208 protein-coding genes, 1 tRNA gene and 2 pseudogenes (1 of these 211 only partly in view) are annotated in these 230,686 nt (G+C 70.3%); 90 read left to right on the top strand and 121 right to left on the bottom strand.

Annotation, left to right across the window (positions count from 1 at the left end; genetic code table 11):
* Window positions 1-248: the 5' portion of an NAD-dependent DNA ligase LigA gene (ligA, locus tag H976_RS0122120; protein ID WP_081683112.1), read on the bottom strand. It extends 1,903 nt beyond the left edge of the window; the window shows 248 of its 2,151 coding nt (coding positions 1-248); it begins with the start codon at window positions 246-248; its stop codon lies beyond the left edge, outside the window.
* Window positions 249-358: 110 nt separating this feature from the next.
* On the opposite strand from ligA, the gene H976_RS28065 reads away from it, so the two are divergent.
* From H976_RS28065 to H976_RS0122095, 5 genes are all read left to right on the top strand, one after another.
* Window positions 359-1,036: an alpha/beta hydrolase gene (locus H976_RS28065; RefSeq protein WP_051277339.1), complete on the top strand. Its 678-nt coding sequence runs from the start codon at window positions 359-361 to the stop codon at window positions 1,034-1,036.
* A gap of 8 nt (window positions 1,037-1,044) precedes the next feature.
* Complete coding sequence (locus H976_RS28060) at window positions 1,045-2,403, top strand: MFS transporter (RefSeq protein ID WP_051277337.1); 1,359 nt, start codon at window positions 1,045-1,047, stop codon at window positions 2,401-2,403.
* 62 nt (window positions 2,404-2,465) lie between these two features.
* The gene (locus H976_RS31040; protein ID WP_027863290.1) at window positions 2,466-3,125 is read left to right on the top strand and encodes a hypothetical protein; all 660 of its coding nucleotides are present in this window, start codon (window positions 2,466-2,468) and stop codon (window positions 3,123-3,125) included.
* A 141-nt stretch (window positions 3,126-3,266) separates the two neighbouring features.
* Window positions 3,267-3,944: a TetR/AcrR family transcriptional regulator gene (locus H976_RS28055; protein ID WP_081683110.1), complete on the top strand. Its 678-nt coding sequence runs from the start codon at window positions 3,267-3,269 to the stop codon at window positions 3,942-3,944.
* Entirely contained in the window at window positions 3,941-5,539 is a 1,599-nt protein-coding gene (locus tag H976_RS0122095; RefSeq protein ID WP_027863289.1) for an MFS transporter, read from the top strand. Before H976_RS28055 ends, H976_RS0122095 begins: the two co-directional genes overlap by 4 nt.
* Before the next feature lie 8 nt (window positions 5,540-5,547).
* Here H976_RS0122095 and H976_RS0122090 read toward each other — a convergent pair whose 3' ends face one another.
* Genes H976_RS0122090 through H976_RS0122075 form a run of 4 tightly spaced genes read right to left on the bottom strand, consistent with a single transcriptional unit; the run spans window position 5,548 to window position 9,394 of the window.
* A complete protein-coding gene (locus H976_RS0122090) occupies window positions 5,548-6,087 on the bottom strand; it encodes a type 1 glutamine amidotransferase domain-containing protein (RefSeq protein WP_027863288.1) in 540 nt (179 codons plus the stop codon).
* Window positions 6,088-6,132: 45 nt separating this feature from the next.
* On the bottom strand, window positions 6,133-7,104 hold the full coding sequence (locus tag H976_RS0122085) for a methionine synthase (protein ID WP_027863287.1): 972 nt from the start codon (window positions 7,102-7,104) through the stop codon (window positions 6,133-6,135).
* Window positions 7,101-8,198 (bottom strand): tRNA 2-thiouridine(34) synthase MnmA, encoded by a 1,098-nt coding sequence (gene mnmA / locus H976_RS0122080; protein ID WP_027863286.1) that lies wholly within the window; start codon window positions 8,196-8,198, stop codon window positions 7,101-7,103. Before mnmA ends, H976_RS0122085 begins: the two co-directional genes overlap by 4 nt.
* Window positions 8,198-9,394 carry a cysteine desulfurase family protein gene (locus tag H976_RS0122075; protein ID WP_027863285.1) on the bottom strand — a complete coding sequence of 399 codons (1,197 nt, stop codon included), beginning with the start codon at window positions 9,392-9,394 and terminating at the stop codon, window positions 8,198-8,200. The genes mnmA and H976_RS0122075 overlap by 1 nt, the downstream gene beginning before the upstream one ends.
* Window positions 9,395-9,449: 55 nt before the next feature.
* Between H976_RS0122075 and H976_RS0122070 the strand changes: the two genes are divergently transcribed.
* The 4 genes from H976_RS0122070 to H976_RS0122055 all read left to right on the top strand — a co-directional run bounded on the left by H976_RS0122070 (window position 9,450) and on the right by H976_RS0122055 (window position 13,311).
* Entirely contained in the window at window positions 9,450-9,794 is a 345-nt protein-coding gene (locus tag H976_RS0122070; protein WP_027863284.1) for a GntR family transcriptional regulator, read from the top strand.
* Window positions 9,795-10,038: 244 nt separating this feature from the next.
* A complete protein-coding gene (locus tag H976_RS0122065) occupies window positions 10,039-11,598 on the top strand; it encodes a HAMP domain-containing sensor histidine kinase (RefSeq protein WP_231389038.1) in 1,560 nt (519 codons plus the stop codon).
* Window positions 11,595-12,296, top strand: a complete 702-nt coding sequence (locus tag H976_RS0122060) for a response regulator transcription factor (RefSeq protein WP_051277335.1) — start codon at window positions 11,595-11,597, stop codon at window positions 12,294-12,296. Before H976_RS0122065 ends, H976_RS0122060 begins: the two co-directional genes overlap by 4 nt.
* A gap of 49 nt (window positions 12,297-12,345) precedes the next feature.
* Window positions 12,346-13,311, top strand: a complete 966-nt coding sequence (locus tag H976_RS0122055) for a hypothetical protein (RefSeq protein WP_027863281.1) — start codon at window positions 12,346-12,348, stop codon at window positions 13,309-13,311.
* A 70-nt stretch (window positions 13,312-13,381) separates the two neighbouring features.
* Here H976_RS0122055 and H976_RS0122050 read toward each other — a convergent pair whose 3' ends face one another.
* The 4 genes from H976_RS0122050 to H976_RS0122035 form a co-directional block, all read right to left on the bottom strand.
* Window positions 13,382-14,359 carry an electron transfer flavoprotein subunit alpha/FixB family protein gene (locus H976_RS0122050; protein ID WP_027863280.1) on the bottom strand — a complete coding sequence of 326 codons (978 nt, stop codon included), beginning with the start codon at window positions 14,357-14,359 and terminating at the stop codon, window positions 13,382-13,384.
* A 32-nt stretch (window positions 14,360-14,391) separates the two neighbouring features.
* Window positions 14,392-15,207 carry an electron transfer flavoprotein subunit beta/FixA family protein gene (locus H976_RS0122045; protein ID WP_027863279.1) on the bottom strand — a complete coding sequence of 272 codons (816 nt, stop codon included), beginning with the start codon at window positions 15,205-15,207 and terminating at the stop codon, window positions 14,392-14,394.
* A 135-nt stretch (window positions 15,208-15,342) separates the two neighbouring features.
* Window positions 15,343-15,720 carry a hypothetical protein gene (locus H976_RS28050; protein ID WP_051277333.1) on the bottom strand — a complete coding sequence of 126 codons (378 nt, stop codon included), beginning with the start codon at window positions 15,718-15,720 and terminating at the stop codon, window positions 15,343-15,345.
* Between the two features lie 45 nt (window positions 15,721-15,765).
* Complete coding sequence (locus H976_RS0122035; RefSeq protein ID WP_027863278.1) at window positions 15,766-16,545, bottom strand: enoyl-CoA hydratase/isomerase family protein; 780 nt, start codon at window positions 16,543-16,545, stop codon at window positions 15,766-15,768.
* Between the two features lie 87 nt (window positions 16,546-16,632).
* Between H976_RS0122035 and glgX the strand changes: the two genes are divergently transcribed.
* Window positions 16,633-18,810 (top strand): glycogen debranching protein GlgX, encoded by a 2,178-nt coding sequence (glgX, locus tag H976_RS0122030; protein WP_027863277.1) that lies wholly within the window; start codon window positions 16,633-16,635, stop codon window positions 18,808-18,810.
* Between the two features lie 6 nt (window positions 18,811-18,816).
* On the opposite strand, the gene map is transcribed toward glgX, so the two are convergent.
* The gene (gene map / locus H976_RS0122025; RefSeq protein WP_027863276.1) at window positions 18,817-19,584 is read right to left on the bottom strand and encodes a type I methionyl aminopeptidase; all 768 of its coding nucleotides are present in this window, start codon (window positions 19,582-19,584) and stop codon (window positions 18,817-18,819) included.
* Window positions 19,585-19,671: 87 nt separating this feature from the next.
* Between map and H976_RS0122020 the strand changes: the two genes are divergently transcribed.
* A complete protein-coding gene (locus tag H976_RS0122020) occupies window positions 19,672-20,337 on the top strand; it encodes a DUF2306 domain-containing protein (RefSeq protein WP_051277331.1) in 666 nt (221 codons plus the stop codon).
* Window position 20,338: 1 nt separating this feature from the next.
* Here H976_RS0122020 and glgP read toward each other — a convergent pair whose 3' ends face one another.
* A complete protein-coding gene (gene glgP / locus H976_RS0122015; RefSeq protein WP_027863274.1) occupies window positions 20,339-22,930 on the bottom strand; it encodes an alpha-glucan family phosphorylase in 2,592 nt (863 codons plus the stop codon).
* 138 nt (window positions 22,931-23,068) lie between these two features.
* Between glgP and H976_RS29285 the strand changes: the two genes are divergently transcribed.
* From H976_RS29285 to H976_RS28025, 7 genes are all read left to right on the top strand, one after another.
* On the top strand, window positions 23,069-26,494 hold the full coding sequence (locus H976_RS29285) for a M36 family metallopeptidase (protein ID WP_051277329.1): 3,426 nt from the start codon (window positions 23,069-23,071) through the stop codon (window positions 26,492-26,494).
* A 79-nt stretch (window positions 26,495-26,573) separates the two neighbouring features.
* The gene (locus tag H976_RS0122005; RefSeq protein ID WP_231389020.1) at window positions 26,574-28,547 is read left to right on the top strand and encodes an alpha-1,4-glucan--maltose-1-phosphate maltosyltransferase; all 1,974 of its coding nucleotides are present in this window, start codon (window positions 26,574-26,576) and stop codon (window positions 28,545-28,547) included.
* A gap of 32 nt (window positions 28,548-28,579) precedes the next feature.
* A complete protein-coding gene (gene treS, locus H976_RS28040; protein WP_051277431.1) occupies window positions 28,580-30,325 on the top strand; it encodes a maltose alpha-D-glucosyltransferase in 1,746 nt (581 codons plus the stop codon).
* Window positions 30,325-31,719, top strand: coding sequence for a hypothetical protein (locus tag H976_RS0121995; protein WP_027863272.1), 1,395 nt, complete (start codon window positions 30,325-30,327; stop codon window positions 31,717-31,719). Before treS ends, H976_RS0121995 begins: the two co-directional genes overlap by 1 nt.
* Complete coding sequence (gene glgB, locus H976_RS28035) at window positions 31,716-33,596, top strand: 1,4-alpha-glucan branching protein GlgB (RefSeq protein WP_051277327.1); 1,881 nt, start codon at window positions 31,716-31,718, stop codon at window positions 33,594-33,596. Before H976_RS0121995 ends, glgB begins: the two co-directional genes overlap by 4 nt.
* A gap of 25 nt (window positions 33,597-33,621) precedes the next feature.
* Window positions 33,622-34,707, top strand: coding sequence for an SLC13 family permease (locus tag H976_RS28030; RefSeq protein ID WP_036227659.1), 1,086 nt, complete (start codon window positions 33,622-33,624; stop codon window positions 34,705-34,707).
* Between the two features lie 4 nt (window positions 34,708-34,711).
* Window positions 34,712-35,491: an NUDIX hydrolase gene (locus tag H976_RS28025; RefSeq protein ID WP_036227658.1), complete on the top strand. Its 780-nt coding sequence runs from the start codon at window positions 34,712-34,714 to the stop codon at window positions 35,489-35,491.
* Here H976_RS28025 and H976_RS0121975 read toward each other — a convergent pair.
* Window positions 35,488-35,856, bottom strand: coding sequence for a hypothetical protein (locus H976_RS0121975; RefSeq protein ID WP_155918643.1), 369 nt, complete (start codon window positions 35,854-35,856; stop codon window positions 35,488-35,490). The genes H976_RS28025 and H976_RS0121975 overlap by 4 nt on opposite strands.
* Window positions 35,857-35,900: 44 nt before the next feature.
* On the opposite strand from H976_RS0121975, the gene H976_RS0121970 reads away from it, so the two are divergent.
* Both H976_RS0121970 and H976_RS0121965 read left to right on the top strand, forming a co-directional pair.
* A complete protein-coding gene (locus tag H976_RS0121970; RefSeq protein WP_027863270.1) occupies window positions 35,901-36,302 on the top strand; it encodes a cupin domain-containing protein in 402 nt (133 codons plus the stop codon).
* Window positions 36,303-36,857: 555 nt separating this feature from the next.
* Window positions 36,858-38,150, top strand: a complete 1,293-nt coding sequence (locus H976_RS0121965; RefSeq protein WP_027863269.1) for an HNH endonuclease signature motif containing protein — start codon at window positions 36,858-36,860, stop codon at window positions 38,148-38,150.
* A 285-nt stretch (window positions 38,151-38,435) separates the two neighbouring features.
* On the opposite strand, the gene H976_RS29280 is transcribed toward H976_RS0121965, so the two are convergent.
* The 9 genes from H976_RS29280 to H976_RS0121920 form a co-directional block, all read right to left on the bottom strand.
* Window positions 38,436-40,817, bottom strand: a complete 2,382-nt coding sequence (locus H976_RS29280) for a PKD domain-containing protein (RefSeq protein WP_051277325.1) — start codon at window positions 40,815-40,817, stop codon at window positions 38,436-38,438.
* A gap of 84 nt (window positions 40,818-40,901) precedes the next feature.
* Window positions 40,902-41,591: a sirohydrochlorin chelatase gene (locus H976_RS28015; RefSeq protein WP_036227657.1), complete on the bottom strand. Its 690-nt coding sequence runs from the start codon at window positions 41,589-41,591 to the stop codon at window positions 40,902-40,904.
* Window positions 41,588-42,700: a uroporphyrinogen-III synthase gene (locus tag H976_RS28010; protein ID WP_036227655.1), complete on the bottom strand. Its 1,113-nt coding sequence runs from the start codon at window positions 42,698-42,700 to the stop codon at window positions 41,588-41,590. Before H976_RS28010 ends, H976_RS28015 begins: the two co-directional genes overlap by 4 nt.
* Window positions 42,697-43,089 (bottom strand): nitrite reductase small subunit NirD, encoded by a 393-nt coding sequence (nirD, locus tag H976_RS0121945; protein WP_027863268.1) that lies wholly within the window; start codon window positions 43,087-43,089, stop codon window positions 42,697-42,699. The genes H976_RS28010 and nirD overlap by 4 nt, the downstream gene beginning before the upstream one ends.
* Entirely contained in the window at window positions 43,086-45,623 is a 2,538-nt protein-coding gene (gene nirB, locus H976_RS28005; protein WP_036227654.1) for a nitrite reductase large subunit NirB, read from the bottom strand. The genes nirD and nirB overlap by 4 nt, the downstream gene beginning before the upstream one ends.
* 10 nt (window positions 45,624-45,633) lie before the next feature.
* Complete coding sequence (locus tag H976_RS28000) at window positions 45,634-47,172, bottom strand: FAD-dependent oxidoreductase (protein WP_051277323.1); 1,539 nt, start codon at window positions 47,170-47,172, stop codon at window positions 45,634-45,636.
* Entirely contained in the window at window positions 47,169-49,268 is a 2,100-nt protein-coding gene (locus tag H976_RS27995) for a molybdopterin oxidoreductase family protein (RefSeq protein WP_036227653.1), read from the bottom strand. The genes H976_RS28000 and H976_RS27995 overlap by 4 nt, the downstream gene beginning before the upstream one ends.
* Window positions 49,265-50,839, bottom strand: coding sequence for an MFS transporter (locus H976_RS0121925; protein WP_027863267.1), 1,575 nt, complete (start codon window positions 50,837-50,839; stop codon window positions 49,265-49,267). Before H976_RS0121925 ends, H976_RS27995 begins: the two co-directional genes overlap by 4 nt.
* 136 nt (window positions 50,840-50,975) lie before the next feature.
* Window positions 50,976-51,908 carry a tetratricopeptide repeat protein gene (locus H976_RS0121920; RefSeq protein WP_027863266.1) on the bottom strand — a complete coding sequence of 311 codons (933 nt, stop codon included), beginning with the start codon at window positions 51,906-51,908 and terminating at the stop codon, window positions 50,976-50,978.
* Between the two features lie 66 nt (window positions 51,909-51,974).
* On the opposite strand from H976_RS0121920, the gene H976_RS29275 reads away from it, so the two are divergent.
* Both H976_RS29275 and H976_RS0121910 read left to right on the top strand, forming a co-directional pair.
* On the top strand, window positions 51,975-54,035 hold the full coding sequence (locus tag H976_RS29275; protein WP_027863265.1) for an ATP-binding protein: 2,061 nt from the start codon (window positions 51,975-51,977) through the stop codon (window positions 54,033-54,035).
* A gap of 187 nt (window positions 54,036-54,222) precedes the next feature.
* A complete protein-coding gene (locus H976_RS0121910; protein WP_196804183.1) occupies window positions 54,223-55,269 on the top strand; it encodes an acyltransferase in 1,047 nt (348 codons plus the stop codon).
* Window positions 55,270-55,275: 6 nt separating this feature from the next.
* On the opposite strand, the gene H976_RS27985 is transcribed toward H976_RS0121910, so the two are convergent.
* From H976_RS27985 to H976_RS0121890, 4 genes are read right to left on the bottom strand one after another with little or no spacing between them, the layout of a single operon-like run.
* On the bottom strand, window positions 55,276-56,364 hold the full coding sequence (locus H976_RS27985) for a glutamate--cysteine ligase (protein WP_036227651.1): 1,089 nt from the start codon (window positions 56,362-56,364) through the stop codon (window positions 55,276-55,278).
* A gap of 7 nt (window positions 56,365-56,371) precedes the next feature.
* Window positions 56,372-58,054: a methylmalonyl-CoA mutase gene (locus H976_RS0121900; protein WP_027863263.1), complete on the bottom strand. Its 1,683-nt coding sequence runs from the start codon at window positions 58,052-58,054 to the stop codon at window positions 56,372-56,374.
* A gap of 51 nt (window positions 58,055-58,105) precedes the next feature.
* Window positions 58,106-58,588 carry a MarR family winged helix-turn-helix transcriptional regulator gene (locus H976_RS0121895; protein WP_027863262.1) on the bottom strand — a complete coding sequence of 161 codons (483 nt, stop codon included), beginning with the start codon at window positions 58,586-58,588 and terminating at the stop codon, window positions 58,106-58,108.
* A 5-nt stretch (window positions 58,589-58,593) separates the two neighbouring features.
* Complete coding sequence (locus tag H976_RS0121890; protein ID WP_027863261.1) at window positions 58,594-58,974, bottom strand: extradiol dioxygenase; 381 nt, start codon at window positions 58,972-58,974, stop codon at window positions 58,594-58,596.
* Window positions 58,975-59,082: 108 nt separating this feature from the next.
* On the opposite strand from H976_RS0121890, the gene H976_RS0121885 reads away from it, so the two are divergent.
* Window positions 59,083-60,879: a biotin carboxylase N-terminal domain-containing protein gene (locus H976_RS0121885; RefSeq protein ID WP_231389019.1), complete on the top strand. Its 1,797-nt coding sequence runs from the start codon at window positions 59,083-59,085 to the stop codon at window positions 60,877-60,879.
* Here the strand turns inward: H976_RS0121885 and H976_RS0121880 are convergent.
* Window positions 60,863-61,438, bottom strand: a complete 576-nt coding sequence (locus H976_RS0121880; protein ID WP_196804182.1) for a DinB family protein — start codon at window positions 61,436-61,438, stop codon at window positions 60,863-60,865. The two genes, H976_RS0121885 and H976_RS0121880, sit on opposite strands and share 17 nt — an antisense overlap.
* A gap of 42 nt (window positions 61,439-61,480) precedes the next feature.
* On the opposite strand from H976_RS0121880, the pseudogene H976_RS30810 reads away from it, so the two are divergent.
* Window positions 61,481-62,188 (top strand): annotated as a pseudogene (locus tag H976_RS30810) (FAD/NAD(P)-binding protein); the annotation flags it as partial.
* 2,028 nt (window positions 62,189-64,216) lie between these two features.
* Here H976_RS30810 and H976_RS30805 read toward each other — a convergent pair.
* Window positions 64,217-65,017: an SDR family oxidoreductase gene (locus H976_RS30805; RefSeq protein WP_027863258.1), complete on the bottom strand. Its 801-nt coding sequence runs from the start codon at window positions 65,015-65,017 to the stop codon at window positions 64,217-64,219.
* A 125-nt stretch (window positions 65,018-65,142) separates the two neighbouring features.
* On the opposite strand from H976_RS30805, the gene H976_RS27975 reads away from it, so the two are divergent.
* From H976_RS27975 to H976_RS0121850, 4 genes are all read left to right on the top strand, one after another.
* On the top strand, window positions 65,143-74,265 hold the full coding sequence (locus tag H976_RS27975) for a type I polyketide synthase (protein WP_051277317.1): 9,123 nt from the start codon (window positions 65,143-65,145) through the stop codon (window positions 74,263-74,265).
* Window positions 74,262-74,726, top strand: coding sequence for a holo-ACP synthase (locus H976_RS0121860; RefSeq protein ID WP_231389018.1), 465 nt, complete (start codon window positions 74,262-74,264; stop codon window positions 74,724-74,726). Before H976_RS27975 ends, H976_RS0121860 begins: the two co-directional genes overlap by 4 nt.
* 57 nt (window positions 74,727-74,783) lie before the next feature.
* Complete coding sequence (locus H976_RS27970; RefSeq protein ID WP_155918641.1) at window positions 74,784-76,037, top strand: DUF222 domain-containing protein; 1,254 nt, start codon at window positions 74,784-74,786, stop codon at window positions 76,035-76,037.
* A 299-nt stretch (window positions 76,038-76,336) separates the two neighbouring features.
* Window positions 76,337-77,218 (top strand): hypothetical protein, encoded by an 882-nt coding sequence (locus H976_RS0121850; RefSeq protein WP_155918639.1) that lies wholly within the window; start codon window positions 76,337-76,339, stop codon window positions 77,216-77,218.
* 59 nt (window positions 77,219-77,277) lie between these two features.
* Here the strand turns inward: H976_RS0121850 and H976_RS30500 are convergent.
* Window positions 77,278-77,760, bottom strand: a pseudogene (locus tag H976_RS30500) (nuclease-related domain-containing protein); the annotation flags it as partial.
* 827 nt (window positions 77,761-78,587) lie between these two features.
* On the opposite strand from H976_RS30500, the gene H976_RS29270 reads away from it, so the two are divergent.
* Complete coding sequence (locus H976_RS29270) at window positions 78,588-79,928, top strand: YncE family protein (RefSeq protein ID WP_027863255.1); 1,341 nt, start codon at window positions 78,588-78,590, stop codon at window positions 79,926-79,928.
* Between the two features lie 28 nt (window positions 79,929-79,956).
* On the opposite strand, the gene H976_RS0121835 is transcribed toward H976_RS29270, so the two are convergent.
* Complete coding sequence (locus H976_RS0121835; protein ID WP_231389016.1) at window positions 79,957-81,249, bottom strand: Tim44-like domain-containing protein; 1,293 nt, start codon at window positions 81,247-81,249, stop codon at window positions 79,957-79,959.
* A gap of 191 nt (window positions 81,250-81,440) precedes the next feature.
* On the bottom strand, window positions 81,441-82,121 hold the full coding sequence (locus H976_RS0121830) for a response regulator transcription factor (RefSeq protein WP_027863253.1): 681 nt from the start codon (window positions 82,119-82,121) through the stop codon (window positions 81,441-81,443).
* 94 nt (window positions 82,122-82,215) lie between these two features.
* Between H976_RS0121830 and H976_RS0121825 the strand changes: the two genes are divergently transcribed.
* Window positions 82,216-82,506 carry a GlsB/YeaQ/YmgE family stress response membrane protein gene (locus tag H976_RS0121825; protein ID WP_027863252.1) on the top strand — a complete coding sequence of 97 codons (291 nt, stop codon included), beginning with the start codon at window positions 82,216-82,218 and terminating at the stop codon, window positions 82,504-82,506.
* 177 nt (window positions 82,507-82,683) lie between these two features.
* Here H976_RS0121825 and H976_RS27955 read toward each other — a convergent pair whose 3' ends face one another.
* The 7 genes from H976_RS27955 to H976_RS0121790 form a co-directional block, all read right to left on the bottom strand.
* On the bottom strand, window positions 82,684-83,640 hold the full coding sequence (locus H976_RS27955) for an RNA polymerase subunit sigma-70 (RefSeq protein ID WP_036227649.1): 957 nt from the start codon (window positions 83,638-83,640) through the stop codon (window positions 82,684-82,686).
* Complete coding sequence (locus H976_RS27950; protein WP_051277313.1) at window positions 83,637-83,933, bottom strand: hypothetical protein; 297 nt, start codon at window positions 83,931-83,933, stop codon at window positions 83,637-83,639. The genes H976_RS27955 and H976_RS27950 overlap by 4 nt, the downstream gene beginning before the upstream one ends.
* On the bottom strand, window positions 83,930-85,366 hold the full coding sequence (locus H976_RS27945; RefSeq protein WP_051277311.1) for an MFS transporter: 1,437 nt from the start codon (window positions 85,364-85,366) through the stop codon (window positions 83,930-83,932). Before H976_RS27945 ends, H976_RS27950 begins: the two co-directional genes overlap by 4 nt.
* Before the next feature lie 107 nt (window positions 85,367-85,473).
* The gene (locus H976_RS0121805; RefSeq protein ID WP_231389015.1) at window positions 85,474-86,460 is read right to left on the bottom strand and encodes an alcohol dehydrogenase catalytic domain-containing protein; all 987 of its coding nucleotides are present in this window, start codon (window positions 86,458-86,460) and stop codon (window positions 85,474-85,476) included.
* 77 nt (window positions 86,461-86,537) lie between these two features.
* Window positions 86,538-87,455, bottom strand: a complete 918-nt coding sequence (locus H976_RS0121800; protein WP_027863250.1) for an NAD(P)-dependent oxidoreductase — start codon at window positions 87,453-87,455, stop codon at window positions 86,538-86,540.
* A 28-nt stretch (window positions 87,456-87,483) separates the two neighbouring features.
* Complete coding sequence (locus tag H976_RS0121795) at window positions 87,484-92,976, bottom strand: carboxyl transferase domain-containing protein (RefSeq protein ID WP_027863249.1); 5,493 nt, start codon at window positions 92,974-92,976, stop codon at window positions 87,484-87,486.
* Between the two features lie 129 nt (window positions 92,977-93,105).
* Window positions 93,106-93,762: a TetR/AcrR family transcriptional regulator gene (locus H976_RS0121790; protein WP_027863248.1), complete on the bottom strand. Its 657-nt coding sequence runs from the start codon at window positions 93,760-93,762 to the stop codon at window positions 93,106-93,108.
* 74 nt (window positions 93,763-93,836) lie between these two features.
* Between H976_RS0121790 and H976_RS0121785 the strand changes: the two genes are divergently transcribed.
* Window positions 93,837-97,217, top strand: coding sequence for a pyruvate carboxylase (locus H976_RS0121785; protein WP_027863247.1), 3,381 nt, complete (start codon window positions 93,837-93,839; stop codon window positions 97,215-97,217).
* Window positions 97,218-97,229: 12 nt separating this feature from the next.
* Here the strand turns inward: H976_RS0121785 and H976_RS0121780 are convergent, their stop codons facing one another.
* Window positions 97,230-97,604, bottom strand: coding sequence for a VOC family protein (locus H976_RS0121780; RefSeq protein ID WP_027863246.1), 375 nt, complete (start codon window positions 97,602-97,604; stop codon window positions 97,230-97,232).
* A 106-nt stretch (window positions 97,605-97,710) separates the two neighbouring features.
* Between H976_RS0121780 and H976_RS0121775 the strand changes: the two genes are divergently transcribed.
* The 3 genes from H976_RS0121775 (at window position 97,711) to H976_RS30220 (ending at window position 99,173) form a co-directional block, all read left to right on the top strand.
* Window positions 97,711-98,124: a phage tail sheath family protein gene (locus tag H976_RS0121775; protein WP_196804179.1), complete on the top strand. Its 414-nt coding sequence runs from the start codon at window positions 97,711-97,713 to the stop codon at window positions 98,122-98,124.
* 73 nt (window positions 98,125-98,197) lie between these two features.
* Window positions 98,198-98,968, top strand: a complete 771-nt coding sequence (locus H976_RS0121770; RefSeq protein ID WP_369759047.1) for a DUF6597 domain-containing transcriptional factor — start codon at window positions 98,198-98,200, stop codon at window positions 98,966-98,968.
* Between the two features lie 61 nt (window positions 98,969-99,029).
* Complete coding sequence (locus H976_RS30220; protein WP_155918637.1) at window positions 99,030-99,173, top strand: hypothetical protein; 144 nt, start codon at window positions 99,030-99,032, stop codon at window positions 99,171-99,173.
* Here H976_RS30220 and H976_RS30495 read toward each other — a convergent pair.
* The 3 genes from H976_RS30495 to H976_RS0121750 form a co-directional block, all read right to left on the bottom strand.
* Window positions 99,155-99,703 (bottom strand): MmcQ/YjbR family DNA-binding protein, encoded by a 549-nt coding sequence (locus H976_RS30495; RefSeq protein ID WP_196804177.1) that lies wholly within the window; start codon window positions 99,701-99,703, stop codon window positions 99,155-99,157. The two genes, H976_RS30220 and H976_RS30495, sit on opposite strands and share 19 nt — an antisense overlap.
* 35 nt (window positions 99,704-99,738) lie before the next feature.
* The gene (locus H976_RS27935; protein ID WP_051277307.1) at window positions 99,739-101,289 is read right to left on the bottom strand and encodes a SpoIID/LytB domain-containing protein; all 1,551 of its coding nucleotides are present in this window, start codon (window positions 101,287-101,289) and stop codon (window positions 99,739-99,741) included.
* 122 nt (window positions 101,290-101,411) lie between these two features.
* Entirely contained in the window at window positions 101,412-102,833 is a 1,422-nt protein-coding gene (locus H976_RS0121750; RefSeq protein ID WP_231389014.1) for an NAD(P)H-quinone dehydrogenase, read from the bottom strand.
* 54 nt (window positions 102,834-102,887) lie between these two features.
* Here H976_RS0121750 and H976_RS0121745 point away from each other — a divergent pair, with 54 nt between their 5' ends.
* The 10 genes from H976_RS0121745 (at window position 102,888) to tpx (ending at window position 110,183) form a co-directional block, all read left to right on the top strand.
* On the top strand, window positions 102,888-103,343 hold the full coding sequence (locus H976_RS0121745) for a gamma-glutamylcyclotransferase family protein (RefSeq protein WP_027863242.1): 456 nt from the start codon (window positions 102,888-102,890) through the stop codon (window positions 103,341-103,343).
* A gap of 23 nt (window positions 103,344-103,366) precedes the next feature.
* Entirely contained in the window at window positions 103,367-104,164 is a 798-nt protein-coding gene (locus H976_RS0121740; RefSeq protein ID WP_027863241.1) for a purine-nucleoside phosphorylase, read from the top strand.
* Between the two features lie 87 nt (window positions 104,165-104,251).
* Window positions 104,252-104,626, top strand: coding sequence for a hypothetical protein (locus H976_RS0121735; protein WP_027863240.1), 375 nt, complete (start codon window positions 104,252-104,254; stop codon window positions 104,624-104,626).
* The gene (locus H976_RS0121730; RefSeq protein WP_027863239.1) at window positions 104,627-105,415 is read left to right on the top strand and encodes an NAD(P)-dependent oxidoreductase; all 789 of its coding nucleotides are present in this window, start codon (window positions 104,627-104,629) and stop codon (window positions 105,413-105,415) included.
* Between the two features lie 32 nt (window positions 105,416-105,447).
* Window positions 105,448-105,822: a MerR family transcriptional regulator gene (locus H976_RS0121725; RefSeq protein WP_027863238.1), complete on the top strand. Its 375-nt coding sequence runs from the start codon at window positions 105,448-105,450 to the stop codon at window positions 105,820-105,822.
* Window positions 105,823-105,865: 43 nt separating this feature from the next.
* The gene (locus H976_RS0121720) at window positions 105,866-106,867 is read left to right on the top strand and encodes an aldo/keto reductase (protein WP_027863237.1); all 1,002 of its coding nucleotides are present in this window, start codon (window positions 105,866-105,868) and stop codon (window positions 106,865-106,867) included.
* 38 nt (window positions 106,868-106,905) lie between these two features.
* A complete protein-coding gene (locus H976_RS0121715; RefSeq protein WP_036227646.1) occupies window positions 106,906-107,712 on the top strand; it encodes a crotonase/enoyl-CoA hydratase family protein in 807 nt (268 codons plus the stop codon).
* 46 nt (window positions 107,713-107,758) lie between these two features.
* Window positions 107,759-109,039: an MFS transporter gene (locus H976_RS27930; RefSeq protein WP_304412366.1), complete on the top strand. Its 1,281-nt coding sequence runs from the start codon at window positions 107,759-107,761 to the stop codon at window positions 109,037-109,039.
* Between the two features lie 32 nt (window positions 109,040-109,071).
* On the top strand, window positions 109,072-109,653 hold the full coding sequence (locus H976_RS0121705) for a TetR/AcrR family transcriptional regulator (protein WP_027863235.1): 582 nt from the start codon (window positions 109,072-109,074) through the stop codon (window positions 109,651-109,653).
* A 35-nt stretch (window positions 109,654-109,688) separates the two neighbouring features.
* Complete coding sequence (gene tpx, locus H976_RS0121700) at window positions 109,689-110,183, top strand: thiol peroxidase (protein ID WP_027863234.1); 495 nt, start codon at window positions 109,689-109,691, stop codon at window positions 110,181-110,183.
* Here the strand turns inward: tpx and H976_RS0121695 are convergent.
* A complete protein-coding gene (locus H976_RS0121695) occupies window positions 110,153-110,554 on the bottom strand; it encodes a hypothetical protein (RefSeq protein ID WP_051277297.1) in 402 nt (133 codons plus the stop codon). The genes tpx and H976_RS0121695 overlap by 31 nt on opposite strands.
* A 92-nt stretch (window positions 110,555-110,646) precedes the next feature.
* Here H976_RS0121695 and H976_RS0121690 point away from each other — a divergent pair, with 92 nt between their 5' ends.
* Together H976_RS0121690 and H976_RS0121685 are read left to right on the top strand one after the other, a co-directional pair.
* The gene (locus H976_RS0121690) at window positions 110,647-111,519 is read left to right on the top strand and encodes an LLM class F420-dependent oxidoreductase (protein WP_027863232.1); all 873 of its coding nucleotides are present in this window, start codon (window positions 110,647-110,649) and stop codon (window positions 111,517-111,519) included.
* A 20-nt stretch (window positions 111,520-111,539) separates the two neighbouring features.
* A complete protein-coding gene (locus H976_RS0121685; protein ID WP_027863231.1) occupies window positions 111,540-113,177 on the top strand; it encodes a phospho-sugar mutase in 1,638 nt (545 codons plus the stop codon).
* On the opposite strand, the gene H976_RS0121680 is transcribed toward H976_RS0121685, so the two are convergent.
* From H976_RS0121680 to H976_RS0121665, 4 genes are all read right to left on the bottom strand, one after another.
* Window positions 113,174-113,713, bottom strand: a complete 540-nt coding sequence (locus tag H976_RS0121680) for a PH domain-containing protein (protein WP_027863230.1) — start codon at window positions 113,711-113,713, stop codon at window positions 113,174-113,176. The two genes, H976_RS0121685 and H976_RS0121680, sit on opposite strands and share 4 nt — an antisense overlap.
* Before the next feature lie 9 nt (window positions 113,714-113,722).
* Window positions 113,723-113,902 carry a hypothetical protein gene (locus tag H976_RS0121675; RefSeq protein WP_027863229.1) on the bottom strand — a complete coding sequence of 60 codons (180 nt, stop codon included), beginning with the start codon at window positions 113,900-113,902 and terminating at the stop codon, window positions 113,723-113,725.
* A gap of 88 nt (window positions 113,903-113,990) precedes the next feature.
* The gene (meaB, locus tag H976_RS0121670; protein WP_036227645.1) at window positions 113,991-114,962 is read right to left on the bottom strand and encodes a methylmalonyl Co-A mutase-associated GTPase MeaB; all 972 of its coding nucleotides are present in this window, start codon (window positions 114,960-114,962) and stop codon (window positions 113,991-113,993) included.
* Window positions 114,963-114,964: 2 nt separating this feature from the next.
* Window positions 114,965-116,155, bottom strand: a complete 1,191-nt coding sequence (locus H976_RS0121665; RefSeq protein WP_027863227.1) for an acetyl-CoA C-acetyltransferase — start codon at window positions 116,153-116,155, stop codon at window positions 114,965-114,967.
* 110 nt (window positions 116,156-116,265) lie between these two features.
* Between H976_RS0121665 and H976_RS27925 the strand changes: the two genes are divergently transcribed.
* Window positions 116,266-117,174, top strand: a complete 909-nt coding sequence (locus H976_RS27925; RefSeq protein WP_051277294.1) for a bifunctional 2-polyprenyl-6-hydroxyphenol methylase/3-demethylubiquinol 3-O-methyltransferase UbiG — start codon at window positions 116,266-116,268, stop codon at window positions 117,172-117,174.
* Between the two features lie 25 nt (window positions 117,175-117,199).
* Here the strand turns inward: H976_RS27925 and H976_RS27920 are convergent, their stop codons facing one another.
* From H976_RS27920 to H976_RS27905, 6 genes are read right to left on the bottom strand one after another with little or no spacing between them, the layout of a single operon-like run.
* A complete protein-coding gene (locus tag H976_RS27920; RefSeq protein WP_051277292.1) occupies window positions 117,200-117,625 on the bottom strand; it encodes a VOC family protein in 426 nt (141 codons plus the stop codon).
* A gap of 1 nt (window position 117,626) precedes the next feature.
* Window positions 117,627-117,788, bottom strand: a complete 162-nt coding sequence (locus H976_RS30215; protein ID WP_155918635.1) for a hypothetical protein — start codon at window positions 117,786-117,788, stop codon at window positions 117,627-117,629.
* Window positions 117,785-118,981: a hypothetical protein gene (locus H976_RS0121645; RefSeq protein ID WP_027863226.1), complete on the bottom strand. Its 1,197-nt coding sequence runs from the start codon at window positions 118,979-118,981 to the stop codon at window positions 117,785-117,787. Before H976_RS0121645 ends, H976_RS30215 begins: the two co-directional genes overlap by 4 nt.
* Window positions 118,978-120,195: an MBOAT family O-acyltransferase gene (locus tag H976_RS29265; protein WP_027863225.1), complete on the bottom strand. Its 1,218-nt coding sequence runs from the start codon at window positions 120,193-120,195 to the stop codon at window positions 118,978-118,980. Before H976_RS29265 ends, H976_RS0121645 begins: the two co-directional genes overlap by 4 nt.
* The gene (locus H976_RS27910; protein ID WP_051277290.1) at window positions 120,188-121,870 is read right to left on the bottom strand and encodes an HAD family hydrolase; all 1,683 of its coding nucleotides are present in this window, start codon (window positions 121,868-121,870) and stop codon (window positions 120,188-120,190) included. The genes H976_RS29265 and H976_RS27910 overlap by 8 nt, the downstream gene beginning before the upstream one ends.
* Window positions 121,871-121,877: 7 nt before the next feature.
* On the bottom strand, window positions 121,878-122,114 hold the full coding sequence (locus tag H976_RS27905; protein WP_036227644.1) for an acyl carrier protein: 237 nt from the start codon (window positions 122,112-122,114) through the stop codon (window positions 121,878-121,880).
* 170 nt (window positions 122,115-122,284) lie between these two features.
* Between H976_RS27905 and mce the strand changes: the two genes are divergently transcribed.
* The 4 genes from mce to H976_RS27895 all read left to right on the top strand — a co-directional run bounded on the left by mce (window position 122,285) and on the right by H976_RS27895 (window position 126,739).
* Window positions 122,285-122,737 carry a methylmalonyl-CoA epimerase gene (mce, locus tag H976_RS0121625; RefSeq protein WP_027863224.1) on the top strand — a complete coding sequence of 151 codons (453 nt, stop codon included), beginning with the start codon at window positions 122,285-122,287 and terminating at the stop codon, window positions 122,735-122,737.
* Window positions 122,738-122,817: 80 nt separating this feature from the next.
* Window positions 122,818-124,155: a crotonyl-CoA carboxylase/reductase gene (ccrA, locus tag H976_RS0121620; RefSeq protein WP_027863223.1), complete on the top strand. Its 1,338-nt coding sequence runs from the start codon at window positions 122,818-122,820 to the stop codon at window positions 124,153-124,155.
* Between the two features lie 142 nt (window positions 124,156-124,297).
* Window positions 124,298-125,578 (top strand): hypothetical protein, encoded by a 1,281-nt coding sequence (locus tag H976_RS27900; RefSeq protein WP_155918633.1) that lies wholly within the window; start codon window positions 124,298-124,300, stop codon window positions 125,576-125,578.
* 3 nt (window positions 125,579-125,581) lie between these two features.
* On the top strand, window positions 125,582-126,739 hold the full coding sequence (locus tag H976_RS27895) for an AI-2E family transporter (RefSeq protein ID WP_051277288.1): 1,158 nt from the start codon (window positions 125,582-125,584) through the stop codon (window positions 126,737-126,739).
* A gap of 9 nt (window positions 126,740-126,748) precedes the next feature.
* Here the strand turns inward: H976_RS27895 and H976_RS0121605 are convergent, their stop codons facing one another.
* The 4 genes from H976_RS0121605 to H976_RS0121590 all read right to left on the bottom strand — a co-directional run bounded on the left by H976_RS0121605 (window position 126,749) and on the right by H976_RS0121590 (window position 129,287).
* On the bottom strand, window positions 126,749-127,534 hold the full coding sequence (locus H976_RS0121605; RefSeq protein ID WP_027863222.1) for an alpha/beta fold hydrolase: 786 nt from the start codon (window positions 127,532-127,534) through the stop codon (window positions 126,749-126,751).
* A 71-nt stretch (window positions 127,535-127,605) separates the two neighbouring features.
* Window positions 127,606-127,779, bottom strand: coding sequence for a hypothetical protein (locus tag H976_RS30210; protein WP_155918631.1), 174 nt, complete (start codon window positions 127,777-127,779; stop codon window positions 127,606-127,608).
* A gap of 108 nt (window positions 127,780-127,887) precedes the next feature.
* On the bottom strand, window positions 127,888-128,670 hold the full coding sequence (locus tag H976_RS0121595) for a hypothetical protein (protein ID WP_027863221.1): 783 nt from the start codon (window positions 128,668-128,670) through the stop codon (window positions 127,888-127,890).
* Window positions 128,671-128,714: 44 nt separating this feature from the next.
* Window positions 128,715-129,287, bottom strand: coding sequence for a peptidoglycan-binding protein (locus tag H976_RS0121590; RefSeq protein WP_027863220.1), 573 nt, complete (start codon window positions 129,285-129,287; stop codon window positions 128,715-128,717).
* 246 nt (window positions 129,288-129,533) lie between these two features.
* Here H976_RS0121590 and H976_RS0121580 point away from each other — a divergent pair, with 246 nt between their 5' ends.
* Window positions 129,534-130,157 (top strand): DedA family protein, encoded by a 624-nt coding sequence (locus H976_RS0121580; RefSeq protein WP_196804176.1) that lies wholly within the window; start codon window positions 129,534-129,536, stop codon window positions 130,155-130,157.
* On the opposite strand, the gene H976_RS0121575 is transcribed toward H976_RS0121580, so the two are convergent.
* A complete protein-coding gene (locus H976_RS0121575) occupies window positions 130,142-131,923 on the bottom strand; it encodes a 3-hydroxyacyl-CoA dehydrogenase family protein (RefSeq protein WP_027863218.1) in 1,782 nt (593 codons plus the stop codon). The genes H976_RS0121580 and H976_RS0121575 overlap by 16 nt on opposite strands.
* Before the next feature lie 146 nt (window positions 131,924-132,069).
* On the opposite strand from H976_RS0121575, the gene H976_RS0121570 reads away from it, so the two are divergent.
* Window positions 132,070-132,633 (top strand): dihydrofolate reductase family protein, encoded by a 564-nt coding sequence (locus H976_RS0121570; RefSeq protein WP_027863217.1) that lies wholly within the window; start codon window positions 132,070-132,072, stop codon window positions 132,631-132,633.
* Here H976_RS0121570 and H976_RS0121565 read toward each other — a convergent pair.
* On the bottom strand, window positions 132,630-133,547 hold the full coding sequence (locus H976_RS0121565; protein WP_027863216.1) for an FAD-dependent oxidoreductase: 918 nt from the start codon (window positions 133,545-133,547) through the stop codon (window positions 132,630-132,632). The genes H976_RS0121570 and H976_RS0121565 overlap by 4 nt on opposite strands.
* 43 nt (window positions 133,548-133,590) lie before the next feature.
* On the opposite strand from H976_RS0121565, the gene nucS reads away from it, so the two are divergent.
* A complete protein-coding gene (nucS, locus tag H976_RS0121560) occupies window positions 133,591-134,265 on the top strand; it encodes an endonuclease NucS (RefSeq protein ID WP_027863215.1) in 675 nt (224 codons plus the stop codon).
* On the opposite strand, the gene H976_RS29260 is transcribed toward nucS, so the two are convergent.
* From H976_RS29260 to murA, 6 genes are all read right to left on the bottom strand, one after another.
* Window positions 134,262-136,988, bottom strand: coding sequence for an Ig-like domain-containing protein (locus H976_RS29260; protein ID WP_155918629.1), 2,727 nt, complete (start codon window positions 136,986-136,988; stop codon window positions 134,262-134,264). The genes nucS and H976_RS29260 overlap by 4 nt on opposite strands.
* Before the next feature lie 3 nt (window positions 136,989-136,991).
* On the bottom strand, window positions 136,992-139,676 hold the full coding sequence (locus tag H976_RS31035) for an Ig-like domain-containing protein (protein ID WP_051277284.1): 2,685 nt from the start codon (window positions 139,674-139,676) through the stop codon (window positions 136,992-136,994).
* 209 nt (window positions 139,677-139,885) lie between these two features.
* Window positions 139,886-141,349, bottom strand: coding sequence for a PAS domain S-box protein (locus H976_RS27870; RefSeq protein ID WP_051277283.1), 1,464 nt, complete (start codon window positions 141,347-141,349; stop codon window positions 139,886-139,888).
* Window positions 141,350-141,484: 135 nt separating this feature from the next.
* A complete protein-coding gene (locus H976_RS0121530; RefSeq protein ID WP_027863214.1) occupies window positions 141,485-143,503 on the bottom strand; it encodes a protein meaA in 2,019 nt (672 codons plus the stop codon).
* Between the two features lie 69 nt (window positions 143,504-143,572).
* Window positions 143,573-143,932: an STAS domain-containing protein gene (locus tag H976_RS27865; RefSeq protein WP_051277281.1), complete on the bottom strand. Its 360-nt coding sequence runs from the start codon at window positions 143,930-143,932 to the stop codon at window positions 143,573-143,575.
* Between the two features lie 114 nt (window positions 143,933-144,046).
* Window positions 144,047-145,351 (bottom strand): UDP-N-acetylglucosamine 1-carboxyvinyltransferase, encoded by a 1,305-nt coding sequence (gene murA / locus H976_RS0121520; protein ID WP_231389013.1) that lies wholly within the window; start codon window positions 145,349-145,351, stop codon window positions 144,047-144,049.
* A 38-nt stretch (window positions 145,352-145,389) separates the two neighbouring features.
* Here murA and H976_RS0121515 point away from each other — a divergent pair, with 38 nt between their 5' ends.
* On the top strand, window positions 145,390-145,989 hold the full coding sequence (locus H976_RS0121515) for a cob(I)yrinic acid a,c-diamide adenosyltransferase (protein ID WP_027863212.1): 600 nt from the start codon (window positions 145,390-145,392) through the stop codon (window positions 145,987-145,989).
* A 43-nt stretch (window positions 145,990-146,032) separates the two neighbouring features.
* Here the strand turns inward: H976_RS0121515 and H976_RS0121510 are convergent, their stop codons facing one another.
* From H976_RS0121510 to argS, 23 genes are all read right to left on the bottom strand, one after another.
* Window positions 146,033-146,473 (bottom strand): DUF2550 domain-containing protein, encoded by a 441-nt coding sequence (locus tag H976_RS0121510; RefSeq protein WP_027863211.1) that lies wholly within the window; start codon window positions 146,471-146,473, stop codon window positions 146,033-146,035.
* Window positions 146,474-146,595: 122 nt separating this feature from the next.
* On the bottom strand, window positions 146,596-146,988 hold the full coding sequence (locus H976_RS0121505; protein ID WP_027863210.1) for a F0F1 ATP synthase subunit epsilon: 393 nt from the start codon (window positions 146,986-146,988) through the stop codon (window positions 146,596-146,598).
* Window positions 146,985-148,457, bottom strand: coding sequence for a F0F1 ATP synthase subunit beta (gene atpD, locus H976_RS0121500; RefSeq protein ID WP_027863209.1), 1,473 nt, complete (start codon window positions 148,455-148,457; stop codon window positions 146,985-146,987). The genes H976_RS0121505 and atpD overlap by 4 nt, the downstream gene beginning before the upstream one ends.
* A 6-nt stretch (window positions 148,458-148,463) precedes the next feature.
* Complete coding sequence (locus tag H976_RS0121495; protein WP_027863208.1) at window positions 148,464-149,417, bottom strand: F0F1 ATP synthase subunit gamma; 954 nt, start codon at window positions 149,415-149,417, stop codon at window positions 148,464-148,466.
* A 3-nt stretch (window positions 149,418-149,420) separates the two neighbouring features.
* Complete coding sequence (gene atpA / locus H976_RS0121490) at window positions 149,421-151,064, bottom strand: F0F1 ATP synthase subunit alpha (protein ID WP_027863207.1); 1,644 nt, start codon at window positions 151,062-151,064, stop codon at window positions 149,421-149,423.
* 55 nt (window positions 151,065-151,119) lie between these two features.
* Window positions 151,120-151,917, bottom strand: a complete 798-nt coding sequence (locus tag H976_RS0121485) for a F0F1 ATP synthase subunit delta (protein WP_051277279.1) — start codon at window positions 151,915-151,917, stop codon at window positions 151,120-151,122.
* The gene (locus H976_RS0121480) at window positions 151,917-152,480 is read right to left on the bottom strand and encodes a F0F1 ATP synthase subunit B (protein ID WP_027863205.1); all 564 of its coding nucleotides are present in this window, start codon (window positions 152,478-152,480) and stop codon (window positions 151,917-151,919) included. The genes H976_RS0121485 and H976_RS0121480 overlap by 1 nt, the downstream gene beginning before the upstream one ends.
* A 47-nt stretch (window positions 152,481-152,527) precedes the next feature.
* On the bottom strand, window positions 152,528-152,779 hold the full coding sequence (locus H976_RS0121475; protein ID WP_027863204.1) for a F0F1 ATP synthase subunit C: 252 nt from the start codon (window positions 152,777-152,779) through the stop codon (window positions 152,528-152,530).
* A 74-nt stretch (window positions 152,780-152,853) separates the two neighbouring features.
* Complete coding sequence (gene atpB / locus H976_RS27860; RefSeq protein ID WP_051277276.1) at window positions 152,854-153,705, bottom strand: F0F1 ATP synthase subunit A; 852 nt, start codon at window positions 153,703-153,705, stop codon at window positions 152,854-152,856.
* Entirely contained in the window at window positions 153,702-154,178 is a 477-nt protein-coding gene (locus tag H976_RS0121465) for a hypothetical protein (protein ID WP_027863203.1), read from the bottom strand. The genes atpB and H976_RS0121465 overlap by 4 nt, the downstream gene beginning before the upstream one ends.
* A gap of 9 nt (window positions 154,179-154,187) precedes the next feature.
* A complete protein-coding gene (locus H976_RS27855; protein ID WP_036227642.1) occupies window positions 154,188-154,406 on the bottom strand; it encodes an AtpZ/AtpI family protein in 219 nt (72 codons plus the stop codon).
* A gap of 280 nt (window positions 154,407-154,686) precedes the next feature.
* Window positions 154,687-155,817 (bottom strand): MraY family glycosyltransferase, encoded by a 1,131-nt coding sequence (locus H976_RS27850; RefSeq protein ID WP_036227641.1) that lies wholly within the window; start codon window positions 155,815-155,817, stop codon window positions 154,687-154,689.
* On the bottom strand, window positions 155,810-156,490 hold the full coding sequence (locus H976_RS0121450) for an L-threonylcarbamoyladenylate synthase (protein WP_027863202.1): 681 nt from the start codon (window positions 156,488-156,490) through the stop codon (window positions 155,810-155,812). The genes H976_RS27850 and H976_RS0121450 overlap by 8 nt, the downstream gene beginning before the upstream one ends.
* An 18-nt stretch (window positions 156,491-156,508) precedes the next feature.
* Window positions 156,509-157,351 (bottom strand): peptide chain release factor N(5)-glutamine methyltransferase, encoded by an 843-nt coding sequence (gene prmC, locus H976_RS0121445; RefSeq protein ID WP_027863201.1) that lies wholly within the window; start codon window positions 157,349-157,351, stop codon window positions 156,509-156,511.
* Entirely contained in the window at window positions 157,348-158,421 is a 1,074-nt protein-coding gene (gene prfA / locus H976_RS0121440) for a peptide chain release factor 1 (protein ID WP_027863200.1), read from the bottom strand. Before prfA ends, prmC begins: the two co-directional genes overlap by 4 nt.
* A 126-nt stretch (window positions 158,422-158,547) precedes the next feature.
* On the bottom strand, window positions 158,548-158,766 hold the full coding sequence (rpmE, locus tag H976_RS0121435; RefSeq protein ID WP_027863199.1) for a 50S ribosomal protein L31: 219 nt from the start codon (window positions 158,764-158,766) through the stop codon (window positions 158,548-158,550).
* 204 nt (window positions 158,767-158,970) lie between these two features.
* Entirely contained in the window at window positions 158,971-159,342 is a 372-nt protein-coding gene (locus H976_RS0121430) for a response regulator transcription factor (protein ID WP_027863198.1), read from the bottom strand.
* Between the two features lie 99 nt (window positions 159,343-159,441).
* Window positions 159,442-161,292 carry a transcription termination factor Rho gene (rho, locus tag H976_RS0121425; protein WP_027863197.1) on the bottom strand — a complete coding sequence of 617 codons (1,851 nt, stop codon included), beginning with the start codon at window positions 161,290-161,292 and terminating at the stop codon, window positions 159,442-159,444.
* Window positions 161,293-161,479: 187 nt separating this feature from the next.
* Window positions 161,480-162,385 carry a homoserine kinase gene (gene thrB / locus H976_RS0121420; protein ID WP_027863196.1) on the bottom strand — a complete coding sequence of 302 codons (906 nt, stop codon included), beginning with the start codon at window positions 162,383-162,385 and terminating at the stop codon, window positions 161,480-161,482.
* 1 nt (window position 162,386) lies between these two features.
* Complete coding sequence (gene thrC / locus H976_RS0121415) at window positions 162,387-163,451, bottom strand: threonine synthase (protein ID WP_027863195.1); 1,065 nt, start codon at window positions 163,449-163,451, stop codon at window positions 162,387-162,389.
* On the bottom strand, window positions 163,448-164,755 hold the full coding sequence (locus H976_RS0121410; protein WP_027863194.1) for a homoserine dehydrogenase: 1,308 nt from the start codon (window positions 164,753-164,755) through the stop codon (window positions 163,448-163,450). The genes thrC and H976_RS0121410 overlap by 4 nt, the downstream gene beginning before the upstream one ends.
* A gap of 17 nt (window positions 164,756-164,772) precedes the next feature.
* Window positions 164,773-166,176 (bottom strand): diaminopimelate decarboxylase, encoded by a 1,404-nt coding sequence (gene lysA, locus H976_RS0121405; protein WP_027863193.1) that lies wholly within the window; start codon window positions 166,174-166,176, stop codon window positions 164,773-164,775.
* A 4-nt stretch (window positions 166,177-166,180) separates the two neighbouring features.
* A complete protein-coding gene (gene argS / locus H976_RS0121400; RefSeq protein ID WP_027863192.1) occupies window positions 166,181-167,872 on the bottom strand; it encodes an arginine--tRNA ligase in 1,692 nt (563 codons plus the stop codon).
* A 74-nt stretch (window positions 167,873-167,946) separates the two neighbouring features.
* On the opposite strand from argS, the gene H976_RS0121395 reads away from it, so the two are divergent.
* The 3 genes from H976_RS0121395 (at window position 167,947) to H976_RS0121385 (ending at window position 172,564) form a co-directional block, all read left to right on the top strand.
* Window positions 167,947-168,019, top strand: a tRNA-Arg gene (locus tag H976_RS0121395).
* Between the two features lie 407 nt (window positions 168,020-168,426).
* Window positions 168,427-172,380 (top strand): multifunctional oxoglutarate decarboxylase/oxoglutarate dehydrogenase thiamine pyrophosphate-binding subunit/dihydrolipoyllysine-residue succinyltransferase subunit, encoded by a 3,954-nt coding sequence (locus H976_RS27845; protein ID WP_051277426.1) that lies wholly within the window; start codon window positions 168,427-168,429, stop codon window positions 172,378-172,380.
* A gap of 4 nt (window positions 172,381-172,384) precedes the next feature.
* Entirely contained in the window at window positions 172,385-172,564 is a 180-nt protein-coding gene (locus H976_RS0121385) for a DUF6104 family protein (RefSeq protein ID WP_027863191.1), read from the top strand.
* A 63-nt stretch (window positions 172,565-172,627) separates the two neighbouring features.
* Here the strand turns inward: H976_RS0121385 and H976_RS0121380 are convergent, their stop codons facing one another.
* The gene (locus H976_RS0121380; RefSeq protein ID WP_027863190.1) at window positions 172,628-172,807 is read right to left on the bottom strand and encodes a hypothetical protein; all 180 of its coding nucleotides are present in this window, start codon (window positions 172,805-172,807) and stop codon (window positions 172,628-172,630) included.
* A gap of 83 nt (window positions 172,808-172,890) precedes the next feature.
* Here H976_RS0121380 and H976_RS0121375 point away from each other — a divergent pair, with 83 nt between their 5' ends.
* Window positions 172,891-173,859, top strand: coding sequence for a helix-turn-helix domain-containing protein (locus H976_RS0121375; RefSeq protein WP_036227639.1), 969 nt, complete (start codon window positions 172,891-172,893; stop codon window positions 173,857-173,859).
* A 24-nt stretch (window positions 173,860-173,883) separates the two neighbouring features.
* Complete coding sequence (locus H976_RS30490) at window positions 173,884-174,462, top strand: acetoacetate decarboxylase family protein (protein WP_196804175.1); 579 nt, start codon at window positions 173,884-173,886, stop codon at window positions 174,460-174,462.
* Here the strand turns inward: H976_RS30490 and H976_RS27840 are convergent.
* Genes H976_RS27840 through H976_RS0121355 form a run of 3 tightly spaced genes read right to left on the bottom strand, consistent with a single transcriptional unit; the run spans window position 174,444 to window position 177,008 of the window.
* Window positions 174,444-174,716: a hypothetical protein gene (locus tag H976_RS27840; RefSeq protein ID WP_051277274.1), complete on the bottom strand. Its 273-nt coding sequence runs from the start codon at window positions 174,714-174,716 to the stop codon at window positions 174,444-174,446. The genes H976_RS30490 and H976_RS27840 overlap by 19 nt on opposite strands.
* 28 nt (window positions 174,717-174,744) lie before the next feature.
* Window positions 174,745-175,872 carry an acyl-CoA desaturase gene (locus tag H976_RS0121360; RefSeq protein ID WP_027863187.1) on the bottom strand — a complete coding sequence of 376 codons (1,128 nt, stop codon included), beginning with the start codon at window positions 175,870-175,872 and terminating at the stop codon, window positions 174,745-174,747.
* Between the two features lie 26 nt (window positions 175,873-175,898).
* Window positions 175,899-177,008, bottom strand: coding sequence for a ferredoxin reductase (locus tag H976_RS0121355; RefSeq protein WP_027863186.1), 1,110 nt, complete (start codon window positions 177,006-177,008; stop codon window positions 175,899-175,901).
* Between the two features lie 132 nt (window positions 177,009-177,140).
* On the opposite strand from H976_RS0121355, the gene H976_RS0121350 reads away from it, so the two are divergent.
* Window positions 177,141-178,349, top strand: coding sequence for an amidohydrolase family protein (locus H976_RS0121350; protein ID WP_027863185.1), 1,209 nt, complete (start codon window positions 177,141-177,143; stop codon window positions 178,347-178,349).
* A gap of 55 nt (window positions 178,350-178,404) precedes the next feature.
* Window positions 178,405-179,073 (top strand): TetR family transcriptional regulator, encoded by a 669-nt coding sequence (locus tag H976_RS27835; RefSeq protein WP_036227637.1) that lies wholly within the window; start codon window positions 178,405-178,407, stop codon window positions 179,071-179,073.
* On the opposite strand, the gene H976_RS27830 is transcribed toward H976_RS27835, so the two are convergent.
* The 5 genes from H976_RS27830 to H976_RS27825 form a co-directional block, all read right to left on the bottom strand.
* On the bottom strand, window positions 179,070-180,557 hold the full coding sequence (locus H976_RS27830) for an MDR family MFS transporter (RefSeq protein ID WP_051277272.1): 1,488 nt from the start codon (window positions 180,555-180,557) through the stop codon (window positions 179,070-179,072). The genes H976_RS27835 and H976_RS27830 overlap by 4 nt on opposite strands.
* A gap of 123 nt (window positions 180,558-180,680) precedes the next feature.
* The gene (locus H976_RS0121335) at window positions 180,681-181,358 is read right to left on the bottom strand and encodes an SDR family oxidoreductase (RefSeq protein ID WP_027863184.1); all 678 of its coding nucleotides are present in this window, start codon (window positions 181,356-181,358) and stop codon (window positions 180,681-180,683) included.
* The gene (locus H976_RS0121330) at window positions 181,358-182,326 is read right to left on the bottom strand and encodes a quinone oxidoreductase (protein ID WP_027863183.1); all 969 of its coding nucleotides are present in this window, start codon (window positions 182,324-182,326) and stop codon (window positions 181,358-181,360) included. Before H976_RS0121330 ends, H976_RS0121335 begins: the two co-directional genes overlap by 1 nt.
* Window positions 182,327-182,357: 31 nt before the next feature.
* Window positions 182,358-183,536 (bottom strand): NADP-dependent malic enzyme, encoded by a 1,179-nt coding sequence (locus H976_RS0121325; RefSeq protein ID WP_027863182.1) that lies wholly within the window; start codon window positions 183,534-183,536, stop codon window positions 182,358-182,360.
* 182 nt (window positions 183,537-183,718) lie between these two features.
* Window positions 183,719-184,075, bottom strand: coding sequence for a S24 family peptidase (locus H976_RS27825; protein WP_051277268.1), 357 nt, complete (start codon window positions 184,073-184,075; stop codon window positions 183,719-183,721).
* A 115-nt stretch (window positions 184,076-184,190) separates the two neighbouring features.
* Between H976_RS27825 and sodN the strand changes: the two genes are divergently transcribed.
* The 4 genes from sodN (at window position 184,191) to H976_RS0121300 (ending at window position 186,850) form a co-directional block, all read left to right on the top strand.
* Complete coding sequence (sodN, locus tag H976_RS0121315; protein WP_027863181.1) at window positions 184,191-184,592, top strand: superoxide dismutase, Ni; 402 nt, start codon at window positions 184,191-184,193, stop codon at window positions 184,590-184,592.
* A 206-nt stretch (window positions 184,593-184,798) separates the two neighbouring features.
* Window positions 184,799-185,485 (top strand): hypothetical protein, encoded by a 687-nt coding sequence (locus tag H976_RS0121310; protein ID WP_036227635.1) that lies wholly within the window; start codon window positions 184,799-184,801, stop codon window positions 185,483-185,485.
* 170 nt (window positions 185,486-185,655) lie between these two features.
* Window positions 185,656-186,036: an ATP-binding protein gene (locus tag H976_RS0121305; RefSeq protein WP_027863179.1), complete on the top strand. Its 381-nt coding sequence runs from the start codon at window positions 185,656-185,658 to the stop codon at window positions 186,034-186,036.
* A gap of 4 nt (window positions 186,037-186,040) precedes the next feature.
* Window positions 186,041-186,850 (top strand): RNA polymerase sigma factor SigF, encoded by an 810-nt coding sequence (locus tag H976_RS0121300; RefSeq protein ID WP_036227633.1) that lies wholly within the window; start codon window positions 186,041-186,043, stop codon window positions 186,848-186,850.
* An 18-nt stretch (window positions 186,851-186,868) separates the two neighbouring features.
* Here H976_RS0121300 and H976_RS29250 read toward each other — a convergent pair whose 3' ends face one another.
* Complete coding sequence (locus H976_RS29250) at window positions 186,869-187,312, bottom strand: hypothetical protein (RefSeq protein ID WP_155918625.1); 444 nt, start codon at window positions 187,310-187,312, stop codon at window positions 186,869-186,871.
* A gap of 208 nt (window positions 187,313-187,520) precedes the next feature.
* On the opposite strand from H976_RS29250, the gene H976_RS0121285 reads away from it, so the two are divergent.
* Window positions 187,521-187,772: a WhiB family transcriptional regulator gene (locus H976_RS0121285; RefSeq protein WP_027863177.1), complete on the top strand. Its 252-nt coding sequence runs from the start codon at window positions 187,521-187,523 to the stop codon at window positions 187,770-187,772.
* 18 nt (window positions 187,773-187,790) lie between these two features.
* Here H976_RS0121285 and H976_RS0121280 read toward each other — a convergent pair whose 3' ends face one another.
* Complete coding sequence (locus H976_RS0121280; protein ID WP_027863176.1) at window positions 187,791-189,269, bottom strand: sensor histidine kinase; 1,479 nt, start codon at window positions 189,267-189,269, stop codon at window positions 187,791-187,793.
* Window positions 189,270-189,327: 58 nt separating this feature from the next.
* On the opposite strand from H976_RS0121280, the gene H976_RS0121275 reads away from it, so the two are divergent.
* Window positions 189,328-191,037, top strand: a complete 1,710-nt coding sequence (locus H976_RS0121275) for an acetolactate synthase (RefSeq protein ID WP_051277264.1) — start codon at window positions 189,328-189,330, stop codon at window positions 191,035-191,037.
* A gap of 4 nt (window positions 191,038-191,041) precedes the next feature.
* Window positions 191,042-191,530 carry a GNAT family N-acetyltransferase gene (locus H976_RS0121270; protein ID WP_027863174.1) on the top strand — a complete coding sequence of 163 codons (489 nt, stop codon included), beginning with the start codon at window positions 191,042-191,044 and terminating at the stop codon, window positions 191,528-191,530.
* Here the strand turns inward: H976_RS0121270 and H976_RS29245 are convergent.
* The 9 genes from H976_RS29245 to H976_RS0121230 all read right to left on the bottom strand — a co-directional run bounded on the left by H976_RS29245 (window position 191,527) and on the right by H976_RS0121230 (window position 198,746).
* Window positions 191,527-194,169 carry a hypothetical protein gene (locus H976_RS29245; protein WP_155918623.1) on the bottom strand — a complete coding sequence of 881 codons (2,643 nt, stop codon included), beginning with the start codon at window positions 194,167-194,169 and terminating at the stop codon, window positions 191,527-191,529. The two genes, H976_RS0121270 and H976_RS29245, sit on opposite strands and share 4 nt — an antisense overlap.
* Before the next feature lie 116 nt (window positions 194,170-194,285).
* Window positions 194,286-194,690 carry a thioesterase family protein gene (locus tag H976_RS0121260; RefSeq protein WP_036227631.1) on the bottom strand — a complete coding sequence of 135 codons (405 nt, stop codon included), beginning with the start codon at window positions 194,688-194,690 and terminating at the stop codon, window positions 194,286-194,288.
* Window positions 194,687-195,172 (bottom strand): DUF6882 domain-containing protein, encoded by a 486-nt coding sequence (locus tag H976_RS27810; protein ID WP_051277258.1) that lies wholly within the window; start codon window positions 195,170-195,172, stop codon window positions 194,687-194,689. The genes H976_RS0121260 and H976_RS27810 overlap by 4 nt, the downstream gene beginning before the upstream one ends.
* Before the next feature lie 78 nt (window positions 195,173-195,250).
* Window positions 195,251-195,325 (bottom strand): 50S ribosomal protein bL37, encoded by a 75-nt coding sequence (locus tag H976_RS31195; protein ID WP_369759046.1) that lies wholly within the window; start codon window positions 195,323-195,325, stop codon window positions 195,251-195,253.
* A gap of 99 nt (window positions 195,326-195,424) precedes the next feature.
* Window positions 195,425-195,727 carry a mycothiol system anti-sigma-R factor gene (rsrA, locus tag H976_RS0121250; RefSeq protein WP_231389012.1) on the bottom strand — a complete coding sequence of 101 codons (303 nt, stop codon included), beginning with the start codon at window positions 195,725-195,727 and terminating at the stop codon, window positions 195,425-195,427.
* Window positions 195,727-196,392, bottom strand: a complete 666-nt coding sequence (locus H976_RS0121245; protein WP_081683151.1) for a sigma-70 family RNA polymerase sigma factor — start codon at window positions 196,390-196,392, stop codon at window positions 195,727-195,729. Before H976_RS0121245 ends, rsrA begins: the two co-directional genes overlap by 1 nt.
* 130 nt (window positions 196,393-196,522) lie before the next feature.
* Window positions 196,523-197,167, bottom strand: a complete 645-nt coding sequence (locus tag H976_RS0121240; protein WP_027863170.1) for an alpha/beta family hydrolase — start codon at window positions 197,165-197,167, stop codon at window positions 196,523-196,525.
* Entirely contained in the window at window positions 197,167-197,913 is a 747-nt protein-coding gene (locus H976_RS0121235; RefSeq protein ID WP_027863169.1) for an SOS response-associated peptidase, read from the bottom strand. Before H976_RS0121235 ends, H976_RS0121240 begins: the two co-directional genes overlap by 1 nt.
* A 50-nt stretch (window positions 197,914-197,963) precedes the next feature.
* The gene (locus tag H976_RS0121230) at window positions 197,964-198,746 is read right to left on the bottom strand and encodes a hypothetical protein (protein WP_027863168.1); all 783 of its coding nucleotides are present in this window, start codon (window positions 198,744-198,746) and stop codon (window positions 197,964-197,966) included.
* Between the two features lie 145 nt (window positions 198,747-198,891).
* Here H976_RS0121230 and H976_RS27805 point away from each other — a divergent pair, with 145 nt between their 5' ends.
* From H976_RS27805 to rsgA, 4 genes are read left to right on the top strand one after another with little or no spacing between them, the layout of a single operon-like run.
* Complete coding sequence (locus tag H976_RS27805; protein ID WP_051277256.1) at window positions 198,892-200,631, top strand: sigma-70 family RNA polymerase sigma factor; 1,740 nt, start codon at window positions 198,892-198,894, stop codon at window positions 200,629-200,631.
* 29 nt (window positions 200,632-200,660) lie between these two features.
* Complete coding sequence (locus tag H976_RS0121215) at window positions 200,661-201,191, top strand: DoxX family membrane protein (RefSeq protein ID WP_027863166.1); 531 nt, start codon at window positions 200,661-200,663, stop codon at window positions 201,189-201,191.
* Between the two features lie 9 nt (window positions 201,192-201,200).
* Window positions 201,201-202,481, top strand: coding sequence for a 3-phosphoshikimate 1-carboxyvinyltransferase (gene aroA / locus H976_RS0121210; protein WP_027863165.1), 1,281 nt, complete (start codon window positions 201,201-201,203; stop codon window positions 202,479-202,481).
* Entirely contained in the window at window positions 202,478-203,467 is a 990-nt protein-coding gene (gene rsgA / locus H976_RS0121205; protein ID WP_027863164.1) for a ribosome small subunit-dependent GTPase A, read from the top strand. The genes aroA and rsgA overlap by 4 nt, the downstream gene beginning before the upstream one ends.
* Window positions 203,468-203,471: 4 nt before the next feature.
* Here rsgA and H976_RS0121200 read toward each other — a convergent pair whose 3' ends face one another.
* The gene (locus tag H976_RS0121200) at window positions 203,472-203,939 is read right to left on the bottom strand and encodes a DUF2231 domain-containing protein (RefSeq protein ID WP_036227630.1); all 468 of its coding nucleotides are present in this window, start codon (window positions 203,937-203,939) and stop codon (window positions 203,472-203,474) included.
* A 119-nt stretch (window positions 203,940-204,058) separates the two neighbouring features.
* Here H976_RS0121200 and hisN point away from each other — a divergent pair, with 119 nt between their 5' ends.
* Window positions 204,059-204,928: a histidinol-phosphatase gene (gene hisN / locus H976_RS0121195; RefSeq protein WP_027863162.1), complete on the top strand. Its 870-nt coding sequence runs from the start codon at window positions 204,059-204,061 to the stop codon at window positions 204,926-204,928.
* 94 nt (window positions 204,929-205,022) lie between these two features.
* Entirely contained in the window at window positions 205,023-205,454 is a 432-nt protein-coding gene (locus tag H976_RS0121190) for a CBS domain-containing protein (protein ID WP_027863161.1), read from the top strand.
* A gap of 3 nt (window positions 205,455-205,457) precedes the next feature.
* Here H976_RS0121190 and H976_RS0121185 read toward each other — a convergent pair whose 3' ends face one another.
* Window positions 205,458-205,877 (bottom strand): hypothetical protein, encoded by a 420-nt coding sequence (locus tag H976_RS0121185; protein WP_369759044.1) that lies wholly within the window; start codon window positions 205,875-205,877, stop codon window positions 205,458-205,460.
* Between the two features lie 4 nt (window positions 205,878-205,881).
* Window positions 205,882-206,265, bottom strand: coding sequence for a VOC family protein (locus H976_RS0121180; RefSeq protein ID WP_027863159.1), 384 nt, complete (start codon window positions 206,263-206,265; stop codon window positions 205,882-205,884).
* A 57-nt stretch (window positions 206,266-206,322) separates the two neighbouring features.
* Between H976_RS0121180 and H976_RS0121175 the strand changes: the two genes are divergently transcribed.
* Window positions 206,323-206,697, top strand: a complete 375-nt coding sequence (locus H976_RS0121175; RefSeq protein WP_027863158.1) for an FKBP-type peptidyl-prolyl cis-trans isomerase — start codon at window positions 206,323-206,325, stop codon at window positions 206,695-206,697.
* A 152-nt stretch (window positions 206,698-206,849) separates the two neighbouring features.
* Window positions 206,850-207,569, top strand: a complete 720-nt coding sequence (locus H976_RS0121170; RefSeq protein WP_027863157.1) for a class I SAM-dependent methyltransferase — start codon at window positions 206,850-206,852, stop codon at window positions 207,567-207,569.
* Here H976_RS0121170 and H976_RS0121165 read toward each other — a convergent pair.
* Together H976_RS0121165 and H976_RS0121160 are read right to left on the bottom strand one after the other, a co-directional pair.
* Window positions 207,566-207,778, bottom strand: a complete 213-nt coding sequence (locus H976_RS0121165) for an RNA-binding S4 domain-containing protein (RefSeq protein ID WP_027863156.1) — start codon at window positions 207,776-207,778, stop codon at window positions 207,566-207,568. The genes H976_RS0121170 and H976_RS0121165 overlap by 4 nt on opposite strands.
* A 9-nt stretch (window positions 207,779-207,787) precedes the next feature.
* Window positions 207,788-209,044, bottom strand: a complete 1,257-nt coding sequence (locus tag H976_RS0121160) for a DUF445 domain-containing protein (protein ID WP_027863155.1) — start codon at window positions 209,042-209,044, stop codon at window positions 207,788-207,790.
* Between the two features lie 60 nt (window positions 209,045-209,104).
* Here H976_RS0121160 and H976_RS0121155 point away from each other — a divergent pair, with 60 nt between their 5' ends.
* From H976_RS0121155 to H976_RS0121140, 4 genes are all read left to right on the top strand, one after another.
* Complete coding sequence (locus H976_RS0121155; RefSeq protein WP_027863154.1) at window positions 209,105-210,559, top strand: MXAN_6640 family putative metalloprotease; 1,455 nt, start codon at window positions 209,105-209,107, stop codon at window positions 210,557-210,559.
* Between the two features lie 71 nt (window positions 210,560-210,630).
* A complete protein-coding gene (locus tag H976_RS0121150) occupies window positions 210,631-211,113 on the top strand; it encodes a glutathione peroxidase (RefSeq protein WP_027863153.1) in 483 nt (160 codons plus the stop codon).
* 84 nt (window positions 211,114-211,197) lie between these two features.
* Window positions 211,198-212,358: an acyl-CoA dehydrogenase family protein gene (locus H976_RS0121145; RefSeq protein ID WP_027863152.1), complete on the top strand. Its 1,161-nt coding sequence runs from the start codon at window positions 211,198-211,200 to the stop codon at window positions 212,356-212,358.
* Between the two features lie 14 nt (window positions 212,359-212,372).
* Window positions 212,373-213,470: an acyl-CoA dehydrogenase family protein gene (locus tag H976_RS0121140; protein ID WP_027863151.1), complete on the top strand. Its 1,098-nt coding sequence runs from the start codon at window positions 212,373-212,375 to the stop codon at window positions 213,468-213,470.
* On the opposite strand, the gene H976_RS27800 is transcribed toward H976_RS0121140, so the two are convergent.
* A complete protein-coding gene (locus H976_RS27800; protein WP_051277254.1) occupies window positions 213,415-214,332 on the bottom strand; it encodes a LysR family transcriptional regulator in 918 nt (305 codons plus the stop codon). The genes H976_RS0121140 and H976_RS27800 overlap by 56 nt on opposite strands.
* A 74-nt stretch (window positions 214,333-214,406) precedes the next feature.
* Here H976_RS27800 and H976_RS27795 point away from each other — a divergent pair, with 74 nt between their 5' ends.
* The 3 genes from H976_RS27795 to H976_RS0121120 all read left to right on the top strand — a co-directional run bounded on the left by H976_RS27795 (window position 214,407) and on the right by H976_RS0121120 (window position 216,735).
* The gene (locus H976_RS27795; protein WP_051277253.1) at window positions 214,407-215,684 is read left to right on the top strand and encodes an MFS transporter; all 1,278 of its coding nucleotides are present in this window, start codon (window positions 214,407-214,409) and stop codon (window positions 215,682-215,684) included.
* A gap of 47 nt (window positions 215,685-215,731) precedes the next feature.
* The gene (locus tag H976_RS0121125; protein ID WP_027863150.1) at window positions 215,732-216,232 is read left to right on the top strand and encodes a pyridoxamine 5'-phosphate oxidase family protein; all 501 of its coding nucleotides are present in this window, start codon (window positions 215,732-215,734) and stop codon (window positions 216,230-216,232) included.
* Between the two features lie 62 nt (window positions 216,233-216,294).
* Window positions 216,295-216,735: a VOC family protein gene (locus tag H976_RS0121120; RefSeq protein ID WP_027863149.1), complete on the top strand. Its 441-nt coding sequence runs from the start codon at window positions 216,295-216,297 to the stop codon at window positions 216,733-216,735.
* Between the two features lie 28 nt (window positions 216,736-216,763).
* Here the strand turns inward: H976_RS0121120 and H976_RS0121115 are convergent, their stop codons facing one another.
* Window positions 216,764-217,357, bottom strand: coding sequence for a hypothetical protein (locus H976_RS0121115; RefSeq protein ID WP_027863148.1), 594 nt, complete (start codon window positions 217,355-217,357; stop codon window positions 216,764-216,766).
* 110 nt (window positions 217,358-217,467) lie between these two features.
* On the opposite strand from H976_RS0121115, the gene H976_RS0121110 reads away from it, so the two are divergent.
* The gene (locus H976_RS0121110) at window positions 217,468-218,487 is read left to right on the top strand and encodes a hypothetical protein (RefSeq protein ID WP_155918619.1); all 1,020 of its coding nucleotides are present in this window, start codon (window positions 217,468-217,470) and stop codon (window positions 218,485-218,487) included.
* Here H976_RS0121110 and H976_RS0121105 read toward each other — a convergent pair.
* Window positions 218,451-219,107, bottom strand: a complete 657-nt coding sequence (locus H976_RS0121105; protein ID WP_027863146.1) for a response regulator transcription factor — start codon at window positions 219,105-219,107, stop codon at window positions 218,451-218,453. The two genes, H976_RS0121110 and H976_RS0121105, sit on opposite strands and share 37 nt — an antisense overlap.
* Before the next feature lie 155 nt (window positions 219,108-219,262).
* On the opposite strand from H976_RS0121105, the gene H976_RS0121100 reads away from it, so the two are divergent.
* From H976_RS0121100 to H976_RS29240, 3 genes are read left to right on the top strand one after another with little or no spacing between them, the layout of a single operon-like run.
* Window positions 219,263-219,802, top strand: a complete 540-nt coding sequence (locus H976_RS0121100; protein ID WP_027863145.1) for a hypothetical protein — start codon at window positions 219,263-219,265, stop codon at window positions 219,800-219,802.
* 12 nt (window positions 219,803-219,814) lie between these two features.
* On the top strand, window positions 219,815-220,984 hold the full coding sequence (locus tag H976_RS0121095; protein ID WP_027863144.1) for a sensor histidine kinase: 1,170 nt from the start codon (window positions 219,815-219,817) through the stop codon (window positions 220,982-220,984).
* A gap of 10 nt (window positions 220,985-220,994) precedes the next feature.
* Window positions 220,995-222,116, top strand: a complete 1,122-nt coding sequence (locus H976_RS29240) for a sensor histidine kinase (RefSeq protein WP_051277249.1) — start codon at window positions 220,995-220,997, stop codon at window positions 222,114-222,116.
* Here H976_RS29240 and H976_RS0121085 read toward each other — a convergent pair.
* The gene (locus tag H976_RS0121085; RefSeq protein WP_231389011.1) at window positions 222,113-222,415 is read right to left on the bottom strand and encodes a DUF1905 domain-containing protein; all 303 of its coding nucleotides are present in this window, start codon (window positions 222,413-222,415) and stop codon (window positions 222,113-222,115) included. The two genes, H976_RS29240 and H976_RS0121085, sit on opposite strands and share 4 nt — an antisense overlap.
* Window positions 222,416-222,464: 49 nt before the next feature.
* Between H976_RS0121085 and H976_RS0121080 the strand changes: the two genes are divergently transcribed.
* The gene (locus tag H976_RS0121080) at window positions 222,465-223,445 is read left to right on the top strand and encodes a YihY/virulence factor BrkB family protein (RefSeq protein ID WP_231389010.1); all 981 of its coding nucleotides are present in this window, start codon (window positions 222,465-222,467) and stop codon (window positions 223,443-223,445) included.
* On the opposite strand, the gene H976_RS0121075 is transcribed toward H976_RS0121080, so the two are convergent.
* The 3 genes from H976_RS0121075 to H976_RS0121065 form a co-directional block, all read right to left on the bottom strand.
* Window positions 223,433-224,020 (bottom strand): hypothetical protein, encoded by a 588-nt coding sequence (locus tag H976_RS0121075; RefSeq protein ID WP_027863141.1) that lies wholly within the window; start codon window positions 224,018-224,020, stop codon window positions 223,433-223,435. The two genes, H976_RS0121080 and H976_RS0121075, sit on opposite strands and share 13 nt — an antisense overlap.
* 79 nt (window positions 224,021-224,099) lie before the next feature.
* Window positions 224,100-226,130 carry a VWA domain-containing protein gene (locus H976_RS0121070; protein ID WP_027863140.1) on the bottom strand — a complete coding sequence of 677 codons (2,031 nt, stop codon included), beginning with the start codon at window positions 226,128-226,130 and terminating at the stop codon, window positions 224,100-224,102.
* On the bottom strand, window positions 226,123-227,514 hold the full coding sequence (locus H976_RS0121065) for a magnesium chelatase (protein ID WP_036227742.1): 1,392 nt from the start codon (window positions 227,512-227,514) through the stop codon (window positions 226,123-226,125). The genes H976_RS0121070 and H976_RS0121065 overlap by 8 nt, the downstream gene beginning before the upstream one ends.
* A gap of 86 nt (window positions 227,515-227,600) precedes the next feature.
* Here H976_RS0121065 and H976_RS0121060 point away from each other — a divergent pair, with 86 nt between their 5' ends.
* A complete protein-coding gene (locus H976_RS0121060) occupies window positions 227,601-228,344 on the top strand; it encodes a hypothetical protein (protein ID WP_027863138.1) in 744 nt (247 codons plus the stop codon).
* 6 nt (window positions 228,345-228,350) lie between these two features.
* On the opposite strand, the gene H976_RS27785 is transcribed toward H976_RS0121060, so the two are convergent.
* Window positions 228,351-229,181, bottom strand: coding sequence for a ParB N-terminal domain-containing protein (locus H976_RS27785; RefSeq protein WP_051277247.1), 831 nt, complete (start codon window positions 229,179-229,181; stop codon window positions 228,351-228,353).
* 50 nt (window positions 229,182-229,231) lie between these two features.
* A complete protein-coding gene (locus H976_RS0121050; RefSeq protein WP_081683098.1) occupies window positions 229,232-230,590 on the bottom strand; it encodes an MFS transporter in 1,359 nt (452 codons plus the stop codon).
* Window positions 230,591-230,686: the final 96 nt, after the last annotated feature.

Genomic DNA, 230,686 nt, shown 5'->3' with positions numbered 1-230,686 from the left:
GGCGTGCGGAGGTCGGGCACCTCCTCCTCGAGCGCCTCGAGCCGCCGCATCTTCGCGTCGAAGTCGGCGTCGTCGATGGTCGGGTCGTCGAGCACGTAGTAGCGCCAACGCGCCTCCTCGACCTCCTCCGCCAGCACGCGGTGCTCCTGGCGCAGCTCGGCCTGCGGGTCGGTGTCGGGGGTGGCGTCGCCGGGCTCCGGGCGCGCGATGCCTGTGTCGTTGTCGGGCTCGGTCTCCGTCTCGCTCACGGGCCCATCTTGCCGTGCGGCGCCGACAGCCGGCACGAGGTGCGTCCGGCCCCACCCATCCGGAGCTTGGCCGGCTCCGAAACACTGGTCCCACACGATTGGAGTGACGCATGCCCTCTCCCGGACTCGACCGCAGGGAGCCCACCGGCGACCCGCGCGGGCTCGTGCTGATGCTGCACGGCGGCGCGAAGTCCGGCCTCAACGAAGTAGGAGCCAGGAGCGCGTCGTTCCGGCGTACGTCGGCCATGCGCAACGCGATCAGCCGACGGATCCTCGGGGCCGACCTCTCGCTGTGGCTGCTGCGCTTCGGCGTCCGTGGCTGGAACTACGGCTCGGGGCCTGAGCCGTCCCCCGTCCCCGACGCTCGTTGGGCCCTCGACCAGGCCGCGGCCGCCCACCCCGGCGTACCCGTCGTGCTGCTCGGTCACTCGATGGGCGCCCGCACCGCGGTGTACGTCGCCGACCACCCCGCTGTCGTCGGCGTGGTCGCGATGGCGCCGTGGCTGGAGCCGCAGGACCCGGTCGACACCCTCGACGGCCGACATCTGATCGCGGGTCACGGAAGCCGGGACAAGATCACCTCGGCCCGGATGACGCGCGCCTACGTCGACCGGGCCAGCCGGACTGCCGCCTCCGCGGAGTTCGTCGACATGGGCCGACTCGGGCACTACATGCTGCACAAGCCTCGGGAGTGGAACCGGTTCGCCGTGCGCAGCGCGCTCGAGGTCCTCGACCTCGCGGTGCCCACCCAGGCCCACGAGGAATGCCTGGACCGTCACGACAGTTGACGCAGGCAATGACCTCCGTCGCTGCCTCGCACGCGCCCGCCCCCACGGCGGGCGCTCGTGTTCCCGTCCTCGTCGGCCTGTTGTTCGGCCTCACCGGCCTCGGCAGCTCCTCGGCGGCCATCGTGCTTCCGGTGCTCGGTTCCGACCTCGACGTGAGCATCGGCATCGGGGCCTGGGCGATCAGCCTCTACGCCCTGATGCTCGCGGTCGCGACCGCCGTCTACGGCCGGGTCTCCGACCTCGTGGGGCTCCGCCTGCCGCTGCTCGTCGGGGTCAGCCTGATGACCATCGGCGCACTCGCTGGTGCCCTGGCCCCCGACTTCGGTTTCCTGCTCGGCGCCCGCATCGTCCAGGGCGCCGGTGCGGCCGCCGTACCCACCATCGGCGTGGCCATCGTCAGCGCCCGCTTCTCCGGTCCCGCCAAGGCCGTGGCCCTGGGCCAGGTCGCCGGCACCGCCGCCGCCGTCTCCTGCCTCGGCCCGCTGGCGGGTGGGACCATCGAGGGCCTCCTCGGCTGGCGCACGGTGATCGCCCTGCCCATGCTCGGCGCGCTGATGCTGCCGCTGCTGTGGCGCTGGGTGCCCACGACCGGGAGCCGCGCCCGCCTCGACCTCTTCGGCGCCCTGCTCGTCGCCGCCACGGCGGCCGGGGTGGTGCTGCTCGTGCAGTCACCGTCGACCGGCCCGGCGGTGGCGATCGCAGGAGCTGTGCTCGCGGTCCTCGGCGTGCCGGCGGTGGCGGCGTGGGTACGTCGCCGGCCGAACGGCTTCCTGCCCGTCGACGTCATCCGCAACCCGGTCGTCGTCCGCGGCGCCCTGGCCGCAGCGGCCGTCCCAGCGGCGTGGTTCGCGCTCCTGATCGCTGTGCCCGCCGTCCTGGTCGGCAGCGGCTGGGAACCCTGGCAGGTGGGGGTGGCACTGATCCCGAGCGCCGTCACCGGGCTGCTCGCACCGCGCCTCGCCAGCCCGCTGCTCAACCGGATCGGGCCGCCGCGTTCACTCGCGCTGGCGGCCGTGGTGGCCGCGGTCGCGCTGGCCGTCTCGGCGCTCGGGGCCTCGGCGGGGTCGGCCGTGCTGCTCGTGGTCGCCGTCGTGGGCGTGACGTTCTCCTTCGGGCTCGGCCAGCCCGCCCTGATGGAGGCCGTGGGCGACGCGGTGAACGACGACGTGCGCGGGGTGGCCCTCGGCATCGCGACCCTGTTCTTCCTCGTCGGCGGTGGAGTCGGCTCCGCCGTGGTCGGCGGCCTCGGCGACGTGCTCGGGATGGCGCCGGCGCTGCTGCTGCTCGCAGCCCTCCCGCTCATCGGCCTCGTCGCGCTGGTGCCGCAGCTGGCAGGCAGGGTGTCCGAGGTCACCCTGCCGGACTGAAACCAGCCGAGCCTCCGGCTCGTCGTACTGGTGGACCTGTTTTCAACCCCGTTCTGAGGATCATGACCCAGCAAGACCCCGAGCGCAGGCTCGAGCTCTCCCCCGCCCAGGTCGCCGGCAGCGCGCTGGCCGCGATGTCGGGTGCGGTGTTCATCTCGTGGGCCGGTACGGCGGGCACCCTGATCGGGGCGGCCGCCGGAAGCGTCATCGCCACGGTCGGTTCAGCGACGTACACCTGGTCGCTCCGGCGCAGCCGGGACGCCGCCCGTCGCACCGCCGAGCGCGTCCGCCAGACCGCCCTCGTGGGAAGCGCCCGACCTCGACCGGTGACGGTCGAGGAAGAGCCTGCGCCGCGCCGGTGGGACCTGCCGTGGGGCAAGGTCGCGCTGGCCAGCCTCGCGGTGATGGTCGCCGGCATGGCCGGCATCACCGCCGTCGAGGCGGTCACGGGCCGGGCGGTCTCGTCATACACCGGGGGCGGGGACGACCACAGCACCACGCTGGGCAGCGTCGTCGGCGCCGGGAAGCACACCACCCGGGAGCACGACACCAAGCCCACCCAGGTGACTCCGTCCGAGACGCCCACGCCGGCGCCCGACAGCGGGACCGCCCCGGACCCGACGCCCGCTGACCCGGAGCCCTCCATCCCGGCCACCCCGGCGCCGACGCCCGAGCCGACGCCGACTCCCACGGTGCCGCCGGAGGCGAACCTCCAGCCGTAGCAGGCGCCTGCGCACCCACTGGGCCAAGAATTACTGGACCAGCGGGAATGGATTTCCGTCGGCCCGGGTTCGGTTCCTATGCTCGATGAAACGAAACGGTTTCGTTTCATCCCCTAGTTCCGCCCACCACGGGAGTCCCACGTGCTCAAGCCGACCATCGCCGGGTCGCGGCCTCGCGTCGAGGGTGACCGCGAGGACGAGATCCTCGAGGCCACGCTCGAGCTGCTGCTCGACGTCGGCTACGACCGGCTCACCCTGGACGCCGTCGCCCGGCGCGCCCGGGCCAGCAAGGCGACGCTCTACCGCCGGTGGGAGGACAAGGCCAGCCTGGTCGTGGACGCGATGGTGCGCGCCAAGCACGCCCCGCACGTCGAGAGCCACGACACCGGCTCGCTGCGCGGCGACCTGGTGACCACCTTCTGCGGCGCCCACGGCATGGGCCGCAACGAGGCGACCGGGATGCTCGGCTCGGTGATCACGGCGCTCTCCAGCGACCCGGAGTTCGCACGCCGGTTCCGCGAGGCGTTCATCGCTCCGAAGGTCAAGATCTCGCGCGACATCTACCAGCGGGCGATCGACCGGGGCGAGATCCCGGCCGACGTCGACATCGAGATCATCGCCCCCGCCCTCGCCGGCATCCTGCTCCACCGCTCGTTCGTGATGGGCGTCGTGCCCGACGACGAGACGGTCGAGCGCGTCATCGACCACGTCATCCTCCCGGCCGTGTCACATTCCGCGGCCGCCACAGGTCTCACCAGGAAGGCCGGCGATCCCGGTCGTTCCTCCAGCTCGGACGAGAAGAAAGCCAGGAACTCATGAGTGACGTCACCACGGCCACTGACGCCCCCACCGGGGCTCCCAAGGGCCACTCCCGCCTCGGATGGGCCCTCGTGCTCATCTCCGTGGCGCAGCTGATGGTGGTGCTGGACGGCACCATCGTCAACATCGCACTTCCCTTCATCCAGAAGGACCTCGACATCGCCAGCGCCAACCTGCGCTGGGTCGTCACCGGCTACGCCCTCGCCTTCGGCAGCCTGCTGCTGCTGGGTGGACGCCTCGGTGACCTGTTCGGACGCCGCAAGGTGTTCATGACCGGCCTGATCATCTTCGGCATCGCGTCGCTGCTCGGTGGCCTCGCCACCAGCGAGGGCACCCTGCTCGCCGCCCGTGCCCTGCAGGGCCTCGGTGCCGCACTGGCCTCGCCGGCCGCGCTCGCGCTGATCACGACGACCTTCCCGGCCGGACCGCTGCGCAACCGCGCCTTCGCCGTGTACGCCGCCATGTCCGGTGTCGGCGCGGCCGTGGGCCTGCTCCTCGGTGGCTGGCTGACCGGGCTGGACAGCGTGTTCGGCCTCAGCGTCGAGGGCTGGCGGCTGACCCTGCTGATCAACATGCCGATCGGCATCGTCACCGCGCTGCTGGCACCGCGTTTCCTGGCCGAGTCGGAGTCGCACCCCGGTGAGCTCGACCTGCCGGGCGCCTTCACCGGCACCCTGGGCCTGCTGGGGCTGGTCTACGGCCTGAGCCGTGCCGGCACCGACGGCTGGACCGACACCTGGACGATCGCCAGCCTGGTCGCAGGCATCGCGCTGCTCGTGCTGTTCCTCGTGACCGAGCGTCGGATGGAGCACCCGCTGCTGCCTGTGCGCGTCTTCATGAACCGCACCCGGGCCGCGAGCTTCGTGGCGATGTTCTTCGCCCCGGCTGCCATGTTCGCGATGTTCTTCTACCTCAGCCAGTACATCCAGACCGTGATGGGCTTCAGCCCGATCAAGGCCGGCGTCGCGTTCCTGCCCTTCTGCTTCGGCCTGGTGGCTGCGGCCGGCATCTCCTCCAACCTGGTGAACCGGATCGACCCGCGCTACCTCGCGGGTGCCGGCACCCTGATGGCGGCCGGTGCGCTCTTCGGCTTCTCGCGACTGCCCTTCGACACGTCGTTCCCGGTGAGCAACGTGCAGGGCAGCTACCTGACCGACCTGCTGCCCTACATCCTGCTGATGTCCTTCGGCATGGGGTTGACGTTCGTGCCACTCACCCTGACGGCCGTCCACCACCTGCGCAACGAGGACACCGGCATCGGGTCCGGCGTACTGAACACGATGCAGCAGGTGGGTGGCGCCCTCGGGCTCTCGCTGCTCGGGACCGTCGCGACCCAGACGATCAACAGCCGGGTCGACGTGCTCCAGTCGTCGGCCGAGAAGGCCGCCGCCGCCGGCGGACCGGCCCTGTCCCAGGCGCAGCAGCAGGCGGCCCAGGTCGTGGCCAGCCACCAGGTGTTCACCGAGGGTGCGACCGCGGCGTTCCTGCTCGCGGCCGGCCTGATGGTCATCGCCTCGCTCGTGACGTGGATCTTCCTCAACGTCCGGCACAAGGAGCTGGCCACCGACGGCCCGGAGGCCGTGGTCGCGGTCTGAGCCTCACATCAGCGAGTCAGTGCCTCGCTGATCGCATCGACGAAGGCCGGGAGGTCGTCGGGGTTGCGGCTGGTGATCAACCGGCCGTCCACGACGACCTCCTCGTCCTTCCAGGTCGCGCCGGCGTTCTCCAGGTCGACCGACAGGCTCGAGTAGCTGGTCAGGGTGCGGCCCTCGGCCACGCCGGCGTTGATCAGCAGCCAGGGACCGTGGCAGATCACGGCCACCACCTTGTCGGTGTCGAGCGCCTCGCGGACGATGTCCTGGGCGTCCTCGTCGACGCGGATGTGGTCGGCGTTCACGGTGCCGCCCGGCACGACCACGGCGTCCACCGACGAGACGTCGAGGTCGCCGAAGGTTCCGTCCACGTCGACCTTCTGGGTGGGCGTGGTGTCGCCCTCGACGGCCTGGATCGGGTCGGTGTCGACGGAGTAGATCTTCACCTCCGCGCCGGCCTTGGCGAGCTCGTCGCGCGGGGTGAGCAGCTCGGCCTCCTCGAAGTGGTCGGTGGCGATGATGGCGATCTTCTTGCCGTTCAGGTCAGTCATGGGACTCCTCTCGTCGTCCCTGGCCGGTACCCGATCGCGCCCGAGTCACCCCAGCTCGGTCGCAGCCTCCTGCACCGCACGCAGCGCCACCCGGGCGTACGACGGATCGGCTCCGGCCAGACCGCACGCCGGTGTGAGCACCAGCTGGTCGGCGACCTCCTCCGGGTCGAAGCCGAGCATGTCGAGCAGTCGGAGCACCCGCTCGACGACGGACCTGGTCGCCGGAGCCGCCTGCCCGGTCGACGGCACCACCCCGAGCAGCACCCGGGCTCCCTCGTCGAACGCGGTCGCCAGCTCGTCGTAGGCGCCGGCCGCGAGGACCCCGAGGTCGACCGAGACTCCCCCGGCGCCGGCACCCCGCAGCAACCCGATCGGCGGCTCGGCCGCGCAGCAGTGCGCGACGGTGGCCGACTGCCCGGCCGCGGCGAACACCCACTCGAGTGCCTCGGAGGCCAGCGGTGGCGTCACCGACCGGTGCCGGCTGAACCCCGACGCCGTCGGCACCTGACCGGCGAGCACGGCCGGCAGCGACGGCTCGTCCACCTGGAGGAGCAGCTGCGCCCCGGGCACGCGGCGCTGCACGTCAGCCAGGTGCTCGCGGACTCCCTCGGCCAGGGCCTGCGCCAGCTCGCGGCGGGCGCCGTGGTCGGAGAGCACCCGGTCGCCGCGCGGCTTCTCCACCGTGCCGGCCAGCGTCCACGGTCCAGCGACCTGGACCTTCAGCAGGCCTTCGTAGCCCTGGGTCAGCTCCTCGAAGGTGTCGAGGTCCTGCGCGAGCAGCGAGCGCGCCCGGCGGTGGTCGACCCCGGGTGCGTCGGTGAGCCGCCAGCCAGCGGGCTGGAGGTCGAAACCGAGCTCACCCACGAGACCGAGCGTGCGACCCGTCATACCGGCGATCGCCCCTCGGGCCGGGACCTCGGGCAGGTGCGGCAGACCGGGCAGCTCCCCGAGCACCAGCCGCGCGGCCTCGCCGAAGTCCTCACCGGGCATCGACCCGACGCCGGTGGCACCGCTCATGCGGTGCGCTCCATGCGACGGGTGGCGGAGATGGTCGCGGAGCCGACGACCCGCGAGCCGTCGTAGACCACGACGGCCTGGCCGGGGGCGATCCCCTCGGCCGGGTCGACGAGGTCCACGGTCACGGCCGCGCCGTCGACGCGGACCACGGCCCGGTGCTCGTCACCGTGCGCACGCAGCTGGACGGTGCACTCGAGATCGGCAGCCGGCGCCGCTCCGCACCAGCGCGGCCTGATCGCGCTGAGCCCGTCGACCGCGAGCTGGTCGCGCGGGCCGACGGTGACGGTGCCCGAGACCGGCTCGATGTCGAGCACGTAGCGCGGCTTGCCGTCGGCCGCCGGCGTCCCGATGCGCAACCCGCGACGCTGACCGATCGTGTAGCGCCACGACCCCTCGTGGGAGCCGAGCACCTCGCCGTCGGAGGAGACGATCTGTCCGTCGCGGTTCACTTCTGAGAGCTTCTCGGAGAGCCAGCCGCCGGTGTCGCCGTCGCTGATGAAGCAGATGTCGTGGCTGTCGGGCTTGTCGGCGACGGCGAGGCCGCGCCGCGCCGCCTCCTCGCGTACGACGGACTTCGGGCTGTCGCCGAGCGGGAACATCGAGTGGGTGAGCTGCTCCTGGGTCAGTACGCCGAGCACGTAGCTCTGGTCCTTGCCCATGTCCTCGGCCCGATGCATCTCGATGAGCCCGTCGTCGTCGCGACGCAGCTGGGCGTAGTGGCCGGTCACGACCGCGTCGAAGCCGAGTGCGATCGCCCGGTCGAGCACGGCCGCGAACTTGATCTTCTCGTTGCAGCGCAGGCACGGGTTCGGCGTACGACCCTCGGCGTACTCGCTGAGGAAGTCCTCGACCACGTCCTCGTGGAAGCGCTCGCTGAGGTCCCACACGTAGAACGGGATGCCGATGACGTCGGCCGCCCGCCGGGCGTCGTTGGCGTCCTCGATGGTGCAGCAGCCGCGCGCGCCGGTGCGGTAGGACTTCGGGTTGCGCGACAGCGCCAGGTGGATGCCGGTGACGTCGTGACCCTGCTCGGCGGCTCGAGCCGCTGCCACCGCCGAGTCCACGCCGCCCGACATCGCTGCCAGGACTCTCATCAGCGGGCTCCGTGTGCCTTGCTGGACAAGGCCGCGTTGCGGGCCCGTTCGACCACCGGCCCGATCGCCTCGATCAGCGCGTCGACATCGGCCTCGGTCGAGGTGTGGCCCAGCGAGAAGCGCAGCGAAGACCGGGCGAACTCCTCCGAGGAACCCATCGCGAGCAGCACGTGCGAGGCCTGCGGGATGCCCGCGTCGCATGCCGACCCCGTGGAGCACTCGATCCCGCGCGCGTCGAGCAGCATCAGCAGCGAGTCGCCCTCGCAGCCTGGGAACTCCAGGTGTGCGTTGCCGGGCAGCCGGTGCTCGGGGCCGTCCTCGGCGTCGCCGTTGTAGATGGCGTCGGGCACCTCGCGGCGTACCCCCTCCACCAGTCGGTCGCGCAGGGTGACCAGCCGCGCGGCCAGCTCGCGCTGTCGCTCGACGGAGAGCTCGCACGCCACGGCGAACCCGGCGATCGCGGGCGGGTCGATCGTGCCCGAGCGGATGTCGCGCTCCTGCCCGCCTCCGTGGAGCAGCGCGGTGGGCTGGAGCTCACGGCGTACGACGAGGGCACCCACGCCGTAGGGACCACCGATCTTGTGACCGGTGACCGTCATCGCGTCGACACCGGACCCGGCGAATTCGAGCGGCAGCTGGCCGAGGGCCTGGACCGCATCGGTGTGCACGGGGATGCCGTGGGCGTGGGCGATCTCGACCACCTCGGCCAGGGGCTGCACGGTGCCCACCTCGTTGTTGGCCCACATCACGGTGACCAGGGCGACGCTGTCGGGGTCGGCGTCGACGGCGGCGCGGAACGCGTCGAGGTCGAGACGGCCCGCGCGGTCGACCTCGACCAGCTCGACCTTGGCGCCCTCGGTGCCCAGCCACTCGAGGGGGTCGAGCACGGCGTGGTGCTCGATGGGCGTGCTCAGGATCCGCACCCGGCGGGGGTCTTCGGAGCGGCGCGCCCAGTACAGGCCCTTGATGGCGAGGTTGTCGGACTCGGTGCCGCCGGAGGTGAACACCACCTCGCCTGGACGGCAGTGCAGTGCCTTCGCGATCCGCTCGCGCGACTCCTCCACCACCCGGCGCGCCTCGCGTCCGGAGGCGTGCAGCGACGACGCGTTGCCCACCCGGCCGAGCAGGGCGGTCATGGCCGCGGCTGCTTCCGGGAGGATCGGCGTGGTCGCCGCGTGGTCGAGATAGACGCTCATCGAAGGTCAAGCGTACGGCGTGCTCCCGAGCGCCCACGATGAGAGGGTCGGAGGCGTGATCACCGTCGACCACGACTCTTCGGTCCCGCCTTACGAACAGGTGCGCGAGCAGGTCCGCGCCCAGGTCGAGGCGGGCGAGCTGCGGCCCGGGACCAAGCTGCCGACCGTACGCCGCCTGGCCACCGATCTCGGGCTCGCCGCCAACACCGTCGCTCGGGCCTACCGCGAGCTGGAGCGTCTGGGCGTCATCGAGACCCGGGGGCGAGCCGGCAGCGTCGTCAGCGGTGACGACGTCGGCCGGGCCGCGCGACAGGCGGCCCATGCGTACGTCGAGCAGCAACGTGCGCTCGGCATCGGCCCCGACGAGGCGCTCGACCTGGTACGCCGCGCGCTCGGCTGAGCCCGCCAGACCACGGCCTCCCCGCGACAAATACGGACATACTCGGGTCTAGACCGCCTAGAGGCGAATGTGGGCGAATAATGTCCAATCCCTGAAACCGAGCGTTCCGAAAACCCCCAACATTGCCCCTATTTTTATGGAGGAATCGGACAAATTCGCCGGCGGCTAGTCATTTCTGACCATGCCCAGCTCGACGTTCGGCCATTCGACAGCCTGCGTTGCGCCACGCAACCTTCTCTCCGTGATGGGGGAACACAACGAATCTCGGGGGCCGCTGGGTCTCGTTCTCGGCGCAGCCCTGTTCGTGGGGCTCCTGGGCGCGGGGGCGACGGCACTGAGCCAGGCCGCAGCGCACGGCGCCGGCGTGCTCGGGACGATGAGCCTGGCCCGGCCGACCGTCGTCGTGCTGGCCATGGCCAGTGCCTTCTTCCTGGCCGCCGGCGTGTTGCGGCTGGCGCGCTGGCGCATCGCGGGTGAGCCGCACAGTGCCTTCGCCGGGGCCGCCCTGCTCGTGATGGGAGGCCTGTGCCTGCCACTCGGCGGACTCGCACTCCTCTTCCCCTCCACCGATGACCTGTCGCTGGTCGGGCCGGCGACCCGGACCATCGCCGAGCTGGTGGCCGTGGCCCTCCTCGTGCGCGCGCTCACGGTGGTCGACATGTCGCGCGCCGAGCTCCCGAGCCGGTTGCTGCCCCGACTCTTCCTCGGTCTGACCCTGGTCTTCCTGGTGCTGCTCGCCGCCCAGCAGGTCGCCCCGCACACGATGACCGGCCAGGCCCTGCCTGGCATGGTGCTGGCGACGGTGCGCGCCCTGGCCTGGTTCGGGGTCGCGCTGTACGCCGCCACCCGCGCACCAGAGCTCGCCTGGGCCGGCCGCGTCGCGCCCCTCCTGATGGGCATGGGCTTCGCCGAGGCGCTGCGCGGCCTCGACCTCGCCCGTCCGGGCGCCTGGACGTTCGCCGCCCTGCTGGTTTGCGTGTCGATGGCAGCGCTGTCCACCCGCGCCGCCCTGCTCGACCTCGACGACGCCGTGAGCGCCGACGAGCGGGGCCGTACAGATCTCTCGCAGGCACTCACCCTCGTCAGCCAGGAGGCGGTGGGGCTCTCCGAGTGGCGCGAGCAGCTCACCCACGACGCCCGCAACGCGTGCGCCGGACTGCGAGCGGCCCTGAGCATCCTCGAACGCCAGGACGGCCGCATCGACCCCGCCACGCGGGAGCGGCTGCGACTGGCCGCCGCACAGGAGCTCGGACACATCGAGCACCTGATCAACCGCTCGGCCGACGAGCCCTGCGCGCCGTTCGAGGTCAGCGAGGTCGTACGCCGCGTCGCCGAGGCGGCTTGGGCCGTGGGTGCACGCGTCTCCGTGCAGGGGCTCCCTGTCCACGCCCTCGGGCGTCCGGGCGACCTCGCCGCGGTGCTGAAGAACCTGCTCGTCAACGCCCAGACCCACGCTCCGGGCAGCCAGGTCCGCTTCGCGGTCACCTCCGACGAGGGCATAGTGACGATCACCTGCGCCGACGACGGCCCCGGGCTCTCGCCCGAGGAAGCGTGCCGCGCGTTCGACCGCGGCTTCCGGGGACGTGCGAGCAACGGCTCCGGCCTCGGACTGCACGGCGCCCGTGAACTGATGCTCGAGCAGGGTGGCGACCTCGTCCTCGACCCCACCGGCACGGGTGCGACCTTCGTGACGACCCTCCCGCACGTCGCGGTGTCGACCCGGCCGCGGCAGGCCGTGCGGGTCCCGACCCAGCGGGTCCATGCCGCTGGGCCGCGCATCGCCCGCGAGGTGCCCGTCGCATGACCGCGAGCATCCTGACGGCACCGGACCGGGCCGACCACGTGCTGACCCGTGCCGTCCTCGTCGACGACCACCAGCTGCTCGCCCAGAGCCTGGCGCTGGCGCTCGGGTTCGAGGGCATCGAGTGCACGGTGGCCGACCTCAGCGATCGCGCGGCTCTCGTCCGCGAGGTCGTCGACGGACCACCTGCCGTGGTGCTGCTGGACCTCGACCTCGGTGACCCCGTCGGCGACGGCGGCGAGCTGGTCGCCCCCTTCGTCACCGCGGGCTGCCGGGTCCTCGTCGTGTCCGGGTCGACCGACGTCGAGCAGGTGTGCCGAGCGCTGGAGGCCGGCGCCGTCGGCGTCATCGGCAAGGACTCGCCCTTCGACCGGCTGCTCGAGGCAGCCCTCGCAGTCGCGCGCGGTGAGCAGGTGCTGACCGGCGACGAGCGACAGGCCCTGCTCGACCAGGCGCGCCGACTGCGCAGCGCGCGGGAACAGGCCCTGGCACCGTTCGAGCGGCTCTCCGCCCGTGAGGGCGAGGTGCTCCGCGCGCTCGCGGGCGGCAAGTCGGTCGGCCACATCGCCATGACCTCGTTCGTCTCCGAGGCGACCGTGCGCAGCCAGGTGCGCGCGATCCTCACCAAGCTCGGAGTCTCCTCCCAGCTCGAGGCCGTCGCCGCCGCCCACCGTCACCAGTGGCTGCGGTCATCCAGGTGACCCACGAATTCTTCTCCACCGCTCACCACCCACCGAAAGAGGAATCACGATGAGAATCCGCAACCACAAGCGGGCGGCAGCCGCTGTCCTGACGGCCGCCCTGGTTGTCAGCGCGGGCTTCGCCGCCGCCGCGCAGGGCGCCACCACCGACCACGACGTACGCCAGTCGGACTTCATCGCGGGTCTCAGCGACACCCGGTCGGCCGGCCACTTCGACTTCCTCAAGGAGGGACTGCACGTCCAGACCACCGACGCCACCGGCAACGCCAAGGTGGCCGAGTACTACGCCCCTGTCACCTCTGCCGGCCTCCCGGCGTCTGCCTCGCAGGTCTGGTACGGCACGCCCGGTCTCCCGGAGAGCCCGCTGGGCCAGCCCGGTGCGCAGATCGTCTTCGACCCCGACGGCATCGCCAACTCCAACGACTACAACGTCCTCGTGGGTGAGCAGGTCTACTCGACCAACGCCCCGGGCCAGGACCTGACCGACTGGTGGCTCACCGGCCCCGGTGGTGACGGCCAGGCTCGCGCCGCGGCCAACGGCTACACCTGCCCCCAGGTCACGGGTGGCTCCGGCTCGAACTGCCACGGCACTCTCGCCGAGTGGAAGGCCGCTGTGCCCAACGCCAAGGTGACCGCCTACGGCTTCAGCCTCGGCTCCGGCGTCAAGGGTGACGGCGTGCTGCGCTCGCAGACCTTCGGCGACGACCGGTTCGTCTTCACCGACGAGGACGCTCCCGTTTCCCCGCCCACCGTCAACCCGGCCGGCTACGTGTTCAAGAGCACCAGCGGACGCACCGTGCTCTTCCAGATGAAGACGGCCTCGATCCCGGACGGCTCGCAGGCGGGCAACCTGCCCACCTTCCGCGTCACCTCGAGCGACTCCACCACGACGCTCCAGACGCCGGCACCGGGCACCTCGTCGTACTACGCGAACACCTGCCCGAAGAAGACCACCTGCACCTACAAGGCCTACAAGAACAACTCGTTGGTCTACACGGTCACGATCAAGAAGTAGCCCCCCGGCTGCTCAACAGATGAGGCCCCGGGCGGTGGGTACACCGCCCGGGGCCTCACTGCTGTGTCGCTCAGCCCTTGCGCTTGTTGATCTCCTCGGTGGCGGCCGGGAGCACGGTGTGCAGGTCGCCGACGACGCCGAAGTCGACGAGCTCGAAGATCGGCGCCTCCTCGTCCTTGTTGACCGCGACGATCGTCTTGGAGGTCTGCATGCCGGCGCGGTGCTGGATCGCACCGGAGATGCCGTTGGCGACGTAGAGCTGTGGCGAGACGACCTTGCCGGTCTGTCCGATCTGGAAGGCGTGGGGGATCCAGCCGGAGTCGACCGCGGCGCGTGAGGCACCCACGGCGGCGCCGAGCGAGTCGGCCAGGCCCTCGACCTCGGAGAAGTCGCCGCCGGTGCCACGCCCGCCGGAGACCACGATCGCGGCCTCGTTGAGCTCGGGACGGCCGGAGGCCTTGCGTGGCTGGGAGGCCACGATCTTGGCCTTCTTCGCGGAGTCGGAGATCGTCGCCTTGAACTCCTCCTGCTCGGCCTTGCCCTCGGACTCCTCGGGAGCCGCGGAGTTGGGCTTCACGGTGATGATCGGAGTGCCCTTGGTGACCTTGGCCTGCACGGTGTAGCTGCCGGCGAACACCGACTGCGTGGTCACCGGACCTTCCCCACCCTCAGAAGCAGAGACGTCGACCGCGTCGGTGATCAGGCCCGACTCGAGCTTGATGGCCAGGCGACCGGCGATCTCCTTGCCCTCGGCGTTGGAGGGGATCAGGATCGCGGCCGGGCCAGAATCGCCCAGCTTCTCCGCGATCTGCTGGAGCACCTCGGCCTTGGGTGCGACGAGGTAGCCCTTGATCTCGGCGTCGTCGACGACGTAGACCTTCTCGGCGCCGTACTTCTTCACGGCCGCGACCGCGTCGTCGACCTTGTCGGCCCCGCCGATGAAGACCGCAGAGGGCTCACCGAGGCGCTTGGCGATGGTGAGCAGCTCGTAGGTGGGCTTGCGGACCTTGCCGTCGAGGTGGTCGACGAGTACCAGAACTTCAGACATGGCTTTCGAATCCTCCAGGGATCAGATCAGGCTCAGATGAACTTCTTGGACGCGAGGAACTCGACCAGCGCAGTGGCGCCCGAGCCGTCCTCGTCGGTGACGATCTCGCCCTGGCTGCGGGGCGGACGCTCCTCGGTGCCCTCCACCGCGGACCAGGCCGCGTCGAGGCCGACCTTGTCGGCGTCCACGCCGATGTCGGAGAGCGACCAGGTGTCCAGCGGCTTCTTCTTCGCCGCCATGATCCCCTTGAACGAGGGGTAGCGGGCCTCGCCGGACTGGTCGGTCACCGAGAGCACCAGCGGTGCGGTCGCACCGATGACCTCGGTCGCGGTGTCGCCGTCACGCTTGATCCGGAACTCCCACGAGTCCCCCGAGCCCTGCGACTCGATCACCGAGCCGAGGGTGACCTGCGGCAGGTCGAGACGCTCGGCCAGCATCGCGGGGACGACGCTGCCGGTGGCGTCGGTCGACGCCATCCCGCACATCACCACGTCGACGTCACCGATCTTCTCGATCGCGGCGGCGAGGACCTGCGAGGTGGCGAGGTAGTCCGACCCCGCGATCGCGTCGTCGACGACATGGATGCCCTTGTCGGCACCCATCTGCAGCGCCTTCTTGATGGCCTCGGCGGCGTCCTCGGGACCGACCGTCAGGGCGGTCACCTCGACGTCGTCGCCCCCATCACCCGAGGCAGCCTTCTCCTTGAGCTGGAGGGCCTGCTCGACGGCGTACTCGTCGAGCTCGGAGAGGAGGCCGGGGACACCCTTGCGGTCCACGGTGTTGTCCGACTCGAAGTGCCGGTCGGCGGTGGCATCGGGCACGTACTTCACACAGACGACAATGTTCATGAATTCGATAACGGCCCTGGGCGGGCCCCTCCTGAACTAGAGACGGTTGGGGTTGACCCCGAGGTGAGGCTACCGCCGAGTCACCTGCTCAGAAACAGCAGCGGTGGGTGTGGTCAGTCACAGCAGGCCCGTCGGTCAGCGGGTGCTCTTGGGGGCGATCACGTTCGCGCCGACACGGCCGATCACCAGGTAGACGATGGCCGCGATACCCCAGTTGAGCAGGGCGTTCTTGGACTCGGCGTTCTTGCCGGTGAAGTCGAAGACGCCGTCGTCGCGGCTGAACGGCCCCGAGATCGCGTCGGCCACGTCGGTGATCAGCTTCACCACCGAGTTGCTCTCGTTGACGTTGTCGCGGAGCACCACCAGCAGGGCACCGAGCGCCAGGATCGCTGCGAGCACACCGAAGACGATGCTCCAGACGCGCGCCAGCTTGGTGCGGATGGCGAACTGCGTCGCGTCCTGCTGACGCTTGCGGTCGTCGGGGGAATCGTCGGTCCGGACTTTGGGCGACACGGGGGGCTCCTCGGGGGTACGGCGTGGTGCTGGGTGGCGCTGGGGTCAGCGGCCCTCGAACTCGGCCTTGCCGGGACCATTCTGGACGAAGGAGTCCATCCCCGTGCTGCGATCCCGCGTGGCGAACAGACCGGCGAACTGCTGGCGCTCCATCTCCAGGCCGGTGTCGAGGTCGACCTCGAGGCCACGGTCGATGACCTCCTTGGCAGCGCGGAGGGCGTACGACGCCCCACGGGTGAACTGGGAGGCCCACGTCACCGCCTCGTCGTAGACCTGGTCGGCCGGCACGACCTTGTCGACCAGGCCGATGCTCAGTGCCTCGTCGGCCTTGACGAAGCGGCCGGTGAAGATCAGGTCCTTGGCGCGGCTCGGACCGACCAGCCGGGCGAGGCGCTGGGTGCCGCCGAGGCCGGGGATGATGCCGAGCAGGATCTCGGGCTGGCCGAACGTGGCGTCCTCGGCCGCGATCCGGATGTCGGCGCACAGCGCGAGCTCGCAGCCGCCGCCGAGCGCGTAGCCGTTGACCGCCGCGACGACGGGCTTGGGGATGCGCGCGAGGGCGACGTAGCCGGCCTGCATCCGACCCGACATGTCGATCATGTCGGTGTGCGACATCTCGGCCATCTCCTTGACGTCGGCCCCGGCGGCGAAGACCTTCTCGCCGCCCCAGATCACCACCGCCCGGACGTCGTCGCGCTCGGTCGCCTCCTCCGCGGCAGCGCGGATCTCCTGCTGCACCTGCAGGCTCAGGGCGTTCATCTTGGGCCGGTCGACGCGGATCGTGCCGACACCGTCGGCGACCTCGAGTCGGACGAACTCCGGCATGCTCACTCCTCGATGTTGGGGCGGGGCTGACTGGGTCCGGTCAACCTACCGCTGCGTCTGCGGAGGTGCGGGTGACATCATCTCCGGGTGACTCCGGGTGAGTGGTCGGCTGCCGACGAGCGCGTCGATGTCTGGCCCGGTCGCAACTGGCCGCTCGGCGCCACGTGGAGCGAGGAGTCGACCAACTTCGCCGTGCACGCTCCCGACGCGACCGCCCTGTGGGTGTGCCTGTTCGACGACGAGGACGGCACCGAGACCCGGCACGCGTTGACCGAGCGCAGCCTCGGCATCTGGCACGGCGCCCTGCCCGGCGTACCCCGGGGACAGCAGTACGGCTTGCGGGCCGACGGCCCGTGGGACCCGGCGCGCGGCATGCGCTTCAACCCGGACAAGCTGCTGCTCGACCCCTACGCGCGCGCCGTGAGCGGCTCGTTCAGCACCCACCCGGCGATCTTCGGGTTCGAGGCCGGCGACGACCTGGCCCCGACCAGCGACCCGCACGTCCGCGACGAGCGCGACTCGGCGCCGTACGTCGGACGCAGCGTGGTCGTGGACGACGACTTCGACTGGGCCGGTGACCACAAGATCGGTGCGCGGTGGCGGGACACGGCCATCTACGAGCTGCACGTGAAGGGCTTCACCGCACTGCACGACCGGATCCCCGAGGAGCTGCGCGGCACCTACGCCGGACTCGGCCACCCGGTGGTCACCGACTACCTGCGCGACCTCGGCGTGACGGCGGTAGAGCTGCTCCCGACCCAGCAGCTCGCCTCCGAGCCGGCGCTGTCGAAGAACGGCCTGTGCAACTACTGGGGCTACAACACCATCGGCTTCTTCGCCCCGCACGCGGCGTACTCCTTCTCGGGCGATCGCGGCGGGCAGGTCCGCGAGTTCAAGCAGATGGTGAAGAACTTCCACGCTGCCGGGATCGAGGTCTACCTCGACGTGGTCTACAACCACACCGCAGAGGCGGGGGTGGACGGGCCGACGCTCAGCTTCCGCGGTCTCGACGACCTCGGCTTCTACAAGCGACAGGCGAAGAGGCCCCAGGACGCGCGCGATCCCGACACCTACTGGGACGTCACCGGCTGCGGCAACACCGTCAACGCCGAGAACCCGATGGTGCTGCGGCTGATCATGGACTCGCTGCGCTACTGGGTCACCGAGATGCACGTGGACGGCTTCCGGTTCGACCTGATGTCGGCGCTGACCCGGACCGGTCACTCCGTCGACATGGCCGGACCCCTGCTGACCACGATCGGGCAGGACCCGGTGCTGCGGCACGTGAAGCTGATCGCGGAGCCGTGGGACATCTCGATGGACGGCTACCGGGTGGGCGAGTTCCCGCCCCCGTGGGTGGAGTGGAACGACCAGTACCGCGACACCATGCGCGACTTCTGGCGCTCGCAGTCCGACGGCGTGCGCAACGTCGCGACCCGGTTGGCGGGTTCCTCCGACCTCTACCTCGACGACGGGCGCTCGCCGTACGCCTCGATCAACTTCATCACCGCGCACGACGGCTTCACGCTGCGCGACCTGGTCTCCTACGACGAGAAGCACAACGAGGCCAACGGCGAGGGCAACCGGGACGGCACCGACAACAACCGCTCGTGGAACTGCGGTGTCGAGGGTGCGACCGACGACGAGGTGGTGCTGGCGCTGCGCCACCGTCAGGCCGCCAACCTGATCGTCACGCTGTGCCTCTCCGCCGGCGTACCGATGATCACGGCCGGCGACGAGCGCGGCCGCACCCAGGGCGGCAACAACAACCCCTACTCGCAGGACAACGAGGTCTCCTGGGTCGACTGGTCGGCCGACGACGCGTGGCTCGACGTCTTCGAGATCACCCGCACCGCGCTGCAGATCCGTCGCGACCACCCGGCGCTGAGGCAGCGACACTGGTTCGAGGGCCGCCCGGCGATCGTGGGCGGCCCGAAGGACCTCGCCTGGGTGCATCCCGGGGGCCGGGAGATGACCGGCGACGACTGGCAGGACCAGGGCCTGCGCGTGATCGGGATGTTCGTCTCCGGCGACCCGATCCGCTCCCCCGGCCCGCACGGCGAGCAGGTGCGCGACAGCAGCTTCATGCTCTGGCTGAACGCCTCCGACCAGAACTGCGAGGTCACGCTGCCGCTCAACGACTGGGTGCAGCAGGGCGTCGTGGTCCTGTCGACCGATCCCGAGAACCCGGTCGGCCAGCCCGCCAAGGCCGGCCAGACGATCACGGTGTCGGCCCGGTCGCTGGTGCTGCTCCAGGAGGACTGAGGCCGCTCAGTCCCGGGCGGTGAGCACGATCGGGGCGTCCTCGGTGACGGCGATGGTGTGCTCGGAGTGGGCGCCGCGCGACCCGTCGGCACTGCGGATGGTCCACCCGTCCCGGTCGGTGTAGATCTGGTCGGTCGAGTGCAGGAACCACGGCTCGATCGCGATGACGAGCCCGGGTTGGAGCCGGAACCCGCGACCCGGTCGGCCGTCGTTGGAGATGTGCGGATCGCCGTGCATCGTCCGCCCGACGCCGTGCCCGCCGAACTGGGTGTTGACCTTGAGCCGCCTGGAGCGGGCGACGTCACCGATGGCCGCCGAGATGTCGCCGAGCCGGTTGCCGGACCGGGCGGCAGCGATGCCGGCGTCCAGCGCCTGACGGGTGGCCTCGATCAGGTCGAGGTCGCGCTGGTCCGGCGTACCCACGACCAGGCTGAGGGCCGAGTCGGAGACCCAACCGTTCAGCTCGGCGGCGAAGTCGAGGCTGACCAGGTCCCCGTCGCGCAGCGTGTAGTCGTGGGGCAGGCCGTGCAGGACGGCGTCGTTGACCGAGGTGCAGAGGACCTTGCCGAACGGCATCGCGCCGAACGACGGGTGGTAGTCGATGTAGCAGGACGTCGCGCCCGCCTCGCGGATCAGGTCGTGGGCGAGGGCGTCGAGCTCGAGCAGGTTCACTCCGACGTCGGCGGCCTCCTCGAGCCGGCAGAGCACGTCGGCGACGAAGAGCCCGGCGGGCCTCATCTGCTCGATCTCGGTCGGGTTGCGCAGCTCGATCACGCCGCGAGCCTATTGACCCGTGCCCCGGGGTCAGGCTCGGGGTGATCCCCGATGCGACTCGGAAGTAAACGGAGGCATGATCTCCACATGAGCACCGACCTCGGGACCACTCCCACGACCCGCACGCCCCGCCTGGTCCTCGCGATCCTGGTCGTCGCGCTCGTCGCCACCCCGGTGCTGGCGTTCCCGTACGTCATGCTCGACCGGTCGGCCAGCCGGATCGACGTGCAGACCGACCTCGCCTGGATCCTGCTGGTCATCCACGTGCCGTCGGCCGCCACCGCGATGATCCTGGGTGCGCTGCAGTTCGTGCCTCGGATCCGGGCGCGCCGTCCGGTGCACCGCGCGATCGGCCGGACCTTCCTCGGCATCGGCACGCTGGCGTTCATGGTGACCGGGATCCCGCTCGCCCTGTCCACCCCGGACGGCAACATCACCCGGTTCGGCGTACTCGTGCCGGCGACGTTGTGGCCGGTGGTCGCACTGATCGCCTGGCGCGCGATCCGCCGAGGCGACGTCGTACGGCACCGCGAGTGGATGATCCGCCTCTACGCGATCACCTTCTTCGCGATCACCACCCGGATGCTGGTGCCGCTGATGCTGCTCGCGCAGGTGCCGGTGATGTCGAGCTGGTACGACGGCGACCCGCAGGCCGCGGTCAGCGCGAGCATCCCCTACGGCCAGTGGCTCGGCTGGATCGTGAACCTGGCCCTCGCGGAGTGGATCATCCGTCGTACGAGGAAGACCAGCTGAGCTACGCGAACGCCACCAGCCCCAGCTCGGCCGGCGAGGCGAGGTGGGGATTCCTGGGCAGGATCCGCACGGTGTAGCCGAAGGAACCGGCGCGCGAGAGCTGGATGTGGCCGTCGAAGCGGTGCCGGCCGCCCTCGTAGGTCTCGGCCAGGGCCAGCGAGGTGGCTGTGGTGTCGACGAGCTCGTCCTCGCCCTTGACCCGGCCGTGCACCACCTGCACGTCGACGTCCTCGGGCGACAGCGAACCGAGCGAGGCGAACACGTGCAGGTCCATGCCGCCGCCGAGCTCGGGAGCGTCGGAGAGCCCCTCGGTCTCGACGTGGTCGATGTGCACCGAAGACCAGTTCTCCACGACGCGGCTCTTCCAGGCCGCCAGCTCGGCGGCACCCTCGTAGGAGTCGTTCATCGCGCGGGAGGCGACGGCCGCCGGTGCGTACAGGCGGTCGACGTACTCGCGCACCATCCGCGTCGAGAGCACCTTGGGGCCGAGCGACTTCAGGGTGTGGCGAACCATCTCGATCCACCGGGTCGGCAGGCCCTCGCCGTCGAGGTCGTAGAACCGCGGCGCGACCTCCTTCTCGATCAGGTCGTAGAGGGCGTGGGCCTCGATGTCGTCACGCTTGTCGGGATCCTCGACACCGTCGGCCGAGGGGATGGCCCAGCCGTTGCTGCCGTCGTACCACTCGTCCCACCAGCCGTCGAGGATGGACAGGTTGAGCCCGCCGTTGAGGGCGGCCTTCATGCCCGACGTGCCGCACGCCTCGTAGGGACGCAGCGGGTTGTTCAGCCAGACGTCGCAGCCCGGGTAGAGCGGCTGCGCCATGGCGATGTCGTAGTTGGGCAGGTAGGCGACGCGGTGACGGACTTCCGGGTCGTCGGCCAGCTGCACGATGGCCTGGATCAGCTTCTTGCCGCCGTCGTCGGCCGGGTGGGCCTTGCCGGCCATCACCAGCTGGATGGGGCGCTCGGGGTGCAGCAGCAGCTTCTTGAGGCGCTCGGGGTCGCTGAGCATCAACGTCAGCCGCTTGTACGACGCAGCGCGACGCGCGAACCCGATCGTCAGCACGTCGGGGTCGAGCGCGGTGTCGATCCAGCCGAGCTCGGCCGGGGCGGCCCCGCGGTTGAGGCAGGACTTGCGCAGACGACCGCGCGCGTCCTGGACGAGCCGCGCGCGCAGGTCGCGCTTGGTCGACCACAAGTCGGCCGACGGGATGCGGTCGACCACGTTCCACACGTCGGCGGCGTCGGAGTCCGCCCCGAAGTCAGACACAGTGGCGCCGGCCTTGCTGGCCAGCTCGAAGACCTCGCGAGCGACCCAGGTGGGGGCGTGCACGCCGTTGGTGATCGAGGTGATCGGCACCTCGGCCTCGTCGAACGCCGGCCACAGCCCGTTGAACATCCCCCGGCTGACGTGACCGTGCAGCAGCGAGACACCGTTGGCGCGCTGCGAGAGCCGGAAGCCCATCACCGCCATGTTGAACACGCCGCTGTCGCCGCCGGAGTAGTCCTCGGCACCGAGCCGCAGGATGCGCTCGGTGGGTACGCCGGGCACCGAGCTGCGCGAGCCGAAGTACTGCTCGACCAGCTCCCGAGGGAACCGGTCGATGCCCGCCGGCACCGGGGTGTGCGTGGTGAACACCGTGCCCGCCCGGGTGACCTCGAGGGCGGTGTCGAAGTCGAGCGCCGGGCCGCCCTCGGCCACCGTCAGCTCGCGGATCCGCTCGAGGCCGAGGAAGCCGGCGTGCCCCTCGTTGGTGTGGAACACCTCCGGCTCGGGGTGGCCGGTCAGGCGGGTGAACGCCCGCACCGCACGGACCCCACCGACACCGAGGAGGAGCTCCTGGAGCAGTCGGTGCTCGGTGGTGCCGCCGTACAGCCGGTCGGTCACCTCGCGCAGGTGCTGCGGGTTGTCCTCGATGTCGGTGTCGAGCAGGAGCAGGGGGACCCGGCCCACCTGGGCCACGAACACCCGCGCGACCAGGTCGGCCTCGTCGGGCACCGACAACCGCACCTGCGTGGGAGTTCCGTCTCCCTCACGAAGGAGCGTGATCGGCAACCCGTCGGGGTCGAGCACCGGATAGGTCTCCTCCTGCCAGCCCTCACGCGAGAACTGCTGGCGGAAGTAGCCGTGCTGGTAGAGCAGCCCCACGCCGATCAGCGGGACGCCGAGGTCGCTCGCGGTCTTGAGGTGGTCGCCGGCCAGGATGCCGAGGCCGCCGGAGTACTGCGGCAGGACCGAGGTGATGCCGTACTCGGGCGAGAAGTAGGCGATGGCCTGGGGTGCGCCCTCGCCCGCCTTCTTCTGGAACCAGCGGTCGCCGGTGAGGTACTGCTCGAGGTCGGCGTGCGCAAGGTCGAGGCGGCGCAGGAAACGCTTGTCGGCCGCCAGCTCCTCGAGCCGGGCGGTCGAGACGGCGCCGAGGGTCTTCACCGGGTCCCTGCTGCTGGCGGTCCACAGCTCGTCGTCGATGGCCGCGAAGACGTCCTGGGTCTCGGGGTGCCAGGACCAGCGCAGGTTGGTCGCGAGGTCGCCGAGCAGGCGCAGGGGCTCGGGCAGGACGGGACGGACGGTGAATCTCCGGATGGCTCGCACGGGAGAACGCTAACGCAGACGCTTGGAACGATCCAAGGAACCTCGAAATGACTCGTCAGTAACCCCGACGCGTGTCCCGGCGTTAGTGCTGCAACACCGCTCCTCGACCCACCGGTCGACGTCAGCCCTGGAGGCACCATGCCCCGCACGTCCCTTCGGCTCCTCGGCGTCGCCACCGCGACCGTCCTGGTGGCCGGGTTCAGCCAGCTTCCCGGGTCGGCGACCGTGGCCCCCTCCCGACTGGCCCCGAAGTCCTTCGAGCAGGTCACCGCCGGGCTCGGGGACCTCGACGCACGCGGCGTGGCCGCGCCCACCGCGGCCCAGAAGGCCGCCGCCACCGGCCTCTCCGCCGCAGTGCGCTGGAACGCCTTCGGCACCCCGGCCTCCATCTCCCCGGCCGCCGGGACCCTCGGGGCCGCGACCTCGGGCGACGCGGCCACCGCCGCGAGGTCCTGGCTCGTCTCGCATGCCTCGGTGTTCGGGCTCTCGGCCGGCCAGATGAAGGGCCTGACCCTGGTCAACGACCAGAAGCTGGCCGGCAGCCCGGCCCGAGCGGTGCTCTTCCGACAGGACTTCGGTGGACCGGCGCCCGCAATGGACAGCATGGTCACGGTCGGCGTCAGCAACGGCGCCATCCAGTACGTCTCCTCCTCGCTGGTCCGCACCACGGCCTCCTCGGTGCCCGCAGCGACCCTCTCCCCCACCGCTGCGTGGGTGAAGGCGGCGGCCAGCATCGGCCGCGACGTCTCGCTCGCCTCGCTCTCCCAGGTCACCGACAAGCTCGGCTGGAGCCGCTTCACGGTCCCCGGCTTCGCCCAGGAGCAGCAGGTCCGCCTGCGCTCCCTGGCGTACGCCGACGGCACCGTCCGCCCGGTCTTCGAGGCCAATGTCGTCGACGTGAAGGGCGGCGCGGCCACGGCGTACACCGTCCTGGTCGACGCGGTCAGCGGGAAGATCCTGGTCCGCCAGAACAAGGTCGACGAGAGCAGCAACGCCTATCAGTTCCAGGGCGCAGTCACCGCGACCCAGTGCGGTCCCAGGCACCAGTTCGAGCTGACCGACGACAACACCAAGCAGATCGTGGCGACGGCGGCCGAGGCGGTCACCACCAACGACATCACGGTCAAGATCTACAGTCCCTCCGGCGCCCTGCTCACCACCGGCGACACGGCCACCAGCCCGGAGGTGGCGACGTACACCGCCGAGTCGATCCCGAAGGGCGTCTACTCGATGCAGGTCTGCCCGTTCGAGGACCCGACCGTCCCGTTCGTCGGCGCTGGTGACTACGCCGCCGGCGTCACCACCAGCGACAGCGCCGGCCCGTCCGGCACTTCGCTGGGCCAGCCGAAGTGGCGCTACTTCACCGCCAACCCGACGCTCGACTGGTCGCCGGCCACCACGCCGAAGAACTCGGTGATCGGCTGCTGGACCGCTGCCGCCGGCTGCACGTCGCCGACCGGCCCGTTCCGCAACGTCGCGGCCGCCGGCCCGTGGGACTACCTCGTGAAGACCGGTACACCGAGCTTCACCACCGTCGGCAACAACGCCAACACCCACGAGGCGTGGGTCAGCCCCGACTCCCCCGGCGGCCTGTTCCAGGCACCGGTGTCGCCGACGCGTGAGTACACCACCGACTTCACCGACGCCTGGAACAACTCCAAGTGCGACCCGACACAGCTGCACCCGACCGGCAACGACATCGACGCCTCGGTGACCAACCTGCACGTCGCGCACAACCGGATGCACGACTTCTCCTACTACCTGGGCTTCACCGAGGAGAACTACAACCTGCAGGTCGACAACCTCGGCCGCAACGACGACCCGACGCGTGCCAACGACCCCGAGATCGGCAACGCCCAGGCCGGTGCCCTGACCGGCGGGCAGCCGTCGTTCCTCGGACGCGACAACGCCAACCAGATCGCCCTGCAGGACGGCGTGCCCGGCATCACCAACCAGTACCTCTTCCAGCCCCTGGCCGGCGGGTTCTACTCCCCCTGCGCCGACGGCAGCCTCGACATGAGCATCGTCGGCCACGAGTACACCCACGCGATCAGCAACCGGATGATCGGCGGTCCCGACGAGGGCATCACCTCCGAGCAGGGCGGCGCCATGGGCGAGTCCTGGGGTGACCTGACGGCCGGCGAGTACCTCTACGAGCACGGCTACTCCAACGGGGCCAACCCGTGGGCAGTCGGGCCGTACGCCACCGGCAACAAGACCGTCGGCATCCGCGACTACGCCATCAACGGCAACCCGCTGAACTACAGCGACTACGGCTACGACTCCACCGGTCCCGAGGTCCACGCCGACGGCGAGATCTGGAACGGCACGATGTGGGAGGTCCGCCAGGCGCTGGTCTCGAAGTACAACGGGACCTACCCCACGACCGACAAGGCGCTCAACCTGCGCTGCGCCCAGGCGACCGCGACCAGCACGCCGACGCCGGCCACCCAGTGCCCGGGCAACCGTCGCTGGCTGCAGCTGGTCTTCGACGGGTTCCTGCTCCAGCAGGGCGCGACCAGCATGCTCGACGCCCGCGACTCGATGCTGGCCGCGGACCGGATGCGCTTCGGCGGGGCCAACCAGGCCGCGCTCTGGGACGCCTTCGCCCGCCGCGGCATGGGCAGCAACGCCTCGACTCCCGACGCCGACTCCGACGAGCCGACGCCCGGGTTCGTCTCGCCGCGGTCGACGCCGGCCACGGTGAAGTTCGCCGCGACCGTGCCGTCCGGCTCACCGGCTCCGGCCGGCAAGGTCTACATCGGTGACTACGAGGCCCGGGTGTCCCCCGTGGCCGACACGATCAGCAGCACGGCGCTGTCCAACAGCGCCAAGCTGACGGCCGGCACCTACGACGTCATGATCGTCGCTCCTGGTTACGGCATCACCAGGTCGACCGTGACGGTCAAGGCCGGCCAGGCGGTCACCAAGTCGTTCGCCCTGAAGCCCAACCTGGCCTCGGCCAGGAACGGCGCCACGGTGCTCGGCTCGAGCGCTGGCAGCCTGAACGCCGGGTCGCTGATCGACGACACCGAGAACACCAACTGGGCCGGCGTGAACGCCAGTGACTCGGTGGACACGACCAGCCCGTGGGTGGCCGTGGACCTCGCGGGCACGACCCCGCGCACGATCAGCTCGGTGCGGGTCTCCGCGATGCTGCACCCGGCGCCCCCCGGCCCGACCGACGACCTGCCGCTGCTGGTCGGCTCCGACGACGACCCCGACTCGGGTGCCCGGTTCACCGCCCTGCGCCGCTTCGCGGTGGAGGTGTGTACGACGGGCTGCTCGGCCGCCAACGCGACCTGGAAGCGGATCTACACCAGCCCGGCCGACGCCTTCCCGGCAGTCGCGCCTCGCCCGGTGGCTCCGAACCTGACGCTGCGGACGTTCGACGTCCCGGACACCACCGCCTCGGCCGTCCGGCTGGTGGCGCTGGAGAACCAGTGCACCGGCACCCCCGCGTACGCCGGCGAGCAGGACAACGACCCGGTCAACGACACCGACTGCAAGGCCGGCTCCGACGCCGACCTGTCGGTCCGCGCCGCCGACCTGGAGGTGTTCTGACCGGGTCCGGTGGTCGCTCCGTTTGCGTCATCCGGTCTGATTCGCAAGTCTGGGGAGCATGGTCGGACGCATACCCGTCATGGACGTCGCCCCCCTCGTCAACCGCGGACAGAACCCTGCGAAGGCCTCGGTGGGCGAGCCGTTCGACGTGTCCGCACTCGTCTTCCGGGAGGGGCACGACCAGCTCGGGGCGGAGGTCGTGCTCACCGACCCCGACGGCGTACGACGCCCGCCGGTGCGGATGGGCGACGTCCCCGACCAGCTGCTCCGCCTGAGCGCGAGCGTCCTGGCGGACGCCGAGGGCGCCTGGACCTACGAGATCCAGTCCTGGAGCGACGTGATCGGCACCTGGCTGCACGACGCCGGCATCAAGATCCGCGCCGGGGTCGACGTCGAGCTGATGTTCGCCGAAGGTGTGCTGCTGCTCGAGCGCGTGGCCAGCGAGGGTGACCTCGACCGCGGTCAGAGGGCGATCGTCAAGGACGCCATCAAGGCCGTCAAGGACACCGACCGACCGGTCGGGGCACGTCTCGCGGCGGCCGAGTCCGACGCCCTGACCCAGGTGTTCGCCGAGCACCCGCTCCGCGACCTGCTCACCGTCGAGGGCCCGTTCCCGTTCTTCGTCGACCGCCAGCGGGCGCTGTTCTCGAGCTGGTATGAGTTCTTCCCCCGCTCCGAGGGCGCCCACGTCGACGAGACGACCGGCAAGGTCGTCAGTGGCACGCTGCGCACCGCCGCCGAGCGGTTGCCGGCCGTGGCCGCGATGGGCTTCGACGTGATCTACCTGCCGCCGATCCACCCGATCGGCGAGATCAACCGCAAGGGCGCCAACAACACGCTCACCCCGACGCCCGACGACGTCGGCTCTCCGTGGGCCATCGGCAGCAGGTACGGCGGGCACGACACCGTCCACCCCGACCTCGGCACCATCGAGGACTTCGACTTCTTCGTCGCCGAGGCCCGGCGGCTCGGCCTCGAGGTGGCGCTCGACTTCGCCCTGCAGGCGGCGCCGGACCACCCCTGGGCCACCGAGCACCCCGAGTGGTTCACGACGCGGGCCGACGGCACCATCGCCTACGCCGAGAACCCGCCGAAGAAGTACCAGGACATCTACCCGATCAACTTCGACAACGACCCCGAGGGGATCTACGCCGAGAGCGAGCGACTGGTCCGCCACTGGATGTCCCACGGCGTCCGCATCTTCCGGGTCGACAACCCGCACACCAAGCCGCTCGAGTTCTGGGAGTGGCTGCTCGGCCGGATCCGGGCCACCGATCCCGACGTGCTCTTCCTGGCCGAGGCGTTCACGCTGCCCCCGCGGATGCGCGCCCACGGGGCGATCGGCTTCCACCAGTCCTACACGCACTTCACGTGGCGCACCGGACGCTGGGAGCTCGAGCAGTACCTCGAGGAGATGTCCCACGAGACCGCGCACCTGATGCGTCCGAACTTCTTCGTGAACACCCCCGACATCCTGCACGCGTTCCTGCAGCACGGCGGTCCCCCGGCCTTCAAGATCCGGGCCGTCCTCGCGGCCACCGGCTCCCCGAGCTGGGGGGTGTACGCCGGCTACGAGCTCTACGAGCACCTCGCGGTCAAGCCGGGCAGCGAGGAGTACCTCGACTCCGAGAAGTACCAGATCCGCATCCGCGACTGGGAGAAGGCCGACGCGACAGGCGAGACGCTGGCGCCGTACCTCCGCCGCCTCAACGAGGCCCGCCGCGACCACCCGGCGCTCCAGCTGCTGCGCAACGTCACCATCCACTCCAGCGACGACGACGCCGTACTCGTCTTCAGCAAGCACGTCGATGCAGCGCACTCACCCGACGGCAAGGACGACCTCGTGATCGTGGTGGTCAACCTCGACCCGTTCGCTCCGCGGACCACGACCGTGCACCTGAACATGCCCGCCATCGGCCTCGACTGGGAGGACAGCTACACCGTGCACGACGAGATCACCGGCCAGGACTGGCAGTGGGGGGCGCACAACTACGTGCACCTCGACCCCCACCACGAGCCCGCCCACGTCCTGACGGTCAGGAGAAACGCGTGACCCAGGACGAGCACAACTACGGCGAGAGCGGGGTGCTGCCGAGCACCACCGACGAGCCGACCGCTGCCCACTTCGACCAGCCCGACTGGTTCAAGACGGCCGTGTTCTACGAGGTCCTCGTCCGGTCGTTCAAGGACTCCAACGGCGACGGCGTCGGCGACTTCCGCGGCCTGGCCGAGAAGCTCGACTACCTGCACTGGCTGGGCGTCGACTGCCTGTGGGTGCCGCCGTTCTTCTCCTCGCCGCTGCGCGACGGCGGCTACGACATCTCCGACTACACCAACATCCTCCCCGAGGCCGGGACGGTCGAGGACTTCCACCACTTCCTCGACGAGGCCCACAAGCGCGACATCCGCGTGATCATCGACTTCGTCATGAACCACACCAGCGACCAGCACCCGTGGTTCCAGGCCAGCCGCGAGGACCCCGACGGCCCGTACGGCGACTTCTACGTCTGGTCCGACACCGACGAGCTCTACGAGGACGCCCGCGTCATCTTCGTGGACACCGAGCCGTCGAACTGGACCTGGGACCCGGTGCGCCAGCAGTACTACTGGCACCGGTTCTTCTCCCACCAGCCCGACCTGAACTTCGACAACCCGAAGGTCATGGAGGCGATGCTCGAGGCGATGACCTTCTGGCTCGACATGGGCCTCGACGGCTTCCGTCTCGACGCCGTGCCCTACCTCTACGAGCGTCCCGGTACCAACGGCGAGAACCTCCCCGAGACCCACGAGGCACTGCGGCAGGTGCGCAGCTTCGTCGACGAGCACTACCCCGGTCGGGTGCTGCTCGCCGAGGCCAACCAGTGGCCCTCCGACGTCGTCGACTACTTCGGTGGCAAGCGCGACCCCGACACCGGTGAGTACCTCTCGGCCGGCGACGAGTGCCACATGTGCTTCCACTTCCCGGTGATGCCGCGCATCTTCATGGCCGTACGACGGGAGAACCGCTTCCCGATCTCGGAGATCCTCGAGCAGACCCCGGCCATCCCCGACGGATGCCAGTGGGGCATCTTCCTGCGCAACCACGACGAGCTGACCCTCGAGATGGTCAACGACGAGGAACGCGACTACATGTGGGACGAGTACGCCAAGGACCCCCGCATGAAGGCCAACATCGGCATCCGCCGCCGGCTGGCCCCCCTCCTGGACAACGACACCAACCGGATGGAGCTGTTCACGGCGCTGCTGCTCTCGCTCCCCGGGTCGCCGGTCCTCTACTACGGCGACGAGATCGGGATGGGCGACAACATCTGGCTCGGTGACCGTGACGGCGTACGCACCCCGATGCAGTGGACCCCCGACCGCAATGCCGGGTTCTCCATCGCCACCCCGGGCAAGCTGCACCTGCCGCCGATCCAGGACCCGGTTTTCGGGTACCAGAGGGTCAATGTCGAGACCGAGCTGGACAACTCCTCATCGTTGCTGCACTGGACCCGCCGGATGATCCAGGCGCGCAAGCAACACCCCTGCTTCGGCCTCGGTGAGTTCACCGACCTCGGCGGCTCCAACCCGTCGGTCCTCTCCTACGTGCGCGAGCACGTCGACGACGACGGAAGCACCGACACCGTGCTGTGCGTGAACAACCTGAGCCGGTTCCCGCAGCCGGTCGAGCTCGACCTGCGCCGGTGGGAGGGTGTGCGACCCGTCGAGCTGCTGGGCGGCGTGCGCTTCCCGCAGATCGGCGAGCTGCCCTACCTGCTCACCCTCGGGGGCTACGGGTTCTACTGGATCCGGCTGCCCGCCCCGCCGACCGACGAGCTGGAGTCCCTCTGATGAGCCAGCATCCGCAGATGACGGCGTACCTCGCCGAGGCCCGCTGGTTCGCGGGCAAGGGCCGGGAGTACGACGTCGTCGACGTCCTACGGGTCGGCATGCTGCCGGGTCCGCCTCCGGTCACCATCGACATCATCACCGTGGAGTACGCCGCCGAGGCGGGTGGCGAGCCGACGACCGAGCGCTACCAGATGCCCCTCTCCCACTACCCCGAGGAGCAGGGCCGCATCCACCACGCCTACCTCGGCCCGCAGAACGACGAGACGCTCGGCCCCGTGCACACCTACGACGCCGTGCACGACCGCGAGGCGATGGCCGTCTACCTCGACGCGTTCAGCCGCACCTCGGCCGACCAGCCCGAGTCCTACGGCGGCGTGACCTTCCACCGGGTCGGTGACTACGCCCTCGACACCGGCGCCCACTCCACGCTCTTCAGCGGCGAGCAGAGCAACTCCTCGGTCGCCTTCGGCGAGGACAGCCTGATGAAGGTGTTCCGCAAGGTGACGCCCGGCCGCAACCCCGACATCGAGATCCACCGGGCACTGACCGAGGCCGACAACCCCAACATCGCGCACCTCTACGGCTGGATCGAGGCCGACCAGGACGACCTGGCGATGCTCCAGCAGTTCCTGCGCACCGCCAGCGACGGGTGGGAGCTGGCCCTGGCCAGCGCACGCAACCTGTTCGCCGAGGCCGACCTGCACGCCGACGAGGTGGGCGGCGACTTCGCGGGCGAGGCACACCGTCTCGGTGTCGCCGTCAGCGAGGTCCACCAGGTGCTCCGCGAGCACTTCGACATCGAGACCTACGACGGCGCAGCCACGGCGGAGGCGATGCGCCGGCGCCTCGAGGCAGCAGCCGCATCGGTGCCGGGCCTGGCCACCCACGCCGGTGCGCTGGAGCAGGTGTTCGGCCGCATCGCCGACGCCAAGGGCGAGGCCCAGCGGGTGCACGGTGACCTCCACCTCGGCCAGACGCTGCGCACCTCCAAGGGCTGGAAGCTGGTCGACTTCGAGGGCGAGCCCGCCAAGCCACTGGCCGAGCGTCAGCTCGCCGACTCCCCCTGGCGCGACGTCGCCGGCATGCTCCGCTCCTTCGACTACGCCGCCCAGTCGGTGGTCAAGGACCTGCACGCCACCGACGAGCCCGGATCGCAGATCACCTACCGGGCCACCGAGTGGGTCGAGCGCAACCGCGAGGCGTTCCTCGAGGGATACGTCGAGGGTCGCGTCGAGGCCGGCGGCGGGCCGCTGAGCGCCGACGAGCAGGCCCTGATCGACGCCTACGAGGCCGACAAGGCCGTCTACGAGGTCCTCTACGAGGCCCGCAACCGCCCCTCCTGGCTGGACATCCCGCTGGGTGCCATCGAACGGATCGGAGCAACCCGACCATGACCGAGCCGACGATCGGCGAGATCGACCTCCACCTGATCAACGAGGGCCGTCACGAGCAGCTGTGGCAGGCGCTGGGAGCGCACGCCGACGACGACGGCACCAGCTTCCGCGTCTGGGCGCCCGACGCCCTCGAGGTCCAGGTCCGCGGCGACTTCAACAGCTGGGACGGCAGCCGCAGCCCGCTGGCCGTCGTCGGCACCTCCGGCGTCTGGCAGACCAACGTGTCGGGCGCCAAGGCCGGTGACAGCTACAAGTTCCACATCCGCGGCGCCGACGGGGTCTGGCGCGACAAGGCCGACCCGATGGCCACCTTCACCGAGGTCCCGCCCTCGACTGCGTCCCGCATCTTCCGCAGCACGCACCAATGGACCGACGACGAGTGGATGGCCGAGCGGGCCCAGGTCACCCGACCCGACCAGCAGCCGATGTCGGTCTACGAGGTGCACCTCGGCTCGTGGAAGCGACACCCGGGTGCTGGGCCCTACAGCTACGACGACCTGGTCGAGCACCTCGTGCCGTACGTCGCCGAGATGGGCTTCACCCACGTCGAGCTCCTGCCGGTGATGGAGCACCCGTTCGGTGGGTCGTGGGGCTACCAGGTCACGTCGTACTACGCCCCGACCTCGCGCTTCGGCGACCCGGACGGCTTCCGCCGCCTGGTGGAGGCCCTGCACAACGCCGGCATCGGCGTGATCGTCGACTGGGTGCCGGCCCACTTCCCCAAGGACGACTTCGCGCTCGCCCGGTTCGACGGGACGGCGCTCTACGAAGACCCCAACCCGACGCGCGGCGAGCACCCCGACTGGGGCACCTACGTCTTCAACTTCGGGCGCAAGGAGGTGCGCAACTTCCTGGTCGCCAACGCGCTGTACTGGCTCGAGGAGTTCCACATCGACGGCATCCGCGTCGACGCGGTGGCCTCGATGATCTACCTCGACTACTCGCGCGAACCCGGTCAGTGGCAGCCCAACGTGCACGGTGGCCGCGAGAACCTCGAGGCCGTCGCGTTCCTGCAGGAGCTCAACGGCACCGTCTACAAGCGGGTGCCCGGAGCGGTCACCATCGCCGAGGAGTCGACCTCGTGGCCGGGCGTTACCCGGTCGACCGAGGCCGACGGTCTGGGCTTCGGCTTCAAGTGGAACATGGGCTGGATGCACGACTCGCTGGAGTACGTCGCCAAGGACCCGATCCACCGCAGCTACCACCATCACCAGCTGACCTTCGCGATGGTCTACGCCTACTCCGAGAACTACGTGCTGCCGATCAGCCACGACGAGGTCGTCCACGGCAAGGGCTCGCTGCTGCGCAAGATGCCGGGCGACCGCTGGCAGCAGCTCGCCAACGTGCGCGCCTTCCTGTCCTGGCAGTGGGCCCACCCGGGCAAGCAGCTGCTGTTCATGGGCCAGGAGTTCGCCCAGGACAACGAGTGGGCCGAGCAGCGCGAGCTCGACTGGGGTCTGCTGTCCACCCCCGGCCACGCCGGCGTCAGCCGCCTGGTCGCCGACCTCAACGCGGCCTACGTCGAGTCACCGGCCCTCTGGTCGCAGGACACCAGCCCCGACGGCTTCCAGTGGCTGGTCGCCGACGACGCTGCCAACAACACGGTCGCCTTCCTGCGCTGGGGCTCCGACGGGAGCGCGCTGGCGTGCATCAGCAACTTCGCGGGTGGACCGCACGAGGGCTACCGCATCGGGCTGCCGTTCGCCGGTGAGTGGACCGAGGTGATCAACACCGACGCCGAGGTCTACGGCGGTTCGGGCGTCGGCAACCTCGGCACCGTCACCGCGCACCCCACCCCGCACCACGGCCAGCCCGCCTCGGCCTCGGTGCGCGTGCCGCCGCTCGGGACGCTGTGGCTGGCCGGCACGAAGCGGTGACCGGGCTCCTCGCTAGTCTGCGTGGGTGACCGGCCTCCTCGACGTCGCCGAGCGCGTCTGGCCGGTCCTCCTCTTCCTCGCCCTGATCCAGGTCGTCGCCGACCTGTGCGACGACGCGGGCCTCTTCGACGTCAGTGCCCACGTCGCGGCCCGGGTCGCGGGCGGCAACCGGCTGCGGCTGTTCCTGCTGTTCACGCTGCTGGCGACGGTCTGCACGTGGGTGCTCAGCATCGACACCACGGCCGTGCTGCTCGCGCCGATCGGGCTGGCCCTCGCCGCCGAGCTCGGGCTGGCCGTGCTGCCGTTCGCCTTCGCCGCGGTCTGGTTGGCCAACAGCGCCAGCCTGCTGCTCCCGGTCTCGAACCTGACCAACCTGCTCGCCCAGTCTCACCTCGGCACGGGCGGGGCCGAGTTCGTGCGGTCGACCTGGCTGCCCCAGCTGGCGGTGCTGGTGGTCGTGCTGGTCGTGCTGCTGGTCCGGCACCGGGTCGCGCTGCGTGGCTCCTACGACGTGCCGCGCATGCTGCCGTCGTACGACCCGGTGCTGCTGTGGACGGCGGCCGCCGTCGTCGTGGGCATCGGGCCGGCGATCGTCAGCGGCATCGCGGCCTGGGTGGTGGCACTCGCCGGATCGGTGGTGCTGGTCATCGCCTTCGTCGTACGTCAACGCGAGTCGGTCCGTCCTGGACGGCTGGTCCGACTGGTCCCGTGGTCGGTGATCGCCTTCGCCGTAGCCCTGTTCGCGGTCGTCGAGGTGGTCGTCGAGGAGGGGTCGTCGTTGCTGGAGTCGGTCTTCGGCACCGGCGACTCGCTCGGTTCGCTGTTCCAGCTGGCCGGCACGACGGGGGTGCTGGCCAACGTGATCAACAACCTGCCGGCGTACCTCGTCGTGGAGCCGTTCACGCACACCAGCGACCGTCTGGTGACCGCCCTGGTGGCGGTCAACGTGGCGCCGATGCTGCTCGCCTGGGGCTCGCTGGCCAACCTGCTCTGGCTGCGCGCCTGCCGGGCCAGGGGGCTGGAGATCTCGATGGTCCGGTTCGGCCTGGAGGGGTTGCTCGTCGTACCCCTGGCCGTCGCCGCGGGCGTGCTCGCGGTGTCGTTAGGGTGAACGGGTGCCTGCCGAGCTGACTCCCGTCTCCCCCGGGGTCGTGCGCGTCTCGTGGACCGCCGACCTGCAGGAGCAGGGCCTGCGGGCCTCCGCCGACGAGGTGCGCGGGCTGGTCGAGTCGGCCTTCAAGGGGGGCTCGACCCGGGTCGAGGCACACGTCGACCCCGACGACGAGACCGCCCAGCGGGTGGCCACCTTCGCCGGGCTGATGCGCGAGGGCGTGGCCCGGGGCGTCGCCGAGGAGTCCGACCGGATCGTCTACGCCCGGCTGGTCGACGACACCCCGCTGGAGGACCCGAAGGGGTTCCGGTCGCTGCTGAACTCCTTCCTGCCGCGCAAGCGGGCCATCAGCCAGATGCTGATCCGCTCGACCGACGACCGGGTGCTGCTGTGCCAGCTGACCTACAAGCGCGACTTCGATCTGCCCGGCGGAGTGGTCGAGGTCAGCGAGTCGCCACAGCTCGCGGTTGCCCGTGAGGTCGAGGAGGAGCTCGGCCTGAAGGTCGAGGCCGGGCGGCTGCTGCTCACCGACTGGCTGCCCCCGTGGGGCGGCTGGGACGACGCGGTGTGCCTGGTCTTCGACGGCGGCGTGCACGACCCGTCGGTGGTGGACACCATCGTGCGGCAGGAGCGCGAGATCAAGTCGGTGGCGTTCTGCACGATCGCCGAGATCCGCGAGAAGTGCGCCGACTTCACCGCTCGGCGGATCGAGTCGGCGCTGCGGAACCTCGGCGACAGCCCCGGACCGTCGTACACGGAGAGCGGGCGGGGTCTTCCGACCTAGTCGTCGAGGTCGACGTCCTCGAACTTCCGCGCCGGCACCGCGCGCCAGCCGACCCGCAGCACCTTCTGGGCGACCTGCGCGTTCAGCCAGGCGGTCATCGTCCAGACCGCCACCCACACCGCCACCACCGGCCAGGACAGCTCGTTGGCCTCTGCACCGGTGACGAAGCCGACCGCGAGGCCGCTGTAGTAGCCGACCCACAGCGCGAGCAGGCTCAGCGGCAGGGTGAGTACGACGAGGGCGACGTGCCACGCCGCGGAGTCCGCGACCAGCGAGAGCAGGGCGAGCGCACCGACCGTGGTCACGTAGAGCTGCCCCACCGCGGACAGCCGACTGACCGGCGGTGTCACCGAAGGACTGCTCATGCCACCCATCGTCCCACCCCTTCGCCGTGAAGCAGACTGTCGCCGTGCGCCCACCTCTCGCCGAACGACTCGACCTCCAGCCCCACCCCGAGGGCGGCTGGTTCCGCCAGACCTGGGCCTCACCGGTCGCGGTGACCCTCCCCGACGGCCGCGTCCGTGCGACGGCCACGCTCATCTACTTCCTGCTCCCTGCCGGCGAGTCCTCGGTCTGGCACCGCGTGACCTCCGACGAGCTCTGGCTGGCCCACACCGGCACCGTCACGCTCGAGCTCGGCCGCGACGGGCCGACTCCCAGCACCTCGGACACCCAGACCGTCTCCCCCGACCACCCCCAGGTACTCGTCCCCGCCAACACCTGGCAACGCACCCTGCCCACCCACGCCGACGCCCTCGTCAGCTGCCTGGTCTCCCCCGGCTTCGACTTCGCCGACTTCGAGCTGGCTTGACTGGGGCTGGTCGATGACCGGCGGTGCTTGATGAGCGAGCGCCAGCGAGCGTTTCGAAGCCACCCGCCCCCGTGTCGGCCGCAACGGACAAGGTGGTCGAGCAGCGAGCGCCAGCGAGCGTTTCGAAGCCACCCGCTCCCGTGTCGGCCGCAACGGACAAGGTGGTCGAGCAGCGAGCGCCAGCGAGCGTTTCGAAGCCACCCGCTCCCGTGACGGCCGCAACGGACAAGGTGGTCGAGCAGCGAGCGCCAGCGAGCGGATAGTCGAGACCACTCGGGGCTGGTCGGCTGGTCTGAGTCAACGAGAGTCGTGGTTCCCGTAGGCGCCGGTTGCGGTGGCGTCCCGGCGCCCTTGTGCGGCTTTCGGCCGCGGGGGTTCAGATCCTGTGGTTGCGGTGGCCGAGTTGTGGTTCGCGGGTCCCGTCGCTGTTGTTCGGTGGTTGAGGAGCGAGCGCCAGCGAGCGTCTCGAAACCACCCCGATCGAGGTCCCAGAGAGTTCTCCACATCTTCGAATCTGTTATCGAAAGTGTCGGTGCCGACGTCTAGAGTTTCTTCATGGACACCACCACCCTCACCGCCACTGAGGTGATCGACGGTGTCCGAGCCGCCCAGCGCAAAGAGCATGAGGGTGCAGTCGAGCAGCTCCAGTTCGCGGTCCGGTGGGCGCTGATCCACCCCTGTCGTGATGAGTACCCGGCCGGCTGGGAGGACGACCACGGCATCTTCGCCACAACGCCGACCGCGCCGTTGGCTGGTGCCGGTGCTCCGCTGGTCGATGAGTTCGCGCCGGCCTCGTTCGCGGCCGCCCTCGGCATCTCGCTGGAGGCGGCCAAGCAGCGCATCGCAGATGCCCTCGAGCTCGTCTACCGGCTCCCTCGGCTCTGGGAGTTGGTCGAGGCCGGAGTGGTCCCGGTGTGGCGAGCCCGGTTGATCTCTCGGGAGACCCACGACCTCTCACCAGAAGCGGTCGCGTTCGCAGACCGGCTCATCTCCGCCACCCCCTCGAAGATCGGGCTGGTCGACGCCGCCCGGCTCGTCCAGGAAGCACGGCTCTACTTCGACCCCGACCGGGCCGTGGCGGACGAGGAAGAAGAGCTCGCCCGACGCGGAGTGTGGATCCGCCACCGCGGCAACCCGGCCACCACCGACGTGGTGATGACCCTGGACACCCCCGACGCGTTGTTGTTCGACCAGACCGTCGGCCGGATCGCCGGCGAACTCAGGAGCCTCGGCGACAGCGACCAACTAGATGTGAGGCGGGCTCGGGCCGTCGGGATCCTGGCCGACCCCCAGTACGCCCTGGACCTCATGTCCGGCCGCGAAGGCGCCGCACCAGGCCCGGGCAGCGTTCTCGGCGCGGTGAACCTGTTCGTCCACCTCGACCCCGACCAACCAGGCGCGGTCTCGATCGAGAAGCTCGGGGCCGCCACCGACCAGCTCCTCACCGACTGGCTCCGCGGTCATGCCGCAGCCGGCGGCAAGGTCATCGTCCGACCCGTCCTCGACCTGAGCTCGACCCAGGCGGTCGACCAGCACGACCCACCATCAGCGATGCGAGAGCTCTGCACCCTGCGTGACGCCTACTGCGTCTTCCCCGGCTGCCTCCGCGACTCCAGGTCCTGCGACCTCGACCACATCACCGCCTACACCCCCATCGCCGACGGCGGCCCACCCGGTCAAACCAGCCCGCTCAATTTCGCGCCTCTCTGCCGGACGCATCACCGGATGAAGACCTTCACCGCCTGGGACTACAAACGCCGAGACGACGGCACCTACATCTGGACCAGCCCCACCGGACACCAGTACGAAGTCCCACCCAACAGCCGCCGCCCACCCCGAAGAGCCTGAAGCCCCCGACACCCCGGCCCACCCAGCCGGGGGCCACAGCCATGCCCTGAGACGAAAACCCACCTCAACCGGCGACCCCAGCCACAGGATCTCGAGCCAAGCGACCGCACGCCGACCGAGCGCGCCGGGACGCCACCGCAACCCCAGCGGACGCCGACCACGTACCCCGTCAACCCGGAGCCCCGACCAGCCCCGACCAGCCCCGAGCGGGTCAGGAAGCCACACCAACGAAACCTGCGCCCGGGTGACCGCCAACCTCCGCAACCGCGCGGACACCGACCAGGGTCAGCTGTGCGGGACCACGATCGACCAGGTGATCGCCTTGGCGGAGGCGAGCGAGGCGGTGGCGTTCAGGGCGGGGGCGGTGCCGGCGGGTTCGCCGGTCGTGTCGCCGGTGATCGCCGAGAGGCTGCCGCCGCCGGTGCCGTTGGTCAGAGTTCGGTTGGTCACCCCGGACGTGGTCCAGATGCGGTCCGAGCTGGACTTGTCGGACCAGTACCGCAGCACCGCCGAGCCGGCGGTCGCGACGTTGACCGCGGGGGCCGGGTGGACGGTGACGCTGGCCGTGCCCTGGACGGCGTTGGCGAGCACGGTGACGGGGGCGGCGTCGGCGTAGGCCAGCAACGACAGGCTGGTCTTCGAGAGCGCGCTGAGGGCGACGCGCACGGTCGTACCGGCGAGACCGGCGGCTGCGGTGCGGGTGTAGACCGAGGAACGCATCTCGGTGCCGTCGGTGGTGGTGCCGATCAGGGTCCAGCCGGCGGGGGTGGTCTGGGTGGCGGTGCCCGCGTTGGTCGCCACCAGGACGAGCTGGTCACCGGCGGCGACCGTGGCGGGGACGACCACCGAGGCCGAGCTCGTGTTGGCGTCGGTCGCGGCGGAGGCGCGGAAGGAGGGCGCCGGCGACTGGGTGTCGGTCGTGGTCACCTGGGCGGTGTCGGTGTCGGTCGCGCCGTTGGCGTCGGTCACCGTCAGCGTCACGGTGAAGGTGTCGGCCGTGGCGTAGGTGTGTCCGGGGCTGACGCCGGTGCCGGTGGTGGTGTCGCCGAAGTCCCACGCATAGCTGGTGATCCCGTGGTCGTCGGTCGAGGTGGACCCGCTCAGCGGGCAGACGTGGCCGCTGCAGGTGGTGCCGGTGATGTGCGCGACCGGGTCCTGGTTGGGCGGCGGGTCCACCGGATCTGTGGAGTGCACCGTGACCGTGTCGGTGTCGGTCGCGCCGTTGCCGTCGGTGACGGTCAAGGTGACGGTGTACGTCCCGCCCGCGGCGTAGGTGTGCCCCGGGCTGACGCCGGTGCCGGTGGTGGTGTCGCCGAAGGTCCAGGCGTAGCTGCTGATCCCCTGGTCGTCGGTCGAGGTGGACCCGCTGAGCGGGCAGGAGAGATCTGTGCAGGTCGTGCCGGTGATGTGCGCGACCGGGTCCTGGTTGGGCGGCGGGGTGGTCGAGTCGCCGACCAGGATCACGCCGTACGCCGAACCACCGCCGGAGGCCTTCACGGCGTTGCTGATCCCGGGTACGACGATCGCCCGGGTGCGGTTGGTGGTGGTGCCGTCGCCGAGCTGGCCGTAGAGGTTGTGGCCCCACGCCATCACCCGCCCGTCGGCCAGGGTGACGTTGCCCATGTCGCGGCCGGACCCGATGCTGACCGCCCCCGTGAGCGGCGTGCTGCCGGTCGTGCCCATGAGCACGTTGACCGGACGGGTGCGGTTGGTCGAGGTGCCGTCACCGAGCTCGGTGCGGTAGTTGCGGCCCCACGAGGCAACGGTGCCGTCGGTGCGCAGCGCGAAGGAGTGGTGTGCTCCCGCAGCAGCATCGGAGGCGGTGCCCATGCCGGCGGTGGCGCCGTTGACGTCGATGGCGACCGGAGTGAGGCGGTCGGTCGTGGACCCGTCACCGACCTGGCCGTAGTCGTTCTCGCCCCAGGACCAGACCGAGCCGTCGGTCTTCACGGCCACGGCGTGGTCGCGGCCACCGGTGATCGCCTTGACGCCGGTGAAGTTGATCGAGGTGCCGACGCGGACCGGGGCGAGCCGCCGGGTCGTCGTACCGTCACCGAGCTGGCCCTCGTCGTTGCGGCCCCAGCCCCACAGCTGGCCGTTGGCACGGATCGCGTAGGACATGTCGCGGCCGGCGGCGATGGCGACCGCGTCGGTGATACCGGCGACCTGCACCGGCGAGCGACGCAGCGTGGTGGTGCCGTCGCCGAGCTGCCCGTCGGTGTTGAGACCGAACTCCCAGACAGTGCCGTTGCTCTTCAGCACCATGGTGTGGTTGTGCCCGGTCTCGACGGCCACGTTGTCGGTGCCCAGGGAGGTCACCTGGGTCGGCGCCAGCGTGTTGGCGGTCGTGCCGCGCCCCTGCTGGCCCTCGACGTTGCTGCCCCACGTCCACACGGTGCCGTTGGACTTGAGGGCGACGACGTGCTCGCGCCCGCCGTGCAGGTCGATGACGCCGTTCAGGCCCGTGACCGGCCCGGGGGTACGCCGGGTGGTGGTGGTGCCGTTGCCGAGCTGGCCGAAGCTGTTCTCGCCGAAGGTCCAGGGCGTCCCGGGAGGTGCGGCCGCGTCGGCCGAGGGGGCGGTGGCCACCCCGAGGACGACGAGCGGTGCGACAGCCAGGACCGAGGCACACAGGCCCGTGAATGCGCGCGTGGCCCGATGTGTCATGACGAATCCCCCCTCGGCCGCAAATCGGCTGAGGTGAACGTATGTCGTGAAACGGGACGAGGTGAACAGCCGACCGGCAGCGCACTAGACCGCGGCGGCCAGCCACCCGTCGAGGTAGCGGCGTACGACGAGCTCGACCAGCCGACGATCGGGCCGGCCCTCCACGAGCAACGGCTCGGTGGCGGCGTCGACACCACTGGCCAGGACGCGATCGTGGAAGTGCCCCGGAGCGAGCAGGTACGACGCCGCCACGATCCGGCGACCGGGGTGCTCGTGCCGCAACCTCGTCACCAGGTCGTCGAGCAAGGGCGCGCTGGCGGCGCCGTACCCGACCGGCACGAGGCGGCCCAGACGCTGCGACAGCTGGTGCGCCACCTCGCTGGTGGCCCGGGCAGAGCCGGCGACCGACGAGCCGGCGGCCGCCAGCACCACCACGTCGTCGTCCTCCACCGGGGAGGCCAAGGCGTCCAGCCGGGAGAGGAGCAAGGAGGTGAGCAACCGGTCGGGACCCAGGGCCGGGGTGACGGTCGCCAGCACGGGATCGGCCGCGGCGTGGATGTCGTGCTCGACGTGGAACCCGGGCGCCAGGAGCAGAGGTACGACGACCGAGCCGGGCGTCACGACATCGGCGACGAAGGGCGGGTGTACGTCGACATGGGCCTCGCGCACGTCGACCGACGGCAGCGCCCCAGCGACCGCCTCGACGAGCGTGCTGACGCGGGCGGCGCCCAGCTCGGACCGGGTGCCGTGCGCGCAGAGCACGAGCCGGTTCATCGGGCGACCGGGTTCAGGGCGTAGCCGCGTTTCACCACGGTCCGGATCACCCCGGACGCCCCGAGGGCGTCGCGCAGGCGGCCGACCGCGACCTCGGCGGCGTGCGGGTCGCACGAGTCGCCGGGCAGCTCGCGGAGCAGGTCCTCGCGTGAGACGACCTCACCAGGCGCGCGGGCGAGTCGGTGCAGCACCGCCAGCCCCGAGGGCGAGAGCGCCAGCTCACGGTGGTCGAGAGTGGCGGCGACGGCCCTGACGTGCAGGGTGCCTCCGGGCGTCTCGATGCCGGCGCGGCCGCCGAGGTCCATGATCACCTGGCGCACCAGTGCCCCCATCCGCCAGCGCTCGGGCACCACCACGTCGAACCCGGCCACCTGGAGGGGCTCCGCGGTCACCGGACCGACGGTCGCGACCAGCAGGTGTCCGGTCGCGGCGAGCTCGCGGGCGTCGTCGATCCGATCGAGGCGACGCAGCTCGGTGAGCCAGGCCGCCGCCCCGGGGGCGGAGGTGAACAGGACCGCGTCGAAGCCGCCGTCGGCGAGCTCCCGGGTGGTGGTCGACAGCAGCTCCGGGTCGGGTGGGGGTCCCCAGCGATAGACCTCGAGCTCGAGGACGCTGGCGCCGCCGCCGGTCAGTCGGTCGTGCAGCCCGTCGTCACCCGCACCGTGTCGTTGTACGGCGATCCGCTGGTGGGCCACCCCCTCGGCCAGCAGGAAGTCGGCGATCTCGGCCGACGTCTCGGACTCGGCCACCCAGTCGGCACGCAGCCCCGCTGCCTGCAGGGCACCCCTGGCCTTGGGGCCCCGAGCCACCAGCCGGATGTCGTCCAGGGCAGAGACCAGCTCGTCGGCGAGGCCGGCGGCCTCGGCGGTGTCGAGCCAGCCCCGGAAGCCGATGCCGGTGGTCACCACCACCACGTCGACAGGGTCGGCGATGATCTTGCGGGTCGCCTCCAGCAGGGCCGCCTCGTCGACGTGCGGCACCACGCCGAGGGCGGGCGCGACGACGACACTCGCACCCCTGCGGGTGAGCGCGCTGCCCAGCTCGTCGGCACGTCGCTGGGCGGTGACCAGGATCCGGCAGCCCGCGAGGACGGGCCCGAGCTCGCTCACGGCCCGCTCGGGGGTGCGCCGTGCCCGATCTCCACGTGCCCGTCGACGAGCCGCACCGGGTAGACGGACAGGCAGACACCGGGCTCGGTCAGGCACTGGCCGGTGGCGAGGTCGAAGACCTGCTTGTACATCGGCGACGCGACGGTGTCGCGGTAGTCCTCCCCCGTGCCCACGCTGCCGATGATGCCTCGGGCCATCACGTTGGCGTTGCTGAACGGGTCGTGGTGGGCGACGGCGTGCACACGCACCTCCCCTGACCCGTCGTCGTCGAGCAGGAACACGGCCACCGGCTCAGAGTCGACGAGGGCCGCGACGCCGCGTTCGGGGATCAGCCGGTCGACCGGGCAGATGCGCGTCCACGTGGTGACCCGGTCTGGCGTGAGCGTCACCGTCGTACCTCCAGGGTCGGCCCGGCGATGACCGTGCCCCGGTTGTCGATGGCACCGCCCACACCGTCGTCCTGCGTGTCCGGTGCGTTCACGAACGACACGAACTGGGCCCGCTTCTCCGGATCGGCCAGTGTGGCGGCCCATTCGTCGACGTAGCCGTCGACATGGCAGGCCATCGCAGCGTCGAGGTCAGCGCCGATGCCGAGGCTGTCGTCGATGACGACGTCGGCGATGGCCTCGAGCCCCCCCTCGTGCTCCTCGACCCAGGCCGCGGTGCGCTGGAGCCGGTCGGCGGTGCGCACGTAGTACATGAGGAAGCGGTCGATCGTCCGGACCAGGTCGTCGGTGCTGAGGTCCTCGGCGAACAGCTGTGCGTGGCGAGGGGTGAACCCGCCGTTGCCGCCGACGTACACGTTCCAGCCGTGCTCGGTGGCGATCACGCCGACGTCCTTGCTGCGGGCCTCGGCACACTCGCGGGCGCAGCCCGAGACGCCGAGCTTGATCTTGTGCGGCGAGCGGAGGCCGCGGTAGCGCAGCTCGAGGGCGATGGCCAGTGCCACCGAGTCCTGCACGCCGTAGCGGCACCACTGCGAGCCGACGCACGACTTCACGGTGCGCAACGCCTTGCCGTAGGCGTGTCCCGACTCGAAGCCGGCGTCGACCAGCCGCTGCCAGATCGACGGCAGCTGCTCGATGCGGGCGCCGAACAGGTCGATGCGCTGGCCGCCGGTGATCTTGGTGTAGAGCCCGAAGTCGGAGGCCACCTGCCCGATGTCGATCAGGCCCTGCGGGGTGATCTCGCCGCCGGGCACCCGTGGCACCACCGAGTAGGTGCCGTCCTTCTGCAGGTTCGCCATCACGTGGTCGTTGGTGTCCTGGAGCCGGGCGGTGTCGCGGTCGAGCACGTGACCGGTGCCGAGGCTGGCCAGGATCGAGGCGACCACCGGGCGGCAGATGTCGCAGCCGCGACCGGTGCCGTGCCGCTCGAGGATCTCCGAGAAGGTACCCAGATCCTGCACGCGTACGACGTCGAACAGCTGCGCCCGGGAGAGCTCGAAGTGCTCGCACAACGCGTTGCTGACGGCCACACCGGACTTCTCCAGCTCGGAGCCGACCAGCTTCTTCACGAGCGGGAGGCACGAGCCGCACGAGGTGCCGGCCTTGGTGCAGGCCTTCACCCCGGCCAGGTCCGTGCATCCCTCCTCGCTGACCGCGCACCGGATGGCGCCGGCACTGACGTTGTTGCAGGAGCAGACATTGGCTGCGTCGGGCAGGTCGGCGGCCGGCGCAGCACTCGCCCCTTCCGGCAGCAACCAGGCAGTCGGGTCGGCACCGAGCTTCTGCCCGACCATCGGCCGCAGCGAGGCGTAGGCGCTGGCGTCGCCGACGAGTACCCCGCCGAGGAGGGTCTGCGCGTCGTCGGAGAGCACCAGCTTCTTGTAGGCGCCGGCCACCGGGTCGGCGTACACCACCTCGAGGGCGCCGGGCGACTCAGCGAACGCGTCGCCGAAGCTGGCGACGTCGACGCCGAGCAGCTTGAGCTTGGTCGAGGTGTCGGCGCCGGGGAAGGTCGCCGAGCCACCCAGCAGTCGATCGGCGACGATCTCGGCCATCGTGTAGCCGGGCGCCACCAGGCCCCAGGTGCGGCCCTCGATGCAGGCGACCTCACCGATCGCGTAGACGTCGGGCGTCCCGGTGGCACAGGTCTCGTCGACCACCACGCCGCCACGATCGCCGACCGGCAGCCCGGCCTCTCTCGCCAGCTCGTCGCGCGGTCGTACGCCGGTGGCGAACACGACCAGGTCGACCGGCAGCTTCGAGCCGTCGGCGAAGTCCATCCGGTTCACCCGACCGTTGGAACCGGCACGCACCTTCGAGGTCGCCGTGGCGGTGCGGACGTTGACGCCGAGCTTCTCGATGAGACGACGCAGTCCCTCGCCACCGCCCTCGTCGACCTGGATCGGCATCAGCCGCGGCGCGAACTCGACCACGGTGGTCTCGACGCCCATCGCGGTCAGCGCACCCGCGGCCTCGAGGCCCAGCAGGCCGCCGCCGACGACCGCCCCGCGCACGGGGCGCTTCAGGTGGCGAGTAGTGGCCCACGCGCGCAGCTCGGTGACGTCGTCGACCGTGCGGTAGACGAACGCGCCGGGGAGGTCACTGCCCGGGACGGGCGGGACAGCCGGGTAGGAGCCGGTGGCGATCACCAGTGCGTCGTACGGGAACCTCCGGCCGCGGGCGTGCACCTCGCGCCGCTCGGTGTCGATGCGCTGGACGGCGGCGTTGGTGTGCAGCCGGACGCCGTCGCGGTGCCACAGCTCGGGCTCGCCGAGCAGGAGGTCGTCGGGGTCGCGTCCCGAGAAGAAGGAGGTCAGCGCCACCCGGTCGTACGGCGGCCGCGACTCCTCGGCGAACACGTCGACCTGCCAGGCACCGTCGAGGTCGCGGTCGGTGAGGGCCTCCACCAACCGGTGGGCGACCATCCCGCCGCCGACGACGACGAGCCGACGCCGGACTGTGTGCTGTTCGTCCATGTCCGGAAACCTAGGAGGGCAGCATTTCGTCCGATCGGGCCTGGTGTTTCGCCCCGGCAACAGTGTGGCCCGTCGTGTTACGAACAGGTTGAGCAGAGTTCTCATCGACACCGTCACTGCTCGTGAGCCAGTCGACGAGTCCGCACACGCTCTCGGTGCAGCCACCGCAACCCGTGGTGGCGCGGGTGGCCGAGGCCATCTCCTCGACGCTGTGACAACCGTCGTCCCAGGCACCCATCAGGTCGCTCTTGGTGACGCCGTTGCAGCGGCAGATGGTCGCGTCGGCGGGGATCAGCGTCGGCGACGCCTCCATGGTCGAGCGGGCGTCCGGCGCACCGGCCTGCGGGACGAGCAGTGCCGCAGGATCCACCGGCAGCGGCGTACGACGCTCGAAGGCGACCGACAGCGACGCCGAGACCTCCGGGGCTCCGAGAGCGGTGAACCCGAGGAGCCGACCACGTCGCAGGACCACCTCGACGTGGCGACGAGCCTGCGGGTCGGACAGGGCGACCACCCGGTCGTCGGGACCGGCGCCACTCCCCCGCACGCCGCGTGCGACCAGGTCGACCCCGGCCGCCTTGAGCCGGATGCCCTCGGGGAGCGGCTCCTCAAGCAGGGGCGCCGGTGCGGCCGTCATCAGCCTGGCCAGGCGTGCGGCCTGCTCCCACCCGGGAGCCACCAGGCCGCTGCACCCCTCAGGTGTCTCGGCGCAGTCGCCGATCGCCCGCACCGCGGGGTCCGCCGGGCTGGCCAGGTCGGCGCCGACGGTGACACCGCGGCCGGTCGGGAGCCCGGCGGCGGCCGCCAGCCCGGTCTCGGGCCGGATGCCGCACGAGACGAGCATCAGGTCGGTCGAGATCACGGTGCCGTCGGTGAGGCGCACCGCGACGAGCTCGCCGTAGGCACCGACCACCTCGGCCACCGACGTCGAGGTGTGCACGCGTACGCCGAGGTCGTCGAGGGACCTCGCCAGGGTGCCGGCCACGGCCGGGTCGAGCTGGTCGGCCATCAGGTGCGCGTCGAGGTGGACGACCGTGACGGCCAGCCCGCGTCGGGCCAGCCCACACGCGGCCTCGAGACCCAGGACCCCACCGCCGAGCACGACCGCGTGTCGCGCGTTGACGGTGCGTGCGACAAGGTCCCGGCAGTCGTCGATGGTGCGCAGCACGTGCACGTGGTGCGGCGACTCCTCGCCGCCCAGCCCCTCGATGGGTGGCACGAAGGCGCTGGCGCCGGTCGCGAGGACGAGGTGGTCGTACTGCAGCGCCGTGCCGTCGTCGAGCTCCACCAGCCGCTGGTCACGGTCGACCGAGGTGGCGGACACTCCGCGCTGCACCGAGACCCGCTCGGGCGGGCGGGGCAGCGTCAGCGCTGCCACGTCGGAGCGCCGCGCCAGCACCTCGGTGAGCAGGATCCGGTTGTACGGCTCGTACTCCTCCGCCCCCACGAGGTGTACGTCGAACCGGTGCTCGCGATCCCGTGACACCAGCTCCTCGACAAAGCGGTGGCCGACCATGCCGGCTCCCACCACGACGACCTGCTCCCTCATCCCGTGGCCTCCATCAGCTTCTCCTCGGCCCGGGTGACCGACACCGCGCAGACCTTGAACTCCGGCATCCCGGAGACCGGGTCGGTCGCGTCGTTGGTCACCGCGTTGGCCAGCGCGTCGCCGCCCCAGTGGAACGGCATGAACACGGTGTCGGGCCGGATCGTGGACGTGATGCGAGCGGGGGCCGAGGCCGCACCCCGGCTCGAGGTGACGCGTACGCCGTCGCCCGGCTCGATGCCCAGCCGCAGCGCCAGCTGGGGATGCAGCTCCACGAAGGAATCGGGAGCGGTGCGGTTCAGCGCCGGCACGCGACGGGTCTGCGCGCCCGACTGGTACTGCGCGAGCACGCGGCCGGTGACGAGGTAGACGGGTGCGTCCGCACGGAGATCGTCGTCCGGACCGCCGGCCGCGACCGGGACCATCCGGGCCAGTCCGTCGGGGTGGGCGAAGGCGGCCGCGAACAGGCGGGGCGTCGAGTCGGGTGCTGCCGGCCAGAACATGGGCGTCCCCTCGTCGAGGGAGGCGTGGCTGAGCCCGGAGTAGTCGGCACGACCTCCGGCGCTGGCACGGGCCAGCTCGTCGAAGACGGCCGCCGGTTCGCGTTCCATCGGCACGCTGCTGCCGAGCAGCGCGGCGAGGTCTGCCAGGACGTCGAGCTCGCTGCGCACCTCGCCAGGCGGGGCGAGGGCCGTACGACGACGCAGCACCCGCCCTTCCAGGCTGGTCATGGTGCCCTCCTCCTCGGCCCACTGCGTGACGGGCAGGACGACATCGGCCAGCTCGGTGGTCTCGCTCGGCACCAGGTCGCAGACGACCAGCAGGTCGAGCGCGGCCAGCCTGCGTCGTACGGCGGTGGCGTCGGGTGCGCTCACCACCGGGTTGCTGCCGTGCACCAGCAGGGCACGGACCTCGGTGCCGAGCTTGCCGAGCAGCTCGACGGCCGGGACGCCCTTGCCCGGGAGGCTGTCCGGCTCGACTCCCCACACCCCGGCGACGTGGGCCCGGTCGGCGGGGTCCTCGATGCTGCGGTAGCCGGGCAGCTGGTCGGCCTTCTGCCCGTGCTCGCGGCCACCCTGGCCGTTGCCCTGCCCGGTCAGGCAGCCGTAGCCGGAGCCCGGGCGACCCGGCAGGCCGAGCGCGAGCGCCAGGTTGATCGCCGCGGTCACGGTGTCGGTGCCGTCGGCGTGCTGCTCGGCACCGCGGCCGGTGAGCACCATCGCCCCGGCCCCTCCGCGATGAGGGGCCGCATCGGCGAGCAGCCTGGCCGCCTCGCGCAGTCGCGACTCGGGGACTCCGGTGGTGGCGGCGACCCGGGCCGGCCACCACGCGGCGACCGAGCGGCGTACCTCCTCCCAGCCGGTCGTACGACGGGCGAGGTACCGCTCGTCGCTCCAGCCCTCGGCGACCACCAGATGGAGGATTCCCAACAGCAGTGGGAGATCCGTGCCGGGAAGGGCCTGGAGATGGAGTCCCGCGCCCTCGGTGGTGAGTGCCGCGGTGGCCGACACCCGGGGGTCGACCACGATCAGACCACCGTGCTCGCGGGCACCGGCCAGGTGCTGCACGAAGGGCGGCATCGTGTCCGCGACGTTGCTGCCCACGAGCAGCACGGCACCGGCGCGATCGATGTCCTCGACCGGGAACGGCAGCCCGCGGTCGATGCCGAACGCCCGGTTGCCCGCCGCGGCCGCCGAGCTCATGCAGAACCGGCCGTTGTAGTCGATGTGCCGCGTGCCGAGCACCGCGCGTGCGAACTTGCCCAGCTGGTAGGCCTTCTCGTTGGTCAGGCCACCGCCGCCGAAGACCCCCACAGCGTCGGCACCGTGGGCGTCCCGGATGCCGGTGAGCCGGTCGGCGACCAGGCCGAGGGCATCCTGCCAGGTCGCCGGCGTCAGCTCACCGTCGTCGCCGCGGACCATCGGGGTCGTGATCCGGTCCGGTGCGGTGAGCACGGCGGCAGAGGTCCAGCCCTTCTGGCACAGTCCGCCGCGGTTGGTCGGGAAGTCGCGGGGGGCCACCGTGACGGCGCCGTCCTCGACCTCCAGCCGCATCGCGCACTGGAGGGCGCAGTACGGACAGTGCGTCTCGACGCTCACACGTGTTCCCTGGCCATCTCCGACCTCGGCCGGAGGTAGAAGGCCCAGGTGACCGCCCCGCAGACCACGTAGAAGGCGGTGAACACCATGAACGCCGTCTTGACCGCCGACACCGGGTCCGTGACCCACGGCGAGCCGAAGGTGATGGGGATCAGGAAGCCGCCGAAGGCGCCGACCGCGCTGACGATGCCCAGCGCCGCCGAGGCCTCCTTGGTGGCCCTGGACTCCGCCTCGATCCGCGCCTGGGTGCCCGGAGCGCCGGCTCTCGTGGCGTAGGTCTTCCAGATGGCGGGGATCATCCGGTACGACGACCCGTTGCCGATCCCGGTGGCCGCGAACACGAACAGGAAGCAGCCCAGGAACCACGGGAACAGGTCGGAGTTGTGGTTGACCGCGTCGACGACGGCCGAGGGGAAGCCGGGGAAGGTCGACGGGTCCTTGGTCCAGGCCGCCACCTTGGCCGGGTCCGGCGCGGGCACGGTGTCGAGCCGCGAGAGCGTGAGCAGCACGCCCAGCGTGCCGACGATCATGGCCACGAACGCACCGAGGGTGACCCTGGCACCGCCGTACTTGTCGGCCAACCAGCCACCGAACGGGCGGGCGATGGATCCCACCAGGGCACCGAGGAAGGCGTAGTAGGCGAAGTTGATGCCGATGGACGCGCTCGGGATCGGGGACCGGAAGAAGTTGATCTTGATCAGCAGCGGCATCGCGGCGGAGTACCCGATGAACGACCCGAAGGTGCCGATGTAGAGGAACGACATCACCCAGGTGTGCTTGTACTTCACGACGGTCATCTGCTCGCGCGGCCTGGAGTACGCCGCATGCAGGTTGTTCATGAACAGGAAGGCACAGACTGCCGCGAGCACGGCCAGGGCGGCGTACAGGTAACCGGCCCGCTGGAGCACGATGCCGTGCTGGCTGGCCTCGACGAGACCGAAGGCGCCGGCGCCACCGACGATGATCGGCAGGAAGAACTGGATGAACGACGCACCGATGTTGCCACCCGCCGCGTTCAGGCCGAGGGCTGCGCCCTTCTTCGCCTGCGGGTAGAAGAAGTTGATGCTCGCCATGGACGACGCGAAGTTGCCGCCGCCGAAGCCGGCCGTGGCGGCGACAACCATGAAGACCCAGAACGGGGTTCCCGGGTGCTGCACGACGATCGCGAACAGCAACGTCGGGATCACCAGGAGGAGGGCGCTGATGACCGTCCAGTTCCGGCCGCCGAACCTGGGGACGGCGAACGTGTACGGCAGTCGCAGCATGGAGCCGACCAGGTTCGGCAGGGCGACCAGATAGAACAGCTGCTGGGGGCTGAAGTCGAAGCCGGCCTTGGCGAGCAGGGCGGCGCTCACGCTCCAGAGCAGCCACACCGAGAAGCCCAGATGCTCGGCGAAGATCGAGAAGACCAGGTTGCGGCGGGCGACCGACCGGCCGGTCGCCTCCCAGAAGTCGGGGTTCTCCGGCGTCCAGTGCTCGATCCAGCCGTTGCGCGGGGCTGTGTGGAACGACGCGCTCTCGACTGAGGCCGGCGAGGCGGACTGCGTCTCAGTGGTCTCGGTGGCGGACATGCAGGGCTCCTTGTGGTCACCGATCCGTGGGTGGATCGTGACCAGCAAGTTCGCATTCCGATGTTTCACGCTGCGGTGGGCAGCGCTTCACCTTCGTAACCTTTGTCGCACACGGGCCACTCGCCCGTTGTGAGGTCTAGAAGAGCGCGGAGGCCAGGTCGCGCCGGGCGCGCTGCACGCGTGGGTCGTCGTTGCCGACGGCCCCGAACAGCCCGATCAGGTGCGTCCGCGCGGTGTCACGGTCGGCTTCCGTCGTACGACGCACGACGTCGACGAGCCGGTTGAACGCGTCCTCGACGTGTCCGCCCAGCAGGTCGAGGTCGGCCACCAGGGTCTGGGCGTCGACGTCGTCGGGGTTCGCCGCTGCGGCAGCGCGCGCCTCGGTCAGGTCCACCCCGTCGGTGCGCTTGAGCAGCTGGGCCATGGCCAGTCCGGCGGCTGCCTCGGCGTCGGCCGGGTTGGCCGCCACGAGCTTCTCGTACTCCGCCACGGCGCCGTCGATGTCGCCACGCTCCAGGGCCTCCTGGGCCGGGGCGTAGCGCGGGTCGAGCTGCTCCTCGCCGGTCTCCTCGTCGACCTGGCCGGCACCCGAACGCGGTTGGTGACGTCCGGTGAACCCGCCGGCCGTCAGCTGCTGCAGCACCTGGGTGATCGCCTGACGCAGCTCGTCGATGGGCGCGGCGTCCTGGATGAGCGGCATCGGCCGTCCCTGGGCGACGAGCACCACCAGCGGCACCGAGGGGATCTGCATCGCCTGGGCGATCTGCGGGACGGCGTCGATGTCGACCCGGCCGAGCAGGAAGCGGCCCTCGAACTCGTTGGACAGCGTCTGCAGGTCGCGGGCGAGCTGCACGCTCTCGGGCGACCGGCTCGGGCTCTCGAAGGCGAGCAGGACCGGCGCGCTGCGCGATGCCTCGAGCAGCTCCTGGAAGTTCTGCTCGGTCACGGAGACGGCGTACGCCGCGCTCGCACCCGGCGCTCCGGAGGCTCCGGGGCCCCCGGCACCATCGGAACCCTGCAATCCGGACAGATCCACCGCACCCGGTCGGGAAAAAGACTGCTCGCTCATGACCCCATTGTTTCCGGCCTGTCGTTTTGCTGCACGATCGCCCCCTGCCCGACGATACTGACGGTCGTGTCGTGGGCCGAAACCGGAAGCTCGAGCGTGCCCTCGGTCGTGCGCTGGACCGCCTGGTCGGCGGCTCTCGTCTTCGTGATGCTGCTCAGTCGCAGCCTGGTCGTCCAGCCCGACAACGTCTCCCTGATCGCTCCCTCGTCCGGCCTGGCCCTGGTCTGGCTGGCCAGTGCGCGGGACCGTCGCGAGCTCGTCGTCGACATCGTGCTGGTCACGCTGATCACCGTCGTCGTCCTCGCCCTGACCAACGGCACCGCGATGCAGGTCGTGCTCAGCGTGCTGTTCCCGCTGCAGCCCCTGGCCGTGATCTACGTGCTCCGGCACTGGACTCCGCACCTGTGGGGAGCCGGCGGTCGCCGGGCGATGGGCACGATGGCCGACTTCGGACTCGTCCTTCTCGCGATGGTGGTGGGCGTGCTGGCCTACTCCGTGCTGCGCACCGCGCTCGGTGAGCTGCTCATCCCCGAGGAGACGCTCCGGTTGGCGCTCGGCCGGACCACCCGGTCCATCGCCGCGATGGCCACGATCGGCGTCGGTGGGCTGCTCCTGGGCGGCTGGTTGGCCGAGCACCGCGACCAGGGCCGCCCGGCCTTCAACCGCCCCAACCCCGCCGACCTCGGGCAGGCGCTCGGCGCGACGGCCGCCACCGCCGTCATCTTCGGGTTCGGGTTCGTCCTGCACCCGGAGACCCCGACCACGTTCATGCTGACGCTCACCATCGTGTGGGTCGCCGTGCGCTTCAACCCGGTGGTCACCGCAGCAGCGTGCCTGCTCACCGGAGCGGCGGGCGTCTGGTTCACCATCCTCGACGTCGGACCGATCGCCGCGATCGACGACCCCGTGAGCCAGGCGGCGGTCGCCCAGGTCTTCGTGGTCGTGCTGATGGTCCTCGGCATGACGATCAGCCTCAGTCGCCGCCAGGTGCTCAGCACGGTGGCCATGCTCCAGGAGTCCGAGGCGATCCTCGCCATCCGGGCCGAGGAGCTCGACATGGTGATGGCCCACCTCGACGACGGGGTCGCGATCATCGAGGAGGGCGGCCGGGTCCTGCACGCCAACCAGGCGCTGCTCACCGCGTTCGGCAGCCGCGAGGCCCAGCCTCTCGAGCGGGTCGCGGAGCCGGGCGAGGAGAAGGGCCAGGCCTACCACCCCGACGGACGTCCGCTGGCCGACGCCGAGAACCCGCTCCACCGCGCGCTGGCCGGCGAGGTCATCGAGGCCGAGGAGATCCACCACACCGACGAGTTCGGGGTGTTCCGGGTGCTCGAGTGCTCGGCCTTCCAGGTCCCGCACGCGGAGGGAGCCCCCAAGCGGGTGATGATCGTGCTGCGTGACATCACCACGGCGAGCAACTACCGCGAGTCGCTGGTCAGCTTCGCCGGCACCGTCGCCCACGACCTCAACAACCCGCTCAGCGTGATCGACGGTTGGGCCGAGGCCCTCGAGGAGCGGCTGAGCGAGAGCGATGAGACCGATGCGGTGGCCGCCGCGCCGATGGTGCAGCACATCCGCGTCGGGGTGGACCAGATGCGCGCCTTCATCTCCGACCTGCTCGCCCACGCAGTCGCCCGCGACCAGTCGCTGAAGTGTGAACCGGTCTCGCTGACCACTCTGGTCAAGCACATCGTCGCGACCCGCGACCGGCCGCAGAGCGGCGGCGAGATCGTCGCGGGTGAGCTGGTCGACGTCTGGGCCGACCGCGTCCTCGTGCGCCAGGTCCTCGACAACCTGATCGGCAACGCCTTCAAGTACATCGCCCCCGACACCGTGCCTCGCGTGGTCGTCGAGGCCGAACCGGCCGAGAAGGGGATGGCCCGGGTGCAGGTGCGCGACAACGGGATCGGCGTACCCCTCGACCAGCGGGACGCGATCTTCGAGGACTTCCACCGCGCCACCGGTGCGGACTACCAGGGCACCGGGCTGGGCCTGGCGATCTGTCGGCGCATCGTGCAGCGCCACGGCGGCACCATCAGGGTGACCGGCAACCCCGACGGCGTGGGCAGCTGTTTCGAGTTCACCCTCCCGATGACGCCGGACGCCTTCACCGCCGCCAACACCTGAGTCGACGTCGCGTCGGTGCGCGACTGAACTGAACCTGGACGCGGGGTCGCACGTCTTCACGGACAGGTGCACGACGCACACAGGCGTCGACCACCTACACCGTCCACGACAGCGTCGACGCGGGTCCGCGAGCTCGGTGCGCGCGCCTCGGATGCTGTGCGCCCACATCGTCCACGGAGGTTCTGTCGTGGCAGGAATCCACGTGCTCGCCCGCGACCGCGGTCACCTTCCGGGGCTGGACGGGGTGCGCGGCCTGGCGATCCTGCTGGTCCTGGGCCAGCACGCCCCGACGAGGCCGCTCATCGACGGGTTCGTCGGTGTCACCGTGTTCTTCTGCCTGTCGGGTTTTCTCGTCACCACCCTGCTGGTGCGCCAGCTCCAGACCGGCACCATCGCGGTGCGGGCGTTCTACCGCCGACGGGCGGCGCGCCTCTGCCCCGGGTTGTTGACGGTCGTGGCAGTGACGATGGTGGTGCTGCTGCTTGTGCGACGAGACCTCACTGTCGCCCAGACCTTCGCCCCCGCCGGCGCGGCAGTCACCTACACGACAAGCATCTTCGACTGGACCGACCACGTGTTCGCGACCAAGGACTACTTCAACTACACCTGGTCGCTCTCGGTCGAGGAGCAGTTCTACCTGTTGTGGCCCTTCGCCCTGCTCTGGGCCTATCGGCGCAACCCGAAGCTGTTCGCAGTGCTCCTCGTGACGCTCATCGGGATCAGCCTGACACTCGACCTCTATCTCGGCCTGAGTCGGAAGGTGAAGTACGACCAGCACGAGTACTTCGGCAGCGACACGAACGCGCTGCCGGTCCTGGTCGGCTCCTGGCTCGCGATCGTCATCCTCAACGGTTGGTTGCCGCGAACAGTTCGACATCTCGCGCCGTGGGCGTTGCTTGCCGTCGCCCTCCTGCCAGTGCTGGCCTCTCGCAACCAGACCTACAGTCCCTCGCTGGTGATCGTGGCGGGAACCGGGCTGACGCTCGTGACGTTGATCGGCGTCGTGGTGCGACCCGGAGCGCGAGCCGGGTCGCTGATGGCGAGCGCCCCCTTGCGATGGCTGGGCGAGAGGTCGTACTCGATCTACCTCTGGAACGTCCTGGCGCGCATCACGGCACTCCACGCGCTCGGACACACCGCGCTCGGAGATGTCGCGTGGATTGCCATGTTCGTCGTCCTGGCCGAAGTCAGCTTCCGGTTCGTCGAGCGCCCCATGCTCGCGAGGTTCCGGTAGGCGCCGTCAGAGCCAAGTCGTCTCGGTGGCATCGGCCAGGTCGTCGACCACGGCGACCAGGTCCCGGGTCTCCTCGAAGGTCCGTCGTTGGCGCACGGCCCCGTTGCCACGCGCCAGCACCCGCTCGAATCCGTCGTCGACGAAGCGACGCTCGCCGGTCTCGTCCAGCGCCGGTCCCACGGCCTCGAGCAGGGCAGCGAACACCTCACGCGCCGATGCCAGCTCCCGGGTGCCCGGGTGTACGAGGGGTCCGGCGGTGCCGTAGCGGGCGGCCCTCCAGCCGGCGACCCGGAGCAGGTCCGAGCGCCACGCCTCCACCTCGCGAGTCGCGGCGGCGGTGGTGACCAGTGCTCTCGCGAGAACGGCCACGAGGACGGCGTCCTCGATCTCCAGGCACACGTCGCAGACGCGCAGCTCGACCGTCGGGTAGTTCTCCGCCAGCCGGGCGTCGAAGTAGAGCATCGCCCGGTCCATCGCTCCACCCCAGGCGATGGTCCGCTCGGCGACCTCGCGGTAGGTGTCGACGTCGCCGAAGGGCTCGCGCGCGCCGGCGGAGGACCAGCGGCCCCAGACCTGGCTGCGCCAGCTGGCGTAGCCGGTGTCCGTGCCCTGCCAGTACGGCGAGTTGGCACTGATCGCGGTCAGCACGGGGAGCCAGGGACGGATGCCGTCGATCACGCGGATGCCTTCGGCGTCCTCGATCCCGACGTGCACGTGCATCCCGCACACGTGTGACTCACGGGCGATCTGGCCGAACTCACCCTCGAAGCGCAGGTACCTCTCGGTCCGGGTGAACTCCTCCTCCCCAGGAGCGAGCGGTGGCGAGGCCGTCGCCACGGCTCGGGCTCCGGCCGCCGCAGCCGACTCGCCCAGCGCGCGCCTGCCCCGCCGCAGCGCCTCGCCCAGCTCCCCGGCGTCCGTCAACGGTGGCGTCGAGGACTCCACCTGGTGCCGGAACAGCTCGAGCGCCACCTCTTCACCGGACTCGTTCGCCGCTTCGGCCCGGTCCGACCGGGCCGTCGCGCGACGGGTGTCCGGGTCGATCAGGACCAGCTCCTCCTCGACCCCGAAGGACCGAGGCTCGCCGGCCGTCATGGCCGGCTCAGAAGCGCGCCGGTTCCCGGTACTCGCCCCACTCCTCGCGCAGGGCGTTGCAGATCTCGCCCAGGGTCGCTTCGGCACGGCATGCGTCCAGCATCGCAGGGATCATGTTGGTGTCCTCGCGGGCAGCCGTGAGCATCGCCTCGATCGCGCGCGCGACCTCGGCCTCGTCACGGTCTGCCTTGCGCTGGTCGAGGATGCGCACCTGCTCGGTCTCGACCTCGTGCGAGACACGCAGGATCTCCAGCTCGCTGGTCACCGAGTCCTTGTGCACGTTGACGCCGACGACCTTCTTCTCGCCCTTCTCCAGGGCAACCTGGTAGGCGAACGCGGCCTCGGCGATCTCGGACATGAACCAGCCCTCCTCGATGCCCCGCAGCAGCCCCTGGGTGACCGGGTTCTCGCCCCGGCGGGCGGACTCGGCGAGGGCCTCGGTCTGGTCGTGGCGGAGCGTCGAGCCGCCCATCTCGAGGATCTTGTCGAAGATCGCGTTGGCCTCGGCCTCGAGCTTGTCGGTCAGCGCCTCGACGTACCACGAGCCACCGAGGGGGTCGGCGACGTTCACCACGCCGGTTTCCTCCATGATCACCTGCTGGGTGCGCAGCGCGATCTCCGCCGCCTGCTCGCTTGGCAGGGCCAGGGTCTCGTCGAGAGCGTTGGTGTGCAGCGAGTTGGTGCCGCCCAGCACCGCGGCCAGCGCCTCGATGCCGGTGCGTACGACGTTGTTGTAGGGCTGCTGCGCGGTCAGCGAGACACCGGCGGTCTGGGTGTGGAAGCGCATCCACTGCGCCTTCTCGGACGTCGCGCCGTAGACGTCGCGCACCCAGCGCGCCCAGATGCGCCGTGCGGCCCGGAACTTGGCGATCTCCTCGAAGAAGTCGAGGTGGCTGTCGAAGAAGAAGCTGAGTCCGGGCGCGAAGACGTCGATGTCGAGGCCCCGCGAGAGCCCGAGCTCGATGTAGCCGAAGCCGTCGGCGAGGGTGTAGGCGAGCTCCTGCGCGGCGGTCGAGCCGGCCTCGCGGATGTGGTAGCCGGAGACGCTCAGGGGCTTGTACGCCGGGATCTCCTCGGCGCAGTACTCCATCAGGTCGCCGATCAGCTTCAGGTGCGGCTCGGGACCGAACAGCCACTCCTTCTGCGCGATGTACTCCTTGAAGATGTCGGTCTGCAGCGTGCCGTTGAGCGTGCTGGTGTCGACGCCGGCGCGCTCGGCGGCCACGATCATCATGCAGAAGACCGGCACCGCCGGACCGCTGATCGTCATCGAGGTGGTGACGGCGCCGAGGTCGATGCTGTCGAAGAGCACCTCCATGTCGGCGGCCGAGTCGATCGCCACGCCGCAGTGCCCGACCTCACCGAGACTGCGCGGGTCGTCGGAGTCGCGCCCCATCAGGGTCGGCATGTCGAAGGCGACGGACAGGCCACCACCGCCGCGGCCGAGGATCATCTTGTAGCGCTCGTTGGTCTGCTGCGCGTTGCCGAAGCCGGCGAACTGGCGGATCGTCCAGGTCCGGCCGCGGTAGCCGGTGGCGTAGAGCCCACGCGTGTAGGGAAACTCGCCGGGCCACTCGGAGTCGTCGGTGCCGTATGCCGGCTCGACCTCCATGCCGCTCAGCGTGGTGAAGTCGGCGTCGCGCACGCGCGACTTCGAGTAGCGGTCCTGCCAGCGGCTGCGTGCGTCCATGCCGCAAATACTAGGACGTCCTACTAATTCGCACCAGCCGACGGCCGTGGGTCAGAAGTCGCCCGCTGCCTGGCGGACGGGCCGGAGCAGCTCGGAGAGCGCCCGGAGGTCGGACTCCTCGAGCGCGCCGAGCCCGAAGTCGGCGCCGACCAGCGCGGTCGTGGCCCGCTCCACCAGCGCTCGACCCTCGGCGGTGATCTCGGCCAGCACCGCCCGGCCGTCCTCCGGATGCGGGCGGCGTACGACGAGGCCGGCCGACTCGAGCCGACCCACGATCGAGGTGACCGACGTGGGATGCACCTGCAGCCGCTCGCCCATCTTGCCGAGGGGCAGCGCGCCACGGGAGGAGAAGGTGAGCAGCACCAACGCCTCGTAGCGGGCGAAGGTGAGGCCGAGCGGCCGGAGCAGGGCATCGAGGCGACCGAGCACGAGCTGTTGCACCCGCATCAGCGAGGTGACCGCGTGCATCTGCGGCACGCCGTCCCAGTGCCTGGCCCACTGCCGGGCCGCTTCGTCGATGGGATCGAAGGGCAGACCACTCACAGGGACGTTGCCGGCGGGTCGTAGGTCGGCTCGTAGAGCATCATCGTGCCGGCGCCGGGAATCTTGAGCTGCGCCGTGTGACCCCACGGCTGTTCGACCACGCCGCCGTCGAACTCGGCACCCCGCCCCGCCAGCTCCGCCATGGTGCCTGACAGGTCGTCACACATCAGGGAGATGTCGAAGGACTCGTCGGTCCCTCCGGCCTTGCCCTCGTACTCCCACGAGCTCGGGTGGGTGGCGAGCTCGCTGGGACCGGTCTTGAAGATGAGCCAGCCACCGCCGGTGTCGGCGTACGGCAGCTGCAGCACGTCGCGGCAGAAGGCGCGCGCTGCGGCCGCATCCTCGGCGTAGATGAGCGTGTGCACCCCGGTGATCATGGGCTCAGGCTACTGCTGGCACCGCGCCTGATGGACGCCCTGCAGGGGCCCGATCCGGAGGTCCTAGACTCCCGCGGAGAAGCAGGCAGCCCCCGAAGGAGAGCCACAGTGGCCGGTAGGTCCGACGTCACACCACTGCAGAAGGTCCTCATCGCCAACCGCGGCGAGATCGCCGTCCGCGTGATCCGCGCCTGCAAGGACGCCGGCATCGGCAGCGTCGCGGTGTACGCCGAGCCCGACCGCGACGCCGTGTTCGTGCGCCTCGCCGACGAGGCCCACTCGCTCGACGGCGCGACGCCCGCCGACTCCTACCTCGACATCGAGAAGATCGTCGCCGCCGCGAAGAAGTCCGGCGCCGACTCCGTGCACCCCGGCTACGGCTTCCTGGCCGAGAACGCCGACTTCGCCCAGGCCGTCATCGACGCCGGGCTGGTCTGGATCGGCCCGCCGCCCAAGGCGATCGAGAACCTCGGCGACAAGGCCAAGGCCAAGCACATCGCGGAGAAGGCCAACGCTCCGCTGGCCCCCGGCACCAAGGACCCGGTCAAGGACGCCGACGAGATCATCGCCTTCGCCAAGGAGAACGGCCTCCCGGTCGCCATCAAGGCGGTCTTCGGTGGCGGCGGCCGCGGCCTCAAGGTCGCCCGCACGATCGAGGAGATCCCCGACGCCTTCGACTCCGCCGTCCGCGAGGCGGTCAGCGCCTTCGGCCGAGGTGAGTGCCTCGTCGAGAAGTTCCTCGACAAGCCGCGGCACGTCGAGACCCAGTGCCTGGCCGACCAGCACGGCAACGTCGTCGTGGTCTCGACCCGTGACTGCTCGCTTCAGCGCCGCAACCAGAAGCTGGTCGAGGAGGCCCCGGCGCCCTTCCTCACCGACGACCAGGTCAGCCGGCTCTACGAGAGCTCCAAGGCGATCCTGCGCGAGGCGGAGTACGTCGGTGCCGGCACCTGCGAGTTCCTGGTCGCCCAGGACGGGACCATCTCCTTCCTCGAGGTCAACACCCGCCTCCAGGTCGAGCACTGCGTCTCCGAGGAGGTCACCGGCCTCGACCTCGTCCGCGAGATGTTCCGGATCGCCGCCGGCGAGGAGCTCGGCTACGACGACCCGAAGATCAGTGGCCACTCCATCGAGTTCCGCATCAACGCCGAGGACGGCGGCGCCAACTTCATGCCGGCGCCGGGCACGCTGACCCGCTGGTCGCCGCCGAGCGGACCCGGCATCCGTCTCGACGGCGGCTACGAGGAGGGCGAGACCATCCCGGGCGCCTTCGACTCCCTGATCGCCAAGCTGATCGTGTCCGGTCGCGACCGCACCCAGGCGCTCGAGCGCTCCCGTCGCGCGCTCGACGAGTTCGTCGTCGACGGCATGCCGACGGTGATCCCCTTCCACGCCGCGGTCGTCTCCGACCCGGCCTTCATCGGCAGCCCGGCCGAGAACCCCGAGTCCTTCGACGTCTACACGCAGTGGATCGAGACCGACTTCGACAACCAGATCACGCCGTACGCCGGCGACCGGCCCGACGCCCCCGAGCCGGACGAGCGCCACAAGGTCACCGTCGAGGTCGGCGGACGTCGCCTCGAGGTGGTCCTGCCCGGTGGTCTTGCCGCGGTCGGCGGCGCCTCGAGCGGAGCCAAGAAGCCCAAGCGCGCAGCCGGCAAGAAGGCAGGAGCGGCCGCCTCCGGTGACTCCGTCGCCTCGCCGATGCAGGGCACCATCGTCAAGGTGGCCGTCTCCGACGGCGACTCGGTGGCGGAGGGCGACACCATCGTCGTGCTCGAGGCGATGAAGATGGAGCAGCCGCTCAAGGCACACAAGGCCGGGACCGTCACCGGGCTGAAGGCCGAGGTCGGCACGGGCGTGACCAACGGCGAGGTCATCTGCGAGATCAAGGACGCGGAGTAGTCCTCAGGTAGAGGTCGCGCAGCAGCAAGATCTCGGCCCCGTGGTGGATGGCCTCGCGGTTGATGTGCAGGACCAGCTCGGAGAGCGGGTGCTCGGCGAACGGACCCTCGGCGGGACCGCACTCGCGGCGGAGCCCCTCCTCCTCGAGCGACCGCACACCCTCGATCCAGCGGGCGTAGCCGGCGTCGAGCTGCTCCAACGCGTCGACGGCGGAGCCGGCGTAGGCGAAGTCGTCGTAGCTGATCGGCGGACCACCGAAGTGTGAGCGGCAGCGCTCCCCGAAGACCCCGACGATGAGGTGGGCCAGTCGCCAGGCGATGGTCGTGACCGGCGCCGGATCGGGCTCGGGGTAGGCGTAGTCGCAGCGCCACTCGCCCGTTCCGGCCTGGACGGCGGCGCTCCCCTCGCCGACGCGACGCACGTTCCAGCAGTCGGCGACCGGTTCCCAGAAGTACTCGTCGTCGGTCAGCCCGCCCCACCTCGGTCGCACGTGGTTGGTCCAGTGCCAGTCGAGCTGCTCGAGGAGCTGGGTGTTCCAGGGCACCGTGATCGCGGACATGTCTGGACCACATCACGACCCACCGACAGATTCCGGGTCGAGATGCACGCATTCCGGCAACTCTTTGCTAACTTAGTCGAGTTAGTTACTCGACTTTGGAGGCGTGCGATGCGAGGTGGAGAAGGCGACTGCTGCGTGGTGGTGGTCGGAGCCGGTGCGGCCGGCGCGCTGACGGCATCGCACCTGGTCACCGGTCTGTCGTCCCGCTACCGGATCGCACTGGTCGACCCGTCCCCCACGACCGGCCGCGGGCCGGCGTACTCCACGACCGACGACCGGCACCTGCTGAACGTGCCGGCGAGCGGGATGAGCGCGTTCCCGCGCGACCCCGAGCACTTCTTCCGCTGGGTGCGCACCCACCACGACTCCGACACCCAACCGCAGGACTTCGTCCCCCGCCGGGTGTACGGCGACTACGTCTCCGGCCTGCTGCAGACCGCCGCCGAGTACCCCGGCAACGCCCGTCTCGAGCGACGCACCGAGTCCGTGCTCGGGATCGAACGTCGCGGCGACCGCTTCGTGGTCAGGCTCTCCTCCGGCCAGTCGATCGTGGCCAGGGCGGTCGTGCTGGCCACCGGCTCACGGCCCGGCACCGACTGGGCACCGGCGGCTCTCACGTCGTCGGACCGGCTGGTGGCCGACCCGTGGACCCAGGGGCTCCCCGACGGGGACCTGCTCCTGGTCGGCACCGGGCTGACCATGGTCGACCTCGCCATCTCGGCCGACCGTCCAGGTCGGACCCTGCACACGGTGTCGCGCCACGACCTGGTGCCCGAGGTGCACCGCCTGCCCACGACACCGGCCGTGCCCCCTCCGCCCGGCATCACCCGGATCGCCACCCTCGACGAGCTGCGTGACGTCGTCGACGCTCACGTCGCGCGCACGGTCGCGGAGACCGGCGACTGGCGGGCCGCGATCGACGGACTCCGCCCTGTGACCGCGCAGCTCTGGCAGGGCATGGACGACGAGGACAAGCGACGGTTCCTGGCCGACCACTCGCGCACCTGGGGCGTGCACCGTCACCGGATGCCACCGGTCACTGCTGGCCGGCTCGCCGAGATCACCGAGGCCGGTCGGCTGGTGCGCCACTCCGGCACGCTGGTCGACGCGTGCGAGGTCGACGGCGGCATCGAGGCGACCCTGGCCGACGGCTCCACGGTCGTGGTGGCCGGCGTCGTCAACTGCACCGGCCCGATCGACGCCCTGTCGGCCGATCCGCTGCTGGCCGGCCTGGCCCGCACCGGCCTGGTCCGACCCGGTCCGGCCGGGCTCGGCATCGACACCGCCGACGACGGTCGCGTCCTCGGCGTACTCCCCACCGGCATGCCGCTCTACGCCATCGGCACCCTGCGCCGCGGCAACCTCTTCGAGACCACCGCCATGCCCGAGATCCGCGAGCAGGCCTACGACGTCGCGCGCGCCGTCGTACGCGCGCTGCACGGGGAGACCAAGCGCCGCCCGACCGACGCCTACGGACTCACCCTCACGACCAGCAAGAAGGCGGCCGAGACCTACAACGCCGCGCTCGGCCGGCTGCTGCGCCTGCAGGACGGAGTGGAGGAGGCCCTCTCGGCGGCCGTCGAGCTGGACCCGTACTTCACCCAGGCCCAGGCCGCGCTCTCCCTGCTCGGGCACGAGTGGGGAGCCACCGGCTCGTGGCGCACGGCGCTGCGCAACGCGCACGCGGCCGCCGCCGAGCGCCACCTCGACGACCGCGAGGCCAGCTTCCTCGACGCGGTCACCACCCGCCTCCGCTCCGACGAGGCGACTGGTGCGGCGGCGCTGCTGCGGCACATCCGGCTCTTCCCGCGCGACGCGCTGGCCGCCAGCGTGGCGCTGCCGACGGTCGCGTTCGGCGGGCTCACGTCCGGTCGTCAGACCTCCGACCTGGTCGAGGGGCTCGGCCGCAGCTACGGCGACGACTGGTGGTACGCCGGCCAGCTGGCCTTCGTGCGTCAAGACCAGGAGCGCTGGGCCGAGGCAGAGGACCTGTCGTCGTACGCCCTCTCGGTCGAGCCGGCCTCCGGCCACGCCGCCCACGCCCGGGCCCACGTGTTCTACGAGACCGGCGCGCACACCGCCGGACTCACCTGGCTCGACGAGTGGATCCGCATCCAGGGCCCGCGGGCCAACCACCGCTCGCACTTCTCCTGGCACGCGGCGCTGCACGAGCTCATGCAGGGCGACGTCGAGGCGGTCCGCCGCCGCTACGAGCGTGAGCTGGCCCCGCCCCTGGTCACCGGCTCCCGGGCCCTCGTGGACAGCGGTGCCCTGCTGTGGCGCTGCCTGGTCACCGACTCGTGGACCGGCGACCTGCCGAGCGAGGCGGTCTGCGGGTCGGCCCCGGACGGCTGGCTGATCTCGCCCCCCACCCCCTTCGTGGCGCTGCACGCGGCGCTCAGCCTGGCCGCCGAGCGCGACGAGATCGGGCTTGCTGCGCTACGCACCACCTCGCTCGCCCACACCGACCCCGTCTTCCGCGACGTGGTGGCACCCGTCTGCCGGGCGCTGCAGGCCGTGGTCGAGGGCGACCACGACGTGGCGGCCCGCCTGCTCGAGGACGTGCTCCCCCGCGCCACCGCCCTCGGTGGCAGCGCCGCCCAGCGCGAGGTGCTCCAGGACACGCTGGTCTTCGCGCTCGCCCGCTCGGGACAGGGTGACCGAGCCGCTGCGGTGCTCGACGAGCGGCTCTCCCGGCGGCTCTCCCCCCTCGACGCACGCCACCGTGACGTCATACGAAGTGGTCGCCGCAGCGACCAGACCGTAGGACGTCCTGACTCACCGGAGCCCGGGGTGGTTCTTGGCCAGGATCCAGGCGAGCGGCTTCTTCGGGGCGATCGTGGAGAAGGCGGCCCCCACCTTGTTGGCGGCACCCGGGATGACCACGACCTTGCCGGCCTCCATGCCCGCGACCGCGGCACGGGCCACCTCCGGAGCCGGCACCCACATGATCTGCGGGAGTGACTCCTTCTCCTCCTTCGAGGTGAAGCCCGCCGTCTTGCCGAAGTCGGTCTCGACCGGCCCGGGGCACAGGGCGGTCGCCCGGACGCCGGTGCCCTGGAGCTCGGCGGCGATGCTGCGCGTGTAGGAGAGCACGAACGCCTTGGCAGCGCCGTACGCCGCCTGGCCGGGCAGCGGCTGGAACGCGGCGGTGGAGGCGACGTTGAGCACCGCGCCCGTGCCGCGCTCGACCATGCCGGGCAGGAAGCGCGCGCAGAGGTCGGCCAGGGCGACGACGTCGAGCTCGAGCAGGCCCTCCTCGACCTCGGGGTCGCTCTTGTGGACCGGACCCATCGTGGAGAAGCCGGCGTTGTTGACCAGGATCTGCGGCGTCAGGCCGCGCGCCTCGATCTCGCCGAGCAGGCTCGACCGGGCGGCGCGGTCGGACAGGTCGGCCGTGATCACGTGGGCCGGGGTGTCGAGCTCGGCAGCAAGCGACTCGAGCTGCGGGGTCGACCGGGCCACGAGCGCCAGCTCGTGCCCGCGACGCGAGAGCTCCTTCGCGATCTCGGCGCCGATGCCCTTGGAGGCACCGGTGACGACGGCGACGTGGCGGGGTTTGGGGGTGGGGAGGGCCATGCCCGGAGGCTACTCGGGAGGCTACTCGCGGGTGTACCAACGGGTAGCGGGAAAGGTGACGAAGACCTCCCTGAAAATGCGAGGAGGATTTCAGGTTCGCACGGAGAACATGATGTACTCCTCATATGACTCAGGCACCCCCGAGCAGCACCTCCCACCCCTCCACGACCCCCTCCCACGGGCAGTCCCTGGCCGACCGGCTGAACAACCAGACGGGCGCCGGCGAGGAGTTCGCCGTGACCTTCGGCGGGCAGGGCACCGACTGGTTCGCGACCCTGCGCGACCTGGTCGAGGAGGACCAGCGCACCGACCGGATCGGCGCGCTCGTCGAGGAGTCGGCGCGTCTCGTCAAGCCCGTCAGCACGCAGCTGGCCGCTGCGCTCCCCCGCCCGTTCGAGCCGCACCGCTGGCTCCAGGACGACATCGTCCCCGCCACCGGTGACCTCCAGAACGGCAGCCTGTCGCTGCCCGGCGTGCTGCTCACCCAGCTCGCCACCCTCGACCAGCTGCGCGACGAGGGGCTCGACCTGGCCGCCATCGGCCCGGTCGCCGCAGTCGGCCACAGCCAGGGCATTCTCGGCGTCGCCGCGTTCGCCGGACGCCGCGAGAGCGAGAGCGGCCGCAGTGATGTCGAACTCATGGCGATCGCCCGCCTGATCGGCGCCGCCGCCACCATCGCAGGACGCCGTGCCGGCCTCGTCCCTCACGGACAGCAGCACGACGAGACCCCGATGCTCGCCGTCACCGGCGCCACCCCCGCGGAGCTCGAGGGCCTGCTCGTCGCGGCCACCTCGGGCCAGGACGCCCCGGCCATCTCCGCGATCAACGGCCCCCGCCGCGTCGTCGTGAGCGGCTCGCCCGCAGCCCTGCGCCGCTTCCGGGCCGCGATCCAGAAGCGGACCGACGCCGACGCCGCCGAGCTCGAGGCGAAGACCCGCGGCGGTCGCGCCTTCAGCCCCGTCGTCGAGGCGCTCCCGGTCGCCCTCGGCTTCCACCACCCGGCCCTCGCGCCGGCCGTCGACCTGGTCCGCGAGTGGGCCGAGGCCTGCGACCTGGACGCCGGTCTGGCCGAGAACCTCGCCCACGCCATCTGCGTCGACACCGTCGACTGGCCGCGCCAGCTGACCGATGCCGTACGTCCCCTCACACAACAAGGGGGTACCCGCTGGGTCGTCGACCTCGGCCCGTCCACCCTCTCGGCCAACATGACCGGTCGCGCCCTGCGCGGGCGCGGCGTCACGGTGATCCCCGCTGCCACCGAGAAGGGTCGCGACGCGCTCTTCACCCCCGGCGCCGAGATCGCGCTCGCTGCCGACTGGTCGTCCCATGCCCCGGGCCTGATCGACCGCGGCGACGGCAAGCCCGTCGTCGACACCGCCTTCACCCGCCTCACCGGCAAGTCCCCGATCCTGCTCGCCGGCATGACGCCGACCACCGTCGACCCCGAGATCGTGGCGGCTGCCGCCAACGCCGGCCACTGGGCCGAGCTCGCCGGCGGCGGCCAGGTCAGCGAGGAGATCTTCGACACCAACGTCGCTCGGCTGACCGAGCTGCTCGACGAGGGCCGCACGGCGCAGTTCAACACCCTGTTCCTCGACCCCTACCTGTGGAAGATGCAGGTCGGTGGCCAGCGCCTGCTCCAGAAGGCGCGCCAGGCCGGAGCGCCGTTCGACGGCCTTGTGATCAGTGCCGGCATCCCCGACCTCGAGGACGCCGTCGCCATCATCGAGGACCTGCACGAGGCGGGCATCGCCCACGTCGTGTTCAAGCCGGGCACGGTCAAGCAGATCCGCCAGGTCGTGGCCATCGCCAAGGAGGTCGAGACCCTCGATCACAAGGTCATCGCCCACATCGAGGGTGGTGTCGCGGGGGGACACCACTCCTGGGAGGACCTCGACGAGCTGCTGCTGGCGACGTACGCCGAGCTGCGCAACGTCGAGAACCTCGTGGTCTGCGTCGGCGGCGGCATCGGTACGCCGGAGCGAGCGGTCGACTACCTCACCGGCCAGTGGGCCACCGCGCACGGCGAGGCGGCCATGCCGGTCGACGGCGTGCTCGTCGGCACGGCTGCGATGGCGACCCGGGAGGCCACCACCTCCGAGTCGGTCAAGGACCTGCTCGTGGCCACGCCCGGCATCACCCGGGACGAGAACGGCGGCTGGGTCGGGGCCGGCCGCAGCGCCGGCGACGTGACCTCCGGTCGCAGCCAGCTCGGCGCCGACATCCACGAGATCGACAACGCGGCCTCCCGCTGCGGCGCCCTGCTCGACCAGGTCGCCGGCGACGCCGAGGCCGCAACCGCGCGCAAGGACGAGCTGGTCGCCGCGATGGCCCTGACCAGCAAGCACTACTTCGGCGACGTCGCGGAGATGACCTACGAGCAGTGGCTGCGCCGCTACCTCGACCTGGCGGGTCCGCGGGCGGTCGATCCCGACCTGGTCGCGACCAGCAGCCACGGCCACGACTGGCTCGACACCTCCCTCGAGCGGTTCGAGCTGATGCTCGACCGCGCGGTCGCCCGCGTGCACCCGGCCGCGTCCGGCCCGATCGAGCGGCTCGTCATCGACCAGGTCGACCCGTCCGCGACGGTCGACCAGCTGGTCGCGACGTACCCCGAGGCCGCCACCTGCGTCCTGCACCCCGCCGACGTGCCCTTCTTCACCGAGGTCTGCCGCCGCCCGGGCAAGCCGGTCAACTTCGTGCCGGTCATCGATGCCGACGTGCGTCGCTGGTGGCGCTCGGACTCGTTGTGGCAGGCCCACGACGAGGCGTACGACGCCGCCCAGGTCATCGTCATCCCGGGCCCGGTCTCCGTTGCCGGCATCACCACCAAGGACGAGCCGGTCGCCGACCTGCTCGACCGGTTCGAGGCCGCGATCATCGCCGACCTCGAGTCCCACGACGTGACGCCGCAGGTCGCCACCAGCCGCACCACCGTGGGCGAGGGCACCACCCTGCTCGACGCCGCCGCCGACTCCCACGACGTGGTGTGGGCCGGACGCGTCATCACCAACCCGCTGCACCGACTCGAGGGCGTCACGCACTCCTTCGAGCTCGAGGGAAGCGCGACCGCCACTCTTCGAGTCCCGCTCACGCACGGCGACCTCGCCCTGGCCGTCGACCTCTCCGGCATCCCCGAGGGTCGGCTGCCGGTGATCAGCGAGTCCGCCGCCAGCGCCGCGATGGGCGAGCTGCTCGCCCTGACCGCGGGCGGTCACCTGCCCGAGGTCGCAGACGGCACCACTCGGACCACGGTGCAGTGGACCCCGGAGCTCGTGGCCGACCACGTCGGTGTCACCGACCCGGCCCGCACCCGCAAGGGCGACGGCCTCACCGACCCCGCGGCCGAGGCCGTTCCCGACGCCCTCGTCGGTCTGGCCTGGCCGGCTGTCTTCGCCTGCATCGGTGCGGTCGAGGGCCTGCTCGACCTGGTGCACCTCGACCACCGGATCACGGTGGGCACCCTCCCGACCGCGGCCTGCGAGCTGCAGGTCTCGGCCACCCGCGCCGGCGTCGTCGACACCACGGCCGGCCAGGTGATCAGCGTCGAGGTCCGCATCTGGACCACCACCGACGGCGAAGACGTCCTCGTCGCCCGCCTCTTCGAGCGCTTCATGGTGCGCGGACGCACCGGCGCGGCCGAGCTGACCGCCCCGGCGCCCCTGGCCAAGCCGGCCAAGGAGGCCACCCGCGCCCGTCTCGACCGGTTCACCGTGACCGCGCCGACCCACATGGGCGCCTTCGCCGCGGTCAGCGGCGACCACAACCCGCTGCACACCGACCTCGCCGCGGCGCGGCTCGCGGGCTTCGACGCCCCGATCGCGCACGGCATGTGGCTCTCGGCCGTCGCCCAGCGCGCAGCCGCCTCCGTCCGCGCCACCCAGCACCCGCGCGCCCTGCGCAGCTGGCTGGCCCGCTGGGTCGCGCCGCTCCAGCCCGGTGCCGAGGTGGAGATCTCCGTCGAGCGCACCGGCGTGCTGGCCGGTGACACCGTCATCGAGGTCAGCTGCCGAGCCCTCACCGAGGACGGTGGCGAGCTGGTGATGGTCGCCGAGGCCGTCGTCGCCGCCCCGCGCACGGCGTACGCCTTCCCGGGCCAGGGCATCCAGAGCCAGGGCATGGGCCTCGAGGCCCGCTCGCGCTCGGCCGCCGCCCGCGGGGTCTGGGACCGCGCCGACGCGCACACCCGCGACGCGCTCGGCTTCTCGATCCTCGCCGTGGTGCGCGACAACCCGACCGAGCTGTGGGCCGACGGAGAGCTGCACCGCCACCCCGACGGCGTGCTCTTCCTGACCCAGTTCACGCAGGTCGCGATGGCCACTCTCGCGGTGGCGCAGGTGGCCGAGATGCGTGAGGCCGGCGTCTTCGTCGAGGGCGCCATCACGTGCGGCCACTCGGTCGGCGAGTACAACGCCCTCGCCGCGGTCACCGGCATCCTGCCCCTCGAGGCGCTGCTGGAGATCGTCTTCCGACGCGGCATGGCCATGCACCACCTGGTGCCGCGCGACGCGCACGGCCGCAGCAACTACCGGCTCGCGGCCATCCGGCCCTCGCAGCTGGGTCTGGCCGACGACGACGTCGCTGAGTTCGTGGCGTCCGTCGCTGACGACGCGGGCGAGTTCATCCAGATCGTCAACTACAACCTGCGTGGCTCGCAGTACGCCATCGCCGGCACCGTCGCCGGTCTCGAGGCCCTCGAGGACGCCGTCGAGGAGCTCCGCGCACGCCACGGCGGCAAGCCGGCCTTCATCCTGGTGCCGGGCATCGACGTGCCGTTCCACTCCTCCGAGCTGCACGCGGGTGTCGCCGACTTCCGCGCGAAGCTCGACGACCTGCTCCCCGAGACCATCGACCCGTCGGTGCTCGTGGGTCGCTACATCCCCAACCTGGTGCCGCGGTTGTTCTCCCTCGACAAGGAGTTCGTCGAGGAGGTGGCGTCGTACGTCCACTCGCCCCTGCTCGAGCCGGCACTGGAGGACTGGGCGACCTGGGAGGCCGACCCGGCCCGCCTCGGCCGCACGCTGCTGATCGAGCTGCTCGCGTGGCAGTTCGCCAGCCCGGTGCGCTGGATCGAGACCCAGGACCTGCTCTTCGGCATGCTCCCCGACGGCCTGGCCATCGAGCAGTTCGTCGAGGTCGGCGTGGCCAACGCACCGACCCTGGCCAACCTGGCGGCCAACACCGTCAAGCTCCCGTCGTACGACGGGATCGCGCCCTCGATCCTGAACTCCTCCCGTGACGCCGGCGTCGTCTTCGCGACCGACACCCCGACCGTGGACGACGACGAGGATGTGGTCGAGGAGGGCGAGGAACGAGCCCCCGAGACCACCCCCGAGACGGCCGCCGCACCGGCCGCCGCGCCGGCGGCTCCCACCGCCGCTGCCGGCGCCGACCGCCCGGCCGACCTCACCTACACCGCGGCCGACGCCACCACGACCCTGGCCGCGCTGCGGACCAAGGTGCGTCCCGACCAGATCGGCCAGGCCGACACGATCGAGGCGCTGTGCGACGGCGTCTCCTCACGCCGCAACCAGCTGCTCGTCGACCTCGGGGCCGAGCTCGGCCTCGGGGCCATCGACGGTGCCGCCGAGGCGGACTGGAAGGCGCTGTCGGTGACGGTGACCAAGCTGGCCCGCACCTACTCCGCGTTCGGACCGGTGCTGACCGAGGCCGTGCAGGAGACGCTGCGCAAGTTCGCCGGCGCGGCCGGGTCGAAACCCGCCGCGATCGCCGACCGCGTCAGAGACACCTGGCAGCTCGGCCCGGGCTGGGTCACCCACGTGCAGGCCGAGCTGGCTGCGGGTCTCCGCGACGGGTCGTCGACCCGTGGGGGTTCGCTGGGCTACGAGATCGACCTCAAGGACCTCCCCGCTGTCGTCGACCACGCCGTCCAGGCGGTCGGCCAGGCGCAGGGCGTCCAGGTCACGATGCCGGCGACCGGTGGCGGTGGCGAGGGCGCGATGGTCGACTCGGCCGCGCTCGACGAGATCACCGCGTCGATCACCGGCGAGAACGGCGTACTCGCCTCCACCGCGCGCCACCTGCTCGGCAAGCTCGGGCTGGCCGACGCCGGAGTGGCCGAGGCCGAGGAGGATCTCGACGCCGAGCTGGTGCAGCTCGTCGAGTCCGAGCTGGGCTCTGACTGGGCCCGCAAGGTGGCGCCGTCCTTCGACGCGCGCCGCGCCGTGGTGCTCGACGACCGCTGGGCCAGCGTCCGCGAGGACTTCGCCCGCGTCTGGGTCGGCGACGAAGAGGCACAGGCGCACTCGTTCGCCAACGTGGACGCCGCCGCGAAGCGACAGGCGGAGTGGTGGCTGAATCGCGCGAAGCGCGAGAAGCGCACTGACGTGGAGGCGTTCTACGCCTCGGTCGGAGAAGGCGAGCAGGAGTGGCACGACGAGGTGGCCGTGGTCACCGGTGCGGCTCCCGGCTCGATCGCCGGCGCCGTCGTCGCCGACCTCCTCCGCGGTGGCGCGACCGTTGTCGCGACCACCTCGCGGCTGGACAAGGCACGGCTCACGTTCTTCCGCGAGCTCTACCGCGACCACGCCTCGACCGGTGCCGCCCTGTGGGTGCTGCCGGCCAACCTGGCCTCGTTCGCCGACGTCGACGCGCTCGTCGAGTGGATCTCCAGCCCGGTCGTCGAGACGGCCGGCGGGCAGAAGACCGAGCTGCGCCCGGCGCTCGCGCCGACGCTGGTCTTCCCGTTCGCCGCTCCCCCGGTGCAGGGCACCGCGGCCGACGCCGGCTCGCGCGCCGAGGTGGAGTTCCGGATCCTGCTGTGGGGTGTCGAGCGCCTGGTCACGGGTCTCGCAGCCCAGGGTGCCGACCACCGGATCGGCCGACGCGTGCACGTCGTACTCCCCGGCTCGCCCAACCGCGGCATGTTCGGTGGTGACGGTGCGTACGGCGAGGCCAAGGCCGCGTTCGACGCGTTCGTCACCCGCTGGCAGGCCGAGAAGGACTGGGCGCAGCGGGTCTCCCTGGCCCACGCCCACATCGGCTGGGTCCGCGGCACCGGACTGATGGGTCACAACGACCCGTTGGTCGACGCGGTCACCGCTGCCGGCGTACGCACCTGGTCGCCGCAGGAGATGGCCGCCGAGCTGCTCGCGCTCTGCACCCCGGAGTCGCGCGCGGCCGCCGCCGAGGCGCCGGTCGTCACCGACCTCACCGGCGGGCTGGGCGACGCCCAGCTCGACATGGCAGCCCTGTCGAAGCAGGCACAGGCTGCCGCAGCCGAGCCGGTCGAGACCCCGGTCAGCGACGACACGCTCCTCGCCATGACCCACCCGGCCGGTTGGGGCACCGAGCAGCCGACCATGGACTGGCCGTCGATCAAGGCCAAGCCCGAGGACCTCGTCGTCATCGTCGGCGCGGGCGAGGTGGGACCGGTCGGCTCCATGCGTACCCGCTTCGAGATGGAGGTCGAGGACAACCTGTCCCCGGCCGGCGTGCTCGAGCTGGCGTGGACGACCGGGCTCATCGTCTGGGAGCAGCAGCCGAAGGCCGGCTGGCACGACGTCGCGTCGGGCGAGCCGCTGACCGAGGCCGAGGTCGTGGAGAAGTACGCCGAGCAGATCGAGGGTGGCGTCGGCATCCGCCGCTACCGCGACGACGGCTCCATGGTCGACAACACCGCGCCGCTCGTCGTCCCCGTCTTCCTCGAGGAGGACACCTCGTTCGTCGTACGCACCCGGGACGAGGCCGACGCCTTCGTCGAGGCCGACCCCTCGAAGACGCGCATCACGCCGACCGAGGACGGCGACTGGCTGGTCACCCGACTGGCCGGCAGCCAGATCCGGGTACCGCGCCGGTTCAAGCTCTCGCGCTTCGTCGGCGCACAGGTGCCCGACGGGTTCGACCCGAAGGTGTGGGGCCTGGGCTCGATGACCGAGTCGGTCGACCGCCTGGCCGCGTGGAACCTCGTCGCCACGGTGGACGCGTTCATCTCGAGCGGCTTCGAGCCGGCCGAGCTGCTGCGCTGGATCCACCCGACGAAGTTCGCCAACACCCAGGGCACCGGCATCGGTGGCATGCAGTCCACCCGGAAGATGTACGTCGACGCGCTGCTCGGTGAGCAGCCGCCGAACGACGTACTCCAGGAGGCGCTGCCCAACGTGATCGCGGCGCACACCGTGCAGGCCTACCTCGGTGGGTACGGCGCGATGGTGCACCCGGTCGCCGCGTGCGCCACCGCTGCAGTCAGTGTCGAGGAGGGCGTGGACAAGATCCGCCTCGACAAGGCCAGCGTGGTCGTGGCCGGTGGCTTCGACGACCTCGGCATCGAGGGCATCCTCGGCTTCGGCAACATGAGCGCGACCGCCGACACCGCCGAGATGCTCGCCAAGGGCATCGACGAGCGCCACGTCTGCCGGCCCAACGACCGCCGTCGTGGCGGGTTCGTCGAGGGCCAGGGCGGCGGCACCGTCGTACTCGCCCGCGGCGACGTCGCCCTCGAGATGGGCCTGCCCGTCCTCGGTGTGATCGCGTACGCCGGCTCGTTCGCCGACGGCATCCACACCTCCATCCCCGCCCCGGGGATGGGCGCGCTGGGCGCCGGCATCGGCGGGTCGTCCTCCCCGCTCGCCAAGGGGCTGGCCTCGGTCGGCCTGTCGGCCGACGACCTGGCCGTGGTGTCGAAGCACGACACCTCGACCGCGGCCAACGACCCCAACGAGTCGACGCTGCACGAGAAGCTCGCCGAGTCGCTGGGCCGCTCGGCCGGCAACCCGCTGTTCGTCGTCAGTCAGAAGTCGCTCACCGGTCACGCCAAGGGCGGCGCCGCTGCCTTCCAGATCAACGGGCTGTGCCAGATGCTGGCTTCCGGGACGCTGCCGCCCAACCGCGGCCTGGACTGCGTCGACGAGGACCTCGCCGAGCACGAGCACCTGGTCTGGCTGCGTCGGTCGCTGGAGACCGGGCCGTTCAAGGCGGGCGTGCTCACCAGCCTCGGCTTCGGCCACGTGTCCGCCATGGTCGCGGTCGCCCACCCGGGCGCGTTCGTGGCGTCGCTCTCTCGTTCGGAACGGGACCGTTGGCTGGCTGCGGCCACCGCCCGACTCGTGGCTGGCGAGGCCCGTCGCCTCGACGCCATGACCGGCGGTGCTCCGCTGTTCGAGAAGGCCGAGAAGCGCCGCTTCGCCTCCGCCGACATGGCGGACACCAAGGCCGACGAGACCGCGATGCTCGTCGACCCGGCCGCACGGCTGGGCGACAACGGCGTCTACGCGAGAGCGGCTCGGTGACCGAACCTGGGCCGAGGTTCGCGCCGGAGGTCCTGGCCGATGCCGTCGGTGTCGGGATCGACGTCGTGGGCATCACCGCCTTCGCCGAGCAGCTCGACGAGCCCGGTACCCGGTTCGCGCAGGCGTTCACCCCCGGTGAGCGCCGCGCGGCCCGGTCCGGCTCCGGCAGCAACACTTCTCGGGAGGCCGAGTCCCTGGCTGCCCGCTGGGCGGCCAAGGAGGCCGTCATCAAGGCCTGGTCGAGCACCTGCTTCGGCCATCCCGAGGTGATCGATCCCGAGCACGTGGATCTCCGCGAGATCGAGGTGCGCACCGACGCCTGGGGTCGTCCGGCGATTCGGCTGCACGGCGAGATCGCCGAGTCGATGGCGGGCTACACGGTGCTCGTCTCGCTCACGCACGATTCCGCTGCCGATGTCGCGGCGGCGTTCGTCGTACTGCAGGAGACGCGCCCGGCCTGATCCACAGGTCTCTTTTCGACCCTTGACCCGCCTCGTCACTCCAGTAGAATCGAACACATGTTCGGCTCTCGTACTCCGCTCTCACTCGACGAGCTGGCGTGCGTGCTCGAGCGACTCGCTGCCCTCGACGGCGCCGATGCCACCGAGGCTGAGCAGATCGACTACGTCGCTGCGCTGGAGAAGCTGAAGGGCGCCGCTGCCGGCGCCCAGGTCCGGGTCACCGACCACCTGGCGGCGGCCAGGACCGCCCGCGAGGCCGAGGGCGGCGTACCGCCGGCGAGGCGCTGCCAGGGCCTCGCCGCAGAGATCGCGCTGGCGCGGCGCTGCGGTCCCCATCGTGGTGCGCAGAGCCTCGGCCTGGCCCGCGCGCTCGTCCGCGAGATGCCACACACCCACGGACTCCTGGCCCGCGGGGAGATCAGCGAGTGGCGCGCCACCCTGGTGGTGCGCGAGACGGCCGTCCTCTCCGCCGAGCACCGTGCCCAGGTCGACGCCGAGCTGGCCCACGACCTTGCCCACCTCGGCGACCGCGAGGCCGCAGCCAAGGCACGCGCGATCGGCTACCGGCTCGACCCCGGCTCCGCGATCCGTCGTACTCGCGGCGCACGGTCCGACCGGCACGTCGCCCTGCGGCCGGCTCCGGACACGATGAGCTACCTGACCGCCTTCCTGCCCGTCGAGCAGGGCGTGGCCTGCCTCGCCGCCCTCCGGCACGCCGCCGACACCGCCCGCAGCGACGGCGATGCCCGCTCACGCGGCCAAGTCATGGCCGACACCCTGGTCGAGCGGACCACCGGACGAGCCCACGCCGCCGACATTGACGTCGAGGTCCAACTCGTCATCACCGACACCACCCTGCTCAGCGACGACCACACCCCGGCCCGCGTCGTCGGCTACGGCCCCATCCACGCCGCCCTCGCCCGCCAGATCGTCCGCGAAGCGCCACGCGCCTGGCTGCGCCGCCTCTACACCCACCCCGACTCCAAGGCCCTCGTCGCGATGGACTCCCACCGCCGCCCCTTCGACGGCGAGCTCCGCGAGTTCCTCGTCGTCCGCGACCACCTCTGCCGCACTCCGTGGTGCGACGCCCCCATCCGCCACGCCGACCACATCACCCGCGCGTTCGACGGCGGCGACACCTCCGCCCAGAACGGCCAAGGCCTCTGCGAAGCCTGCAACTACGCCAAAGAAGCCGCCGACTGGAACGCGCTCCCGCTCCCCACCGACCGCCACGAGGTCCTCATCACCACACCGACCGGCCACACCTACGTCTCCACCGCACCAGACCCTGCCCTACGTGCCGCCACCTGACGAGGGCAGCGACGTCGTGCACTTCTACTCCGAAGCCCGGACACCTCGAGACGAGCTGCAACTACTCCTAGCGTGAGTGAGACCGGGGCAGCAGGAAGATCGCCACGGGAACACACCGCCGCCTTCAGGTGGCGCTGACCTTTGGCGCTTCTCCCACGTTTCGACTCCTCTCGACGAGTACCCAGCGCTGAGGTAACCACGCGCCAGGACATGCCACACGCGCCCGGCGACGGGTGGCACACGAGGCGGCAGCGCCGCAACCTTGTGCCACCTGCGTGCAGTTCTGCAGGCTGTAACGCATGACCACGCGACGAACGGCGCCAGAATCACTTCGCGAGTCGGTGCTGTTGTGGAAAGAGGCGGGGGGCAGTGAGCAGCCGCCGAGCCGATGGTCGCCGACCACCTGGCAGCGCCGATTTCCCGAGTACGCGGAGTATCTCTCCGACTTGCCCATGCCGATCAGTCGCGCGGACGTCGCCGCTCGTTGCCGTGATGCGGCTGACGGGCCGGAGCAGGCGACGCGGGCCTTCATCGCCGCAATGGTCTGGGGACACGGGCCGGTGGGATACGGGGCGTTCCGGACGAAGCGAATCCTCGATGAGAATGCGGCCGCAGGCAGCACCTTGGCGTCCGTGGCGAGGATCGCTCGAGATCAAGGCGGCCCCGAAGCATTCGCTTGGTTGGCCCAGCGTCAACATCGACTGCATTGGCTCGGGGTCGCCTTCGCGACCAAATACCTGTTCTTCTGCGCCGCAGGAGGCAGCGGTCGACCTGCGCTGGTGCTCGACCGCCTCGTGCGTGACTGGCTGTTCAACAGTCTCGACTGGCCACTTACCCTCGAGTGGGACGTGGACGACTACCGCGACTACGTGGAGACGATGGGCACCTGGGCCGTGGAACTGGATATCGCCCCGGGCAACCTCGAGATGCTCGTATTCCAGTTAGCAGCGAATGCCGATCCGCGAAGTCTGTGGAGTGCTCCGGAGCTGTTCACGGCTGCCTCGTCGCCGAGCCCCCCGATTCCCCAAGGGGTGCCCGAGGGCAGCGCAGAGCTACTCGAGATGCTGGACGATGCGGCTGGAATATTTGCTTCCTATTCGTCGGCAACCGATCAAGATGATGTCGCTGACTTCGAGCGCGGTATACGCAATCTCAAGCGCATCATCTTGGCCCGACGCTGAGCACACGAGTGCCAAGAGACGCGTCTTTCCGCCGACTGTCGGCTCAGATGCTCAGGTGGTCAGGCCGGCTTCAGGGCTCCTCCGAGGGTCCGATACAGCGTGGCGATGGTGTCCGCATCGAGAGGTCCATCTGATCCGAGCTTCGGATAAAGCTTCTTGGGCCAAAGCGCTTCGACCCCGCGCGTGACGAAGGAGCCCCCGATCAGGGGCCAGTCAGCTTCGATAAAGCAGAGCACGCCGTGGACCGGCACGGAGTCGTCGAGCTGGTCACGCACGATTGCAACCTGCCGGACGACGCCATCGACCAGGGAGGTGCAGTTGCGGGACCCGACCAAGAGTTTCTCGACTCGCGGACGCAGAAGCCCACCCTCGACCTTGAGGCGAGGTCGGCCGCGATACTTCTTGGCATCGATCACGAACACCCCGGAGGGCGTCACCGCGAGGTGGTCGATGTTGGCCCGCGAGCTCGGTATCCGCCGGTCGTGCATGACCCGGAGTCGGTCGGTGACCAACTCGTTGAGACGCTGACCCAGTCGCTCCTCACCGACGGCTCCGACGTCCCAGGCCCTAGTCGACTGCGGGTCTTAGGTGAGCGCGTGGATGAGCCCGCCCAACTTGGGATGCGCCGTCCGAATCCGCTCTTCACGCCGCGCCCTACGTCGCTCGAACTCACGCCGCGCGGACGCTCCGGGCGTGCCCGCCTCGATCACGTCCTCGGGCGGTGCAACCAACTCGGGTCCACCCCACGTGGTCGGGAGCTCAGGGTCGTCGTGCGTGATGCAGCGGACGGTCTTGGTGGTGCGCTCGTAGACTGCCTCCGCCTTGGCTGGCAACGTGGTGCCGCATACACGACACGTCCCCTGGTAGCGGAGGCGCATACGCTTCTCTTCCAGGCCCGAGTGTTCCGCCACGGCCGAGAACGCAATCGCCAACACGTGACCGGCGCAGAGGAACTCATCAACTTCCGGTACGTCCTTCCGCCGCGAGTCGCGTTGCCGTTCAAAACAGTCCGGGGTCGTCGAGGCTTGGCAACCTCTGCACGTGCGTCACAGACCACTCCGGCCACCGGCAAGCCCCAGACTCACCTCGACGTGAGGGCCGGGGACCGCCCCGAAGTACGTAGCGAAATGTCGGCATGCTGCCGTTTTGCCTGCGCGAGCCATTCGTTCCACCCACAATGAGCAGACGGTATTGGTGGCCTTGACTCCGTGACGTGGGCAGCGGGTTCCGATAGGGCGTGATGGAGAGGGTTTCTCGGGTGAGGATGCGTCGTTTTGTCGGGGCCGGGGCCGCACTGGCCGCGGCATCGGTCTTGTTCGTGACGGGTGGGGCCCGGGCCGATGGTCCTGGCGGCTTCCAGGGTGCCCCCGTGGCTGGCGTCCTGGGCGGCCAGGGCGTCACGGCGATCGTGGGCGCACCGCTGGGTTCGGACGGGGGCCTGCTCTACCTCGCCGACAAGGCCGGCATCGAGCGCCGCGAGGTTGGTGGCGGAGAGGCGGGCGTGCCGGTCTCCACGGAGATCGGGTTCAGTGGCCTGGCCCTCACTTCCGACGGAAGCCTCCTCTATGCGACGCAGCCGGTTGCCAATCGCGTCGCTGTCTTCGACACCGCCACGAACACGGTCGTTCGCCGCATGAACCAGTTCGGTACGGCGATGAAACCCACAGCGATCGCGGTCTCGCCGGACGGCACCCGGCTGTACACGGCGAGCTCGGAGTACAGCTCGATCTCGGTCCTCAGCGCCACGACCGGCTTCGTTGAGCGCACCATCCCGGCGCCGGCGGGCATGGGCACTGCCTCCGCGCTCAGCCTCACCGAAGACGGCAGCCGACTCTACGTCGCAGACGGCACCCAAGGAACGGTGTGGTCCATCGACACCGCGACCTACACCACCGCCGTGACCGTCAGCGGACTCGGCGGTCCCCTGAAGAGCCTCACCGTCTCTGATGACGGCCTCACGGGCTATGCCGCCGTCGGTGGGGACGCGGCGGCACTGAAGACGATCGACATCGCCAAGGGTGTCGCCATCCACTCGACTCCACTTGGCGAAGCCCCCTCGACGACGGCGCTGCTGTGGCTGAACCAGGTCCTCGTGGCCCTGCCGTCCCAGGCGTACATCGACATCTACTACGCCCCGTTCGCGCCTGAGCCGGAGCTTCCCTTCGACGGGCTCGTGAATGGTCCCGTCGTGGGAGGGATCGAAGGGGTGGAACCCAAGTCGATGGGCCCCGGCTTCACCTTCACCTACCAGTGGTACGCCGGCCACTACTCGCCGGCGATGCACCGCTACGACGGCCAGCCAGTCCCCGGGGCGACGTCTCGTGTGTTCCGACCAACCGAGGCCCAGATGGGGGCCGAGATGAGGGTGTACGTCTACACACACGGCGTGGGTCTGGCCCCGGGCTCCACCTTCTGCGACTTCGCGAACCCCGTGCTGGGCCCGATGCTGCCGCGCACGCCAACCATCAGCGGACGAGCCGCCGTCGGGAGCACCGTGAAGGCCAAGGTCGGCTCCTGGGGCCCTCACACCAAGGTGGGATTCTCCTACCAATGGTTCGCTGGCAAGAAGGCGATCCACGGAGCGACGCGTGCCAGCCTGCGGATCGGCAAGGCCACAGCCGGCAAGAAGGTGCGGCTTCGGGTCACCGGCAAGCAGTACACCAGCAGGAAGAGCGCCCTCTCGCGGTACACGAAGAAGGTCAAGCGCTGAGCGTCGAGGACGCGCGAGCTGAAGTCGATCAGCTCAGCTGGGTGCGCTCGACCGCCGTGACTGTCCACCCTCGCGCGGCCGCGTCGTCCAGGCGCATCGTGAAGAGGAATGGCACCACGCGGTTCGCACGCGGGTCGCCCGCGACGACCTCTTCGGTCCTTCGGTCGACCTCGTAGTAGATCCCGTGCGTGTCGACGGCGACCCGGAACGTGATCGGCTCCCGTGAGACAAGGTCGCGCACCTCGATGCTGCGCACGGTGGCAGTGCGCATGACGGTGCGGTTCGGGGTGCGGACGGCGGTGAAGTCGAGGCTGCCGTCGTTCATCGCCCACTCCTCGAGGAACGTGGCGATGGCCACCTCGAGAACCGACTTGTCGAAGCGAGCGTCGACCAGGCTCAGATCACCAGCCGCCTGATCAGCCGCGTCGGCCCAGGAGATGTTCGTCAACGACAGGACGTCGGTCGCACCCGGCACGGACATCCGCTCAGCCACCTCGAGCGTCGCGTCGCGGGCCACCGACTTCTGGTTCCAGGTGTCGGTCTCGACCGCATCGGTGAGGTGGTGACTTCCGTCCTCGGCCTGCTCGATGCCGGCCACGATCCACTCGCCCGCGCCGTTCTTGCGAAGAGTCCAGTACTCGACCGGCCGCCTCGAACGGTCCTTGCGCGTCAGCTGTTCACCGGTCCGCCGGTTCACGACGTAGTCGTTCAGCGTCGCGGTGATCCGGAACGTCACCGTGTCATCGGTCTCGCCGGGGCGGTTGGCGACGTTGACCATCTTCACGTCCGGCCCGGCGACGATCTCGACGATGTTGACCTGACCGCGCGCGACGTACTCGTCCAGCTGCTCCGCCCACTTGCCGTAGACGACCGGCGACAGGATCCTGTCGAGCATCGCCTCGTCACCGGCGGTCCACGCTCGCTGCGCCGTCACGTAGAGGCTGACGGCCCGCTCCTTGAGCGCGTCCACGTCGAACGTGTCGTCGGTGACGGCCAGGTCGTCGACCTGCGCCTCGACGGCGGTAGCGCGAGCGTGTGCCGCCTCGTCGCTGCGGTGAGCCACGCGGTCACTGGCCGTGTTCATGTTGCGCTTTGCCCGACGCTGCTGGGACCAGGTCTTGAACAAGAAGTACGCCACGATCAGCAAGATGATGACGACCGGGCCGCCACCGCCGCTGCCGAAGAAGAGGAAACCGCCGCCGCTACCGAAACGAGTGCCTCCGCCGCCCTTGAAACCGCCGCCGCCCCCGAAGCCATGACCTCCGCCACCCCCACGCGCGAAGGCAGCCGACGGCGCCGACAGGACTGAGACGCTGGCCAACCCAAGAACCAGGGCGACGGGTGCGACCAGTCGACTCGTGAGAATGCGACAGACAGACGGTGCGTGCATTGCGGCCTTCCCGACCTTCGAAAACGCTTCCGCGCCAACAGATCGTTCGACATCTCCTCCTGGATCCCAGGTCTTTGCCCATCGTCGCTCGACTGACCAAGCGCGTGGCCCGACCGAAGACCTCACGGCCCCCCGCGCCAGTGGTCGATCCGGTGGTGGTCGGGGGCGAAACCATGGTCGATGCCCCACAGGACTGCCTGGGTGCGACTGGAGACACCGATCTTGCGGTAGAGCGTGCGGATGTAGGACTTCACGGTGTTGGGCGACAGATAGGTGCGTGCAGAGACATCGGCGTTGCTGAGGCCCTGGGTGATGAACGCGAGGATCTCCGCCTCGCGCTCGCTGAGCCCCTCGCCGCGGCCCGGCCAGTCCAGGCCGTTGCTGCCGACCCGACCCGGTGGGTCACTGAAGACGATCTCTCCTGCGTGCACAGCCTCGAGAGCAGCGATGAGGTCGCGAGCGGGCAGCGCCTTGGAGAGGTAGCCGTGCACGCCTTGCTGCCGCGCGGTCTCGACCAGCTCCGGGTGGAAGTTCCAGGTGTAGACGACCACGCGACGGGCGCGTGGGTTGTCGACCAGGATGCCGATGTGCTCGTGGTCGGCCTCGGGTTGCGCGAAGCAGTCGTACAGGACGATGTCGACGGCATCGTCGAGGGGCTCGTTGGTGTCTATCTCGGCCACGATCACCCGGTCGCGGTAGCGGTCGATGATCTTGGCGAGCCCCAGCACCACGACGTCGTAGTCGTCGACCAACGCCACGGTGATCGGCCGCGTGCTGGTCGGTGTGCTCGTCGTACTGGTCATGGCCACGGAGGCAGACTAACCCACCTAGGGGTGTATCAGGCCCGCCCTAGGTATCAGATCGTGGAGAGACCAAACCCCAACGAAAGGCACCACCATGCTGGGTCTCATCCTCACCGTCCTCGTCGTCGGCCTGATCGCAGGAGCGGTGGCGCGGCTCCTCGTCCCGGGCAAGCAGCACCTGTCGATCCTCGGCACGATCGTCCTCGGCGTGGTCGGATCGCTCGTGGGCGGCTTCCTGGGCTACGTGCTCTTCCACAAGGACGCCGGCGACGGGTTCCTGCAGCCCGCTGGGCTGATCGGATCGATCATCGGCGCGGTCATCGTGCTCCTCGTCTGGATCCGTGCCTCCTCCTCCTCCTCCTCGCACCGTACGGCGCGCGTCTGAGGACGCGGATGGCCACCGCTGCCCCCCGGTGCCCCAGCTGCGGGGAGGACCTGGTCCTCGAGATGGACCCCGCCTCGCAGACAGAAGCCGACGCGGTCGTGCTGTCAGCAGATCCGCCGTTCCGTTACGTCTGCGTCTCGCCCAGGTGTCGATCCTGAGCCTGGGCTCGCCCCGCGCTCACGTACGCACCACCCACGGCTCGAGGAAGGTGGTGAACCCGGTGACGCCTCCCGGACCGAAGGTGAGCACGGACAGCCCGTGGCTGAGGAAAGCCCCGATCGTGTCGTCCCAGGCGCTGAAGGCCATGGCGGGCTGGCCGTTTGCCATGGTCGGCTCGACCCGCCAGCGACGCCCGGCGCTCAGCGGCACCTCGGCGAGGAAGGCCGCGACCGAAGCCCGGCCCCGGTACCACTCGGCGTACGGCGGCATCGTCATCTCGACGTCATCGGCCAGGAGCGCGACCACGGCGTCGACGTCGTTCCGCTCCCAGGCGGCCATGAACGCCGCGACCGTGGCACGGACCTGTCGGTCGCCGACCTCGCGCAGCACCTCCTGCTGGCTCCGCTCGGGAAGCACGGCCCGGACCGACCCTCGGGCACGGGCCAGGGCGCTCGTCACCGACGCGACAGTGGTGTCCAGGATCTCCGCGGTTTCGGCTGCGGAGAACGCGAGGACGTCGCGGAGCACCAGCACCGCCCGCTGCAAGGAGGGCAGGTGCTGAAGCGCGGCGATGAACGCCAGCTCGACGGCCTCGCGTTGCTCGTAGACCGCCTCGGCGGGGGTGGAGCCCCAGGTGAGGCCGGCGTCGGGCAGGGGCCCGAGCCACGCCGTCTCGGTCAAGGGTGCCCCCAGCCCGTCGGTCGGGTCGGCCGCCGGCCCCAGGTCGACCGGGACCAGCCGCCGCCCGCGCCGCTCGATCTCGCGGAGACAGACATTGGTGGCGACGGAGTAGAGCCAGGTCCGCAACGAGCTGCGCCCCTCGAACCGGTCCACGCCCCGCCACCCGCGCAGCAGCGTCTCCTGCACCGCGTCCTCGGCATCGTGGGAGGAGCCGAGCATCCGGTAGCAGTGCAGCAGCAACCCGGGCCGCAGCGGCGCGACCTGCTCGGCGAACTCCTCCGACGCCAGCGTCATCCCGAGTAGCTCCCCACGAGCGTCAGCTGGTGCAGCTGGGGGGTGTCGGCGCACCGGTCCTCGACCAGGCTCGCGGTGAAGCGCTGGAACGCCTCTGAAACCTGCACCTTGCCGCCGTCGCCCTCTTCGTCCACCACGTGCACGAAGCTCACGCCGTCGTCGAGGAGGTAGACCGAGTAGGTCACCCCCTCGGTCTTGCGGGCCTCGAGGTCAGCCATCACCTCGCGAACGTACTTCGTGTTCTCCTCGGTGCGCCCGTCCTTGACCCGGTAGGTCACCATCCGTGCCGTCATGCTGCTGCTCCTTCGAGAGTCCCGGATCCGGTTGATCCGGTGTCTGAGGTGCCGGCGTCCCGTACGACGGACCGCCTGGCGGGCAGTGCCAGGCCGGCGACGGCTCCGAGAGCCGACAGGGCGGCCGCGGCCAGCACGGCCCCGCGGAAGCCGTCGACGAAGTCGGCCGGCGACGCGAAGCCGCCCCTCGCCCCGAAGACCGCGACCGTCACGGCGATGCCGAGCACGCCGCCGAGCTCGCGCATCGTCGCGTTCACGCCCGACGCGGTCGCTACGTCCCGGTCCGCGACCGCGGCCACGACCGCGCTCTGGCCGCACGGGATCGCCAGCGAGACGCCGAACCCTCCGACGATGAACGGTCCGAGCGCGTCGAGGTAGGTCAGGTCGGTGCCGACGGTCGTCGCGAACCAGACCATCGCGGCCGCCTGCACGGTGAGCCCGGTCGTGAGCAGCGGCCGCTCGCCGATCCGATCGGCCAGGGCACCGGCGGCAGGCGCGAAGACCAGGAACGTCCCGGTCCACGCCATCAGGCGGACGCCGGCTCCCAGCGGTGACTCGGCCATCACCACCTGCAGGAGCTGGCCGTAGAAGAAGACCGCCGAGAAAAGCGCCGCGAAGGTCAGGAAGATGGCCGCGTTGCCGGCGGCGAAGCCCCGCACCCGGAGCAGCCGCGGCGGCAGCAGGGGGTACGCCGCCCGGCCCTCCCAGAACGCGAAGCCTGTGAGCAGCAGCAGGCTGACCGCGGCGGCGCCGAGCACCTCGCCGCTGGTCCAGCCGGCGGGCTCGCCCCGCACCAGGGCCCAGACCAGACCGAGCACACTGCCTGCGAGCAGCGCGACCCCGGGCACGTCGAGCCGGCTGTCCGGGACCCGCACCTCCGGGATGAGCCGGAGCGCCAGCGGCGCCGCGAGCAGGCCGACGGGCACGTTGAGCCAGAAGATCCACTGCCACGCGAGCCCGTCGACGACCGCACCACCGACCAGCGGGCCGCTCGCGACAGCGAGCCCGGTCACCGCGCTGAACAGGCCGACCGCGGCGCCACGCTTCTCGGGAGGGAAGGCCGAGGTGAGCAGGGCCAGGCCCAGAGTCATCACCACCGCGGCCCCCGCACCCTGCACCACGCGCATCGCGACGAGTGCGCCGACGCTGCCGGCCATCGCACAGGCGGCCGAGGCCAGGGCGAACAGGCCCAGCCCAGCGGCGTACGTCCTGGCCCGGCCGAGCCGGTCGCCGAGCACGGCCGCGGGCACCAGGAGCACCGCGAAGCTCAGGTTGTAGGCGTTGACCGTCCACTCCAGGTCGGTCAGCGACGCGCCTAGGTCCCGCCTGATGGTGCTCAGGGCCGAGGCCACCACCAGGGTGTCCAGTGCGGCCATGAACGACCCGACCGCGGTGAGCACCACGACCCAGCGGAGCCGTCCGTTCTCGTCCATCTGTGTCTCCTCGCCGACTGCCTGCTGCGGCGGCCCGGTGGCCGCTCTCATCAGGTGTGATCCGCGCGGAGCTCAGGACTGATCGGTGTGTGCTCGGATCGAGCCCCTCAGCGCATGGGGTCGACCATGGTCATGCCTGCGACCGTCGCCTGGTCGAAGTGGGGCAGCAGGGCGGCCGCCTCGTCGAGTCCGATGGTGCGTTCGATCAGGCGCTGCGGCTGGAGGACGCCTTGCTCGATGAGCGCGAGCATGGCCGGGTAGTCGGCCGCGGCCATTCCGTGACTCCCCAGGACATCGAGCTCCCAGCCGATCACCCGGGCCATCGGTACCCGGGGGTGACCGTCGACCGACGGCTGCAGTCCGACCTGGACATGGCGACCCCGACGGCGAAGGCTGAGGATCGCGTCCGCGCAGGCTTGCTCGCCGCCTACGGCATCGACGGTGACGTGGCTGCCGCCGCGCGTGAGGTCAGCAACAGCGCCCGGGATGTCCCGGCCGTCGACAGTCACCGTGTGCTCTGCGCCCAGCTCGGATGCGGCGGCGAGCGCCTCGAGATTCCGATCCACCGCGACGACCCGGGCACCCAGCGCGTGGGCGATCATGACCACGCTCAGCCCCACGCCGCCGGCACCGACCACGGTCACCCACTCCCCCTCGGTGACACGCGCACGGCCGACCAGCGCGCGGTACGCCGTGGCGAACCGACATCCGAGACTCGCGGCAGTGGCGAAGTCGACGTCCTCCGGGAGACCCACGAGATTCGTATCGGCAGCGTGCAGGGCGACGTACTCCGCGAACGATCCCCAGTGCGTGAACCCTGGCTGGTGCTGAGCCGGACAGACCTGAGCGTCCCCGGCCCGACACCAATCGCAGCGACCGCAGCCGCAGACGAACGGGACCGTCACCCGGTCCCCGACCCGCCATCGGCCGACCTGTTCACCGACCTCGACCACCACGCCTGCAAGCTCGTGTCCCGGCACGTGCGGGAAGACGATCTCCTCGTGCCCCGCCCACGCGTGCCAGTCGCTACGGCACACTCCCGTCGCCATCACCTGGACCACGACCCCGCCGACCGGGGCCGTGGGCACGGTCACCTCTCGAACCTCCGGCTGGGATCGAACGGCATCAAGGACGACGGCGCGCATCGCTACAGCCTGTCAGGCAGGGCGGGTCACGCCTCGCGGCGCGGGTCGGGAAGTACGTCGCGCCAGGAGTGCTGCGGGCGGTAGCCGAGGAGGTCGCGAGCCTTGTCGATGCAGTAGAAGGTCTCGTCGCGGCCCATCTCGCGACGCACCTCGACGTCTGGGTAGAACCGTTCGATGATCTCCTCCGTGGTCGCGGCGACCGACATGTCGGCGTTCGCGACGTTGAAGATCTCGAAGCCGAGCCCGTCGGTCTCCAGGCACCGCAGGGTGAGCTGTGCCAGATCGCGGGTGTCGATGTAGGCGAACAGGTTGCGTCGCCGCAGCGACGGGTCTTGCAGGAAGGGCGGGAACAGCTCGGCGTACTCCTCGGGCTCGATGACGTTGTTGATGCGCAGACCGTAGATGTCGGCACCGGTTCGGGCGTGGAAGGACGCCGCGGTCACCTCGCCGGCCACCTTCGACATCGCGTAGGAGTCCTCGGGGACGACCGGGTGCTCCTCGTCGACGGGGACGTAGAGCGGTTTGCGCTCACCTTGGCCGAAGCAGACGCCGTAGGTCGTCTCCGAGGAGGCGAAGACGATCTTGCGGATCCCGAGACGGGTGGCCGCCTCGAGGACGTTGTAGTGCGCGAGGACATTGGTCGCGTACGTCGCGCTGTCGGGGGCCAGCAGGACGCGAGGGACCGCGGCGAAGTGGACGACCGCGTCGTAGACCGATCCGCGGGTCAGGTCGAGATCAGGATCGTCGAAGTCATCCATGGTCGGTACGCCGGCCAACGCCGAGTAGGTCTCCCCGGCATCGGTCAGGTCGACGCGCAGATCGGTGACATCGGGATGACCGAGCGGAGTGAGGTCCGCGTTGGTGACCTGGTGACCCGCCGCGGCGAGGGAGGGCGCGACATGATGGCCGGCCTTGCCGCTGCCGCCGGTGAAGAAGATGCGCATGCACCTAGCGAATCACTAGGCCTGCACCTCAGCCGCGGTGCCCCTCGATCGCCGCGATGATCTCCGGCCGCAACCGAGCCGCAGGAATGACGGCGTCGACCGAGCCGACCTCCACCGCCCGGTGGATGTCGTGGATTCCGTCGAACTCGGCCGCGACCTCGCTGATCTTCTCCGCGCGGGTGGCGGCGCGCAGGGTGGCCTGCTCCGCCCTCAACCGGATGCGGTCCCCGTTGCGGGCGGCCGCGATGCGCTCGTCCAGCTCACGCATGGCCGGTGAGGCCGCCGTGCGCTTGTCGACCTCGCCGGTGAACACCACCGCTGCTGCCGGGGCGCCGCCGATGACCGACGCGAACGAACCCTCCACGGCGAGCACCTTCATCGACGGGTTCAGCGCCTTGGAGAACACCACGAACGCGCCACCGTGGTAGCGGGAGATCACGCAGAACACGATCTGGCCGCGGAAGTTGACGATGGCGCGGCCGATCTCGGCGCCGTACTCCAGCTGCAGGTTGCGCATCGACTCCGGTGAGCCGTCGAACCCCGACAGGTTGGCGAGTACGACGAGGGGCCGGTTGCCGCTGGCAGAGTTGATCGCCCGCGCCGCCTTCTTCGACGACTTCGGGAACAACGTGCCGGCGGTGTAGGTGTCCGGGCCGTCGGTGGGCGGGAAGCCGCTACGACGTACGGACTGGGACTCGATGCCCAGCAGACACACGGGATGGCCGCCGACATGGGCGTCCTGGACGACCGCGGTGTCGGCCTCGGCCATGCCGGCCCAACGCTCGAGCACGGCGTGGTCCTGGTCGGCGATGGCGCGCATCACCGTGCGGATGTCGAAGGCCTTCTTGCGATCCGGGTTGTGCGCGGCCGAGAAGATCTCGCCGACGCATGCGAAGTCGCTGCCCTCGATCGCATGGGGGTACGACGAGATGTCGCGGTCGGAGGGATCCGAGGTCGCAGCGCGACGCGGACCGCTCTCCCCCGGCGCGACGTAGGTGTGCTCGTAGTGGGACATGAGTACGCCGATCGCGCCGGCCAGGTCGGGCGCCCAGTACTGCGCCTGCCCGTTGGGACCCATCACGCGGTCGTAGCCGCCGATGCCGTAGTTGTCCTCGGCCGAGACGCCGCCGGAGAAGTCGAGCGACTGCTTGCCGGTGAGCACCATCGCGCTCTCCGGGGTCATCACCAGGATGCCCTTGGTGTGCATCAGCATCGTCGCCTCGGCGTTCCAGTACGGCTGGGCGCCGACGTTGATGCCCGCGACCACGACGTTGATCTCGCCGCCGTCCTGGGTGAACTCCACGATCCGGCGCAGCGCCTTGGCCACCCAGTCCATGTTCTCGGTGCCGGAGTCCATCGAGATGCGCGCGCCGGCGGAGAGCGCGAACCACTCCACGGGTACGCCGAGACGCTCGGCCAGGTCGAGGGCCGCGATGACGCGCAGGCACTCCTGCTCGGCGACCGAGCCGAGCGACTTGGTCGGGTCGCCGCAGAGCACCACGCGCTGCACGCCCTCGGGGTGCAGCGGAGTCGGCGTGGTCACGACGGCGGCGAGGATGCCGGCCGTGTTGAGGCCGTAGGGCCGGTCGACCGGCACCAGCTGACCCGAGTCATCGAGGTCGTGCTCCACCAGCGTGCCGCCTGGGCCGGCGAGCACGCCGCTCAGCTCGTAGGGGTAGACGAGACCGCGACGACGCGAGCGCACCACCTTCGAGGCGTAGTCGTCCAGGGGGGCCAAGAGGTCCTTCGGGGGCTCCTCGACCGTGGTGACCACGCCGGATCCCGGCTGGGCGCTGAAGCGCACGGCCATCGGTACCGGCTCGCCGCCGGGGTTGGCCAGGCGGCCCTGGGCGACGACCTCCTCGACACCGGCGCCGTCGGTCAGCGGGCTGATCTTGGTGCCGAGCGCGCCGAGCGCATCGAGGTCGAGGTCGACGACCGGCCAGACGGTGACCCAGACGTGGTTCATGTCGAGCTTGGCGCCGGCAGCGCCGCGGGCCACCCGCTCGCGGCGGATCGCCTCCAGGCAGTTCTCCACCGCACGCTCGGCGTGCGGCAGCCCGGTGATGGTGCCGTCCTCGTCGCGTGCGACGGACATCTGGCGCACCTGCGCGAGGGCAACCAGCCGTCGGTCCGCGGGGTTCTCGCGGGCGACGCAGTCGTAGAGCAGCACGTCGCCGGGGGCGTCCACGCGGGTGATGTCGAAGTTGCGCAGCCGCCACAGGTCGAGGCGACGGCCGACCATCGGGTGCACCCCGCGGGTCAGGTCGTCCTCGACGACCGACCCATCGGCGGCGGGGCGGAAGGCGAAATAGCCGACCTTGCTGTCGCCACCTCCGGAGCACACCGCCACGCACACGCGTCGTACGTCATGGGCGAGCGGCAGCGCGGCCAGACGTGCTCCGAGCTCGGCGCTCATCTCGTCGGCCGACGAGGGGGCGTCGGGCCAGGAGAGGTACAGGTCGACGACCGCGTCCTCACGCGCCGCACGGTCGGCGACGTACGACGCCACCGAGGTGACCAGCTCGGAGCCCTCGGTGAGCTCGGCCACCGAGCCGATCGAGGACACCAGCCGGGTCGGCCGCTCGTCGAGCGAGTAGCTCGCCAGCACGGCCGGACGCGGAGCCTCGGGGCCGCGGTCGAGCGAGCGGACGTCGTGCAGGGAGTACTCGCGGTAGTGCCGTCGTGCCAGCACCTCCAGCATCGGCTCCCGGTCCGGGACGCCCTGCTCGAGTCGCTCGCACAGGAACCCGACCGTCTGCTCGGGGATGGCGGCCAGCGCCTCGATGCGGCGTGCCCGGTCGGGGGCATCGGCGGACGCGGAGAGCGCCGCGATCTCGTCGCGCACGCCCGTCAGGACCGTCGAGCGCTCGACGTCGACCGCCGGCTGGTCGAACCAGCGGAAGCGGACGCTGCGGGCCAGGTCGCCGACCCCCGGGTAGCGCGACTGCGGGACGCGACCGACGCGCTCCAGCACCGCACGCGCCCGCCCGGCCACTTCACCGACCGGCGGGGTCTCGCGGCTCCACGAGCCGAGCAGGGCGGAGACGAGTGCGACCTCGGGCGTCGTGCGCTGCTGGGCCAGGAAGATGCGGAAGACCGCGGCCTCCAGCTCCGGCGTACGGTCCAGCGAGTCGACGCCGTAGTGGCGCAGCACGCGGCGCAGCCGCTCGCGGAACTGCTCCGGGAGCCCGCCGCGGTCGGCGTCGAGGCTCTGCAGGTAGGTGTGGAAGTGCTCGCGCGAGCTGTGCACGCGCAGCTCGGACTGGCGATCCTCGTCCATGGGCCGGTTGCGGGTCAGCTCGGCGAGGTCGGCGAAGACCTCGAGCAGCGAGACCTCGTCGGCCAGACCCTGGTCCCGCACGCTGAGGTACTCCGACAGCGCGGCGTCCTGGTCCTCGGGCGGAACGTCGTAGCCGAGCACGACCGCGCTCAGGGCGGACCGGGCTCGTTCCCGACGGGTCTCGTCGTCGAACTCGTCGTCGGCGGGCAGGTCGAGCGCGGAGTCCGCGGACACCGTCTCCTCGACGGCCTCGCCCACCTGCTCGAGCTTGATCAGCGCGGCGCCGGTCTCGACCTGGCTGCCGGTGATGACCGAGAGCTCCTTGACGCGGGCCGCGAACGGCGCCCGGATGGCGGTCTCCATCTTCATCGACTCCAGCACCACCACGGCCGTGCCGGCCTCGACCTCGTCGCCCACGGCGACGGGGGTGGCCACGACCAGCGCCGGCGCGGGCGAGCGCAGCACGCCGCCCTCGTCGCGGCTGACCCGGTGGGCGACACCGTCGACCTCCACGAGCGTGGTGGGTCCGTGCGTGGCCGTGACGACGCTGTAGCGACGGCCGCCAACGACCAGGCGGCGGCGTACGTCGTCGACGTGCTCGAGCAGCACGTCGACCGTCTGCGAGGTGTCGCCCGAGGCAACGCTCACCCGGAAACGGCCGGGGCCGGTGTTGATGGTCGAGGCGTGGTACGGCACACCGCGCAGCTTGAGCTCGACCGGCTTGCCGACCTGATGGGAGGCGCTCGGCCGGCCGCCGTGGGCGGTGTCGATCAGCCGGGCGGTCTCGATCCGGACGCCGTCGAGGTAGGCCTCGATGGCCGCGGCCACCACGGCGATGCCGGCGTGCGCGTGGGCGACCAGTCGGCCCTCGGCGCGGACGCGGTCGATCCACCCGGTGTCGGCCCAGACCGGGTCTCCTGACGTGACCTCGGGCTGGGCCAGCAGGTCGAGCACGAAGCTCTTGTTGCAGGCGCCACCCTCGATGACCACGGTCGTCGAGGTCATCGCGCGACGCAGGCGGGCCAGTGCCTCGTCGCGGGTGCGGCCGTAGGCGATGATCTTGGCGATCATCGAGTCGAAGTCGGGCGGGATGGTGTCGCCCTCGGCCACGCCGGTGTCGACGCGGATGCCGGGGCCGGCGGGGAGGGCGAGGTGCTCGATGCGGCCGGGCGACGGGGCGAAGTCACGGTCGGGGTCCTCGGCGTTCAGCCGCGCCTCGATCGCGTGACCGATCTCGGCCGGCTTCTCGCCCTCGAGGCGACCGCCCTGCGCGACGTGGATCTGGGCCCTGACCAGGTCGATGCCGGTGGTGATCTCGGTGATGGAGTGCTCGACCTGGAGGCGGGTGTTGACCTCGAGGAAGGCAAAGGTCTGTTCGCCGGGGTGGTAGAGGAACTCGACGGTGCCGGCGCCGACGTACCCCACGGCGAGGGCGAGGCGCTCGGCCGACGCCTTGAGCTCGTCGGCCTGGGCCTCACTCAGCAGCGCCGAGCTCGACTCCTCGATGACCTTCTGGTTGCGGCGCTGGATGGAGCAGTCGCGTACGCCGAGTGCCCAGGCGGTGCCGTGGCTGTCGGCGATCAGCTGCACCTCGACGTGGCGGGCACCTGTCACCAGGCGCTCCAGGAAGACGGTGCCGTTGCCGAAGGACCGCAGCGCCTCGTCGCTGGTGCGCTGGAAGGCGTCCTCGAGGTCGGCCGCGGAGGCGACCATGCGGATGCCGCGGCCACCACCACCGGCGCTCGCCTTGAGCATCAGGGGGTAGCCGATCTCCTCGGCCTTCGCGAGCGCGTCGTCGAGGGTGTCGACGGCGCCGCGGCTCCACGGCGCGACAGGTACGCCGACCTCCTCGGCGATCAGCTTCGAGCCGATCTTGTCGCCGAGGCGGCGCATGGCGTCGGCACTCGGGCCGATGAAGGTGACGCCGTGCTTGTCGCACAGGTCCACGAAGGCCGGATCCTCGGCCACGAAGCCCCAGCCGGGCCACACCGCGTCGGCCCCCGTCTCGAGCAAGGCCCGCTCGAGCACGGCCAGATCGACGTACGGCCGGTTGGCGGCCGGTCCGAGGTCGTAGGAGAGGTCGGCCTCGCGCACGAACATCGCGGTGGCCTCGCCCGTGGTGTGCAGGGCGACCGTCTGGACGTGCTCGCCCCCGGCGGCGTTGAGCTCGCGGACGGCGTGCAGCAGCCGCATGGCGGACTCACCGCGGTTGACGATCGCGATGCGACGGAACGACACGACATTCCCCTCATGTTGGACGCGCAAAATGCGAGGCAGGTCTCGCATTGGGTCCACCGTGACACGGGCGAGGGGTTACGCGCGAGTCACATAGCAGGTTCGGGCGTGGCGTTCGTCTCAGGCGTTCGTTCAGGCCAGGGTGCGCTTCTTGGCGGCCTCGGACTCGGCAGCCATCAGATAGCCGGTCAGCAGCGTCTTGAGCTGGACGACGGCGTCCGGGTGCGACTGCCCGTCGCGGATCGAGAAATTCAGCATCGAGTAGGTCACGTGCACGATGACCTCGGCGATCGACTGCCGGTCGCTGATCTTGGAGCCGGGGGTCAGCGGCGCGAGCAGCCGGGTCACCTGGGAGGCGAGGTCGCGCTCGTGCTCGGCGGCGATGGCCCGCGTCGGCGGCGTCGCCTGCATCGCCAGCCACACCGCCCGTCGCGACGGGTCGGTGCGCCAGAGGATGGCCAGGTGGTCGAGCAGCTTGTCGAGCAGCTCGAGCCAGTCGAGGCTCGGGATCTCGCCGGCGAACTTCTCCAGCTCGGCCTGCACGTTGACGGTGTCGAGCCGGTCGAGCTCGCAGATGATGGCGTACTTGTTGCCGAAGAACTGGTACAGCGACCCGATCGGTACGCCGGCCCGCAGCGCCACCTGCTCGGAGGTGAACGACTCGAAGCCCACCTCGACCAGGAGCGCCCGCGCGGCCCGGAGGATCTCGTCGAACCGGCGCCGGCTCCGCTCCTGCGACGGCCGTCGCCGCGGCAGGAACTCCGCGGGGTCGTTCGCCTGGCTCGTCATGGGGCAAGGCTACGTTGCAGCACGGGTCTGCGCCGGTTTGCACGCCTGAAATGAGCCAGCACTAGCCTCGACCCATGTTCTCCAAGATCCTGGTGGCCAACCGTGGCGAGATCGCCATCCGGGCGTTCCGCGCGTCGACGGAGATGGGCGCCCGCACGGTCGCGGTCTTCCCCTACGAGGACCGCTGGTCCGAGCACCGGATGAAGGCCGACGAGGCCTACCAGATCGGCGAGCCCGGGCACCCGGTCCGGGCCTACCTCGACCCCGACGCCATCGTCGAGGTCGCCCTCAAGGCGGGAGCCGACGCCGTCTACCCCGGCTACGGCTTCCTGTCCGAGAACCCTCACCTGGCCGAGGCGTGCACCAACGCGGGCATCACGTTCATCGGCCCGACCTCCGACGTCCTCGAGCTGACCGGCAACAAGGCCCGGGCCATCGCGGCGGCCAAGGAGGCCGGCGTACCCACGCTGAAGTCGGTCGAGCCCAACGACGACCTCGACGCCCTGATGGCGGCGGCCGGCGACCTCTCCTACCCGCTGTTCGTGAAGGCGGTCGCCGGTGGCGGCGGGCGAGGGATGCGCAAGGTCGACGAGGAGAAGGACCTCAAGGACGCCATCGACACCTGCATGCGCGAGGCCGAGGGCGCCTTCGGCGACCCGACCGTGTTCATCGAGGAGGCGGTGGTCGACCCGCGCCACATCGAGGTGCAGATCCTCGCCGACGGTGAGGGCAACGTGATCCACCTCTTCGAGCGCGACTGCTCGGTGCAGCGCCGCCACCAGAAGGTGGTCGAGATCGCGCCAGCTCCCAACCTCGACCCCGGGATCCGCGAGCGCATGTGCGCCGACGCCGTGCGGTTCGCCGAGCAGATCGGCTACCGCAACGCGGGCACCGTGGAGTTCCTGCTCGACCCCGAGGGCAACTACGTCTTCATCGAGATGAACCCCCGCATCCAGGTCGAGCACACCGTGACCGAGGAGGTCACCGACGTCGACCTGGTGCAGTCGCAGATGCGCATCGCGGCCGGCGAGACCCTCGAGGACCTCGGCCTGAGCCAGGACACGGTGCGCCTGCGTGGCGCGGCGCTGCAGTGCCGGATCACCACCGAGGACCCCTCCAACGGCTTCCGGCCGGACACCGGCAAGATCACGACGTACCGCTCCCCCGGCGGCGGCGGCGTTCGCCTGGACGGCGGTACGACGTACACCGGTGCCGAGATCTCCGCCCACTTCGACTCGATGCTGGCCAAGCTCACCTGCCGCGGACGCACCTTCGAGGACGCCGTCCGCAAGGCACGCCGCGCGGTGACCGAGTTCCGGATCCGGGGTGTCGCCACCAACATCCCGTTCCTGATCGCGCTGCTCGACGAGCCCGACTTCCGTGCCGGCCGGGTGACCACCAGCTTCATCGAGCAGCACCCAGACCTGCTCAAGGCGCGGCCCAACGCCGACCGCGGCACCCGCCTGCTCACCTGGTTGGCCGAGGTCACGGTCAACAAGCCGTACGGCGAGGCGCCGGTCAGCGTCGACCCGGTCAGCAAGCTGCCGGACATCGACCTCGACGTGCCCGCGCCCGACGGCTCCCGCCAGGCGCTGCTCACGCTCGGTCCGGAGCGCTTCGCCGCCGACCTGCGTCAGCAGCAGCGGGTCGGCGTCACCGACACGACCTTCCGCGACGCCCATCAGTCGCTGCTCGCCACCCGGGTCCGCACCAGCGACCTGCTGGCCGTCGCCGGACACGTCTCGCGGATGACGCCGGAGCTGCTCAGCCTCGAGGCCTGGGGCGGGGCGACGTACGACGTGGCGCTGCGCTTCCTCACCGAGGACCCCTGGGACCGGCTGGCCAGGTTGCGCCAGGCGGTGCCCAACATCTGCCTGCAGATGCTGCTGCGCGGTCGCAACACCGTCGGCTACACGCCGTACCCCACCGCGGTCACCAACGCGTTCGTGGCGGAGGCCGCCGAGACCGGCATCGACATCTTCCGCATCTTCGACGCCCTCAACGACGTGGAGCAGATGCGGCCGGCCATCGAGGCGGTCCGCGAGACGGGTACGGCGATCGCCGAGGTCGCGCTCTGCTACACCGGCGACCTCTCCAGCCCGGACGAGAAGCTCTACACGCTCGACTACTACCTCGGCCTGGCCGAACGCATCGTCGACGCCGGGGCCCACGTGCTCGCGATCAAGGACATGGCGGGACTGCTCCGCGCCCCGGCGGCGCGCACCCTCGTCACCGCGCTGCGCGATCGCTTCGACCTGCCGGTGCACCTGCACACCCACGACACTCCCGGTGGCCAGCTCGGCACCCTGCTCGCCGCGATCGACGCCGGTGTGGACGCGGTCGACGCCGCCACCGCCTCGATGGCCGGTACGACGTCGCAGCCGGCGCTCTCCTCCCTGGTCGCCTCCACCGACCACTCCGACCGCGAGACCGGGCTCGACCTGGAGGCCGTCTGCGCGCTCGAGCCCTACTGGGAGGCCACCCGCCGCGTCTACGCGCCGTTCGAGTCGGGCCTCGCCTCGCCGACCGGCCGGGTCTACACCCACGAGATCCCGGGCGGCCAGCTCTCCAACCTGCGCCAGCAGGCGGTGGCTCTCGGGCTCGGTGAGAAGTTCGAGCAGATCGAGGACATGTACGCCGCCGCCAACGACATCCTCGGCAACATCGTCAAGGTGACTCCGTCCTCGAAGGTGGTGGGCGACCTGGCGCTGCACCTCGTGGCCGTCGGCGCCGACCCGAAGGAGTTCGAGGAGAACCCCTCGAAGTTCGACATCCCCGACTCCGTCATCGGCTTCCTCTCCGGTGAGCTCGGCGACCCGCCCGGCGGCTGGCCCGAGCCGTTCCGCGAGAAGGCGCTGGCCGGACGCACCTGGAAGCAGCCCGTCGGCGAGCTCACCGAGGAGCAGTCCGAGGCGCTGGCCGGCACCGACCGTCGCCACACCCTCAACCAGCTGCTGTTCCCCGGCCCCACCCGGAGCTACGACGAGTCGCTGGCGACGTACGGCGACGTCTCGGTGCTGCGGACCACCGACTACCTCTACGGACTGCGCTCCGGCGAGGAGCACGTGGTCGACATCGAGGAGGGCAAGCGACTGATCCTCGGCCTGCAGGCGATCAGCGAGGCCGACGAGCGCGGCTACCGCAGCGTGCTGGCCACCATCAACGGCCAGATGCGCCCGATCAACGTGCGCGACAAGTCGGTCGAGTCGAAGGTCGCCGCCCAGGAGAAGGCCGATCTCAAGGACGACAGCCAGGTGCCGGCCCCCTTCGACGGGGTGGTCACCCTCCAGGTCGGCGAGGGCGACACGGTCGACCAGGGCCAGGTGGTCGCGACGATCGAGGCGATGAAGATGGAGGCCTCGATCACCGCGCCCAGGGCCGGCACCGTCGACCGCCTCGCCTTCACCGGCACCCAGCAGGTCGAGGGCGGCGACCTGGTGCTGGTGCTCTCCTAGCTGTTCGTGGGCTCAGCCCCAGTTCTCGGCCTTGGTCAGGCAGAACGGGTGACCGGAGGGGTCCAGCAGGACGCGCCAGGTGTCGCCCGGCTGCGGGTCGGCCACGGTCGCGCCGATCGAGACGGCCTGCTCCTGGGCGGAGTCGAGATCCTCGACCGCGAGGTCGAAGTGGAACTGCTTGCTGCCGTGGTCGTTGGGCCACGCCGGCGGCTGGTAGTCCTCCACGCGACCGAACCCGAGTGCGTGGTCGGGCCCGGTGAGCATCGCGTAGTCGCGCTCGGAGTGCGCCACGTCCCAGCCGAGCATCGCTGACCAGAAGGCGGCGCTGGACTCGGCGTCGGCACAGTCCAGGGTGACCATGGCAAGGCGGGCAGTGGGGGTGCTCATCGTGTCTCCTTCTCGGTTGTTGCGTCGTCCTCCCAGACTCGCCGTGTCCCGTCGTACCCGATAGGAGAAACGCGACAGGGTCACGGCAGGAGGGCAGACTGGCGTGGTGACCGAATGGCTCAACCCCCACTTCAACATCGAGGAGCTGCCGGCCCACCCGATCCCCATCCGCGCCGGCGACTCGGCATGGAAGCAGGTGGACCCGCGTCAACTCCCGGCGTACGTCGAGCGCTCCATCGACAACGGTCTGGGCTGGGTGGTCTTCGAGCCGAACGACAAGCACACCTGGGCTCTCGTCCGCGAACAGGTCGTCGAGTTCCTCACCCTCCTGTGGCGCGACAACCGGCTCGTCGGCACCACGCCCGAGGAGGCCTTCTTCGTGAAGGTCGACCGCACCACGATGACCCAGAACGACCTCGACAACGGCCGGCTCATCGTCCACGTCGGCATCGCGCCGCTACGACCGGCCGAGTTCGTGGTCTTCCGCATCGGGATGTGGACCGGACTGTCGGACGACTGAGGCATCCTCGACCTGTGCCCGACCCCCGCCGTACGCCGACCGCCACGTCCGCCGGCGTGCTCCGCCCGACCAGCTGGCGCAACACGTCACGCTCGAGCGCGCGGAGTGCTCGGCACAGCTGGCTCCGTGGGTGGAGAACTACTGGTCACTGCGGTGGGACCTGCCACCCGACACCTCCTACCTCAGCTCGACGCTGCCGCACCCGGCGTGCAACCTCAGTGTCGAGCGCGGCATCAGGCGCGACGGAGTCGACGACGACCCCGTCGTGGTCACGGGAGTGGTGACCCGACGCTTCGACGTGACCATTCGCGGCGCGGGCTGGGTGTACGCCGCCAAGTTCCGTCCCGGTGGCCTGGCCGCCCTCACCGGGGCGCATGCCCGCGACCTGCGCGACGTCACCGTGGCGGCCACCACCGTCTTCGATCCGGCGACCACCGACGCCCTGCGCGACCTGGCAGGCACCGACGGTGGCCGGGAGACCTTCGACGACGCACTCGCCCGGTTGGCCACCACTCCCACCGACGACTACCTGCTCCTGCTCGAGGTGATCGCCGCCATGCTGGCCGACCGGTCGCTGCTGCGCGTGGCCGAGGTCGAGCAACGCTGTGGGGTGGGCACCCGCACGCTGCAACGGCTCTTCGAGCGCTACGTCGGCGTGACCCCCAAGTGGGTGCTGTCCCGCTACCGGATGCACGACGTGGTGACCGACCTCGACGCGGGGTACGGCGGGTCGCTGGCCGATCTCGCCGCCAAGTACGGCTGGTTCGACCAGGCCCACTTCACCCGCGAGTTCACTGACCTCATCGGCGTACCACCCGGGTCCTACCAGCGCCGCGAGCGATGAGTTCTTCCCGGGCCGCGGGTCTCTACTTCCGAGAGCAACCACAGCCCAGGAGGTGAGCACCATGGCCGCAACCATCGACATCGAGATCGAATCCGGAGTGTTCACCGGGCCGGTCCAGCACCACCGCGGTTACTACGCAGGCGACTTCAGCGGGAGCCCGTGTCGGCCGATGTCGGCCGACACGGGTCACGCCGTCCAGCGGTAGACCTGACCGTCGCGGATCTCCACGTCGGCGGGCGGTCTCGGCGTCGGTGAGCCGCGCAGGTGGTCGAGCGCGCGGGAGCGACCGCGGAGCTCGCCGTGGCGGTCCTTCCAGTGCAGGTGAGGATGCAGCAGCGGCCTCAGGTCGTCCCACCGCTGCTCGTCCATCGCCCACCACGCGGCGGCGACCGGGTCCGGCTGATCGGGGAGGTCGTGCAGCATCTGCGGCACGCACATGCGCCAGGCGTCGGTGACCAGCTCGCGCGTCTCGACCTCGTCGAGGCGGTCGAGATGGGCGCACACCCACTGGTAGCGCAGGTCGGAGGTCGGCGGCAGGAAGAAGGTCTCCGGGTCGGACGCGATCAGGCTGTCGCGAGCGTCTCTCGGGTAGCCGAACCCCATCGCGGTCTCGTCGCGGGAGAACGCGACGTAGACGAGCTGGCGCACCTTGAGCTTCCAGCGGCGAGCGATGAACGCCTCGTAGGTGCGCGGCAGGGCGAGGCCGACGCGGCGTACGGCGTCAGCGTCGACCATGCGCCGACGCTAGCGTCGCGCACCGACAGTCGGCGTCAGGACGTGAAGGTGACGATCGCCCTCGGCTTGCCGTGCCGGCGCACCGAGATCGTGCCGTGCTCGAACCGGGCCTTCACCCGCTTGCCGGCACGCTGCGGTCGGGTCAGTGGGAAGCCGAGCTTCGAGGTCGCCGCACCGCGGCGTACGTAGACGGTGAGCACGCGGCCGAACTCCTCGTGCGCGCCGAGACCGGCCTTGTAGAAGATGCGTCCCTTGGCGAAGCGCTGGGCTCGACCGCCGGCGACGGCGTACTCCGCGCCCTTCTGCGCTCCGACGACCGAGGAGGCGCCGCCGATCGCCAGCCAGCGGCGGTGGATGGGGGTGGCCTGTGCGTCGGGGGCGGGTGTCGGTACCGGGGCACTCGACCCGGATCCGAAGCGGAACCAGCTGGAACGCAGCCCGAACTTCGAGCGGAACGCGTCACCGCTCAACGTGACATCGGCCTTGGAGCCGTCGAGCTTGAGCTGCTCGACGCGGCCGTACCAGTCACCGTTGCCGTCGCGGCGGGTCACCAGCACCCGCTTGAGAGTGCCCAGCGAAGGGTAGGCCTTCTGGACCGCACCCTGGGTGAGGCTGGTCGTCCAGGTGTGCATCGGATTGCCGTTGAAGCCGTCGTAGGGGTCGGCCTTGGAGACGAGGTAGGGCTGCCCACCGGCGGACATCCAGCCGCCGTTGCTCGAGGCGAACTGGGTGAAGGCCGGCTGGCCGGAGTAGCGCAGGATCTTGCCGGCGGTGGCGGTCGCGGCCGCGTTGCCGCGCGAGTCCTCGTCACCGATGCCGCCGTAAACCTGGCAGGAGGTGGTGTCGCAGGTGTCGTAGTAGCGCGTCGGGTGCGCGTTGCGGTCGAAGACGCCGTAGGTACGCGCGGCGACGGCCTGCGCGCGCACGGCCGCGGGCTGCCACGAGGTCGGCATCTCGCGTGGGATCACGCCCTGCACGTAGGCGTCGAGCCCGAGCACATTGACGGTGTTGGAGTTGCTGAGCCGGAGGGCGCCGCGATAGGCGCGCGTGGTGCCGGCAACGCGGAGGGTGAGCGAGGCCGGACCGAAGAACTCGGCGTCACCGGCGAGGGTCTTCCAGCTCTTCCAGCCACCGTTGGCGTACTGCACCACGGTGTTGGAACCCGAGGCCACCAACCGCCAGGTGGTGGCCCCGACGTTGGTGGGGACGGCGTACGACGTCGCACTGCCCGCCTGTCGTACGGCGAGCCCGCTGGCCGGCACCACCCGGACGTCGTTGTCGGTGTCGGCCGTGATCAGCACCCGGATCGACCCGGTCGCGTTGCCGAGAGCCGTGCCCGGGTAGTAGAAGGCCAGGATCTGCTGGTAGGTCAGCCCCTTGAGCGCGGCTCCCTGGGCGCCGTACTGCGACATCCCGTGGCCGTGGCCGAAGCCGTGCCCGGTCAGGGCGAGCTTGCCGCTGGCCGGCACGGTGTAGGCCTCCGAGACCGTCCTGGAGGCCTGTCCGGGGGGGGCGACGACGAGCAGGGTGGCGAGCAGTGCCAGCCCGGCGGTCGCGGCCGGGACGAGCCGTGCGGAGCGTGACATCTGTGTGACCCCAGTGACCAGTGGGAAATGAGCGAACTCGCACAGAATGGCACGCGTCGATAATCGATTTGCCCGGTTTCTAAATATGCCGGGAAATCGTCCATGAATTACATTCTTGTCATTTACGTCGGCCCGTGGTGCAGCCGTCGCGCCGCCTCGGCGATGGACCCGCTCATCGAGGGATAGACGGTGAAGGCGTGTGCCATCTGGTCGACGGTCAGCGACTCGGCCACGGCGATCGAGATGGGGTGCACCAGCTCGCTGGCGCGCGGGCCGACGACCACTCCGCCGATGATGATCCCGGTGCCGGGCCGGCAGAACAGTTTCACGAAGCCGTCGTGCACGCCCTGCATCTTGGCCCGCGGGTTGCCGGCCAGGTCGAGGCGGACCGTCTCGGCCGGGATCTCCCCCGCGTCGATCGCCTTCTGCTGCCAGCCGACCGTGGCGATCTCGGGGGCGGTGAAGACGTTGGATGAGACCTGCTTCAGGTCGAGGGGCGTGACCGCGTCGCCGAGGAAGTGCCACATCGCGATCCGGCCCTGCATGGCGGCCACGCTGGCGAGCATCAGCACCCCGGTGCAGTCGCCAGCGGCGTACACCCCACGGGCGGAGGTCCGAGAGACCCGGTCGACGCGCACGAAGCCGCCCTCGTCGAGCACCACCCCGGCCGTCTCGAGGCCGAGTTCGGCGGTCTTCGGGACCGAGCCGAGCGCCAGCAGGCAGTGCGAGCCCTGCACGGTGCGGCCGTCGGTGAGGGTGACCGTCACCTCGTCGCCGGCACGCGTGACCGACTCCATCCGCGACTTCGAGAGGACCTCCATGCCGCGGCGCTTGAGCACGTCCTCGAGCACGGTGGCGGCGTCGGCGTCCTCGCCGGGCAGCACGCGGTCGCGCGAGGAGACCAGCACGACCTCGATGCCGAGTGACATGTAGGCGCTCGCGAACTCGGCGCCGGTCACACCGGACCCGACGACGATCAGCCTGCTCGGCGCCTCGGTGAGGTCGTAGACCTGCTCCCAGGTGAGGATCCGCTCGCCGTCCGGCTCGGCGGTCGGGAGCGTTCGTGGCGCGGCCCCGGTCGCGAGCAGCACGGCGTCGGCCTCGATCGTCTCGGTACCGCCCTCGGTCAGCTCGACCACCACCCGGTCGGTGCCGTCGAGGCGCCCGAAACCACGCACCACCCTCACGCCTTCGCGCTCGAGCCGGCGGCCGATGTCGGCCGACTGGTCGGCGGCCAGCTTCATGACCCGGCGGTTGACCCGGTCGAGGTCGACGACCACGTGGTCCGCGGAGTCGCCCTCGTGGTCCTCGAAGGAGACCCCGAGCTCGGGCGCCCCGGACAGGTCGGTCATCAGCTCCGCTGTCGCGATCAGCGTCTTGCTCGGCACGCAGTCGGTCACCACGGCCGAGCCACCCAGCCCGTCGGAGTCGACGACCGTCACCGTTGCGCCGAGCTGGGCCGCGACCAGAGCCGCCTCGTAGCCGCCCGGTCCACCGCCCACGATCACGACCCGGTCGGGTTGCCCGAAGTTAGGTGTGCTCACCCGGTCATTGTGTCGCATTGCCGCGACCCGGCTGAGTCCCCTTAGTCTTCCCCCGTGACCTTGTACGCCGCCTACGGGACCAACCTCGATCCCGCCCGGATGGGCGAGCGCTGCCCGCACTCCCCCCTCCGCGAGACCGGCTGGCTCGAGGGCTGGCGGCTCACCTTCGGCGGTGAGGAGCACGGCTGGGACGGCGCCCTGGCCACGATCGTGCAGGACCCCTTCGAGCAGGTCTTCGTGGCGATCTACGACGTCACCGACGAGGACGTCGCCGCCCTCGACGGCTGGGAGTCCGCCGACACCGGCCTGTTCCGCAAGACCAAGGTCCGCGTCTCCACCATGGACGAGGAGGCGGTGGCCTGGGTCTACGTCCTCGACGCCTTCGAGGGCGGTCTCCCGTCGGCCAGCTATCTCGGCGTGCTCGCGGACGCCGCCGAGGCCGCCGACGCCCCGGCCGACTACGTCGCGGCCCTCCGCTCGCGCCCCTGCCGGTCGAACTTCGGGGGCTGACCGGACGGCACTACGCTCCTCCCGTGACCCAGACCCACACCGAAGCCGCGACCGAGGCCGCCCGGGTGCTGGCCGAGAAGACCGGGGTCGAGCGCCATGACGTCGCCCTGGTCATGGGATCCGGGTGGCTGCCCGCGGTGGACGCACTGGGTGAGGCGGTCGCCGAGATCAGTACGACGGACCTGCCCGGTTTCGCCGCCCCCGCGGTGGCCGGCCACTCCGGGAAGATCCGCTCGGTCCGGGCCGGCGAGAAGAACCTGCTGGTGTTCCTCGGCCGGACCCACTTCTACGAGGGGCTCGGCGTGCGCGCGGTCGTGCACGGAGTCCGCACCGCCGCCGCTGCGGGGTGCTCGACGGTCGTGCTGACCAACGGCTGCGGCGGGCTCGACGAGCGCTGGTCCCCCGGCACGCCGGTCCTGATCAGCGACCACATCAACCTCACCGCGACCTCCGCGATCGAGGGCGCCAACTTTGTCGACCTCACCGACCTCTACAGCCCGCGGCTGCGCGCGCTGTGCCAGGAGGTCGACCCGTCGCTCGACGAGGGCGTCTACGTGCAGTTCCCCGGCCCGCACTACGAGACCCCCGCCGAGATCGGCATGGTGCGGGCGATCGGCGGCACCCTCGTCGGCATGAGCACGACGCTCGAGGCGATCGCCGCCCGCGAAGCCGGGATGGAGGTGCTCGGCATCAGCCTGGTCACCAACCTCGCCGCCGGCATCACCGGTGAGCCGCTCAACCACGCAGAGGTCCTCGAGGCGGGCCGCTCGGCCGCGACCCGGATGGGCGAGCTGCTCGGCCGGATCGTGCCGCGGATCTGAGCTGGGTGTCCGCGATCGGTTCGACCGCGTTGACAGCGTCTCGACCGCCCGGATACCCATGAGGCACACAGACCTGGGAGGGACCCGATGAGCGACGACGACGACAAGGGATCCGGCGGCGAGGGCGGCAGCATCCTCGACGACGGTGGCATCGACACCGACGAGCGCGCCGGTCGGAGCCTCGGCATCGAGCCGAACAAGGAGCCCGACGACGAGACCAAGCAGGACATGGAGGAGGAGCGCGAGAAGCGGCTGGACCCCGACAACCGTCCCGAGGGCGCCGAGGTCGACAACACCGACCGCACCTTCGACGTCGATCGCGGCCAGTTCACCGACTCCGAGGACTACGACGAGAGCGAGCCTGCTCCGTTCAGCGACCCCGAGGACCCCAACAACTCCGACAACGACGGAGACACCGACTTCGAGGACGACGAGGACCCGGACGCCGACCAGGAGGACTGAGTGGCCAAGGTCCTCCTCACCGGCTCCGCGGGAGCGCTCGGCACGACCCTCTCCGACCGGTTGCCCGCGCTGGGCCACGAGGTGGTCGGGCTCGACCTACCGGGCCAGGGCGCGGACCTGTCCGTCGACTGCACCGACCCGGTCGCGGTCGACGAGGCGGTGGCCGAGGTCCGGCCCGACGCGGTGATCCACCTCGCCGGGATCCCGACCGAGTCCTCCCTCCCCGATGCGCTGAGCTCCCACGTGCTGACCACCGGGGCGCTGCTCGAGGCGATGCGGCGCCACGGCGTACCCCGCATCGTCTACGCCTCCAGCAACCACGCCGTCGGCCGCCTCCCGCGCTCGGTGCTGCTGGGAGCCGACACGAACGCTCGCCCCGACACCCACTACGGCGTCGGCAAGGTGGCCGCCGAGGCGCTGCTGCACCTCTACGTCGACCGCTACGGCATCGATGCGGTCAGCACCCGGATCGGGTCGTTCCTGGAGAGGCCGACCACCCGCCGGCAGCTCTCCACCTGGCTCTCCCCCGACGACACGGTCCGGATGTTCGACGCCGCCCTGAAGGCGCCGAGCCCCGGCTTCGCGGTCATCTACGGCATCTCCGCGAACACCCGTGGCTGGTGGGACCTCGCGCCCGGTCGAGCGCTGGGCTATGACCCCCAGGACGACGCCGAGACGTACGCCGCGGAGGTGGAGGCCGAGCCGGAGACCGAGGTCGACCGCGCCGAGGGTGCCCATGTGGGCGGACCGTTCGCGACCGAGGAGTACGAGCGGCCGCCCTTCGATTGATTGGAGTGCACTCGAAGTGCGAGAGTGGCGCGGTGACCGAGCTGACCATCGCCCAGGCTGCCGAGCAGACCGGACTGACCACGCACACCTTGCGCTACTACGAGCGCGACGGACTGATGCTGGCGTCGGTCGACCGATCCTCCTCCGGACACCGTCGCTACTCCGACCGCGACCTGACCTGGATCGCGATGATCACCCGGCTCCGCTCGACAGGCATGCCGATGCGCGACGTACGGCGCTACGCCGCGCTCGTCCGTCAGGGCGACGGCAACGAGGCCGAGCGTCTCGAACTCCTCAAGGCCCACCGCGAGCGGGTCGAGCGCCAGCTCTCCGAGGTGACCGGCCACCTGCGGGCGATCGACCACAAGATCGGCATCTACGAGGGAAGGCTCGAACAAGCCTCGTGACGGACTTGACTTCGAGTGCACTCGAAGGAGTTGGGTGGAACACATGACGATCACTCAACGCACTCTCGGAACCGGCGACGCCGCGCTCACCGTATCCAGCCTCGGGCTGGGCTGCATGGGGATGTCGGAGTTCTACGGGACTCCCGACGAGCAGGGCGGCATCGACACCATCCACCGCGCCCTCGACCTCGGCGTCACCTTCCTCGACACCGCAGACATGTACGGCCCGTTCACCAACGAGCTGCTGGTCGGCCGGGCGATCAAGGACCGCCGCGACGAGGTCCAGCTCGCGACCAAGTTCGGCAACGTGCGCGGACCCGACGGCGAGCGGCTCGGCATCGACGGGTCGCCCGACTACGTGCGCCGGGCCTGCGATGCCTCGCTCGAGCGGCTCGGCGTCGACCACATCGACCTCTACTACCAGCACCGCGTCGACAAGACCGTCCCCATCGAGGAGACCGTCGGCGCCATGAAGGAGCTCGTCGAGGCCGGCAAGGTCCGGCACCTCGGCCTGTCCGAGGCGGGTGCGGCCACCATTCGCCGCGCCCACGCCGTGCACCCGATCACGGCCCTGCAGAGCGAGTACTCCCTGTTCACCCGCGACCTCGAGGACGAGATCCTCGGCACCCTGCGGGAGCTCGGCATCGGGCTGGTCCCCTACTCCCCGCTGGGGCGAGGCCTGCTGACCGGCACGATCACCCGCGACTCGGGTGCCGACGGCGAGGGCGACAACCGGCGGTCGTCGTACTTCCCGCGGTTCCAGGGCGAGGCCCTCGACGCCAACCTGACCCTCGTGGAGAAGGTCACCGCCATCGCGCGGGAGAAGGGCTGCACGCCCGGACAGCTGGCCCTCGCCTGGGTGCTCGCCCAGGGTGACGACGTCGCCCCCATCCCGGGCACCAAGCGGGTGCGCTACCTGGAGGAGAACGTCGCCGCCACCGACGTCAAGCTCTCCAGCGAGGACCTCCAGGCCCTCGAGCAGGCCGTCCCCCGGGACGCCGTCGCCGGCGACCGCTACGGCGACATGTCCTCGGTCGACGCCTGAGCCGATCCGTTGCCTACCTGCCGGTAACATCAGGCGGCATGAGCACCGCCAACGCCCTGGTCACCCACTCCGTCGTCGACGGGATCGCACACGTGCGGCTGTCCCGGCCCGAGAAGCTGAACGCACTCACGCTGCAGACGCTCGAGGAGCTGGTGGCCACGGCGCGTGAGCTGCGCCGGGACCGCACGCTGCGGGCGGTCGTGGTCAGCGGGGAGGGCGCGTCGTTCTGCGCCGGGCTCGACTTCGGCTCGGTGCTGAAACGGCCGGCCGGCGTCGTCGAGGCGTTCCTCCCCCGGCCGTGGCGCGGCACCAACACCTTCCAGGAGGCGTGCTGGGCGTGGCGCCGGTTGCCGGTCCCGGTGATCGCCGCGGTGCACGGCCACTGCTACGGCGGCGGCCTGCAGATCGCCCTGGCCGCCGACTTCCGCATCGCCACTCCCGACTCGGAGTGGTCCGTGCTCGAGGGGCGGTGGGGGATCATCCCGGACATGACCGGGGTCCGGTCGTTGGCCGAGCTGGTCGGCATCGACACCGCCAAGCGCCTGACCATGACCGCGCAGATGTTCTCCGGCAAGGAGGCCAAGGACCTCGGCCTGGTCACCGAGCTGGCGGCCGAGCCGGTGGCCGCGGCCGAGGAGCTCGCCCGCGAGCTGATGACCCGCTCACCGGACCAGCTCTCCGCGGCGAAGCGGTTGTTCAACCAGACCTGGACCAGCTCGCCCCGGCGTACCTTCGCCCGCGAACGCGTCGAACAGCTGTTCCTGCTGTTCAACGCCAACACCAAGGCTGCCCGTGAGGCGGCGCTGCAGAAGGTGGCGCCGCAGTTCGGTCCGCGGCGCCGATGAGGACTTGACTAGACAGACCGGTCTGTCTAGTCTTTGGTAGACCGACCTGTCTACCGAAGGGCTCCCGATGTCCGCCACGACCTCGACCCGCACGATCGCCCGCACTCAGTTGTCGACGACCGCGTCCCTCGTCCTGCTGACCTCCCTGGTGGTCTCGTTCCTGGCCGCCTCGGCCGTCCCGACCCCGCTGTACGCCGTCTACCAGTCGGAGTGGGGCTTCTCGCCGATCACCACCACCGTGGTGTTCGGGGTGTACGCCGTCGCGGTGCTCCTCGCGCTGCTCATGCTGGGGCGGCTCTCCGACCACGTCGGCCGGCGCCCGGTCCTGCTGGCCGGCCTGCTCGGCCAGAGCGTCGCGATGGTGGTCTTCACGACCGCGGCCGGCGTACCCGAGCTGCTGGTGGCCCGGGTCGTCCAGGGGATCGCGACCGGAGCCGCGCTCGGCGCCGTCGGGGCCGGACTCCTCGACCTCGACCGATCCCGCGGGTCGGTCCTCAACTCGGTGGCTCCCGGAGCCGGCACCGCGACAGGAGCGCTGCTCTCCGGGCTGGTTGTGCAGTTCCTGCCCGCGCCGACCCACCTCGTCTACGTCGCCGCCATCGCCGTGTTCGCCGTGCAGGCGGTCGGGGTGGTGCTCATGGCCGAGACCGTGACGCGGCGTCCGGGTGCCCGGCAGTCGCTGGTCCCCGACCTCGCCCTGCCGAGGAGCGCACGACGCGCCGTGCTCGGAGCCGCGCCGGTCCTGTTCGCGGTCTGGGCCCTGGCCGGGTTCTACGGCTCGCTCGGTCCGGCCATCGTGCACGAGGTCACCGGCTCGACCACGATCGTGATGGGGGGCCTGGCCCTCTCGGTGCTCGCCGGCGTGGCCGCCGCGGCTGTCTACGTGCTGCGCGAGATGGAGCCCCGGGCCGTGATGGCGCTGGGCATCCTCGCCCTGGTCGCCGGGGTGGCCATCACGCTGACCGCGATCGACGCCGGTTCGACGTCGCTGTTCTTCCTCGGCACCGCGGTCGCCGGCGTCGGCTTCGGCAGCGGGTTCCAGGGCGGCATCCGCACCGTGATCCCGTTGCTCGAGGCCCACCAGCGGGCCGGCGTGCTGTCGGTGCTCTACATCGTGTCCTACCTCGGGATGGGACTCCCCGCCGTCGCTGCCGGCTTCCTGGTCGTGGACGGAGGCGGTCTGCTGACCACGTCGTACGAGTACGGCTTCGCGGTGATGGCCCTGGCCCTCGCTGCGCTCACCGTCGTCGTACGACGCACCACCCCGGCCGTCGCACCGGCACCGGCCGTCGCCGCGCGAGAGCTGTGCGGCCAGGGCGCTCGGTAACATCGAGAGACCTGTTCAGGAGAGTGATCGACATGCCCAGCAGCGCGACCCAGCCGAAGCTGTCAGCCCGTGACCGGTTGCTGGCGTCGGCCGACGAGCTCTTCTACCAGGAGGGCGTGCACAGCGTCGGCATCGACCGGGTCATCGAGCACGCCGGGGTGGCGAAGGCCTCGCTCTACAACTCCTTCGGCAGCAAGGAGGAGCTCGTGCACGCCTACCTCCTCGGCCGGCAGGCCACCACCACCGCGCGCGTCACCGCCGCGATCGAGGCCCAGGACAACCCGCGCGACCAGGTGCTCGCGGTGTTCGACAGCCAGGCCGAGTCCCAGCGCAGGCCGGGGTTCCGGGGGTGTGCCTTCGCCGCGGCCAGTGCCGAGTCCAAGCCCGGTGGTCTGGTCGAGGACGCCACCCGCGGCTACCGCGACTGGTTCCGCGCCCTGTTCACCCGGCTCGCCACCGAGGCCGGAGCGCAGCACCCCGAGATCCTGGGCCGCCAGCTCCAGCTGCTGTACGACGGCGCCGCGTCCTCGGGCAACCTCGACCACGACGCCTCCGCGGCCACCACGGCCCGGGCGGCGGCCGAGATCCTGCTCGACGCCAGTCTGGACGCCTAGTTTCGGCTCATGCGGCTCCCGCTAGGTTGGGAGGCATGGCTACTACTGCACTCGGGGAAGACCCCGCCCACACCGTTGGAGACCTGCCCGCCGTCGGCGACAAGGCGCCGGACTTCACCCTGGTCGACACCGACCTCGAGGAGTTCAGCCTCGCCGACATCCCGGGGCGCAAGGTGCTCAGCATCTTCCCGAGCATCGGCACCGGTGTCTGCCAGGCGTCCGTGCGCAAGTTCAACGAGCTGGCCAACGACCTCGCCGGCACCACCGTCGTGAACGTCTCGGTCGACCTCCCCTTCGCGGTCAAGGACTTCTGCGCCGCCGAGGGCCTCGAGAACGTCACGGTCGGCTCGGCGTTCCGGTCCAGCTTCGGCGAGGACTACGGCGTCCGCCTGACCGACAGCAAGTTCGAGGGCCTGCTCGCGCGCGCGATCGTGGTCGTCGACGAGGACGGCACCGTCAGCTACACCGAGCTCGTGCCGCAGATCGGCCAGGAGCCGGACTACGACGCACTGACCTCCGCGCTGGGCTGAAGCCTGGCCCGCAGGCCCTGCTCCGAGCCCACCATCATCCGGTGGTGATTCCAGACGAGCAGCGGCCGCGCGACGTACGACGCCACCACGAACATCGGGGCCTCGGCACGCACCTCCTGCTCGAAACGCAGCGAGGTCGAGCCGGGGCCCTGTTCGTCGAGGTGGTACCTCGCCCAGCCACGAATGGGCCCGTCGATGCCCACCTCGAGCAGGTCCGCGTCTCGGCGTACGGCGCTCAGCTCCAGCTCGAGGTCGTAGGGAAGCGTCGACCGGCACACCACCAGCGCGTGGTCGTCGTCGATCTTGGCGACGGCGCGGACCTGGGGCCACCAGTCGGCATAGAACTCGAGGTCGATCAGCACGTCGTGCACCCGATTTCGAGGCGCCTCTAGGGTGAAAGTGCTGGAGAACCGGTAGGTCAGTAGATCCACGTCACCAGTATCGCGACCTCGGAGGAGAACCCATGAAGCTGGCCGTCCACTGCGCGAACCTCAGCTGGCCCGGTGGTCCCGAGAAGCTCGGCTCCACCCTCGCCGACGTGGCCCGCACCGCCGACCAGGGCGGCGTGAGCACTTTGACGATGATGGACCACTGGTTCCAGATGGAGACCCTCGGCGGCCCACCCGAACCGATGCTCGAGGGCTACACCTCCCTCGGCTTCCTGGCCGGGCAGACCAGCGACCTCGACCTCGGGCTGCTCGTCACCGGCGTCACCTACCGGCACCCGGGGCTGCTGGCCAAGATCGTCACCACCCTCGACGTGCTCAGTGGCGGTCGGGCCTTCCTCGGCATCGGCGCGGCGTGGTACGAGCGCGAGCACGACGGCCTCGGCGTGCCCTTCCCCGCCACCAGCGAGCGCTTCCAGCGGCTCGAGGAGGCGCTCCGCATCGTCAAGCAGATGTGGAGCGACGACGACGGCGCCTTCGAGGGCACGCACTACCGCCTGGCCGAGACCGTCTGCGTCCCGAAGCCGATCCAGCAGCCCGGCCCACCGATCCTCATCGGCGGCAGCGGAGAGCGCAAGACGCTGCGCCTGGTCGCTCAGTACGCCGACGCCTGCAACCTGTTCGGCTTCGAGCCCGGGGAGATGAAGCGCAAGATCGAGGTGCTCGACCGCCACTGTGCCGACGTGGGTCGCGACCCGGCCGAGGTGCGTCGTACGGCGCTCGCCGGCGGCGATCCGTTCGAGGACGTCGACGCCTTCTACGGCCGGATGGAGGCGTACGCAACCCTCGGGATCGACCAGGTCTGGCTGATGCCACCGGCCGAGGACCCGGTCGGCTACGTCAGCCGGCTGTGCGACGAGGTGCTCCCCCGCCTGCGCGAGCTGGGCTGATCCGCCGATAGGTTCGGACCATGAGCGACGCCGATCTCCTCGACCGCGCCCGCGAGTGGGCGGCACAGGACCCCGACCCGGTGACCAGGGCCGAGCTCGAGGCGCTGATCGAGCAAGGCGTGACGCCCGAGCTGGCCGACCGGTTCGACGGCACCCTGGAGTTCGGCACGGCCGGGCTGCGGGGCGCTCTGGGTGCCGGTCCCAACCGGATGAACCGCCTGGTCGTGCTCCGCGCAGCGGCCGGGCTGGCTGCGTACCTCCTGGAGAAGGGCGCCACGGCCGAGGACTCCGTCGTGATCGGCTACGACGCCCGCCACAACTCCGACGTCTTCGCCCGCGACACCGCCGAGGTGATGACCGGAGCCGGTCTGCGGGCGTTCGTGCTGCCGCGGCCGCTGCCCACTCCCCTGCTGGCGTTCGCGATCCGGCACCTCGGGTGCGTGGCCGGAGTGATGGTGACGGCCAGCCACAACCCGCCGCAGGACAACGGCTACAAGGTCTACCTCGGCGACGGCAGCCAGATCGTGCCGCCTGCCGACGAGCAGATCGCCGCACAGATCGCGGCCGTCGGCGCCGTCGCCGACATCCCTCGTGGCGACGGCGGCGAGGTGCTCGGCGACCAGGTCCTCGACCACTACCTCGAGACGGTGGTCGCCCTGGCCGGCGGTGGACCGCGCGACCTCGACATCGTCTACACGCCGCTGCACGGTGTCGGCGGCAGCACCGTGGTCACCGCCCTCCGGCAGGCGGGCTTCCCCGACATCCACGTCGCGGCGGCCCAGGCCGAGCCCGACCCCGACTTCCCGACGGTGTCCTTCCCCAACCCCGAGGAACCCGGTGCGATGGACCTCGCGATGGCGCTGGCCGAGGAGGTCGACGCCGACATCGTGGTGGCCAACGACCCCGACGCCGACCGCTGCGCCGTCGCGGTGCCCGGGCCGCACGGCTGGCAGATGCTGCGCGGCGACGAGGTCGGCGTCCTGCTGGCCCAGCACCTGCTCTCGTTGCGTCGCGAAGGCGTCTACGCCACCTCGATCGTCTCCTCGTCGTTGCTGGGCAAGATGGCGGTCGCCGAGAAGCAGCTGTACGCCGAGACGCTCACCGGCTTCAAGTGGATCGGCCGGGTCGAGCACCTCGCGTTCGGCTACGAGGAGGCGCTCGGCTACTGCGTGGACCCCGCGCACGTGAAGGACAAGGACGGCGTGTCGGCGCTGATGATGGTCTGCGACATCGCCGCCCGGGCCAAGGCGACCGGTCGCACGCTGCGTGACCTGCTCGACGACCTCGCCCGGGCCTACGGCCTGCACGCCACCGACCAGCTCTCGGTGCGGATGGATGACGTGGCCGCGATCCCGGCGGTGGTCGAGCGGCTGCGCGACCAGCCACCGACGTCGCTCGGAGGGCTCGCGGTCGAGCAGGTCGACGACCTCTCGCTCGGGTCGGAGCACGTGCCGCCGACGGTCGGGTTGCGCTTCCGCCTCGCCGACGACGCCCGGGTCGTCGTACGCCCCTCGGGGACGGAGCCCAAGATCAAGTGCTACCTCGAGGTCGTCGTACCCGTGGAGGACGAGGAGGACGGCGTCGACGCCGCCCGGATCAACGCCGTCGGTCGCCTCGACGCGATCCGCGGCGACCTGCAGGCAGCGGCCGGGCTCTAGTCGACGCGCTGGACGTTGGGGCTGCGACCGCGCAGGCCGGCCCGGGTGACGACCCGCTGGATGGTCAGGTTGCGAGCGTCAGGGTGGCCGACGAAGCGGATCACCCGCAGCCCTTGGGCCTGGGCCGCGGACTCGAAGGTGAAGTGGCCGTAGTTCAGCATCCGGCCCTGGATCGGCTTGTCCACGGTGATGTCGAGGATCCGGCTCAACGGCATGGTGGCTTCCTTGCGGTTGAACAGGCCGTGCACGCGGAACACCCGCTGGTTGGTGACCACGAAGCGGTCGATGTTGCGCTGCAGGGCACGGAACCCGCCCCAGAGCAGGAGCGCCAGGCCGATCAGGATCGGCGCCCAGCCGAGCTGCACCGACGAGAACGGCACCAGCATCCAGCAGATCAGTCCGGCCGCCGCGAAAAGTCCCGGGACGACGTACACCACCCAGTGCTTGTGCACCACGTCGACGATGTCCTCGTCCTCCTCGCGCAGGAGCCGGTCACCGATGTGCGGGTCGGTGAGCCACCGCCAGACCGAGCCCATGACCGGAGGCTAGGAGCTGATCGACTTGAAGAAGCTGATGATGCCCTCGAAGAGCTGGATCAGCAGGTCCCAGATGGCGGTGCCGGTCTGCTTGGCGCTCGCGGCGAAGCCGTTGGGATCCTGCACCAGCCAGAAGCCGAGGAACAGGATCACGAGGAGGACGACCGTCTTCTTCAGGGCGCCTGTCATCGGGTGCTCCTTGAGTCGGGGGAAGGATGGTGTGCGCCGAGCTCACGCACACCCCCACCTTTGTAGCAAGTTTCGGGCCTGATTGGCGTCAGGCGCGCTCCAGGCTCTCCAGGAGCAGGTCGGCGGCGGCGTAGGGGTCGCTGTCCCCGGCGACCACCTCGGCGGCCAGCTCGTCCAGCGCGGCGTTCTCGTGCACGCCGCGCCACTGCTCGCGCAGCGCGGTCACGGCGATCGCCTCGATCTCGTCGCGGGCCCGGCGCAGCCGTCGCTTGTCCAGCTCGCCGCTCGAGGAGAGGTGCTCGAAGTGCTTCTCCAGCGCGCTCACCAGGTCGTCGATGCCCTCGCCCTTGCTGGCGACCGTCTTGACGATCTCCGGCTTCCAGGCACCGTCCGGCCGCTCCGCGAGCGCCAGCATCGAGCGCAGGTCCCGGCGTACCTGGTCGGCGCCGTCGCGGTCGGCCTTGTTGATGACGTAGACGTCGCCGATCTCGAGGATGCCGGCCTTGGCGGCCTGGATGCCGTCGCCCATCCCCGGCGCGATCAGCACCAGCGTGGTGTCGGCCATCGCGGCGATCTCGACCTCGCTCTGGCCCACCCCGACGGTCTCGATCAGGATCACGTCGCAGCCGGCCGCCTCGAGCACGCGCAGCGCCTGCGGCGTGGCCCAGGACAGGCCGCCGAGGTGACCCCGGGAGGCCATCGAGCGGATGTAGACCTCCTTGTCGAGCGCGTGGTCCTGCATCCGCACCCGGTCGCCGAGCAGCGCGCCACCGGAGAACGGCGAGGACGGGTCGACCGCGAGCACCCCGACCCGCTTGTCCTGCTTGCGGAGCGCGGTGACGAGGGCGGCGGTGGAGGTGGACTTGCCGACCCCGGGTGATCCGGTGACGCCGATGATGTGGCTGTGACCGGCGTACGGCGCCAGGCCGGCCATCACCTCGCGCAGCAACGGTGAGGCGTCCTCGACCAGCGAGATCAGCCGCGCCACCGACCGCGCGTCCCCAGAGCGGGCCTTCTCGACCAGCTCGGGGACGTCACCCGTCGACCGCCTGCTCGCCACCCTCAGGAAGCCGGCACCTTGACGACCAGGGCGTCACCCTGGCCGCCGCCACCGCAGAGGGCGGCGACGCCGGTGCCGCCCCCGCGGCGCTGGAGCTCGAGGGCGAGGTGGAGCACGATGCGGGCGCCGGACATGCCGACCGGGTGGCCGAGAGCGATCGCGCCGCCGTTGACGTTGACCTTCTCGTCGGGGATGCCGAGCTCGCGGGCCGAGGCGATGCCGACCGCGGCGAACGCCTCGTTGAACTCCACGAGGTCGACGTCGTCGGCGGTGAGGCCCTCCTTGGCGAGGGCCTTGGCCGTCGCGCTGGCCGGCTGCAGCTGCAGGGTGGAGTCGGGGCCGGCGACCTGGCCGTGCGCGCCGATCTCGGCCAGCCAGGTCAGGCCGAGCTCCTCGGCCTTGGCCTTGCTCATCACGACCACGGCGCAGGCGCCGTCGGAGATCTGCGAGGAGGAGCCGGCCGTGACGGTGCCCTCCTTGCTGAACGCCGGGCGCAGCTTGCTCAGCGACTCGGCCGAGGTGTCGCCACGGACGCCCTCGTCGGTGTTCACGACGATCGGGTCGCCCTTGCGCTGCGGGATCTCGACCGGGACTACCTCGTCGTCGAACAGCCCGTTCTTCCAGGCCTGGGCGGCCTTCTGGTGCGACTGGGCGGCGAACTCGTCCTGCTCCTCGCGGGTCAGGTTGGCGCCGGCGGCGTTGCACTCCTCGGTCAGCAGCCCCATGGCCTGCTGGGTGGTCTGGTCGAACAGGGCGTCGTAGGCCATCGAGTCGACCAGCTTGACGTCGCCGAACTTGATGCCCTCGCGCGACTTGGGCAGGAAGTGCGGGGCGTTGGTCATCGACTCCATGCCGCCGGCCACGACGATCTCGTGCTCACCGGCGCGGATCAGCTGGTCGGCCATCGCGATGGCGTTGATGCCGGACAGGCACACCTTGTTGATGGTGATGGAGGGCAGCGACATCGGCAGCCCGGCCGCCACGCCCGCCGTACGCGCGGGGTTCTGGCCGGCACCGGCCTGGATGACCTGGCCCATGATCAGGTAGTCGACCTGGTCGCCGGAGACGCCGGCCTTCTCCAGCGCGCCCTTGATGGCGACGCCGCCGAGCTCGGCTGCCGAGAGGCTCTTGAGGCCTCCGAGCAGGCGGCCGATGGGGGTGCGCGCGCCTGCGACGATGACGGAACCGGACATGTGGGGCCTCCTGAGCAGCAAATCTGGGTCGTCTCGACACTACCCACGAACGGCGCGTCGCAGGAGGGGGGTCTGCGTCACACCCGATGCCGCAGGTATGTTCGGGCGCCATGGACGACACCGCACCCCTGGTCACGGACCTGGTCGAGAACATCACCGAGCAGTACCCGGTCCACCGCGCCTTCCTGAACCAGGCGATCAGTGGCGGTACGCCCGAGGAGATCACCCGGCTGAGCAAGTACCTCGAGTTCTGCCTGGCCAAGGGCCTGACGCTCGAGTACCTCGCCGAGTGCTACCTGACCATCCTCGGTGACACCCTCGAGGAGCAGCTGTACTTCCGCGACAACGGGAGCTACCGCCACTCCACCTTCGACGAGGTGGCCGAGTCGGTCTACCACGACCGCGACTACATGGACCGCTACATGTACGGCCTGGCCATCACCAACTTCTTGTGGCCCAACCACCTCGCGATGGCCCGGTTCCTGCGCGAGACGCTGCCCCGCGACCGCTCCGGCCGCTACCTGGAGATCGGCCCCGGGCACGGCTTCCTGCTCCTCTCGGCCCTCGAGGTGGGCAGCTTCGACGAGGTGCTCGCCGTGGACCTCTCGGCCGCGAGCGTCGAGCAGACGCGGACGATCATCGACCACTTCAATCCCGACGCTCCTGCGCACGTCGAGCAGCGCGACTTCCTGGAGGCCGCCGACCTCGAGCCGGGCTCGTTCGACGCCATCGTGATGGGCGAGGTGCTCGAGCACGTCGAGAAGCCCGACGTGTTCCTGCGCCGCATCGCCGAGCTGGCCAAGGACGACGCCTACATCTTCGTCACCACCTGCATCAACGCGCCAGCCGTCGACCACATCTTCCTCTGGCGTACGACGGACGAGCTCGAGCAGATGATCACCGACAACGGACTCACGATCGTCGAGCCGCTGCGGCTGCCCTATGAGGGCAAGAGCCTCGAGGAGTCCCGCGAGCTCAACCTGCCGATCAACGTCGCCTACGTCCTGGCCAAGGCCTGACCGACCGGCCTGAGCAAGCGAGGCGTCAGCGCTTCTCGCCCATCAGCTCCACGACCAGTCCACCGCGCCGCTGCACGAAGGCCACCGTCGAGTCGAAGGTGACGGCGTAGGTCGGCTCCACCAGCAGCATGGCGTCGTTCTCCAGCTCCTTGGCGAGCGAGGCGTCGAGGTCCTCGACCCAGAAGCACAGGTGGTCGAGTCCCCCACCGCGCTTGAGCCGGGCCGCGATCGGCGACTCGACCCCGTCCAGCGGCGCCACCAGCTCGACGTCGACGCCTTCGGGGAGGCGCATCAGCGCGCACGCGACACCCAGGAGCGGGTCGTCGGTCGGACCGACCACCAGCTCGGCTCCGGCATCCTCGAACCGGCGTACGCCACCCGCCATGTTGGGGACGACGTAGCCGACGTGGTGCAGCCGTGGCCCGGTGCGCTCCTCCTGCTCGGCCGTCACCTCAGTAGCCCCCGTAGACGAAGCGGATGGCGCTGCTCGAGGTCCACGCCACGAGCATGATGATGGCCGCGAGCCCGAGCCCGAGGACCAGCTCGACCGCCAGCCTCGCGGGGAGTCCGCTGAAGGTTCGCTTCGAATCGCTTTGTTCCGTGGCCTCGCTCATGGCTTCTCGCATTTCGTTGTGTGGCCACCCATGGCGATCAGCTTGCACAGGTCGCCGGTGAGCACGCGGATCTCCGGGTCGGGGTTGAGCTTGTGGACGATGTCCTTGTAGATCGTCGGCCGGACCCGGTCCTGCAGCCCCTGCGGGTCGAAGAGGACCTTGCTGGTGGTCTGGCCCTTCGTGGCGTCAACGAGCTGCGAGCGCAGCTCCTCGATGGCCTTCTTCCCGTCAGGCCGCGCATAGAACTTCGGCGAGATCGGCGGCACGTAGAAGTAGGCCTTCACGCCGGCGCGACGCACCGCCGCGAACATGGCCCGAAGGACCTCCACGTTGATGCTCGACTTCGAGCGGACGCCGCGCTGGAGGACCGAGAGCTGCTTGGTGTCCACGGGGGCGGAGGCCGGCACGCCGCCGTACTTCTCCTGCCAGAAGTCGACCGGTCGCCGCAGTCCGAGCAGGCCGAGACCCGTCGGCGCAGGCTCCACGCCCTTGGCGACCTTGTCGAGGAAGGACAGGTCAGCGGTCTTCTCGGTCAGCTTGGTGCCCCAGTAGAGGCGGTCGTCGATCGACCCGAAGAGGGAGGACAACCCCTTCCAGCCGACGTCGCCCGGGCTGACCAGCGAGGCGGCGACGGGCCAGTCCGAGGGAGGCCAGACACTCCCCCGGGCGAGCAGGCCGTCCATGTAACCCCACTGCTGCACGCCCAGGTCGTTGAGCACCCACACCGGGTTGAGGCTGACCACCACGAGGTCGGGCTTCGAGGCGAGCGCCCGGTGCAGGGAGGACAGCTCGTCCGCGAGCCGCATCGCGTTCTGGAAGTAGACGTCGGTGGCGGGGCGCTTGCCGTCGACCGCATGGATCCGGTCGTTGACACGCCCCGGGATGATCGACTGGTGCCGCGGCCGGACGCCGAGGATCTCCGAACCGCCGATCCAGGCGATGCGGTAGGAGCCGGGCGGTGCGGCCGGGGCGTAGCCACGGGTGTCCCCGAGCTGCAGGCTGACGACGTGCGAGTGGTCGGTGCCCCTGACCCTGTTCCACGGGCTGATCAGCTCGCCGGGCTTGTAGGGCACGACCAGCGAGATGACCAGCAGCCCGAGCAGCGTGAAGCACAGGATGCGCACCAGCGACCAGGCACTGGGGGCGTACCCGACGAGGCCGCGCAGTCGCGCCAACAGCCGATCGGCGATCACGGGAGCAGCCTTTCGTAGAACGTGCCCAGCTGCGAGAGGTGGAGCTCGAGCAGCGGAAGACTGATCAGGAAGTAGATCAGGAACACCACGTTCGCACCGATCCGGCGCAGCAGCGGGCGAGGCGACGGCACGGGGTGTCGTGAGACCCACACGCGGTGGATGACCAGCCCGGCCGAGTGGTAGAGCCCGAAGATGACGAGCGGGATGCTCAGCCCGTGCCAGAGGGCGATCACCATCATGGTGGCCACGATGGCGGCGTACTGCGTCCGCGCGCGCATGCCGCCCATCGGCACGAACACGTTGCGCTGCGCGAACCGCGTCAGGCTCATGTGCCAGCTGTTCCAGAAGTCCTGGGGGTTGGTCTTCAGGTAGGGGTTGTTGAAGTTCGGCGCCAGCTTGAAGCCGAGGAGCCGGGCCGAGCCGATCGCCATGTCGGAGAAGCCGGAGAAGTTGAAGTAGAAGTAGCCGGCGTACAGCGCGAGCTCGAGCCAGTACTGCCACGCGGCGCCGTCGCGGGTGGCGAGCAGGAACACGTCGGAGCTGTTGCGCAGCAGGTAGGCGAACAGGAACACCTTGACGGCACCGATCGCGATGGAGATGACGCCGCTGAGGAAGTCGCTGGGGTCGAAGCGCACCCGGCGCCCGAGCCCGTCCTCGATCTCGGTGTACTCGATGACCGGCCCGATCACCTGCACCGGTGGGAAGAACCCGAACGCGAACTGCCGGAGGGGGTTGAGGGGCGGGACGATCTCGAGGCGCACCTTGATGATCTGGTCGACCGCCCGGAAGGTGGCGAAGCTCAGCCCGATCGGCAGGATCAGGTTGCGCACGCGGTCGATCGCGCCGAGCCACTGGTTGGTGTCGGACACCGCGGTGTTCATCTTCAGGTTGAACTGCGTGACCGACCACTCGGGCCACAGCTTCCAGATCACCATCGGCGCGAGCGCCAGCCCGATCAGCAGCGTCGTCCAGACCCAGCTCGCCCGTTTGTCGCGGAACAGCACGCTGGCGTACTGCAGCACGAAGACCAGGAACCAGAACAGCACGTAGAACAGCAGCAGACGGGGTGCGATCAGGAAGATGAGGTAGGCGCCGCTGAGGCCGAGCAACAGCTGGCGCAACCAGCTCCAGGGCGTCAGGAAGTAGAGAGGGAGTACGACGACGAACAGGACGAGCAGGTCAGAGAAGTAGGTGAACGGATCGCCGTCAAGCATCGCGCTCAATCGTCACGTGCGCCGGCGCCAGGTCGAGCGGGAGCTTCGCCTCGAAGTGACCCTCGCCGGTCTCGGTGAAGCCGAGCTCGGGGTAGAACGTGGCGACCTGGGAGTTCTTGGCCGTGGGTCGGTAGTCACCCGCGAGCTGGGTCGCCCCGGCCTCGACGGCGTCATCGGCGATGCACTGGACGACGGCGTTCTCGACACCCCGGCGCAGCACGCGGCAGCTCATCAGGAAGGTGTCGACCTCCCAGGTCTGAGCACCGGCCGCGACGATGGCGACCGCGACCAGCCCGTAGCCACCGAAGCGGTCGGAGACCTCGGCGGCGTACACGCGGTGGTCCTCGGAGGCGATCAGCGCGCTGACCTCGGCCTCGTCCCTGCGGATGGTGGTCAGGTTGAACTGGTTGGTCTTGTTGACCAGCTGGGTCACCCGGCCGACGTGCGCGGACTGGGGCCGGAAGACGCGGACGGTCAGCCCCAGCGAGGCGAGGAAGTCCTCGTGCGACTGCGCCTCGGCAGCCGCGGCCTTGCGCCCGACCTCGACCTGCATCATCGAGGTGCGCTGGCGGTCCTCGCTGGAGACCTTGGCGAACCGGAAGGCCGACAGCTTCGAGGTGAGCTCGGCGATCTCGTCCGGCTCGTCGGTGACCTTGATGACACGGACCCCGGGCAGTCGCTGCCGGACCTCCTCGAGCTCGACGTCGTTGTCGTCGACGAAGATGAAGCTGTCGGCGCCGAGGTTGAGCTCCTCGGCGATGCCGACCAGGTTGTCGGCCTTGCTGTTCCAGTCGACCCGTTTGGTCGCGAAGTGCTTCTCGGTCAGGACCAGGTCGCCGTGGCGTACGGCGAACAGCTCGGCGACGTCGGTGTCGTTGTTCTTGCTGACCATCACCAGCAGGGTGCCGTTGGCCACCTGGTAGGCCAGGCCGTTCTGGAGAGCACGGAAGGCGTTGCCCGGGAAGCTGTCGCCGACGATCACCCCCTCGGCGCCGTCCTCCCCCACGATGCCGCCCCACAGGGTGTTGTCGGCGTCGACCGCGAGCACCTTGGGCACGGCGGTGGTGAGGCTGTTCAGGGCCTCGCCGAGCAGCTGGCCGAAGGCCTTGGTGAACGCACTCGAGAACGGCTGGCGGTACATCAGGTCGTTGCGGGTGTCGTAGGCCTGCTGCACGCCGTGCGACCGGACCAGCGCGTCGAGGTCCACCAGCGTGACGGGTGCGTCGTCGAGACCGTCGAGGAAGGCCTCGACCAGGCGACCGTGCAGCACGCTCAGCCGCACGCTGGTGCGAGTGTCGAGCGGGTCCAGCCACGCGAAGACGGGCACCGGCGGGGTGGTGACCACGACCGGGGCCTTCGATCCCGCAGCCGCCTGCCTGATCAGCCCCCCGAGCTGGCGCACGTCCTCGATCAGCCCGACGGGGTCAGCCGCGTCGACCACCCAGTCCACCAGTGACTGCGTGAAGATGTCCTCCACGCGCCAGAGGACGAGGAGTGCGTCCGGCGCCGAGCCGAGGCTTCCCTCGGGATCGAGCAGCGTCTGGTGGACCAGGTTGAAGTCGGCCTCGAGGACCTCGGCCTCCTCGCCCGACACGAACGTCGACAGCAGGGAGCGGTAGAGAGGGGTGGGCGTGAAGCTGGCCGTGACTCCGATCCGGAATCGTTCGACTGTCATCTCGTCCTTAGATGTCTTCGACGCCCTTGGAGCGCAGCACCGTGCGGGCCAGACCGATCGAGCGCATCTTCATGATCTCGGCGGTCTTGAGCCGTACGCCGAACGCGTCCTCGATGATCGTGACCATCTCCATGGCGGCCAGTGAGTCCCACGCCGAGGTGTTGCTGGGACTGGTCTCGTCGCTGAGGTCTTCTGCCGGGATCCCGAGTCCCGTGGAGAACAGCTCAAGCAGTCGGTCGGACAACGAAATCACTCCTGGGCTCGGCGCTCTGGGCGGTCGTCAACGTATCACCGGGCCCAGGCCGGATCCTGTCTGGGCGCCGTGTCATGGACAGGGTCGTCAGGGCACTCCTGGTCGTGTCGGACGGGTCACACCACGTTGAGGCCGGTACGCCGCTCGGCGAGGATGCAGCCATGAGCGCTCCCCTGGACATCCCGGCCCATCTGTTCACCTGCATCGACCACGTCGGCGTCGCCGTACCCGACCTCGACGAGGCAATCGCGCTCTACCGGGACTCCTTCGGGATGGAGGTCGTGCACCAGGAGACCAACGAGGAGCAGGGCGTCCGCGAGGCGATGGTGGCGGTCGGCAGTTCCGGATCATGCATCCAGCTGCTCGCCCCGATCGACGAGACGTCCACGATCGCGAAGTTCCTCGACCGCTCCGGCCCCGGTCTCCAGCAGCTGGCCTACCGAGTCACCGACGTCGAACAGGTCTCCGCCATCCTGCGTGAGCGGGGCATCCGGCTGCTCTACGACGCCCCCAAGCGCGGCACCGCCGGCTCCCGGATCAACTTCATCCACCCCAAGGACGCCGGCGGGGTGCTCGTCGAGCTCGTGCAACCGTCCGCGGACGGCGCACACTGAGAGACGCCCCACACCCCGACGACAGCGGCATTACCGACCGGTAATCTCTCCCGGGTCTGGCCCCGAACAAGGAGCAAACCGTGCAGCAGATCCTCGATGCCATCCTCGCCGGCGACACCACCGGTGAGGAGTTCGCCAACCTCGAGCTCCCCGAGGCCTACCGGGCCGCGACCGTCCACAAGGACGAGGTCGACATGTTCGAGGGGCTGGACAGCCGCGACAAGGACCCGCGCAAGTCCTTGCACATCGACGACGTCGCCCTGCCCGAGCTCGGCCCCGGCGAGGCACTGGTGGCGGTGATGGCCAGCGCCATCAACTACAACACCGTGTGGACCTCGATCTTCGAGCCGGTCTCCACCTTCGGCTTCCTGGAGCGCTACGGCCGGATCTCCCCGCTCGCCAAGCGCCATGACCTGCCGTACCACGTCGTCGGCTCCGACCTCGCCGGCGTCGTGCTCAAGACCGGTCTCGGCGTGCACTCCTGGAACCCCGGCGACGAGGTCGTCGCCCACTGCCTCTCGGTGGAGCTGGAGAGCCCCGACGGCCACAACGACACGATGCTCGACCCCGAGCAGCGCATCTGGGGCTTCGAGACCAACTTCGGCGGCCTGGCGCACGTCGCGCTGGTCAAGTCCAACCAGCTGATGCCCAAGCCGGACCACCTCACCTGGGAGGAGGCCGCCTCTCCCGGGCTGGTCAACTGCACCGCCTACCGCCAGCTGGTCAGCAAGAACGGCGCCGGCATGAAGCAGGGCGACAACGTGCTGATCTGGGGCGCGTCGGGCGGACTCGGCGGGTTCGCGACGCAGTACGCCCTCAACGGCGGCGCGGTCCCGATCTGCGTGGTCTCCAACGAGGAGAAGGCCGCCATCGCCCGCTCCATGGGCGCCGAGCTGATCATCAACCGCTCCGAGGAGGGCTACCAGTTCTGGAAGGACGAGCGCACCCAGGACCCGCGGGAGTGGAAGCGCTTCGGCGCCAAGATCCGTGAGCTCACCGGCGGCGAGGACGTCGACATCGTCTTCGAGCACCCCGGGCGCGAGACCTTCGGCGCGAGCGTCTACGTCACCCGCAAGGGAGGCACGATCACCACGTGCGCGTCGACCTCGGGCTACATGCACGAGTACGACAACCGCTACCTGTGGATGAACCTCAAGCGCATCATCAGCTCCCACTTCGCCAACTACCGCGAGTCGTGGGAGGCCAACCGGCTCATCGCCAAGGGGATGATCCACCCGACGCTGTCGCGGACCTACTCCCTCGACGACGTCGGCCAGGCCGCGCTCGACGTCCACCAGAACGCCCACCAGGGCAAGGTCGGCGTGCTCTGCCTCTCGCCCGAGGAGGGCCTCGGCGTTCGCAACGAGGAGCTCCGCGCGCAGCACCTCGACAAGATCAACGCCTTCCGCGGCGTCTGACTGGCCGACCCGTGGCGCCAGCCATTTTGGTGCGGCGCGTCGCAGGGGTCGCGGTGGGTTTCGCCCGGTTCATGGGTGACACTGGCGTCGTACGTCGGACCAGCGACCCGACCCACGACCACGGGATAGAGGATTGAGAAGCATGAGCGACCAGGGCCTGTCCATCTTTGACCACGAGCCCGACAACTCCGCCGACGAGCCCACGCAGGTGATCAACCGCGACGGCGTCGACGCCGGCACCCAGAAGACCGCCCAGAAGGTGGCCGAGAAGCCTGCCGAGACGCCTGCCGAGAAGCCGGCGGCCCAGACACCGGCCGCACCTGCGCAGCGCAGCCAGCCCGCCACACCGGCCCCTGCTCCCGCGCGCCCGGCCGCAGCCGCCACCCCGCCGGCCACTCCCCAGGCGACTCCTCAGGCCGCCGCCCAGCCGCCCTCGCTGCCGACCGTGCGCCGCGGCGGCTACGACACCGCGGCCGTGGACAAGCACCTGCGCACCGTCACCGCCGAGAAGGCCGGGCTCGCCGCCAGCCTCACCGAGGCACAGGCACGCCTCAAGGCGCTCCAGTCCGAGGTCGACGCACTGCGCACCGAGATCGACGAGAACCAGAACCCCACCTATGCCGGCCTCGGCGGGAAGGCCAGCGAGATGCTGCGCCTGGCCGAGGAGCAGGCCTCCGAGGTGATCGAGGAGGCCACCGCCCACGCCGCCAAGATCCGTGCCAACGCCCAGCGCGACGCCGCCGCGGTCAAGGCCGAGGCCGAGGCCGACGCCGAGGACATGCGGGTCGTCCAGATGCGCGAGCTCGAGGAGAGCCGCAGCCGCACCATGGCCGACATCGAGTCCCACCGGGTCCGCTCGATGGCCGAGGCCGACGACCACCTCGCCGCCGCCAAGCGGGAGGCCGAGCAGCAGCGGCTCGCCGCCGAGCAGGAGACCAACGCCCTGCGCACGAGCGCGGCGCGGGAGTCCGAGGCCGCTCGTGCCGAGGCCGAGCGCGAGGTGCAGGAAGCCCGCCGGGCCCTGGCCGTCGAGAAGGAGCGGCTGACCCGCGAGGCGGCCGAGAACCACGACGCGGCCGTCGCCGAGACCAAGCGGCTGGTGGCCGAGGCCGAGGAGCGGTCCACCGCCGCCGAGCAGCGCGCCGGCGAGGCCACCGAGGCGGCCAACGCCGCCCGCGAGGCCTCCACGCACGAGGCCGAGCAGCTGATCAGCCGTTCGCGCCGCGAGGCCGAGCAGATCGTCAGCGCGGCCAAGAAGCAGGCCGACGCGCTGCGCAACAGCGGCCACGCCGACTCCGAGCGGGAGCTCGAGGCCCTCAAGGCCGAGGTGTCCCGCCTCACCCGGCGTCGCGACTCGATCACCGCCCAGCTCTCGGCACTGCGTGACGTGGTGGCCGGGTTCGGCAACGACGACGAGAGCTGACGCGTGGCGGCTCCCGAGGCAGGATCGGGGGGCCAGCCGGGTGGTCCCGTCGTACGACGGACCTCGGCGGCGAAGGCGACGGCCACGGCCGAGCAGCCTCCGCCGCCGGTGACCGGGCGCGTGGCCCGCGGCACCTGGAGCCGCGGCCCGTTCGTCACCGGTTTCCTGCTGGCGGCCGGCGGCCTGCTCGCCTGGTGGTTCGGCGGACTGATCATCCAGGCCAGCTCGGTGCTGATCCTGGTCGTGGTGGCCCTGTTCATCGCGTTCGGGCTCAGCCCGGTCGTGCAGTGGCTGATGCGGCACGGCGTACGCCACTCCATCGCGGTGCTGCTGGTCGCGCTCGCCTTCGTCGCCGCGCTGGCCGTCTTCGTGCTCGCCATCGCGCCCGTCGTCGCCGACCAGCTCTCGACGCTGACCAAGAACGCCCCCGGCTACTTCGACCAGCTCCAGCACAACCACCAGATCGAGAAGCTCGACGCGAAGTACGACATCATCGACAAGGCCAAGAAGTACGTCACCAGCGGTGACCTCACCCAGCAGGTCTTCGGCGGCGTGCTCGGGGTCGGGCTGGCCATCCTCGGCTTCGTCGCCAACACCTTCATCGTGCTGGTGCTGACCCTCTACTTCATGTCCTCGCTCGACACGGTCAAGGGCAACCTCTACCGGCTGGCCCCGGCCAGCCGGCGCGAGACCGTCGCCGACCTCGGTGACCGCATCCTGGCCGGCATCGGCGGCTACGTCTCCGGTGCGTTCATCGTCGCGCTGTGCGCCGGCCTGTCGACGCTGGTGTTCCTGCTCATCGTCGGCCTGGGCAAGTACGCCGTGGCGCTGGCCCTCGTGGTGTCGATCCTCGACGTCATCCCGATGATCGGTGCGACCCTCGGTGCGGTCATCGTCAGCGCGATCGGACTGGCCACCGACCTCAAGGTCGGCATCGCCTGCATCATCTTCTACATCGTCTACCAGCAGGTCGAGAACTACCTGATCTACCCGCGGGTGATGTCCCGGTCGGTCGACATCTCCGGAGCCATGACCGTCATCGCGGCACTGATCGGGGCCTCCCTGCTCGGCGTCGTCGGCGCCCTGCTCGCGATCCCGACCGCCGCCGCCATCATGCTGCTCGTCCGCGAGGTGTTCGTCCGTCGGCAGGACGCGTTGTAGCGACGCAGCTCAGGCCGTCAGCTGGCGCAGCGCCTCGACGACCACCTCGGGTCGCTGCGCGTGCACCCAGTGCCCGGCACCCTTGACCACGACCTTGCGCACGCGGGGGAAGAGCCGCCGCATCTCGGCGTCCTGCTCGCCCCGCACGTAGTCGGAGTCGCCGCCCGCCAGCCAGAGCACCGGGCCCTCGAACGGAGCCACTCCGTCGAGCCGGTCGGCCGGCCAGCCACTGAGCGCGTCGAGGTCACGACCGAGGACCTCGAGGTTGACCTGCCAGCGCCAGGAGTCGCCTTCGCGCCGCAGGTTCTGGAGCAGGAACTCGCGCACGGTCCGGTTGGGCACCGACGCCCGGAGCGCCTCGTCCGCGTCCGTCCGCCGCTGGAGCGCGTCGAGGTCGAGCGCCTCCATCGCCTCGACGTAGCCGGCGAACTCGCCGCTGCCGCCGTAGTCGACCGGCGCGATGTCGACCACGCACAGCCGGCCCACCAGCTCCGGTGAGCGCAGGGCGGTCACCATCGCCGCCTTGCCGCCCATCGAGTGACCGACCAGCGTGACCGGGTCGTCCTCCCCGAACAGGTCCGCGAGGAGGGCCGCCAGCTGGTCGGCCACCTCGACGTAGTCGAAGCTCTCGGACCAGGGCGACCGGCCGTGGTGCGGCAGGTCCACCAGCACGGTGCGATGGTCGTCGGCCAGCGCCTTGGCCACCGCCGTCCAGTTGCGGCCCTGGCCGAAGAGCCCGTGGCAGAAGACGATCGGCGACCCGTTCTCGCCGTACGTCGTGGTGTGCAGGGTCACCGCAGCATTCTGTCGCGCTGCCCCGGTTCCGGCGCGAGCAGGGTGCCCGCGGGAGGGTTCGGCTGACCGGCTCAGGCCGACCAGCGCACCGCTTCCTCGACGACGTCGGCGAACGCGTAGACACCGCGCAGGTCGGCGCGCACGGCGTACAACGAGCTGACGCCCTGGAGGTGTCGACTGGCGAGGTCTCGCTGGGCCGCGCTGCGCGGGTACTCCTGCTCGATGAGAACGGTCATCGGGTCCATGTCCACTCCTTCAGGTCTGATGGGCTACCTGAATCGTGGAGGAGCAACGTCACCGAGAGGTTGACGCTCGGTTACCGGCAGATCACCAGAAGCCGGACCGTCGAACAATCAGAAGTCGAAACCGTCGAACATGTCGCCGACGCCGTCGAACATGCCGCCGATGCCGTCGCCGATGGAGCCGATGCCTTCGCCGAGCCCCTCGCCGATCGCGCCGATCCCGTCACCGAGACCGTCGAAGCCACCGCCGAAGAGCATCCCCATGAACATCATGTCCATCATCCCGAAGCCACCGAAGTAACCCTGGGCGTAGGGCTGGTAGGCGCGTCCGCCCTGCCAGTAGGGCACCCGCTGGGAGCCGACCATCACCTTGCGGATGTCGGGCTCGGCTCCGGCCCGCACGCGCTCGGCGTCGAGGGCGCACGCGGGTACGTCGCGCAGGCTGCCGCCCGGCGGCGCGTAGGGCACGTCCTCGACCGAGAGGCCGTGCCGCGGGTCGAAGAAGCACGGCGGCCGACGGGTCGGCAGCGGCGCGCCGGCGACACGCGCCCGCACGCAGGCCATCGCGTAGCGTCCGTCCTCGAGGATCTCGGTGACGTGCCTGACCTGCTCGGGCTCGGTGATCGTGTCGGCGGCGGTCTTCGCCGACTCGTAGGCGTCGAGCGCGCGCTGGTAGTCGGCATTGGCGCCGGGCTCGAGCTCGCTGCCGGCCAGATCGGTGTCGAGCTCCTGCAGCTCCTCGCCGAGAGCCGTCACGTCCTCGAAGGCCAGCTTGCGCACCGGCTCGAGCTCGGCCTGCTTGCGCTCCAGAGCCTTGCGCTTGTTGCCCTGGACGACGGCGCGCACCACGAGAGCGGCCACCGCGAGCAGCACCAGGAAGACGAGGAACCCCATGCCGCCCAGATTACGGGTGCTCCCCCAGACCCCGGGCCGCCGCTTCAGTTCTGGTGGCCGATGACGCCGCCCATGGCGAGGAAGAAGCGGGTGCGCTCGTCGACCACGCCGGTGACGGGAACTCCCTGGCTGCGTTGGTAGTGGCGTACGACGTGGCGCGTCCTCGCCCCGAACGTGGCGGTGACGGCGAGGCGGCCGCCGGCGGCGCGCAGGGCACGTTGGAGGGTGCGGATCGCCGGTCCGTGCTGGCCGGGGCTGAGGTCGCGGTCGGGCAGGTGCTGGCCGAACAGGAGCACCCAGAAGCCGTTGTTGATCCGGCCGGGGTGGGGTGCCGGTCCTTCGAAGCCGTTCTCGACGCGGCGTACGGCGGCACGCGCCTGGGGACCGTAGGCTCCGTCGACGACCACGGGTCCGTAGCCGTCGTCGTTCAGCACGCACTGGAGGGTGCGCACCGCCGGACGATGGGCGCCGGGCCGGAGCACCGGGTAGTGCTTCAAGGTCCGGTGACAGGCAGCCGCTCGCGCGGATGTGTGCTGGGCGACCGGGACGGCCACGGCCGCGGGAGCGAAGACTGCCAGGCTGGCGAGGACGGCAGCGACGGTGATGGATCGGCGCATCGGAGTGGCCCGTTCCTCAGTGGTTCCGACGCGACGTGCCGCGACGCGGCGTCACGAGCCGCGGTGAGTTGGCGTCGAGCATGTTCGTGACGACGGTGGTCATGCGGATCGGCGCGTGCATGGTGTTCTCCTCGGTCCGGGACGTCCCGGGCAGACGGTCCTCGCAGGTCAAGGAGTCCGGCGGGGCAAGGGAGATACCACCGCGGTCAGGTCTCGTGCAGGGTCACCTGCGTAGGGTCGTGGCAAATGGTGCACAGCCTGTTGGATGGCATCCGGTCGGTCCCACCGGCTCTCGCCTACACGATCATCGCCCTGCTGGTTTTCGGCGAGTCCGCTTTCTTCGCCGGGTTCGTGATCCCCGGTGAGACGGCCGTGCTCCTCGGCGGGCTGATGGCGAGCCAGAGCCACCTCGACATCGTCACCCTGACCGTCATCGTCGTGATCAGTGCCATCGTCGGCGACACCGTCGGCTACGAGGTCGGCAAGCACCTCGGACCACGCGTCCTGCAGCTCAGGTCCCTGCGCAAGTACCAGCCTCAGCTCGACGCGGCCCAGGCGAGCCTGCGCCGTCGCGGCGGTCCGGCCGTCTTCCTGGGCCGGTGGACCGCCTTCCTCCGGGCCATGATGCCGGGCATCGCCGGACTGAGCCGGATGCGCTACCCCGTGTTCCTGCTGTGGAACGCCATCGGTGGCATCACGTGGGGCATCACGTTCTGCCTCGTCGGGTACTTCGCCGGCGCTTCCTACGAGAAGATCGCCTCCACCATCGGCAAGGGCGCCGCCGTCTTACTGGCCGTGCTGGTGATCACGGGACTGGTGGTCTGGCGACGCCGCAGCAAGCGGCGCGAGGACCGTCAGCGGTTGCTGTAGTCGCGGAACCCTCGCTTCGTCTTGCGGCCGAGGTAGCCCGCGGTGACGAGGTGCTCGAGCAACGGGGCCGGGGCGAACCCGGGCTCACGGAACTCGAGGTAGAGCTCGCGCTGGATCGCCAGCGAGACGTCGTTGCCGACCACGTCCAGCAGCTCGAACGGCCCCATCGGCAAGGCACACCCCTGCTTCATGGCGGTGTCGATGTCGTCGGCGGTCGCGTAGTGGGCCTCGAGCATCTTGATGGCGTCGTTGAGGTAGGGGAAGAGCAGCGCGTTGACGATGAACCCGGCGCGGTCGCCGCAGGAGACCGCCACCTTGCCGAGCTTGCCGCACAGGGCCTGGGTCGTCTCGGTGACGTCCTCGGACGTCGAGACGGTGGAGACGACCTCCACCAGCTTCATGATCGGTGCCGGGTTGAAGAAGTGCATCCCGACGACGTCCTGGGGCCGGGTGGTGGCCTGGGCACACTCGATGATCGGCAGCGAGGAGGTCGTGGTCGCGAGGATCGCGCCGGGCTTGCAGATCTCGTCGAGGTTCTCGAACAGAGTGGTCTTGATCTTGAGGTCCTCGGCGATCGCCTCGACCGCGATGTCGACCTGGCCGAGGTCGTCGAGGGAGGTCGAGCCGGTGAGCCGACCGAGCACCTCGTCCTTGGCGGCCTCGTCGAGCTTGCCGCGCTGGATCGCCTTGTCCAGCGAGCGTTCGATGGTCTGGGCGACCTTGGCGACCTTCTCCTCGGAACGGCCGACGTAGATCACGTCGTACCCACCCTTGGCGAAGACCTCGACGATGCCGGTCGCCATGGTGCCGGTGCCGACCACGCCGACCAGCTTGATGTCGTGCTTGAGCTCCGGCTTGTCGTCGGCCGAGGGCGTCTTGTCGTCGTCGACGACGACCGGGCTGTCGGCGTGCTCGTAGGTGTAGAACCCCTTGCCGGTCTTGCGGCCGAGCATGCCGGCGGTGACCATCTGCTTGAGGATCGGCGCCGGCGCGTGCAGCCGGTCGCGGCCCTGGCGGTACATCGTCTCCAGGATCTCGTACGCCGTGTCCAGGCCGATCAGGTCGAGCAGGGCCAACGGACCCATCGGGTAGCCGCAGCCGAACCGCATCGCCGCGTCGATGTCCTCGCGGGAGGCGTAGCGCTGCTCGTACATGGACACCGCGTGGTTGAGGTAGCCGAACAGCAGCGTGTTGGCGATGAACCCGGCCTTGTCGCCGCACACGACGGGGTTCTTGCCGAGCGCCTGCACCAGCCCGGAGACGTCCTCGAGCACGCTCGGCTCGGTCACGACGGTCTGCACGATCTCGACGAAGCCCTGGACGGGCGCCGGGTTGAAGAAGTGAACGCCGATCACCCGACCGGGGTGGGAGTTGGCGGTGGAGATCTCGGTGACGGACAGCGAGGAGGTGTTGGTGGCGAGGATGGCGTCCTCGGAGACGATCCCCTCGAGCTGCTTGAAGATCTGCTTCTTGATCTCGATGGACTCCACCACCGCCTCGACGACCAGGTCGGCGTCCTTGAGCTCCTCCATCGAGGTGGCGAAGGTGACCCGGTCGTGCAGCTGCTGTGCCTCCTCCTCGCTCAGCTTGCCGCGCGAGACGGCCCGCGCCGTGGAGTGCTCGAGGTGCTGGCGACCACGCTCCATCCCGTCGTCGTCGACCTCCACACCCACGACGGCGTACCCGTTGCGGGCGAACACCTCCGTGATGCCGGCACCCATGGTGCCCAGTCCGACAACGCCGATGGTCTTGAAGTCACGTGCCATGACGCGCATCCTGCCACGGCCCTTTGGGGGGCTGATTGTGTGTCCGCTCACGTCTGGGGGCCGACCGCGGCTGTGCCGCTCCGATGAGATCCGGCTTCGCCACGGGTCTGCACTGATGACACCGAAACTCGGGCAAAGGAGCACAGATGACCACGGTGACAGTCGACATCTTCCTCTCGGTCGACGGATGGGCCGGAAGTGACGGGCTGCCGGGGTACTTCGGCTACTTCGGCCCCGACCTCGACGCGTGGAACACTGCACAGCTGGAGGAGCCGCACCTGATGGTGATGGGGCGGCGTACCTACGAGGTGCTGGCGGCCATCCCCGAGGACGCCCAGGACGCGTCCTGGCGCCGGATGACCGAGCTGGACAAGGTCGTCTTCTCACGCACGTTGCGCGAGGCGGAATGGGCGAACACCAGGATCTGCTCCGACGAGCTGGTCCACGAGATCCGGCGGCTCAAGGACGAGAGCGAGGTGCCGTTGCGCACCGTCGGCAGCCTGTCCGTCGGACGGCAGCTGATCGACGCCGGACTCGTCGACCGGCTCCGGCTGATGACCTTTCCGCTCCTCGCCGGCCACGACGGTCGAGAGGCCGCCTTCGCGGACGTCTCGTCGACCGACCTCGAGCTGGCCGACCACCGCGTCCTGGACGGTCGGCTGCTGCTGGTGGAGTACGCCCCGACGGGCAGGGACATCCCCCGCGCCTAGCCCGGCGCAGCCACCAGTCCACCCACCAGGGCGGTCACCTCGTCGGCGCAGCCCCAGCTCACGGTGACACCGGCCCCGCCGTGGCCGTAGCAATGGATCACCCGCCCCTCGGCCTCCAGGCGCACGGCCGGTCGTACCGGGCGCAGCCCGACCCGGTGGGCGACCACGCGCGCCCGGGCCAGCTCCGGCACGAGCGCGGAGGCACGGCGGAGGATCTCCTCGGCGATCTCGGGCGACGGGGTCCGGCTCCAGTCACCGTCCTGGTCGGTGCCGCCGGCCACGACGATGTCGCTGCGCGGGACGACGTACGTCGGACCCGCCGAGTCGAGCCACCACCGGTCCAGCGAGACGCCCTCGACCAGCACGACCTGCCCCCGGACCGGGTGGAGGTCGAGATCGCTCGCCAGCCGACGAGAGCCCAGTCCGGAACAGTTGACGACCACGTCCTCGGACTGCGGCAACGCGGCGAGCGCCATCCGTGTCAGGGTGCCGCCGAGCTCGTCCAGCCGGCCACGCAGCCAGCGCAGGTAGACGGGCATGTCGATGACCGGGGCGGTGAACCTCCACGCGTCGGCGTACGACGGGGGCGGGGCGACGTGCTCGAGGTCCGGTACGGCGCCCGACCACCACGGATCCGCGGTGCGCTCGTGCAGCACCTCGGTCCCAGGCAGCATCCGGACGCCGGTGTCCTCCTTGGCCAGCTCCGCGAAGGCGTCGTACGACGTGGCGGACCAGGCGGTCACCCGTTCGGCCGGCAGCGCCTTGTAGGGATACCAGAGCGCAGCCGCCACTACCGAGGTCGTCTCGAGCGGCAGTTCACGGGCGAGCACGTCGACCCGGTGCCCGGCCTCGGCGAGCCGCACGGCGCAGGACAGGCCGATGACCCCTGCTCCCACCACGACCACTCGCGCCACCGGACCAGCATGGCAGGCCGGGGTGGAGGTAGATTCTCCGCTCGTGAGACTCGTCGTGGCCCGCTGTCAGGTCGACTACGCCGGACGCCTGACCGCTCACCTGCCGATGGCCACCCGGGTGCTGATGCTCAAGTCCGACGGATCGGTGCTGGTGCACTCCGACGGCGGCTCCTACAAGCCGCTGAACTGGATGAGCCCACCCTGTACCGTCCGCGAGGGCACCACCGAGGACGGCCAGGTCGAGTGGACGGTCGATGCCAAGACCGGCGACAGCCTGCGCATCCTGATCGAGGAGGTGCTGCACGACTCCAGCCACGACCTCGGCGTCGACCCGGGGCTGCAGAAGGACGGCGTCGAGAAGCACCTCCAGGAGCTGCTCGCCGAGCACCCCGCCACGCTGTCCGACGGCCTGACGCTGGTGCGTCGCGAGTTCCCGACCGCGATCGGCCCGGTCGACCTGATGTGCCGCGACGCCGACGGCAGGTCGGTCGCCGTCGAGATCAAGCGCCGGGGCGAGATCGACGGTGTGGAGCAGCTGACCCGCTATCTCGAGCTGCTCAACCGCGACCCTCTGCTGGCCCCGGTGCGCGGCATCTTCGCCGCCCAGGAGATCAAGCCGCAGGCCAGGGTGCTCGCGACCGACCGCGGGATCGCGTGCGCCGTGGTCGACTACGACCTGCTGCGCGGGATGGACGACCCCTCGCTCCGTCTCTTCTAGCGAGCGGTCCCGCTCACGCTGGCCGAGGCCCCGCTCCAGTTGCCGGCGGCGTCGAGGGCGTAGACCTTGTAGGTGTACTTGGTACCGGCCCTCAACCCGGTGTCGACGTAGCTCGTGACCTTGCCGAGCAGCTTGTACTTCGCGTTGGCCCGGTAGAGGTAGTAGCCGGTGACGCCGACGTTGTCGGTGGAGGCGTTCCACGCGACGGTGATCTGGCGGGTTCCGGTGGTTCCGACCGTGAGTCGCACGCTGCCCGGTGTGGTCGGAGCGGTCTTGTCGGTGGGCACCGTGACGCTGACCGCGCTCGATGCCGCGCTGGTGTTGCCGGCCGCGTCGCGGGCCCGCACGGTGTAGCTCGAGGCCTTCCCGAGCGGCGGCGTGGCGTCGGTGTACGCCGGCATGGTGCTGGTGCCGATCGCGACACCGCCGCGATAGACGGTGTAGCTGGTCACGCCGACGGCATCGGTGGAGGCCGTCCACGTCAGGCGGACGGTGAGGCCCGACAACGATCCGGCCAGCCGCGTCGGCGCTGTGGGTGCGGTCGTGTCGGCCACCGTCCTCGCGACCTCGTTGCTCTTCGCGCTCTCGTTGCCGGTCGCGTCGCGGGCGGTGACCTGGTAGCGGTGCAGGGTGCTGCCGACCAGGGCGCTGTCGGTCCACGAGGTCGTCGTACCGCCCAGCGTCATCACGGGCAGCCCGTCGCGGTAGACCACGTAGTTGGTCACGGCGACGTTGTCGGTCGAGGCGTTCCAGGTCAGCGACACGCTCGCCGGGGCCGAGACGGCGCGCAGGTTGGCCGGCACGCCGGGGGCGGTGCTGTCCGTGGTGGTCACGACGGCAGGGTCGCTGCGGTCGCTCTCGTTGCCGGAGGCGTCGTAGGCCGAGACGCGGTAGGTGTAGCTCGTGACGTCGTCCAGTCCGTCGTCGACCCAGGTGGTGACCGTGCCCGCGACATCGGCGACCGGGCTCCCGTCGCGATAGACCCGATAGCCGGCCACGTCGTGGTTGTCGGTCGACTCGACCCACGACACCGTCGCTTCATGGGGAGCGGTGAGGTCGGCGCCCGCGGCCGGGATCGTCGGCGCCGTGTCGTCGCCGGCGGTGACCTGGCGTGAGCCGCTGGGGTCGCTCTCGTTGCCGGCAGCGTCGAGGGCGGCGACGGCATAAGTGTGCGTGCTGAGGTTGGCGACGTCGTCATCGACGTACTCGGTGTCGGTCGAGCCCAGCGTGGTGAACGGGTCACCGTCGCGGTAGATGCGATAGCCGGTGACGGCCAGGTTGTCGGTCGATGCCGACCACGTCAGGGTCACGCCGACGCCCCTGCTCCAGGACGCCGCCGGGTTCTGCGGGACGGAGGGCGCCTCAACGTCGGCGTTGTACACCGTCACTCCGGCCGGATCGGAGAGGGCTGTGTTGCCGGAGGTGTCCCGCGCCCAGAGCCGGAGCGAGTGGGTGCCGTTGGCGACGCTCCCGCTGTTCCAGGCGATGGTGACGTGGCCGTCCCCGTCCGGCGTCGCGCTCCCGGCGGGACTGTCGTCGACCAGGAGCTGGACCGACTCGAGCCCGACGTCGTCGGAGGCCGTGCCGGTCACCTCGACCGTGCCACTGACGGCTGCTCCGTCCTCGGGCGTGAGGCGTACGACGGTCGGTGGCGCCTGGTCGGTCGGCTCGGGCACGGCGGTGCCGATCAGTGCAGGGTCGTTGGCGAGGGCGTTGTAGTGCTGCTGCTCGACGGGGTCGAGGACGTGACCCTGGGTGTAGCCGACCCGGTCGTCGTGGCTGCTCGAGGTCCAGTTGTCCCAGACGGCGTAGGCCTTGAGCTTGGGAAAGGTGTTGTCGTGGATCGCGCGGGCCGCGTCGTCGTACATCGCGTACGCCGCAGCCTGGTTGGTGCCGATGTAACCGAACTCGGCCAGTCCCCACGGCTTGGACAAGAAGTCGTGGTCGGCGTCGCTGTTGGCGGTCAGGTAGTTGTAGAACGAGCCGACGACCGCAGCCCACGTGCCGACCGCCGGGTAGGGGTCCCACATCACCCAGTCGACGTAGTCGTTGCCCGGCCACAGGTCGCGCGCCATGCAGAAGCTCGAGACGTAGCCGACGTAGTTCATCACCCAGACGACGTTGGTCACGCCCAGCGCATCGAAGCGCTCGCGCACGTTGTGCCACATGTTCACGTAGTCGGCCGTCGTGCCTCCGGTGCCGGTGAGCTTGAGGGTGGGACAGCTCGGCGAGCCGCCGCTCGACACGGCCGACTCCGGTTCGTGGAAGACGGTGAGCATGATCTTGGTCGTCCCGAGGGCCTTGATGCTGGCGGCCATCTGGTCGATCTGGCCGTTCACGGTGGCGTTGTCTCCCCCGCCCGCCGCCCAGTTCAGCGACACCCGCCAGTTGTAGAGCCCGATCGTCCCCGGCCGCTTGGCCATGGTGACCATGTCGGGGGTCAACGCGGTGGCACCGGCGCCGAGGTAGGCGTGCACGATGTCGAGCTGGCGCCCGAGGCGCGTCTCGTGCTCGAGCATCCGGGCCCGGAAGGTGCTCTGGCCGTAGTTGGCCGACTCGGCGCCGACCCACGGCCGGCACGAGTTGACCAGCTTGGCGGAGATCGTGCACACCGGGTCGGCAGCACTGGCCGGAGACGCGGACGGAGCCGCGACGAGGAGAGCCGACGCCAGCGCCACGAGCACGGCGGCGCGTGCGGCTCTCCAGCTGTCGCGCCTCCGCACGGCCTAACGAGCCGTTCCGCTGACGCTGGCTGTCGGGCTGCTCCAGTTGCCCGCGGCGTCGATCGCGTAGACCTTGTAGGTGTACTTCGTCCCCGCGGTCAGCCCGGTGTCCGCGAAGCTCGTCACGTTGCCGAGCAGCCGGTACTTGGAGTTGCCGCGGTAGACGTAGTAGCTGGCCACACCCACGTTGTCGGTCGCGGCCGTCCAGCTCAGCGTGATCTGGCGCGTGCCGGTCGCACCGATCGTGAGGCGCAGGCTGCCCGGTGCCGAGGGTGCCGTCTTGTCGGCCGGAACCGTCACGCTGACCGCGGTGGAGGCGGCACTGGTGTTCCCGGCCGCGTCGCGCGCCCGCACGGTGTAGTTCGACGCCCTTCCGGGCGGCGGCGTGCTGTCGGTGTACGACGGAGTCGTCGACGTCCCGATGGACACCCCACCCCGGTAGATCGTGTAGCCGGTCACGCCGACGGCATCGGTCGAGGCCGTCCAGGTGAGCCGCACCGTGCCGCCGGAGAGCGAGCCGGTCAGTCGCGTGGGTGCGGTGGGTGGGGTCGTGTCGGCCAGGCTGCGCGCCACCTCGTTGCTCAGGCCACTGGCGTTGCCCGCCGCGTCACGGGCCATCACCCGATAACGGTGCAGTGTGGTGCCGACCGGCGCGGTGTCGGTCCAGCTGGTCGTCGTACCGTTCAGCGTCGCCTGTGGCAAGCCGTCGCGGTAGACGACATAGTTCGCGACACCCACGTTGTCGGTCGCGGCGCTCCAGGTCAGCGCGACGCTGGTCGGGGCCGACACCGCCTTCAGGTTGACGGGCGTGGTCGGCGCCGTCACGTCGGGAGTGGTGACCGCGACCGGGTCGCTGGGCGTGCTGGTGTTCGCGGCCGCGTCGTAGGCGATCACGCGGTAGTAGTAGGTGACCCCGTCGTCGAGACCGTCCTCGACCAGGGTGTCGCTGCCGTCGGTGACGGTTCCGACCAGGGAGCTCCCGCGATAGACGCGGTAACCGGTCACGCCCACGTTGTCGACGACGTCGGTCCACGTCACCGTGGCCTGGGCCGGTCCGGTGAGCGAGGCCGAAGCAGTGGGCTTCCCCGGCGGGGTGTCGTCGCCGGCATCGACGACGGCCTCGTTGCTGGGGTCGCTCTCGTGCCCGGCCGCATCGACGGCGGTGACCGTGTAGTGGTGGTTGCTCAGGTTGGCGATGCCGGGGTCGACGTAGCCGCGGGCGGTGGCCGGCACGGTGGCGAGAGGAGTGGTCACACCGTCGCGGTAGACGCGGTAACCGGTCACCGCGGCGTTGTCGGTGGCAGCCGACCAGGCGAGCGTCACCTGGCTCGGCTTGCCCCACACGGCGGTGAGGTTGCCGGGCGGCGTCGGCGCCTCGTCGTCGACGTTCTGCACCGTCACCGTCGCGACAGCGGAGAGCCCGATGTTGCCAGCGGCGTCCCGGGCCCGCAGCTGCAGCGTGTGGCTCCCGTTGGGGAGGCTGGCACTGTTCCAGCTCACTGACACGCTGCCGTCGGTCAAGGGGGCGGTGGTCGCCACCGACTGGCCGTCGACGAGCAGGTTCACCGACGTCACCCCCACGTCGTCGGTGGCCGAGCCGGTCACGTCCACCGTCCCGGACACGGTCGCTGCGTCGTCGGGCGCGGTGCTGACGACCGTCGGAGAGGTCGTGTCGACCGGGTCGGGGACACCGGTGCCGGTCAGCAACGGGTCGTTGGCGAAGGCGTTGTAGTGCTGTAGCTCGACCGGGTCGGACACCGAGTAGTGGTCGTAGCCGATGCGTACGTCGGAGCTGGACGAGGTGTGCTGGTCCCAGACCACGTAGGCCTTGAGGCGGGGGTAGGTGTTGTTGTCCACGCCCCGTTTGGCGTCGTCGTACATCTGGTAGACGTTGGCCTGGCTGGTGCCGATGTTGCCGAACTCGGCCAGGCCCCACGGCTTGGAGAGGTAGTTGTGCTCGGCGTCGCTGTGCGTCGTCAGCCAGTTGTAGAAGCCGCCTACGTGGTAGGCCCAGGTGGAGTTGCGTGGGTAGGGGTCCCACATCACCCAGTCGACGTAGTCGTTGCCCGGCCAGACGGCGTTCTCCACGCAGTTCCAGCCCTCGTAGCCCATGAAGTTCATCACCCACACCACGTTGGTGACCCCGAGCGCGTCGAAACGGGCGCGCACGTTGTGCCACATGTTCACGTAGTCGGCGGTCGTGCCCGAGCCGCCGCTGTACGTCGTGCAGGCGGGCCCCCCACCCGGCGAGATGTCGTTCTCGGGCTCGTGGCTCACCGTGAGCATGATCTTGGTGGTGCCCAACGCCTTGATGCTGTTGGCCATGTTGTCGATCTGCGTGTTCACGCTCGCGGTGCGCCCGTCACCGCTGGCCCACTTGCTGACCACGCGCCAGTTGACCAGCGCGATCGTGTTCGCCCGCTTGGCGAGCGTGACGATGTCGCTGGTCAGCGTGATGTTCCCGGTGCCGAGGTACTCGTGGACGATGTCGAGCTGGCGGCCGATGCTGGCCTCGTGCGCCAGCATGGAGGCGCGCAGACCCGTGGGACCGTAGCCACCGGACTCGGCGCCGAGCCAGGGCCGGCAGGAGTTGACCAGCTTGGCGGAGATCGTGCAGGTGGGGTCGGCTGCGCGGGCCGGCGACGGCGGCGCCGCCGTGGCCGAGAGGACCAGGGCGGACGCCAGCACGACGAGGGAAAGAAAAGGCCGTCCGAGAGGGCGCGTCAGGGCATTTCGTACATGTTGCCGCATATCCATTTTCCGGATCAGCCGAAGGAATTCTTCCCCTTTTCCCGAGGAATGCAGATGAGGTTTCTGTTTACGTCACCAAATGGCACGGCAGCAACATTTGCTCGCGTGGTGGGCAGACGGCGACCGGTTGATCTAGACCAATGCGGTCAGGACGAGGCCGAACCGGTCGGCCGGAGCGGGAAGGTCATCCGGAAGGTGGTCCCCCCGGTGCCGCTCTCCACGACCTCGATGGTGCCGGCGTGGGCCTCGACGATCGCCAGCGCGATGGTCAGCCCGAGACCGGCGCCCGGCGTCTGCTGCGCCACCGCGGTCTGGGAGCGGAACAGCCGCTCGAACAGGGCATCGGGGTCCTCGTCACCGATGCCGATGCCGGTGTCGACGACATCGATCTCGGCCGACGTCGCGCCGGTGCGCAGCACGACCCGGACGCGGCCGTCAGTGGGGGTGAACTTGATCGCGTTGGAGAGCACGTTGTCCATGGCCTGCCCGAGGCGGTCGCGGTCGCCGTACATGGGTACGGCGGTCCCGGGCGTCTCCATGGACAGGGACAGCCGGGCCTCCTCGGCGCGCGGCCGAGCCGCCTCGACCGCCTCCCGCACCACGCGCTCCAGGTCGATCTCGGCGGAGCGGATCGCCAGCCCGGACTCCTCGATCGCCACCAGCGTGAGCAGGTCGTCAACGAGACGGAGCTCGCGCTCGGCACTGCGCACGATCACCGAGAGGAACCGTTGGCCCTGCGGGCTGAGCTCCTCGAGATCGGTCATCAGCTCGCCGTACCCGATCATCGAGGTCAGCGGGGTGCGCAGCTCGTGGGACACCGTGGCGAAGAACTCGTCCTTGACCCGGTCGTTCTCCTCCTGCATGCGGCGGCGCTCGGAGATGTCGCGCACGGCGGCCGAGACGAGCAGTCCCTCGTCGGTCTCGAGCGGCGAGAGCGTCACCTCCACCGGGAACTCGGACCCGTCCTTGCGACGGGCGTGCAGGTCACCGGCCAGGCCCATCGGACGGGTGCGCGGCTCACTGACGTAGCCGGAGCGGAACGCCATGTGCATGCCGGAGAAGCGGTCGGGCACGAGGATCTCGACGGACTCCCCGACGAGCTCGGCGCGCTCGTAGCCGAAGAGCCGCTCGACCTGGGCGTTGACCAGGACGATGACCCCGTCACGGTTGACGATGACCATGCCGTCGGGCGCCGCCTCGAGCAGGCCGCGGAACAGCTTGGTCTGGCGGTACTTGTCATTGGGCTCGCGCATGCCGATGGCCACGAACGGTCCCTGGTCGGTGCGCGTCGGGCTCAGGGTCAGGTCGACGGTGGTCGAGGTGCCGTTGGTGTGGCTCAGCTTGGCGTCGCGGACGGTGATCTCGATGTTGTTGTCCACCACGGCCGCGACCGCGATCTTCTGGAAGGCGTGCATCGACTCACGCCCGAAGTCCTCGACGGTGTGCCCGGGCATGGCCTCGGGAGGTACGCCGACCACCTCGCCGGCCGCCTTGTTGGCGAGCACGACCACGCCCGAGGGGTCAGCCAGCACGATCGCGTCGTCGGACGTTTGCACCATGTCCGCGAGCGCGTCGTACTTCCACTGCTCCTCGTCGTGCAGCATCTCCATGTGTCGATCCGCCTTGCGTCGAGCCCGAGGCAGCCCAGTCTCCCGGCCGCACGTGACGTCCTGAGGCAGACTACGACGCCGGAGGCTCCCGGAACGCGCAACTGACGGGCAAGTCCGGATTGACCTGACCGTTTTCTAGACCAGTTGGTGGGCCTCGCGGATCGCCCGGACGATCCCCGCCATGGCCTGCGTGAGGCTGAAGTCCTTGGGCGTGAACACCGCGGCCACACCCAGCTCCTTGAGAGCCTGCGCATCCCGGTCGGGGATGATGCCGCCGACGATCACCGGGATGTCCCCGATCCCCGCCGCTCTCATCTGGTCGAGCACGTCGGGCACCAGCTCCATGTGTGACCCGGACAGGATCGAGAGCCCGACGCAGTGCACGTCCTCGGCCACCGCCGCGGCCACGATCTGCTCGGGGGTGAGCCGGATGCCCTGGTAGACGACCTCGAAGCCGGCGTCGCGCGCACGGACGGCGACCTGCTCGGCGCCGTTGGAGTGCCCGTCCAGACCCGGCTTGCCGACCAGCAGCCGCAGTCGCCCGCCGAGCTCCTCGCCGGTCGACCTGACCAGCTCCCGGACCTCGGTGAGCTCCGCACCGGCGTCGGCCACCCCCACCGCCCCCGACACCCCGGTCGGGGCCCGGAACTCACCGAACACCTCGCGCAAGGTGCCGGCCCACTCCCCCGTGGTCGCGCCGGCGCGGGCGGCGACGAGGGTGGCCTCCATCAGGTTGGCGTCGGTCTTCGCGGCATCGGCGAGGGCCGCGAGCGCGGCGTCGACCTCGCCCTGGTCGCGCTGCGCCCGCCACTCCTCCAGCCCGGAGATCGCGGCCCGCTCGGCCTCGGGGTCCGCGGCCTGGATGGCGGCGTCGAGGTCGGCGGTCAACGGGGACGGCTCGGTGGTCTCGAACCGGTTCACGCCGACCACGATGTCCTCGCCACTCTCGATGGCAGCCCGACGGGCGGAGTGCGAGCTGACCAGCTGCTGCTTCATGTAGCCGGACTCCACGGCCGCGATCGCACCGCCCATCGCCTGGACCCGGTCCATCTCGGCACGGGCGTCCTCGACGAGCTGGGCCACCTTGGCCTCGATGACGACGGAGCCCTCGAAGATGTCGTCGTACTCCAACAGGTCGGACTCGAAGGCGAGCACCTGCTGGAGCCGCAACGACCACTGCTGGTCCCAGGGACGGGGCAGGCCGAGTGCCTCGTTCCACGCCGGCAGCTGTACGGCGCGGGCGCGGGCGTTCTTGCTCAACGTCACGCCGAGCATCTCGAGCACGATGCGCTGCACGTTGTTCTCGGGCTGGGCCTCGGTCAGCCCGAGCGAGTTGACCTGCACGCCGTAGCGGAAGCGACGCATCTTCTCGTCGGTGACGCCGTAGCGCTCGCGGGTGATCTCGTCCCACAGCCGCACAAAGGCGCGCATCTTGCAGGTCTCCTCGACGAAACGCACGCCCGCGTTGACGAAGAAGGAGATGCGGCCGACGACCTTGGCGAAGTCCTCGGGCTCGACCTGGCCGGAGTCGCGCACGGTGTCGAGCACGGCGATCGCGGTGCACAGGGCGTAGGCCAGCTCCTGGGTCGGCGTCGCGCCGGCCTCCTGCAGGTGGTAGCTGCAGATGTTGATCGGGTTCCACTTCGGGATCTCGTTGACTGTGTAGGAGATGACGTCGGAGATCAGCCGGAGCGAGTGCTCGGGCGGGAACACATAGGTCCCGCGGGAGAGGTACTCCTTGATGATGTCGTTCTGGGTGGTGCCGGCGAGCTGGTGGGCGACCTCGAGCGGCTCGAGGTCGGGGTTCTGCTCCTCGGCGACGACCTGGTAGAGGGCCAGCAGCCACATGGCCGTGGCGTTGATCGTCATCGAGGTGTTCATCTCGGTGAGCGGGATCTCCTCGAACAGGCGGCGCATCTCGCCGAGGTGCGGGATCGGCACCCCGACCTTGCCCACCTCGCCGCGGGCGAGCGGTGAGTCGGGGTCGTAGCCGGTCTGCGTGGGCAGGTCGAAGGCCACCGACAGGCCGGTCTGTCCCTTGGCGAGGTTCATCCGGTAGAGCTTGTTGGACTCGGCCGCGGACGAGTGACCGGCATAGGTCCTCATCACCCACGGACGGTCCTTCTCGGGCCGCACAGGGGGGTTCTCGCTCATGTGGCTGAGGGTAGGCCCGATCCGTACCGGTGGGTAAGGCTTGTTGGCTGGCTCACCCTGCGTGATGGGTCACACCGCGGAGCGCGGTGGAGGGGGTTCCTGGGGCGGGGCGACGACGGCGTCGTACGGCTCGACCGGGATCATCCAGCGCATGTGGGAGAGGTGCAGCATTCGGCGTACGCCGGGAGAGGCGCCTCGCAGCACCACGCGTCGGGCCTGGCGCTCGGCGACCCGGTTGGCCACCGCGATCATCTTCAGGGTCGTCATGTCGATGGAGTCCACGCGGCTGATGTCGACGATCACGTCGCCGGTGCCCCTCGTGAGCTCGGCGTAGACAGCGGCACGGACGTCGGCGGTGCGCCGTACGTCGAGCGCGCCGGAGAGCTCCAGGGCCGTGCTCAACGACCCGTCCTCGCTCGCGTGCTCCATGGGGCCTCCCCGTTGCCAGCCCTACTATCGGCGCGCGTCGCGCCCTGTTGACTACATGACGCGCGGAGCAGTTCCGAAAATACCCCTGGAGGCCAACTGATCCTGAAACGTTATTCAGTCGGGCAGCCGGCTGACCTCGGCCCCGACCGACGCGAGGGCCTCCGCGAACCACGGATAGCCGCGGTCGATGTGCTGCGACTCGGCCACCACCGTGGTGCCCTGGGCGGCCAGCCCGGCCAGCACCAGCGCCGCACCCGCGCGGATGTCGTGGGCCACGACGGGGGCTCCAGAGAGCATGGGGACGCCGCGGACCACGGCGTGGTGACCGTCGGTGCGCAGGTCGGCCCCGAGCCGGGCCAGCTCCTGGGCGAACATGAACCTCGCCTCGAAGACGTTCTCGGTGATCATCGCCGTGCCCGAGGACACCGAGGCCAGCGCCATGGCGAACGGTTGCAGGTCGGTCGGGAAACCGGGGTACGGCAGCGTCGCGACGTCGAAGGAGGTGAGTCGCTGGTGGGTGCTCACCGTGAACCCGGTCTCCCCCTGCACGATCTCGGCCCCTGCGGCGACCAGCTTGTCGAGCACGATGTCGAGGTGGTGGGCCACCCCGCCGCTGATGTGCAGGTCACCACCGGCGATGGCGCTGGCGAAGACCCAGGTGCCGGTGACGATCCGGTCGGTCACGGTCGTGTGCTCGACAGGGTGCAGCCGGTCGACCCCCTCGATGGCCAGGGTGGAGGTGGACACCCCGTCGATGCGGGCCCCCATCGCGACGAGCATCTCGCACAGGTCGATGATCTCGGGCTCGCGGGCCACGTTGTCGATGACCGTGGTGCCCTGGGCCATCACCGCCGCCATCAGGAGGTTCTCGGTCGCTCCGACCGAGGGGAAGTCGAGCCACAGGCTGGCGCCGCGTAGACCTCCGGGCACCTCGGCGACGACCTGCCCGTGCTCGATGCGTACGACGGCCCCGAGCTCCTGCAGCCCGAGGATGTGCATGTCCAGACCTCGCGAGCCGATCGCGTCCCCACCCGGAAGCGCGACGCTCGCGCGATGACACCGGGCGACGAGCGGACCCAGGACCGCGATCGATGCCCGCAGCCGTCGTACCAGCTCGTAGGGGGCCTTGTGCTCGAGCTCCTCCGGGACGTCGATGGTCGCCCGTCCCGCGGTCGACTCGCAGGTCGGGTCGGCGTCGCCCGGGTAGGCGATCTCGACCGTGCAGCCGAGCTGGCGCAGGAGCTGCCCCATCACGGCGACGTCGAGGATGTTCGGCACGTTGTGGATCACCGACCGTCCGGGGGCGAGCAGCGCGCCGGCCATCAGCTTCAACGCTGAGTTCTTGGCCCCGCCGACGTGGACCGTCCCGGACAGCGGTCGGGTCAGCGGACCCTCGGAGACCACACGGAAGCTGCCCACGCTCGTCACTCTAGTGAGGCGACTTCTAGGGTGGAGGCATGGTCAACCTGACGCGGATCTACACGCGCACCGGCGACGCCGGGACGACGCGGCTCGGCGACATGAGCGAGACCGGCAAGACCGACCTGCGGCTGCAGGCCTACGCCGATGTCGACGAGACCAACGCCCAGCTCGGCGTCGTGCTGGCGACCGGCGGTGTGGAGGACGACGTCGTCGCGGTGCTGACCCACGTGCAGAACGACCTGTTCGACGTCGGGGCCGACTTCTGCACCCCGGTGGTCGAGAAGCCGGAGTACCCGCCGCTGCGCATCGAGCAGGACTACGTCGACCGCCTCGAGGGCTGGTGCGACCACTACAACGAGGACCTGCCCACGCTGCGCTCGTTCATCCTCAACGGCGGCACCCTCGCGGCCGCCCACCTGCACGTGGCCCGCACGGTCTGCCGGCGCGCCGAACGATCCGCCTGGGCGGCGTACGGCGAGTACGCCGACTCGATGAACGTCCTCGCGATCACCTACCTCAACCGCCTCTCGGACCTGCTGTTCATCCTGGCCCGGCACGCGAACCGCGAGAACGGTGACGTGCTCTGGGTGCCGGGCGGCGAGCGCGGCGTACCCGATGAGGGCGCTGAGTCCTAGGTCGGCGTACAAAGCGGACCGGGCTGGCAGCCGACGACGCCTCCTACCGCGAAGGCCGCGACCCCGGAGGCCCCGCCTCGAGCCAGGACTGCAACCCGGTCAGCGAGCTCGGGCTCATCGCCAGCTCGGCCTCGCCGCGGGGGGTGCGGCAGACGACGACCACGTGACCGGCGTAGAGCGCGAACTCCTCGGCACCCTCGGGCTCACGCTGGCCGAGGACCTTCAGGTCGTTGCGGCGCCAGGTCCGGCGCGGGCCGGGGAACGGGGAGAAGATGCGGAACCACTCCAGGGAGTTCTCGCGGTAGCGGCCCATGCCGAGCACCCAGCCACGGCCCTCGGCCGACCGGCTCTCCCGGACGCTGAGCTCGAAGGTGCCGCCGTTGCGCGAGAGCACCCGGCGTCGTACGACGAGCAGGACACCGAACAGCAGCAGGACGAGCAGCACGGCACCTGCTGAGTCCAGCAGCCATTGCCATACCGGCATCGAGTCCCTCGTTCCGCCTCGCGATGGGTGAGGTCACAGACTAGGAGATGCCTCAACGACCGCCGAGGGCCGCCCCGGAAACCCGGAGCGGCCCTCGAACGTCGGTCAGGAGGTGCTGGTGATCAGGACGCCCTCTCGGCGGCACGGATGCGCGCCTCGAGCCGCCGGACCTCGGCGTTGGTGCGGTGGTCGTCGTCCTCGCCGCGGACCCGCTCGAGCTCCGAGCGGGCCTCACCGGCGTCGATGTCCTGGGCCAGGTCGGCGTGACTGGCCAGGATCGAGACGCGGTTGGCGGCCACCGAGATGAAGCCGTCGTCGACCGCAGCCAGCCAGGTCTCGCCGTCCGCGGTCTCGACCTCGATCACGCCGGCCTCGAGCAGCGACAGTACCGGCATGTGGTTGGCCAGGATGCCGATCTCGCCGCCCGCCGTACGCGCGTTGACCACGGTGGCCTCACCGGACCACACGAGGCGGTCGGCAGCGACCAGCTCGACGTGGAGGGTGTCGTCGCTCACGAGTCGCTCTGCCCCGTCTGCTTCTGGATCTCTTCCCACTTGCGCTCGACGTCGTCGAGACCACCGCACATGAAGAAGGCCTGCTCGGCCACGTGGTCGTAGTCACCGTCGGCGATCTTGTTGAACGCCTCGATGGTGTCGGCGATCGGGACCGTCGAACCCTCGAGACCGGTGAACTGCTTGGCCACGTAGGTGTTCTGCGACAGGAACCGCTGGATGCGGCGGGCGCGGGACACGATGACCTTGTCCTCTTCGGAGAGCTCGTCGACACCGAGGATCGCGATGATGTCCTGGAGCTCCTTGTTGCGCTGGAGGATCTGCTTGATCCGCACGGCGCAGTCGTAGTGGTCCTTGCCGATGTACTGCGGGTCGAGGATCCGCGAGGTCGACGTCAGCGGGTCCACCGCCGGGTAGATGCCGAGCGAGGCGATCTCGCGCGAGAGCTCGGTGGTCGCGTCGAGGTGCGCGAACGTCGCCGCCGGCGCCGGGTCGGTGTAGTCGTCGGCCGGCACGTAGATCGCCTGCATCGAGGTGATCGAGTGACCACGCGTCGAGGTGATCCGCTCCTGGAGCGTGCCCATCTCGTCGGCGAGGTTGGGCTGGTAGCCCACCGCGGACGGCATCCGGCCGAGCAGCGTGGAGACCTCGGAACCGGCCTGCGTGAACCGGAAGATGTTGTCGATGAACAGCAGCACGTCCTGGTTCTGCACGTCGCGGAAGTACTCCGCCATCGTCAGGCCCGACAGCGCCACGCGCAGCCGGGTGCCCGGCGGCTCGTCCATCTGGCCGAAGACCAGGGCGGTCTGGCCGATGACGCCGGCCTCCTCCATCTCCTGGATCAGGTCGTTGCCCTCACGGGTGCGCTCGCCGACGCCGGCGAACACGGACACACCACCGTGGTCCTTCGCGACGCGGGCGATCATCTCCTGGATCAGCACGGTCTTGCCCACACCGGCGCCGCCGAACAGGCCGATCTTGCCGCCCGTGACGTACGGCGCGAGCAGGTCGATGACCTTGATGCCGGTCTCGAACATCTCGGTCTTGGACTCGAGCTGGTCGAAGGCGGGCGCCTTGCGGTGGATGCCCCAACGCTCCTTGACGTCGAGCTCCTCGCCCTCCTCGAGGTTGAGGCACTCGCCGAGCGCGTTGAACACGTGGCCCTTGGTCACGTCGCCGACGGGCACCGAGATCGGGCCGCCGGTGTCGCGCACCTCGGCGCCGCGGACGAGCCCGTCCGTCGGCTGGAGCGAGATGGCGCGGACCATGCCGTCGCCGATGTGCTGGGCGACCTCGAGCGAGAGCAGACGCGTCTCGCCGAGCAGCTCGAGGTCGACCTCGAGCTTGTTGTACATCTCCGGCATGTTGTCGACCGGGAACTCCACGTCGACGACGGGCCCGATCACGCGGGCGATGCGACCGACGGCGGTGGAGCCGCCCTCGGTCTTGTTCTCTTCAACGGTGGCAGTCATGTCTTCTCACTCACTCCCGGCTTGGGCGTCGGCGAGCGCATTCACGCCACCGACAATCTCGCTGATTTCCTGGGTAATACCGGCCTGGCGGGCCTGGTTGGCGGTCCGCGTGTACTTCTTGATCAGCTCGTCGGCGTTGTCCGTCGCGGACTTCATCGCCTTCTGACGGGCCGCGAGCTCGGAAGCCGCGGCCTGCAGCAACGCGAAGAAGATGCGGCTCTGGACGTACTTCGGCAGCAGCCCGTCGAGCACCTCCTCGGGGGACGGCTCGAACTCGTAGAGCGGCAGCACCTCGTCGGACTCGGGCATCTCCTCGCCCTCGACGACCTCGAGCGGCAGCAGCCTGATGTCACGCGGCTCCTGCACCAGCATCGAGCGGAACTGCGTGAAGACCACGTGCACCTCGTCGACCCCCGGCGGCACCTCGCGGTCCTGGCCGTGGTCCTGGATGGTGCGGGCCTCGGGCTCGTCGTTGATGAAGGCGCCGATCAGGCTGTGCCCGATGGCCTCCGCCACCTCGAAGTTGGGCTGGTCGCTGTGCCCGGTCCACGCCTCGACGATCGGACGGTTGCGGAAGCGGAAGTAGGCCTCGCCCTTGCGTCCGGAGATGTAGGTGTCGACCTCCTTGCCCTCGTCCTCGAGACGGGTCCGCAGCCGCTCGGCCTCCTTGAGCACGCTCGAGGAGTAGGCACCGGCCAGCCCGCGGTCACTGGTGATCACCAGGATCGCGGCCCGCTTCGGGTCCTCGGGCTCGGTGGTCAGGGGGTGGTCGACGTTGGAGTACGTCGCCACCGCGGAGACCGCTCGGGTCAGCTCGCGGGCGTACGGCGCCGCCGACTGGGCACGCTGCTGCGCCTTGATGATCCGCGAGGCAGCGATGAGCTCCATCGCACGCGTGATCTTCTTCATCGACTCCGTCGACTTGATCCGCGCGCGGTACTCGCGCAGGGATACAGCCATGGGTCAGCCCTGCTTCTTCTGCTTGACGATCTGCTCCTGGTCGATGTCCTCGTCCTCGAGCGCCTCGTGCTCCTCGTGGCCGGCCTTGATCGAGCCGCCCTCGCTGGTCTCGAACTGGTCGAGGAAGTCGTCGTAGGCCTTCTCGAGCCCGCTCTCGGTCTCGTCCTCGAACTTCTGGCTGCTGGCGATCGCGTCGAGGAGGTCACCGTGTGAGCGGCGTACGAAGTCGAGGAACTCCTGCTCGAAGCGCAGCACGTCCTCGGTCGGCACCCGGTCGAGGCGACCGGAGGTGCCCAGCCACAGCGACACGGTCATGTCCTGGAGCGGGTACGGCGAGTACTGCGGCTGCTTGAGCAGCGCCATCAGCCGCTGACCGCGGTCGAGCTGCTGGCGCGACGCCGCGTCGAGGTCGGAGGCGAACATCGCGAACGCCTCCATCGCGCGGAACTGCGCCAGGTCGACCTTGAGCGAACCGGTGACGGTCTTCATCGCCTTGGTCATGGCCGCACCACCCACGCGCGACACCGACACACCGACGTCGATCGCCGGGCGCTGGTTGGACGCGAACAGGTCGGACTGCAGGAAGATCTGACCGTCGGTGATCGAGATGACGTTGGTCGGGATGTACGCCGAGACGTCGTTGGCCTTGGTCTCGATGATCGGCAGACCGGTCATCGACCCGTGGCCGAGGTCGTCGGAGAGCTTGGCGCAGCGCTCGAGCAACCGGCTGTGCAGGTAGAAGACGTCGCCCGGGTAGGCCTCACGACCCGGCGGGCGGCGCAGCAGCAGGGACACGGCGCGGTAGGCCTCGGCCTGCTTGGTCAGGTCGTCGAAGACGATCAGGACGTGCTTGCCGTCGTACATCCAGTGCTGGCCGATGGCCGAGCCGGTGTAGGGGGCGAGGTACTTGAAGCCCGCGGAGTCTGACGCCGGAGAGGCCACGATCGTGGTGTACTCCAGCGCGCCGGCCTCCTCGAGGGCGCCCCGCACGGCGGCGATGGTCGAGCCCTTCTGGCCGATGGCGACGTAGATGCAGCGGACCTGCTTGTCCTCGTCGCCGGTCTCCCAGTTCTGCTTCTGGTTGATGATCGTGTCGATGGCGATCGTGGTCTTGCCGGTCGAGCGGTCGCCGATGATCAGCTGGCGCTGACCGCGACCGATCGGGGTCATCGAGTCGATCGCCTTGATGCCGGTCGCGAGCGGCTCGTGCACCGACTTGCGGGCCATCACGCCGGGAGCCTGGAGCTCGAGGGCGCGGCGGCCCTCGTTCTCGATGTCGCCGAGGCCGTCGATCGGGGTGCCGAGCGGGTCGATGACCCGACCGAGGAACTTGTCGCCGACCGGGACCGACAGGATCTCGCCCGTACGGCGGACCGTCTGGCCCTCCTCGATACCGGCGAAGTCACCGAGGACGACGACGCCGATCTCACGGGTGTCGAGGTTCAGGGCGATGCCCTGGGTGCCGTCCTCGAACTCGAGCAGCTCGTTCGCCATCGCTGAGGGAAGGCCGGTGATCCGGGCGATGCCGTCGGCGGTCTCGGAGACCGTGCCGACCTCCTCCTTGCTCGCGGCGGAGGGCTTGTAGTCCTCGACGTACTTCTGGAGCGCGTCGCGGATCTCCTCCGGACGAATCGAAAGCTCCGTCATGTTCTGTGCCTCTTCCCTGGTTCTTTTACGTCTTCTGGAGTGGTCTGGGTGCCGGTCAGCCGGCGAGCTTGCGTTGGGCGTCCTCGAGCTTGCTGGACACGGTGCCGTCGATGACGTCGTCACCGATCTCGACCCGGAGGCCGCCGACGACGTCGGGGTCGACCACGACCTGCAGGTGGACCGAGGTGGCGTACTGGCGCGAGAGCGCCTGCGTCAGCCGCTCGCGCTCGTCGTCGGCGAGCTCCCGCGCGGTGTGCACCGTCGCGATCCTCTCGTCCTTGGCCTCGGCCGCAACGTGCTGGAACTCCTCGAGCCCGCGGTCCACGGAGCCGTGGCTGCCGCTGACCGCCTGGCCCACGAGCACCAGGGTGGCCGGCTGCACCTTGCCCTCGAACAGCTGCTGCAGCAGGCCGCGCTTGTCGGCAACCGTGCGAGCCGGGTCGGACAGCGCCGAGCGCAGGGGCTCGTGGCCGTCCACCGTCTGGCGCACCTCGAACAGCTCGTCGCTGACCCGGCCACCGTCGTCGCCGGCGGAACGGACCGTGGCCAGCACGCCGAGGTACTCGATCACGTCGGCCAGGTCGCGCGGTGACGTCCAGCGGCGCCGGACGGCGTCCTTGACCAGGTCGACGGCGTCGGAGCCGAGGGCGTTGCCGAAGACGTTGCCGATCAGGCCGGCCTTGGCGTCACCCTCGATGGAGGCGTCCGTGGCGATCCGTCGCACCGCAGCCTCGCCGCGGAGGACCGACGCGACAGCGAACAGCTCCTCACCGAGGGTCGCGGTGTCGCCCGAGATTCCCTCGAGACGGGAGGCCAGCTCCTGCCTGGCCTCGGCGGAGGCGCCACGCAGCATCAGCGGTCTCCGTCCTGAGCGGTTGCCTCGGCGGCCTGCATCGACTCGACGTCGGCCAGGAACCGGTCGACGACACGGGTGCTGCGCTCGTCGTCGTCGAGGCTCTCGCCCACGATCCGGCCGGCGAGGTCGATGGCCAGCGTGCCGACCTCGGCACGCAGCGAGGCCACGGCCTGCTGACGCTCGGCGCGGACCTGTGCGTGTCCGTGCTCGACGATGCGGGCTGCCTCGGCCTGGGCCTGTTCGCGAGCCTCGCCCACGATCTGGGCGCCCTGCTCGCGTGCCTCCTCGCGGATCTTGGCGGCTTCGTGGCGGGCGTCGGCGATCTGCGCCTTGAACTCTTCCTCGGCCTTGTGGGCTGCGGCCTTGGCCTCTTCGAGGTCGGCGAACTCCTTCTTGATCGCGTCCTGGCGCGCCGTCATCGCCCGGTTGATCGGGGGGATGACGAACTTCGCCAGGAGCCAGACGATGATCCCGAACGCGATCAGCTCGACGAAGAAGGTGCCGTTGGGCACCAGGAAGTTGCTCGCCAGCGGGATGAGTCCCGCGGTCACGTGCACCATCAATCCGGTCCTTTGCTTGGTGTGGCCTGGTTCGCTCTACGTCCTGCTCAGCCGAGGACGAAGACGAACAGCGCCATGAAGGCCAGGTTGATGAAGAACATCGCCTCGACCAGACCGACGGTCAGGAAGAAGATCGTCTGGAGACGGCCCTGGGCCTCCGGCTGACGGGCGACGCCCTCGATGTACGACGAACCGGCCAGGCCGTCACCAACGCCGGCACCGATCGCACCACCGGCGAGCGCAATGCCACCGCCGATGAACGCGCCAGCGGTCGTGACGGCCGAATCGCTTACTGCCATGTCAGTTTCTCTCCTTGGTTGGGCGCCGGTTCCCCGGCGCTCTGGTTACCTCTGCTGCGCCTGTGCCGTGGAGCTCAGTGCGCTGGTTCGGGTTCGGCCGACTTCTGCTCGGCCTGGTCGTGCTGCACGTGCTCGTCCTGCTCGTCGTGGTCCCCGTGGTCGCCGCCGGCCATCCCGAAGTACAGGACGGTCAGCAGCGCGAAGATGAAGGCCTGCAGCCCGCCGAGGAACATCGTGTCGAACAGCTTCCAGATCACGTTGAGGATGATCGCGAGAGCGGGGCCGACGGGGATGTTGCTCGGTGCCAGGCTGACCAGCCCGGCGATGAGGCCGAGCATGATGCCACCGGCGAAGATGTTGCCGAAGAGTCGCAGCGCGAGCGTGATCGGCTTGACCAGCTCCTCGAGGATGTTCAGCGGCAGCAGGTAGGGGTAGGGCTCCAGGAAGTGCTTGAGGTAGCCCTTCAGGCCCTTCTGCCGGACGCCGAAGGTCCAGACCCCGACGATCACCAGCGCCGCCATCGCGTAGGTGAGGTTGGTGTCCGCCGTCGGCGACGGGAGCAGGTGGGTGTCGGAGTTGAGCTCGGTGGGGATGACCTCGAGCCAGTTGGCGATCAGGATGAAGAAGAACAGCGCGGTCGCCAGGGGTATGACGAACGGGTTCACCTTGCCGAGGTTGGCCGTCACCTGCGTGGTGACCTGGTCGATGATCGTCTCCCAGACGAGCTGGATCTTGGTCGGGACGTGGTCGGGGGTCTCCTCGGTGAGCTTGGCCCTGGCCCAGAAACCGAGCGCTACGACGATGGCTCCGGCGACGACCGTCACCCAGATGGTGTCGAGGTTGAAGGTCATCCCGAGAAAGTGCCCCTCAGGGTGCTCGCCCGGGTGGATCTCGATCGCGAGCGGTGCGATCACGGCGGACGTCACTGTGACTTCAACTCCTTGAGCAACGGGATCGTGGTCATCACGAGGGCGATCAAACGGAACACGGCCAGTCCGAGGAGGAGACCGATGCCATCGGGCCAGAAGGCCACGGCGCAGCCTACGGCCACAACGGAGAGGACTGCCAGTCGGGTGATCGTGGATGCGATCAGCTTTTTGCGGGTCGGCTGCTCCCCCGAGACCAGCAGCTTGAGCAGCCAGTACTCGGTGACGAGGTGGTTCACCACGCCCAGCGCGATGCCCCCGGCGATGCAGCCGGCGAGCGTCCACTCGCCGAGCTGGATGAGGATCCAGTAGGCGGCGACGATGAGCACGACCGCTACCAGGAGCACCTTGCGCTGGTCGCGCAGCACCCGGCCGAAGGTGGCCTTCTCACCCGGGGCGAGCGGGGAGGTGTCCGTGGCCTGGGGGTCGTTGGCCTCGGGGTCGTGGATCGGGGTCACGGGCTGGTGGGTCACGGGAGCACCTCAGTCTCGCAATGCAGAACGGACGCGGAGCCAGAAGGCGACGCATCCGACCACGACACCGACGGCGATGCCGACCAAGACGCCGGCCGGTGAGGTACCGGCGCTGTTGTCGAACACCAGGCCGAGGACCATGCCCCCCACGACCGCTGCGACCAGGAGCCCCCCGAGGCCAGCGAGATCACGTCCCCGCAAGGTGTTCTCGGTGCGCTCATCGTCCATTCGGCCGGATCGCTTTCTTGAAGACTCCGCGTGCGGGGCTTCCGCCTGGCGAACCTGCTGGACAGACGGTGGCTGGCCACGTCAGTACCCGACCCCGACCGCGCGAAACTATCACAGCGCGCGGGAGCCTCCGGCTCCTCGATCGGCCGCACGATCGCACCCGGACACCGGGTGCTGGAGCTGGGGGTCGTCATCATTGGCGGCCTCGTCGGATCGTCGTCGTGCGGCGGTCTTGTGAAAATTAGCACAAAGTCCTGGCAGGCTTCCAATCGAGTCCCGCTCAGCGGACGAGGTGCTCCTCGATCCGGGCTTCTCCCGGGCGCTGGACGCGGGGCACCAGGAAGGTCAGCGCGACGGTGACGATCGCCCCCAGGGCGAGCAGAGCCCAGATCAGCGGACCCGAGTAGAGGCTGATCAGCACGCCGCCGAAGGCGATCAGGCCGGCCCAGAGCCACATCACGATCACGGCCCGTCGCTGGCTGTGGCCGAACTCGAGCAGCCGGTGGTGCAGGTGCTCCTTGTCGGGTTGGTAGAAGGCCTGGCCACGCCGGGTGCGTCGTACGACGGCCAGCACCAGGTCGGCCAGCGGCACCACCAGGATCGAGATCGGCAGCAGGATCGGCAGCAGCTGCGCGAACCCTCCCCCGTCGCTGACCGTGATGCTGGCGAACTGGCCGGTCAGCGTCAGGGCCGACCCCGAGAGCACCAGTCCCAGCAGCATCGACCCCGAGTCGCCCATGAAGATGCGGGCCGGGAAGAAGTTGTGCGGCAGGAAGCCGGCACAGGCCCCGCCCATCGCGGCGCACAGCATCGCGGCGGTGATCGCGAGGGTGTAGCCGTTGGCGTCGGCCAGCTGGTAGCTGAACACGAAGAAGGCCACGGCGCCGATCAACACCACGCCGGCAGCGAGCCCGTCGAGACCGTCGACGAAGTTGACGGCGTTCATCGTGCCGACCACCAGCAGGATCGAGAGCAGCATCGCCTGCGTCGGGTCGAGCGAGAACTGACCGACGCCGGGCAGGTTCAGCGACCAGAGCTGGACCCCGTTGAGCACCAGGAACCCGGCGGCCACGATCTGGCCGCCGAGCTTGGTCAGCGCGTCGAGCTCGATGAGGTCGTCGACGACGCCGACGGCACAGATCATGGCGCCGCCGAGCAGCACGATCCCGGCATCGTGGAACACCGTCGGCTGCGAGGTCCCCAGGAACGGGAGGTGGCGCGCCACCAGGAGCCCGGCCCCGAGCCCGCCGAGCATCGCGACCCCGCCGAAGTACGGGATCGGCGTGGCGTGCACGTCGCGGTCGCGCACCCGCGCGACGGCACCGGAGCGGATGGCCAGCTCGCGGGCGAAGACACAGAGCAGGTAGCTGGCGACGCCGGCCACCAGGAAGACGAGGAGGTACTCACGCACTGTCGTCGCCGGGGTCGGGCTCGGTCTCCAGCTCGGTCCCGAGTCCCTCCAGCACCTTGCTCAGCTCGGCCACGCTGATCGCGCCCTCGCGCAGCACGCGCGGCCGGGTGCCGGTGCAGTCGACGATGGTCGACGCCACCGACCCGCTGCTGGGCCCACCGTCGAGGATCACCTCGACGCCCCACCCGAGCATCTCCTCCGCCTCCTCGGCGGTGGTGGCGGCCGGGTGGCCGGTGTTGTTGGCCGAGGAGACCGCCAGCGGACCAGTGCGTCCCAGCAGCTCGAGGGCACCTTCGTGGTCGGGCATCCGGATGGCGACGGTCCCGCGCGTCTCACCGAGGTCCCACCGCAGCGAGGGCTGCTGGCGGCACACGATGGTCAGCGGGCCGGGCCAGTACTCCGCGACCAACCCGCTCGCCCATCCCGGGAGCTCGGTGGCGAGCGCCTCCAGCGTGGTGTCGGAGGAGATCAGCACCGGCGGGGGCATGTCGCGTCCCCGGCCCTTGGCGTCGAGGAGCCGCTGCACACCGTCGGAGTCGAAGGCGTCCACACCGACGCCGTAGACGGTGTCGGTCGGCAGTACGACCAGCTGTCCGCGTCGTACGGCGGTGACGGCGGCGGCCAGCCCGGCCTCGCGGGCCTGCGGGTCGGCCAGGTCGTACTGGGTGCTCACGGCGTCCTCCTCACCGGGTCATCGTGCCAGTCGAGCGACGACGTAGCGCGCCCGACCTGCCAGGTCCTGGTGGTCGCGTACGTCGACCCATCGGCCGGAGTCGAGGAACACCTGGGTCGCCGACTCGCCCTGCACGTCGGCGTGCTCCGCGCCCACCCAGCCTCCCGGCCGGAGCAACCGGGCCGCGGTCGCCTCGAGCACGCGCATCGCATCGAGGCCGTCCTCCCCCGACCACAGCGCGAGCGCCGGGTCGTGGTCACGGGCCTCCGGCGCGACGCTCTCGAAGGCCTCGAGCGGGATGTACGGCGGGTTGCAGACCACCACGTCGACGGTGCCGTCGAGCTCGGGAAAGGCATCGGCCATGTCACCGAGCCGGAGGTCGACGCCGGTGCCGACCAGGTTGCGCTCGGCCCACTCGAAGGCGGTCGGGTCCAGCTCGACGGCGTGCACCCGCGCTCCCGGGACCTCGGAGGCGAGGGTGGCAGCGATCGCGCCGGAACCGGTGCACAGGTCGACGACGACCGGCTCGTCGCACTCCCGCGCCCGGTCGATCGCCCACCCGGCGACCAGCTCGGTCTCGGGTCGGGGCACGAAGACCCCCGGTCCGACGTACAGCTCCACGTGGCGGAAGCCGGTCGAGCCGGTCAGGTGCTGCAACGGCTCGCGCGCGACCCTCCGGTCGAGCAGCGCCTCGAAGCTGGCGAGCTGCTCGTCGCTCACGTCGCGGAGGAGGCTGAGACTGCCTCGGGAGGTGCCGACGGCGTACGCCAGGAGCGCGCTCGCGTCGTACGCCGGGCTGGCGACACCCGCGTCGGCCAGCCGTTGCTCGGCCGACCTGAGCAAGGGACGCGCAGCGGTCACTGGCCGATCGACTCCATCCGCGTCGCCATGTCGGCGTCGACGCAGGACGCGATCACGGCCTCGAGGTCGCCGTCGAGCACGCGGTCGAGGTCGTAGGACTTGTAGCCGGTGCGGTGGTCGGAGATGCGGTTCTCGGGATAGTTGTAGGTGCGGATGCGCTCGGAACGGTCGACGGTGCGCACCTGCGAACGGCGCGCGTCACTGGCCTCGGCGCTCGCTTCCTCCTCGGCCAGGGCGAGCAGCCTGGCCCGCAGGATGCGCAGTGCCTGCTCGCGGTTCTGCAGCTGGGACTTCTCGTTCTGGCAGCTGACCACGATGCCGCTGGGCAGGTGGGTGATCCGGACCGCGGAGTCGGTGGTGTTCACGCTCTGACCTCCGGGGCCGCTGGAGCGGAAGACGTCGATGCGCAGGTCGTTGTCGTTGATCTGCACGTCGACCGGCTCGGCCTCCGGCAGCACGAGCACGCCGGCGGCGCTGGTGTGCACGCGGCCCTGGCTCTCGGTGACCGGCACCCGCTGGACGCGGTGGACGCCGCCCTCGAACTTGAGCAGCGCGAACGGCGCCTCGCCCGGCTCGGGAGTCCCCTTCGCCTTCACGGCGAGGGTCACCGACTTGTAGCCACCCAGGTCGGACTCGGTGGCGTCCAGGATCTCGGTGGACCAGCCCCGGCGTTCGGCGTACCTCGTGTACATGCGGAGCAGGTCGCCCGCGAACAGCGCCGACTCCTCGCCGCCCTCGCCGGACTTGACCTCGAGCAGCACGTCCTTGCTGTCGGTGGCCGGGCGCGGCACCAGCAGGTGGCGCAACCGCTCCTCGGCGACGCCGCGAGCCTTCTCGAGCTGCTCGGCCTCGGTCGCGAACGTCGCGTCCTCACCGGCCAGCTCACGAGCCGCCTCGAGGTCGTCCCCCAGCCGGGTCCACTCGGCGTGGGCGCGCAGGATCGAGTTCAGCTCGGCGTACCGCTGGTTGAGGCGACGGGCCAGTGACTGGTCGGAGTGCACCGACGGCTCCGCCAGCTGAGTCTCGAGCTCCGCGTGCTCCTCGAGGAGCTGGGAGACGACTTCGAACACGGGAGGCTCCTGGGGTGGGTGTCGGTTTCCCCGGGCGTCCGGGGAAACTGTGGGCTGGCAGGCAATGTTTGGCCCGCCAGCCCCAGGTTTCCCCGGACGTCCGGGGAAACCTGGAAGCCCCTGGAGCTACTTCTCGGCCTTCTTCTTGGCGTAGCGGGCCTCGAACCGGGCCACGCGGCCACCGGTGTCGAGGATCTTCTGCTTGCCGGTGTAGAAGGGGTGGCAGTTGGAGCAGACCTCGGAGTGGATGGTGCCACTCGTGGCGGTGCTGCGAGTCGTGAACGTGTTGCCGCAGGTGCAGGTCACCTCGGTGGTCACGTACTCGGGGTGGATGTCCTTCTTCATGGTTTCCTCTCGGGTTACAGCCGCCGGGTCGCACCCGTGTGGGTACGTGAACCGGAGCCAGCGTCCAAGTGTGCCATCGCCTACCGCATGGGGGCGAATCGACCTTGACGCCTGCTCAACGCTCGCAGGTGCCGGTCTGTTCCTCGTACGACGCCGCGGCGCGCACGGCCGTCAGATCGGGCAAAAGGGCCCGGTCCGGGACCCTCAGCGGCTGCGGGCGAGTACGGCGGAGACGCGCGAGGCGAGCTCGCGGGGGCTGAACGGCTTGACGATGTAGTCGTCGGCGCCGGCCTCGAAGCCCTGCTCGATGTCCGACTCCTGGGCGCGGGCGGTCAGCATGATGATCGGCAGACCGTCCATGTTGGAGTCGGCGCGCAGGGCGCGGGCAGCGTCCAGGCCGCTCATGCCGGGCATCATCACGTCGAGAATCACCAGGTCGGGCTTCTCGGCGGTGCAGGCCTCCACGGCTGCAGCACCGTCCCCCACCGGTACGACGTCGTGCCCGCCGTGACGCAGCTTGAACACGACGAGCTCGCGGATGTCTGCGTCGTCATCCGCAATCACGATGCGAGCCATGTGTTTCCCCTCGAAAATGTTCGTAAGTCCCAGATGAGCATATCCACACCCATGGGCGGGCGCGGGCATATCGGACCTAGATGCGCAGGTCCCTGCACATCAGTCGTCCTTCCCACCGGCGGTGGGGGTGGTCTTCTGCACCTGCATGAGGAACTCGAGGTTGTTCTGGGACTTCTTCAACCGTTCCAGCAACAGCTCGAGCGCCTGCTGTCCGTCGAGCCCGGAGAGCACGCGGCGAAGCTTCCAGATGATGGACAGCTCCTCCTTGCTCATGAGCAGTTCTTCACGACGGGTTCCGGACTGTACGGCGTCGATGGCCGGGAAGATCCGCTTGTCCGCGAAATCGCGCCGGAGTCGGATCTCCATGTTGCCGGTGCCCTTGAACTCCTCGAAGATCACCTCGTCCATCTTCGAGCCGCTCTCGATCAGCGCGGTGGCGAGGATCGTCAGCGACCCGCCGTCCTCGATGTTGCGGGCGGCTCCGAAGAACTTCTTGGGCGGGTAGAGGGCCGCCGAGTCGACACCACCGGACAGGATCCGGCCGCTCGCCGGTGCGGCGAGGTTGTAGGCGCGGCCCAGGCGGGTGATGCCGTCGAGCAGGACGACCACGTCGTGCCCGAGCTCCACGAGCCGCTTGGCCCGCTCGATGGCCAGCTCCGCGACGATGGTGTGGTCGGCCGCCGGGCGGTCGAAGGTCGAGCTGACCACCTCGCCCTTCACCGAGCGCTCGAAGTCGGTGACCTCCTCCGGACGTTCGTCGACGAGGACGACCATCAGGTGGCACTCGGGGTTGTTGGTGGTGATCGAGTTGGCGATCGACTGCATGATCATCGTCTTGCCGGCCTTGGACGGCGACACGATCAGGCCACGCTGGCCCTTGCCGATCGGGGCGGCGATGTCGATGACCCGCCCGATCAGGTTGGTCGACGTGGTCTCCAGGCGCAGGCGCTCGGAGGGGTAGAGCGGCGTCAGCTTGTTGAACTCCACCCGGGTCTTGGAGGACTCGGGGTCGGCACCGTTGACGGTGTCGAGCTTCACGAGCGGGTTGTACTTCTCCTTGCGCTCGCCCTCACGAGGTTGCCGGACCTGGCCGGTGACGGCGTCGCCACGGCGCAGGCCGTACTTGCGCACCATCGACATCGAGACGTAGACGTCGTCGACACCGGGCAGGTAGCCACTGGTACGGACGAACGCGTAGTTGTCCATCAGGTCGAGGATGCCCGCGCAGGGAGCGAGGACGTCGTCCTCGAGGATCTGCAGGTCGGGCTCGTTGCGGTTGCGCGGCCCACTGCTCGGTGCGCCGCCCTGGGTGCCGCCCTGGTTGCCCCGGTCACGGCCGCGGCGGCGGCGGTTGCGCCGGCTGCCGCCCTCCTCGTCGGTGCGGTTCGCGCCCTGGTTCTGCCGGTCCTGGTTGCGGTCCTGGTTGCGGTCCTGGTTGCGGTCCTGATTGCGGTCGCGGTCCTGGTTCTGGTTCGCGTTGCGGTTGCCGCCCTGGTTGCCGCCCTGGTTCTGGCGGTCGTCGTTGCGGTTGCGGGTGTCCTCGCCCCGGTTGTCGTCGCGGTTCTGGTCGCGCTGCTGGTCCCGGTCGCGGGCCTGCTCGCCGCGGCTCTCCTCGCGCCCGTTCTGCTCGGGTCGCTGCTGCTCCGGCGCCTCCTGGGCCGCGCGGGCGTTGCGGGCCCGGGCGCCGTCCTGGTCCTTCTTCTCCGTCTTCTCGGAGCGGTCGGTGGCGTTGCCGCCACCGCTGCGGCCGCTCGGGGCGCCGCTCTGGGCTCCGCCCTGGGCCGACTTGATGGCCTCGATGAGGTCACCCTTGCGCATCCCGGTGGCCTTGATGCCGAGCCCGCCGGCGAGCTGCTTGAGCTCGGGGAGCAACATGGCGTTCAGGCCACCCTTGCGACCGCCGGGCGCGGATGCGCCGGAGGCGGGAGCAGTGTCGGTGGTTTCGGTCATGCGGGGTTCCTTCCCCCTTTTGGTGGCTGTACGGCGACGCCGCCAGCTGCATGGGTGGTAACCGATCCTCAGGGAGGAACCCGGACATGGGCATGTCGGGATTCCCCTGCGGGAGGTGGTCGGCTTTGCGTCGAATGTCGTCGGCTCCGGAAGATGCTCAACCGAGAGGCCGGGCGTGACGCTCCGCTCAGATTAGCACGCGGGCTCCGGGCCCACCGACAGACTGCGTGGATGTCTGCCAGCCGTTCGGAGCCAGGCTGTCGACCTCGTCGGCGTCCGGTGTCACGCCCGCGGCGATGAGGGCGAGCACGGTCGGGCCGGCCCCCGAGACGACCGCCGGAACCCCCTGCGATCGCAGGTCGGCGAGCAGGGCGATCGACTCCGGCATGGCCGGCTCACGCTGTCGTTGGTGCAGGAAGTCCTCGGTCGCGCGGAGCAACATCGTGGTCTCGCCACCCAGCGCCGCCACCAGCAGCGCGGCACGTCCGGCGTTGGCGGCGGCCTCCGCGTGGGGCACCGTCTCGGGGAGCAGGCCGCGCGCCAGGTCGGTGCGCACGCCGTACGGCGGGACGAGGACGACCGCCGAGATGGAGGGGTCGACGGGAACCTGCTGCGCCCACACCACCTCACCTGCCTGTCCGCAGATGACGAACCCACCCAGGAGGGCCGGCGCCACGTTGTCGGGATGCCCCTCGAGCCGGTTGGCCAGCAGCAGCGCCGCCTGGTCATCGAGCATCGCGGCGCCGTCGGCCACGAGAGCACGCGCGAGCACGATCCCGCCGACGATGGCGGCCGAGGAGGATCCCATGCCGCGGCTGTGCGGGATCCGGTTGGCACAGGTGAGCCGCAGACCCGGCGGCTGCTCCCCCATCAGCTCGAACGCTGCCCGCATGGCTCGTACGACGAGGTGGGACTCGTCGCGGACGACGTCTGCTCCCTCCCCTTCGACGGTGACCTCGAGGCCGGAGCCGAGCACCTCACCGACCAGGGTGTCGCTCAGCTCGAGGGCGAGGCCGAGGCAGTCGTAGCCGGGCCCGAGGTTGGCGCTCGTGGCCGGGACCTCGACGGTGACCGGTCCGTCGACGAACGCCATCTCAGCCCAGCCCGGCCGCTGCCGCCGCCGCGTCGACGTCGGGGTCGCAGACGGTGTCCACGAGGTCGGTGAAGCTGGAGAGGGCGGTGTCGATGTCCTTGAGCCCGTGTCCGGTCACGGTGACCACGACCTGCTGTCCGGCGTACCGCACTCCCTCGCGCGCCTCCAGCAGCAGCCCGGCGATGCCGGCGGCGGAGGCGGGCTCGACGAAGACGCCGTCGCGGCTGGCGAGCTCGGTCTGGGCGGCGAGGATCTCGGAGTCGCTGACGGCGCGGAACTTGCCGCCGGAGGAGTCGGCGGCCTCCATCGCGAGGTCCCACGAGGCCGGGTTGCCGATGCGGATGGCGGAGGCCACCGTCTCGGGGTCCGGCACCGGAGCGCCACCCACGAGAGGTGCCGCGCCCTCGGCCTGCCAGCCGCGCATGACCGGGAGCTTGGTGGAGTCGCCGGCCTGGTGGGCCTCGCGGTAGCCGAGCCAGTACGCCGAGATGTTGCCGGCGTTGCCGGTCGGCAGCACGTGCACGTCGGGGGCGTCGCCGAGGAACTCGACGATCTCGAACGAGGCGGTCTTCTGGCCCTGGAGGCGCATCGGGTTCACCGAGTTCACCAGCGCGACCGGGTAGTGCTCGGCCAGTCCGCGCGAGATGCGCAGGCAGTCGTCGAAGTTGCCGCGCACCATGATCACTTGGGCGCCGTGCACGATGGCCTGGGCCAGCTTGCCGGCCGAGATCTTGCCCTGCGGCACCAGTACCAGCGGCTTGACCCCGGCGCGGGCGGCGTAGGCCGCCATCGAGGCCGAGGTGTTGCCGGTGGACGCGCAGACCACCGCCTCCGCACCCTGGCCGACGGCCACGGACAGGGCCACGGTCATGCCGCGGTCCTTGAAGGAGCCGGTCGGGTTGTCGCCCTCGACCTTGAGCCAGACCTCGGCGCCGGTGAGGTGCGAGAGCCAGGCCGAGTCGACCATCGGGGTGCCGCCCTCACGCAGGGTGATGGTGGGGGTGCCCTCGGGGATGTCGAGGCGGTCGCCGTACTCCTCGAGCACACCCATCCACGGCCCACTCATTCCTGGTCGCCCTCCACGCGCATCACCGAGGAGACCTCGCGCACGTTGGCGAGACCCTGCAGGTGGGCGACGGTGGCGGCCAGGTCGGCGTCGCTGGCGCGGTGCGAGACCACCACGAGCTGCGCGTCGTCGCCGCGTCCCTCCTGCCGCACGGTCTGGATGGACACGTCGTGCTCGGCGAAGACCTGGGCGACGGTGGCGAGCACGCCCGCCTTGTCGTCGACGTCGATCTGCACGTGGTAGCGCGTCTGGGTGCGCCCCATCGGCAGCACCGGCAGGTCGGCGTACGACGACTCCCCCGCCCCGCGGACGCCCTCGAGCCGGTTGCGCGCGACCGTGACGAGGTCGCCCAGCACGGCGCTCGCGGTCGGGGAGCCACCGGCGCCGGGACCGTAGAACATCAGCTGCCCGGCGGCCTCGCTCTCCACGAAGACCGCGTTGTAGGCCTCGCGCACGCTGGCCAGCGGGTGCGTCCTCGGGATCATCGCCGGGTGCACGCGGGCGGACACGGCCGGACCGTCGGGGCCGTTCTCCAGGGCGCAGATGGCGAGCAGCTTGACCACGCAGCCCATCTCGGCGGCGGAGGCGACGTCGCTCGCAGTCACCTCGGCGATGCCCTCGCGGTGGACGTCGGCGGCGGTGACCCGCGTGTGGAAGGCGAGGCTGGCCAGGATGGCGGCCTTGGCGGCAGCGTCGAAGCCCTCGACGTCGGCCGTCGGGTCGGCTTCGGCGTAGCCGAGCTCCTGGGCCTCCTCCAGCGCCTCGTTGAAGCCCGCGCCGGAGGAGTCCATCCGGTCCAGGATGAAGTTGGTGGTGCCGTTGACGATGCCGAGCACCCGGGTCACCTGGTCGCCGGCGAGCGACTCCCGCAGCGGTCGCAGGATCGGGATGGCGCCTGCCACGGCTGCCTCGTAGTAGAGGTCGCGACCCGCCTTCTCGGCGGCCTCGAACAGGGTGCCGCCGTCCTCGGCCAGCAGTGCCTTGTTGGCCGACACGACGCTGGCGCCGTGCTCCAGCGCGGAGAGGATGAGTGTGCGGGCCGGCTCGATCCCGCCGATCACCTCGACGACGACGTCGACGTCCTCGCGGGAGACCAGCTCCTCGGCGTCGGTGGTGAACAGGTGCTCGGGCAGGTCGACGTCGCGCGGGATGCCGAGACGGCGTACGGCGACACCGACCAGCTCCACGGGCGCGCCGACGCGGGCCGCGAGATCGTTGGCCTGCTCGTGCAGCAGCCGGGCGACCTGGGAGCCCACGACACCGCAGCCGAGCAGCGCGACTCGCACGCTTGTCTTCTCATTCATCGAGATCAGTGTTCCATTCACGCTTCGGGGGCGGCGTCGAGTCTCAGGAGGTCGTCCAGCGTCTCCCGGCGTACGACGACCCGCGACTCGCCGTCCTTGACCGCGACGACCGGCGGCCGGAGGGCGTGGTTGTAGTTGCTGGCCATCGACCGGCAGTAGGCACCGGTGCCGGGCACGGCCACCAGGTCGCCCGGGGCCACGTCGCCGGGGAGGAACTCGTCCTTGACCACGATGTCGCCGGCCTCGCAGTGCTTGCCGACCAGCCGGGTCATCAGGGCAGGGGCGTCCGAGACCCGGTTGGCGAGCGTGCAGGAGTAGTCGGCGTCGTACAGCGCGGTGCGGATGTTGTCGCTCATCCCGCCGTCTACGGACACGTAGGTGCGCACCGCTCCGCCGTCGAGCTCGACAGCCTTGACGGTGCCGACCTCGTAGACCGTGCACACGGCCGGGCCGGCGATCGCGCGACCGGGCTCGACGGAGAGCCGCGGCACCTCGAGGTCGCGGGCGCGGCACTCGTCACGCACGATCTTGGTCATCTCGGTGGCCAGCTGCGCCGCGTCGGACGGGTCGTCCTGGGTGGTGTAGGCGATGCCGAAGCCACCACCGAGGTCGAGCTCGGGCAGCTGCACCCCGATCTCGCTGGAGATCTGGGCGTGCAGCTCCAGCACCCGACGCGCCGCCACCTCGAAGCCCGAGGAGTCGAAGATCTGCGAGCCGATGTGGGAGTGCAGGCCGAGCAGCTCGAGTCCTTCGGCGGCGCGGATCTGGCGTACGGCGTCGAGGGCGTCCCCGCTGCTGATCGAGAACCCGAACTTCTGGTCCTCGTGGGCGGTGGCGATGTACTCGTGGGTGTGCGCCTCGACGCCTGCCGTCACGCGCACCATCACCCGGGCGGTGCGACCGAGCTCGCGGGTGACGTGCGCCAGCCGGTCGATCTCGTGGAAGGAGTCGACGATGATCCGGCCGACCCCGAGCTCGACGGCCCGCTCCAGCTCGGCCAGGGTCTTGTTGTTGCCGTGGAAGCCGACCCGCTTCATCGGGAAGCCGGCCCGCTCGGCGACGGCGAGCTCACCGCCGGAGCAGACGTCGAGGTTGAGTCCCTCCTCGTCGATCCACCTCGCGACCGTCGTACACAGGAACGCCTTGCCGGCGTAGAAGACGTCGCAGCCTGCGAACCCGTCGCGGAAGGCCCGGGCCCGGGCCCGGAAGTCGGCCTCGTCGAGGACGTACGCCGGTGACCCGTGCTGCTCGACCAGGTCGGTCAGCCGCACGCCACCCACCTCGAGCACCCCGTCGACCTTGCGTGCGGTCTGCGACCACAGCTCGGGCACCAGCGCGTTGACGTCGCCGGGCTCGCGCAACCACGCCGGCCCCCGGACCGAGACGGCGGCGTGCGCCCAGCCCGCTTCGTGAGCACGCACTGTCTTACATCCGCTCCGGTGCCGAGACGCCGAGCAGCGCGAGGCCGTTGGCGAGCACCGTCCGCGCGGCGACTGTCAGCACCAGCCGGGCCTCGTTGACCGGCGCCACCGGCTCGTCGCCCTTCGGCAGCATCCGGCACTCGCGGGTGTCGTACCACCGGTTGAAGATCGCCGTCGTGTCCTCGAGGTAGCGCGCCACCCGGTGCGGCTGGCGCAGCTCGGCGGCGGTGGCCACCACGCGGGGGAACTCGGCCAGCGCCCGCAGCAGGTCGCCCTCCCGCTCGTGGGACAGCAGCGACGGGTCGAAGCCAGACGTCAGGTCGGGGAGCGACATGCCGAGGTCGGCGGCGTTCTCCATCATCCGGCAGGTGCGGGCATGGCCGTACTGCACGTAGTAGACGGGGTTGTCGTTGGAGGCCTTGGTGATCTCGGCGACGTCGAGCACGAGTGGCGAGTCCGCCGGGTAGCGGGCCAGCGAGTAGCGCAGCGCGTCGACGCCGATCAGGTCGACCAGCTCCTGCAGCGTGACCATCGTCCCGGCCCGCTTGGAGAGTCGCAGCTCCTCGCCGTCCTTCATGATCTTGACCAGCTGGCCGATCAGCACGTCGAGGTTGTACGACGGGTCGTCGCCCGCGCATGCCGCCATCGCCTGCAGCCGCCGGACGTAGCCGTGGTGGTCGGCGCCGAGCAGGTAGACGCAGATGTCGAACCCGCGAGCCCGCTTGTCGAGGTAGTAGGCGGTGTCGGAGGCGAAGTAGGTCAGCTCGCCGTCAGTGCGGATCAGCACCCGGTCGCGGTCGTCGCCGAAGTCGGTGGTGCGCATCCAGAGCGCGCCGTCCTCGTCGAACAGGTGTCCCTGCCCTCGCAGGTTCTCGATGTTCTCCACGACCGCGTTGTTCTCGTGCAGCGACCGCTCGGAGAACCAGACGTCGAAGTGGGTCCGGAACGCCTCGAGCTGCTCCCGCTGCTCGCGCAGCTGCAGCGCGTAACCGGCCTCCCGGAACGCGACCACGCGCTCGTCGGGGGGCAGGTCGAGGATCGCGGGGTTCTCGGCGACGACCTGTTGGGCCAGGTCGTGGACGTACTCGCCGTGGTAGCCGTCGTCCGGGACGGGCTGACCCAGCGCCGCCGCCTCCAGCGACGCCCCGAACAGGTTCATCTGGTTGCCGCGGTCGTTGATGTAGAACTCCCGCGACACCTCCGCGCCCGCGGCAGCGAGCACCCGGGCGATCGCGTCACCCACCACCGCCCACCGGGTGTGGCCCAGGTGCAGCGGCCCGGTCGGGTTGGCGGAGATGAACTCCACGTTGATGCGGGTGCCGGCGAGCGTCTCGTTCTGGCCGTACGCCGCGCCGGCGGCCACCACGTCGGCGGCGACCTCACCCTGCGCGCCGGCCTCGACGGTCACGTTGAGGAAGCCGGGACCGGCCACCTCGACGGCGCTGATGCCCTGGGCCGCGCGCAGCTGCTCGGCCAGCAGCTCCCCGAGCGCACGCGGGTTGGTGGCAGCCCCGTCGACCAGCGCCTTCTTGCCCAGCTGGAGCGCCACGTTGGTGGCGTAGTCCCCGTGTCCCTTCTGCCGCGGACGCTCCACCGTCACCTCGGTCGGGACGCCGTCGGTGAGGGTGAGACGACCGTCGTCCACGAGCGCGGTGAGCGCCTCGACGACGGCGGCGGAGAGCTGGGCGGGATTCACCGCCCCAGCGTATCGGCGCTCCTCGGTTTCCTTCGCGGGGATATCGGCCGGTAGTCTTCGCGGCGCGCCAGCAAGCCTCCGTAGCTCAGGGGATAGAGCACTGGTTTCCGGTACCAGGTGTCGCAGGTTCGAATCCTGCCGGAGGCGCTCCACCAGCCCACGACCGAGCCCTAAGGGACCGAGCCCTAAGGGATAGAGGCTCTGCCGATCTCCGGTACCAGGTGTCGCAGGTTCGAATCCTGCCGGAGGCGCTCCACCAGCCCACGACCGAGCCCTAAGGGATAGAGGCTCTGCCGATCGCCGGTACCAGGTGTCGCAGGTTCGAATCCTGCCGGAGGCGCCAATCGAACGACGCAACAGAGTCCAGGGGGATAGAGGCTCTCCCGCACTCCGGTACCAGGTGTCGCGGGTTCGAATCCTGCCGGAGGCGCTCCGAACGTGATGCTCGCTACACCACGCCCGATTCGGGCTCCTGCCCTGCGGTTCTCCCACCGTGGGGACTAGCCTTGACGACGTACTCATACACACGCGTGTCGGAAGAGGCGAAACTGGCCGTGCCAGAGTCAGGCGAAGACAGCTCGAGGTCCGGGTTCGGGGCCAACGAATGGCTCGTTGACGAGATGTACGAGCGCTACCAGAAGGACCCCCACAGCGTCGACAAGGTGTGGTGGGACTTCTTCGGCAAGGACCAGCGGGCTGCCTCGGGGGCGTCCTCCTCCGCCGGCTCGACGACCTCTTCCACGCCCTCCTCCTCCAACGGCTCCTCCAACGGCTCCTCCAACGGTTCGGTCAAGGAGTCCACCGGTGCACCCAAGCGGCGCCCGGAGAAGAACACCTCGGAGCCGCAGCAGAAGTCAGCGCAGTCGACCGAGAAGAAGCCCGAGGCGAAGCCCGCCGCGAAGAAGGAGAGCACGACGAGCACGACGAGCACGTCGAGCAAGGACACGTCCGGCTCCAAGCCCAGCACCAAGCCCAGCACCAAGCCCACCGCCAAGAAGGCCGACGAGAAGGCCGGCGACAAGGCCGGCGACAAGGCCGGCGACAAGGCCGGCGACAAGGCCGGCGACAAGGCCGGCGACAAGGCCGGCGCCAAGGCCGGCGACAAGGCCGGAGAGAACGCCGAGGCGGTGGCCGACGAGCCGACGTACACCGTGCTCAAGGGTGCCCCGGCCCGCACCGTGGCCAACATGGACGCCAGCCTGACCGTCCCGACCGCCACCAGCGTCCGGTCGGTGCCGGTGAAGCTGCTGTGGGACAACCGGATCGTCATCAACAACCACCTCGCCCGCGCACGCGGTGGGAAGGTCTCCTTCACCCACCTGATCGGCTACGCACTGGTCAAGGCCCTGAAGTCGATGCCGGAGATGAACGTCGGGTTCGACGTCATCGACGGCAAGCCCACCCAGATCACCCCGGCGCACGTCAACCTCGGCCTCGCCATCGACCTGCCGAAGCCTGACGGCACCCGGCAGCTCCTGGTGCCGAGCATCAAGGCCGCGGAGACGATGGACTTCGCACACTTCTGGACCGCCTACGAGGAGCTCATCCGCAAGGCCCGCAGCGGCAAGCTCGCTGTCACCGACTTCCAGGGCACCTCGATCAGCCTGACCAACCCGGGCACGATCGGCACCAACCACTCGGTGCCGCGCCTGATGAAGGGGCAGGGCGCGATCATCGGGGTCGGCTCGATGGAGTACCCGCCCGAGTTCCAGGGCGCCTCCGAGGAGACCCTCACCCGCAACGCGATCAGCAAGATCATGACGCTGACCTCGACCTACGACCACCGGGTGATCCAGGGCGCGCAGAGCGGTGAGTTCCTCAAGCGGATGCACGGCCTGCTGCTCGGCGAGGACCACTTCTACGACGAGATCTTCCGGGCGCTGCGGATCCCCTACGAGCCGATCCGCTGGTCCTCGGACATCTCCACCAACCACGACGACGAGATCAGCAAGCAGGCGCGCATCCTCGAACTGATCCACGCCTACCGCGTGCGCGGCCACATGATGGCCGACACCGACCCGCTGGAGTACCGCCAGCGCAGCCACCCCGACCTCGAGGTGGAGTCGCACGGGCTGACGCTGTGGGACCTCGACCGCGAGTTCGCCACCGGCTCCTTCGGCGGTGAGCGCCGGTTCATGAAGATGCGCTCGATCCTCGGCATCCTGCGCGACTCCTACTGCCGCACCGTCGGCATCGAGTACATGCACATCCAGGACCCTGAGCAGCGTCGCTGGATCCAGGAGCGCGTCGAGCAGCCGCACCAGAAGCCGCCCCGCGAGGAGCAGCTCCGCATCCTGCTCAAGCTCAACCAGGCCGAGGCGTTCGAGACCTTCCTGCAGACCAAGTTCGTCGGCCAGAAGCGGTTCAGCCTCGAGGGCGGCGAGACGACGGTCCCGCTGATCGACGAGATCTGCGAGGCGGCCGCCGAGGACGGGCTCGACGAGGTCACCATCGGGATGGCCCACCGCGGCCGGCTCAACGTGCTGGCCAACATCGTCGGCAAGAGCTACAGCCAGATCTTCCGTGAGTTCGAGGGCAACATCGACCCCCGCACGGTGCAGGGCTCCGGCGACGTGAAGTACCACCTCGGCGCCGAGGGCGAGTTCATCGCCGACTCCGGCGACAAGATCAAGGTCTCCGTCGCGGCGAACCCCTCGCACCTCGAGGCGGTCGACCCGGTGCTCGAGGGCATCGCCCGCGCCAAGCAGGACGTGCTCAACCAGGGCGAGGCCTTCCCGGTGATGCCGCTGCTCGTGCACGGCGACGCTGCGTTCGCCGGCCAGGGCGTGGTCGCGGAGACCCTGAACCTCTCCCAGCTGCGTGGCTACCGCACCGGCGGCACCATCCACGTGGTCGTCAACAACCAGGTCGGCTTCACCACCTCGCCGGCCGCCTCTCGCTCGTCGCTCTACTGCACCGACGTGGCGCGGATGGTGCAGGCACCGATCTTCCACGTCAACGGCGACGACCCCGAGGCCTGCATCCGCGTCGCGCGGCTCGCCTTCGAGTACCGCCAGGCCTTCAACAAGGACGTCGTCATCGACCTGGTCTGCTACCGGCGTCGTGGCCACAACGAGGGCGACGACCCGTCGTACACCCAGCCGCTGATGTACGACCTGATCGAGCAGAAGCGCTCGGTGCGCAAGCTCTACACCGAGTCGTTGATCGGTCGCGGCGACATCACGCTGGAAGAGGCCGAGCAGGTCCTCAAGGACTACCAGCAGCAGCTGGAGCGGGTCTTCACCGAGGTGCGCGAGGCGACCAACGTCCCCGAGTCGTGGACGACGGTGCCGGACTACCCGGAGAAGATCCACGAGGACTTCACCACGGCCGTGCCGATGGAGACGGTCAAGCGGATCGCCGACGCCTACGTGAGCGCGCCCGACGGGTTCACCGTGCACCCCAAGGTGCTCCCGCAGCTGCAGAAGCGCGCCGCGGCGATGACCGAGGGCCCGATCGACTGGGGTGCCGGTGAGATCCTCGCGCTCGGTTCACTGCTGATGGACGGCCGGCCCGTGCGACTGGCGGGTCAGGACTCGCGCCGCGGCACCTTCGCCAGCCGGTTCGCCACGGTCATCGACCGCACCAACGCCAACGAGTGGACGCCGCTGGCCAACCTGACCGAGGACCAGGCGCAGTTCTACGTCTACGACTCCCTGCTCTCGGAGTACGCCGCCCTCGGGTTCGAGTACGGCTACTCGGTGGCTCGTCCCGACGCGCTGGTCGCGTGGGAGGCGCAGTTCGGTGACTTCGTCAACGGCGCCCAGACCGTGATCGACGAGTTCATCACCGCCAGCGAGACCAAGTGGGGACAGTCCTCGGGCGTCGTACTCCTCCTGCCGCACGGCTACGAGGGCCAGGGTCCCGACCACTCCTCGGCCCGCATCGAGCGGTTCCTCACCATGGCGGCCGACGACGCCTTCGTGGTGGCCCAGCCGTCGACGCCGGCCAGCTACTTCCACCTGCTGCGCCGGCACGCCCTCGGCGACGAGCACCGGCCGATGATCGTGTTCACCCCGAAGTCGATGCTGCGCCGCAAGGAGGCCGCCTCGAAGCCGGTCGACTTCACCGAGGGCACCTTCCGGCCGCTGATCACCGACGACGTCGTCGACCCCGAGAAGGTCGACACGCTCGTGCTGTGCAGCGGCCGCATCACCTGGGACCTGATGGTGCAGCGCGGCCAGCAGCAGGGGGACTCACCGACCACGGCCATCACCCGGATCGAGCAGCTCTACCCGCGTCCCGAGGAGGAGCTGAAGGCCGAGATCGCGCGGTTCCCGAACCTCAAGGACATCCGTTGGGTCCAGGACGAGCCGGCCAACATGGGTCCGGCCCCGCACCTGCGGCTGAACCTCTTCGACAAGCTCGACCGCCCGGTCCAGGTGATCTCGCGTCCCGCGTCCAGCTCGCCGTCGGTCGGCCAGCACAGCCGGCACGTGGAGGAGCTCAAGGGGATCATGAGCCAGGCCTTCGAAGCGGTCCGCGGCTCGGTCGAGGAGGGCTACTAGATCGGTGTACTTCACCGACCGCGGCATCGAGGAGCTCCAGACCAGGCGCGGTGACGAGGAGGTCACCCTGGCCTGGCTGGCCGAGCGCCTCCAGGAGTTCACCGACGTGCACCCGGAGTTCGAGACTCCGGTCGAGCGGTTCGCCACCTGGCTGGCCCGCCTCGACGACCCCGACGACGACTGAGCCCGGACGTCATACGAATCGGCTGTTATGGCGACCGCAACGTATGACCTCCCTGACCGGCGCTCAGTGGGCCGGACGAGCGACGTCGAGGTCGTGGCGCACGCGCCACAGGTCGGCCTCGCGGTCGAGCTCCGAGCCGAACGGCAGGCCGGGCTGGCCGGCGTTGTGCCGGTTGTTGCGCTCGAGGAGAGCTGCGATCCCGGCGATCATGGCGACGAGGATGAGGGCTGCGAAGATGGTCATGGCAGTAAGTTTGCTCCCCTGTGTTTCCTGCCACCAGTGGCAGCATTGACACTCTCCGCATACTTACTGCCATACTGTCGGACATGGCTCTTTCCACAGTCGCCGTCGTGGTGCCGCAGCGGCCCGGTTTCTTCGAGCTCGGGGTGGTGCAGGAGGTCTTCGGGGTCGACCGCACCGAGGACGGGGTGCCCGCGATCGACTTCCGGGCCTGCTCGGAGAGTCCCGGCGAGCCGATCGCGTTGGACAACGGGATCACCCTCACCGCGCCGTTCGGGCTGGAGGCGGCCGAGGACGCCGACCTCGTGATCGCACCGGCCTACGACTACGCCACCCCGCCGTCCGAGGCCTTGCTCGACGTCTTCCGTCGTGCACACGCGCGCGGCGCCTGGGTGCTCTCGGTGTGCTCCGGCGCGTTCCTGCTCGGCGAGGCCGGGCTGCTCGACGGCCGCGCGTGCACCACCCACTGGCGGCACACCGACGAGCTGAAGCGGCGCTTCCCCGAGGCGAGCATCGACCCCGACGTGCTGTTCGTCGAGGACGACCGGGTCATCACCAGTGCCGGCACCGCCGCCGGCATCGATGCCTGCCTGCACCACGTCCGCTGCGAGCTCGGCGCCTCGGTCGCCAACCTGATCGCCCGCCGGATGGTGGTGCCGCCCCAGCGCGACGGCGGCCAGCGCCAGTACATCGACCTGCCGGTGCCCAACTGCAGCGCCGACAGCCTCACGCCGTTGCTGACCTGGATGCGCGAGCACCTCGCCGAGGACCAGCCGGTGCGCCTGCTCGCCAAGCGGGCTGCGATGTCGGAGCGCACCTTCGCCCGTCGCTTCGCCGCCGAGACCGGGACCACCCCGGGCAAGTGGCTGTTGGCCCAACGCCTGCACCACGCCAGGACGCTGCTGGAGAGCACCGACCTGGCCGTCGAGACGGTCGCCTCGCGCGCCGGGTTCGGGTCGGCCGCGCTGCTGCGCCACCACTTCGGTACGGCGGTCGGAGTCGCGCCGGCCGAGTACCGCCGTACGTTCCGCACTCCGGACGTGCGCGCCGGGTAGCCGCCTGCTCACTACCCTCGCGCCATGACCTATCCCCCGGCGCCGTGGAACATGCACGGCCAGCTCTGGTTGTCGTTGTTCCGCGTACGCGAGGGGGACCATCCCGACCGGCCAGCTGGGGTGTACGGCGCCGCGCTCGTCTCCTACGAGCGACCGAGCCCGCTGACCTACTCCGAGCTCCTCGTCGCCCGACCCGTCGGGAAGAGGGTCACCATCACCGACATCTGGGTCGACTCGGCGGACTCGCGTGACGGCGGCCGCGAGCTCTGGGCGATCCCGAAGGACCTCTGCGACTTCCGTCTCGACAACACCGGCAAGCGGGTGCAGCGCACGTCGTGGACGGCCAGCCTCGAGGGGCGTCCGATCGCCCGCGCCCGCTTCAGCGACGTCTCCCACGCGACGCTGCGCACTCCGTTCAAGGGCGCCACCAGGCAGGAGCGCGAGAGTGGCGAGGAGGTCGTCGCCACGCTGGCCGGCAGCGCCAAGGTGCTCCCGTGCCGGGGCACCTGGGAGTTCAACGAGGCGGGACCGCTCGCCTGGCTGGCAGGCAAGCGGTCCCTCGCGTCGTTCCGGATGGCCGACTTTCAGATGTCGTTCGGCTGAGCCTCGTCGATCTCGTCTGTCTCGTCGACCTCCGCGCGTACCTCGTGGTCGCGGGAGGCACGACGCGTCGACTCACGGATCTCGAAGAGCTCCGTGGCGAAGCCGCCGATCGCCCGGCCGATGTCGCCCACGGCACCGGTGATGATGGTCGTCACCGTGCCGACGGTGTGCGTGGCGGCCGTGAAGGTCTCCTGCACGGCGTCCTTGCGGATCTCGGCGCGACTGAGCCGGTCGCGGTCGGGTCCTCGTTCCATGGGTCCAGTCTCCCTCAACCGGTGATGCTCAGGCGGCCAGGGTGACCGGCTGCTCCGCCTCCGGCCCGGGACGCGGAGCCCGCTTGCCCGGCAGCGCGAGCCGGAAGATCTTCTTCGCGACGCTGCCGAGCTGCCTGTGCAGCGGACCGGTCGTGTACTCCAGGCCGTAGCGCCCGCAGATCTCGCGCACCTCGGCGGCGATCTCGGGGTACCGCCGGGCCGGCAGGTCCGGGAACAGGTGGTGCTCGATCTGGTGCGACAGGTTGCCGCTCATGATGTGGAACAGCTTGCCGCCGCTGATGTTGGCCGAGCCGAGGACCTGCCGGTAGTACCAGTGACCGCGCGACTCCTCGCCGTCCTGGTCCTGGCACTCCTCCTCGGTGAACGTCTCGGCGCCCGACGGGAAGTGGCCGCAGAAGATGATGTTGAACGCCCAGATGTTGCGCACCAGGTTGGCCGTGGCGTTGCCCGCGAAGGTGAGCGGGAACAGCGGACCGGTGAGCGCCGGGAACAGCAGGTAGTCCTTGAGCGCCTGGGTGCGCACCTTGCGCATGATCCCGGCGTGCAGGGCCTTGTTCTCCTCGAGCTTGCGGGTGCCCTTGACGATGTTCTCGACCTCGAGGTCGTGCATCGCCACCCCCCACTCGAAGAACACCATCAGCAGGAAGGCGTAGAGCGGGTTGCCGAGGTAGTAGGGGTGCCACTTCTGGTCCTCGTCCATCCGCAGGATGCCGTAGCCGATGTCGCGGTCCTTGCCGAGGATGTTGGTGAACGTGTGGTGGATGTAGTTGTGGCTGTACTTCCACTGCTCGCTCGGGCAGACGTTGTCCCACTCGTACATGCGCGAGTTCAGGCCGGGGTCGCCCATCCAGTCGTACTGGCCGTGCATGACGTTGTGGCCGATCTCCATGTTGTCGAGGATCTTGGAGACGCTCAGCGCAGCGACGGCGAGCGGCCAGGCCGGCGGGAGGTACATCAGGGCGCGACCGGCGACCTCGAGCTGACGCTGCTTCTTCACGATGCCGCGGATGTACGCCGCGTCCTCCTCGCCGAGGTCGGCGATCAGGCGCTGACGGATGGCGTCCATCTCGTTGCCGAACGCCTCGAGCTGTTCGGGGGTGAGCCTGGCGTTGGTGCTGGTGGTCCTGGTGGTCATGGTGTCTTCCTTTCGTTGGAAGCGGATCAGAGGTCGACGGCGCAGTCGCCGACAGGAGCGCTGACGCAGATGCGGATGTCCTCGTCAGGAAGTGCGGACTCCTCGCCGGTGAGCACGTTGCGGACGGTGCCTTCGGTCTTGCGGGACACGCAGGAGAAGCAGATGCCCATCCGGCAGCCGAACTCTGGGCTCAGCCCCTGCGCCTCGGCCTGCTCGAGGATCGAGTCGCCGGTGTTGGTGGCGGACGCGCCCGACCGGGTGAAGCTGAGGTCCCCCTCGACCGAGCCGCTGGCCGCCCCGACCGCGGTGGAGAGCTTGAAGAACTCCGAGCGCAGCCGCGGCGACTCGCCGTACGCCTCGTGGATGAGGTGCATCATCGGCGCCGGTCCGCAGGCCCACGTGTCGGTGTCGCGGTACGCAGGCACCAGCCGGGCGAGCGACTCGGCGCTGAACACCTCGTCCCCGAACTTCAGGTGCACGTCGACGTGGTTGTCCTCGAACTGCAGCCGACGCAGCTCGTCGGCGAAGATCAGGTCCTCCTCCGAGCGGGCGTAGTGCAGGAAGGTCACCTTGCGGTTGGCCTTGCCGTCGTACCCGTCGCGGAGCAGGGTGCGGACCTGCGACATCACCGGGGTGATGCCGGAACCGCCCGAGATCATCAACAGGTGGTTGTTGGTCGGGGTGGCAGGGCTCTCGGTGAGGGTGAAGTCGCCCTGGGCCTGGCTGAGGTGCAGGATCTGGCCGGGCTCGGCCTCGCGGACCAGGAACCGGCTGACTCGCTGCTGACCCGGCTTGGCCTCGTCGTGGGCCCGGACGGTGATGGTGAACCGCTCGCCCGGGTCGGACTCGGCCGAGGAGATCGAGAAGCACCGCGTCGTACGCCGGGCGCCGTTGATCTCCACGCCGACCTGGACGTACTGGCCGGCACGGTGCCCGCGCCAGGTGCTGGTGGGCTGGAGGGTGAGGGTGGCCACCGGGTGCTCGCCGGAGGTCTCGCGGGTGATGTCGACGACGCGGGCCCGGACCTCGGTCGCCGCCCACATCGGGTTCACCAGCTCGAGGTAGCGGTCCACGCTGTGCGGCGCCGTCAGCGCCGCCAAGGTGCGGGAGCCGAGAAGTCTCTGAGTGATCGTCATGCCAGGTCTCCCTCCACATTTTCAGTGAACATGTGTTCACTCAAAATCATGGTGGGGTCGGCCGGCAGGGTCAAGGCGATCCCCGCGTGACGCCCGCCACCCACGCGGGCAGTGCGACTAGCCTCACGTCCCATGACCAGAACTGTGTTCACCGGCGGCGTGGTGTACGACGGCACGACGGCTGCTCCCGCCGAGGGCGACGTGGCGGTCGAGGACGGCCGCATCGTCGAGGTCGGACCGGGCCTGGACGGCGACGAGGCCGTCGACTGCTCCGGCGCGTTCGTCTCACCCGGGTTCTTCGACTGCCACGTCCATGTGGTGATGGACAACCCGAGCTTCGTCGAGATGATCGAGCAGCCGTTCAGCCTTCAGTTCTACAAGGCAGCTGCGAACCTCGAGAAGACCCTCGCTGCCGGCGTCACCAGCGTGCGCGACGCCGGTGGTGCCGACCTCGGCGTCAAGACCGCCGTGCAGCGCGGTCTCATCCCCGGACCGCGGATGCAGATCTCGGTGATCATGCTCAGCCAGACCGGCGGCCACGGTGACGACTGGAGCGTCTGCGGCGCCGAGATCCCCGTCTTCCTGCCCCACCCGGGCCGCCCGAGCGGAGTGGTGGACGGACCCGACGAGGTGCGCAAGCGGGTGCGCGAGCTGGTCCGTGCCGGCGCCGACGTGATCAAGGTGGCCACCAGCGGTGGCGTGCTGTCGTCCTCGAACCCGCACCACGGCCAGCTCCGCGACGCCGAGATCGCCACCATGACCGAGGAGGCCGCCGCCGCCGGCATCCACGTGATGGCCCACGCGCAGGCGGCGGCCGGCATCAAGGCCGCGCTGCGCAACGGCGTGCGGTCCATCGAGCACGGCATCTTCCTCGACGACGAGGCCATCGAGCTGATGCTGCAGCAGGGCGCCTGGCTGGTGCCGACCCTGCAGGCGCCCCGCGCGGTGATCGCCGCTGCCGAGTCGGGGGCCTCGATCCCCGCCCAGCAGGTGGAGAAGGCACGGATGCTGACCGCGGTGCACGTCGATGCCGTGCGCCGAGCCCACGACGCCGGCGTACGCATCGCCATGGGGACCGACGCCGGCGTCGGCGCCCACGGCACCAACCTCGAGGAGGTCGAGCTGATGGTGGGCGCCGGCCTGTCGCCGCTCGAGGCGCTCCACGCCACCACCGCGTCGGCGGCCGAGCTGCTCGACGTCGCCGACGACCGGGGCACGATCAGGCCCGGCCAGCGCGCCGACCTGGTGGTCGTCGACGGCCGCCCCGAGGACGTCGCCGGGCTCGGCGGGCGGGTGCGGGCGGTCTACCTCGACGGCGCCGAGGTCAGCCGACGCCAGTGAGGTGGTCCCGGTGCACGACCGTCCACCGGATCGCGCTGGAGGCTACCCTCGGTGGATGGTGCAGTCCGTGAGCCGACCCGCCGTCCCCGTCGCCGGGGTGGCTGACGAGGGCCGGAGCGAGTCCCGTGGGGAGCGCAAGGAGCGCACCCGACGGCACATCCTGGACGCCGCCCTCGACCTCTGTGAGGACAGCAGCCTGGTGGCCCTGTCCCTGCGCCAGGTGGCCAAGGAGGTCGGCATCGTGCCGACTGCCTTCTACCGTCACTTCGACTCGATCGAGGATCTCGGGCTGGCCCTGGTCGAGGAGTCGTTCGTCTCCTTGCGGGAGATGCTCAAGGACGTACGCCGCAGCGACCCGACGTACCGCACCATCATCGACAGCTCGGTGAGGGTGCTCGGCGAGCACACCATGGCCCAGCACTCCCACTTCGCCTTCATCTCGCGCGAACGGGTGGCGGGACCTCCCGCGGTGCGCGAGGCGATCCGTCACCAGATCGACTTGGTCGAGCGCGAGCTGGCCACCGACCTGGCTCGTCTCACCGATCCGGCGCACTGGTCAGCCGAGGACCTGCGCGTGCTGTCGAACCTGATCGTCACCCTGATGGTGGGGGCGACCGAGACCATCGTGAACGCCCGCCCCGAGACCCGGCCGGCGATCCTGGAGACCGCACGCACCCAGCTGCGGATGATGCTCGTGGGCGCCCTGCGCTGGAGCTCGCGCTAGCTGGCGCACTCCACGGACTCGGGGTCCACCTCGGGGACCATCTCGAGGTCCATGCCCGCCTCGGGCCCGCCCGCGATCCGCGCCGGGAGCAGCGCCACCAGGCCGAGCACGACCACGCACAGGAGCGCGGAGACCGCGAAGGCCCACTGCATGCCGTTGAGCTGGGCCGCCACCGGAGCGACGCCGTCACCGATCTGCGAGGCAGTGCGCGTCGACATGATCATCACGACCAGGGCGGTGCCCGTCGCACCGGCGACCTGCTGCAGGGTGCCGAGCAGCGAGCTGCCGTGGGAGTACAGGTGCGGCGGCAGCACGCCCAGCCCCATGGTGAACAGCGGCGTGAACAGGGCGGCCAGGCTCACCATCAGCACGACGTGCACGATCAGGATCTGCCACGTCGGGGTCTCGGAGCCGAGGAACGCGAGCAGGGTCATCGCGGCCAGCAGCCCGGTGGCACCGGGGAGCACCAGCACGCGAGCGCCGTAGGTGTCGTAGACCCGGCCGACCCTGGGACCGAGCAGTCCCATCGCCAGACCACCCGGCATCACCAGCAGGCCGGTGGCGAGCGGGGTCATGCCGCGGACGTTCTGCAGGTAGAGCTGGAGCAGGATCATCGAGCCGAGCATCGCCATGAACGCGATCGACATCGCGCCGAGCGAGATCGAGAAGACACGCAGCTTGAGGGTGCGCAGGTCGAGCAGCGGCTTGTCCTCGCGCTGGAGCACCAGCTGGCGACGGACGAAGGCGGCGATGCCGAGCACGCCGATGGTGAGGGCGGCGTACGCCGTGGTGTGGTCACCGGTCGCGCCGATCTCGCTCAGGCCGTAGACGAGGCTGCCGAAGCCGATCGCGGAGATCAGCACGCTCCACCAGTCGACGGTGCCGGGCACGGGCTCGCCGACGTCGCGCAGCCGACGCAGGCCGAGGATGCCGATGCCGGCCGCGATCGGCAGCACCACCAGGAAGATCCAGCGCCACGACAGGGACTGCAGGACCACGCCGGAGACGGCCGGGCCGAGGGCCGGCGCGACCGACATGGACAGGGTGACGTTGCCCATCACGCGGCCGCGGTCGTGCACGGGGACGACGGCCATCAGGGTCGTCATCAGCAGCGGCATCATCACAGCGGTGCCGCTGGCCTGCACGACCCGCGCGACGAGCAGCACCGGGAACGACCAGGACAGCGCGGCCAGCAGGGTGCCGGTGCAGAACGTGGCCATGGCCAGCCCGAAGGCAAACCGGGTGGTCACGCGCTGGAGGAACCAGCCGGTGATCGGGATGACCACCGCCATGGTCAGCATGAACGCCGTGGAGAGCCACTGCGCGGCGCTGGCGTCGACCTGGAAGTCGTCCATCAGCCGCGGGATGGCGTTGATCATGATCGTCTCGTTGAGGATCACCACGAAGGTGGCGCCAACCAGCCAGCGCAGCACGCCGTAGTCGGGGGCGGCGTCGCGCTCCTGGAGTGCCGGAACGGCGTTCATGTCGGGTCCTCACTGCTCGAGATCGGTGGACAGGGTCTCTTGTGTGGGGAGGTCCCTGCAAACCAATAAGACCGGTCGGCACCGACAAACTCATCGGTTACGGGCCGACCGGGTGTTGCTCGATCAAGGACCGGGACTGACCGTCAGGTCGGGGATGGTCGCGTCCCGCGGCAGGTCGAGCACGTGACGGATGGCGTCGGCCACCGTCTCCGGCCGGATCCAGTCGCCTCCGTCGTACTCCTTGCCTTCCTGCTCGTGCACCCTGGCTTGCATCGGGGTGGCGGTGCGGCCGGGGAAGACGGTGGTGACGCGTACGCCGGAGCCGAGCTCCTCTGCCCGCAGTGCATCCGCAAGTGCTCGCAGGCCGTGCTTGGAGGCGGCGTAGGCCGACCACTCGGGGTTGGCCCGGAGCCCGGCGCCGGAGTTGACGAAGACGACGGTGCCGCGAGCAGCGCGCAGGGCCGGCAGCGCGAGCCGGGTCAGCTCGGCCGGGGCGAGCAGGTTCACGTCGAGGTGCTCGCGCCACTGCGCGGCGGTCAGCTCGGAGATGGTTCCGAGGTCGACCACCCCGGCGGCGTGGACGACGGAGTCCAGCGAGTCGGGCAGCTCGAGGGCGGCGAGGGAGGGTACGTCGGCGAGGTCGGCGACCAGGGTCTGCGCGCCGTCGTACTGCTCGGACAGCTGCTCGGCACGCCGCTCCGACCGTGCGAGGAGGACGAGGTCGTCGCCGCGGGCACGGAGCACCTCGGCCAGGGCGGCACCGATCCCGGACCCGGCCCCGGTGATCAGGTGGGTGGGCATCAGCGGGTGAAGACGATCTTGCCGAACACGTCGCCCTCGGCCATCGCCGCGAAGCCGTCGGTGGCCTGCTCCATCGGGAGGGCCCGGTCGATGAGCGGGCGGGTGCCGCTGGCGTCGAGCAGGTTGACCAGGCTCGCGAGCTCGGTTCGGGTGCCCATGGTCGACCCGATCACCCGCAGCTGCAGGAAGAAGATGCGCGTGAGCTCGGCGTCGTCGAGCTCGGGACCCGACGTCGTACCCGAGATCACGATGGCGCCACCCGGACGCAGTGACCGGATCGAGTGCGACCAGGTGGCGCGCCCGACGGTCTCCATCACCGCATCGACCTTGGTCGGCAGCCGCTCGCCGGACTCGAAGACCTCGTGGGCACCGATCTCCAGGGCGCGCTTGCGCTTGGCGTCGTCGCGACTGGTCGCGTAGACCTTCAGGCCTCCTGCCCGGGCCAGCGTGATGAGGGCCGTCGCGACGCCACCGCCGGCGCCCTGGACGAGGACGCTGTCGCCGGCCTTGAGGCCGCCCTGGGTGAAGAGCATCCGGTACGCCGTCAGCCACGCTGTCGGCAGGCAGGCCGCCTCCTCGAAGGACAGCGACTCCGGCTTGGGCACGACGTTGGTCCTCGGCACCGCGACCTTGTCGGCGAAGGTGCCCTGGTAGCGCTCGCTGAGCAGCGACCGCTTCGGGTCGAAGGTCTCGTCCCCGCGCCACGACGGGTCGCTGATCACGGCATGCACGACGACCGGGTTGCCGTCCTCGTCGAGGCCGGCCGCGTCGCAGCCGAGGATCATCGGGAGTGCCTCCTCCTTGAGGCCGACCCCCCTGAGCGACCACAGGTCGTGGTGGTTCAGCGAGGCCGCCTTGACGGTGACTGTGGTCCACCCGTCGGGCACGTCGGGATCGGGTCGCTCACCGACCACGAGACCGTCCAGCGGTGCGTCGGAGGAGAAGCTTTCGGCGTACACGGCAAACATGATTCGACCCTAGCGGCCGGTCGATGCGCCACTAACGACGAGCCACCCCGTCCCGCCGGGCAGCGGCGGCCACGGCCTCGGCCACCATCGGGCCGACGCGGGGGTCGAAGGGCGAGGGGATGATCAGCTCCTCGGTCGCGACGTCGGCCACGATCGAGGCGAGGGCGTCGGCGGCCGCCAGTTTCATGCCCTCGGTGATCGCGGTGGCGCGCGCGTCGAAGGTGCCGCGGAAGATCCCCGGGAACGCCAGCACGTTGTTGATCTGGTTGGGGAAGTCCGAGCGACCGGTCGCGACGATGCGGGCGTGCCGGTGGGCGACGTCGGGGTGCACCTCGGGATGCGGGTTGGCCAGCCCGAACACGATGGCGTCGGACGCCATGGTCGCGACGATCTCCTCGGGAACGGTCCCGCCCGAGACGCCGATGAACACGTCCGCACCGGCCATCACGTCGGCCAGCGTGCCGGTGCGACCGGTCAGGTCGGCGGTGACCTCGGCGAGCGCCTTCTTGGAGTCGTTGAGGGGACCGCGGGAGGAGGCGAGTACGCCGGCCCGGTCGATCACGGAGACGTCGGTGATGCCGGCTGCCAGGAGGATGCGCGAGACAGCGACACCGGCCGCCCCCGCACCGGAGACGACCACCCGGGTCGTCTCCATCAGCCGGTCGGTCAGCCGCAGCGCGTTCTCGAGCGCGGCCAGCACCACCACGGCCGTGCCGTGCTGGTCGTCGTGGAAGACGGGGATGTCCAGCGCCTGCTTGAGACGGTCCTCGATCTCGAAGCAGCGCGGCGCGGAGATGTCCTCGAGGTTGACGCCACCGAAGCTCGGCGCGAGCCGCGCGACGGTCTCGACGATCTCGTCGACGTCCGTGGTGTCCAGGCAGATCGGCACGGCGTCGACCCCGCCGAACTGCTTGAACAGCACCGCCTTGCCCTCCATCACCGGCATCGCTGCCTTCGCACCGATGTCGCCCAGGCCCAGCACGGCGGTGCCGTCGGTGACGATCGCGACGGTGTTGGAGACCCACGTGTAGTCGTCGGCCAGGGCAGGCTCGGCCGCGATGGCCTCGCACACCCGCGCGACGCCGGGCGTGTAGGCGAGCGAGAGCTCCTCCGGACCGTTGAGGGCGACGCGCGACGCGATCTCCATCTTGCCGCCGGCGTGCAGGGCGAAGACGGGATCGTGGGCGCGTGGGTTCTCGAGATCAGGCATGTGTTCCGATGCAACCATGAAGGGCTCCCCTGGGGCATGGGTGGGTCAGTGAAGTGACGAGGGCGAGTCGACGCAGGACCGGTGGTGTGGCCGCGGACTCGCGGTACGAGTGGGGGGTGACCCAGCCCCATCGTGGCACAACGATGACTGCCTGCGGCGTACGGCCTGGTGAATGTGAGGTATCACGCAGCGTCGTCCGGCGCGGCCGGCAGCCGGCCGGGGCGTGGCCACAACCGGAGCACCACCAGGGCGAGTACGCCGTCCTCGGCGATCGCCCCACCCGACCAGGAGTCGCGCCCCTCGAAGGCGTTGTCGCGCACCACCCACCAGCCGTCGCTCGAGCGGTGGTCGAGCCGCTTGACCGCGACCACCCCGTCGGCGAAGCGCACGATCGCGATCGCACCTGGTCGTGGCGTGGCGCCGTAGCGCACCAGCAGCCGGTCACCCTCCTCCAGCGTCGGCGTCATCGACCGTCCACGGACCACGGCGACCCCGAGGGGGATCAGTCCGCCCGAACGGGGTACGGAACGACCGAACATCTGCGCTGGACCTCCCATGGAGCGCGTCGCTGCGTGCGCAGTAGTGTCGCAGGCAGGTCGTGACCGTGACGGCACGGTGACGCCAGCACAGCCGACAGCGAGAGGAAAGAACCGCATGCTGAAGAAGTTCTTCGCCCCGACCATCGAGGTCTCCGCCCACTGCGACCTTCCTTGCGGTGTGTATGACCCGGCCCAGGCACGGATCGAGGCCGAGTCGGTCAAGGCGATCATCGCGAAGGTCGCCGACAACGACGACCCCGACTTCCGCACCCGCGCCATCCTGATCAAGGAGCAGCGCTCCGAGCTGGTCAAGCACCACCTGTGGGTGCTGTGGACCGACTACTTCAAGCCCCCGCACTTCGAGAAGTACCCGCAGCTGCACACGCTGGTCAACGAGGCCACCAAGCTGGCCGGTGCGAGCGGCACCAAGGGCGAGCTCGACGAGGCCAAGGCCGACGAGCTGCTCGCCAAGATCGACGAGATCGCAGAGATCTTCTGGGAGACCAAGAAGTCCTGAACGAAGTGAAGGACTGGAGGTCTGAGGAAGGGCTGAGCTTGCGAAGCCCTGACGCACGCTTCTAGCGCAACCAAAGGTCAGAACCCCCGTTTGCCCCATGGCGACGGGGGTTCTGCCGTCTCGCAGCACTCCGGACCAATCCGGTCGGGGCACCGTCACGAACGACGTGGGACACAACGAACCCAACGTTCAGGATGTGAACCCCGATGAGCTCGATCTTCTCCACTCGGACCCGCAAGGCCATCGCGGCCGCGGCGCTCGTGACCACCGCCAGCCTCTCCGTCGCAGCCTGCGGCAGCAGCGACGACACCTCCAACGCGTCGGCGACGACCAAGGCCTCGGCTCCCAAGCCGGTCGCCGCCATCGACTCGCTGACCGGCAACGACACCCAGGTCACCCTCGACCAGGGCTTCGTCGACGCCCTGACCCAGCTCAAGCTCACCCCGGGCACCGTCGGCACCGCCAAGCTCGAGAACGGCGCGCTCATCTTCCCGATCACGGGCGGCAACGTGACCGTGTTCAAGCCGGGCCAGGTCTCGCCGTACGTCATCGGCCAGATCCAGCACGAGGGCTCCGGTCTCTCGCTGAGCGCCGGCGGCACCAAGGTCGAGCTGACCAACCTCAACGTCGACCCGGGCGTCTCGCGGGTGTACGGCGACGTGAGCCTCAACGGCAAGCCCGTGGTGTCCAGCGCCTACCTGTTCAAGCTCGACGGCCGCACCCTCGAGCCGCTGAGCACCGGCAGTGGCACGGCCACCCTGGAGGGCACCAAGGTGGAGATCTCCCCCGTGGCGGCCCCCCTGCTCGACAAGGTCTTCAAGACCGACGCGGTCAAGCCCGGCCTGCTCGTCGGCATCGCCAAGATCACCGTCAGCACCACCCCCGGCGACTGAGCCGGCGCGGCCAGCAGCCGCACGCACGATCACGTCGACCCCGGAGCCCCGCGTTCCGGGGTCGATGTCTGCAGGTGCGAGGTGTCCGAGAGCGTCGGCGAACCGCCACGCCGCGGCATATCTCGGATTAGTCTGTTCTCACAGACCACACCCTTCCCAAGGACACCACCGTGAGCCAACGACCGGACGTCGAGCTGCGCCTGCCGGCAGAGAGCGCCTACGTCGCGGTGCTGCGCATGACCACCGCAGGTCTGGCCGCCCGCCTGGACTTCACCCTCGACGACATCGAGGACCTGCGGATGGCGGTCGGCGAAGCGTGCGCGCTCGTGCTGGAGAACGCCAACCCGGAGGGCGACCTGTACGCCGCCTTCGGCCTGCGTGACGGCTCGATCAGGGTCTCGGTCTCGGCCGACGCCCTCGGTGACATCGAGCCCGACGTGGACAGCTTCGGCTGGCAGGTGCTCACCGCGTTGACGAGCGAGGTCGTCACCAGCCGCGATGGACGCCTTCGCTGGGTCTCGTTCACCGTGCGCTCCAGCATTGCGGCGTGACGCGGTGGAGGATGCCGGGTCCGACGCGCTCGAGCGACGCGGGGCCGCCGCTCAGACGACCCGCGAGCTGAGCCTCGCGCTGTTCAGCGAGCTGGGCCACGCCGACACCTCGGAGGTACGGCGAACCCAGTGCCGCGAGGAGCTCGTGCAGCTGCACCTGCCACTGGTCGACCACTGCGCACGCCGTTTCACCAACCGTGGCGAGCCACTCGACGACCTCGTCCAGGTCGGCACCATCGGCCTGATCAAGTCGGTGGACCGCTTCGACACCGACCGCGGCGTGGAGTTCTCGACGTACGCCACCCCGACGATCATCGGCGAGATCAAGCGCTACTTCCGCGACAAGGGCTGGGCGATCCGGGTGCCGCGGCGGCTCCAGGAGCTGCGCATGTCGATCAGCGCGGTCACCGGCGACATGTCCCAGGAGCTCGGCCGCTCCCCCACACCGCGCGAGATCGCGGACAAGATCGGGGTCAGCGTCGAGGAGGTGATGGAGGGCATCGAGTCGGCCAACGCCTACTCCACGCTCTCCCTCGACGCCGGCGACAGCAATGACGACCGTCCGGGCAACAGCATGCTGGACAGCCTCGGGATGGACGACGAGGCGCTCAACCACGTCGAGATCCGCGAGTCGATCAAGCCGCTGATCGAGGCGTTGCCCACCAGGGAGAAGCGGATTCTGCTGCTGCGCTTCTTCCGCGGCATGACCCAGTCGCAGATCGCCGAGGAGATCGGCGTCTCCCAGATGCACGTGTCCCGACTGCTCAACCGCACCCTCGAGCAGCTGCGCACCTCGCTGACCGAGGTCGGCTGACGCCGCCTCCCGGAGGGGCTACCCGGTGTGCTCGAGCGCGTCGATGGAGCGCGGGTGCAGCAGTCCGGCCAGCACGATCGCCCCGGCGAGCGCGAGCACGATGGCGATCGGCAGGGTGTCGCCACCCTTGAAGCTCCAGGCCAGGCCCAGCAGGATCAGCTGGGAGAGCAGCACCGGTCCGCGCGCCCAGCCACGCACCATGTGCAGTCCGCGGGCGCAGGCCAGCAGCACGGCTCCGTAGACCACGAAGAACACCGCGGTGGTCAGCCCCATCACCAGCCGGTCGCTGTCCAGGCTGACCAGCTCGCTGATGCCGAACAGCACGATCAGCAGACCCTCGACGAACGTCATGCCGGCGGCCACTGCGAGCGGGGCCGGCGCGCCGTACCGGGAGTACGGCGACCGCGTCGTCGGGTCCGGCTCGGGGGCGCGCCCGGAGGGGTCGGGACGGGAGTCAGTCACGGGTCCGACCCTATTCCTCGAGGTGCTGTGACCAAGGCGACGATCAAGGGGGGTTGTCATCGCGCCCGGGAGTTGCAACGATCGAATACGTGCGCCGCAGCACATCTTCGCCGTGCGCACCACCTACACACTCCCGGTTCCCCACCCATGAGCACCGGGCTACGATAGTGAACGCGTTCACAAATGAGTTCGGAGGGGTTCCCCACCCATGGATTGGCGTCACCGTTCCGCGTGCCTCGACGAGGACCCGGAATTGTTCTTCCCGATCGGCAACACCGGTCCCGCGATCTTGCAGATCGAGGAGGCCAAGCAGGTGTGCCGACGCTGCGACGTGCGCGAACAGTGCCTCGCGTGGGCCCTCGAGGCCGGGCAGGACCACGGTGTCTGGGGAGGCCTCAGCGAGGACGAGCGGCGCGCGCTGAAGCGTCGCAACGCCCGGGCCCGCGTCCGCACCGCCTGACCCTCGTCCTCGGCTCTCTCACCTCGGCTGGGGAGCCACGTTCGGGATCCACACCTCGACCCGCGTCCCGCTCCCCTCGCCCCGGGGTCCCAGCCCGATCTGACCCCCGAGCTCACCCACGAGGGTGAGCACGATGGACAGGCCCAGACTGGCCGTCTCCTCGACGCTGAACCCGTCGGGCAGGCCGACCCCGTCGTCCTCCACGGCGAGCCGCAGGCCGTCGTCCTCGCGGGCGCAGCGGATCTCGATGGTGCCCGAGCGCTCCGCCGAGAAGGCGTGCTCGACGGCGTTCTGGATGAGCTCGGTGTACACCATGGCCAGGGGCGTGGCGGCATCCGAGCTGATGGAGCCGAACGAGCCGGTCCGGTGAGCCCGGATCGGCGCCCCCTGCGAGCCGACGTCGGTGACCAGCCGGGTCAGCCGATCGGTGACGTCGTCGAAGTCGACGCTCTCGTCGAAGGCCTGGCTGAGGGTCTCGTGGACGACGGCGATCGCGCCGACCCGGCGTACCGCCTCCTCCAGCGCGACCCGGCCCTCCGGTACGCCGATCCGACGGGCCTGCAGCCGCAGCAGGGCCGCGACGGTCTGCAGGTTGTTCTTGACCCGGTGGTGGATCTCACGGATGGTCGCGTCCTTGGTGACCAGCTCGCGGTCGCGCCGCCGCAGGTCGGTCACGTCGCGCAGCAGCACCAGGCCCCCGGTGTGCTCGCCGGTGGGGCTGAGCGGGATGGATCGCAGGATCAGCGTGGCCTGCGCGTTGCCGAGCTCGGTGTCGCGCGGCATCCGCCCACCGAGCACGGCGCTGATCGTCTCCTCGTCCGGGCGCGTCCCTGCGGGGACCAGCTCACGGGTCTGTCCGGCCAGCGAGGTGCCGCTGAGGTCACCGGTCAGCCCGAGCTTGCGGTAGACCGACAAGGCGTTGGGGCTGGCGTAGGTCACGTGCCCGTCGGCATCCACCCGGATGAACCCGTCGCCGACGCGCGGGGTGTCGGCATGGTCGGAGCGCTGCCCGGGGAACGGGAACGCCCCTCGGGCGATCATCTGCGAGAGTTCACTGGCGGTCTGCAGGTAGGACAGCTCCAGCCGGCTCGGCGTACGCACGCCCTGGAGGTTGGTGTTGCGGGCCACCACCGCGATCAGGTGGTCGCCGCGTCGTACGGGTATCGCCTCGACGCGGACGGGTACGTCGTCTCGCCACTCCGGATCACCTTCGCGGGCGATGCGCCCCTCGCGCAGGGCGGCGTCGAGCAGCGGCCGCTTGCCGGCCTCCATGAACGACCCGACGATGTCGTCGACGAACGCCGTCGGACCGGTCGTGGGTCGCATCTGCGCGCCGGCCCAGTAGCCGGACCCGTCGCGCGCTGGCAGCCACAGCACCAGGTCGGCGAAGCTGAGGTCGGCGATGATCTGCCAGTCCGCGAGCAGCAACGAGAGCCACTCCACGTCCTCGCGCGAGAGGTCGGTGTGGGCACGGGCAAGCGCCTTGAGCGACGGCACGTGGCCAGCCTAGAGACAGCCATGTCGGCACGACTGGCCGAGGGCTAACCTCGCCTCCATGACCCAGGCACCCGAGCAACCGACGGAGCAACCCACCGACCAGACGGGCGACCCGGCCGGGACCGTGGAGGCCCACTCCGGGCAGCACGCCGTCGCCGTCGCTCGCGCCCACGGGGTCGAGGTCATGTTCACGCTCTCGGGGGCCCACGTCTTCCCGATGTACGACGGGGCGGTGACCGCCGAGCCGCCGATGCGGATCCTCGACGTACGCCACGAGCAGACCGCCGCCTTCGCCGCCGAGGCGATGGGCAAGCTGACCCGCACGCCGGGTCTCGCGGTGCTCACCGCCGGTCCCGGCGTCACCAACGGGGTCAGCGCGGTCGCCCAGGCCCAGTTCAGCGGCTCGCCCCTGGTCGTGGTCGGCGGGCGGGCGCCGCAGAACCGCTGGGGCAGCGGCTCGCTCCAGGAGCTCGACCAGCCGCCGATCCTGGCGCCGGTCTCCAAGCTGGCCCGCACCATCCACACCGCCGGCGAGGTGGCCCAGGGGATGCACGAGGCGTTCACGCTGGCCGGGAGCTCGCACCGCGGGCCGGTGTTCGTCGACGTGCCGATGGACGAGTTCTTCAACACCTCGGCCTCGGCCCGTCCGACCGTCGGTCCCCGGCAGCGGCTCGAGCCCGACGGCGACGCCATCGCCGACATCGCCGAGCTGCTCGGCCAGTCGCAACGGCCGGTGCTGATCCTCGGCACCGACGTCTGGGCCGACGGCGCCGAGGAGGCTGCGCTCCGGCTCGTCGAGGAGACCGGGATCCCGGTCATCACCAACGGGATGGGCCGCGGCGTCATCCCCGGCGGGCACCCCAAGCTGGCGACCAAGGCCCGCGGAGTCGCGCTCAACGGTGCCGACCTGGTCGTCGTCGCCGGCACTCCGCTCGACTTCCGGCTCGGCTACGGCCTCTTCGGCGGGAAGGAGGGGGCGACCCCCGCCCGCGTCGTACACCTGGCCGACTCCCCCGGCCAGGTCTCCCAGCACGCCGAGCTGGCCGCCGAGGCCTCGGGCGACCTCACCCTGGTGCTCGACGGGCTCCGCGACGCCGTCGCAGGTCTCGTACGACGTCCCGACTGGTCCTCGTGGGTCAGCGACCTCCAGGACACGGTCAAGCAGGCCACCGCCCGGGACGCCGAGCTGCTCGGCGCGACAGCCGATCCGATCCACCCTGCGCGCATCTACGGCGAGCTGGTGCCCCGGCTGGCCGAGGACGCCGTCGTCATCGGCGACGGCGGTGACTTCGTCTCGTTCGCCGGCAAGTTCATCGAGCCGAAGCGACCGGGTGGCTGGCTCGACCCCGGCCCCTACGGCTGCCTCGGCGCCGGTCTCGGTGCCGCCATCGCCGCCCGGCTCTCCCGGCCGTCGGCACAGGTCGTCCTGCTGTACGGCGACGGCGCGGCCGGCATGTCGCTGATGGACGTCGACACCCTCGTCCGGCACAACCTCCCCGTCGTGATGGTCTGCGGCAACAACTCCGCGTGGGGCCTGGAGAAGGGCCCGATGCAGATGCTCTACGGGTACGACGTGGCCGCCGACCTCGCTCCGCAGACCCGCTACGACCAGGTGGTCACGGCGCTCGGCGGAGCCGGCGAGACCGTCACCGACCCCCGGCAGATCGGACCGGCGCTCGACCGAGCCTTCGCAGCCAACGTCCCCTACCTGGTCAACGTGATCACCGATGTCAACGCGCCCTATCCCCGCAACACCTTCGGCATCTGATCCGGTGGGCCACGAGCTCCGCCTGGTCCGCGCCGAGGAGCTCGCGGCCGTCGGGCAGCTGACGGCCGACGTCTACATCGGCGACGGGTTCGTCGTCGAGTCGGACGGCTACGTCGAGAAGCTCGCCGACACTGCCCGCCGTGCCCGGGAGGCCGAGGTCTGGGTGGCGGTCGACGGCGAGCAGGTGCTCGGCTCGGTCACCTTCGTGCTGCCCGGCTCGCCCTACCGCGAGATCGCCCGCGACGACGAGGGCGAGTTCCGGATGCTCGCGGTCGACCCGGCCGCACGCGGTCGCGGCGTCGGTCAGGCACTGGTCGAGCTGTGCCTGCGGCGCTCCCGCGAGCAGGGGTACGCCGGCGTGCGGATGTCGACGATGGACCAGATGACCTCGGCCCACCGCGTCTACGAGCGCCTGGGCTTCACCAGGCTTCCCGACGACGACTGGTCGCCCGAGCCGGGGGTCTCCCTGCTCGCGTACGGGATGCGGTTCTAGGCGATCGGGACCGCCTGCGAGGTGGCGTCGGCATGACCCGCCACCTTGAGCACCTTCAGGGTGTAGCTGCCGGCCGAACGGTAGGTCGTCCGGACCGAGATCGTGCCGCTCGCACTGGTCGTCGCCGAGGCGACCTGGGCGGAGACGCCGGTGCTGGTCGGCGTGAAGAACACCTTGACCGGCACGCCCGGGGCGACGACGGTGCCGCCGCCGTACGTCCGGGACAGCCCGCCGGTCACCGTCACGCTGGTGCCCGAGCGGGTGGCGGCCGCCGAGGTGAACGAGGTCGTCCAGGTGCCGGCGGTGACGGCGCCGAGGTCGACGCTGTCCGCTGGAAGGCCGGTCGCGCCGGCGTACGTCGCCGACAGGGTGCCGGAGAGCTTCAGCGGCACCGCGAGGCTGTAGGTGCCGTCCGCCAGCGTGCGGGCCGTGCCCACCGCGGTAGCGGCCCTGGCCCCGCTCGCCAGCACCTTCACCGTCACCGTGGCAGCGGCGACACCGGTGGTGCTGCTGCCGGCGGTGCGGGTCAGCCGCCCGGTGACGTGCACGCTCCCGCCGTAGCCGACGTCGGAGGCGTCGGCGCTCGCCGTGAGCTCGGTGCTCGGTGTCCGGACCGTCAGTGACCCGAGCTCGGCGCCGACGGCGTTCCAGGAGGCCGCGGCCGGTACGGCGATGCCCAGGTGTCCGGAACGGATCGGCTTGACGGTCGTCGTGAACGAGCCGTCGGCCGTCGTACGCACCGTCGCGAGGGCCAGCGACTTCGTGGTCGAGCCCTCCGTCCAGGTGAGCTTCACCGGCACCGAGACGCCAGCCACGCCGACGTCCGCGCCGCCCACGCTCCGGTTGAGCGTGCCGGACACCGTGACCGGGTCCCCCTGGTAGACGTCGTCGTCGCTGGCGGCGGCGTCGAGGTCGAGGGTGCACTTCGCCGGAGTCGCGGTGCCGGTGGCCGAGGTCGCGGCGGCGAACACGGAGCCAACCGTGGTCCGGGCGGCGTACGACGTCGGCAGCGTGGCCACACCACTGGCGGTGGCCACGCCGCCGCTGACCGTCGTGGCTGCGCCTGCGGCAGCAGCAACGGTCATCGCGGAGGTCTTCTTGGTGAACGCGACGGACAGCCCGAGCACCGGCTGCCCGGTCGCCGTGTCGGTGACGGTGGCCCGCACGGGAAAAGTCGCGCTGGTGCACACCGACGCAGCACCCTGCTGGCCGTCGAGGCCGAGAGTGATCCCGACGGGGCGCGCGGTGCCGGTCGCGAAGACCAGTGGGCTCGTGACGACCTTGGTGGCCGCGGTCGAGTCGGTGACGGTGACGGTGACGGTCGTCGACCCGCTGGCCTTGGCCGGGCAGGTGACCGTGGTCTGCACGGCGGTCGGGTCGGCGAAGGTGCAGTCGGCACGGCCCGCCTTCCACGCAACGGTCTGCACGCTGCGACCGGTGGGCAGCACCGGCGCCACCTCGACCTGCGTGCCCAGTCCGGGGACGGCGGGGTTGTTCACACCGATGGTCGCGCCGAGGTGCGTCGGCGTACCGGCCGAGCCGCCGCCCGATCCGTCGCCGCCCCCGACGAGGAAGCGCGAGTCGGCCGCGTTCCAGTGTCCGGAGAGATAGCTGCCGGGGTCGGGGTAGGTCGAGAAGTAGTCGTCGGAGTTGCAGTCGAGCAGATACTCCAGCGTCGGCGGGCAGACCTGCACCATGGCGTGGCCGCCGCCATCGGCGTAGCACATGGTGTCGCTCTCGTCCCAGCAGTGACCGTTGGCCGTGGAGTGCGCCGCACTGCGGTTCACCGCCCCGAGGGTGTGCACCAGCTCGTGCGCCTCGACCGAGTGGTCGCCGGCACCGTCACCGAAGCCCCAGCAGGCGGAGTCGATCCGGGCGTACTGGGCGTAGGAGCCGTTGTTCGGGTTGGCCTGCGTGGCCCCGTCGTTGGGGTAGAGCGACGCGATCCCGCACTGCCCGGTGCCGTCGGTCCACATCAGGTACTTGCGGGTCGGGTCGGTGTAGCCGAGCGCCTGGACCGCACTGATGGTGGCGCTGAAGCTGCTCATCGAGCCCGCCGGCACAGTCACGTTGAGGACCTTGGCCTCGCAGGTGCCGCCGGCGCCCACCTCGGTCACGTAGCGCACGTTGCGCACCCCACCGGTCACCGCGGCCGAGCGGTTGACGACGTCGTCGACGCCGGCGGCCCACAGCTTGAAGTTGGCCAGCAGGCTCGCGTAGCGGTTGGCGTGGCCTGCCTCCACGACGTACATCGCCTGGACCCGGAAGCCGCTGCTGCCGTCCCCGTCGCACGTCACCGCCGGGGTGGTCGCGTTGGAGGCCGCGGCCATCGGCACGCCGAGGTCCTCGGCCGCCTCGTAGGCCGCCGGGCCGGCGCCGACGCGGGAACGCAGCTCGGCGGTGCTGACGGGCTCGGTGACGTCGACGCCGGGCGGCGCGACGTCGGCGTGCGCGCAGACGACCGGACCGGGCATCCGCTCGAGGACCTCACCGCCGGGGCCGCACACCGAGGCGCTCGAACCATGGCCCATGGCGGCCAGGAACACCGGGGCCGTGACCAGCAGGGCCGAGACGAGGACGCCACAGGCTCGGAGGACCACTCCGGTCCGTCCGTGCGGCGGTACGACGAGACGCCTCATGCTCTGCCTTCCATGGCCCCGGGACCGCCGATCCGTCGGCCGTCCGGCGCCGCAGCACGCGACGCCGGCTCCAGATTAAGAGCAAATGCCACACACCGGACGCGGAATCCGGAAGATCAAGCGCCCGCGACGCGCCCCATGAACCGTTCGGCGTCGACGATCACGCGCGTCACCTCACCGGAGCCGACCAGCTTGCCGTCCTGGCGGACGGCGACGCTGAACCGCACCAGCTTGCCGTCGACGTGGGTGGTGCCCGCCGAGATGCGTACGACGGCACCGACCGCCGAGGGCGCGAGGTGCTCGACCGAGACCCGGGTGCCGACCGTGGTCTGCCCCTCGGCGAGGCACGACTCGACCGCCGCACAGGTGGCCGCCTCGCTCCAGGCGAGCAGCACCGGCGTACCGAGCACCGGCAGGCTGCCCGAGCCCACGGCGGCGGCGGTGTCGGCCTCGGTGACGGTGCGCTCGATCGTCGCGGTGAGGCCGGCGACGAGCGGCTGTGGGATCGGCGCCGGGCTCATCTGGCCGGGACCTCGAACACCGACGTGCGGCCCGCCTCCTCGAGGGTGACCTCGCCGAAGGCGATGTAGCTGGCGAGGCTGCCGTCGAAGGGGTGGTAGAGCCCGGTGCAGCGACCGATCCGGAAGGCGAGCGCGATGACGTCGCGGACCCGCCCCTCGTCGAGCTCCAGCGGGGACGAGGTCAGGGCGCCGATGCCGTGCTCGGCCCCGTAGGCACGCACTTCCGAGGCGGTCCGGGAGAGCGACTCGGCGATGGAGGCGTTGTCCCAGGACCACACGAAGCTGCTCACCTTCGCGTTCCAGGAGCCGAGGATCTGCACCGGCGCCGAGGCGACGTGGTCCTCGAAGGCCCAGAAGATCCGTCCCTGGCCCTGGTCGAGCGACCACCGTTGCGCCGTACCGAGTCCCCAGCGCTGGGAGTGCTCCTCGGTCGTGCGGGCGATCTCGGCGTGCCCCTCGGTCACGAGTGTCTCGAGTTCCATGTCCCCCATCCAATCAAGTCCGGACGCACGAGAGCCCCGGACCTGGTGGTCCGGGGCTCCGGGATCGACACTGTGCGCTCAGGCGTTGGGGCGCTTGCCGTGGTTCGCGCCCTTCTTCTTGCGAGCGCGGCGCTTGCGGCCGGTCTTGCCCATGGTGGTCCTCCTACGTCGGTGGCCCTGGGGTTGCTCCCGGAGCCGGCGTACATCCTCTCAGGTACGCCGCGACAAGACGAATCGGGCGACCAGGACCGCTCAGTCGCGGCGGGTGATCTCGACCTGCACCTGGCGGATCGACAGCATCACGCGCTGCCGCAGCCCGTCGGGCGCCTTCTCGCTGCACGAACGGGCCACCAGGGTCTTCACGGTGCGTTCGAGGTCGTAGCGGGCGAGGCACGGGCCGCACTCGTCGAGGTGGTGCTGGATCTCGGCGCAGTCGGCCTGCTCGAGCTCGTTGTCGAGGAAGAAGAACACGCGACCGAGGACCTCCGAGCAGTCCTTGGCAGAGAAGTTCGACGAAGGGTCTCCGGTCGGCATCTCGGGGTCGTGGGTCGTCATCACGAGGCTCCCTTCGTGGCCCCACTGGAGAGCAGGTCGTTGTCTCGGACGTAGTCGGCCAGCATCTCGCGGAGCTGGCGACGCCCACGGTGCAGCCGTGACATCACGGTGCCGATGGGCGTCTCCATGATCTCGGCGATCTCCTTGTAGGGGAATCCCTCGACGTCGGCGAGATAGACCGCCAGCCGGAACTCCTCCGGCAGCCGCTGCAGGGCGTCCTTCACGTCGGAGTCGGGCAGGTGCTCGAGCGCCTGCATCTCCGCGGACTTCAGCCCGCTGGAGGAGTGCGACTCGGCGCGGGCGAGCTGCCAGTCCTCGACGTCCTCGGCCATCGACTGCTGCGGCTCGCGCTGCTTCTTGCGATAGGTGTTGATGAAGGTGTTGGTGAGGATCCGGTACAGCCACGCCTTGAGGTTGGTGCCGGGCCGGAACTGGTGGAAGGACCCGTAGGCCTTGGCGAACGTCTCCTGGACGAGGTCCTCGGCGTCGGCGGGGTTGCGGGTCATCCGCATCGCGGCCGAGTAGAGCTGGTCCAGGAACGGCAGCGCGTCGCGCTCGAACCGCGTCTGGCGCTCTGCCTCGGTCTCGGTCTGGGGGTCGATCTCGGCCGGGTCGACGACAGCGGCGTCGGCGGGGTCGAGGGTCTCGGGGTCGGTGTCACTCATCGTGTCCCAGAGTAGACGAGGGGTGGCGGACGACGGCCGGTCGAGCGTCGCGAGCACGGGCGATCCTCCTCCGCAGGTTTGTCACGGTTGTGGTCCGGGGGCTCCCGGGATCCACAGGAGGAACACGGCCTCAGCCGTTTCGATTCCCCGCGATCTCGCGCACCACCCACTCCAGGGTGGCCTCCAGCACCACGGCCAAGGCGTCGGCCTGGCTCAGCTCGGCGGACTTCGGGACCTTCATCGAGTGGTCGGCGGCGGGGACGACGGCGAGGTCGATCCCGTCGGGGAACTCCGCGGGTGTGCCGAACGGGTCACGCTCGCCCTGCACCACGAGCGTCGGCACCCGGGTGTGCTGGAGCTCGGCGAGGCGGGACTTCTCCGGCTGTCCGGGCGGGTGCAGCGGGAACGAGAGCGCCAGCACGCCGCGGGCGCCGACTCCCCTCGCGATCCGGCAGGCCGAACGGGCTCCGGCGCTGCGGCCGCCGAGCACGAGCGGGCTGCGGGTGCGCATGTCGTCGAGCACGGCGGTGTAGCACTCGTCGATCACGGGCGGGGCGGGCGCGAGCTTCTTGCCGGCCACCCGCCAGGGCATCTCGACCAGGGCCACCGAGATGTCCTGCTGGGGCAGGGTGCGCGCGAGCCGGAGCAGGTCAGGTGCGTCGATCCCGCCACCGGCCCCGTGGGTGAGCACCAGCATCGCGAGCGGTCGCTTGGCGCGGCGTACGACCAGCCGGGCGTCGCCCTTGGGAGTGGGCACCATGCGCTCGGGAGGCATCAGGCCTCCTCGAGGGGCAGCGGGGCGAGCAGCTCGGGGCCGTTGTTCTTGACGTTGGAGACCAGCGTGGAGACCGGGTAGGCCTCCAGCCGACCGGGTGCGGCCGGCTCGAGCAGCGCCAGCAGGTCGTCGGTCGCGTTGACACGGGGGTCCAGCCACTGCTCGTAGCGGTCGGGACCCAGCATGAGCGGCATCCGGTCGTGGATGTGGCCCAGGGAGTCCTCGGCGCTGGTGGTCAGCACGGTGCAGGTCCACAGGAACCGGGTCGGGTCGTCCTCGTCCTTGGCCGGATCGCGCCAGATCTCGTAGAGGCCGGCCATCGCCAGCACGCCGCCGTCCTTGGGCCGGATGAAGTAGGGCTGCTTGCGGGGCTTGCCGGCCTTGGTCTTCTCCTCGGTCGGGTACCACTCGAAGTAGCCGTCGGCCGGCAGGATCGCGCGACGGCGCTCGAAGGCGCGGCGATAGGCCGGCTTCTCGGCCACGGTCTCCATCCGGGCGTTGATCATCCGGCTGCCGACCTTGGGGTCCTTGGCCCAGAACGGCACCAGGCCCCAGGTCAGCGCGCGCAGCTGTCGCTCCGGGGTGGCTTCCTTCTCACCGCTGGGCGGACGCTCGACCACGGCGTAGACCTCCTTGGTCGGCGCCACGTTGAAGTCGGGCTCGAGGTGAGGCAGGTCGGGGTTGCGGATCTCGAACTCCTCGACGAGGTCCTCGGGCTGACGACTCGAGGCGTAGCGACCGCACATGGCGGCAAGGCTAGTCGCAGGCGCAGACAGCGCCGTACGCCGAGACCGCCCTAGCTGCGCGCGATCTCGTCGAGGAGAAGGCCAGCGCCGTCGTCGGACGGCGGCAGACCCTCGATCCAGACCCGGGCCCTCTCTCCCCCCGGATCCATGTCCTCGACGAGACCGCGCAACAGCCCCACTCGCGGAGCGAGCAGGTCCCCCCGTTCAGCGACCACGACGAGCCGCGACGGGCTCGCCAGGCCGATGGTTTCCCCTCCCGGAAACACCATGCGGGCGTAGTCGGCCAGCCGGGCCAGCCACAAGGCTGACTCGAAGCCGGCCACCACGCCCACGCCTGCGCGGCCGCCCTCCACGGACGGCCGGCGTGCGAGCAGGGGGACGTCGACCACCACCAGCGCGTGGCTGGTGTTCGTCGACCGTCCCCCCTGCTCGGCCCCGCGATAGACCTCCGAGAGCCTGGCCCGCAGGTGCGCAAGGCTGGCCAGTCCCGTCAGAGGGTCCTCGCAGGAGAGCTGGTGGAGGTATCCGAGGGTCTCCTCGCTCCACGCCAGGCACAACGCTCGCAGAGCCCGGTAGTCGGGCTCCCCTCCCTGAACGCGCGCGTAGGTGGCCCTCAGCCCGTCCAGTGCCTCACCCAGGTCGGCACCGTCACGGGCAGTCTCCCGGCCCACGTCTGCGCACGCGTTGCTCACGTCGTGCCCTGCGGCGATGCGTTCGCCGACCGCCTCGAAACGCGCAGGCAGCCCCCGCTGCAGCACGTCCCGGTCCGGTACGGCGTCCGCCGTCACCTCGGCGTGCGCGCCCCTGCGAACCAATGTCGCAAAGATGCCCATGCCAGCTCCGTCTCTCCTCGGTCAAGGCCACCCCCCACGTAGTGGCCTCGAGGAAGTAACGGGGCTGCACGGGTTCCATGACGGGAAAACCGGAATAAACTCAGGCAGTTCCTTCCCGACCTCCCCGAAGGCCCCGCCAACGCCCATGAGCTCCGCCGACGCGACTCCCCACGAACTGACGGATCCGGAGCTCATCTCCCGGGTGCGTGAGGGTGACGTCGGCGCCTACGGCACGCTGTTCGCCCGACACGTGGACGCGGCCACCCGGTTGGCCCGGCTGCTCGTGGGTCCCTCGGACGCCGACGACCTGGTCTCCGAGGCGTTCGTCAAGGTCCTCAACGTCCTGCTCGGGGGCGGCGGTCCCGACGTGGCGTTCCGCGCCTACCTGCTGACGGCGGTCCGGCGGCTGCACATCGACAAGGTGCGTGGCCAGCAGAAGCTCACCACGGCGGGCGACATGACGCCGTACGACCCGGGTGTGCCGTTCGCCGACACGGCGGTGGCCGGCTTCGAGGGCGGGGCTGCCGCCAAGGCGTTCGCCTCGCTGCCGGAGCGCTGGCAGATGGTGCTGTGGCACCTCGAGGTCGAGAACCAGAAGCCGGCTGACATCGCCGTGCTCCTCGGGATGAGCGCCAACTCGGTCTCCGCGCTCGCCTACCGTGCCCGTGAGGGTCTGCGCCAGGCGTTCTTGACCATGCACGCCGGCGACCTGGTCAGCGAGGAGTGCCGCGAGACCAACGACCTGATGGGCGGGTACGTGCGCCACGCCCTGTCACGCCGCGACACGGCCAAGGTGGAGGACCACCTCGACCACTGCCGACGCTGCACGGCCGTCTACCTCGAGCTGGCCGAGGTCAACTCCTCGCTCGCCGGACTGCTCGGGCCGGTACTGCTCGGCGGCGCCGCTGCCGGGTACCTCGGCGGCGGCGTGGTCGCCGGCGCAGGAGCCGGCGCGGGAGTGGCGGCGGCCTTCGGCCGCATCCGCGACCTGGCCCTGTCCAACCTCCCCGCCACCGCTGCCGCGACGGTGACCGCCGTCGGGGTCGCCACCATCACCGGCCTCGCCATCGCCAACCGCGGACCGAGCGAGCAGCCGACCTCGGCGCAGCCGCCCGGAGCCGTGGGGATCGCCACCTCCTCGACCCCGTCGCCCTCGGACTCCTCCTCGCCCAACTCAACCTCGGGCCTCCCCAGCCCCAGCGCGCCGACGGCGACCACGCCTGCCACCGAGCAGACGCTGCCCACGGATGCGGCCACGAGCACGGCGACCGCCACTGGCTCCCTCACCGGCACCAGCGCACTCACCAGCACCGGAACGACCTCGACGGGCAACGGAGGCAACGGAGCCAACGGAGGCGGCGGGAACGGAGGCGGCGGGGGCAACGGGAACGGGAACGGCAACGGAGGGAACGGGAACGGCCACGGCAACGGGAACGGCGGTGGCACCAAGCCGACCGACCCCGGCACACCCCAGCCCACCAAGCCGACGAACCCGACCCCCACCGAACCGACACCGACCGAGCCCACGACTCCGCCGGCGCTGAGCGCGGACCTCTCGCTCGACCTTCGCGCAGGAGACCTCCGTGGGCGCGCCACCGTCACGGTGATCGTCTCGGGCGTCCCCAACGGCACGACCGTGACCGTGACGGCCACCGGCAGCCGCGGGAAGTTCCACACGCACAACAGCCCGACGTGCCACCACTCCGGCGGAACCACGTGGGTCTGCACCGCCACCCGCGACGGACAGTCCTTCCTGTTCCACTCGACGAGCTTCGCCCCCCAGCAGGTGACGTTCTCGGTCACTCCTCCCGACGGCTGGACCGACCCCGCGCAGGGCAACAACAGCCGCACCTACACGCTCCCCGGCGACTCCGGCTCGGATTGACCCGGGGTCGATGGGGTAAAGATGAGGGCATGACAGCCACCCGACTGATTGCGCGCCCGATGCTGGCTTCCACCTTCGTGGTGGGCGCGGTGAGCGCGTTGAAGAACGCCGATGCCCTGGCCATCAAGGCCAAGCCCGTGGTCGACCGGCTCCGACCGACGCTCGAGAAGGTGGTCCCGGTGCAGATCCCGGACGACACCGTGACCCTGGTGCGCATCAACGCGGCCGCACAGATCCTGGCGGCGCTGGCCCTGGCCCGGGGGCGGGCACCTCGGCTGTCCAGCACCGTGCTCGCCGCCTCGCTGGCACCGACGACGATGGCCGGCCACCAGTTCTGGAACGAGACCGATCCCGCACTGAAGGCGAACCAGAAGCTGCACTTCTTCAAGAACCTCTCGGTGCTCGGCGGCCTGCTGCTCGCGTCGGTCGACACCGAGGGTCGTCCCGGGGTGGCGTGGCGGGCCAAGCACGCGGTCCGGGGAGGTCGGCGCGAGGCACGCCACCTGACCAAGCAGGCCAAGCTCGAGGCTCGACTCGCCGCGAAGTCCATCGGCCAATAGCCTCGGGGCGTGGAGACGCGCCCGACGCAACGACTCGACCTCTGGCCCGCGCCGACGGCGCGTGGTCCGGTCGACGCGCGCATCGAGCTCCCCGGCTCGAAGTCGCTGACCAACCGGGCGCTCGTGCTGGCCGCCCTGGCCGACGGCCCCTCAGTGGTACGCCGAGCCCTGCGCTCGCGCGACACCGAGCTGATGGCGGCTGCCCTGACCACGCTCGGCTCCCGCGTCGACACCGCGGGCGAGCACTGGACGGTGACCCCGGGCTCTCTTCGAGCAGGGGTCGTCGACTGCGGGCTCGCCGGCACGGTGATGCGCTTCGTCCCACCGGTCGCGGCCCTGGCGGACGGTCCGGTCACCTTCGACGGTGACCCGCACGCGCGCACCCGTCCCATGTCCGGGGTCATCGACGCCCTCCGGGCGCTCGGAGTCGAGGTCGACGACGACGGTCGCGGCACGCTGCCGTTCACGGTCACGGGCACGGGCCGCGTCAGGGGCGGCTCGGTCGTCATCGACGCGTCCGCGTCGAGCCAGTTCGTCTCAGCGCTGCTGCTCGCCGGTGCGTCGTACGACGAGGGCATCAGTGTTCGTCACGCGGGGCCTCCGATGCCGTCGCTCCCCCACGTCGCGATGACCGTCACGTGCCTGCGCGAGCACGGCGTGGAGGTCGAGACCGGCCACGACACCTGGACCGTCCCGCCCACCACCGTGCGTGCCGTCGACGTGACCATCGAGCCCGACCTGTCCAACGCTGCGCCGTTCGTGATGCTGGCCATGACCAGCGGCGGGCGCGTTCGTGTGCCCAGTTGGCCAACCGCGACCACCCAGGCCGGGGACGCCCTGCGCGACCTGCTGGTGCGGATGGGGGCCGAGGTGTCGCTCGACGCGCACGGCCTCACCGTGGACGGCTCCGACACCCTCCTGGGCATCGACGCCGACCTGCACGACGTCGGCGAGCTCGCCCCTGCCGTGGCCGCGCTCTGCGCACTCGCCGAGACGCCGTCGCGGCTGCGCGGCATCGCCCACATCCGCGGCCACGAGACCGATCGGCTCGCGGCGCTGGCCACCGAGCTCCGCGGCCTGGGAGCGGAGGTGACCGAGCACGAGGACGGCCTCTCCTTCGAGCCCGCGCCGCTGCACGGCGGGACGTTCCACACCTACGCCGACCACCGGATGGCGCACGCCGCCGTCGTGGTGGGGTCCGCCGTCGAGGACGTGCTCGTCGAGGACGTCGCCACCACCTCGAAGACGTTCCCGGGCTTCGCCGACGTGTGGGCGGGACTGTTCGCATGACGAGCGGGCGCTACGAGGAGCACGACCCGGAGAGCTACGAGCGTCCCCGCCGGCACACCCGCCCGAGGACCAAGAACCGCCCCAGCTACGACGACGCCGTCCCGGCGGTGGTGGTGACCGTCGACCGCGGGCGCTACACCTGCGACCTCGGCGAGGGCGGGCCGCCGGTGACCGCGATGAAGTCCCGCCCGCTCGGCCGCAAGGGCGTGGTCGTGGGCGACCGGGTGCGACTGGTCGGGGACACCTCCGGGGCCGACGGATCGCTGGCCCGGATCGTGCTGGTCGACGAGCGCGTGACCGTGCTGCGGCGTACGGCCGACGACGACGACCCGGTCGAGCGAGTCGTGGTCGCCAACGCCGACCAGCTCGTCATCGTCACGGCGCTCGCCGACCCCGAGCCCCGACAGGGACTGGTCGACCGCGCCCTCGTGGCGGCGTACGACGCGGGCATGGACCCGCTGCTGTGCCTGACCAAGGCCGACCTCGCCGACCCCGAGACCCTGCTGGCCGGCTACCGCCCGCTGGGGGTGCCCTACGTCGTGACGCAGCGTGCAGCCGACCTCACCGAGATCCGGGAGCGGCTCGCGAACCGCACCAGCGTGCTCCTCGGGCACAGCGGCGTCGGCAAGTCGACGCTCGTCAACGCGCTCGTGCCCGACGCGTTCCGCGAGGTCGGCGTGGTCAATGCCGTGACCGGCCGCGGGCGGCACACCTCGACCAGCGTCTGGATGCTGCCCCTGCCGGGGGGTGGCTGGATCATGGACACCCCCGGCATCCGGTCCTTCGGCCTGGCCCACGTCGACCCCGACAAGCTGATCGAGGCCTTCCCCGACCTCGACGACCTCACCGAGGACTGCCCCCGCGGGTGCACCCACGGGGAGGACGAGCCGGAGTGCGGACTCGACGAGGCCACCGGGACCCAGCTCGAGCGGGTGCGCTCGTTCCGGCGCCTGCTCGCGAGCCGTGAGGCCGGCGAGCAGTACTAGCTCGCTACTGCTGCCAGACGGCGCGGGCACCGGCGTCGCCGGTGAGGAAGACGAGCACCAGCACGGCGACGGCCAGCAGCGGCAGCAGCACGATCATCGGCTTCTCCAGGACCGCGAGCTTCGCGTCGCGGTCCTGCGCACCGCTGAGCCGGGTGACGTGGCCGAGGGCCCAGAACGCGACCACCATGACGGCGGTCAGCGCGAAGACGGCGATGCGCAGCTTCTCGGCCCACTCCGAGTGGTTGTGCACGAGCGGCGAGTCGAGGTGCCTGGACTCCTCGATGTCCTCCCCCGTCATGATCGAGAGCTGGACGGCGACCGAGGCGACGAGGGTCAGCAGCAGGGCCGGCCATCGGGCCAGCCAGCGCCACCGCGGCACGACGTAGGCGATCGAGGCCAGTGCGGCCAGGGGGACGAAGACGACGGCACCATGCACGACGAGCGGGTGCAGGGGCACCCCGTTGATCTCCATGGGGGTCAGGCTAGGGGGAGCCGACCGCCGCGCTCTGCTGTCCATTGGTCCTAGCACCAGCGCGGCGCGCGTCGGACTGCGGCACGCGGCCTCTGCTCGCTGGGCTTAGCCTGTGCCCCATGCCGTCCGACTACACCGACGACCTCCGGCTCGCCCACGTCCTCGCGGACGATGCCGACTCCACGTCGCAGGCGCGCTTCAAGGCACTCGACCTGCACGTGATGACCAAACCGGACCTGACTCCCGTCACCGACGCCGACCACTCCGTGGAGGAAGGCATCCGTCGGGTGCTCTCCCGGGCCCGGCCGCGTGACGCCGTACACGGTGAGGAGTCGGGGTCGACCGGCCACAGCCAGCGCCGGTGGGTGGTGGACCCGATCGACGGCACCAAGAACTTCGTGCGCGGCGTACCCGTGTGGGCCTCGCTGATCTCGCTGATGGTCGACGACGAGGTCGTCGTCGGTGTCGTCAGCGCACCCGCACTGAACCGGCGATGGTGGGCGATGAAGGACGGGGGCGCCTGGACCGGCAAGTCCCTGCTCCGCGCCACGGCCTGCCAGGTCTCGGACGTCTCGCGGGTCGAGGACGCCTCGCTCTCCTACAGCTCGCTGCACGGTTGGGACGAGCGCGGCCGGCTGGAGGACTTCATGTCGCTGTCCCGTCGCTGCTGGCGCACCCGGGCGTACGGCGACTTCTGGTCCTACATGCTGGTCGCCGAGGGGGCCGTGGACATCGCCGCGGAGCCCGACCTGCACGTCTACGACATGGCCGCCCTCGACGTGATCGTGCGCGAGGCCGGCGGCGTGTTCACCTCGCTCGACGGCGAACCCGGCCCCACGGGCGGCAGCGCGCTCGCCACCAACGGCAAGCTGCACGACCAGGCGCTCGCCTTCCTCGGATCCCACTCCGACCACGCCGATCCGCACCCCGGCGGCACCGTGCACGACCTCAGCGCGAGGCGGGGCGAGCCGGCCCCGGACGACGACTGACGCCGAGCGACGACCCCCTGTGCATCGGCGCCCGGGAGCACTAGATTCAGGACTCAGAGACCTCGACGTCAACGCTCACGAAGGGGCCGAGCACATGAACATCAACGACGTGATCAAGGGCAAGTCCAGCAGCAAGGTCATCACGATCACGCCCGACGCCACGGTGCGCGATCTGCTGGCGCTGCTGGCCGAGCACAACATCGGAGCCGTGGTGGTGAGCGGCGACGGCAACTCCGTCGACGGGATCGTCAGCGAGCGCGACGTCGTACGCAAGCTCAACGGCAACGACGCGATCCTCGACTCTGCGGTCGAGCAGATCATGACCTCGGTCGTGCAGACCTGCGAGCCGGGTCACGACGTCGACGAGCTCATGGTCCAGATGACCGAGAAGCGCATCCGCCACGTCCCCGTGGTCGACGACGGCGACCTGGTCGCGGTGATCAGCATCGGCGACGTGGTGAAGAGCCGGATCACCCAGCTGGAGTTCGAGCGCGACCAGCTCGACTCCTACGTGCACCAGACCTGAGCCTCAGCGGCCCGACAGGCACGCCCGCCGCATCGACGCCAGGATGCGCCGGGTGGCCACCACGTGGGCCCTGCTGCTGATCACCAGCAACCGGTAGACGCGACCGTGTGGTCCGGGGAACGCGGCGAAGGTGCGCGCACGCAGCACGGTGTGCCTGCCCGACGGGTCGAGCTCGAGGACGAGGGCGTAGCGCGAGAACCGGTGCCGCCCGCTGAGCACGACCCGTTCCCCCGGTACCTCCTCCGAGACCTCGAACCCCGCGGGCGGCTCGGTCCCGAGGAGCCGGGTCAGCACGCCGTGCGTGTCCGGCGCGAGCATGCGGTCGACGTACTCCCGCAGCGGCGGCCAGACCATCTCGCGCGGTGCCTCGATCGTGGTGCGGTGCTCGTCGACGAACGGCAGCCCGCCGTCCATGGTCGCCACGTCCTCAGGCGCCGGACTCGTCGAGGAAGAGGCAGAAGGCATGGCCCGCCGGGTCGAGGCAGACGCGCACGTCGTCCTGGGGCTGGTACGACGAGAGCTCGGCACCGCAGGCAAGTGCGTGCTCGACAGCACCCTTGAGATCGGTGACCCGGATGTCGAGGTGCATCTGGATCGGCGGCTGGCCCGGCTCGCTCGGCCAGACCGGGCGCTGGTAGTTCTCGTCCTTCTCGAAGGTGAGCCGGAAGTAGTCGTCACCGTGCCCGAGCACCACCCATCCCCCGTCGTCGTGGACGACCTCCCAGTCGAGCAGCCGGGCGTAGAACGCACCGAGCGCGCTCGGGTCGGGAGCGTTGAGGTTGACAGTGGCGAGCTTGATCCCGTGCTTCATGCCTCCGCAGTCAACCACCGGACGGACGCGATCGGGAGGCATGGCAAGGTGGAGCCCATGACTGCTGAGAAGCCCGAGATCGATCCGCCCGACGGCCCGCCGCCCGCCGACCTCGAGGTCGTCGAGCTGGCCGAGGGTGACGGCGCGGAGGCCACCTCCGGGAGCACCGTGTCGGTGCACTACGTGGGCGTGGCCCACTCGACCGGCGAGGAGTTCGACGCGTCGTACAACCGCGGCGCCCCGCTCGACTTCCGCCTCGGCGTCGGCCAGGTCATCTCCGGCTGGGACCAGGGCGTGCAGGGCATGAAGGTCGGCGGCCGTCGCCGGCTCGTCATCCCGCCCCACCTGGCGTACGGCGACCGCGGTGCCGGTGGCGTCATCAAGCCCGGCGAGACGCTGATCTTCGTGGTGGACCTGATCGGTGTGAAGTAGGGGCGTCGGTTTCCCCGGACGTCCGGGGAAACTCCGGGCTGGCAGTCAATACTTCGCCCGCCAGCCCCCAGACTTGCCCGCCAGCCCCGCACGTCTTGTCCCGCGGCCGAAATCCACTGGCCCCGGTACGACGACCCAGCAAGACTGCCACCGTGCCGGACCGAGCCTTCGACGACCCGCGCCTCGCCGCGCTCTACGACCCGCTCGACCCCGACCGCAGCGATCTCGAGCCGTACGCCGCGATCCTGACCGAGCTCGGCGCCCGGAGCGTGCTCGACGTCGGATGTGGCACCGGCACCTTCGCCGCCCTGCTCGCCGACCGTGGCCTCGAGGTGATCGGCGTCGACCCGGCCGAGGCTTCCGTCGAGATCGCCCGCACCAAGAGCGATGCCGTGACCTGGCTCGTCACCGACGCGACCCGTCTCCCCCCGCTCGACGTCGACGCGGCCACGATGACAGCCAACGTCGCGCAGGTGTTCGTCACCGACGAGGACTGGCTGGCCACCCTGCGCGGCATCCGCGAGGCGTTGAGAGCTGGCGGCCATCTCGTCTTCGAGTCCCGTGTGCCGGAGCGCCGCGCATGGCTGGAGTGGGACCGCGCGCACACCTGGGACCGCACTGAGGTACCCGGTGTCGGCGGCGTCGAGAGCTGGAGAGAACTGATCGGGGCACGCGACGACCTGGTCAGCTTCCGCTCGACCTTCGTCCTCGAGGACACAGTGGTGCTCACCTCGGACTCCACCCTCCGCTTTCGCAGCCGCGAACAGATCGAGTCCTCACTCGCCGACACCGGGTTCACCGTCATCGAGGTCCGGGACGCGCCCGACCGGCCCGGCCGCGAGTACGTCTTCGTGGCCCGCCGCGCGGACTAGGCGCGCGCGACGCGCGCCTCCGCGCCACCGAGCTGTACCACGTCGCCGGGCACCAGCTGGCGACCGCGGCGGGTCTCGACGTCCCCGTTGACCGTCACCAACCCCTGGATCATCAGCTCCTTGGCGTCGGAGCCGGTGTCGATCAGGTTGGCCAGCTTGAGGAACTGGCCGAGCCGTATCGACTCGTCGCGGATGGGCACGTCGTCCATGGCAGAAATCTAGAGCGCCAGCGAGACGGCGTGGATCAGCACGCCCACCAGGCCGCCGACGATGGTGCCGTTGATCCGGATGAACTGCAGGTCGCGGCCGACGTGCAGCTCGATCTTGCGGGCGGCCTCCTCGCCGTCCCAGCGCTCGATCGTGTGCGTGATCACGGTGGTCAGCTCGTCCCCGTACCGCTCGACCGCCCAGACCGCGAAGTCGGAGCCCCAGGCGTCCAGCCGCTCCCGGAGCACGTCGTCCCGGCCGATGCGCTCGCCGAACTCCACCAGCTCGCGCGACGCCCGCGCGCGCAGCGGGCCGGTCTCGTCCTCGAGCCCCTCGAGCAGCGCCTTGCGGAAGGCGCTCCACAGCGACATGCCGGTGTGGACCATCTGCGGCTGCTCGAGCACCCGGGCCTTGAGCCGCTCGGCACGTTCCTGTGTCGACGGGTCGGTGAGCAGGTCCTGCGCGAGCTGCCGCAGCAGGCTGTCCAGCGCCTGCCGGGCATGGTGGTCGGGATCGCGGCGGATGTCGGCCAGCCAGCGGACGGCCTCGAGGTGCAGCCGGGTGGTGACCATCTCGTTGACCCGGTCAGGGGCCCACCACGGGGCTCGTTCACCGATCACCTCGGTGAACGTCTCCGCGTTGTGCACCAGCCAGCGGTGCCCCTCCTCCAGGGCCAGGTCGACCAACCCGTGGTGCGCGTCGTCGGCGACGATCTCCTGGAGCAGGCCGCCGGCGATCGGCGAGATCGGCTCGGCCATGAACCTCGGGATCAGCACCTCCTCGACGAGCGCGGCGACGTCGGTGTCCCGCATCCTGCGCAGACCGAGCGCGAGCACGGTCGCGCTCTCCGCCACCACCCGGTCGGCGTTCTCGCGGACGCTCACCCAGACGCCCACTCGCCGCGCGATGTCGGCAGAGGCGAGCCGCTCACGGATCACCTGCTCGCTGAGGAAGTTCTCGGAGAAGAACTCCTCCAGGCTCTTGCCGAACTCGTCCTTGCGCTTCGGGATCAGCGCGGTGTGCGGGATCGGCAGTCCCAGCGGGTGCCGGAACAGGGCGGTCACCGCGAACCAGTCCGCGATCGCGCCGACCATGCTGGCCTCGGCGCCCGCGTTGACGAACCCGAGGAACCCGTCCTGGTCGAGCGTGGCGACGTACACGATCGCCGCGAACAGCAGCAGTCCCAGCGCCACCGCCTGCATCCGTCGCAGGCGAGTACGCCGAACGGCGTCGGCCGCGGTCTCGGGGGTCATCAGGGGCAGTGACATGGCTGCCAGAAACCTACCCAACCGCCGATGCTCGTCCGATCTGCCACATATGCTGCCGAAGTGTCCTTCCCCTTTCGTGCCCTGATCGCTGCTGCCCTGGGCTGCGTCCTCCTCGCCTCGGCACCCGCCGCCTTCGGCGCCGACGACCGTGCCGACCGGGGGTCGGGGCAGCCCAACGGGTACTCCCGCAGCGAGGCCAGGCAGGTGCTCCACCAGGCCAAGGCCCTGATGCAGCACGGGCCCGACTCCGCCGGCCGTCCGGCGACCCCCGACCTGACCATGGCCCTGCGCGACCTGCACCTGGCCCGGCCGGCCCTGACCGGCGCCGACCGGCGCGCTGCCGACCGGCTGCTCTCCCGGTCCACCCCGGCCGCCAAGGCGCAGGCAGCAGCACCGGCGCTGCACGTGATCTGCCGGGGGCACTTCTGCGTGCACTACGCCGCGCCGACCACGACGACGTGGGCCGAGACCACGTGGAGCACCCTCGAGCACGTCTGGGCGACTGAGGTACCGCTCATGGGTCGCGCGCCGCTCTCCGACAACGGCTCGGCGAACCCCACCGCCGACAACCCCGACGACCGCCTCGACGTCTACCTCGAGGACCTCGGCAGCGAGGGCTACTACGGCTACTGCACGACCGATGACACCTCCGGCGCTCACCAGGTCCCGGCGTACTGCGCCCTCGATGACGACTTCGCGAAGTCCCAGTTCGGCGCCGCACCGCTGAACTCCCTGCGGGTCACCGCGGCCCACGAGTTCTTCCACGCCATCCAGTTCGCCGCCGACGTCACCGAGGCGACCTGGTTCATGGAGGGCTCGGCGACCTGGGCCGAGGACGTCGTCTACAACTGGATCAACGACAACTACCAGTACCTCCACAGCAGCCCGATCACCCACTCACGGACGCCGCTGGACTACGGCGGCGGGTCCTACCCCTACGGCTCGTTCATCTTCTTCAAGTACGCCTCGCAACGGTTCGGCAACAACGTCGTACGTCGTTTCTGGGACGGCGCCGTCGGAGCGCCCCGATCACTGCCCGCCATCCAGTCGGTGGTCGGTACGACGGCCTGGCCCGCGTTCTTCACCCTGTTCGCCAGCTGGAACACCCTGCCGGCGCACAGCTACACCGAACGGGCCGGCTATCCCGCCCCGGTGTGGTGGCACCGCAAGACGATGACCGGCGCCCACGCGACGACGGGCCTGCAGTCGGTGCGGATCCCGCACCTCGCCTCGGCCTCCGTCCAGGTCGTTCCCGGCCAGCACCTCTCCACGCGCAAGCACCTGCTCGTGACCGTCGACGCGCCCTCCACCTGGACGGGCTCGCGGGCCATCCTCCAGCGTCGCTTCGTCGACGGTCGGGTCTCGCAGACGATGATCCCGCTCACCGCCGCCGGCAACAGGCAGCTGCTGGTCGCGTTCAACCACAAGGGCCTGCGCTCGGTCGCCGTGGTCGTCGCCAACACCGGCACCACCGGGCCGGCCCGACTGTTCAAGGTGAAGGTCACCGTCAGGTAGTCGGAACAAAACCGGCACCCGAGCGTTGTACAGGGCAACCATCCCTGTCCCCCGATCGAGGAGCATCCAGCGTGCCGACCCTGAGCGACTTCACCGCCACCACCATCACGGGGGACGAGCAGCCGCTCGAGACCTACGCGGGCAAGGTGGCACTGGTCGTCAACACGGCCTCCAAGTGCGGCTTCACCCCTCAGTTCGAGGGCCTGGAGAAGCTGCACCAGGAGTACGCCGGCCAGGGGCTCGTCGTGCTCGGCTTCCCCTGCAACCAGTTCGGCAGCCAGGACCCCGGCAGCAACGAGGAGATCGGCGCGTTCTGCGAACGCAACTACGGCGTCAGCTTCCCGATGTTCGAGAAGGTCGACGTCAACGGTGACGACGCCCACCCGCTCTTCGCCTGGCTGCGCGAGGAGAAGGGCGGCGTCCTCGGCGACAAGATCAAGTGGAACTTCACCAAGTTCCTGGTCGGCAAGGACGGCACGGTGATCAAGCGCTACGGCTCCACGACGGCGCCGGACAAGATCGCCTCCGACATCGAGAAGGCACTCGCGGCCTGATCCGTCGCGGTCCGGTGAGGACCTGTTCGGCACGTGGGTACTGCGCGGTAACGTAGCCAGGACGTCGTCCGAACAGGAGCCCCGATGCAGCTTGCGCTCACCGAGGAGGAGACCGCCTTCCGCGAGGAGATGCGGACCTTCTTCACCACCAAGATCCCCCAGGAGCTGCGCGACGCGATCGCCGCCGGCCGGCACATCGGCAAGGAGGGGATCGTCGAGTCGCAGCGGATCATGAACGAGGCGGGCATCGCCGTACCCAACTGGCCCGTGGAGTGGGGCGGCCAGGACTGGACGCCGCTGCAGAAGCACATCTGGCACGAGGAGATGCAGCTGGCCTGCGTCCCGCCGCCGCTGGCGTTCAACGCCAACATGATCGGCCCGGTGATCGCGCACTTCGGCAACGAGGAGCAGAAGAAGAAGTTCCTGCCGCCCACCGCCAACCTCGACATCTGGTGGGCACAGGGGTTCTCCGAGCCCGACGCCGGCTCCGACCTCGCTTCGCTGAAGACCAAGGCGGTCAAGGACGGCGACGACTGGATCGTCAACGGCCAGAAGACCTGGACGACGCTCGGCCAGCACGCCGACTGGATCTTCTGCCTGTGCCGCACCGACCCCGACGCCCCGAAGAAGCAGGCCGGCATCTCGATGCTGGTCTTCCCGATGGACACCGAGGGCGTCGAGCTGCGACCGATCGAGCTGATCGACGGCGGCTTCGAGGTCAACGAGGTCTTCTTCCAGGACGTCCGGGTCCCTCCGGAGGGCCTCATCGGCGAGGAGAACCAGGGCTGGACGCAGGCCAAGTTCCTGCTCGGCAACGAGCGCGTGGGCGTCGCGCCGGTCGGTGCCACCAAGCGCGCCCTGGCCACCCTGAAGGCGACTGCGGCGGAGAGCGGTGACCTCGAGGACCCGCTGGTGGCCTCGCAGTTCATCGAGCTCGAGAACGCGCTGCTCGCGCTCGAGCTGACCGCGCTCCGCGTCGTGGCGAACTCCTCGGACGGCAAGCCCCACCCGGCGTCGTCGGTGCTCAAGCTCAAGGGCACCGAGCTCCAGCAGGCCGTCTCCGAGCTCGCCGTCGACCTGGCGGGTCCCCTGGCACTCGCGTCCGGAGCCGGCGAGGGATCCGACATCCCCGACTGGGCGCGCGTCGCCACGCCGAACTACCTCAACCTGCGCAAGGCCTCGATCTACGGCGGATCCAACGAGATCCAGCGCCAGATCATCGCCGGCACCATCCTCGGACTCTGAGAAGGACGACTGACATGGACTTCACGCTCGACGGTGAGCAGACCGCACTGCGCGACGCCGTACGCGGACTGTTGAAGGGGTACGACAACGAGCACCGCCGCGAGGTCGTCGCCGAGGACCCGGGCTTCGACGAGTCGCTGTGGGGCAAGCTGGCCGAGATGGGCGTGCTCGGACTCCCGTTCGCCGAGGACGACGGCGGCATGGGCGCCGGACCGGCCGAGGTCTCGGTCGTGGCCGAGGAGCTCGGCCGGGTGATCGCGCCCGAGCCGTTCGTCGAGGCGGTCGTGCTCGCGGGCGGACTGGTGGCTGCGCTCGGCAGCGACGAGCAGAAGAAGGAGATCCTCGGTGGACTCTCCTCCGGCGAGCTCGTCCCCGCCTTCGCGTGGAGCGACCCGACCGGCGGCGAGGGCGGGGTGAGCGTCGACGGTGACACGCTCTCCGGCGTCAAGGAGCCGGTGCTCAACGCCGGTCGCGCCGACCTGTTCGTCGTGTTCGCGGACGGTCGGCTGTTCCTCGTCGACCCTGCCGATACCGAGGTCACGTCGTACTCCACCTTCGATGGCGGCCGTGCCGCTCACGTCTCGTTCGACAAGTCCCCCGCGACCCCCCTCGGCGAGGGCGGCGACGCCACCGAGGCGACCAAGGACGTCATCGCGGCCGCGACGATCGCCTATTGCCACGAGGCGCTCGGCGCGATGGACAGCGCACTGAAGATGACCACGGAGTACCTCACCACCCGCAAGCAGTTCGGGATGACCCTCAACCGGTTCCAGGCGCTCACCTTCCGCGCCGCCGACATGTACACCTCGCTCGAGCTGACCCGCAGCATCGTCACCTGGGCGACCATGGTGCTCGCCGACGAGGACTCCGACGCCGAGAAGAAGCGCGAGGCCGCCGCGCGCGCCAAGCTCCAGGTCAGCAAGGCCGGCCGCCACATCGGCCAGGAGGCGATCCAGCTCCACGGCGGCATCGGGATGACCGCGGAGTACGCCGTCGGCCACCTCACCGCCCGTCTCACGGCCATCGACCACCTCCTCGGCGACGGCCGCCAGCAGATCAAGAACCTCTCGCGCCGGCTGACGTCGTACGACGTGGTCGAGCCGTTGCCCTGAGCTGCCCTCTGGCCGCCTCGACGACGGCCTGGACGAAGGCGCTCGTTGCCGGGAGGTCGGGCGGCTCGCCGTACGTCGCGACGTAGACACGCCGCCTGAAGTCGTCCAGCTCGGTCGTCTCCACCCCGGGCACCTGGTGCTGCGCGACGGAGAGCCCCGGCGACATCGTGACCCCCAGCCCGGCGGCCACCATGGACTGCTGGACCAAGGGGTCGTCGCTCGTGTACCTGATCCGCGGCGCGAATCCGGCACCTTCGCAGGCGCTCACGAGCTCGCTCCGGCACCGCTCGCAGCCAGCGATCCACGGCGAGTCCGCGTGGTCCCTCAGCGCCTGGCCGGGCTCGGTGCTCAGGAGATGCATCGCGTCGTCGAACAGGTGGGTGAATCGCATGTCGTCCGGCACCTCGTCGTCGTAGCGGAACACCACGGCGACATCGATGACACCTTCACGGAGCTGCTGAAGCGCGACGTCGGGGTGAAGGTCCTGGAGAGTCAGCTCGATGTCTGGAGCCGCCGCTCGCATGCGCGCCGCGGCGGCGGTGACCACGCTGCTGAGCGCGGACTGGAAGCCGGCCACCCGGACCCTGCCGCTGCGCAGCCCCGCGATCGCGGCGAGCTCGTCCTCCGCCGAGCTGACCCTCCCGAGGATCTCCGTAGCCCGCTGTGCCAGCAGCTCGCCGGCCGGTGTCAGGCGGATGCCACGCCCAGCGCGCCGGGTGAGCGGGACGCCCGCCTCCGCCTCGAGCCGCGAGAGGTGGTGACTGATCGAGGGCTGGGCGTATCCGAGCTCACGCGCCGCGGCGGTCACCGAGCCGTGCCGGGCCAACGCCGCCAGCACCTTGAGTCGGAACAGGTCGAGCATTCATCGAATATATCGAACAATCATCGCAAGTATTGGCATTGGACGTATGAGTCGTTCCAGAAGACGCTTGCTCCATGACCACCCACGGATACCGCGAGCTCTTCAGGCAGCGGGAGTTCCGTGCGCTGTGGACCGGCAACGCGCTGGGCGTCGCCGCCGGCACGGTGGCGGGTCTGAGCCTCGGCACGCTCGTCTATGCGCAGACGGGGTCGCCCCTGCTGGCCGCGACCACGATGTTCGGACCTTCGCTCGTCCAGCTCGCGGGGGCGAGCACCCTGATGTCCGCGGCCGACACCGTCCGGCCGCGACACGCGCTGAGCGCAGTGAGCACGGCCGTGGCCCTCGGGCTCGCGCTGCAGGCGGCACTGCCGCTCGCTCCGTGGACCCGCCTGCTTGTGGCGCTCGCGGCGGCCTTCGTGATGTCCATCAGCAGCGGCGTCCGGTGGGGTCTCCTAGCGGAGGTGCTGCCACGTGGCCAGTACGCACTGGCGCGTTCGTCGATGAACGTCTCCGTCGGCGTGACGCAGGTGCTCGGCTTCGCCGTCGGGGGGTTGCTGCTCCACGTCCTGACCGCGGACCAGGTGCTCTGGGTCGCAGCCGCGCTGGCCGCCTCGGCGGTCCCGATCACGTGGATCGGAGTCCGGGACCGTCGCCCACGCCGCACCGGACGGATCGGGCTCCGCGAGACCTGGAGCGGCAACCGGCTTCTGTTGGCGCTCCCGTCCACGCGGCCGCTCATGCTCGCGCTGACCGTTCCCAACGGACTTGTCGCGGGGTGCGAGGCGCTGTTCGTGCCGTACGCCGGCGACGCAGCCGCGGCACTCTTCCTCGCCGGGGCGACCGGGATGCTCGTGGGGGACGTGCTGGTGGGGCGAGTCCTCGACGCCACGCAGAGACGGGCATCGGCCCGGTGGCTGCGCTGGTGGCTGGCGCTGCCGTTCCTCTTCTTCGTCCTGCACCCGGGCACGCCGATGGCAGCACTCCTGGCGGGCTGCGCGTCTCTCGGGTACGCCGCGACGCTCGCACAGCAGGAGCTGCTGGTGCAGCTCACCCCGTCTGACCTGTCCGGACAGGTGCTCGGCGCCGAGTCCGCTGCCCGAGCCACCTGCCAGGGACTCGGTGCTCTCGTGGCGGGGGCCGTGGCCGAGGTGATCGACGTCGGGTACGCAGTCGCCGTGCTCGCCATCGTCTCCCTCCTCGTGTCCGGAGCTCTCACCCGCCCGCTGACCCGAGCCACCCAGCCACCACCCCACGTCGAGACATCGGCAGACCCGGTCAGGTCGAGAACGTGGCACTGGCTCCGTCCCAGCTTCACCGGGGGCCGCGACGGGCCGCGCGAGCAGTTCAGCTGACGACCCGACCAGCACGATCCGCCCTACCGACGATGAAGGAGCTGACGATGCAACTGAACGAGATCAGCGAGGTTCTGAACAGACCGATCAGCAGGGAGCTGCTGGCCCGCGACCTGACCCGCCTGGCGTACGTCGCCAAGGACGGGACACCCCGCAACGTCCCGGTCGCGTTCGCGTGGAACGGCTCGGAGATCGTCATGTGCACGGCGAAGAACGCGCCGAAGCTCGCCGGCCTGCGCACCAACCCGACGGTTGCACTGACGATCGACACCGAGGTGCACCCGCCGAAGATCCTGCTCATCCGCGGCCGGGCCGAGCTGGACTACGTCGATGGCATCCCGGAGGAGTATCTGCAGACGACCAGCTCCTATGAGATGACCCCAGAGCAGCGGGTCGAGTGGGAGGTGGAGGTGCGGTCGCTCTACGCCGATGGCATGGTCCGGATCGTCGTGACCCCGACCTGGGTGAAGCTGATCGACTTCGAGACGACGCTGCCGAGCGCGGTCGAGGAACTGGTCCGACGGCGGCAGGAACGCCAACACGGCTGAGCGCCGCATCTGTCTGCACTCCAGCACCGAACCGGCACGACAACAACCAGAGGATGGATCCCATGGCACACGTACGACGCTTCGACCACATCGGCATCACCGTCGCGGACCTCGAGACAGCAACGGCGTTCTTCGTCGGACTGGGTCTCGAGGTCGAAGGCACCGGATCCGTGGAGGGCGAGTTCGTCGAGACCGTCTGCGCCATCCCCGGCGCGCACTGCGAGATCGCGATGTTGCGGTCACCCGACGGAGGGTCCGGGCTCGAGCTCGCGAGCTTCGTGACGCCCGACCACGAGCCCGGGTCGCCCACGGCGATGGCCAACGAGCTCGGACTGCGCAACGTGTCCTTCGAGGTCGGCGACCTCGACGCGGCAGTCGCTGCAGTGGCTGCGGACGGGTATGGGCTCGTCGGCGGCATCGGCGAGTACGAGAACAGCGTGCGGATGGCCTACGTGCGTGGGCCGGACGGCATCATCGTGTCGCTGTTCGAGCAGATCGGCTGACTCGCCAGTCGAACCCAGGCAGCGCAGGTCAGCCGAAGGCCAGGCGCTTCCCTGGCGCGCCGGGCTCGAGCAGCTCGAACTTCAGGGTCAGCTCGGTGCCGCTGATGAGGTCCACCTGCTGGGTGAACGGCTCACTGGTGACGTAGACGGTCCGCTCGAGCCCCCACTCGCTCCTGAACCAGGCACGGAGCGCGGACAGCAGCTGCGCGTCCATGCCCAGCTCCGTCTGGGGCAGTCGGACCCAGAAGAACACGACGGCCTCCACGTCCTCCCATGTGTCCTCCCCCACGGGAACCACCGTGCACTTCGTGAGGAAGGTGGCGCTCGTGGGAAAGACGTAGACGCAGCCCAGGCACGTGCTGCCGTCCGGGCTGAGCACGGTGTAGGTGAACGCGCGATGTGCGGCATGGCGTTCCTCGAGGTCGACGAGGTCCGTGCGGTTGTCCTCGACGGTGAAGTCTTCCTCGGGCCACGTCGACTGCTGCCACAGCCGCAGCTGCTCCCGCGTCTCCATCACGGCGGCGTAGTCCCGCTCCGTGTCGCCGACGACGATCGGGCGCAGGGTGAACTGATCGGCCTTCAGCTCCGGGGGATCGGGTTCGGTCGCATCGGTGAACGGCACGGGTGGCCTCCTTCGGCGGGCCTCCCTGGGTACTACGCCCCCGCGCCGCGGCTCAAGTGGGTTTCGGTCGGGTGGGGTGCACCGGTCCGCGAACTGCCTACGATGCCCGGGTGACCACCCCGGGCAGACATCGGATCGCGATGGCCATCGGGCTGGTGCTGCTGGCTCCGACGGTGGGTGAGTTCCTCCTCGGCAACATCCCGATCTCGCAGTACGCATCGGTCCTCGTGCTGGCCCCGTTGTACGGCGGTGGGGCGCTGCTCGTCCGCGAGACCGCCCGTCGGCTCGGCCGGGGCTGGCCGACGATCGTGCTGTTCGCAGCGGCGTACGCGCTGATCGAGGAGGGGCCGGTCGACCAGATGGTCTTCAACCCCGGGTACCTCGGGCTCGACTCGTTCGCGGGGTACGCCGAGATCCCCGGCCTCGGCATCAGCGGCACTCTCGTGCTGTGGAGCCTGGCCCTGCACACCGTCTGGAGCATCTGCGTACCGATCGCGCTGGTCGAGGCGTTCGACCCGATGCCCACCGAACCGTGGCTGCGCCGGTTCGGGTACGTCGCGACCGTGGTGGTGTTCGCCCTGGGCTGCGTCCTCCTCGGCTGGGCCCAGGCCGACGAGCTGCGCTTCATGGGCTCGTCCGCGCAGTTCCTGGTGTCCGCCGCGGCCATCGCGGCCCTGGTGCTCGCAGGACTGTTCGTCCGCCAGCCGTTGGTGTCACCGGTCGAGGGCGACCCTCCCTCGCCGATCCTGGTCGCCCTGACGGCGTTCGCGGTCACCAGCGGTTACTGGCTGAGCACCGACCTGCCGCTGGACGGCGCGGCTGCCGTGGGAGCACAGGTCATCGCCTTCCTGCTGGCCGGCGGGGTGTCGGTCGCGCTCCTCCTGCACTGGTCCCGACGCCACGGCTGGAACGGTCGTCACCGGGTGGCGCTGGCGGCCGGCGCCGCGGCGACCCACGCGCTCTGGTTCGGACCCTCCCAGGCAGCCGAGGCCGGCACCGGCGGACAGGAGACGCTCATCGGCGCCGTCGTGTTCGGGATCGGCGCGTTCGTCCTGGTGGTGGTGGCCTGGACCCGCCAGCGGCGGCTGCACGATCAGGCGCCGTTGCGGCCCACGAACCCGGTCTCGTAGGCGACCACGACTGCCTGGACGCGGTCGCGCACCCCCAGCTTGGCGAGGATGCGCGCGACGTGCGTCTTCACGGTCGTCTCGGCCACCACCATCTCGGCCGCGATCTCGGCGTTGGAGAGACCTCGGGTGATCAGCCGCAGCACGTCGAGCTCGCGCTCGGTCAGCTGCGCCAGCTGGTCCGGGATGCCGGGGGCGACCGCCGGTTCGGCGAACCGCTCGACCAGCCGCTGCGTGATCGACGGCTCGATGAGCGAGTCGCCGGTGGCGGCGGCCCGGACGGCGGCGATCAGGCGCGAGGACGGCGCGTCCTTGAGCAGGAACCCGGCCGCGCCGGCGCGGAGTGCCCGATAGATGTACTCGTTCTGGTCGAACGTCGTGAGCACCACGATCGTCGGCGGGTCCTGCTGGCGCAGGATCTGCTCGGTGGCGGCGAGGCCGTCGAGCTCGGGCATCCGGATGTCCATCAGCACGACCTCGGGCTTCGCGAGGGCCGCCTGACGGACGGCCTCGTGGCCGTTCTCGGCCTCGGCGATGACCTCGATGTCGCCCTCCGCCTCCAGGATCACCCGGAATCCGGTGCGCACGAGCTCCTGGTCGTCGGCGATGAGGACCCTGATCACCCGCTCATTGTGCCGACACCCGGGCAGTCGCGAGTCCTCCTTGAGGATGACGCGGCCGGTGAGGTTCATCCTCGCTGCCGACGCCGACTACGGGACCCGGTTGGCAACGTGAGGCCAACGGCGTCAGTCAGACACCGGATCGAAAGGAAGCAGAGATGGACATCTTCAAGGGCATCCGGCCCCTCGACTACGTGCTGACGGCCGTCATGGTCGCGCTCGCCGTATTCATCGGGTTCGAGAACGTCAACGCCGGCGCCGACGCCGATCTCGCCCACAAGCTCGACTCGCAGTCGGCGTGGATGATCCCCGTGTTCGGGCTCGCGGCCCTGCCGATCCTGTGGCGTCGTCGCAGCATCCTGGGCGCCATCGGGGTCTCGTTCGTCATCACCGCGGCCAGCGTGCCGATGTTCGGATGGGTCACGCGGTGCGGGTGGGCGCTGCCGCTGTCGATCGCGATGGCGTACGCCGTGGCCCGCTTCGCCGGTGGCCGGCAGAACCACGTCATCGGCCTGGTCGGGATCCTCGCGCTGCAGATCGTGACCCTGATGAAGGACGCCTCGACCGGAGGCCTGGGAGCACTCGCCGTCGGGGTGCCGGCCGCGCTGATCGCCTACGGCATCGGACTGTTCGTCCAGTCCCGGGCCACGAAGAGGCCGGCTGAGCCTACGCTGGGCGTCGAGCACGTCCACGCCTGAGGGAGTCGAGCCATGAGTGAGGGCTTCAGCAGGGTCTTCCGGGGGATCCGACCCGTCGACTGGGTGCTCGCTGGAGCCCTCACCGCGCTCGGCTTCGTCCTGATGTACGGGGACGTCCACTTCGACGACGCCGACGCCGCACCGGCGATCGCCGACGGCACCATGGTCCACCAGATGACGACCCACTCGTGGGTCATGATCCCGGTCTTCGCCCTGGCCACGATCCCGGTGCTGTGGTGGCGTCGCAACGTCCTGGCCGTGACCGGCTTCGCGTTGGTCGTGATGGTGGCCCACGATCTGCTCTTCGGGTGGGTCACCAGGTGCGGGGCCGCGCTGCCGCTGGCGTTCGTGCTCGCCTATCTCGGGGCGGTTGCCCTCGAGCGCACGCAAGCGTGGGTCAACCTTGGCCTCGCCACCCTGCTCACGGCCGCGGTCCTCGTCGTCGACTCCACCACCGGGTTCGAACCCATCGTGCTCGCGCTGCCGATCGTGCTGATCGTCTTCGGTATCGGCCGGGCCGTCCGCCACCGCACGGCCATGAGCCGTGAGCTCGAGGCCCGCACCGCCCAGCTCCAGGAGCTGCGGGACGAGCGGGTCGCGCTGGAGCTCACCAGTGACCGCGTGCGCCTCTCCCGGGAGCTCGACGGACTGTTGCAGGAGCGGCTGGGCCAGCTCACCGCCGCCGCTGACTCCGGCCAGGACCTCGACCCGGACAGTGCCAAGGCCCTGTTCGAGTCCATCGAGAGCGACAGCCGGGCGACCCTCGACGGGATGCGCGAGCTCGTCGGCCTCCTGCGCGGCGGTGATGTCGCCCTTGCCCCGGCGCCGACGGTCGCGCACCTCGATGCGCTGCTGGCCCGACACACCAGGGCCGACTCACGTCTCACGGTGGCCGGCGACCCACGCTCTCTCCCCGCGACGGTCGAGCTCTCGGCGTACCGCATCGTCGAGCACCTCGTGACCGTCCTGGCCGACCAACCGGACTCCCACATCGAGGTCGGCGTGCGCTTCGACGACGACGCGCTCGAGATCCGGGTCAACGGGCCGGTCGACAGGTCAGCCGACCTCAAGGCGGCCGTGGCCCGGGCACGGGAGCGCGCCAAGTTCCTCGGTGGCTCGCTCGACGTCAAGGTGAGCCGGGGCCATGCCAACGCGGTGGCCCAGCTCCCCGTGCTGGGATAGCGGCGACCCCATGCCTTTCCTGGAGCGGAGCGCCGTCGCCCTGGCGGTCTTCCTCCTCGTGGTGGTGCCGACGGCCGTGCACGGTTGGCCGACGACGCTCCGCGGCAACCTGTTCACTCTCCTCGTCGTGTGCGGCGGGCTGGCCCTGATCTGGTGGCGCAGCCAGCCACGGGTCGCCTCGGTGCTGGCACTCGGCCTGTTCCTGGCGGCCCTCACCGTCGACGGTGGGTGGTTCCCGGACAGTGGCGTCGCGCTCTTCTCGTTCAGCTTCGCCGTGCTCGCTCTCGGCTGGTCAGGACGGGCCGCCTGGCTGGTCGCCCTGTGCGCGGCGGCCTACCTGGTGCCGTTCTACTACCTGGCCGACATGGGCACTGTCGTGGCAGCCCTGATGTTCACCGTGCCGCCGTACGCCGCCGGCACCGTGCTGCGCCTGCGCCGGGAGACCGCCGACCAGCTCGCCATGCGGGCACAGGAGCTCGAGGACGAACGCGAGCTGTTCGCGGAGATCGCGCTTCGCCACGAGCGGGCCCGGATCGCAAGCGAGCTGCACGACATCGTCGGCCACGCGATCAGCGTGATGGTGATCCAGGCCGCTGCCGGGCAGCGACTCGTCGACTCGGACCCGGCGCGCGCCAAGGAAGCCTTCGCCGCGATCTCGGAGTCGGCGCGGCAGGGCACCCAGGACCTCGAGCGGTTGATCGATCTGCTCGGCGGCACCGCGGTCGAGGTTGGCGGCGGGCCTGACCTCTCGCTGGTCGACGAGGTGGTCACCCGCGCCGCCCGCAGCGGGCTCGACGTCACCTGCCGCTTCGAGGGTGAGCATGACCGGGTGCCGGCGCCGGTCGCGCACCTCGCCTTCCGGGTGGTGCAGGAGAGCCTGACCAACGCGCTCCGGTACGCCCCAGGGGCGCAGGTGCGCATCGTGATCAGTGTCGACGACGCCGCACGCGGTCTCGCTGTCCGGGTCGAAAACGACAGCGCGACGCCACGAGACGCGCCCCTGGTCGGCACCGGGCGCGGCCTGGTCGGACTGCGCGAGCGGGTCCAGACGCTCGGAGGACAGTTCAGCGCCGGCCGGACCCGCGGCGGTTGGGTGGTCGAGGCACGCCTGCCCGTGGCGCTGACCAGCTAGCGGCGGACGACGTCAAGGCTGACTGCGAGCTCGCCCTCCTGGTCGACGTCGATCCCGGCGGCCTTGCGCGCCGCGACCTTGAGCGGGATCAGGTAGCAGCCGTCCTTGGGGAACAGTGCGGTCGTGAACTCGGTGTCGTTGATCCGCACCACCACCGGCACCTGCCCCCAGTACTCGATCCCCTTGGCGGCGAACTTGATGTCCGCGCTCTCGTCCTCCGGGATGCGCACGAAGTAGTACGGCGCCGGCCCGCGCCACTCGACGATCGGGCCCTCGAACTCGAAGTCCATCAGGCTCATGCGGCGAGTATCGCCCACCCCCACCCGGCACCCACGTAGCGTCGCCCATGTGCCCGGGCGTGTGCAGCGAGTCGACGATCTCCAGCGTCGTCACCGCGTCCTGGGGATCCCTCTCGGGGTCGTGTACAAGTTCTTCGACGACCAGGGCGGCTATCTCGCCTCGGTGATGAGCTACTACGCCTTCGTCGCGATCTTCCCGATCCTGCTGATCGCGTCGTCGGTGCTGGGGTTCGTGCTGCAGGGGCATCCGCACCTCCAGCAGGACATCCTCAGCTCGGCGCTGGCGCAGTTCCCGATCGTCGGCGACCAGCTGGGCCGGCCCGAGGGCATCCAGGGCAGTGCCTCGGCCGTCATCGTGGGTTCGCTGGCCGCGCTCTACGGCATCATCGGGCTCGGCCAGGCAGCGCACAATGCCATCAACGTCGTCTGGGCGATCCCCCGCAACAGCCGGCTCAACCCCGTGGTGAGCAGGCTGCGTGGTCTGGCCTGGCTAGTGCTGGCCGGGGTCGCCCTGCTTCTCGTGGCGGTGCTGTCGAGCCTGGGCGGGAACCTCGACATCTTCGGCACCGACCTCGGCGGCGGCATCAAGTGGATCGCCGCAGCGCTGACCGTCGTACTCACCACGGTGGTGCTGGCCACGATGATGCAGCTGTCCACCCCGCAGCGGGAGCGCCTGCGTGACGTGCTGCCCGGCTCGTTGTTCATTGCCGTCGGGTGGCAGGCGCTGCAGCTGCTCGGCGGGGTGTACGTCGAGCACGTGGTCAAGAAGGCCAGCCAGATGAACGCGGTCTTCGCGACCGTGCTGGGACTGGTGGCGCTGCTCTACATCGCCACCGTGATCGCCATGCTGGGACTCGAGGTCAACGTCGTCCTCACCAAGCGGCTCTACCCCCGCGCACTGCTGACGCCGTTCACCGACTCCGTCGTACTCACCGAGGCCGACAAGCGCGTCTACACCGAGTACGCCCAGGCCCAACGCCACAAGGGCTTCGAGCAGATCCAGGTCAGCTTCGACGATCAGGATCCGTGAACGGCCTCGAGCTCGCGCTGCTCAGCCCGGCACTGGTCCTGCTGCACGCTGGCGGCGTGCTGCGCGGCCACCAGCAGGCCGACGACCTCGTCCTTGCTGCGTGACGGGGCATCGTTCCAGTAGGTCAGCTCGAGCACCGACATCATCCGCACCCGCGGCCCGGGACACCAGCGGACGGGCTGACCGGGCTCCTCGCGCAGCACGTGCCACACGAGGTCGAGACTGCGCTGGACCAGCTGCGAGCGCACGGCGGTCGGTCCACCGCCCGCCTGGACGACGCCGCCGACGAGGCAGGCGCCGACCACCGGGAGGTCGTCGGCCAGGCTGATGTCGTACGCCGTCACTGCGCGCCGGCCACCGGGCACCTCCACCGCGAACCACGCGCCCTGCACCCAGCCCGTTCCGACGACCTCGGCGGCGCGCTCGAGAAGAGCGGCGATGCGGGGCAGCTCGGCCAGCTGGGCCGACAGCGCATCGAGGCGCTTGAGCCGACGCTTCTCGGCGCGCCGCTCCCGGCGGGTGGGACGGGTGGACTTCTGGGTGGACCTCTGGGGTGGTGCGAGCAACGTGGTCACGTGGACTCCTCGTCGTCTGGCTGACGACCTTGGTTCCACTGTCATCCCGCAGCCCGCGAGAGGCAAGGGGTGAACCGCGTCAGCCGCCGAACCAGAACCCGCGGCCGCCGTACCAGTCGCTCATCTGCCCGCCGCTGTCGGCACCGCCGCGACCGCCGAGATAGCTGCCGACCACGGCCGCGCCGAGGTCGTCGAGCTCGGGTGAGACCACGCGACCCTCGACCCGTTCGGCCATCTGCTGGATGAACCTGGCCAGGCCCGGGTCGTCGCCGAGCCGGAAGAAGGTGGTCTGCGCACCCAGCCGGGCAGCGTTGTCGAGCTCGCGGATCGACCACGCGACCGTGAGCGGGTGCGGCGGGTAGGAGAACCACACCTCGCCGTCGGGCTCGAGGTGGCTGGTGGGTTCACCGTCGGTGACGATCAGCAGCACCGGCTGGGCGTTGGGGTGCTTGCGGAAGTGACGGTTGGCGAGCAGCAGGGCATGGTGCAGGTTGGTGCCCTTGTCCCACATCGCGTCGAGCCCGGTGAGCTCCTCGATGTCCATCACGCGGGCCGAGCGACCGAAGCCGATCAGCTGCAGGTGGTCACCGCGGAACCGGCTGGAGATCAGCTGGTGCAGCGCGAGCGCCGTACGCTTCATCGGCACCCAGCGGTTGGCCATCGCCATCGAGAAGGACGTGTCCACCAGCAGCGCGACGGCGGCCTGGGTGCGGGCCTCGGTCTCGTTGACCTCGATGTCGCGGACGTCGAGGCGTACCCCCTGGGCCGGGTCGCCGCCCTCGGCGACCGTGCGGACCACGGCATTGGTGACGGTGCGGGTCACGTTCCAGGGCTCGGTGTCGCCGAACGCCCACTCACGGCTGGCGCCGCTGAGCTCGCCGGCCGCTCCGGCGTGGCGAAGGTCGCGCTGCCCCTGGCGCCCCGACATCCGGTTGGCGACGTCCTTGAGCAGTGCCTTGCCCAGCTGGCGCATCGCCTTGGGCGAGAGCTTGAGCTGGCCGTCGGACCCGCGCTTGAGGTAGCCGGTCTCGTTGAGCGCCCGCTCCAGCTCGGCCAGCGTCTTCGCGTCGACGCCGGCCTGTTCACCCAGCTGCCGGGTGAGCTTGTCGAGGTCGACGTCCTCCAGCCGGGCGCCGCCGTAGGACTGGGAGAGCTGCTCGGAGAGGTCGTCGAGGTCGGCGAGGTCCTGCAGCACGCCGGTGCCGTCACCGAGGCCGAGACCCTCCTGGCCGCCGAACTCCTCCGAGCCGCCCCAGTCCTCACCGGGGCGAAGGGCGCGCAGGTTGTCGTCGAGCTGGCTGAGCGACTGCATCAGCTCGGGACTGCCGAACGCCTGGGCGGCAAGTGCGTCCAGCTCGTCTCGCTGCTCCTGCGTCATCGAGTTGCGCATCCGCTGGGCGGCCGCGGCGCGCTGGGCGAGGGAGTCCATCAGCTCGTCGATGTTCTGCGGGTTCTCCGGGAAGAAGTCGCCGTGCTTGTCCATGAAGTCGGCGAAGTCCTGCTCGGTGTCCTCGCCTCGGCGGTGCTTGTCGAGCAGCTCGTTGAGGTCGGTCAGCATCTCGTTGATCCGCTGGCGGTCCTCGTCGGTGGCGTTCTCGAGCGCGTCCTTCATGCCCTGGAACCGCTGGTCCAGCATCTCGCGCCCCAGCAGGTCCTTGATCTTCTCGAAGTCCTCGCGGGCCTCATGGCTGGCCCAGTCGTACGACGACAGCTCCGAGACCGCCGCGGCCGTGCTGTTCGGAAGGTTGTCGAGCTGCAGCTCGCGCAGGGCACGGTCGCCGTCGTCCATCTGTACGTCGCGCGCCAGCTGGCCACGCTCCTTGAGCACGGCCTGCTCGAGCAGCTCGCGCACTTCCTCGAGGGTGCCGTCGAGGCTGTGCTTCTGCAGCAGCTCGCGCCGCTTGGCCGCGACCTGACGGCCCAGCTCGTCGAGTCCGCGCTGGTCCCGACCGCCACGGCGCAGGAACTCGCGCATCGCCCGCTCGGGCGAGTACCCCGCCATCACGTCCTCGCCGATCGCGTCGAGGGCCTCGGCCAGGTCGACCGGCGGTGCGAGCGGGTCCGGACCGCCGGCGTAGCGGCCGTAGCGGGAGCGGCGGCGATCAGCCATAGACGGTCTCACCGTCGCCGGTCTCCTTGCTGACCTTCTGGGCCAGGAACAGTCCCTCGAGGGCGAGCTCGATCGCACCGGCACGCTCGCCGTCGTTGGTCGCGTCGAGACGGTCGCAGACCTCGTCGTACAGCTCGGACTCGCCCAGGACCGGGAGCCCGCCGAGGAAGTCGCGCGCGGTGACCTGCTCGCCGGTGCTGACGCTGTGACCCTCCTCGAGGGCCCGGACGAGCAGACCGAGGTCGACGCCGGCGAGACGCGAGCGGACGGTCTCGGCGGTGGCACGGCGCAGCAGGTGCTCGAGGACCTGACCCTCGCGGCCCTCTTCGCCGGTCTCGAACTCGATCTTGCCGCCGAGCACGTCGACAGCGGTCTCGAGGTCCACCGGCCGCGCCACAGCCTCCTCCTCGCCCTGGGCCGTCGCTCGGTGCAGGGCAGCAGCAGCGATGGTCTCGGCCCCCGCGATCGAGAAGCGCGCCGAGACACCGGAGCGCTGGTCGACCGAGCTGGACTCCCGCAGCGCCCGGGTGAAGCGGGCCAGGATCTCCACGAGGTGGTCGGGTACGTCGGCCACGAGGTGGGCCTCCTGGCGGATCACCGCGACCTCGTCCTCGAGCTCGATCGGGTAGTGCGTGCGGATCTCGGCGCCGAACCGGTCCTTGAGCGGCGTGATGATGCGTCCGCGGTTGGTGTAGTCCTCGGGGTTGGCGCTCGCCACCACGAGGGTGTCCAGGGGCAGCCGCAGCACGTAGCCGCGGATCTGGATGTCACGCTCCTCCATCACGTTGAGCATCGCGACCTGGATGCGCTCGGCGAGGTCGGGCAGCTCGTTGATCGCGACGATTCCCCGGTGGGAGCGCGGGATCAGGCCGAAGTGGATGGTCTCGGGGTCACCGAGGCTGCGGCCCTCGGCGACCTTCATCGGGTCGACGTCACCGATCAGGTCGGCGACGCTGGTGTCGGGGGTGGCGAGCTTCTCGGCGTACCGCTCGTCACGGTGCCGCCACTCCACAGGGAGGTGCTCCCCCTCCTCGAGGGCGCGCCGCTTGGACTCGTGGGTGATCGGCTCGTAGGGGTGCTCGCCCAGCTCGGCGCCGGCGATGACCGGCGTCCACTCGTCGAGCAACCCCACGAGGGTGCGCAGCAGGCGGGTCTTGCCCTGGCCGCGCTCGCCCAGCAGGACGACGTCGTGGCCGGCCAGGATGGCTCGCTCCAGCTGGGGGATGACCGTGGTGTCGAAGCCGTGCAGCCCCGGCCAGGGATCCCTTCCCTCGCGCAGCGCGTCGAGCAGGTTCTCGCGCAGCTCCTGGCGGAGTGTCTTCTGTTGGTGGCCGCTCTCGCGGAGCTGGCCGACGGTGTCGATGGTGGGCCCGTTCGTCGTCACCCTGATCACGCTACCCAGTCCCCGCAACGGCAATGTTTCGTGAGGCTTTTCCCACCAGGACGGGCGGGGTCGGACGAGAATGCCGCATGCGGTCCGTCGAGCTACCTGTGGTGGTGCTGCTGGTAGTGCTCGCGGCCTGCGGCAGCGTCGGCAGCGCACCTTCGGGGGCGGACAGGAGGATCGAGGCCGAGCTGTTCGCGGATCCCGTCTGGGGGACCCGGGTCGGCATCGCCGTGGACTTTCCCGAGGACCGGATGGTGACCGGCGCGCGGATGATGGTCGGCGAACGCGTCCTGCGCGCCAGCCTCTACCCGCTCGACGGGACCGATCCCGAGCCACCGCCCGACCCATTGCCGATCGACGCCGGCGTCAGGGTCTCCGTCGAGGCGAACCTCCCGCCCGACTGCAACGTGCCGTCCGCGACCCCGGTCTTCGTGGTGACCTCGAAGCCGACGGGCGGGAAGTCCCGCATCGACCGCTACATGATCAGCAACCCCGGCGACTTCAGGAACCAGGCCCGGAAGGTGTGCCGGGCCGGTCCGCAGCTCTCGATCAACGGTTCGACCATCTGGCCGGACGGGCACTTCCGCATCGGCCTTCTCGTGACCAACCCAGGTGGGTCGGGCCAGGTGGTGTCGCGTGAATGGACCTCCGGCCACACCCGGTGGCGATCGGCGCAGGCCCGGGTGCCCGCCGGGGGCTCGGCCACCCTGGAGATCACCGGCACCGGCCAGGGATGCAGCCACGACGGCCCCTGGGCCCACCGCCTGATCACTCTGGACGGGGTGGAGCTCGATCCTCCGGCGGAGGGGAGCGCCGACCCGTGCTGACCCGAACTACGCGGTCACGGATCGCGCCGGCTGGCCGCGACGACGCAGGGGTGTGCTCTTCTCGCGCAGGAACCGGCGACGGTCGCGGGCACTGATCCTGACCTCGGCCGCCTCACGGGCAGCGTCATCGAAGTCGGTCTCGGGGCAGTCCACCCGGAGAGCGCGCCGACGCTGGTAGACCCACAGGAACAGGTCGGCGTCGGTCGTGTAGGAGTAGACCTCGGACAGGTCCTCGCGCCGGAGCGCCGCGACGCCCGGCAGGTAGACGTGGTCGTACCAGTCGGCCGCGACCTCCGCCGGTGTCGGCAGCTCACCTCGCTTGCGGGCGAGGTCGTAGCCGTGAGCCTTGATCAGCTCGAGCAGCTCCGGGTACCCGTTCGGCCGCGAGAACTCGATCACGGCGTCTGGCCGTGCCTCGGACAGGCCGCTCTCGCGCAGCAAGGTCAGCTGTTGCTCGGTGTGGATCAGCCGGCACACGTCCGTGTCCGGGGCGATCTCGAAGTTGGTCTCCAGCCTGGTCAGCTCGGCGTCGATGTACTCGACGCCGCGCTCCATGGCGAGGGCAACCCGGTGGTGGCCATCGGCGACGAAGTAGGCCCCGCCCACCTCGTAGGCCTCGATCGGCGGCAGGTCACCGCTGGGGAAGCCGGCCCGCAGGCTGGCCATCCGTTCGGCCGAACCCTGCAGGCGCGGCGTGAAGCAGCGGTCGAAGTCGAGGCTGCGGTCGACCGATCCGATGATCCGGTGCACCTCGATGGGCCGGATGCCGGCGTACGACTGCCCCACCACGCGGAGGCGGCGTTGCACTTCGTCGAGAGGGAGGAGGTCCGGGCCCATAAAGGCTCAACCTCGCTCCGCCCGCGAGCATTCCGGATCTGGCCCTGGATCTACACCCGATCGCTGGGACGCGCCTCGGTCTTCCAGGCCTCGTCGAGGTCGCGGCCGCGGGTCTCGGGGAGGAGGCGGGCGCAGAACAGGCTGAGGGCGGCCACGACCACGGCGTACGCCGAGACCAGCCACAGCGTGCCCCCGCCCTTGGAGACCAGCCAGGCCGCGATCAGCGGGGTCATGCCGGAGGCCACGACACCGGAGATCTGGTAGAGCGAGCTCAAGGCGGTGTAGCGGTAGCGGGTGTCGAACAGCTCGGACCAGAACGCGGCGAGCGGGCCGTAGATCACGCCGTACAGGACGCCGAGGCCGCCGACCAGCGCGAAGAAGATGCCGAGGCGGGTCTCGCTCTGCACCAGGACCGCCATCGGGAAGGCGAACAGCAGGGCGGCCCAGGCGCCGACGCGGAAGACCGGCTTGCGACCGAAGCGGTCGGAGAGCCCACCGGCGACGGGGACGAGCACGACGCCGAGGAAGGAGCCGACCATGATCCCGTTGAGGGCCCACTGCTTGGGCAGCTCGAGGTTGGTGGCGACGAAGGCGAGCAGGTAGACCGAGTAGAGGTTGAAGGTGAAGCCCTCGACGAAGCGGGTGCCCATGCCGAGCAGCAACCACTTCGGCTGTGCGGCGAGCAGGTCTCGCAGCGGCACGCTCGCGACCTCCTTGCGCTCCTGCACCCGGGCGAACGCCGGCGTCTCCATCACCTGGAGGCGGATGTAGGCGCCGATGGCGAGCAGCAGGATGCTGATCAGGAAGCAGGCGCGCCAGCCCCAGGCGAGGAACGCGTCGTCCGGCAGCAGGCTGGCGATCGAGAAGGCGGTGGAGGCGAGGAACAGGCCGCCGGGTACGCCGATGTGGGCTGCTGAGCCGAAGAAGCCACGTCGCTCGCGCGGGGCGTACTCGACGGCCAGGAGTACGGCGCCGCCGTACTCGCCACCGACGCCGATGCCCTGGAGGACACGGAGCGCCACGAGCAGGATCGGCGCCCACACCCCGATGGAGTCGTACGACGGGAGCAGTCCGATCAGCGCCGTACCGAGTCCCATGATCAGCAGCGTGAGCAGCAGCATCGTCTTGCGACCGATGCGGTCGCCGAAGTGGCCGAAGATCAGACCGCCCACCGGGCGAGCCAGGAAGCCGACCGCGAAGGTCCCGAACGCCGCGAACTGCGCCGCCGGGCCGTCCAGACCGTTGAAGTAGAGCTTGTCGAAGACGAGGCCGGCGGCGGTCCCGTAGAGGAAGAAGTCGTACCACTCGATGGTCGCGCCCACGGCGGACGCGAGGGCGACCCGAGGCGGGGTCGGGCCGTCGGGGACCTCGGTGGGGGCGCTGGGGCGTAGGTGCTCCACGGTCGTCATGGCGGGATTCCTTCCCAATTGGCTACTAACCAAACTGGGACAATAGACAATTAGCAGTCCCCGTTCCTCCTCGTGGTCCGGGCCGCGAGACACTGA

Origin of the sequence: Marmoricola sp. URHB0036 (assembly GCF_000426045.1) — a bacterium.
GTDB lineage: Bacteria > Actinomycetota > Actinomycetes > Propionibacteriales > Nocardioidaceae > Marmoricola.
The sequence above is the reverse complement of the archived record's forward strand: the minus strand, read 5'-3'. Positions and strand labels throughout refer to the sequence as shown.

Coding starts and splice junctions, on each gene's coding strand:
- H976_RS30490 (WP_196804175.1), top strand. CDS start 173,884: ATGACCTATCCCCCGGCGCCGTGGAACATGCACGGCCAGCTCTGGTTG.
- H976_RS27805 (WP_051277256.1), top strand. CDS start 198,892: ATGAGCTCCGCCGACGCGACTCCCCACGAACTGACGGATCCGGAGCTC.
- H976_RS0121785 (WP_027863247.1), top strand. CDS start 93,837: ATGTTCTCCAAGATCCTGGTGGCCAACCGTGGCGAGATCGCCATCCGG.
- H976_RS0121180 (WP_027863159.1), bottom strand. CDS start 206,265: ATGAAGCACGGGATCAAGCTCGCCACTGTCAACCTCAACGCTCCCGAC.
- H976_RS27865 (WP_051277281.1), bottom strand. CDS start 143,932: ATGGAGCACGCGAGCGAGGACGGGTCGTTGAGCACGGCCCTGGAGCTC.
- H976_RS27970 (WP_155918641.1), top strand. CDS start 74,784: ATGTTCGGCTCTCGTACTCCGCTCTCACTCGACGAGCTGGCGTGCGTG.
- H976_RS30805 (WP_027863258.1), bottom strand. CDS start 65,017: ATGGCCCTCCCCACCCCCAAACCCCGCCACGTCGCCGTCGTCACCGGT.
- H976_RS0121260 (WP_036227631.1), bottom strand. CDS start 194,690: ATGAGCCCGGCGCCGATCCCACAGCCGCTCGTCGCCGGCCTCACCGCG.
- H976_RS27925 (WP_051277294.1), top strand. CDS start 116,266: ATGGACGACACCGCACCCCTGGTCACGGACCTGGTCGAGAACATCACC.
- H976_RS0121200 (WP_036227630.1), bottom strand. CDS start 203,939: ATGGAGATCAACGGGGTGCCCCTGCACCCGCTCGTCGTGCATGGTGCC.
- H976_RS0121890 (WP_027863261.1), bottom strand. CDS start 58,974: ATGATCACCGGGGTGCACACGCTCATCTACGCCGAGGATGCGGCCGCA.
- H976_RS27985 (WP_036227651.1), bottom strand. CDS start 56,364: ATGACGGCCGGCGAGCCTCGGTCCTTCGGGGTCGAGGAGGAGCTGGTC.
- nirB (WP_036227654.1), bottom strand. CDS start 45,623: ATGGACGAACAGCACACAGTCCGGCGTCGGCTCGTCGTCGTCGGCGGC.
- H976_RS0121590 (WP_027863220.1), bottom strand. CDS start 129,287: ATGCGCCGATCCATCACCGTCGCTGCCGTCCTCGCCAGCCTGGCAGTC.
- H976_RS0122050 (WP_027863280.1), bottom strand. CDS start 14,359: ATGTCTGAAGTTCTGGTACTCGTCGACCACCTCGACGGCAAGGTCCGC.
- H976_RS0121720 (WP_027863237.1), top strand. CDS start 105,866: ATGACGATCACTCAACGCACTCTCGGAACCGGCGACGCCGCGCTCACC.
- H976_RS0121995 (WP_027863272.1), top strand. CDS start 30,325: ATGAGCCAGCATCCGCAGATGACGGCGTACCTCGCCGAGGCCCGCTGG.
- mce (WP_027863224.1), top strand. CDS start 122,285: ATGAGCGCTCCCCTGGACATCCCGGCCCATCTGTTCACCTGCATCGAC.
- H976_RS0121495 (WP_027863208.1), bottom strand. CDS start 149,417: ATGGCTGTATCCCTGCGCGAGTACCGCGCGCGGATCAAGTCGACGGAG.
- H976_RS0122060 (WP_051277335.1), top strand. CDS start 11,595: ATGACCGCGAGCATCCTGACGGCACCGGACCGGGCCGACCACGTGCTG.
- H976_RS0121215 (WP_027863166.1), top strand. CDS start 200,661: ATGACAGCCACCCGACTGATTGCGCGCCCGATGCTGGCTTCCACCTTC.
- H976_RS0121060 (WP_027863138.1), top strand. CDS start 227,601: ATGCGGTCCGTCGAGCTACCTGTGGTGGTGCTGCTGGTAGTGCTCGCG.
- H976_RS0121850 (WP_155918639.1), top strand. CDS start 76,337: ATGACCACGCGACGAACGGCGCCAGAATCACTTCGCGAGTCGGTGCTG.
- H976_RS30495 (WP_196804177.1), bottom strand. CDS start 99,703: ATGGTCGACGCTGACGCCGTACGCCGCGTCGGCCTCGCCCTGCCGCGC.
- H976_RS0121920 (WP_027863266.1), bottom strand. CDS start 51,908: ATGAGCGAGCAGTCTTTTTCCCGACCGGGTGCGGTGGATCTGTCCGGA.
- H976_RS27830 (WP_051277272.1), bottom strand. CDS start 180,557: ATGAACGCCGTTCCGGCACTCCAGGAGCGCGACGCCGCCCCCGACTAC.
- H976_RS0121375 (WP_036227639.1), top strand. CDS start 172,891: ATGGCTCTTTCCACAGTCGCCGTCGTGGTGCCGCAGCGGCCCGGTTTC.
- H976_RS27835 (WP_036227637.1), top strand. CDS start 178,405: ATGGTGCAGTCCGTGAGCCGACCCGCCGTCCCCGTCGCCGGGGTGGCT.
- H976_RS0122055 (WP_027863281.1), top strand. CDS start 12,346: ATGAGAATCCGCAACCACAAGCGGGCGGCAGCCGCTGTCCTGACGGCC.
- H976_RS0121965 (WP_027863269.1), top strand. CDS start 36,858: ATGGACACCACCACCCTCACCGCCACTGAGGTGATCGACGGTGTCCGA.
- H976_RS0121050 (WP_081683098.1), bottom strand. CDS start 230,590: ATGACGACCGTGGAGCACCTACGCCCCAGCGCCCCCACCGAGGTCCCC.
- H976_RS0121880 (WP_196804182.1), bottom strand. CDS start 61,438: ATGTCCGCGATCACGGTGCCCTGGAACACCCAGCTCCTCGAGCAGCTC.
- H976_RS0121120 (WP_027863149.1), top strand. CDS start 216,295: ATGGCACACGTACGACGCTTCGACCACATCGGCATCACCGTCGCGGAC.
- H976_RS0121380 (WP_027863190.1), bottom strand. CDS start 172,807: ATGACCATCTTCGCAGCCCTCATCCTCGTCGCCATGATCGCCGGGATC.
- H976_RS0121330 (WP_027863183.1), bottom strand. CDS start 182,326: ATGTTTGCCGTGTACGCCGAAAGCTTCTCCTCCGACGCACCGCTGGAC.
- H976_RS0121485 (WP_051277279.1), bottom strand. CDS start 151,917: ATGCTGCGTGGCGCCTCCGCCGAGGCCAGGCAGGAGCTGGCCTCCCGT.
- H976_RS0121140 (WP_027863151.1), top strand. CDS start 212,373: ATGGACTTCACGCTCGACGGTGAGCAGACCGCACTGCGCGACGCCGTA.
- H976_RS27855 (WP_036227642.1), bottom strand. CDS start 154,406: ATGGACGATGAGCGCACCGAGAACACCTTGCGGGGACGTGATCTCGCT.
- H976_RS27910 (WP_051277290.1), bottom strand. CDS start 121,870: ATGACAGTCGAACGATTCCGGATCGGAGTCACGGCCAGCTTCACGCCC.
- H976_RS0121925 (WP_027863267.1), bottom strand. CDS start 50,839: ATGTCCGCCACCGAGACCACTGAGACGCAGTCCGCCTCGCCGGCCTCA.
- H976_RS27825 (WP_051277268.1), bottom strand. CDS start 184,075: ATGTTCGGTCGTTCCGTACCCCGTTCGGGCGGACTGATCCCCCTCGGG.
- H976_RS0122075 (WP_027863285.1), bottom strand. CDS start 9,394: ATGAGCGTCTATCTCGACCACGCGGCGACCACGCCGATCCTCCCGGAA.
- H976_RS0121190 (WP_027863161.1), top strand. CDS start 205,023: ATGAACATCAACGACGTGATCAAGGGCAAGTCCAGCAGCAAGGTCATC.
- H976_RS0121570 (WP_027863217.1), top strand. CDS start 132,070: ATGACCACGGTGACAGTCGACATCTTCCTCTCGGTCGACGGATGGGCC.
- H976_RS0121430 (WP_027863198.1), bottom strand. CDS start 159,342: ATGGCTCGCATCGTGATTGCGGATGACGACGCAGACATCCGCGAGCTC.
- H976_RS0122090 (WP_027863288.1), bottom strand. CDS start 6,087: ATGACTGACCTGAACGGCAAGAAGATCGCCATCATCGCCACCGACCAC.
- H976_RS0121310 (WP_036227635.1), top strand. CDS start 184,799: ATGAGCTCGATCTTCTCCACTCGGACCCGCAAGGCCATCGCGGCCGCG.
- H976_RS0121100 (WP_027863145.1), top strand. CDS start 219,263: ATGGACATCTTCAAGGGCATCCGGCCCCTCGACTACGTGCTGACGGCC.
- thrC (WP_027863195.1), bottom strand. CDS start 163,451: ATGAGTGGGCCGTGGATGGGTGTGCTCGAGGAGTACGGCGACCGCCTC.
- H976_RS0122085 (WP_027863287.1), bottom strand. CDS start 7,104: ATGAGCGGTGCCACCGGCGTCGGGTCGATGCCCGGTGAGGACTTCGGC.
- H976_RS28015 (WP_036227657.1), bottom strand. CDS start 41,591: ATGAACCGGCTCGTGCTCTGCGCGCACGGCACCCGGTCCGAGCTGGGC.
- H976_RS28065 (WP_051277339.1), top strand. CDS start 359: ATGCCCTCTCCCGGACTCGACCGCAGGGAGCCCACCGGCGACCCGCGC.
- H976_RS0121275 (WP_051277264.1), top strand. CDS start 189,328: ATGACCCAGGCACCCGAGCAACCGACGGAGCAACCCACCGACCAGACG.
- glgB (WP_051277327.1), top strand. CDS start 31,716: ATGACCGAGCCGACGATCGGCGAGATCGACCTCCACCTGATCAACGAG.
- H976_RS0121095 (WP_027863144.1), top strand. CDS start 219,815: ATGAGTGAGGGCTTCAGCAGGGTCTTCCGGGGGATCCGACCCGTCGAC.
- H976_RS0121510 (WP_027863211.1), bottom strand. CDS start 146,473: ATGCCGGTATGGCAATGGCTGCTGGACTCAGCAGGTGCCGTGCTGCTC.
- H976_RS0121245 (WP_081683151.1), bottom strand. CDS start 196,392: ATGAGTGACACCGACCCCGAGACCCTCGACCCCGCCGACGCCGCTGTC.
- H976_RS0121685 (WP_027863231.1), top strand. CDS start 111,540: ATGAGCGACGCCGATCTCCTCGACCGCGCCCGCGAGTGGGCGGCACAG.
- H976_RS0121825 (WP_027863252.1), top strand. CDS start 82,216: ATGCTGGGTCTCATCCTCACCGTCCTCGTCGTCGGCCTGATCGCAGGA.
- H976_RS0121975 (WP_155918643.1), bottom strand. CDS start 35,856: ATGAGCAGTCCTTCGGTGACACCGCCGGTCAGTCGGCTGTCCGCGGTG.
- H976_RS27810 (WP_051277258.1), bottom strand. CDS start 195,172: ATGGAACTCGAGACACTCGTGACCGAGGGGCACGCCGAGATCGCCCGC.
- H976_RS0121715 (WP_036227646.1), top strand. CDS start 106,906: ATGAGCACCGCCAACGCCCTGGTCACCCACTCCGTCGTCGACGGGATC.
- H976_RS30210 (WP_155918631.1), bottom strand. CDS start 127,779: ATGGACCCGATGACCGTTCTCATCGAGCAGGAGTACCCGCGCAGCGCG.
- H976_RS0121230 (WP_027863168.1), bottom strand. CDS start 198,746: ATGGGCATCTTTGCGACATTGGTTCGCAGGGGCGCGCACGCCGAGGTG.
- H976_RS0121285 (WP_027863177.1), top strand. CDS start 187,521: ATGGATTGGCGTCACCGTTCCGCGTGCCTCGACGAGGACCCGGAATTG.
- H976_RS0121830 (WP_027863253.1), bottom strand. CDS start 82,121: ATGACCAGTACGACGAGCACACCGACCAGCACGCGGCCGATCACCGTG.
- H976_RS0121175 (WP_027863158.1), top strand. CDS start 206,323: ATGACTGCTGAGAAGCCCGAGATCGATCCGCCCGACGGCCCGCCGCCC.
- H976_RS0121780 (WP_027863246.1), bottom strand. CDS start 97,604: ATGAGCACCCCCACTGCCCGCCTTGCCATGGTCACCCTGGACTGTGCC.
- H976_RS0121355 (WP_027863186.1), bottom strand. CDS start 177,008: ATGACGATCACTCAGAGACTTCTCGGCTCCCGCACCTTGGCGGCGCTG.
- H976_RS28060 (WP_051277337.1), top strand. CDS start 1,045: ATGACCTCCGTCGCTGCCTCGCACGCGCCCGCCCCCACGGCGGGCGCT.
- H976_RS0122065 (WP_231389038.1), top strand. CDS start 10,039: ATGGGGGAACACAACGAATCTCGGGGGCCGCTGGGTCTCGTTCTCGGC.
- thrB (WP_027863196.1), bottom strand. CDS start 162,385: ATGGCGTTCGTCGACGGACCGGTCACCGTCGAGGTCCCGGCCACGAGC.
- H976_RS0121335 (WP_027863184.1), bottom strand. CDS start 181,358: ATGCCCACCCACCTGATCACCGGGGCCGGGTCCGGGATCGGTGCCGCC.
- H976_RS0121900 (WP_027863263.1), bottom strand. CDS start 58,054: ATGGACGCACGCAGCCGCTGGCAGGACCGCTACTCGAAGTCGCGCGTG.
- H976_RS0121165 (WP_027863156.1), bottom strand. CDS start 207,778: ATGGACGACGTGCCCATCCGCGACGAGTCGATACGGCTCGGCCAGTTC.
- H976_RS28000 (WP_051277323.1), bottom strand. CDS start 47,172: ATGAGGGAGCAGGTCGTCGTGGTGGGAGCCGGCATGGTCGGCCACCGC.
- H976_RS0121350 (WP_027863185.1), top strand. CDS start 177,141: ATGACCAGAACTGTGTTCACCGGCGGCGTGGTGTACGACGGCACGACG.
- rpmE (WP_027863199.1), bottom strand. CDS start 158,766: ATGAAGAAGGACATCCACCCCGAGTACGTGACCACCGAGGTGACCTGC.
- H976_RS0121595 (WP_027863221.1), bottom strand. CDS start 128,670: ATGGGGTTCCTCGTCTTCCTGGTGCTGCTCGCGGTGGCCGCTCTCGTG.
- H976_RS27950 (WP_051277313.1), bottom strand. CDS start 83,933: ATGACGGCACGGATGGTGACCTACCGGGTCAAGGACGGGCGCACCGAG.
- hisN (WP_027863162.1), top strand. CDS start 204,059: ATGCCGTCCGACTACACCGACGACCTCCGGCTCGCCCACGTCCTCGCG.
- H976_RS0121675 (WP_027863229.1), bottom strand. CDS start 113,902: ATGACAGGCGCCCTGAAGAAGACGGTCGTCCTCCTCGTGATCCTGTTC.
- atpD (WP_027863209.1), bottom strand. CDS start 148,457: ATGACTGCCACCGTTGAAGAGAACAAGACCGAGGGCGGCTCCACCGCC.
- H976_RS0121240 (WP_027863170.1), bottom strand. CDS start 197,167: ATGCCTCCCGAGCGCATGGTGCCCACTCCCAAGGGCGACGCCCGGCTG.
- H976_RS0121125 (WP_027863150.1), top strand. CDS start 215,732: ATGCAACTGAACGAGATCAGCGAGGTTCTGAACAGACCGATCAGCAGG.
- H976_RS0121410 (WP_027863194.1), bottom strand. CDS start 164,755: ATGAATGAGAAGACAAGCGTGCGAGTCGCGCTGCTCGGCTGCGGTGTC.
- H976_RS0121360 (WP_027863187.1), bottom strand. CDS start 175,872: ATGACCACCAGGACCACCAGCACCAACGCCAGGCTCACCCCCGAACAG.
- H976_RS0121475 (WP_027863204.1), bottom strand. CDS start 152,779: ATGGCAGTAAGCGATTCGGCCGTCACGACCGCTGGCGCGTTCATCGGC.
- H976_RS0121580 (WP_196804176.1), top strand. CDS start 129,534: ATGGTGCACAGCCTGTTGGATGGCATCCGGTCGGTCCCACCGGCTCTC.
- H976_RS29245 (WP_155918623.1), bottom strand. CDS start 194,169: ATGAGGCGTCTCGTCGTACCGCCGCACGGACGGACCGGAGTGGTCCTC.
- H976_RS29265 (WP_027863225.1), bottom strand. CDS start 120,195: ATGCTTGACGGCGATCCGTTCACCTACTTCTCTGACCTGCTCGTCCTG.
- H976_RS0121800 (WP_027863250.1), bottom strand. CDS start 87,455: ATGCGCATCTTCTTCACCGGCGGCAGCGGCAAGGCCGGCCATCATGTC.
- H976_RS27935 (WP_051277307.1), bottom strand. CDS start 101,289: ATGTCACGCTCCGCACGGCTCGTCCCGGCCGCGACCGCCGGGCTGGCA.
- H976_RS27795 (WP_051277253.1), top strand. CDS start 214,407: ATGACCACCCACGGATACCGCGAGCTCTTCAGGCAGCGGGAGTTCCGT.
- rsgA (WP_027863164.1), top strand. CDS start 202,478: ATGACGAGCGGGCGCTACGAGGAGCACGACCCGGAGAGCTACGAGCGT.
- H976_RS29285 (WP_051277329.1), top strand. CDS start 23,069: ATGCCCCGCACGTCCCTTCGGCTCCTCGGCGTCGCCACCGCGACCGTC.
- H976_RS27945 (WP_051277311.1), bottom strand. CDS start 85,366: ATGGACGAGAACGGACGGCTCCGCTGGGTCGTGGTGCTCACCGCGGTC.
- H976_RS27955 (WP_036227649.1), bottom strand. CDS start 83,640: ATGACGCTGGCGTCGGAGGAGTTCGCCGAGCAGGTCGCGCCGCTGCGG.
- H976_RS27975 (WP_051277317.1), top strand. CDS start 65,143: ATGACTCAGGCACCCCCGAGCAGCACCTCCCACCCCTCCACGACCCCC.
- H976_RS0122045 (WP_027863279.1), bottom strand. CDS start 15,207: ATGAACATTGTCGTCTGTGTGAAGTACGTGCCCGATGCCACCGCCGAC.
- sodN (WP_027863181.1), top strand. CDS start 184,191: ATGCTGAAGAAGTTCTTCGCCCCGACCATCGAGGTCTCCGCCCACTGC.
- H976_RS0121145 (WP_027863152.1), top strand. CDS start 211,198: ATGCAGCTTGCGCTCACCGAGGAGGAGACCGCCTTCCGCGAGGAGATG.
- rsrA (WP_231389012.1), bottom strand. CDS start 195,727: ATGACGACCCACGACCCCGAGATGCCGACCGGAGACCCTTCGTCGAAC.
- H976_RS0121160 (WP_027863155.1), bottom strand. CDS start 209,044: ATGTCACTGCCCCTGATGACCCCCGAGACCGCGGCCGACGCCGTTCGG.
- H976_RS0121690 (WP_027863232.1), top strand. CDS start 110,647: ATGAAGCTGGCCGTCCACTGCGCGAACCTCAGCTGGCCCGGTGGTCCC.
- H976_RS0121790 (WP_027863248.1), bottom strand. CDS start 93,762: ATGACGAGCCAGGCGAACGACCCCGCGGAGTTCCTGCCGCGGCGACGG.
- H976_RS0122035 (WP_027863278.1), bottom strand. CDS start 16,545: ATGCCGGAGTTCGTCCGACTCGAGGTCGCCGACGGTGTCGGCACGATC.
- H976_RS27870 (WP_051277283.1), bottom strand. CDS start 141,349: ATGGAGATGCTGCACGACGAGGAGCAGTGGAAGTACGACGCGCTCGCG.
- H976_RS0121665 (WP_027863227.1), bottom strand. CDS start 116,155: ATGTCCGGTTCCGTCATCGTCGCAGGCGCGCGCACCCCCATCGGCCGC.
- mnmA (WP_027863286.1), bottom strand. CDS start 8,198: ATGAGAGTCCTGGCAGCGATGTCGGGCGGCGTGGACTCGGCGGTGGCA.
- H976_RS31040 (WP_027863290.1), top strand. CDS start 2,466: ATGACCCAGCAAGACCCCGAGCGCAGGCTCGAGCTCTCCCCCGCCCAG.
- H976_RS0121680 (WP_027863230.1), bottom strand. CDS start 113,713: ATGGGCTCGGTCTGGCGGTGGCTCACCGACCCGCACATCGGTGACCGG.
- H976_RS0122095 (WP_027863289.1), top strand. CDS start 3,941: ATGAGTGACGTCACCACGGCCACTGACGCCCCCACCGGGGCTCCCAAG.
- H976_RS0121705 (WP_027863235.1), top strand. CDS start 109,072: ATGCCCAGCAGCGCGACCCAGCCGAAGCTGTCAGCCCGTGACCGGTTG.
- H976_RS27840 (WP_051277274.1), bottom strand. CDS start 174,716: ATGGAACGAGGACCCGACCGCGACCGGCTCAGTCGCGCCGAGATCCGC.
- H976_RS27800 (WP_051277254.1), bottom strand. CDS start 214,332: ATGCTCGACCTGTTCCGACTCAAGGTGCTGGCGGCGTTGGCCCGGCAC.
- H976_RS0122005 (WP_231389020.1), top strand. CDS start 26,574: ATGGACGTCGCCCCCCTCGTCAACCGCGGACAGAACCCTGCGAAGGCC.
- H976_RS0121085 (WP_231389011.1), bottom strand. CDS start 222,415: ATGAGCCTGATGGACTTCGAGTTCGAGGGCCCGATCGTCGAGTGGCGC.
- H976_RS0121325 (WP_027863182.1), bottom strand. CDS start 183,536: ATGCCTGATCTCGAGAACCCACGCGCCCACGATCCCGTCTTCGCCCTG.
- H976_RS27900 (WP_155918633.1), top strand. CDS start 124,298: ATGAGCGACCAGGGCCTGTCCATCTTTGACCACGAGCCCGACAACTCC.
- tpx (WP_027863234.1), top strand. CDS start 109,689: ATGGCTACTACTGCACTCGGGGAAGACCCCGCCCACACCGTTGGAGAC.
- H976_RS0121575 (WP_027863218.1), bottom strand. CDS start 131,923: ATGGCACGTGACTTCAAGACCATCGGCGTTGTCGGACTGGGCACCATG.
- H976_RS30215 (WP_155918635.1), bottom strand. CDS start 117,788: ATGAGCGAGGCCACGGAACAAAGCGATTCGAAGCGAACCTTCAGCGGA.
- H976_RS27785 (WP_051277247.1), bottom strand. CDS start 229,181: ATGGGCCCGGACCTCCTCCCTCTCGACGAAGTGCAACGCCGCCTCCGC.
- H976_RS29240 (WP_051277249.1), top strand. CDS start 220,995: ATGCCTTTCCTGGAGCGGAGCGCCGTCGCCCTGGCGGTCTTCCTCCTC.
- H976_RS0121070 (WP_027863140.1), bottom strand. CDS start 226,130: ATGGCTGATCGCCGCCGCTCCCGCTACGGCCGCTACGCCGGCGGTCCG.
- H976_RS29280 (WP_051277325.1), bottom strand. CDS start 40,817: ATGACACATCGGGCCACGCGCGCATTCACGGGCCTGTGTGCCTCGGTC.
- H976_RS0121735 (WP_027863240.1), top strand. CDS start 104,252: ATGAGCGACGACGACGACAAGGGATCCGGCGGCGAGGGCGGCAGCATC.
- H976_RS0121530 (WP_027863214.1), bottom strand. CDS start 143,503: ATGAGCGAGAACCCCCCTGTGCGGCCCGAGAAGGACCGTCCGTGGGTG.
- H976_RS0122020 (WP_051277331.1), top strand. CDS start 19,672: ATGAGCACCGACCTCGGGACCACTCCCACGACCCGCACGCCCCGCCTG.
- H976_RS0121235 (WP_027863169.1), bottom strand. CDS start 197,913: ATGTGCGGTCGCTACGCCTCGAGTCGTCAGCCCGAGGACCTCGTCGAG.
- rho (WP_027863197.1), bottom strand. CDS start 161,292: ATGACCGAAACCACCGACACTGCTCCCGCCTCCGGCGCATCCGCGCCC.
- H976_RS30220 (WP_155918637.1), top strand. CDS start 99,030: ATGGCCGCAACCATCGACATCGAGATCGAATCCGGAGTGTTCACCGGG.
- H976_RS0121480 (WP_027863205.1), bottom strand. CDS start 152,480: ATGGTGCACGTGACCGCGGGACTCATCCCGCTGGCGAGCAACTTCCTG.
- atpA (WP_027863207.1), bottom strand. CDS start 151,064: ATGACGGAGCTTTCGATTCGTCCGGAGGAGATCCGCGACGCGCTCCAG.
- H976_RS0121515 (WP_027863212.1), top strand. CDS start 145,390: ATGGTCAACCTGACGCGGATCTACACGCGCACCGGCGACGCCGGGACG.